205 protein-coding genes, 1 tRNA gene and 1 pseudogene (2 of these 207 running past the window's edge) are annotated in these 225,396 nt (G+C 68.0%); 92 read left to right on the forward strand and 115 right to left on the reverse strand.

The genetic code is table 11. The features are described from left to right. Positions 1-858, reverse strand: partial view of an aromatic ring-hydroxylating dioxygenase subunit alpha gene (locus DFO45_RS16800; RefSeq protein ID WP_133865789.1) — the 5' portion only. 402 nt of this gene lie to the left of the window's left edge; 858 of the gene's 1,260 nt are visible here — the first part of the coding sequence; it begins with the start codon at positions 856-858; its stop codon lies off the left edge, out of view. Between the two features lie 224 nt (positions 859-1,082). Here DFO45_RS16800 and DFO45_RS16805 point away from each other — a divergent pair, with 224 nt between their 5' ends. From DFO45_RS16805 to DFO45_RS16840, 8 genes are all read left to right on the forward strand, one after another. Then, positions 1,083-2,336: a sarcosine oxidase subunit beta family protein gene (locus tag DFO45_RS16805; RefSeq protein WP_012169703.1), complete on the forward strand. Its 1,254-nt coding sequence runs from the start codon at positions 1,083-1,085 to the stop codon at positions 2,334-2,336. Positions 2,337-2,344: 8 nt separating this feature from the next. Continuing rightward, positions 2,345-2,653, forward strand: a complete 309-nt coding sequence (locus DFO45_RS16810) for a sarcosine oxidase subunit delta (protein ID WP_133865790.1) — start codon at positions 2,345-2,347, stop codon at positions 2,651-2,653. Next, positions 2,653-5,661, forward strand: a complete 3,009-nt coding sequence (locus DFO45_RS16815) for a sarcosine oxidase subunit alpha family protein (RefSeq protein ID WP_133865791.1) — start codon at positions 2,653-2,655, stop codon at positions 5,659-5,661. Before DFO45_RS16810 ends, DFO45_RS16815 begins: the two co-directional genes overlap by 1 nt. Then, the gene (locus tag DFO45_RS16820; protein WP_133865792.1) at positions 5,654-6,220 is read left to right on the forward strand and encodes a sarcosine oxidase subunit gamma family protein; all 567 of its coding nucleotides are present in this window, start codon (positions 5,654-5,656) and stop codon (positions 6,218-6,220) included. The genes DFO45_RS16815 and DFO45_RS16820 overlap by 8 nt, the downstream gene beginning before the upstream one ends. 47 nt (positions 6,221-6,267) lie before the next feature. Further along, positions 6,268-6,795 (forward strand): prolyl-tRNA synthetase associated domain-containing protein, encoded by a 528-nt coding sequence (locus tag DFO45_RS16825; protein ID WP_133865793.1) that lies wholly within the window; start codon positions 6,268-6,270, stop codon positions 6,793-6,795. A 278-nt stretch (positions 6,796-7,073) separates the two neighbouring features. Beyond that, the gene (locus tag DFO45_RS16830; protein ID WP_166657161.1) at positions 7,074-7,448 is read left to right on the forward strand and encodes a response regulator; all 375 of its coding nucleotides are present in this window, start codon (positions 7,074-7,076) and stop codon (positions 7,446-7,448) included. Between the two features lie 2 nt (positions 7,449-7,450). Then, a complete protein-coding gene (locus DFO45_RS16835) occupies positions 7,451-9,568 on the forward strand; it encodes an ATP-binding protein (RefSeq protein ID WP_133865794.1) in 2,118 nt (705 codons plus the stop codon). A gap of 113 nt (positions 9,569-9,681) precedes the next feature. Then, positions 9,682-11,280: an AAA family ATPase gene (locus tag DFO45_RS16840; protein WP_133865795.1), complete on the forward strand. Its 1,599-nt coding sequence runs from the start codon at positions 9,682-9,684 to the stop codon at positions 11,278-11,280. On the opposite strand, the gene DFO45_RS16845 is transcribed toward DFO45_RS16840, so the two are convergent. The 4 genes from DFO45_RS16845 to DFO45_RS16860 all read right to left on the reverse strand — a co-directional run bounded on the left by DFO45_RS16845 (position 11,277) and on the right by DFO45_RS16860 (position 14,764). Further along, positions 11,277-11,642 (reverse strand): hypothetical protein, encoded by a 366-nt coding sequence (locus DFO45_RS16845; protein WP_133865796.1) that lies wholly within the window; start codon positions 11,640-11,642, stop codon positions 11,277-11,279. The genes DFO45_RS16840 and DFO45_RS16845 overlap by 4 nt on opposite strands. A gap of 89 nt (positions 11,643-11,731) precedes the next feature. After that, a complete protein-coding gene (gene selD, locus DFO45_RS16850) occupies positions 11,732-12,790 on the reverse strand; it encodes a selenide, water dikinase SelD (protein WP_133865797.1) in 1,059 nt (352 codons plus the stop codon). A gap of 265 nt (positions 12,791-13,055) precedes the next feature. Continuing rightward, a complete protein-coding gene (locus DFO45_RS16855; RefSeq protein ID WP_133865798.1) occupies positions 13,056-14,159 on the reverse strand; it encodes a transglutaminase domain-containing protein in 1,104 nt (367 codons plus the stop codon). Continuing rightward, positions 14,156-14,764 carry a TlpA disulfide reductase family protein gene (locus tag DFO45_RS16860; protein WP_133865799.1) on the reverse strand — a complete coding sequence of 203 codons (609 nt, stop codon included), beginning with the start codon at positions 14,762-14,764 and terminating at the stop codon, positions 14,156-14,158. Before DFO45_RS16860 ends, DFO45_RS16855 begins: the two co-directional genes overlap by 4 nt. A gap of 402 nt (positions 14,765-15,166) precedes the next feature. Between DFO45_RS16860 and fdnG the strand changes: the two genes are divergently transcribed. From fdnG to DFO45_RS16915, 10 genes and pseudogenes are all read left to right on the forward strand, one after another. Beyond that, entirely contained in the window at positions 15,167-18,253 is a 3,087-nt protein-coding gene (gene fdnG / locus DFO45_RS16870) for a formate dehydrogenase-N subunit alpha (RefSeq protein ID WP_166657162.1), read from the forward strand. Between the two features lie 14 nt (positions 18,254-18,267). Next, entirely contained in the window at positions 18,268-19,227 is a 960-nt protein-coding gene (gene fdxH / locus DFO45_RS16875) for a formate dehydrogenase subunit beta (RefSeq protein ID WP_043878970.1), read from the forward strand. Beyond that, entirely contained in the window at positions 19,224-19,931 is a 708-nt protein-coding gene (locus DFO45_RS16880) for a formate dehydrogenase subunit gamma (protein ID WP_012169688.1), read from the forward strand. Before fdxH ends, DFO45_RS16880 begins: the two co-directional genes overlap by 4 nt. Before the next feature lie 194 nt (positions 19,932-20,125). After that, positions 20,126-21,046: a formate dehydrogenase accessory protein FdhE gene (gene fdhE / locus DFO45_RS16885; protein WP_133865802.1), complete on the forward strand. Its 921-nt coding sequence runs from the start codon at positions 20,126-20,128 to the stop codon at positions 21,044-21,046. A gap of 7 nt (positions 21,047-21,053) precedes the next feature. After that, positions 21,054-22,469, forward strand: a complete 1,416-nt coding sequence (selA, locus tag DFO45_RS16890; protein WP_133865803.1) for an L-seryl-tRNA(Sec) selenium transferase — start codon at positions 21,054-21,056, stop codon at positions 22,467-22,469. 68 nt (positions 22,470-22,537) lie between these two features. Continuing rightward, a complete protein-coding gene (locus DFO45_RS16895) occupies positions 22,538-23,266 on the forward strand; it encodes a tetratricopeptide repeat protein (RefSeq protein WP_245518171.1) in 729 nt (242 codons plus the stop codon). Positions 23,267-23,271: 5 nt separating this feature from the next. Then, positions 23,272-25,092: pseudogene (gene selB / locus DFO45_RS16900) on the forward strand (selenocysteine-specific translation elongation factor); the annotation flags it as partial. 153 nt (positions 25,093-25,245) lie between these two features. Further along, positions 25,246-25,341, forward strand: a tRNA-Sec gene (locus DFO45_RS16905). Positions 25,342-25,373: 32 nt separating this feature from the next. Then, positions 25,374-25,838 (forward strand): hypothetical protein, encoded by a 465-nt coding sequence (locus DFO45_RS16910; RefSeq protein ID WP_133865805.1) that lies wholly within the window; start codon positions 25,374-25,376, stop codon positions 25,836-25,838. Continuing rightward, complete coding sequence (locus DFO45_RS16915; protein WP_244421800.1) at positions 25,825-26,229, forward strand: hypothetical protein; 405 nt, start codon at positions 25,825-25,827, stop codon at positions 26,227-26,229. The genes DFO45_RS16910 and DFO45_RS16915 overlap by 14 nt, the downstream gene beginning before the upstream one ends. A gap of 9 nt (positions 26,230-26,238) precedes the next feature. Here DFO45_RS16915 and DFO45_RS16920 read toward each other — a convergent pair whose 3' ends face one another. From DFO45_RS16920 to trxB, 3 genes are all read right to left on the reverse strand, one after another. Next, the gene (locus tag DFO45_RS16920; RefSeq protein ID WP_245518148.1) at positions 26,239-26,871 is read right to left on the reverse strand and encodes a M15 family metallopeptidase; all 633 of its coding nucleotides are present in this window, start codon (positions 26,869-26,871) and stop codon (positions 26,239-26,241) included. A gap of 781 nt (positions 26,872-27,652) precedes the next feature. After that, positions 27,653-28,543: a LysR family transcriptional regulator gene (locus tag DFO45_RS16925; RefSeq protein WP_012169680.1), complete on the reverse strand. Its 891-nt coding sequence runs from the start codon at positions 28,541-28,543 to the stop codon at positions 27,653-27,655. 134 nt (positions 28,544-28,677) lie between these two features. Beyond that, positions 28,678-29,637 carry a thioredoxin-disulfide reductase gene (gene trxB, locus DFO45_RS16930; protein WP_012169679.1) on the reverse strand — a complete coding sequence of 320 codons (960 nt, stop codon included), beginning with the start codon at positions 29,635-29,637 and terminating at the stop codon, positions 28,678-28,680. A 315-nt stretch (positions 29,638-29,952) separates the two neighbouring features. Here trxB and DFO45_RS16935 point away from each other — a divergent pair, with 315 nt between their 5' ends. Then, on the forward strand, positions 29,953-30,438 hold the full coding sequence (locus DFO45_RS16935) for an Lrp/AsnC family transcriptional regulator (RefSeq protein ID WP_012169678.1): 486 nt from the start codon (positions 29,953-29,955) through the stop codon (positions 30,436-30,438). A gap of 149 nt (positions 30,439-30,587) precedes the next feature. On the opposite strand, the gene greA is transcribed toward DFO45_RS16935, so the two are convergent. Both greA and carB read right to left on the reverse strand, forming a co-directional pair. Further along, on the reverse strand, positions 30,588-31,061 hold the full coding sequence (gene greA, locus DFO45_RS16940; protein ID WP_012169677.1) for a transcription elongation factor GreA: 474 nt from the start codon (positions 31,059-31,061) through the stop codon (positions 30,588-30,590). 343 nt (positions 31,062-31,404) lie between these two features. Then, a complete protein-coding gene (gene carB, locus DFO45_RS16945; protein WP_133865807.1) occupies positions 31,405-34,728 on the reverse strand; it encodes a carbamoyl-phosphate synthase large subunit in 3,324 nt (1,107 codons plus the stop codon). 202 nt (positions 34,729-34,930) lie between these two features. On the opposite strand from carB, the gene DFO45_RS16950 reads away from it, so the two are divergent. Continuing rightward, positions 34,931-35,374: a GtrA family protein gene (locus DFO45_RS16950; RefSeq protein WP_166657163.1), complete on the forward strand. Its 444-nt coding sequence runs from the start codon at positions 34,931-34,933 to the stop codon at positions 35,372-35,374. A gap of 10 nt (positions 35,375-35,384) precedes the next feature. On the opposite strand, the gene DFO45_RS16955 is transcribed toward DFO45_RS16950, so the two are convergent. From DFO45_RS16955 to DFO45_RS16965, 3 genes are all read right to left on the reverse strand, one after another. Further along, on the reverse strand, positions 35,385-36,071 hold the full coding sequence (locus tag DFO45_RS16955) for a class I SAM-dependent methyltransferase (RefSeq protein WP_133865809.1): 687 nt from the start codon (positions 36,069-36,071) through the stop codon (positions 35,385-35,387). Between the two features lie 128 nt (positions 36,072-36,199). Further along, positions 36,200-36,466 (reverse strand): hypothetical protein, encoded by a 267-nt coding sequence (locus DFO45_RS16960; RefSeq protein WP_070096999.1) that lies wholly within the window; start codon positions 36,464-36,466, stop codon positions 36,200-36,202. A gap of 94 nt (positions 36,467-36,560) precedes the next feature. After that, complete coding sequence (locus tag DFO45_RS16965; RefSeq protein WP_012169673.1) at positions 36,561-37,268, reverse strand: hypothetical protein; 708 nt, start codon at positions 37,266-37,268, stop codon at positions 36,561-36,563. Between the two features lie 166 nt (positions 37,269-37,434). On the opposite strand from DFO45_RS16965, the gene DFO45_RS16970 reads away from it, so the two are divergent. After that, positions 37,435-38,958, forward strand: coding sequence for an MFS transporter (locus DFO45_RS16970; RefSeq protein ID WP_245518149.1), 1,524 nt, complete (start codon positions 37,435-37,437; stop codon positions 38,956-38,958). 60 nt (positions 38,959-39,018) lie between these two features. Here DFO45_RS16970 and DFO45_RS16975 read toward each other — a convergent pair whose 3' ends face one another. From DFO45_RS16975 to DFO45_RS17030, 12 genes are all read right to left on the reverse strand, one after another. Then, positions 39,019-39,753, reverse strand: a complete 735-nt coding sequence (locus DFO45_RS16975) for a superoxide dismutase (protein WP_133865810.1) — start codon at positions 39,751-39,753, stop codon at positions 39,019-39,021. 110 nt (positions 39,754-39,863) lie between these two features. Next, positions 39,864-42,836, reverse strand: coding sequence for a bifunctional [glutamine synthetase] adenylyltransferase/[glutamine synthetase]-adenylyl-L-tyrosine phosphorylase (locus DFO45_RS16980; protein ID WP_133865811.1), 2,973 nt, complete (start codon positions 42,834-42,836; stop codon positions 39,864-39,866). Positions 42,837-43,075: 239 nt separating this feature from the next. Beyond that, positions 43,076-44,509 (reverse strand): ATP-binding protein, encoded by a 1,434-nt coding sequence (locus DFO45_RS16985; protein ID WP_245518151.1) that lies wholly within the window; start codon positions 44,507-44,509, stop codon positions 43,076-43,078. Between the two features lie 224 nt (positions 44,510-44,733). Continuing rightward, a complete protein-coding gene (locus DFO45_RS16990; protein WP_133865812.1) occupies positions 44,734-45,450 on the reverse strand; it encodes a response regulator transcription factor in 717 nt (238 codons plus the stop codon). 357 nt (positions 45,451-45,807) lie between these two features. Further along, a complete protein-coding gene (locus DFO45_RS16995; protein WP_043878964.1) occupies positions 45,808-47,358 on the reverse strand; it encodes a Do family serine endopeptidase in 1,551 nt (516 codons plus the stop codon). A 134-nt stretch (positions 47,359-47,492) separates the two neighbouring features. Next, on the reverse strand, positions 47,493-47,978 hold the full coding sequence (locus tag DFO45_RS17000) for a cytochrome c-type biogenesis protein (protein WP_133865813.1): 486 nt from the start codon (positions 47,976-47,978) through the stop codon (positions 47,493-47,495). A gap of 4 nt (positions 47,979-47,982) precedes the next feature. After that, positions 47,983-49,968, reverse strand: a complete 1,986-nt coding sequence (locus tag DFO45_RS17005; RefSeq protein ID WP_133865814.1) for a heme lyase CcmF/NrfE family subunit — start codon at positions 49,966-49,968, stop codon at positions 47,983-47,985. Then, the gene (ccmE, locus tag DFO45_RS17010) at positions 49,965-50,489 is read right to left on the reverse strand and encodes a cytochrome c maturation protein CcmE (protein ID WP_133865815.1); all 525 of its coding nucleotides are present in this window, start codon (positions 50,487-50,489) and stop codon (positions 49,965-49,967) included. The genes DFO45_RS17005 and ccmE overlap by 4 nt, the downstream gene beginning before the upstream one ends. 79 nt (positions 50,490-50,568) lie before the next feature. After that, the gene (ccmI, locus tag DFO45_RS17015) at positions 50,569-51,738 is read right to left on the reverse strand and encodes a c-type cytochrome biogenesis protein CcmI (protein WP_245518152.1); all 1,170 of its coding nucleotides are present in this window, start codon (positions 51,736-51,738) and stop codon (positions 50,569-50,571) included. A 131-nt stretch (positions 51,739-51,869) separates the two neighbouring features. Continuing rightward, positions 51,870-52,283 (reverse strand): LipA protein, encoded by a 414-nt coding sequence (locus DFO45_RS17020; RefSeq protein WP_012169662.1) that lies wholly within the window; start codon positions 52,281-52,283, stop codon positions 51,870-51,872. A 109-nt stretch (positions 52,284-52,392) separates the two neighbouring features. Next, positions 52,393-53,787: a HAMP domain-containing sensor histidine kinase gene (locus tag DFO45_RS17025; protein WP_012169661.1), complete on the reverse strand. Its 1,395-nt coding sequence runs from the start codon at positions 53,785-53,787 to the stop codon at positions 52,393-52,395. A 28-nt stretch (positions 53,788-53,815) separates the two neighbouring features. Beyond that, complete coding sequence (locus DFO45_RS17030) at positions 53,816-54,487, reverse strand: response regulator transcription factor (RefSeq protein WP_012169660.1); 672 nt, start codon at positions 54,485-54,487, stop codon at positions 53,816-53,818. Between the two features lie 276 nt (positions 54,488-54,763). Here DFO45_RS17030 and DFO45_RS17035 point away from each other — a divergent pair, with 276 nt between their 5' ends. Then, positions 54,764-54,976, forward strand: a complete 213-nt coding sequence (locus tag DFO45_RS17035) for a hypothetical protein (protein WP_043878963.1) — start codon at positions 54,764-54,766, stop codon at positions 54,974-54,976. Between the two features lie 2 nt (positions 54,977-54,978). Here the strand turns inward: DFO45_RS17035 and DFO45_RS17040 are convergent, their stop codons facing one another. The 6 genes from DFO45_RS17040 to DFO45_RS17065 are packed head-to-tail and all read right to left on the reverse strand — an operon-like array spanning position 54,979 to position 62,662. After that, positions 54,979-55,227 (reverse strand): hypothetical protein, encoded by a 249-nt coding sequence (locus DFO45_RS17040; protein WP_133865816.1) that lies wholly within the window; start codon positions 55,225-55,227, stop codon positions 54,979-54,981. Positions 55,228-55,241: 14 nt separating this feature from the next. After that, positions 55,242-56,720 carry a DUF2793 domain-containing protein gene (locus DFO45_RS25505; protein WP_133865817.1) on the reverse strand — a complete coding sequence of 493 codons (1,479 nt, stop codon included), beginning with the start codon at positions 56,718-56,720 and terminating at the stop codon, positions 55,242-55,244. A gap of 23 nt (positions 56,721-56,743) precedes the next feature. After that, a complete protein-coding gene (locus DFO45_RS17050; RefSeq protein ID WP_133865818.1) occupies positions 56,744-60,655 on the reverse strand; it encodes a glycoside hydrolase/phage tail family protein in 3,912 nt (1,303 codons plus the stop codon). Positions 60,656-60,694: 39 nt separating this feature from the next. Further along, complete coding sequence (locus tag DFO45_RS17055) at positions 60,695-61,132, reverse strand: NlpC/P60 family protein (RefSeq protein WP_133865819.1); 438 nt, start codon at positions 61,130-61,132, stop codon at positions 60,695-60,697. Further along, the gene (locus DFO45_RS17060; RefSeq protein WP_133865820.1) at positions 61,129-62,013 is read right to left on the reverse strand and encodes a DUF2163 domain-containing protein; all 885 of its coding nucleotides are present in this window, start codon (positions 62,011-62,013) and stop codon (positions 61,129-61,131) included. The genes DFO45_RS17055 and DFO45_RS17060 overlap by 4 nt, the downstream gene beginning before the upstream one ends. A gap of 7 nt (positions 62,014-62,020) precedes the next feature. Then, on the reverse strand, positions 62,021-62,662 hold the full coding sequence (locus tag DFO45_RS17065) for a DUF2460 domain-containing protein (protein WP_133865821.1): 642 nt from the start codon (positions 62,660-62,662) through the stop codon (positions 62,021-62,023). 105 nt (positions 62,663-62,767) lie between these two features. On the opposite strand from DFO45_RS17065, the gene DFO45_RS17070 reads away from it, so the two are divergent. Together DFO45_RS17070 and DFO45_RS17075 are read left to right on the forward strand one after the other, a co-directional pair. Continuing rightward, on the forward strand, positions 62,768-63,514 hold the full coding sequence (locus tag DFO45_RS17070) for a hypothetical protein (RefSeq protein WP_208299819.1): 747 nt from the start codon (positions 62,768-62,770) through the stop codon (positions 63,512-63,514). Between the two features lie 303 nt (positions 63,515-63,817). Further along, complete coding sequence (locus DFO45_RS17075; protein WP_043878960.1) at positions 63,818-64,126, forward strand: hypothetical protein; 309 nt, start codon at positions 63,818-63,820, stop codon at positions 64,124-64,126. A gap of 17 nt (positions 64,127-64,143) precedes the next feature. Here the strand turns inward: DFO45_RS17075 and DFO45_RS17080 are convergent, their stop codons facing one another. From DFO45_RS17080 to DFO45_RS17115, 8 genes are read right to left on the reverse strand one after another with little or no spacing between them, the layout of a single operon-like run. Continuing rightward, positions 64,144-64,809, reverse strand: a complete 666-nt coding sequence (locus DFO45_RS17080; protein WP_133865822.1) for a phage tail tape measure protein — start codon at positions 64,807-64,809, stop codon at positions 64,144-64,146. Positions 64,810-64,811: 2 nt separating this feature from the next. Beyond that, positions 64,812-65,018: a rcc01693 family protein gene (locus DFO45_RS17085; protein WP_133865823.1), complete on the reverse strand. Its 207-nt coding sequence runs from the start codon at positions 65,016-65,018 to the stop codon at positions 64,812-64,814. Beyond that, on the reverse strand, positions 65,015-65,359 hold the full coding sequence (locus tag DFO45_RS17090) for a gene transfer agent family protein (protein WP_043878959.1): 345 nt from the start codon (positions 65,357-65,359) through the stop codon (positions 65,015-65,017). The genes DFO45_RS17085 and DFO45_RS17090 overlap by 4 nt, the downstream gene beginning before the upstream one ends. A gap of 11 nt (positions 65,360-65,370) precedes the next feature. Continuing rightward, positions 65,371-65,778, reverse strand: coding sequence for a phage major tail protein, TP901-1 family (locus DFO45_RS17095; RefSeq protein WP_012169649.1), 408 nt, complete (start codon positions 65,776-65,778; stop codon positions 65,371-65,373). Positions 65,779-65,804: 26 nt separating this feature from the next. Next, positions 65,805-66,218 carry a DUF3168 domain-containing protein gene (locus tag DFO45_RS17100; protein ID WP_133865824.1) on the reverse strand — a complete coding sequence of 138 codons (414 nt, stop codon included), beginning with the start codon at positions 66,216-66,218 and terminating at the stop codon, positions 65,805-65,807. Continuing rightward, positions 66,215-66,406, reverse strand: coding sequence for a hypothetical protein (locus DFO45_RS17105; RefSeq protein WP_133865825.1), 192 nt, complete (start codon positions 66,404-66,406; stop codon positions 66,215-66,217). Before DFO45_RS17105 ends, DFO45_RS17100 begins: the two co-directional genes overlap by 4 nt. After that, complete coding sequence (locus tag DFO45_RS17110; protein ID WP_133865826.1) at positions 66,403-66,732, reverse strand: head-tail adaptor protein; 330 nt, start codon at positions 66,730-66,732, stop codon at positions 66,403-66,405. The genes DFO45_RS17105 and DFO45_RS17110 overlap by 4 nt, the downstream gene beginning before the upstream one ends. Continuing rightward, positions 66,729-67,292 (reverse strand): phage head-tail connector protein, encoded by a 564-nt coding sequence (locus tag DFO45_RS17115; RefSeq protein WP_166657164.1) that lies wholly within the window; start codon positions 67,290-67,292, stop codon positions 66,729-66,731. Before DFO45_RS17115 ends, DFO45_RS17110 begins: the two co-directional genes overlap by 4 nt. 116 nt (positions 67,293-67,408) lie before the next feature. Between DFO45_RS17115 and DFO45_RS17120 the strand changes: the two genes are divergently transcribed. After that, entirely contained in the window at positions 67,409-68,176 is a 768-nt protein-coding gene (locus DFO45_RS17120) for a S1 family peptidase (RefSeq protein ID WP_012169645.1), read from the forward strand. Positions 68,177-68,195: 19 nt separating this feature from the next. Here DFO45_RS17120 and DFO45_RS17125 read toward each other — a convergent pair whose 3' ends face one another. From DFO45_RS17125 to DFO45_RS17145, 5 genes are all read right to left on the reverse strand, one after another. Continuing rightward, positions 68,196-69,440: a phage major capsid protein gene (locus DFO45_RS17125; RefSeq protein WP_133865828.1), complete on the reverse strand. Its 1,245-nt coding sequence runs from the start codon at positions 69,438-69,440 to the stop codon at positions 68,196-68,198. Positions 69,441-69,466: 26 nt separating this feature from the next. Further along, positions 69,467-69,997: an HK97 family phage prohead protease gene (locus DFO45_RS17130; protein WP_133865829.1), complete on the reverse strand. Its 531-nt coding sequence runs from the start codon at positions 69,995-69,997 to the stop codon at positions 69,467-69,469. Then, positions 69,997-70,179 (reverse strand): hypothetical protein, encoded by a 183-nt coding sequence (locus DFO45_RS17135; protein ID WP_012169642.1) that lies wholly within the window; start codon positions 70,177-70,179, stop codon positions 69,997-69,999. Before DFO45_RS17135 ends, DFO45_RS17130 begins: the two co-directional genes overlap by 1 nt. Before the next feature lie 246 nt (positions 70,180-70,425). After that, on the reverse strand, positions 70,426-70,611 hold the full coding sequence (locus DFO45_RS17140; protein WP_133865830.1) for a hypothetical protein: 186 nt from the start codon (positions 70,609-70,611) through the stop codon (positions 70,426-70,428). 12 nt (positions 70,612-70,623) lie between these two features. Then, positions 70,624-71,796: a phage portal protein gene (locus DFO45_RS17145; protein ID WP_133865831.1), complete on the reverse strand. Its 1,173-nt coding sequence runs from the start codon at positions 71,794-71,796 to the stop codon at positions 70,624-70,626. Between the two features lie 270 nt (positions 71,797-72,066). Here DFO45_RS17145 and DFO45_RS17150 point away from each other — a divergent pair, with 270 nt between their 5' ends. From DFO45_RS17150 to DFO45_RS17160, 3 genes are all read left to right on the forward strand, one after another. Beyond that, on the forward strand, positions 72,067-72,870 hold the full coding sequence (locus DFO45_RS17150; RefSeq protein ID WP_133865832.1) for a GntR family transcriptional regulator: 804 nt from the start codon (positions 72,067-72,069) through the stop codon (positions 72,868-72,870). A gap of 87 nt (positions 72,871-72,957) precedes the next feature. Continuing rightward, positions 72,958-74,244, forward strand: a complete 1,287-nt coding sequence (locus DFO45_RS17155; protein ID WP_012169638.1) for an MFS transporter — start codon at positions 72,958-72,960, stop codon at positions 74,242-74,244. Positions 74,245-74,269: 25 nt separating this feature from the next. Further along, complete coding sequence (locus tag DFO45_RS17160; protein WP_133865833.1) at positions 74,270-75,121, forward strand: amidohydrolase family protein; 852 nt, start codon at positions 74,270-74,272, stop codon at positions 75,119-75,121. A gap of 218 nt (positions 75,122-75,339) precedes the next feature. Here the strand turns inward: DFO45_RS17160 and DFO45_RS17165 are convergent, their stop codons facing one another. The 3 genes from DFO45_RS17165 to DFO45_RS17175 all read right to left on the reverse strand — a co-directional run bounded on the left by DFO45_RS17165 (position 75,340) and on the right by DFO45_RS17175 (position 78,284). Beyond that, entirely contained in the window at positions 75,340-76,650 is a 1,311-nt protein-coding gene (locus DFO45_RS17165; RefSeq protein WP_133866004.1) for a terminase family protein, read from the reverse strand. Positions 76,651-76,829: 179 nt separating this feature from the next. Further along, positions 76,830-77,405 (reverse strand): hypothetical protein, encoded by a 576-nt coding sequence (locus DFO45_RS17170; RefSeq protein ID WP_133865834.1) that lies wholly within the window; start codon positions 77,403-77,405, stop codon positions 76,830-76,832. 648 nt (positions 77,406-78,053) lie between these two features. Beyond that, positions 78,054-78,284 carry a hypothetical protein gene (locus DFO45_RS17175; protein ID WP_133865835.1) on the reverse strand — a complete coding sequence of 77 codons (231 nt, stop codon included), beginning with the start codon at positions 78,282-78,284 and terminating at the stop codon, positions 78,054-78,056. A gap of 180 nt (positions 78,285-78,464) precedes the next feature. On the opposite strand from DFO45_RS17175, the gene zigA reads away from it, so the two are divergent. Next, entirely contained in the window at positions 78,465-79,691 is a 1,227-nt protein-coding gene (zigA, locus tag DFO45_RS17180) for a zinc metallochaperone GTPase ZigA (RefSeq protein WP_133865836.1), read from the forward strand. 65 nt (positions 79,692-79,756) lie between these two features. On the opposite strand, the gene DFO45_RS17185 is transcribed toward zigA, so the two are convergent. Then, a complete protein-coding gene (locus tag DFO45_RS17185) occupies positions 79,757-81,280 on the reverse strand; it encodes a DHA2 family efflux MFS transporter permease subunit (RefSeq protein ID WP_081433910.1) in 1,524 nt (507 codons plus the stop codon). A gap of 222 nt (positions 81,281-81,502) precedes the next feature. On the opposite strand from DFO45_RS17185, the gene DFO45_RS17190 reads away from it, so the two are divergent. Beyond that, positions 81,503-81,835 (forward strand): hypothetical protein, encoded by a 333-nt coding sequence (locus tag DFO45_RS17190; RefSeq protein ID WP_166657165.1) that lies wholly within the window; start codon positions 81,503-81,505, stop codon positions 81,833-81,835. 9 nt (positions 81,836-81,844) lie between these two features. On the opposite strand, the gene DFO45_RS17195 is transcribed toward DFO45_RS17190, so the two are convergent. Beyond that, positions 81,845-82,384 (reverse strand): YcgN family cysteine cluster protein, encoded by a 540-nt coding sequence (locus tag DFO45_RS17195; protein WP_133865838.1) that lies wholly within the window; start codon positions 82,382-82,384, stop codon positions 81,845-81,847. A gap of 247 nt (positions 82,385-82,631) precedes the next feature. On the opposite strand from DFO45_RS17195, the gene DFO45_RS17200 reads away from it, so the two are divergent. From DFO45_RS17200 to DFO45_RS17210, 3 genes are read left to right on the forward strand one after another with little or no spacing between them, the layout of a single operon-like run. Beyond that, positions 82,632-84,794 carry a PBP1A family penicillin-binding protein gene (locus tag DFO45_RS17200; RefSeq protein WP_245518154.1) on the forward strand — a complete coding sequence of 721 codons (2,163 nt, stop codon included), beginning with the start codon at positions 82,632-82,634 and terminating at the stop codon, positions 84,792-84,794. 10 nt (positions 84,795-84,804) lie between these two features. Further along, positions 84,805-85,380, forward strand: coding sequence for a DUF1214 domain-containing protein (locus tag DFO45_RS17205; RefSeq protein WP_012169629.1), 576 nt, complete (start codon positions 84,805-84,807; stop codon positions 85,378-85,380). Beyond that, positions 85,377-86,000 carry a DUF1254 domain-containing protein gene (locus tag DFO45_RS17210; protein WP_012169628.1) on the forward strand — a complete coding sequence of 208 codons (624 nt, stop codon included), beginning with the start codon at positions 85,377-85,379 and terminating at the stop codon, positions 85,998-86,000. Before DFO45_RS17205 ends, DFO45_RS17210 begins: the two co-directional genes overlap by 4 nt. Positions 86,001-86,006: 6 nt before the next feature. Here DFO45_RS17210 and DFO45_RS17215 read toward each other — a convergent pair whose 3' ends face one another. From DFO45_RS17215 to DFO45_RS17235, 5 genes are all read right to left on the reverse strand, one after another. Next, positions 86,007-86,201: a hypothetical protein gene (locus tag DFO45_RS17215; RefSeq protein ID WP_133865839.1), complete on the reverse strand. Its 195-nt coding sequence runs from the start codon at positions 86,199-86,201 to the stop codon at positions 86,007-86,009. A 119-nt stretch (positions 86,202-86,320) separates the two neighbouring features. Beyond that, positions 86,321-87,460 carry an NAD(P)/FAD-dependent oxidoreductase gene (locus DFO45_RS17220; RefSeq protein WP_133865840.1) on the reverse strand — a complete coding sequence of 380 codons (1,140 nt, stop codon included), beginning with the start codon at positions 87,458-87,460 and terminating at the stop codon, positions 86,321-86,323. An 87-nt stretch (positions 87,461-87,547) separates the two neighbouring features. Further along, entirely contained in the window at positions 87,548-87,892 is a 345-nt protein-coding gene (locus DFO45_RS17225; RefSeq protein WP_043878948.1) for a DUF1491 family protein, read from the reverse strand. Next, entirely contained in the window at positions 87,892-88,812 is a 921-nt protein-coding gene (locus DFO45_RS17230; RefSeq protein WP_133865841.1) for a peptidoglycan-binding protein, read from the reverse strand. Before DFO45_RS17230 ends, DFO45_RS17225 begins: the two co-directional genes overlap by 1 nt. After that, positions 88,809-90,266 carry a HAMP domain-containing sensor histidine kinase gene (locus DFO45_RS17235; protein WP_133865842.1) on the reverse strand — a complete coding sequence of 486 codons (1,458 nt, stop codon included), beginning with the start codon at positions 90,264-90,266 and terminating at the stop codon, positions 88,809-88,811. The genes DFO45_RS17230 and DFO45_RS17235 overlap by 4 nt, the downstream gene beginning before the upstream one ends. Positions 90,267-90,517: 251 nt before the next feature. Here DFO45_RS17235 and DFO45_RS17240 point away from each other — a divergent pair, with 251 nt between their 5' ends. Beyond that, a complete protein-coding gene (locus DFO45_RS17240; RefSeq protein WP_133865843.1) occupies positions 90,518-90,940 on the forward strand; it encodes a DUF5330 domain-containing protein in 423 nt (140 codons plus the stop codon). Positions 90,941-91,034: 94 nt separating this feature from the next. Further along, positions 91,035-91,469: a SufE family protein gene (locus tag DFO45_RS17245; protein ID WP_133865844.1), complete on the forward strand. Its 435-nt coding sequence runs from the start codon at positions 91,035-91,037 to the stop codon at positions 91,467-91,469. Between the two features lie 12 nt (positions 91,470-91,481). Here the strand turns inward: DFO45_RS17245 and DFO45_RS17250 are convergent, their stop codons facing one another. The 3 genes from DFO45_RS17250 to DFO45_RS17260 all read right to left on the reverse strand — a co-directional run bounded on the left by DFO45_RS17250 (position 91,482) and on the right by DFO45_RS17260 (position 92,768). Continuing rightward, positions 91,482-91,892, reverse strand: coding sequence for a DUF805 domain-containing protein (locus tag DFO45_RS17250; protein WP_245518155.1), 411 nt, complete (start codon positions 91,890-91,892; stop codon positions 91,482-91,484). Between the two features lie 67 nt (positions 91,893-91,959). Beyond that, positions 91,960-92,478 (reverse strand): DUF6456 domain-containing protein, encoded by a 519-nt coding sequence (locus DFO45_RS17255; RefSeq protein ID WP_245518156.1) that lies wholly within the window; start codon positions 92,476-92,478, stop codon positions 91,960-91,962. An 8-nt stretch (positions 92,479-92,486) separates the two neighbouring features. Continuing rightward, positions 92,487-92,768 carry a helix-turn-helix domain-containing protein gene (locus DFO45_RS17260; protein ID WP_133865846.1) on the reverse strand — a complete coding sequence of 94 codons (282 nt, stop codon included), beginning with the start codon at positions 92,766-92,768 and terminating at the stop codon, positions 92,487-92,489. Positions 92,769-93,124: 356 nt separating this feature from the next. Here DFO45_RS17260 and DFO45_RS17265 point away from each other — a divergent pair, with 356 nt between their 5' ends. Next, entirely contained in the window at positions 93,125-93,391 is a 267-nt protein-coding gene (locus DFO45_RS17265) for a hypothetical protein (RefSeq protein ID WP_245518157.1), read from the forward strand. Positions 93,392-93,478: 87 nt separating this feature from the next. Here DFO45_RS17265 and DFO45_RS17270 read toward each other — a convergent pair whose 3' ends face one another. Then, positions 93,479-93,895, reverse strand: a complete 417-nt coding sequence (locus DFO45_RS17270; RefSeq protein WP_043878942.1) for a MucR family transcriptional regulator — start codon at positions 93,893-93,895, stop codon at positions 93,479-93,481. A 371-nt stretch (positions 93,896-94,266) separates the two neighbouring features. Here DFO45_RS17270 and msrB point away from each other — a divergent pair, with 371 nt between their 5' ends. Further along, a complete protein-coding gene (gene msrB / locus DFO45_RS17275) occupies positions 94,267-94,698 on the forward strand; it encodes a peptide-methionine (R)-S-oxide reductase MsrB (protein WP_133865847.1) in 432 nt (143 codons plus the stop codon). Then, positions 94,688-96,784, forward strand: coding sequence for a S9 family peptidase (locus DFO45_RS17280; protein ID WP_245518158.1), 2,097 nt, complete (start codon positions 94,688-94,690; stop codon positions 96,782-96,784). The genes msrB and DFO45_RS17280 overlap by 11 nt, the downstream gene beginning before the upstream one ends. 45 nt (positions 96,785-96,829) lie before the next feature. On the opposite strand, the gene DFO45_RS17285 is transcribed toward DFO45_RS17280, so the two are convergent. Then, on the reverse strand, positions 96,830-97,495 hold the full coding sequence (locus DFO45_RS17285) for a histidine phosphotransferase family protein (RefSeq protein WP_133865849.1): 666 nt from the start codon (positions 97,493-97,495) through the stop codon (positions 96,830-96,832). A gap of 254 nt (positions 97,496-97,749) precedes the next feature. Between DFO45_RS17285 and cysQ the strand changes: the two genes are divergently transcribed. The 4 genes from cysQ to DFO45_RS17305 all read left to right on the forward strand — a co-directional run bounded on the left by cysQ (position 97,750) and on the right by DFO45_RS17305 (position 102,413). Next, positions 97,750-98,550, forward strand: a complete 801-nt coding sequence (gene cysQ, locus DFO45_RS17290; RefSeq protein ID WP_133865850.1) for a 3'(2'),5'-bisphosphate nucleotidase CysQ — start codon at positions 97,750-97,752, stop codon at positions 98,548-98,550. A gap of 118 nt (positions 98,551-98,668) precedes the next feature. After that, complete coding sequence (locus DFO45_RS17295) at positions 98,669-99,334, forward strand: DUF1134 domain-containing protein (protein ID WP_012169612.1); 666 nt, start codon at positions 98,669-98,671, stop codon at positions 99,332-99,334. A 151-nt stretch (positions 99,335-99,485) separates the two neighbouring features. After that, entirely contained in the window at positions 99,486-100,721 is a 1,236-nt protein-coding gene (locus DFO45_RS17300) for a hypothetical protein (protein ID WP_133865851.1), read from the forward strand. A gap of 753 nt (positions 100,722-101,474) precedes the next feature. Continuing rightward, positions 101,475-102,413, forward strand: coding sequence for a LysR family transcriptional regulator (locus DFO45_RS17305; RefSeq protein ID WP_133865852.1), 939 nt, complete (start codon positions 101,475-101,477; stop codon positions 102,411-102,413). Positions 102,414-102,478: 65 nt separating this feature from the next. On the opposite strand, the gene DFO45_RS17310 is transcribed toward DFO45_RS17305, so the two are convergent. The 7 genes from DFO45_RS17310 to DFO45_RS17340 all read right to left on the reverse strand — a co-directional run bounded on the left by DFO45_RS17310 (position 102,479) and on the right by DFO45_RS17340 (position 110,962). Further along, positions 102,479-104,584, reverse strand: a complete 2,106-nt coding sequence (locus tag DFO45_RS17310) for a HAMP domain-containing methyl-accepting chemotaxis protein (RefSeq protein ID WP_166657166.1) — start codon at positions 104,582-104,584, stop codon at positions 102,479-102,481. A 333-nt stretch (positions 104,585-104,917) separates the two neighbouring features. Continuing rightward, positions 104,918-105,844 carry an HlyD family secretion protein gene (locus tag DFO45_RS17315; protein WP_133865854.1) on the reverse strand — a complete coding sequence of 309 codons (927 nt, stop codon included), beginning with the start codon at positions 105,842-105,844 and terminating at the stop codon, positions 104,918-104,920. Then, positions 105,841-106,053, reverse strand: a complete 213-nt coding sequence (locus tag DFO45_RS17320; protein ID WP_208299820.1) for a DUF1656 domain-containing protein — start codon at positions 106,051-106,053, stop codon at positions 105,841-105,843. The genes DFO45_RS17315 and DFO45_RS17320 overlap by 4 nt, the downstream gene beginning before the upstream one ends. Then, the gene (locus DFO45_RS17325) at positions 106,050-108,125 is read right to left on the reverse strand and encodes an FUSC family protein (RefSeq protein ID WP_133865856.1); all 2,076 of its coding nucleotides are present in this window, start codon (positions 108,123-108,125) and stop codon (positions 106,050-106,052) included. The genes DFO45_RS17320 and DFO45_RS17325 overlap by 4 nt, the downstream gene beginning before the upstream one ends. Continuing rightward, complete coding sequence (locus DFO45_RS17330) at positions 108,122-108,613, reverse strand: MarR family transcriptional regulator (protein ID WP_133865857.1); 492 nt, start codon at positions 108,611-108,613, stop codon at positions 108,122-108,124. Before DFO45_RS17330 ends, DFO45_RS17325 begins: the two co-directional genes overlap by 4 nt. Before the next feature lie 71 nt (positions 108,614-108,684). Beyond that, a complete protein-coding gene (gene gltS, locus DFO45_RS17335; protein ID WP_133865858.1) occupies positions 108,685-109,887 on the reverse strand; it encodes a sodium/glutamate symporter in 1,203 nt (400 codons plus the stop codon). A gap of 118 nt (positions 109,888-110,005) precedes the next feature. After that, positions 110,006-110,962, reverse strand: a complete 957-nt coding sequence (locus DFO45_RS17340; protein WP_012169604.1) for a ring-cleaving dioxygenase — start codon at positions 110,960-110,962, stop codon at positions 110,006-110,008. Positions 110,963-111,232: 270 nt separating this feature from the next. On the opposite strand from DFO45_RS17340, the gene queE reads away from it, so the two are divergent. The 3 genes from queE to DFO45_RS17355 all read left to right on the forward strand — a co-directional run bounded on the left by queE (position 111,233) and on the right by DFO45_RS17355 (position 112,533). After that, positions 111,233-111,871: a 7-carboxy-7-deazaguanine synthase gene (queE, locus tag DFO45_RS17345; RefSeq protein ID WP_133865859.1), complete on the forward strand. Its 639-nt coding sequence runs from the start codon at positions 111,233-111,235 to the stop codon at positions 111,869-111,871. A gap of 11 nt (positions 111,872-111,882) precedes the next feature. Then, positions 111,883-112,239, forward strand: coding sequence for a 6-carboxytetrahydropterin synthase QueD (gene queD / locus DFO45_RS17350; protein ID WP_012169602.1), 357 nt, complete (start codon positions 111,883-111,885; stop codon positions 112,237-112,239). A 105-nt stretch (positions 112,240-112,344) separates the two neighbouring features. Beyond that, complete coding sequence (locus DFO45_RS17355) at positions 112,345-112,533, forward strand: hypothetical protein (RefSeq protein WP_133865860.1); 189 nt, start codon at positions 112,345-112,347, stop codon at positions 112,531-112,533. Positions 112,534-112,616: 83 nt separating this feature from the next. Here the strand turns inward: DFO45_RS17355 and DFO45_RS17360 are convergent, their stop codons facing one another. Then, a complete protein-coding gene (locus tag DFO45_RS17360) occupies positions 112,617-113,165 on the reverse strand; it encodes an NADPH-dependent FMN reductase (RefSeq protein WP_133865861.1) in 549 nt (182 codons plus the stop codon). A 183-nt stretch (positions 113,166-113,348) separates the two neighbouring features. Between DFO45_RS17360 and DFO45_RS17365 the strand changes: the two genes are divergently transcribed. Continuing rightward, a complete protein-coding gene (locus tag DFO45_RS17365; protein ID WP_133865862.1) occupies positions 113,349-113,978 on the forward strand; it encodes a MarC family protein in 630 nt (209 codons plus the stop codon). 9 nt (positions 113,979-113,987) lie between these two features. Here the strand turns inward: DFO45_RS17365 and DFO45_RS17370 are convergent, their stop codons facing one another. The 7 genes from DFO45_RS17370 to DFO45_RS17400 all read right to left on the reverse strand — a co-directional run bounded on the left by DFO45_RS17370 (position 113,988) and on the right by DFO45_RS17400 (position 119,740). Continuing rightward, the gene (locus tag DFO45_RS17370; RefSeq protein WP_133865863.1) at positions 113,988-114,716 is read right to left on the reverse strand and encodes an NUDIX hydrolase; all 729 of its coding nucleotides are present in this window, start codon (positions 114,714-114,716) and stop codon (positions 113,988-113,990) included. Then, a complete protein-coding gene (locus tag DFO45_RS17375; RefSeq protein ID WP_133865864.1) occupies positions 114,713-115,801 on the reverse strand; it encodes an alkene reductase in 1,089 nt (362 codons plus the stop codon). Before DFO45_RS17375 ends, DFO45_RS17370 begins: the two co-directional genes overlap by 4 nt. Before the next feature lie 213 nt (positions 115,802-116,014). Beyond that, positions 116,015-116,908, reverse strand: a complete 894-nt coding sequence (locus DFO45_RS17380) for a PhzF family phenazine biosynthesis protein (RefSeq protein WP_133865865.1) — start codon at positions 116,906-116,908, stop codon at positions 116,015-116,017. A 47-nt stretch (positions 116,909-116,955) separates the two neighbouring features. Then, entirely contained in the window at positions 116,956-117,804 is an 849-nt protein-coding gene (gene pdxY, locus DFO45_RS17385) for a pyridoxal kinase PdxY (protein ID WP_133865866.1), read from the reverse strand. A 106-nt stretch (positions 117,805-117,910) separates the two neighbouring features. Continuing rightward, a complete protein-coding gene (locus DFO45_RS17390; RefSeq protein WP_133865867.1) occupies positions 117,911-118,738 on the reverse strand; it encodes an SDR family oxidoreductase in 828 nt (275 codons plus the stop codon). Then, a complete protein-coding gene (locus tag DFO45_RS17395; protein WP_133865868.1) occupies positions 118,695-119,072 on the reverse strand; it encodes a DUF2852 domain-containing protein in 378 nt (125 codons plus the stop codon). The genes DFO45_RS17390 and DFO45_RS17395 overlap by 44 nt, the downstream gene beginning before the upstream one ends. A gap of 83 nt (positions 119,073-119,155) precedes the next feature. Then, entirely contained in the window at positions 119,156-119,740 is a 585-nt protein-coding gene (locus DFO45_RS17400) for a TetR/AcrR family transcriptional regulator (protein ID WP_166657167.1), read from the reverse strand. A 262-nt stretch (positions 119,741-120,002) separates the two neighbouring features. Between DFO45_RS17400 and DFO45_RS17405 the strand changes: the two genes are divergently transcribed. The 7 genes from DFO45_RS17405 (at position 120,003) to DFO45_RS17435 (ending at position 126,780) form a co-directional block, all read left to right on the forward strand. Next, positions 120,003-120,902, forward strand: coding sequence for a polysaccharide deacetylase family protein (locus DFO45_RS17405; RefSeq protein WP_133865870.1), 900 nt, complete (start codon positions 120,003-120,005; stop codon positions 120,900-120,902). A gap of 98 nt (positions 120,903-121,000) precedes the next feature. Then, positions 121,001-122,257 (forward strand): amidase, encoded by a 1,257-nt coding sequence (locus tag DFO45_RS17410; RefSeq protein ID WP_133865871.1) that lies wholly within the window; start codon positions 121,001-121,003, stop codon positions 122,255-122,257. Between the two features lie 518 nt (positions 122,258-122,775). Further along, complete coding sequence (gene phnC / locus DFO45_RS17415) at positions 122,776-123,600, forward strand: phosphonate ABC transporter ATP-binding protein (RefSeq protein WP_012169589.1); 825 nt, start codon at positions 122,776-122,778, stop codon at positions 123,598-123,600. 123 nt (positions 123,601-123,723) lie between these two features. Further along, complete coding sequence (gene phnD, locus DFO45_RS17420) at positions 123,724-124,653, forward strand: phosphonate ABC transporter substrate-binding protein (RefSeq protein WP_133865872.1); 930 nt, start codon at positions 123,724-123,726, stop codon at positions 124,651-124,653. 77 nt (positions 124,654-124,730) lie between these two features. Further along, complete coding sequence (phnE, locus tag DFO45_RS17425; protein WP_133865873.1) at positions 124,731-125,612, forward strand: phosphonate ABC transporter, permease protein PhnE; 882 nt, start codon at positions 124,731-124,733, stop codon at positions 125,610-125,612. Positions 125,613-125,665: 53 nt separating this feature from the next. Then, complete coding sequence (phnE, locus tag DFO45_RS17430; protein WP_133866008.1) at positions 125,666-126,484, forward strand: phosphonate ABC transporter, permease protein PhnE; 819 nt, start codon at positions 125,666-125,668, stop codon at positions 126,482-126,484. Positions 126,485-126,573: 89 nt separating this feature from the next. Continuing rightward, positions 126,574-126,780: a TOBE domain-containing protein gene (locus tag DFO45_RS17435; protein WP_133865874.1), complete on the forward strand. Its 207-nt coding sequence runs from the start codon at positions 126,574-126,576 to the stop codon at positions 126,778-126,780. A 13-nt stretch (positions 126,781-126,793) separates the two neighbouring features. Here DFO45_RS17435 and modD read toward each other — a convergent pair whose 3' ends face one another. Next, on the reverse strand, positions 126,794-127,624 hold the full coding sequence (gene modD, locus DFO45_RS17440; RefSeq protein ID WP_133865875.1) for a ModD protein: 831 nt from the start codon (positions 127,622-127,624) through the stop codon (positions 126,794-126,796). A gap of 154 nt (positions 127,625-127,778) precedes the next feature. Beyond that, on the reverse strand, positions 127,779-128,633 hold the full coding sequence (locus DFO45_RS17445; protein ID WP_043880038.1) for a hypothetical protein: 855 nt from the start codon (positions 128,631-128,633) through the stop codon (positions 127,779-127,781). Positions 128,634-129,046: 413 nt separating this feature from the next. Between DFO45_RS17445 and DFO45_RS17450 the strand changes: the two genes are divergently transcribed. The 4 genes from DFO45_RS17450 to DFO45_RS17465 all read left to right on the forward strand — a co-directional run bounded on the left by DFO45_RS17450 (position 129,047) and on the right by DFO45_RS17465 (position 133,084). Beyond that, entirely contained in the window at positions 129,047-129,601 is a 555-nt protein-coding gene (locus tag DFO45_RS17450) for a peroxiredoxin (protein WP_012169582.1), read from the forward strand. A gap of 4 nt (positions 129,602-129,605) precedes the next feature. Further along, a complete protein-coding gene (locus DFO45_RS17455; RefSeq protein WP_133865876.1) occupies positions 129,606-130,151 on the forward strand; it encodes a carboxymuconolactone decarboxylase family protein in 546 nt (181 codons plus the stop codon). 324 nt (positions 130,152-130,475) lie between these two features. Continuing rightward, a complete protein-coding gene (gene nifA / locus DFO45_RS17460) occupies positions 130,476-132,197 on the forward strand; it encodes a nif-specific transcriptional activator NifA (protein ID WP_245518159.1) in 1,722 nt (573 codons plus the stop codon). A gap of 95 nt (positions 132,198-132,292) precedes the next feature. Beyond that, entirely contained in the window at positions 132,293-133,084 is a 792-nt protein-coding gene (locus tag DFO45_RS17465; protein WP_133865878.1) for a 4Fe4S-binding leucine-rich repeat protein, read from the forward strand. A 252-nt stretch (positions 133,085-133,336) separates the two neighbouring features. Here DFO45_RS17465 and DFO45_RS17470 read toward each other — a convergent pair whose 3' ends face one another. The 6 genes from DFO45_RS17470 to DFO45_RS17495 form a co-directional block, all read right to left on the reverse strand. After that, a complete protein-coding gene (locus DFO45_RS17470; RefSeq protein WP_133866009.1) occupies positions 133,337-134,611 on the reverse strand; it encodes a cysteine desulfurase in 1,275 nt (424 codons plus the stop codon). Between the two features lie 2 nt (positions 134,612-134,613). Then, positions 134,614-135,945, reverse strand: coding sequence for a Fe-S cluster assembly protein SufD (gene sufD, locus DFO45_RS17475; RefSeq protein ID WP_133865879.1), 1,332 nt, complete (start codon positions 135,943-135,945; stop codon positions 134,614-134,616). Continuing rightward, positions 135,945-136,706, reverse strand: coding sequence for a Fe-S cluster assembly ATPase SufC (gene sufC, locus DFO45_RS17480; RefSeq protein ID WP_043878929.1), 762 nt, complete (start codon positions 136,704-136,706; stop codon positions 135,945-135,947). Before sufC ends, sufD begins: the two co-directional genes overlap by 1 nt. Positions 136,707-136,743: 37 nt before the next feature. Further along, on the reverse strand, positions 136,744-138,225 hold the full coding sequence (sufB, locus tag DFO45_RS17485) for a Fe-S cluster assembly protein SufB (protein ID WP_012169575.1): 1,482 nt from the start codon (positions 138,223-138,225) through the stop codon (positions 136,744-136,746). Between the two features lie 130 nt (positions 138,226-138,355). Then, positions 138,356-138,553 carry a 4Fe-4S binding protein gene (locus tag DFO45_RS17490; RefSeq protein WP_012169574.1) on the reverse strand — a complete coding sequence of 66 codons (198 nt, stop codon included), beginning with the start codon at positions 138,551-138,553 and terminating at the stop codon, positions 138,356-138,358. 186 nt (positions 138,554-138,739) lie between these two features. Beyond that, complete coding sequence (locus DFO45_RS17495; protein WP_133865880.1) at positions 138,740-139,183, reverse strand: SufE family protein; 444 nt, start codon at positions 139,181-139,183, stop codon at positions 138,740-138,742. Between the two features lie 435 nt (positions 139,184-139,618). On the opposite strand from DFO45_RS17495, the gene nifH reads away from it, so the two are divergent. The 8 genes from nifH to fdxB all read left to right on the forward strand — a co-directional run bounded on the left by nifH (position 139,619) and on the right by fdxB (position 148,444). Continuing rightward, positions 139,619-140,509 carry a nitrogenase iron protein gene (nifH, locus tag DFO45_RS17500; RefSeq protein WP_133865881.1) on the forward strand — a complete coding sequence of 297 codons (891 nt, stop codon included), beginning with the start codon at positions 139,619-139,621 and terminating at the stop codon, positions 140,507-140,509. 67 nt (positions 140,510-140,576) lie between these two features. Further along, positions 140,577-142,079, forward strand: a complete 1,503-nt coding sequence (nifD, locus tag DFO45_RS17505) for a nitrogenase molybdenum-iron protein alpha chain (RefSeq protein ID WP_012169571.1) — start codon at positions 140,577-140,579, stop codon at positions 142,077-142,079. A 79-nt stretch (positions 142,080-142,158) separates the two neighbouring features. After that, positions 142,159-143,718, forward strand: coding sequence for a nitrogenase molybdenum-iron protein subunit beta (gene nifK, locus DFO45_RS17510; protein ID WP_012169570.1), 1,560 nt, complete (start codon positions 142,159-142,161; stop codon positions 143,716-143,718). Between the two features lie 137 nt (positions 143,719-143,855). Then, positions 143,856-145,538 (forward strand): nitrogenase iron-molybdenum cofactor biosynthesis protein NifE, encoded by a 1,683-nt coding sequence (nifE, locus tag DFO45_RS17515; RefSeq protein ID WP_133865882.1) that lies wholly within the window; start codon positions 143,856-143,858, stop codon positions 145,536-145,538. A gap of 5 nt (positions 145,539-145,543) precedes the next feature. Further along, on the forward strand, positions 145,544-146,911 hold the full coding sequence (gene nifN, locus DFO45_RS17520) for a nitrogenase iron-molybdenum cofactor biosynthesis protein NifN (protein ID WP_133865883.1): 1,368 nt from the start codon (positions 145,544-145,546) through the stop codon (positions 146,909-146,911). A gap of 25 nt (positions 146,912-146,936) precedes the next feature. Next, complete coding sequence (gene nifX, locus DFO45_RS17525) at positions 146,937-147,332, forward strand: nitrogen fixation protein NifX (protein ID WP_012169567.1); 396 nt, start codon at positions 146,937-146,939, stop codon at positions 147,330-147,332. Between the two features lie 9 nt (positions 147,333-147,341). Further along, positions 147,342-147,806 carry a NifX-associated nitrogen fixation protein gene (locus DFO45_RS17530; RefSeq protein ID WP_012169566.1) on the forward strand — a complete coding sequence of 155 codons (465 nt, stop codon included), beginning with the start codon at positions 147,342-147,344 and terminating at the stop codon, positions 147,804-147,806. A 341-nt stretch (positions 147,807-148,147) separates the two neighbouring features. Next, a complete protein-coding gene (fdxB, locus tag DFO45_RS17535; RefSeq protein WP_133865884.1) occupies positions 148,148-148,444 on the forward strand; it encodes a ferredoxin III, nif-specific in 297 nt (98 codons plus the stop codon). A 138-nt stretch (positions 148,445-148,582) separates the two neighbouring features. Here fdxB and DFO45_RS17540 read toward each other — a convergent pair whose 3' ends face one another. From DFO45_RS17540 to DFO45_RS17560, 5 genes are all read right to left on the reverse strand, one after another. Then, entirely contained in the window at positions 148,583-148,858 is a 276-nt protein-coding gene (locus DFO45_RS17540) for a DUF1153 domain-containing protein (RefSeq protein ID WP_012169564.1), read from the reverse strand. 317 nt (positions 148,859-149,175) lie between these two features. Next, a complete protein-coding gene (gene glyS, locus DFO45_RS17545) occupies positions 149,176-151,410 on the reverse strand; it encodes a glycine--tRNA ligase subunit beta (protein WP_133865885.1) in 2,235 nt (744 codons plus the stop codon). Positions 151,411-151,532: 122 nt separating this feature from the next. Then, positions 151,533-152,798 carry an MFS transporter gene (locus DFO45_RS17550; protein ID WP_166657168.1) on the reverse strand — a complete coding sequence of 422 codons (1,266 nt, stop codon included), beginning with the start codon at positions 152,796-152,798 and terminating at the stop codon, positions 151,533-151,535. Between the two features lie 53 nt (positions 152,799-152,851). Then, positions 152,852-154,153 (reverse strand): MFS transporter, encoded by a 1,302-nt coding sequence (locus DFO45_RS17555; RefSeq protein WP_133865887.1) that lies wholly within the window; start codon positions 154,151-154,153, stop codon positions 152,852-152,854. A 220-nt stretch (positions 154,154-154,373) separates the two neighbouring features. Next, on the reverse strand, positions 154,374-155,303 hold the full coding sequence (locus DFO45_RS17560) for a glycine--tRNA ligase subunit alpha (protein ID WP_208299829.1): 930 nt from the start codon (positions 155,301-155,303) through the stop codon (positions 154,374-154,376). A 227-nt stretch (positions 155,304-155,530) separates the two neighbouring features. Here DFO45_RS17560 and DFO45_RS17565 point away from each other — a divergent pair, with 227 nt between their 5' ends. Beyond that, positions 155,531-155,941, forward strand: a complete 411-nt coding sequence (locus tag DFO45_RS17565; protein ID WP_133865889.1) for a hypothetical protein — start codon at positions 155,531-155,533, stop codon at positions 155,939-155,941. Between the two features lie 89 nt (positions 155,942-156,030). On the opposite strand, the gene DFO45_RS17570 is transcribed toward DFO45_RS17565, so the two are convergent. From DFO45_RS17570 to accD, 5 genes are all read right to left on the reverse strand, one after another. Next, on the reverse strand, positions 156,031-156,906 hold the full coding sequence (locus tag DFO45_RS17570; protein ID WP_133865890.1) for a DMT family transporter: 876 nt from the start codon (positions 156,904-156,906) through the stop codon (positions 156,031-156,033). An 11-nt stretch (positions 156,907-156,917) separates the two neighbouring features. Further along, on the reverse strand, positions 156,918-157,835 hold the full coding sequence (locus tag DFO45_RS17575) for a DMT family transporter (protein WP_133865891.1): 918 nt from the start codon (positions 157,833-157,835) through the stop codon (positions 156,918-156,920). A gap of 68 nt (positions 157,836-157,903) precedes the next feature. Further along, positions 157,904-159,370 (reverse strand): PAS domain-containing methyl-accepting chemotaxis protein, encoded by a 1,467-nt coding sequence (locus DFO45_RS17580; RefSeq protein ID WP_133865892.1) that lies wholly within the window; start codon positions 159,368-159,370, stop codon positions 157,904-157,906. Between the two features lie 166 nt (positions 159,371-159,536). Further along, a complete protein-coding gene (locus DFO45_RS17585) occupies positions 159,537-160,844 on the reverse strand; it encodes a folylpolyglutamate synthase/dihydrofolate synthase family protein (RefSeq protein WP_245518160.1) in 1,308 nt (435 codons plus the stop codon). Further along, positions 160,841-161,734, reverse strand: a complete 894-nt coding sequence (gene accD, locus DFO45_RS17590; protein WP_133865893.1) for an acetyl-CoA carboxylase, carboxyltransferase subunit beta — start codon at positions 161,732-161,734, stop codon at positions 160,841-160,843. Before accD ends, DFO45_RS17585 begins: the two co-directional genes overlap by 4 nt. Positions 161,735-161,952: 218 nt before the next feature. Here accD and DFO45_RS17595 point away from each other — a divergent pair, with 218 nt between their 5' ends. Both DFO45_RS17595 and DFO45_RS17600 read left to right on the forward strand, forming a co-directional pair. Further along, on the forward strand, positions 161,953-162,120 hold the full coding sequence (locus tag DFO45_RS17595; protein ID WP_012169554.1) for a DUF3311 domain-containing protein: 168 nt from the start codon (positions 161,953-161,955) through the stop codon (positions 162,118-162,120). Then, complete coding sequence (locus DFO45_RS17600) at positions 162,117-163,601, forward strand: sodium:solute symporter family protein (RefSeq protein WP_133865894.1); 1,485 nt, start codon at positions 162,117-162,119, stop codon at positions 163,599-163,601. The genes DFO45_RS17595 and DFO45_RS17600 overlap by 4 nt, the downstream gene beginning before the upstream one ends. Positions 163,602-163,643: 42 nt before the next feature. Here DFO45_RS17600 and DFO45_RS17605 read toward each other — a convergent pair whose 3' ends face one another. The 6 genes from DFO45_RS17605 to DFO45_RS17630 all read right to left on the reverse strand — a co-directional run bounded on the left by DFO45_RS17605 (position 163,644) and on the right by DFO45_RS17630 (position 169,064). Then, entirely contained in the window at positions 163,644-164,735 is a 1,092-nt protein-coding gene (locus tag DFO45_RS17605) for a linear amide C-N hydrolase (RefSeq protein WP_133865895.1), read from the reverse strand. A 107-nt stretch (positions 164,736-164,842) separates the two neighbouring features. Then, complete coding sequence (gene trpA, locus DFO45_RS17610; RefSeq protein ID WP_133865896.1) at positions 164,843-165,682, reverse strand: tryptophan synthase subunit alpha; 840 nt, start codon at positions 165,680-165,682, stop codon at positions 164,843-164,845. Positions 165,683-165,798: 116 nt separating this feature from the next. Next, positions 165,799-166,134, reverse strand: coding sequence for a hypothetical protein (locus tag DFO45_RS17615; RefSeq protein WP_043878925.1), 336 nt, complete (start codon positions 166,132-166,134; stop codon positions 165,799-165,801). Between the two features lie 5 nt (positions 166,135-166,139). Next, the gene (gene trpB, locus DFO45_RS17620; RefSeq protein ID WP_012169549.1) at positions 166,140-167,351 is read right to left on the reverse strand and encodes a tryptophan synthase subunit beta; all 1,212 of its coding nucleotides are present in this window, start codon (positions 167,349-167,351) and stop codon (positions 166,140-166,142) included. Continuing rightward, positions 167,348-168,034 (reverse strand): phosphoribosylanthranilate isomerase, encoded by a 687-nt coding sequence (locus DFO45_RS17625; protein WP_133865897.1) that lies wholly within the window; start codon positions 168,032-168,034, stop codon positions 167,348-167,350. The genes trpB and DFO45_RS17625 overlap by 4 nt, the downstream gene beginning before the upstream one ends. A 43-nt stretch (positions 168,035-168,077) precedes the next feature. Further along, positions 168,078-169,064, reverse strand: coding sequence for a complex I NDUFA9 subunit family protein (locus DFO45_RS17630; protein WP_133865898.1), 987 nt, complete (start codon positions 169,062-169,064; stop codon positions 168,078-168,080). A gap of 298 nt (positions 169,065-169,362) precedes the next feature. Here DFO45_RS17630 and rpsT point away from each other — a divergent pair, with 298 nt between their 5' ends. The 7 genes from rpsT (at position 169,363) to gyrB (ending at position 178,635) form a co-directional block, all read left to right on the forward strand. Beyond that, on the forward strand, positions 169,363-169,629 hold the full coding sequence (rpsT, locus tag DFO45_RS17635) for a 30S ribosomal protein S20 (protein WP_012169546.1): 267 nt from the start codon (positions 169,363-169,365) through the stop codon (positions 169,627-169,629). Between the two features lie 978 nt (positions 169,630-170,607). Further along, the gene (gene dnaA / locus DFO45_RS17640) at positions 170,608-172,110 is read left to right on the forward strand and encodes a chromosomal replication initiator protein DnaA (protein ID WP_133865899.1); all 1,503 of its coding nucleotides are present in this window, start codon (positions 170,608-170,610) and stop codon (positions 172,108-172,110) included. A gap of 283 nt (positions 172,111-172,393) precedes the next feature. Next, on the forward strand, positions 172,394-173,512 hold the full coding sequence (gene dnaN, locus DFO45_RS17645; RefSeq protein ID WP_133865900.1) for a DNA polymerase III subunit beta: 1,119 nt from the start codon (positions 172,394-172,396) through the stop codon (positions 173,510-173,512). A 14-nt stretch (positions 173,513-173,526) separates the two neighbouring features. Next, positions 173,527-174,663, forward strand: coding sequence for a DNA replication/repair protein RecF (gene recF / locus DFO45_RS17650; RefSeq protein WP_133865901.1), 1,137 nt, complete (start codon positions 173,527-173,529; stop codon positions 174,661-174,663). A 116-nt stretch (positions 174,664-174,779) separates the two neighbouring features. After that, on the forward strand, positions 174,780-175,442 hold the full coding sequence (locus DFO45_RS17655; protein ID WP_133865902.1) for a L,D-transpeptidase: 663 nt from the start codon (positions 174,780-174,782) through the stop codon (positions 175,440-175,442). 95 nt (positions 175,443-175,537) lie between these two features. Further along, entirely contained in the window at positions 175,538-176,152 is a 615-nt protein-coding gene (locus tag DFO45_RS17660; RefSeq protein WP_043878924.1) for a LysE family translocator, read from the forward strand. A 56-nt stretch (positions 176,153-176,208) separates the two neighbouring features. Continuing rightward, positions 176,209-178,635, forward strand: a complete 2,427-nt coding sequence (gyrB, locus tag DFO45_RS17665; protein ID WP_133865903.1) for a DNA topoisomerase (ATP-hydrolyzing) subunit B — start codon at positions 176,209-176,211, stop codon at positions 178,633-178,635. 139 nt (positions 178,636-178,774) lie between these two features. Here gyrB and argC read toward each other — a convergent pair whose 3' ends face one another. From argC to DFO45_RS17685, 4 genes are all read right to left on the reverse strand, one after another. Next, positions 178,775-179,749 (reverse strand): N-acetyl-gamma-glutamyl-phosphate reductase, encoded by a 975-nt coding sequence (gene argC, locus DFO45_RS17670; RefSeq protein ID WP_133865904.1) that lies wholly within the window; start codon positions 179,747-179,749, stop codon positions 178,775-178,777. 454 nt (positions 179,750-180,203) lie between these two features. Continuing rightward, positions 180,204-181,016 (reverse strand): Ku protein, encoded by an 813-nt coding sequence (locus DFO45_RS17675; RefSeq protein WP_133865905.1) that lies wholly within the window; start codon positions 181,014-181,016, stop codon positions 180,204-180,206. After that, on the reverse strand, positions 181,016-183,706 hold the full coding sequence (gene ligD / locus DFO45_RS17680; RefSeq protein WP_133865906.1) for a DNA ligase D: 2,691 nt from the start codon (positions 183,704-183,706) through the stop codon (positions 181,016-181,018). The genes DFO45_RS17675 and ligD overlap by 1 nt, the downstream gene beginning before the upstream one ends. An 18-nt stretch (positions 183,707-183,724) precedes the next feature. Continuing rightward, complete coding sequence (locus DFO45_RS17685) at positions 183,725-184,696, reverse strand: Ku protein (RefSeq protein WP_133865907.1); 972 nt, start codon at positions 184,694-184,696, stop codon at positions 183,725-183,727. A gap of 237 nt (positions 184,697-184,933) precedes the next feature. Here DFO45_RS17685 and DFO45_RS17690 point away from each other — a divergent pair, with 237 nt between their 5' ends. Further along, the gene (locus DFO45_RS17690; protein WP_133865908.1) at positions 184,934-186,346 is read left to right on the forward strand and encodes a hypothetical protein; all 1,413 of its coding nucleotides are present in this window, start codon (positions 184,934-184,936) and stop codon (positions 186,344-186,346) included. Positions 186,347-186,394: 48 nt separating this feature from the next. Here the strand turns inward: DFO45_RS17690 and DFO45_RS17695 are convergent, their stop codons facing one another. Then, positions 186,395-187,495, reverse strand: a complete 1,101-nt coding sequence (locus tag DFO45_RS17695) for a hypothetical protein (RefSeq protein WP_208299821.1) — start codon at positions 187,493-187,495, stop codon at positions 186,395-186,397. A gap of 192 nt (positions 187,496-187,687) precedes the next feature. On the opposite strand from DFO45_RS17695, the gene DFO45_RS17700 reads away from it, so the two are divergent. The 3 genes from DFO45_RS17700 to DFO45_RS17710 all read left to right on the forward strand — a co-directional run bounded on the left by DFO45_RS17700 (position 187,688) and on the right by DFO45_RS17710 (position 192,459). Continuing rightward, positions 187,688-189,472, forward strand: coding sequence for a glucan ABC transporter ATP-binding protein/ permease (locus DFO45_RS17700; protein ID WP_133865909.1), 1,785 nt, complete (start codon positions 187,688-187,690; stop codon positions 189,470-189,472). Between the two features lie 344 nt (positions 189,473-189,816). Next, complete coding sequence (locus DFO45_RS17705) at positions 189,817-191,259, forward strand: D-alanyl-D-alanine carboxypeptidase family protein (RefSeq protein WP_245518161.1); 1,443 nt, start codon at positions 189,817-189,819, stop codon at positions 191,257-191,259. 21 nt (positions 191,260-191,280) lie between these two features. Beyond that, entirely contained in the window at positions 191,281-192,459 is a 1,179-nt protein-coding gene (locus DFO45_RS17710) for a GTP-binding protein (protein WP_133865911.1), read from the forward strand. Between the two features lie 4 nt (positions 192,460-192,463). Here the strand turns inward: DFO45_RS17710 and DFO45_RS17715 are convergent, their stop codons facing one another. Continuing rightward, complete coding sequence (locus DFO45_RS17715; RefSeq protein WP_133865912.1) at positions 192,464-193,603, reverse strand: calcium-binding protein; 1,140 nt, start codon at positions 193,601-193,603, stop codon at positions 192,464-192,466. 105 nt (positions 193,604-193,708) lie between these two features. Beyond that, the gene (locus tag DFO45_RS17720) at positions 193,709-194,926 is read right to left on the reverse strand and encodes a TIGR03862 family flavoprotein (RefSeq protein ID WP_133865913.1); all 1,218 of its coding nucleotides are present in this window, start codon (positions 194,924-194,926) and stop codon (positions 193,709-193,711) included. A 131-nt stretch (positions 194,927-195,057) separates the two neighbouring features. On the opposite strand from DFO45_RS17720, the gene DFO45_RS17725 reads away from it, so the two are divergent. Beyond that, positions 195,058-196,137, forward strand: coding sequence for a GGDEF domain-containing protein (locus DFO45_RS17725; RefSeq protein ID WP_133865914.1), 1,080 nt, complete (start codon positions 195,058-195,060; stop codon positions 196,135-196,137). Between the two features lie 5 nt (positions 196,138-196,142). On the opposite strand, the gene ccrA is transcribed toward DFO45_RS17725, so the two are convergent. The 4 genes from ccrA to DFO45_RS17745 all read right to left on the reverse strand — a co-directional run bounded on the left by ccrA (position 196,143) and on the right by DFO45_RS17745 (position 200,426). Then, positions 196,143-197,432 carry a crotonyl-CoA carboxylase/reductase gene (gene ccrA / locus DFO45_RS17730; RefSeq protein WP_133865915.1) on the reverse strand — a complete coding sequence of 430 codons (1,290 nt, stop codon included), beginning with the start codon at positions 197,430-197,432 and terminating at the stop codon, positions 196,143-196,145. 384 nt (positions 197,433-197,816) lie between these two features. Beyond that, positions 197,817-199,022 carry a 3-oxoadipyl-CoA thiolase gene (gene pcaF / locus DFO45_RS17735; RefSeq protein WP_133865916.1) on the reverse strand — a complete coding sequence of 402 codons (1,206 nt, stop codon included), beginning with the start codon at positions 199,020-199,022 and terminating at the stop codon, positions 197,817-197,819. An 11-nt stretch (positions 199,023-199,033) separates the two neighbouring features. Further along, positions 199,034-199,723, reverse strand: a complete 690-nt coding sequence (locus tag DFO45_RS17740) for a 3-oxoacid CoA-transferase subunit B (protein ID WP_012169526.1) — start codon at positions 199,721-199,723, stop codon at positions 199,034-199,036. Beyond that, positions 199,716-200,426 (reverse strand): 3-oxoacid CoA-transferase subunit A, encoded by a 711-nt coding sequence (locus DFO45_RS17745; RefSeq protein ID WP_012169525.1) that lies wholly within the window; start codon positions 200,424-200,426, stop codon positions 199,716-199,718. The genes DFO45_RS17740 and DFO45_RS17745 overlap by 8 nt, the downstream gene beginning before the upstream one ends. A 141-nt stretch (positions 200,427-200,567) precedes the next feature. Here DFO45_RS17745 and DFO45_RS17750 point away from each other — a divergent pair, with 141 nt between their 5' ends. The 7 genes from DFO45_RS17750 to DFO45_RS17775 all read left to right on the forward strand — a co-directional run bounded on the left by DFO45_RS17750 (position 200,568) and on the right by DFO45_RS17775 (position 207,849). Beyond that, positions 200,568-201,323: an IclR family transcriptional regulator gene (locus DFO45_RS17750; RefSeq protein WP_012169524.1), complete on the forward strand. Its 756-nt coding sequence runs from the start codon at positions 200,568-200,570 to the stop codon at positions 201,321-201,323. Positions 201,324-201,482: 159 nt separating this feature from the next. Further along, positions 201,483-203,456, forward strand: coding sequence for a protein meaA (locus tag DFO45_RS17755; RefSeq protein WP_133865917.1), 1,974 nt, complete (start codon positions 201,483-201,485; stop codon positions 203,454-203,456). A gap of 212 nt (positions 203,457-203,668) precedes the next feature. Next, a complete protein-coding gene (locus DFO45_RS17760) occupies positions 203,669-204,826 on the forward strand; it encodes a serine hydrolase domain-containing protein (RefSeq protein WP_166657169.1) in 1,158 nt (385 codons plus the stop codon). Between the two features lie 103 nt (positions 204,827-204,929). Continuing rightward, the gene (locus tag DFO45_RS24970; protein ID WP_012169521.1) at positions 204,930-205,085 is read left to right on the forward strand and encodes a DUF5993 family protein; all 156 of its coding nucleotides are present in this window, start codon (positions 204,930-204,932) and stop codon (positions 205,083-205,085) included. Between the two features lie 9 nt (positions 205,086-205,094). After that, the gene (locus DFO45_RS17765; protein WP_133865919.1) at positions 205,095-205,652 is read left to right on the forward strand and encodes a disulfide bond formation protein B; all 558 of its coding nucleotides are present in this window, start codon (positions 205,095-205,097) and stop codon (positions 205,650-205,652) included. A 177-nt stretch (positions 205,653-205,829) separates the two neighbouring features. Further along, positions 205,830-206,702, forward strand: a complete 873-nt coding sequence (locus DFO45_RS17770; RefSeq protein WP_133865920.1) for a dienelactone hydrolase family protein — start codon at positions 205,830-205,832, stop codon at positions 206,700-206,702. Between the two features lie 220 nt (positions 206,703-206,922). Continuing rightward, positions 206,923-207,849: a DMT family transporter gene (locus tag DFO45_RS17775; RefSeq protein ID WP_133865921.1), complete on the forward strand. Its 927-nt coding sequence runs from the start codon at positions 206,923-206,925 to the stop codon at positions 207,847-207,849. A gap of 3 nt (positions 207,850-207,852) precedes the next feature. Here the strand turns inward: DFO45_RS17775 and DFO45_RS17780 are convergent, their stop codons facing one another. From DFO45_RS17780 to DFO45_RS17790, 3 genes are all read right to left on the reverse strand, one after another. Next, complete coding sequence (locus DFO45_RS17780; protein WP_133865922.1) at positions 207,853-210,543, reverse strand: CHAT domain-containing tetratricopeptide repeat protein; 2,691 nt, start codon at positions 210,541-210,543, stop codon at positions 207,853-207,855. A gap of 115 nt (positions 210,544-210,658) precedes the next feature. After that, positions 210,659-212,248, reverse strand: coding sequence for a phosphoglycerate dehydrogenase (gene serA, locus DFO45_RS17785; protein WP_133865923.1), 1,590 nt, complete (start codon positions 212,246-212,248; stop codon positions 210,659-210,661). A 418-nt stretch (positions 212,249-212,666) separates the two neighbouring features. Next, entirely contained in the window at positions 212,667-213,842 is a 1,176-nt protein-coding gene (locus DFO45_RS17790; protein ID WP_133865924.1) for a phosphoserine transaminase, read from the reverse strand. Positions 213,843-214,312: 470 nt separating this feature from the next. On the opposite strand from DFO45_RS17790, the gene DFO45_RS17795 reads away from it, so the two are divergent. The 3 genes from DFO45_RS17795 to DFO45_RS17805 all read left to right on the forward strand — a co-directional run bounded on the left by DFO45_RS17795 (position 214,313) and on the right by DFO45_RS17805 (position 218,829). Beyond that, positions 214,313-216,613, forward strand: a complete 2,301-nt coding sequence (locus DFO45_RS17795) for an Orn/Lys/Arg decarboxylase N-terminal domain-containing protein (RefSeq protein WP_133865925.1) — start codon at positions 214,313-214,315, stop codon at positions 216,611-216,613. 13 nt (positions 216,614-216,626) lie between these two features. Next, positions 216,627-218,153, forward strand: a complete 1,527-nt coding sequence (gene adiC, locus DFO45_RS17800; protein ID WP_208299822.1) for an arginine/agmatine antiporter — start codon at positions 216,627-216,629, stop codon at positions 218,151-218,153. A 277-nt stretch (positions 218,154-218,430) separates the two neighbouring features. Continuing rightward, positions 218,431-218,829: a PRC-barrel domain-containing protein gene (locus DFO45_RS17805; protein WP_043878917.1), complete on the forward strand. Its 399-nt coding sequence runs from the start codon at positions 218,431-218,433 to the stop codon at positions 218,827-218,829. Positions 218,830-218,887: 58 nt separating this feature from the next. On the opposite strand, the gene DFO45_RS17810 is transcribed toward DFO45_RS17805, so the two are convergent. Continuing rightward, positions 218,888-221,932, reverse strand: coding sequence for a DUF4114 domain-containing protein (locus DFO45_RS17810; protein ID WP_133865927.1), 3,045 nt, complete (start codon positions 221,930-221,932; stop codon positions 218,888-218,890). A gap of 186 nt (positions 221,933-222,118) precedes the next feature. Between DFO45_RS17810 and DFO45_RS17815 the strand changes: the two genes are divergently transcribed. Together DFO45_RS17815 and DFO45_RS17820 are read left to right on the forward strand one after the other, a co-directional pair. Further along, positions 222,119-222,970, forward strand: coding sequence for a sterol desaturase family protein (locus DFO45_RS17815; protein ID WP_133865928.1), 852 nt, complete (start codon positions 222,119-222,121; stop codon positions 222,968-222,970). A 120-nt stretch (positions 222,971-223,090) separates the two neighbouring features. Further along, positions 223,091-223,786, forward strand: coding sequence for a nucleoside deaminase (locus tag DFO45_RS17820; RefSeq protein WP_133865929.1), 696 nt, complete (start codon positions 223,091-223,093; stop codon positions 223,784-223,786). A gap of 24 nt (positions 223,787-223,810) precedes the next feature. Here the strand turns inward: DFO45_RS17820 and DFO45_RS17825 are convergent, their stop codons facing one another. Beyond that, on the reverse strand, positions 223,811-225,106 hold the full coding sequence (locus DFO45_RS17825; protein ID WP_133865930.1) for a DEAD/DEAH box helicase: 1,296 nt from the start codon (positions 225,104-225,106) through the stop codon (positions 223,811-223,813). Then, positions 225,103-225,396, reverse strand: partial view of an adenosine kinase gene (locus DFO45_RS17830; RefSeq protein WP_133865931.1) — the final stretch only. 708 nt of this gene lie beyond the right edge of the window; the window shows 294 of its 1,002 coding nt (coding positions 709-1,002); its start codon lies beyond the right edge, outside the window; its stop codon occupies positions 225,103-225,105. The genes DFO45_RS17825 and DFO45_RS17830 overlap by 4 nt, the downstream gene beginning before the upstream one ends.

Below are 225,396 nucleotides of genomic sequence, written 5' to 3' on the forward strand. Positions count from 1 at the left end.
GTGGCTCTCCCCGGCCCCATCGAGCGGCAGGCGCTCGGTGCGGAAGCCCGTCACCATGTCGTCCAGATGCTCGATCATCTGCGAGGGGAAGCCGCAGCTTTCCCATTCGCCATGGCTCGCCTTGACGAGGTCCGCATAACGCTGTGCCTCAAGGCGGCCCATGTCGTCCAGTTCCTCCGGCGCAAAGCCGAAGCCATAGGCGAAGAGCGGGACGGTGAGTTCGGGATGATTGCCCGCGCAGTGGTAGCACTCGCGATTGTTCTCCATCACGAGCTTCCAGTTGCCGGGCTCGATCAGCTCGCTCTCGAAAGCGACCTTGGCATTCTTCAGATCATGCGGCGCGAGATAGGGCGCCATGCGGGCGGCCATGTCGTCGAAATCCGCCGGCGGATCGTCGGAGAGGCAGATGAAGAGCAGCCCCTCCAGAGAGCGGATATGCACCGGCTTCAGGCCGTGGCATCCGGCGTCGAAGTCCTTGCCCATATGCTCGGCGAACAGCAGCTTGCCGTCGAGATCATAGGTCCAGGCATGATAGCGGCAGACGAGATTGCCGACGCTGGTCTTGTAATCCTGAAGCACCCGCGCGCCGCGATGGCGGCAGACATTGTGGAAGGCCCGCACCTCGTTGTCGTCATTGCGGGTGATGATGACCGAGGTCTTGCCGATGTCGATCACCATGGCATCGCCCGGCTCGGCGACGTCGGGCTCGACGCCCACATAGATCCAGTGGCGGCCGAAGATGAGGTCGAGGTCGGCGGCGAAGATGTCGGGGTCGGTGTAGAAGGGCGCCTCCAGGCTGTAGCCCGGCTTGCGGCGGCGTAGAAGCGCCTCGAGATGCGTGTCCGTCTTGTCCAGCATGTCGCTCTCCCCGGCGGCTCGCCGCGCCGCCTCGCGTCGTCTGGAATTGTTCAACGCGGACAGAATGTCGCGCTTTTCCGAAAGCGACAATTTTTATTCTGATCCCGACAACCGTCAGCACCGCTGACAGATGTCGGATTTGTTCCAGAGCGAAGTCGCAAAGACACGAGATGGCTGCCCTCGGCTGGCGCATCCTGCGCCGAGAACAGGGGAACATCAGGCCCATGCGCCGCTTTTCACTCGGCTCCCTCCTCTCGGAGGCCTTGAACGCCCACCAGGGCTGGCCGCGCCAGTGGCGCAAGGCCACGCCCAAGGCCGCCTATGACGCCATCATCATCGGTGGCGGCGCGCACGGCCTCGGCGCGGCCTATTATCTCGCCAAGGAGCACGGCCTCACCAATATCGCCGTGCTGGAGAAGGGCTGGATCGGCGGCGGCAATTCCGGCCGCAACACCACCATCATCCGCTCCAACTATCTCTATGACGAGAGCGCCGCGCTCTATGAGCATGCGGTGAAGCTGTGGGAAGGGCTCTCCGAGGAGCTCAACTACAACGTCATGTTCTCCCAGCGCGGCGTGCTCATGCTCGCGCACAATGTGCACGACGTGCAGAGCTTCAAGCGGCACGTCTATGCCAACCGTCTCAACGGCATCGACAATGAGTGGCTGACCCCGCGCGAGGCCAAGGCATTCTGCCCGCCGCTCAACATCTCGCCCGACATCCGCTATCCGGTGATGGGCGCCGCCCTCCAGCGGCGCGGCGGTACCGCCCGCCATGACGCGGTGGTGTGGGGCTATGCCCGCGGCGCCGATGCGCGGGGCGTGGACATCATCGAGAATTGCGAGGTCACCGCCATCCATCGCGGCCCGGACGGGGCGGTGACGGGGGTCGATACGACGCGCGGCAGCATCAAGACGAAGAAGATCGGCGTCTCCGCTGCCGGGCATACCTCCATGGTGATGGCCATGGCGGACGTGCGCATGCCGCTGGAAAGCTTCCCGCTTCAGGCCCTCGTCTCCGAGCCGGTGAAGCCCTGCTTCCCCTGCGTGCTCATGTCCAATGCCGTGCACGCCTACATCTCGCAGTCGGACAAGGGCGAACTCGTCATCGGCGCCGGCACGGACCAGTATGTGTCCTACAGCCAGCAGGGCGGCCTGCACATCACCACGCACACGCTGGATGCCATCTGCGAGCTCTTCCCGCAGTTCACGCGCATGAAGATGATGCGCTCCTGGGGCGGCATCGTGGACGTGACGCCGGACCGCTCGCCCATCATCGGCAAGACGCCGGTGCAGGGCCTCTATGTGAACTGCGGCTGGGGCACCGGCGGCTTCAAGGCGAGCCCCGGCTCGGCCCACGTCTTCGCCCACACCATCGCCCGCGACGAACCCCACCCCATCAACGCGCCCTTCACGCTGGACCGCTTCCGCACCGGCCGCCTCATCGACGAGGCGGCGGCGGCGGCGGTGGCGCACTGAGGCCCGCCATGCTGCTCGTCACCTGCCCCTATTGCGGCGCCCGCCCGGAAATCGAATTCCATTGCGGCGGCGAGGCCCATATCGCCCGGCCCGAAACGCCCGCCGCGCTCGATGATGCGGACTGGGCCAGCTATCTCTACACCCGCACCAATCCCAAGGGCGTGCATGCGGAACGCTGGCGCCACGTCCATGGCTGCGGCCGCTGGTTCAATGCTCTGCGCAACACGGTCAGCGACCGTTTCATCGCCACCTACAAGATGGGCGAGCCCCGCCCGGACCTTTCCCCCTCGCAGCCCACACCGGCGGGAGGCCAGTGATGCCCCAGTCGCACCGCCTGCCGCGCGGCGGCCGCATCGATCGCGCCCGTCCGCTCACCTTCTCCTTCAACGGCACCCTGATCGAGGGCTATGTGGGCGACACGGTCGCCTCCGCGCTGCTCGCCAATGGCGTGAAGCTCGCCGGCCGCTCCTTCAAGTATCACCGTCCGCGGGGCATCCTCACCCATGGATCGGACGAGCCGAACGCGTTGCTCAGCGTCTCGCGCGGCCCCGGCCGGGTCGACCCGAACAACCGCGCCACCATGGTCGAGGCGGTGCCGGGGCTGCGCACCGCCTCGCAGAACCACTGGCCCTCGCTGGAGCACGACATCGGCGCGGTAAACGATCTGCTCTCGCCGGTGTTCGTCGCGGGCTTCTACTACAAGACCTTCATGTGGCCGCGCGGCTTCTGGGACAAGTTCTACGAGCCGGTCATCCGCTCCGCCGCCGGCCTCGGTGTCGCGCCCACGGAGGCTGATCCCGACCGCTATGTCCACCGCCATGCCCATTGCGACGTGCTGGTGGCGGGCGCCGGCCCGGCCGGTCTCGCCGCCGCCCGCGCGGCGGCGGAGACCGGCGCCCGCGTCATCCTCGCCGACGAGCAGCCGGAGCTGGGCGGCAGCCTGCTGCACGAGACCAGCGCCACCATCGACGGCCTTCCCGCCGCCCGATGGCTGGAGGAGGCCCGCACCGCGCTGGCGGCGATGCCCAATGTGACGCTGCTGCCGCGCACTACGGTGTTCGGCTATTACAATCACAACCACATCGTGCTCACCGAGCGGGTGACCGACCATCTCGCCACGCCATCACCCGACCTGCCGCGCGAGCGGCTGTGGCAGGTGCGGGCGAAGGAAGTGGTGATCGCCACCGGGGCCCATGAGCGCCCGCTCACCTTCGCCGACAACGACCGCCCCGGCATCATGCTGGCCGAGAGCGTGCGGGTGTATATCAACCGCTATGGCGTCGCGCCGGGGCGGCGGATCGTCTTCGTCACCTCCGGCGCCTCCGCCTATCGGGCGGCCGCGGATGCCAAGGCCGCCGGGCTTGATGTCACGCTCGTGGACGTGCGCCCCGACAGCGCCATCGGCGCGGAGCGGGCGCTGGCGGCGGGCCTGCGCTACCTCGCCGGCCATACGGTGATCGGCGCCACCGGCACCAAGGCGGTAACGGGCCTTATCGTCGCGCCGGTCTCGGCCAGCGGCGGCATCGGCACCCACGTGACCCTGCCCTGCGATTGCGTCGGCATGTCGGGTGGCTGGACGCCGAGCGTCCACCTCTTCTCCCAGTCGCGCGGCAAGCTCGCCTACCAGCCGGAGAGCGACATCTTCGTGCCGGCGACCTCCGTGCAGAACGAGCGCTCGGTGGGCGCCTGCAACGGCACGTTCGACCTTGCCGCCATCCTCGCCGAAGGCTGGGCCGGGGGCGCGACGGCAGCCAAAGCGGACACAACCCGCAGCTTTGCGGCAGAGCCCGCGACGCCGGTCGGCTTCAAGCCGGTGCGGGTGCTGCCCACCAACGCCAATCCGCTGAAGGTGCGCGCCTTCCTCGACTTCCAGAACGACGTGACGGCCAAGGACGTGCGCCTTGCGGTGCGCGAGGGATTCGAGAGCGTCGAGCATGTGAAGCGCTACACCACCACCGGCATGGCGACCGATCAGGGCAAGACCTCCAACATGACGGCCCTCGGCCTCCTGTCGGAGACGCTGGAGCGGCCGGTGCCGCAGGTCGGCACCACCACCTTCCGCCCGCCCTATACGCCCGTCACCTTCGGCGCCATCATCGGCTCCAGCCGCAACGAACTGTTCGACCCGATCCGCAGGGCGCCGCTTCACGAGTGGGCGCAGGAACATGGCGCGGTCTTCGAGAACGTCGCTTTGTGGCGCCGCGCCTGGTTCTTTCCCAAGCCCGGCGAGGACATGCACGCGGCGGTGAAGCGCGAGTGCAAGGCGGTGCGCGAGGGGGTCGGCATTTTCGACGCCTCGACGCTCGGCAAGATCGAGGTGGTGGGGCCGGATGCGGCGGAATTCCTCAACCGCATCTATCCCAATGCCTGGCTGAAGCTGGAGCCCGGCCGCTGCCGCTATGGCCTGATGCTGAAGGAAGACGGCTTCGTCTTCGACGATGGCGTGGTGGCCCGCGTGGCGCCCGACCGCTTCCATGTGACCACCACCACGGGCGGCGCCGCCCGCGTGCTGGCCCATATGGAAGACTATCTCCAGACCGAATGGCCGGATCTCAAGGTCTTCGTCACTTCCACCAGCGAGCAGTGGGCGGTGATCGCGCTGCAAGGTCCAAAGGCACGCGAGGTGCTCGCACCCTTCGTGGAGGGGATCGACCTCTCGCCCGAGGCCTTCCCGCACATGGCCATGCGGACCGGCCGCATCCTCGGCGTGCCGACACGGCTGTTCCGGGTCTCCTTCACCGGCGAGCTCGGCTTCGAGATCAACGTGCCGACGGACTATGCCCGCTCGGTCTGGGAGGCGCTCTATGCGCGGGGCGCCGAATTCGGCATCACGCCCTACGGCACCGAGACCATGCATGTGCTGCGCGCCGAACGCGGCTTCATCATCGTTGGCCAGGACACGGACGGAACGGTGACGCCGGACGACCTCGGCCTCGGCGGAATGGTTTCCAAGCAGAAACCGGATTTCGTGGGCAAGCGCTCCCTCACCCGGCCGGACATGCTGCTGCCGGATCGCAAGCAGTTGGTCGGCCTCCTCTCAGAGGACAGCCGCACGCTGCTGGAGGAAGGCGCGCAGATCGTCGCCGACGTGAACCAGCCGGTGCCCATGACCATGATCGGCCATGTGACCTCCTCCTATGACAGCGCCGCCTGCGGCCGCCCCATCGCGCTCGCCCTTGTCTCGGGCGGACGCGCGCGCATCAACGAAACGCTTCATGTCACCACGCCCACCGGCTTTGCCGCCGCCCGCGTGGTCCCGCCGGTCTTCTTCGATGCGGAAGGCAAGCGGGTGAACGGAACTGTGGAAGCCCCCGCCCATGCTTGAGACCGCCCTTTCCGCCCGACGCACGAGCGTCCTCGGTCCCGGCCCGACCAGCGCGGGCATCCGGGTGGAGGCCCTGCCGTCCGCTTTGCGCTTCGTGCTGCGCATCTATGGCGGGGAATCCGCAGCGCTGGGATCTGCCGGGGGCTTCGACCTCTCCGGCGGCATCAACAGCGTGCGCGCCACGGGCGAGCACTTGGCCTGCCGCCTCGGCCCGGACGAGTGGCTCCTCATCGCCCCGGATGCGGATGCCGAGAGGTTGTTGCTGGCGCTGGAGACCGATCTCGCCGGCCGGACCTACGCTCTGGTCGAGGTGAGCCACCGCAACGTCGCCCTGGAGGTCGCCGGTCCCCATGCGCGGGAGGTGCTGAACGCCGGCATCCCGCTCGATCTCGCGGACGGCGCCTTTCCCGCCGGCAGCGCCACCCGTACGCTGCTGGGCAAGGCGGAAGTGGTGCTGGTGCGTCCCTCCGAGGCTCTGGCCTACCGGGTGGAGTGCTGGCGATCCTTCGGCCCCTATGTGCAAGGCTTCCTTAACGACGCCGCGCGTGAATTCGCCTGATCCCCTCCGGCGGAGCCTCCGGGCCCGCCTCCTTTGCCGGTTACATCATGCCCCTCACTCCGGACGACCTGCTGCGCTTTCTCTCCGAGAACGGTATCGAGGCCCGCACCTATGAACACCCGCCGGTGTTCACGGTGGCGGAATCTCAGGCGCTGCGCGGGGAAATCCCCGGAACGAACACGAAAAACCTGTTCCTGCGTGACGGCAAAAAGACCTACTTCCTCGTCACTTTGGAAGAGAACACGGCGGTGGACCTGAAGGGCCTGCGGGGAAAGATCGGCGCCCGCAGCGGACTGTCCTTCGCCTCCCCCGAGGCGCTCTACGAGCACCTGGGCGTCAGGCCGGGCTCAGTCTCGCTCCTCGCGCTCATCAACGATAAAGCCCGTCAGGTACAGGTCTTCGTGGAAGCCGGCCTCCTCGACGCCGAGCGCATCAACTGCCACCCCCTTACCAACGACAAGACCACCTCGCTCAGCGCGCGGGATCTCCGCCATTTCCTTGCGGCAACCGGTCACACCGTGTCGGAAGTTACTCTGGACACTACAGAAACCGCTGCGGAAGCGGCGGGAAACTGACCTAGAGACATACCTCCCGCCCTGGCTGCATTCCCCAAAATCACGCGCGCTGATACACAAAAACCATCTCCGGCGATGCTTCCGTAATGGAGGTATCTATCCTTGACGATCGGGGTCCAAGCCGGTCCTCTCGGATGCATGCGAACCAACGATTCTGCCCGGAACCGGGTACTGAATCCGTATGTGCAGAAACGATGGATCTCTCTTTGGCGACCTGCGATTTGATGGGCATGATGCCAACCCGGCCTCACGCCTCGCCGTTCATGGGGGGCGCCCGTGTGATCGAAACGAGCCCGCTTCTCATCGTTGACGACGAGCCGGAATATCTCGACGAGATCCTCGAGGCGCTTGCGTTCGAGGGTGTCTCCGCCATTTCCGCATCCAACGGCATCGACGCGGTCCAGACGCTGCGCCGCTGCCCGGACATCCGCCTCGTGGTCACCGACATCCGCATGCCCGACATGGACGGCATCGCGCTGATGGAAGCGGCGCGCCAGGAATTCTCCGATCGCGACCTCCAGTTCATCGTGGTCACGGGCCATGCGGCCAAGGCGGACATCGAGCGCGCGAAAGCCGCCGGCGTGATCGACTGCCTGACGAAACCGCTGTCCATGGATGCCCTACAGCGCGCCCTCAAAGCCTTGCCGGTGTAATCATGCGGCTGGCCGCCACCCGGAGAGCGATCAGCGAGATATTCGACGGTTCCTATCAACTCGCCATCAATCTGTTCGTGATCTTCCTCCTGATCGCGGCACTGGTGGGCGGCACGGCCGCTGTTCTCGTCGAGCTGAACCTGCGCTCCGAGATCGAGGAAGCCGAGCTGAATGCGCAGAAGACGGCCTATATTCTCCTGCACAATTTCGAGCAGACCGTAGAGCCCATCGACGCGCTGCTTCTCAACATCGCCAATGCCATCGACGGCAGCAACACGCCCACCGAAGTCTATGACTTCCTGCGCGGGCTGAGCATTCCCCCGTCCATCGTTCAACTGGCGGTGGCTGATACCACCGGCATGATGATCGCCAGCAATCTGTCCCCGCCGGTGGGTGAGCGGGTGGACCTGTCCGATCGTGAGCACATCCGGGTCCATATGGGCCCCAATCCGCATTCCGGGCTGTTCATCAGCAAGCCTGTGCTCGGCCGCGTTTCCAAGCGCTGGACCATCCAGTTTTCCCGCGCCTGGTACGACCATGCGGGCCAGTTCCGCGGCGTGGTGATCGCGTCCTACAACATCTTCGACTTCATCAGCTTCTACAGCCGGTTGCGGATCGACCCGAACTCGCTCATCTCGCTGATCGGCACCGATGGCGTCGTGCGGGCACGGGCGGCCGCGACGGTCAGCTTCGGCGAGGACGTTCGCAACAGTCCCGCCTTCACCCGCATCCTGCGCGCGCAGGAGGTGCCCTATGACCAGGTCAGCGGCGTCGATGGCATCGACCGCGTGGGTTATTACGTCCGTTCCGACCGCTATCCCATCGTCATGCTGGTAGCCTACGACAAGGCCTATATCCGCGGCCTGAGCTACGAATTCCGCATCACCGTGTGGATCACCGCGGCCTGCCTCGGGGCGGTGCTGTTCGTGCTCGGCGTTGTGGCCATGGCTTACCACCGGCTGCAGCAGCGGGTGCGCGCCAGCGCCCTGCGCGAGGGCGCCCGGCAGCGCGAGGTGCACTTCCTGGAGGCGATGGCCGGCGTCCCCGGCGTCTGCGTGGTCCATGTCACGGACCAGGGCAGCCGGCAGGTGGGCGACACGTCGGGCAGCGTCCTGCCGGCGCTGATCCACGATTATGTGGCGAGCCCCCGCTTCCGCTCCATCGCCCGCTCCCTCACCGGCCCGCAAGTCAGCGTCGAATATTTCGCCAAGGAGGGCGAGGAATTCGAGGTGCAGATGATGATCGCGCCGCTGGAAGAGATCGACCAGATGGGAGACGGCGACGGCAGCAAGCGCGACCTCGTGGTATTCGCCGTGGACCAGACCTCCAAGCGCATCGAGGAGAACAACCTCTACCAGATGTCCAAGCTCGCATCGCTCGGCGAGGTGGCGACCGGGCTCGCGCACGAGATCAACCAGCCGCTCGGCGTCATCCGGCTGGCAGCCACGAATGCGCTCACCGGCCTCCAGAAGGGCATGCCGGTCGAGCATATGGAGGCCAAGCTCAAGCGCATCATCCAGCAGACGGTGCGCATGAGCCGCATCATCGACCACATGCGCATCTTCGGCCGCAAGAGCGGCATGCGGCTCGAGCCGAGCGACCCGATGGAGGCCGTGGACGGCGCCCTTCAGGTGGTGGGCGCCCAGTTGCGGCTGGAGAATGTGTCGGTTGCCGTCTCCGGCGGCAGCGACGGCTTGCGGGTGCTCTGCCGGCAGGACCAGCTCGAACAGGTGGTCATCAACCTCCTTCAGAACGCCCGGGACGCCATCCGCGACCGCCGCCGTTCGGTCGGGGTGGAATATCTCGGCGCCATCACCATCGAGGTTTCGCAGGCCCAGGACGAGAACCGGGCGCCGCAGGTGCTCATCCGGGTGAAGGACAATGCCGGCGGCATTCCCGAGAATGTCATCGACAAGGTGTTCCAGCCCTTCTTCACCACCAAGCCGCCGGGACAGGGCACCGGCCTCGGCCTTTCGGTGAGCTTCGGCATCATCCGCGACCATGGCGGCACCCTGAGCGTCGAGAACGCCTTCGAGGGCGCGGTCTTCACCATCCGCCTCCCATCCATGCAGGACAGCCAGTCTCTCCCGGCGCCGCAGGATGTGAGCCTGCGGGCCTGACCCTCCCTCGGCGGATCGACGCAGCGACCCCACGGGGGCCTGACGGCGCGCCCCATCCGGATCAAGATGGCGCCTGAAGCGCCCATGTGGCGCGAAGCGGAGAGCGAGGCGCCATGACCGACGATCATGTGGTGGCGGACCAGAGCGCCGTCTTCGCCTTTCTGGCCGATCCCGCCAGCCATGGCGGCGCCGCACCCGTGACCCGCATCGACACTCACGGGGCGGCTGTCTTTCTGGTCGGCCCCGATGCCTACAAGGTGAAGCGGGCGGTCGCCTTCCCGTTCATGGACTTCTCCACCCTCGACAAGAGGCGGGAGGCCTGCACCGGCGAAATCGCCATCAACCGCCCCAATGCGCCCGATCTCTACCTCTCCGCCCTACCGGTCACCGAGCAGGACGGCCGACTGACGCTCGGCGGCGCCGGCACGCCCGTTGAGTGGGTGGTGCACATGCGCCGCTTCGACGAGGGCCAGACGCTCGACCGGGTGGCGGCACGGGACGGCCTCGGGCGCGAGGTGCTCTCCGCCCTCGCCCGCGCCATTGTGGAGGCCCACGGCCGTGCGCCCCTTTGTCCGCCCGGCTTCGACGCGGTGGCGGCGCTGGCCGATGTGGCCGCCGACAATGCCGCAAGCTTCCGCGCGGCGCCGGAACTGTTCGAGAGCACTCAGGCACAGGCCCTCGAAGCCGGGACGGCGGCTGCCCTGGCCGCATGCATAGACCTGATGCGGGAGCGCACCGCGGGCGGGGATGTCCGGCGCTGCCATGGCGACCTGCACCTGCGCAACATCGCCCTCATCGAAGGCCGGCCGGTGCTGTTCGACGCCATCGAGTTCAACCCCGAACTCGCCACCTGCGACGTGCTCTATGACCTCGCCTTCCTCATCATGGATCTGTGGCAGCGCGGCCTGAAGGGCGAGGCGAACGCCGTGCTCAACCGCTACCTCTGGGCGCAGGATCACGAGCGGCACTATCGTGCCCTCAAGGCCCTGCCGCTGTTCCTGAGCCTGCGGGCCGCGATCCGGGCCAAGGTCGGCATGGCGGCGCTGGCGCGGCTGGACGGCGAAGCGCGAACCAGGGCGGCGCGCGAGGTGCAGGGCTATTTCGTCGCCGCCCTCGGCTTCCTCGCACCGACGCCGCCCGTGCTGCTCGCGGTGGGCGGGCTGTCCGGCACGGGCAAGAGCCGGCTGGCGGCAAGGGCCGCGCCAGCGCTCGGCCGGGCGCCGGGTGCCGTGGTCCTGCGTAGCGATGTGGAGCGCAAGAGCCTCAACGGCGTCGCGGAGACCGAGCGCCTGCCGGCGGCGGGCTACGCCCCGGAGCAGACGGCCCAGGTCTATGACCGGGTGCGGCAGCGGATCGATGTGGCGCTGAAGGCCGGACAGGCGGCGGTGGCGGATGCCGTTCACGCGCGGCCGGAGGAGCGCAGCGCCATCCGCGCCGTGGCGGAGACGAACGGGGTGCCATTTCTGGGGCTGTGGCTGACCGCCCCGCTGGACCTGCTCCGCACCCGCGTTGCCCGCCGCAAGAATGACGCCTCGGACGCAACGCCCGAAGTGGTGACCAGGCAGGCCGATTACGATCTTGGCCCCATGGACTGGATCGAGGTGGACGTATCCGAAGGCGCGGACGCCGCTCTCCGCGAGGTGGAACGGCACCTGCGCGCCGCTGACAGTGCATTAGAAGCACACCGGCGGCCCCAGGCGAGCTCGGTCTAGCAGGGCTTGTTCGGCTGGTCGGGGGAACCGGGATTGGCGCCCGTGACCGTCTCCGGCTGCGCCTGGGGCGAACCGGGGGTCGACGCGTGGTTGGAGGTGCCGATATGGGTGCCGCCCATGCCGTTGGTCCAGCCGGTGGTGCCCACATTCCCCGCTGCCGTGCCGGACGACGGCCCCTGCGAGGGCGGGGTCGCTGCGTGGCTGGCCGAACCGGCGGAACAGCCGCTGGCATCGGTCTTTCCGGTCTCTGCCGCGAACGCCTGCCCCGAAAGTCCGGGAACGGGACCGCTGAGCCAGAGGCCGATGAGCAGCGCCCCGGTCAGCAAGGCGGGTTTGGAAGTCTGCAAGGTCGCTCGGGTCATGGGATGACGTCCTCCATTGCTGAAGTAACGTCACTGCAGCGCTGGCCGTTCCCGCCTACGCCGGTACGCCCTGGCGCACGTCTGACCCGTCAGGCGACCGTGAGCCCGATCGGCCCCTCAGCCACGGCGCCGATGCGGCGGGCGTTTGGATAGCCCGCCGCCTGGATCTCCTCCACCAGCCGGTCCGCCTCTTCCGGCGCGCAGGAGACGAGGAGGCCGCCGGAAGTCTGCGGATCGGTAAGGAGATGGCGGCGCCATTCGGGGAAATCGGCCGGCAGGCGCGCCTCGGCGCCATAGCTCGCCCAGTTGCGGATCGAGGCACCGGTCACGAAGCCCTGCCGCACGAGAGCTTCCGCATGGGCCATGAGCGGCACGCGGTCGGCCTCGATGGTGACGGCGAGCTTCGAGCCGCGCGCCACTTCCAGCGCATGGCCAATGACGCCGAAGCCGGTGACGTCGGTCATGGCATGAACGGCGCTGTCCTTGGCGAGCGCGCTGCCCACCTTGTTGAGCAGGGTGGTGGAGGCGATCATCTCGTCATACGCGTCGGAGGACAGCGCCTCCTTCTTGAAGGCCGCCGAATAGACGCCGACGCCCACAGCCTTGGTGAGGATCAGCGCGTCGCCGGGCCTGGCATCCGCATTGCGCCGGACCAGCGCCTTGCGCACCGTGCCGATGACCGCGAGCCCATAGATGGGCTCCACGCTGTCGATGGAGTGCCCGCCCGCCACCGGAATGCCGGCCGCGGCGCAGGCAGCGCTGCCGCCCTCCAGAATCTTGCGGACGATGCCCGTGTCCACCTTGCCGAGCGGCATGCCGAGGATGGCGAGCGCCATGATGGGCGTGCCACCCATGGCGTAGACATCGGAGATGGCGTTGGTGGCGGCGATGCGGCCGAAGTGGTCCGGATCATCCACCACCGGCATGAAGAAGTCCGTGGTGGCGACGATGCAGGTTTCGCCATCGAGATCCCAGACCGCCGCGTCGTCGCCCGTCTCCGTCCCCACCAGAAGCTGCGCATAGGGCTGCGCCGCCGGCGCGCCGGCCAGCAGTTCCTGCAGCACGGAAGGCGCGAGCTTGCACCCGCAGCCGCCGCCATGGGCGAGGCTGGTGAGGCGGAAGGGCTGTTCGGTCACAGGCTGGGACATGGGACATTCCGTTGAACGGGAAAGCGGATGAGCTGCCACTTGATATGGGCGCGGCAGGCGAGAAACGAAGGGCGCGTTCTGCCCCCTCCCCACCCCTCCCCCGCAAGCGGGAGAGGGAGCCTGTCGCGCAGGCCGGTTTGGCGGAGAGGGATTTTGACCCATTGGCGATCAGGATCAGCGCCACTCTCAGTCGGGCACCGTCCCCTCTCCCGCTTGCGGGGAGGGCTAGGGAGGGGGCCGTCTCGCGAAACGCCCCCAGTCCCCCTCAGGCCGAGATTTCAGCCGAGCGCAGCGTGTACTTGAACGTATCCGGATCGAGGCAATCCAGACGGCCGGCGACCGTCTCCGCCTGCGGATACATGAGGAAGGCCACCTTGCCGCCGGTGGCGCCGGGCAGCACCACGTCGTGGGCGGTGTTGTAGGCCATCCAGTTGCCTTCCCAGCTACCGAACAGCGCAGCGCGGGCGGCGACCACCTTGGCGTCGTTGATCTCCAGCTTGCCCGGCGGCTCTTCGAGAACCACCTTGCGCACGTCCGCCGGGTCGGCCGGCACCCAGCCATAACCGGAAAGGAACACCTCGGCGCGGCAGTGCTGGGCCTTGGTGATGATGTCGGAATTGGCGCCGAGGCTCTTGTAGCCGAACTTCGACGGGGCGACGCGCACGCCATAGATGTCGCGGGCGGGAATGTCGGAGGCGCGCAGCAGGCCGACGAACAGCGCGTTGAGATCGGCGCACTTGCCGCCCAGCGTGCCGCTCTCCAGCATGGAGGCGACATCCCCCGTGCCGCAGCCGCGTGTGGCCGCATTGCGGAAGGTGTTCTCCACCACCCATTCATAAATGGCGCGGGCCTTGGCGAGATCGCCGTCCTTGCCGGCGGTGATCTTGTCGGCCGTCGTCTTCACGATGCCCGTGGTGGGGATGAGGTCGGTGGCGGCGATGTATTTCGCGCGCTCCTCGGCAGAGAGCGGCGCGGCGGTGCCGGGCTTCGACAGGTCCACGGAGCGATCGCGGGTTGAGAAGCGGCTGGTCACTTCCACCACCGGCGGCTGCTCGCCGGCCTTCCAGCGCACATGGAGCATTTCGGCGCCCTGCGCATCCTTCACCGCCTCGACGGTGGCGCCATTGGTGGTCCAGGTGTTGCCGAGCGGCTTGAACCAGTCCTGCGCAGCGAAGACCGGCAGCGGCACCCAGGCCTGCGAGGCCCCGCCCGCCGCCTGCACCTCGAGGCGGGTCACCACCTGGAAGGTGCGCCAGTCGCCGGCCTTCGGCGCGAAGGCCGGCGCGGCGGCGCCCTGCGCGCGGGCAAGGCTCGGCAGGGCCAGGGCAGCGGCGGCGCCGGATGCGAGGAACGTGCGGCGGGAGATCATTGGGTCAGTCCTCCGGAAGACGGGGAAGGCTCCGGCGCGGCGGCGCCGGGGACAGGGTTTGAGGATGAAGAGAGAAGCTCGGCGATGACGGCGCGCGCGGCGGGGGCGTCCCATGCCACATCGCCCGCCGCCCGCCAACGGGGGCGGAGCGCACGATCGAGAATGACGGTGGACGGCAAAGCCGAGATGCCCCACTGCCGCGTCACCGCCCGGTCGCGGTCGAGGGCAACCGTGAACGGCACCGGCAGCCCCTCGAAGAAGCGGCGCACGCGCAGATCCACCTCGCCCACATCCACGGCAAGGATGGTCACGTCCTGTGGATGGTCCGTGGCGAGCCGCGACAGGGCCGGCAGTTCCTCCCGGCAGGGCTCGCACCAGGTCGCGAAGAAATGCACCAGCACCACGCGTCCGGCCTGCGCGGACAGCGCCACGTCGCGACCGCCGAGCTCCGGCAAGGTGAAGGACGGCAGCGTCTCCGCTGCGGTGCGTTCAAGGGTGGCCTGCCCGGGGGGCTCGGACGCCGCGCGCAGCGGCACTGGCAGCGCCGGAAACAGCACGCCCGCAACACCTGCGCACAGCACCGTGCGACGCGTGAGGTCCCGCATCGGCGGGCGCGCGGATGCCGTTCGGACGATGTCTGAAGTGTGCCTGTTGCCCCGAGCCTCGGGAGCCGCCATACGGTTCACGCGCGCAAGCTACGCCGGGCAATTGAGAGGCGTCAACAACACGACAGCGTGATCAAAGATTGATGCACCGCAAAATGCTCATTTCGCCTTAGCATTATTTCTTCTGATCTTCTTTGCTTCCGATGCGGAATGAAACGTCATTGACTTCGTAGCGCCCAAGAAAGCGCAACGGATGCCCATACCAAAGTATGCTCATCTGTAGTTTGACATCGTTCCAGTTACAAAATAGCTTGCCAGCAAGCCGGAATGCAGGTTGGCGACCGGTTCTCCAACCCATTCCCGGTCCCCCGTGTGGGGCAATCGTGTCGGAGGCACACTTCGATGAATATGGAGCTCTCGCGGCGCCAGTTCCTAGGAACGGCCGGCGCGGGTCTCGCGGGTACGACGCTCGGAGCGCTTGGCTTCGGGCCGGCTGAAGAGGCGCAGGCAGCTGCGATTCGCCCCTTCAAGCTTTTCAACACCACCGAGACCAGAAACACCTGCACCTACTGTTCCGTGGCGTGCGGTATCCTCATCTTCTCCAAGGGCGACCTGAAGAAGGGCGAGAAGGCGGACATCACCCACATCGAGGGTGACGTCGACCATCCGACCAACCGCGGCACCCTCTGCCCGAAGGGCGCCGCCCTTCTGGACATCGTGAAGTCCGAGACCCGTCTCAAGCAGCCGATGATCCGGCGCGCGGGCTCTAACAAGTTCGAAGCCATCTCCTGGGATGCGGCGCTCGACAAGATCGCCCGCGCCATGAAGGACGATCGCGACGCGAACTTCATCGCGAAGAATGCCGACGGCGTGACGGTCAACCGCTGGACCACGACCGGCTTCCTCGCAGCTTCTGCAACGACGAACGAGACCGCCTGGGCGACCTACAAGGTCGTTCGCAGTCTCGGCATGGTGGTTTTCGACAATCAGGCGCGCGTCTGACACGGCCCCACGGTGTCCAGTTTGGGCCCAACTTTTGGCCGTGGCGCGATGACCAATTCGTGGACCGACATTCGGAACACGGATCTTGTCGTGATCATGGGCGGCAATGCCGCCGAAGCACATCCTTGCGGTTTCAAGTGGGTCGTGGAGGCGAAGGCCAACCGCGGCGCGAAGCTTGTCGTCGTTGATCCGCGCTTCACGCGGTCCGCGGCGGTCGCCGACTATTACGCCCCCATCCGTCAGGGCTCCGACATCGCCTTCCTGCTCGGCGTGATCAATTACTGCATCCAGAACAACAAGGTGCAGTGGGATTACGTCAAAGCCTTCACCAACGCGACGTACCTCGTGAAGGACGGCTTCGAGTATCGGGACGGCCTGTTCACGGGCTATGACGAGGAGAAGCGCGACTACAACCGCTCCACCTGGGATTACCAGATCGGCCCCGATGGCTATGCCATGGTGGACGAGACGCTGGAGAATCCGCGCTGCGTCTGGAACCTGCTCAAGGCCCACGTCGCCCAGTACACGCCCGAAATGGTCGAGCGCATCAGCGGCACGCCGAAGGACAAGTTCCTGAAGGTCGCCGCCATGATCGCGGAGTGCTCATCGCCCACCAAGACGATGACCTCCATGTATGCGCTCGGCTGGACCCAGCACTCCAAGGGCTCGCAGAACATCCGCTGCATGGCGATGCTCCAGCTCATCCTGGGCAACATCGGCGTGCGCGGCGGCGGCATGAACGCCCTGCGTGGTCACTCCAACATCCAGGGCCTCACCGACATCGGCCTGATGTCGAACATGATCCCCGGCTACCTGAACCTGCCCACGGAACGGGAACCGGACTTCGCCACCTACATGTCGACCCGCGGCTTCAAGCCGTTGCGGCCGAACCAGATGAGCTACTGGCAGAACTACAAGAAGTTCATGGTGAGCTTCCTGAAGTCCATGTGGGGACCGGCGGCGACCGCGGAGAACAACTTCGCGTTCGACTGGCTGCCCAAGCTGGATGTCCCGACCTACGACATCCTGCGCGCGTTCGAGCTCATGAAGCAGGGGAAGATGAACCTCTACTTCTGCCAGGGCTTCAACCCGCTGCAGGCGTTCCCCAACCGGAACAAGTTGTCGGCGGCGCTGTCCAAACTGAAGATGCTGGTCATCATGGACCCGCTGGAAACGGAGACCGCCCGTTTCTGGGAAAACCACGGCGTCTATAACGACGTCGATCCCTCCAAGATCCAGACCGAGGTCATCCAGCTCCCCACCACCTGCTTTGCGGAGGATGAGGGCTCGCTGGTGAACTCCGGCCGCTGGCTTCAGTGGCACTGGCCGGCCGGCTCGCCTCCGGGCGAGGCGCGCACCGACGCCTGGATCATGTCGCAGATCCATCTGCGGCTGAAGGAGATGTACCGGAAGGAAGGCGGGGCCCTGCCGGACCCCATCGTCAACCTCTCCTGGACCTACAAGAACCCGGACGAGCCGACGCCCGAGGAGCTCACCAAGGAGCTCAACGGCTATGTGGTCTCCGACGTGCTGGATCCGAACGATCCCACCAAGAAGCTGCTGACCGCCGGCAAGCAGGTGCCGAACTTCGGCGTGCTGCGCGACGACGGTTCCACGGCTGCGGGCTGCTGGATCTACTCCGGCTCCTTCACCGAGGACGGCAACATGATGGCCCGTCGGGACAATTCCGATCCCGACAACACCGGAGCGTATCTGAAGTGGTCATTCGCCTGGCCGGCGAACCGCCGCATCATCTACAATCGCGCCTCCGCCGACATCAACGGCAAGCCGTGGGATGACACCCGCAAGCTGCTGTGGTGGGACGGGGCCAAGTGGACCGGCTACGACGTGCCCGACATCGCCCCCACGGCGAAGCCGCAGGACGTCGGCCCGTTCATCATGAACCCGGAAGGCGTGTCCCGCCTGTTCGCCCGGGGCATGATGCGCGACGGTCCCTTCCCGGTGCATTACGAGCCGTTCGAGAGCCCGCTGGTCAATGTGATCGCCCCCAAGGTGCGGGGCAATCCGGTGGCGCGCGTGTTCAAGGACGACTTCGCCCAGTTCGCGGAGCCGGCGTCGAAGGAGTTCCCCTATGCGGCGACCTCCTATCGTCTCACGGAGCACTTCCACTACTGGACCAAGAACAACCATGTGAACTCGGTCCTGCAGCCGGAATTCTTCGTGGAGATCTCGGAAGAGCTCGCGAAGGAGAAGGCCATCAGCAATGGCGGCTGGGTGCGCGTGTGGTCCAAGCGCGGCTCGGTGTTTGCCAAGGCCTATGTGACGAAGCGCATCCGTCCGCTCATCTGCGACGGCAAGCCGGTGCACGTGGTCGGCATCCCGATCCACTGGGGCTTCGTGGGCGCGGCCAAGAAGGGCTTCCCCGCGAACGTGCTCACCCCGTTCGTCGGTGACGCGAACATCGAGACGCCGGAGTTCAAGGCGTTTCTGGTCAATATCGAGCCCACGACCGGGCCGGTGGCGTAAGGGAGGGTCGAACCATGTTGCAACCAGCACCGAACCCTCCGGTCGCCCCCACCCCGGCGAAGTTCTCGGACCAGGATCTGCTGCGGAAGTCGGCGTCCACCATCACCCCGCCGGCCCAGCGCCAGACGGAGGTGGCCAAGCTCATCGACGTGTCGAAGTGCATCGGCTGCAAGGCCTGCCAGGCGGCATGTCTCGAGTGGAACAACCTCCACGAGGATATCGGTACCTTCAACGGGTCCTACACCAACCCGCCGGACCTGACCGCCAACAGCTTCACGCTGATGCGGTTCACCGAGTGGGTGAACCCGGAGACCGACAACCTCGAGTGGCTGATCCGCAAGGACGGCTGCATGCATTGCGAGGACCCGGGCTGCCTCAAGGCCTGCCCGGCCCCCGGCGCCATCGTGCAGTACACCAACGGCATCGTGGATTTCGTCCACGATAACTGCATCGGCTGCGGCTATTGCGTGAAGGGCTGTCCCTTCAACATTCCCCGCATCTCCAAGGTCGACAACAAGGCGTACAAGTGCACGCTGTGTTCCGACCGCGTGGCGGTGGGCCAGTGGCCCGCCTGCGCCAAGGCGTGCCCCACCCAGGCCATCGCCTTCGGCTCCAAGGAGGACATGAAGAAGCATGCCGCCGAGCGCGTCACGGATCTGAAGTCCCGCGGCTACAAGAACGCGGGCCTCTATGATCCGCCGGGCGTCTCCGGCACGCACGTCATGTACGTGCTCCAGCATGCGGACAAGCCGAGCATCTATGCCGGCCTTCCGGACAATCCGCGCATCTCGCCGATCGTGGAAGCCTGGAAGGGCGTCACCAAGTATGTCGGCATGGGCGTCATGGGCTTCGCCGCCATCGCGGGCGTCTTCCATTACCTCGTCGCGGGCGCCAACAAGGTGAGCCCGGAAGATGAGGAACAGGCCCAGAAGCTGGCGGAAGGCGTCAAGGGTACGAAAGGGGACAAGGCATGAGCGATAATCCCCGCCCCGCCCCCAGCGATGTGATGCCCGGCGACAGCGTGCAGCCGGGCCGTCCGGTGACTGTGAACCGATACACCGTCGGGGCGCGGATCAACCACTGGATCACCGCCATCAGCCTGATCCTGCTGGCGTTGTCCGGCCTGTCGCTGTTCACGCCCAGCCTGTTCTTCCTGACCAACCTGTTCGGTGGCGGACAGCTCACCCGCGCCATCCATCCCTGGATCGGCGTGGTGCTGTTCTTCTCCTTCTCCATCCTGTTCATCCGCTTCTGGCGGGCGAACCTGCCCAAGCGGGAAGACGTGACATGGGTCGCGCGCAGCGGCGATGTCCTGATGGGTCACGAGGAACGTCTTCCTGAACTCGGCAAGTACAATGCCGGTCAAAAGGTGGTGTTCTGGGGCATGTCGGCGCTGATCATCGTTCTGATCGTCAGCGGCCTGATCGTGTGGGAGCGATATTTCTTCACCTACACGAGCATTCCCACGCAGCGTGTGGCGCTCATCGTCCACTCGCTGGCGGCGGTCGGCATCATCTGCATCTGGATCATCCACGTCTACGCGGCCATCTGGGTCAAGGGCACCATGAGCGCCATGACCAGCGGCAAGGTGACGGGCGGCTGGGCCTGGCGGCACCACCGCAAGTGGCTGCGGGAGCTGGTGGCCGGCAAGCGCGCTGGCGGCACGCCGGCCGAGTGAGATCCGCGCTTTGACATGACCTGCCCGCGCAGCCTTGGGGCCGCGCGGGCTTTCGTTCCTGCCGCGATCCGTCGCCCTCGCGCAATGCGTTGAGAGGCCTATATGATGACGGATGGGCAGCGGCCGCGCCGGTGACGCGGCTTTCCTTGCCACAACCCGATGTTCCACGTGACCCGTGGGGTTCGTGAGGTCCCATGTCCAGCTTTCCCGGCGCCATCCAGCCCGATCCGAGCGTCATCGGCGGCATCGCCCAGCCGCCGCTCGTGCAGTTGCCCGATCCCGTCGGCCTGTTCGATGCCCGCGCCAAGCGCTTCGCCCAGCTGGCCGACGGCAATCCGCTCAAGCCCTATCTCACCTTCCTCGCCGCCCTTTCGGGCGTGCAGCGGGACATCCAGGCGGGCCTGCCCGCCGTGGAGCCGGTGGAGCCGGACATCCTGGCGCGGGCACGCGAGCACGCCATGCCCCCGCTCGACCGCAACAAATTCACCTCCGATGCCGCCTTCGAGGCGACGTTCGACCGCCTGCTGGCCGAGGTGCGTGCCATCGAGATGCCGGACGCCGCCCGCGCAGCGCTCGATACGGTGAAGGAGGGAGGCCTCGTCGGCCGCGAGCTGATGATCCGCAACGTGCTGGCCGATGCCATCCCGGTGGAGAAGCTGGCCGAACACGTCTTCGTCGCCGCCGCCTTGCAGGTGCATTTCGCCCGCCGGGCCGCCGGCCTTGATGGCGCTTCGCTCGTGCCGGTGGGCGATGGCGCCTGCCCCTGCTGCGGTGGCCCGCCGGTGGCGAGCCTCATCGTGGACTGGCCGCATGCACCGGGCGCCCGCTATTGCGGCTGCGCGCTCTGCGGCACGCTGTGGAACTATGTGCGGGTGCGCTGCACCGCCTGCGGCTCCACCAAGGGCATGGGCCTTGAGGAGATCGAGGGCGGCACCGGCGCCTGCAAGGCGGAGACCTGCGAGGAGTGCCACTCCTATGCGAAGGTCTTCTACCAGAACAAGGATCCGGCCGCCGAAGTGCTCGCGGACGACGTAGCGACGCTCGGGCTCGACATGCTGATGCGCGACCGACCCTACAAGCGCGCCGCGTTCAATCCCTTCCTCATCGGCTATTGAGGCGGCCATGAGCAGCGGTTCGAGCGTGGCGGACGTCTCCGCCTTGCGGCGCCTGCCGTCCGTGGATCAGGTGCTGAAAGCCAGCCCCGCCCTCGCAGCGGTGGAACGTTTCGGACGCGCCGAGGCGACGGACGCCGTGCGCACCGCCCTTGACGCCGCCCGCACCGCCGCGCGGGCCGGCACAATGGCACCAGTGGATGCAGAGGGCATCGCCGCTGCCGCCCTCGCGGCGCTGGCGGCGGATGCGCGCGCCTCCCTCTGCCCGGTGTTCAACCTCACCGGCACGGTGCTGCACACCAATCTCGGCCGGGCTCTGCTGGCGGAAGAGGCGGTGGAGGCGGCGGTGGCCGCCATGCGCTCGGCCGTGGCCCTCGAATATGACCTCGACAGCGGCAAGCGCGGCGAGCGCGACGACCATGTGCGCGACCTGCTCTGTCGCCTCACGGGCGCGGAGGACGCCACCGTCGTCAATAACAACGCCGCCGCCGTGCTGCTGGTGCTCAACACGCTGGCGGCGGGGCGCGACAGCATCGTCTCGCGCGGCGAACTGATCGAGATCGGCGGCGCCTTCCGCATGCCGGACATCATGGCCCGCGCCGGCACCCGGCTCGTGGAAGTGGGCACCACGAACCGCACCCACCCCAAGGACTATCGCGGCGCGCTCTCGCCCGAAACCGGGCTGATCGTGAAGGTGCACACCTCCAACTACCGCATCGAGGGCTTCACCGCCGAGGTGCCGCCGAAGGAGCTGGCCGCCATCGCCCATGAGGCGCATGTGCCGCTGTTCAACGACCTCGGCTCCGGCACGCTGGCGGACCTTGCCGCCTATGGCCTCGTCCACGAGCCCACCGTCCGCGAGGCGGTGATGGAGGGCGCGGACATCGTGACCTTCTCCGGCGACAAGCTGCTGGGCGGGCCGCAGACCGGCTTCATCGTCGGCCGGCGCGATCTCATCGCCGCCATCAACAAGAACCCGATGAAGCGGGCCCTGCGGGTGGACAAGATCCGCCTCGCAGCGCTGGAAGCGACGCTGAAGCTCTATCTCGACCCCGACCGCCTCGCCCGCCGCCTGCCGACGCTGCGCCTGCTCACCCGCCAGCCCGCCGAGATGGCGGCGGTGGCGGCCCGCGTGCGCCCCGTGCTGGCGGCGAAGCTCGGAGACGCCTTCACCATCGAGGAGCGGGCGTGCAAGAGCCAGATCGGCTCCGGCGCGCTGCCGCTCGAAACGCTCGCGAGCACGGCGCTTGCCCTCATCCCCGCCGACGGCAGCGGCCGGCGGCTCTCCGCGCTCGCCGACGCGCTGCGCCGTCTGCCCGTGCCCATCGTCGGGCGCGTGGAAGACGGCGCGCTGCTGCTGGACCTGCGCTGCCTGGAGGATGAGGCGGGCTTTGCCGCCAGCCTCGCGCATCTGGAGCCTGCCTGATGGGCCTGTTCGATTTTCTCCGCCGCCCCGCCCCCTGCCCGCCCCCGAGCGAGAGCGTCGAGGCGCGCATGGGCCGCGCCCTCGATGCGGCCGCGAGCGGCGATTATGAGGGCGCGCTTGCGCTCTGGGAGCCGCTGGCGCGCGAAGGCGTCGCCCGCGCCCAGAACAATATCGGAGCCTGCTTCGCGGAGGGGCTCGGCGTCGCCCGCGATCCCGAGATGGCGCAGAAGTGGCTGAGCCTCTCGGCCCAGTCGGGCGATCCGGTGGGCCAGCGCAATCTCGCCGCCCTCTATTTCAAGGGCGAGGGCGTGCCGCAGGATTACGTCCACGCCGCCGAGCTTTATGGCGCCGCCGCCGCGCAGGGCGATGCCCCGGCGCAGGACATGCTGAGCTGGATGCTGCTGGAAGGCGAGGTGATCCCCGCCGATGTGGCGGAGGCCCGCCGTTGGGCGGAAGCCGCCGCCGAGCAGGGCGTCGCCTCCTCCATGACCCGCATGGGCATGCTCTATCACAACGCCCTGGGCGTCGAGCGCGATGCCGCCGAGGCGGCCCGCTGGTGGCAGAAGGGCGCCGAGGGAGACGATGCGGACGGGCAGGCCATGCTGGGCGCCGCGTATCACATCGGCTCCGGCGTGCCGCGCGATCCGGTCGCCGCTTATGCCTGGCTGCTGCGCGCACAGGCCGGCGGCAGCCAGCTTGCCGCCCCCTTCATGACCAGCGCGCGCGAGGCGCTTTCGCCCGAGCAGCAGGCCGAGGCGGAACGGATCGCGGCGGCGCCGTTGCCGGGCGCGGGCTGAACGCCATGATCATCGGCACAGCAGGACATATCGACCACGGCAAGACCTCGCTGGTGCGGGCGATCACCGGCATCGATACGGACCGGCTGAAGGAGGAGAAGGCCCGCGGCATCTCCATCGACCTCGGCTTCGCCTACATGCCGGCGGGCGATGGCGCGGTGCTGGGCTTCATCGACGTGCCGGGGCACGAGAAGTTCGTCCACACCATGCTGGCGGGCGCCGGCGGCATCGATTTCGTGGTGCTGGTGGTGGCGGCCGATGACGGCGTGATGCCCCAGACCCGCGAGCATCTCGCCATCATCGACCTGCTGGGCGTGCGCCATGGCCTCGTTGCCCTCACCAAGGCCGATCTGGTGGACGCAGATCGCCTTGCCGCCGTGACCGCCGAAATCGCCGCCACACTGGAGGGCACGGTGCTGGCGGGTGCGGAGATCCTGCCCGTCTCCACCGTGACCGGCGCCGGCGTCGCGGACATCCGCGCCCGGCTTGAGGCGGCGAATGCGCGCCTTGCCAGGCGGGCCGCCGAGGGCCGCTTCCGCCTTGCCGTGGACCGCGCCTTCACTCTCTCCGGCACCGGCACCGTCGTCACGGGCACCGTCCTGTCCGGCGAGGTCAGGGTGGGCGACCGGGTGATGCTGAGCCCGAGCGGCCGCCCCGCCCGCGTGCGCTCCATCCGGGCGCAGGACCGCGCCTCCGACATCGGCCGTGCGGGCGACCGCTGCGGCATCAACATTGCCGGCGACGGCATCTCGAAGGACGACGTCTCGCGCGGCGACGTGCTGCTGGCCGACACGCTCCACGCCCCGGCGGACCATATCGACGCCCGGCTGCGCGTGCTGGCCGGTGAGCCGAAACACGTCGGCCAGTGGTTCCCGGTGCGCCTGCACCACGCCGCCCGCGAGGTCGGCGCGCGCATCGTGCTGCTGGAAGACCCGGTGAAGCCCGGAGACACCGGGCTGGTGCAACTGGTGCTGGACGCGCCCATCGCGGCGACGGCGGGCGATCGCTTCGTCATCCGCGACACCTCCGCCCAGCGCACCATCGGCGGCGGCGTGTTTCTCGATCTGCGCGGCCCCGCCCGCAAGCGCCGCACACCGGAACGCCTCGCACAACTCGGCGCAATGGCCGAACCGGATGCCGCCGTTGCCCTAACCCACCTGCTGGACTTGCCGCCGTTCCATCTCGACCTTGCCGCCTTTGCCCGCGACCGGGCGCTGGCCAGCGATGCCGTGCCGGCCCTGATCCGCGATCTCGGCCTCAAGGCGCTCTCCGTGGGCGACACGGCGGTCGTGCTCTCCGGCGCGCGCTGGGCGACCTTCCATGAGCGGCTGCTCGTCACGCTCGACACCTTTCACGCGGACAATCCAGACCTGCCCGGCATCGGCATCGAACGGCTGCGCATGCAGGCGGAACCGCGCCTCGCGGCGCCCGCCTTCAAGGCGGCCCTTCAGGCGCTGGCGCAGGCGCGCGAGATCGCGCTCGATGGCGCCTGGGTGCGCCGGGCGGGCTTCGAAGTGCGCCTGACGCCGCTCGATGAGGCGAACTGGGCACGGGTCGCCCCCCTGCTCGCCGGCGAGGAGCGCTTCCGCCCGCCGCGCGTGCGCGACATCGCCGGCCTGATCGAGGTGCCGGAGGCGGAAATCCGCCGCCTGATGAAACTGCTCGGGCGCCTTGCCCGCGTGGACGAGGTGGCGCACGATCATTTCTTCCTGCGTGCCACCGTGGGCGAGATGGTCGGCATCATCGCCCGCCTCTCTGCCGCGCATGGCAACTTCACCGCCGCCCAGTTCCGCGATCAGGTGGAAAACGGGCGCAAGGTGGCCATCCAGATCCTGGAATTCTTCGATCGGCACGGCGTGACCTTGCGCCGGGGCGATCTTCGTCGCATCAATCCGCACCGGCTGGACCTGTTCCGCACGAGCAGCGATGATGCGCCGGCTGACAATTCGCCCGCCGCCCCAGATGCGGTTGCGGCGCACGGAGGAGAAGCGTCCCTGGTGGGGCGTCCGGACTTCAAATCCGGGAGGGGCCGCGAGCCGGTCCTTGGTGGGTTCGACTCCCACTCTCTTCCGCCACTTACCCCGACGCCCCCCGAAGAGAAGCGGCAATGACCCCAGCCGACGCGATGATCGCGCGCCTCGATGAGGCCGCCCGTGCTGCCGACCTGCGCGAGGAAGCCTTCCGCAAGGAGGTAGCGGAGACGACCGCACGCCTCGCAACCGAGCGCACCATTGCCTATCGCCGCCTGAGCTTCCTCCGCGCCCTCCTGGCGCGCGTCACCGGCGCCGAGACGCCGGAAGCGGCGGTCGCGGCCGCGCAGGCCCATGTGCGCGAGCGCTTCGACTGGCAGAGCGAGAGCGACGCGCGCACGCAGGTTCTGGACCGTCTCACGCCGCTGGCGCTGGCCCTGTTCGGCGCGGCGCATCCGGCCGAGGATGGCGCGAGCCCGGTGGAAGCCGACCCGGCGACGGAGATGGCCGCCTTTGAAGCTTGGTATGAACAGACTCGCGCAAGCTCCTTCTGGCAGCTTTTCGATTACTACATGCCGGAGACGCCGCGTGTCGATTACTGACAAGTCCACCCGGCCGGGAAGCGCGAACGAGTTCGAGGCCTGGCTCCAGGAGTCCTTCTCGGAGGAAGGCCCGTTCACCGCGCTCGTCATTCTGGTGGAGATCGGCGAGACGCAGGTGAAGCCGCTCGCCTCCACTTTTCTGAACATCATCGGCGACGAGATCACCTGGGGCCAGATCGTCGCCCTGTTTGCAGGTTCGGGCCTGAAGTGGGACGGTGCCGCCTTCTTCGCGCAGTTCGATCCGGACGGGCCGCTGGAGAATGAAGACGCCCGCGCCCGCCTGCGCGAGGTGGAAAGCCGCGTGCGCGAGGATCGTCTGGTGCTGAACGAAGGCCAGTTCTTCGATGCCTGGGGCCGGCGGCTCCAGATCGAGGAAATCAACCTCTCCTGACGCCGCCGGTCAGCGGATCGGCGCGTCGAAATAGGTGTCGGGAAACGGCTCGCCCTTCAGGGTAAAGTGCCACCATTCCATGAAGAAGGGCTCGAAGCCCGCGTCCGCCATGGCGGCAGCAAGCAGACGGCGGTTGTTGCGTTGCGCGTCCGTCACCGCCAGCGAGCCGGGCCAGGAGCGCTCGCTGAAGAGATCGAACGGCGTCCCCATGTCCAGTTCCGTGCCGTCCGAGGCATGTGCCAGCGTCAGGTCCAGCGTCGAGCCGCGCGAATGGCTGGAGCGGCCGGCGATATAGCCGAGATCGAACAGCTCCGGCTTGTCATGGTCGGGATAGAAATCGGCCTTGGTGCCGAGATCGTTCGCATCCGCGGCCCAGCGGGCAAAATGCGCAACAGCCCGCGTGGGGCGATAGCAATCCAGCAGCTTCAGCACCAATCCCTGCCGCGCCAGCGCTTCGGCAACGCGGGCGGCCGCTTCCGCCGCCGGCCGGGTCAGCAGCGCCCGCTCGGCTTCATACCCGTCCACCCGCACCCCGACGAAATTGTTCGGCCCGGCATAGCGCAGATCCAGGATCACGTTCGGGACCACTGCGGGGACCTCGACGAAGAGCGCAGGCAGGACAGGTTCGGCGGACACGGACATGGAAGCACCTCCGCGCTCCATAGAGCCCGTTCGAGAGCCCGTGTCCATGCACCGATCCGTCAGCGGCCACCCCGAGCCTCGAAGGGTCATGCGTTCATTGGCATAGGCGGCGGGCCGGGCTCTTCCCGCGGCTCGCGGGAGGGATCGCCCTCGGGAAGGGGCGGCAGATCCGGGCCAGGCTCCGGCAGATCGTCCGGCTCGCGGGTGGGGGGCGGCGGCGTAAGTGGCGGCATGGGGGGAATGGGCTCGGGCGGCTCGGGCGGCGGAAAAGGCCCGGCCAGAAGCGGAAACGCGAGCGCGTCGTCCGCCGGGAGAAGGTGTTGCGCCATCCAGGTCTCCTGTCTCAGGAAACAGGAACCCGCCGTCCGGTGCCGGGTTCCGCAGGAGGCACCCGCACACGCCGCACACAGTGGCTGATGTCGGCCTCTTGTGCAGCGCACACAACGCGCCCCGTCGCATGGATTCGCTGCATGGCGCATGCGCCGGAACGCAGCAGGCCAGGGCAACGCACGCCGGTGGCCGGTATCGGCGTCGGGGACAGCAACACGGGAGTACAAAAGAAAAATGCCGGACCTCGCGAGAGGCCCGGCAAGTATCGCCGCAGAGCGGCGAACCTTCCAGAGGGGAACACCTGACTGCGCCGCTCACGGCGCGATCAGTGCAAGTGCAAAGTGCACGTCCTGTAGGCATAATGCAATGCGGAATGACCGCATGTCAGGCATGTGCGCGGCGCTTGGCTCATTTGTGATCCAACGACGCCCGCGTCATTCCCCTGTCACGCTCAGTAGCTCCAGCGCTGCGCCTTCGAAATCAGGAAGTCCCGGAACACCTGAATGCGCGCCACGGAGCGCATTTCCTGAGCATAGGTGAAGTAAGCCTCAAGTTGCGGCGTCTCGCGATCCGTGAAGAGCTGCACGAGCGACGAAGAGTCATCCGAGAGATAATCGGGCAGCGTGCCGATGCCCACGCCGCGCTCCACGGCGCGCTTCAGCCCGAGCACGCTGTTGACCTCGAAGGCCGGCACGCGGGGCGTCGAGCCGTCGCGGCCCGCATGCTCCAGCCAGTTGAGGCCCTGGAAATAGCTCGGGATCGGCCCGCCGAGCAGGAGAATGCGGTGCTTGTCCAGTTCCTCCAGCGTGCGCGGCTGGCCATGGCGCTTGAGATAATCCACCGAGGCATAGGCGTGGAAATGCACGGTGAAGAGCTTGCGCTGCACCAGATCCGGCTGCACCGGCTGGCGCATGCGGATGGCAACGTCCGCCTCGCGCATGGCGAGATCCAGTTCCTCGTCGGTGAGGATGAGCTGGATGCGGATGTCCGGATAAAGCTCCACGAACTCGCCCACGCGGGCGGTCAGCCAATGGGTGCCGAGGCCGACCGTTGTGGTGACGCGCAGTTCGCCATTCGGCTTCTCGCGGCTGTCGGTGAGCTGGGCGCGGGCCGATTCCAGCTTGAGGAACACCTCATGGGCCGTGCGATAGAGCAGTTCGCCCTGCTCCGTCAGGATCAGGCCGCGGGCATGCCGGTGGAACAGGGGAACCTTCAGTTCCTGCTCCAGCGCCGAAACCTGGCGGCTGACGGCGGACTGGGACAGGCCCAGTGTCTCGCCCGCATGGGTGAAGGACCCGGCCTCGGCGGCCACGTGAAAAACCTTGAGCTTGTCCCAGTCCATCACACCCTGCCCTTAGGGCGCGATCCGGTCCTGTTGAGCCAACACGACCTGAAGGATCGCCCCCTAACTTGTTGGAAGAGGACGCGCGCTCCGACGGCCTGAGGCCCGTGCGAAACGCCGCGTACTCGAGCGGCCTACTCTGCGGCTTCCGCCACCTCGTGCTGCGCGAGGAAGCGTTCCGCCTCCAGCGCCGCCATGCAGCCCCGGCCGGCGGCCGTCACCGCCTGTCGGAACACGTCGTCGGCCACGTCTCCGGCGGCGAAGACGCCGGGCACGGAGGTGGCCGTGGAATCCGGAGCCGTCCAAACATAACCGCCGGACTTGATCCGAAGCTGACCTTCCACCAGCGCCGTCGAGGGGGCATGGCCGATGGCGATGAACACGCCATCGGTGGCCAGCTCCGCATGGGCGCCGGTGTTCACGTCCTTCAGCCGCACGCCCGTCACCTTCGATACGGGCTCGCTGACGCCGAGGATTTCATCGATGGCCGCATTCCACACCACCGAGACCTTCGGGTGGGCGAACAGGCGGTCCTGGAGGATGCGCTCGGCCCTCAGCTTGTCGCGGCGGTGCACCAGCGTGACCTTGCTGGCGAAATTGGTGAGGAAGAGCGCTTCCTCGACGGCCGTGTTGCCGCCGCCCACCACCACCACGTCCTTGCCGCGATAGAAGAAGCCGTCGCAGGTGGCGCAGGCGGAAACGCCGAAGCCGCGATAGGCCTCCTCCGACCCGAGGCCGAGCCAGCGGGCCTGCGCGCCGGTGGCGAGGATCACCACGTCCGCCACATAGGTCTCCCCGCCTTCCGTCACCATCTTGAACGGACGCCGGGAGAGGTCGAGGCTCGCCACATGCTCGGAGAGGATGCGGGTGCCGACGTGCTCGGCCTGAGCGCGCATCTGCTCCATGAGCCATGGCCCCTGGATGACATCGGCAAAGCCCGGATAATTCTCGACGTCGGTGGTGATGGTGAGCTGGCCGCCGGGCTGGATGCCTTCGAACAGGATCGGCTCCAGCATGGCACGGGCGGCGTAGATCGCCGCCGTGTACCCGGCCGGGCCGGACCCGATGATGATGACCTTGCTGTGGGAAGCCATTTCCGTCCTCGAACCTCGACGGTGCCCATGCGGGACCGCCCGCATCCGGCGCCGGCGCGTGGGCGCAGCCGAGATCGGACGCATTGACAAAGAGCTATGCGGGAATGTAGGGGCGGGTTGCGCAGGCGACAAGGCTCAACACGCGTTGCAGTCGCGCCACCGGGGGATGTCCCCAGTTCCCGCAGACAATTCGCCGCGATCCCACCGTGCGAACGCATCGAATCGGTGCACCGCGGCGTCGCGCAATATTATTTCGTTGCGCTGCGTCTAGGCTTCACTAAGGTGCCTGACGAAATCGCCCCGGAGGATTCCCCCTTGACCGTTCGTCTCGATGCCGTGGACTGGAAGATCCTGGCCGAGCTGCAACGGGACGGCCGCATGACCAACGTGGAGCTGTCGCGCCGCGTCGGCATTTCCGCTCCGCCCTGCCTGCGCCGCGTCCGCAGCCTCGAGGAAGACGGAATCATCAAGGGTTACCGGGCGCTGCTGGACGAGAAGCAGCTCGGCTACGACCTCATGGCCTTTGCCATGGTGCATCTCATCAGCCAGGCGGGCTCGGACCTCGCGGCCTTCGAGGCGCGGATCGAGCACTGGCCACTGGTGCGCGCCTCCTGGATGCTCTCTGGCGACGTGGACTTCCTGATGCTCTGCGTCGCGCCGGACCTGCCGACCTTCCAGAAGTTCGTGCTGGAGATCACCTCGGCGCCGAACGTGCGCAATGTGAAGACGGCGCTTACGCTGAAGCAGTCCAAGAACGCGCCCATCGTGCCCCTGGAAGAGGGCTCCCCGCCCCCGGAGTGAGCGGACGGCCGAGACCGGTCGCCGTGGCGACGTAAAGTCCCGGCGCAACAGACGCTGCATCCGCCTCGGCCCACGCAAAAAGGGCGCCGGAGGGCCCGCGATGCGGAACACTCCGACGCCCCTGAACAGAGACGCCGCTCCGGACGCCCTCAGGCCCAGCGGACCTCGACGATCTCGAACGAGCGCGCACCCTTGGGCGTCACGACCTCGACGGACGAGCCCTTCTTCTTGCCGATCAGCGCGCGCGCCACCGGCGAGGAGATGGAAATGCGACCAGCCTTCGCGTCAGCCTCGCTGTCGCCGACGATCTGCCACACGCGCTCTTCCTCGGTGTCCTCGTCCACCAGCGTGACGGTGGCGCCGAACTTCACGATGTCGCCCGAGAGCTTGGACACGTCGATGACCTCGGCGCGCGAGATCTTGTCCTCGAGCTCCGCGATCCGGCCCTCGTTCAGGGACTGAAGCTCCTTGGCCGCGTGATATTCGGCATTCTCGGAGAGGTCGCCATGGGCGCGCGCTTCGGAAATGGCGCTGATGATCCGCGGGCGCTCCACCTGCTGACGGAAACGCAACTCTTCCTCAAGGGCGACGAAACCCGCCCCCGTCATGGGAATCTTTTCCATGGGTCCTACCTAGAACCTCCTCATGCCGGCGATGCGCGCGATGGCCGGTTCGACCCACCACCCGCGCCCACACGTCGATCTCAACACGTCCGGCATCCAGACATTGCGGCCCCGTCCGGGAATCGGACGGAAGGAGCGTCCCGCAATCTCCGCGGACATTCCACCCCCAACGCCGAAGCTGCCCGAAGGGGTCCCGCCGGCAACGCCTGGCGGGCTTCGTTGTGCCCGGACAAAAGCCGAATAGCTCGCACCGGCCCACGGCCGATGCGAGGCTGAATACCACGGTTCCGCTCCGGTCAGGCGCCGGGAGAACCAAGGCTCTCCCGCCGTCGCCGGCCTGCCATCACTTGAAGTAGCTTTGCAGCGCGCGGACCTGGAGATCGTCGCCCACATAGGCCTTGATCCCCTGCGCCGCAGCAATGGCACCTGACAGCGTGGTGTAATACGGCACTTTGTGCAAGAGGGCCGCCCGGCGCAGCGACCGGCTGTCGGAAAGGGCCTGCTGGCCTTCCGTGGTGTTGAACACCAGTTGCACGCCGCCGTTCTTGATGTCGTCCACGATGTGCGGGCGACCTTCCAGCACCTTGTTGATCTTGCCGGCCTCGACGCCGTTCTCGGCGAGGAAGCGCTGCGTGCCGGAGGTGGCGATCACCTTGAAGCCGAGATCCACCAGCATCTTGATGGTGGGCAGGATGCGCGGCTTGTCACTGTCCTTCACCGAGACGAAGACGGTGCCCGACTTCGGAACCTTGGTGCCGCCGCCGAGCTGGCTCTTGGCGAAGGCGACGCCGTAATCGGTGTCGAGACCCATCACCTCGCCGGTGGAGCGCATCTCCGGGCCGAGCACGGTGTCCACACCCGGGAAGCGGGCGAAGGGGAACACCGCCTCCTTCACCGCGATGTGCTTCAGCGTGCTCTTCTTCAGGCCGAAGGAGGCGATTTTCTCGCCGGCCATCACACGGGCCGCGATCTTGGCGATCGGCGAGCCGATCACCTTGGCGACGAAGGGCACCGTGCGCGAGGCGCGCGGGTTCACTTCCAGAACGTAGATCACGCCATCCTTGATGGCGTACTGCACGTTCATGAGGCCGCCGACGCCGAGCGCCAGCGCCATGGCTGCGGTCTGCTTCTCCAGCGCGGCGATGGTGTCCTCGTCCAGCGAGTGGGGCGGCAGCGAGCAGGCGCTGTCACCCGAATGGATGCCGGCCTCCTCGATGTGCTCCATGATGCCGGCGATGAAGACGTCCTTGCCGTCGCACAGCGCATCGACGTCCACCTCGATGGCGTCCGACAGATAGCGGTCGAACAGGAGCGGGTTCTTGCCCAGCACCGTGTTGATCTGGCCGGTCTTGTCGTTGGGGTAGCGCGACTTCACATCCTGCGGCACGAGGCCCGGCAGGGTGTCGAGCAGATAGTCGCCGAGCTGCGAATCATCGCGGATGATCTGCATGGCCCGGCCGCCCAGAACATAGGACGGGCGCACCACCAGCGGATAGCCAAGCTCGGACGCGACCGTGCGGCCCTGCTCCACCGAATAGGCGATGCCGTTCGCCGGCTGGCGCAGCTTCAGCTTGTCCAGCAGGTGCTTGAAGCGGTCGCGGTCCTCGGCGAGGTCGATGGCGTCCGGCGAGGTGCCGAGGATCGGCACGTCCGCCTCTTCCAGCGCGCGGGCGAGCTTCAGGGGCGTCTGGCCGCCGAACTGCACGATCACGCCCTTCAGCGTGCCCTTCGTGCGCTCACGGTCGATCAGCTCCAGCACGTCCTCGGAAGTCAGCGGCTCGAAATAGAGCCGGTCCGACGTGTCGTAGTCGGTGGAGACGGTCTCCGGATTGCAGTTGACCATGATGGCCTCATAGCCCGCATCCTTGAGGGCGAAGGCCGCATGGCAGCAGCAATAGTCAAACTCGATGCCCTGGCCAATGCGGTTGGGGCCGCCGCCGAGGATCACCACCTTCTCGCGCTCGGAGGGCTGGGCCTCGTCGGCCAGCTTGCCGGCGAAGGGCGCCTCGTAGGTCGAGTACATGTAAGCGGTGGGCGAGGCGAACTCGGCCGCGCAGGTGTCGATGCGCTTGTAGGCCGGGCGCACGTCGAGGGCATGGCGCCGCGCGCGCACCTCGGCCTCGCCGATGCCGGCGAGCGTGGCGAGGCGGGCGTCGGAGAAGCCCTGCGCCTTCAGGGCGCGCAGGGCGCCGGGCGTGGTGGGCAGGCCGAACTTGCGCACCTTGGCCTCGGTGTCGACGATGGCGCGGATCTGCTCCAGGAACCACGGATCGATCTTGCAAGACGCATGGATCTGCTCATCGGTGAGGCCGAGGCGCATGGCCTGTGCCACCTTCAGCAGCCGGTCCGGCGTGGGCACGCCGATGGCGGCCCGGATGGCGCTGCTGTCGTCGCCCTGGCCGAGGCCCTCGATGTCGATCTCGTCGAGGCCGGTGAGGCCGGTCTCCAGCGAGCGCAGCGCCTTCTGGAGGCTTTCCTGGAAGGTGCGGCCGATGGCCATCGCCTCGCCCACCGACTTCATGGAGGTGGTGAGGGTGTTGTCGGCGCCGGGGAACTTCTCGAAGGCGAAGCGCGGGATCTTCGTGACCACATAGTCGATGGTCGGCTCGAAGGAGGCCGGGGTCGCGCCGCCGGTGATGTCGTTGGCGATCTCGTCCAGCGTGTAGCCGACCGCAAGGCGCGCCGCGACCTTGGCGATGGGGAAGCCCGTCGCCTTGGAGGCCAGCGCCGAGGAGCGCGACACGCGCGGGTTCATCTCGATCACGATCATACGGCCGGAGGCCGGATCGATGGCGAACTGCACGTTGGAGCCGCCGGTCTCGACGCCGATCTCGCGCAGCACCGCCAGCGAGGCGTCGCGCATGATCTGGTATTCCTTGTCGGTCAGCGTCAGAGCCGGCGCGACGGTGATGGAATCGCCCGTGTGGACGCCCATCGGGTCGAGATTCTCGATGGAGCAGACGATGATGCAGTTGTCCGCCTTGTCGCGGACGACCTCCATCTCATACTCCTTCCAGCCCAGCACGCTCTCTTCCACCAGCACCTCGTTGGTGGGGGAAGCGTCGATGCCGCGCTCGATGATCTCGATGAACTCGGCCTTGTTGTAGGCAATGCCGCCGCCGGTGCCGCCCATGGTGAAGGACGGGCGGATGATGGCCGGGAGGCCCACCTCGTCCAGCGCCTCGAGGGCTTCGCCCAGCGTCTTGATCTGGCGCGACCGGGGCGTGTCGAGGCCGATCTTGGTCATGGCGTCGCGGAACAGCTCGCGGTCCTCGGCCTTGTCGATGGCCTCCGCGGTCGCGCCGATCATTTCCACGTCGAACTTCTCGAGCGTGCCCATCTTCTTGAGCGACAGGGCGCAGTTCAGCGCCGTCTGGCCGCCCATGGTGGGCAGGAGGGCGAAGCCCTTGGAGCGGTCACCGCGCTCCTTCTCGATGATCTTGGCGACGATTTCCGGCGTGATCGGCTCGATATAGGTGACGTCCGCCATGTCCGGGTCGGTCATGATGGTCGCCGGATTGGAGTTCACCAGGACAACCCGGTAGCCCTCCTCGCGCAAGGCCTTGCAGGCCTGCGTGCCGGAATAGTCGAATTCGCAGGCCTGGCCGATGACGATCGGACCGGCGCCGACGATGAGGATGGTTTCGAGGTCGGTGCGTTTCGGCATCTATCTCTGGCGCTCGACGGGCGCAAAAAAAGGGCCGCGGGTCACGCGCCCCTGAATGAGTGGATCCGTCCTTGTGGACGGCGGCGGCAATGCGGGGGACGCAGAAATTTCTCCGCCCCTGCACGCGGATTGGGCTTCCTTAGACCATAATTTCTCGCGACGGAAGACGCCTCGATCGTCCCGGCCCACCGGAGCCTGTTTCGTGTTCGCCCTCCTGACCCGCCTCGCCCAGCGTCACCGCGCCTTCTTCCTTCAGTTCGCGACGTTCGTGGGCGTGGGCTTGACCGCAGCGGCCGGCCATTTCACCACGCTGGCCATCATGGTGGAGCGCAATTGGGCAGGGCCGGTTCTTGCCTCCCTGGCGGGCTTCATCGTCGGCAGCGTCATTTCCTATAGCCTCAACCGTCGTTTCACCTTCGAATCGACGCGCAGCCACGCGGGTGCCCTGCCCCGCTTCGCCACGGTGGCCGGTATTGCCTTCGTCATGACCGGGGTGCTGATGGACCTGCTGGTGCACCGCATCGGGCTCTATTACCTGCTGGCGCAGGCCATCACGACCGGGCTGGTGATGATCTGGACCTTCAGTGCCTACCGGATCTGGGCCTTCGCCCATAAGGCCGGTGCGCGCGAGCAGCGGGCCGAATAGCCCGCCGCCCTTACAGAACGGCCCGGAAGGCCATGCGGCGCTGGTTGTGGCCGATGTTCTTCGGCAGGCGCTGGGGCAGATAGCCGGCGCCCCGCAGCAGCGCAATCATCTCGCCTTCTTCGTAGGTCGTCAGCCCGAGGTCGGCCCTGAGCTTGCGATAGGGCGAGACTGCCGTCCTGGCGAGACCGAGGAGCGCGGAGAAGAAGAAGCCCTCGCGCGCGCCGAAGGTGAGGAGTGCCGCCGCATCCTGCACCGCGCTGACGTTGGGCGGGATCACGTCCGCCAGGATCACCGCGCCGCCGGGAGCCAGCAATCCGCGCCACTGCGCCAGCAAGGCCTTGAGATCGGCCTTGGAAATATACTGGAGCAGCGAATTAGCGATGATGAGATCAAGGCTCGCCGGGGGGAGCTGCGCCGTCTCCTCGGGCGAGAGGACGGAGATGTTCGGCTCGCCGCCGAGCCGGTCCTTCAAGGTCGCCCGCACGGTCGGCGCCGCATCGGCGAGGATCAGTTGCGCGCAATTGTCGGCCAGCGTCGGCGCGCCCAGCGCTTCGCCGCAGCCATAGTCCATCAGGCGGCTGGACGGATCGGGAATAAGGGAAACGATGTCGGCGGTGATGCGCTGGTAATGCACCATCTTGTGCCGGTCGTTCACATAGATGGAATGGGCTCCATCCCAGAACGTCACCCAATCCATGCGCCCTCCGGCTGTCTGCCGTTGCCGCTGTCGCGGCTTCTACCTTCCTGATCCAGCATGCGCAGGCGGCGTTTTTGCGGCCTTGCGCGAACGGGAAGCCGGACACGGCGTCCGGCTTCCGCGTCCCCTCACTGGGCGGCGTAGGCGATGCCTTCCTTGACCTGTTCGATGGCCCGATCCACCAGATCGATGGCCCGGTCACGATGGCCGCCCTTGTTGGGGGTCGCCTGCACCAGATTTTCCCGCGCCGCCCGCAGCGAGGCCAGCGCGGCGTCCATGAAGGGCTGATTGGCCAGCGCGCGGCCGTCGAAGAAGGCCTGGGCGCCGAGGACAACGCTCACGCCAAGCACGGCACCAACGGCCAGGGACGGATTGAAAAGGCGGGACAGAGACATGAAGCACCTTCAATGAGACGCGGCCGGAGAAACCAGCCCGTCCGCATGACACCCCAAGGTCATACCGTCGTCAATCAACCCCCGATCGCGCCCATCAGTTGTACATGACCCAGAAGCGGCCCACCGTCGGCTTGAGCGCCCGCACGTTGCGATCGGTGGAGAGGAAGACCTTCGGCCCCACCACCTTGGCCTGCGCGCTCGCCGGCGCGAGGGCGGAGATGGCGAGCTGGACGGTGAGGTTGCAGCCGCCGGGCAGGTTGGCGAGCGCGCCGCCCTGCCAGTCCGTCACCACGCCGCCGGCATCGCCGCCGAAGCCGACGAGACGGAACGGCTTGCCGTTGGCCCGTTCGAGATCGGCGATGGTCGAGCCGATGCGCACGCCGTTGACCGACCAGGCCGACTGCTCGGTGAAGTTGAAGCGGATGGGACCGGCATAGGCGAAGCCGTCCGCCCAGGCCACGGAGACGCGCAACTGGGGATCGTTCGGCAGCACGATGGTGCCGGGGCCGGTGGTGCCGTCGGGCCGCAGCACGTCGGTGGCCTGCACGGCCCGGCCGCCGCCGAAAATGCCCTTGAGCACGGTGTCACTGGTGGACGGCCCCCACGGCCCCGCGCAGGAGAAGGCCCGCGGCGCGCCGGTGGGCGCCGGCACGTTGATGACCGTCTCGTAATAGTCGCCGAAGCCGTCGGTCTCCTTGACCACGGAGGTGCCCCAGCTCGGAGGACCGCCCGGAGCCTGGCAGCCGGCCGCGAACAAGCCCATCACCATCGTCGCAGCGATCGCGCGTGCGCCCTTAACCATGCCAGCCTCCCAGCTTTCTCCCCTCGGTCATAGACGAGGCGGGTCGAAGTCTCCAGAGCCGGCGCTTCCCACGCATGCTTATGGTTTAGAAGCCGGATTAGGTAAGCTGTGACCGTCACACGCCGTTCATGGGTGACGGAGAGGGTGCGGGCCGCGGAGATCGAGCATGCGTACCGAAACCAGCGACAGCGCCCACAGCCACGCCACACGGCCGCACGGCCAGTCCCTGCACGGCACGCCCGAGGACGTGCAGCGGGTGCAGGACTATATCGACGAGACGCCCATCTGGCGGGACGGCACGGTCGTTCCGGCGGCGCCCATGACGGCCATGCAGTGGCGGATCTGGAGCCTCGCCGCCGCCGGCAAGTTCTTCGAGGGTCTCGTCGTGTTCATGACCGGCGTGGCCCTGCCGCTGATGGGCGCCGAGTTCGGCATGACGCCGCTCCAGCACGGCCTTGTCAGCGCCGCCACCCTGTTCGGCATCCTCGTGGGTGCGCTGGCGCTGGGGGGCCTTGCCGATCAGTTCGGCCGCAAGCCCATGTTCGTGTTCGAGATGGCGCTGTTCATCCTGTTTCTCGGCCTCCTCGCCGCAGCGCCGAATTTCAGCTGGATGCTCATCTTCCTCTTCGGCATCGGTCTGGCGCTCGGCTGCGATTATCCGACAGCCCATCTCGTCATCTCGGAAAGCATCCCGAGTTCCTCGCGCGGCCGGCTGGTGCTCGGCGCCTTCTCCTTCCAGGCGCTGGGCGCGCTCAGCGGAACGGCCGTCGGCTATCTGGTGCTCGTCTTCGATCCGACCCTCAGCGCCTGGCGGCTCATGTACGCCGTGGCCATCGTCCCCGCGCTGATCGTGCTCGCCGGCCGCTTCTTCATCACCGAGAGCAGCCACTGGCTGCTGGCGAAGGGCCGGGTGCCGGAGGCCGAGCACAATCTCAAGCGGCTGCTGACCCGCCAGCCGCGCTACCCCAAGCACATCCGTCTCAAGGGCCTGCACGAGCCCGGCCTCGCCCGGCCGGAAAGCCACCTTCTGGTGCTCTTCCGCCGCAAGAACCTGCGGGCGACGCTGTTCGCCTCCCTGCCGTGGTTCCTTCAGGACCTCGGCACCTACGGCATCGGCATCTTCACCCCCACCATCCTTGCCGCCGCACTGGGGGCCGACACCTCCATCCGCATGCCCGGTGTCGCCGGTCTCATCGCGGGCGATATGCGCGCCGCCCAGGGCGCGGCCTTCATCGACATCCTGCTGATCGTCGGCATGGTGGCGGCAGTGATGCTGGCGGACAAGGTGGGCCGGGTGCTGTTGCAGGTGTTCGGCTTCCTCGGCTGCGCCGCCGGCCTGCTGCTCGCCTCGTTCCACGACGCCTTCACCGGCCCGGCGCAGATCGCACTCATCTATGCCGGCTTCATGCTCTTCAATTTCATGTGCAACATGGGCCCGAACGCCCAGACCTACCTATTGGCGGGCGAGGTGTTTCCCACCCACATCCGCGGGATCGGCGCGGGCTTTGCCGCCGCCTTCGGCAAGGTGGGGGCGGTGCTGACCGCCTTCCTCTTCCCCATCCTGCTCAGCACGCTCGGCACGTCGAACCTGCTCTACATGCTGGTGGCGACCTCGTTCCTCGGCGCGCTCATCACCTGGCTGCTGCGGATCGAGACCAAGGGCCGCCGGCTCGACGACGTGGGCCTGTGACGGCGCGCGGGGACATCCCGCGCGCCCTCGATCTCTCGAAAACGATGGAAGTTTCGCGCCTTAGCCCCAGCGCTCGCCGACCACCTGCCAGTTCACGCGGTCCTTCACCACCGCCTCCACATGGGCGGTGCGGCGGTTCTCATAGTCGAGATAATAAGCGTGCTCCCACACGTCGATGCCGAGCAGCACGGTCTTGCCGTCGGGCAGCGGGTTGATGGCGTCCTTCATGCCGATGATGTCGAGCTTGTCGCCATCGCGCACGAGCCAGACCCAGCCGGTGCCGAACACCTTGTCGCCCTGCTCCACCAGCTTGCGCTGAAGGCCGACGAGGGACTGGAAATCCTTCTCCACCTGCTGGGCAAAGGCGCCCTTCGGCGCCGCGGGGCCGCCCTTGAAGCTCTCCCAGTAGAGATTGTGGTTCCAGGCCTGAGCGGCATTGTTGAAGACGTCCGCGTCATTGGCCTTGCGGGCGGCGACCACCACCTCGGCGAGCGTCATGTCCGCATAGGGTTTGCCCTGCACCAGCAGGTTCAGCTTGTCGTAATAGCCTTTGTGGTGCTTGCCGTAATGCAGGCCGACGGTGCGGGCCGAGATGGTCGGCACCAGCGCATCCTCCGCATAGGGCAGCGGCGGCAGGACGAAGGGCACGGCGGCGCGGGCGACATGGGGCGCGGCGAGCACGCTCGCCATGGCGCCGGCCCCGAAGGCCAGAGCGGCACGGCGGGAGACGGCGGGGCGGGACGAAGCGGCGGGCAAGGAGGCGTTGAGCAAGGAAGCGGTGGGCGTGGCGTCCATGGGGCGATCCTCCGCGGAACGGCACGGGGCGTCCGTGCCTTGCGACGATCATAACCCCAAAGCCGCGCCGCAGGTCCGCCCGCTCGCGCGGACGTGCGCCGCCACCCCGCTCAGGCGGAAGCGGCTTCCAGAATGCGCTCGAAGATGGCCCGCACGCGCGCTTCCGTGTCGGTGAGATGGGCGTCGAGGGAGGAGAAGTCCGGCATCTCGCCCGCCCGCGCCAGCAGCGCTTTCAGCGCCGGGCTCGCCTGCGCCGGCACGAATGGCCGGTCGATGGCGAGGCGGAGCACCTGCGTGAGATCCTGATAGAGCCGGCAGGCGTTGGAGAGGGTCTGGCAATCCTCGGGGCTCAGGAGCTGAAGCCAGCCCGCCACGGTGAGGATGCGCGCCGTCGCGGTATCGACGATCTCCGGATGCCGTTCGGCATGGATGAGCACAAGGAACTGGGCGAGGAACTCCACGTCCACCTGTCCGCCGGCCGCGTGCTTGAGGTTCCAGCGGTCGCTTTCGCCCTTCTCTGCCGCGATGGCCCGGCGCATGTCGAGAATGTCGCCGGCGATGCGGCGGGGATCACGCGGATGGGCGAGCACCTGCAGGATCACCTGCTCCACGCGCCGGGCAAAGGCGGGGCTCGCCGAGATGATCCGCGCCCGGGTCAGCGCCATGTGCTCCCAGGTCCAGGCCTCGGTGCGCTGGTAATTCTCGAACGAGCCGATGCGCGTCGCCACCGGGCCGGAGCGGCCGGACGGGCGCAGGCGCAGGTCCACGTCATAGAGCTTGCCGGCATTGGTGAGGCTGGTCAGAGCGGTGACGAGGCGCTGGGTGAAGCGGGCGAAATACTGCGCTCCGACCAGCGGGCGCGGGCCGTCCGACGTGCCGTCCGAGGCCGGATCGAAATCGTAGAGCACGATGAGATCGAGGTCGGAGCCGGCGGTCATCTCGCGGCTGCCGAGCTTGCCCATGGAGAGCACCGCCGTATCCGCGCCGGGAATGCTGCCGTGCGCCTCCACGAAGCGCGCCCAGACGCGGGCGTGCAGGGCGCGGATGATGACCTCCGCCACGCGGGCATAGGCCTCGCCCGCCCGCGCCGCCGGCAGCGTTCCGGAAACGATGCGCACGCCGATCAGAACGTGCTGTTCCTGCCGGAAGCGGCGGGCGCGGTCGAACTGTTCTTCCTCATTCGGCGCCGCATCGAGCAAGGCTTCGAGATGGGCGGCGAGGGCCGGCTCGTCGGGCAGCACGTCGAAGAAGGCGGGATCGAGCAGCGCATCGGCGAGCGAGGGGCGTCGGGCCAGCGTCTCGCCGAGGCGCGGGGCGGCGCTGACGATGGTGGCGATGAGGCGCACAAGGTCCGGATTGTGCTCCAGCGCCGCCAGCAGGTGCGGACCGGGCAGGTCGCGCAGGAAGCTGTCCATGGCATTGAGCGCGCCGTCCGGGTCGCCGCCATGGGACAGTTGCTCGATGAGAAGGGCCACGATGCGGGCGAGATGCTCGCGCGCCGCATCCGTGCGCAGCGCACGCGGCTGCCCGGCCAGCCACTCGCGGACCAGACGGCTGGCGGCCGGCGGATCGCGGAAGCCGAGGCGGGACAGGGTGCCGAGCGTCGCGCGGTCGTCCCGGTCCAGCGGGAAGTGGAGTTCGCCCTGGAGGCAGGGATGGGTGACACTGTCCTCGAACAGATGGGCGTAATGGCCCTGCACCCGCTGGAGCCGCTCCACGAGGGCGGCCGCGAAGCTGTCGCGGTCCTTGTAGCCCATGAAGCGGGCGAAGGCCTCCAGGGCCTCCCGGCCCTCCGGCAGCGTATGGGTCTGGGCGTCGGCGACCATCTGGAGACGATGCTCGACCCGGCGCAGGAAGACATAGGCCTCGGACAGATCGTCCCGCACCTCGGGAGCGATCCAGCGGTGGTCCACCAGCGCGCCCAGCGCCTCCAGCGTGCGCGGCGAGCGCAGGTCGCGGTCGCGGCCGCCGGCGATGAGCTGCTGGGTCTGGACGAAGAACTCGACCTCGCGGATGCCGCCACGGCCAAGCTTCACATTGTGCCCCTCGACCGCCACCACCTCATGCCCGCGGAAGGCATGAATCTCGCGCTTCATAGCGTGGACGTCGGAGATGGCCTGATAATCCAGCACCCGGCGCCAGACGAAGGGGGCGAGCTCGTCGAGATACTCCCGGCCCACCACAAGGTCGCCGGCGACCGGCCGCGCCTTGATATAGGCCGCGCGCTCCCAGGTCGCGCCCTCGCGCTCGTAATAAGCGAGCGCCGAGGCGGTGGAGAGCGCCACCTGCGTCGAGCCCGGATCAGGCCGGAGGCGCAGGTCCACGCGCAGGACATAACCGTCCTCGGTGCGCTCCTGGAGCAGACGCACGAGGCCCTTGGCGATGCGCACGTAGGTGGGGCTCGCCTCGGCATCGGGGCCGAGCGGGGCCACGGCCCGGTCATAGACCAGGATCAGGTCCACATCGCTGGAATAGTTGAGTTCGCCCGCGCCGTGCTTGCCCATGGCGATGGCGGCGAGACCCGAACCCTTGCCGGGCACGTTGAGGTCCGGCAGCAGCAGCTTGCCGCTGCCCGCTGCCTCGCGCAGCAGGAAATCCAGCGCCAGCGCGACCGCCGTATCGGCCACGCGGGTCAGGGCCCGCGTCACGTCCATGAGCGGCAGCACACCGCCGACATCGGCGAGGGCGATGACGAGGGCCGCCTCGCTGCGCATGCGGCGCAGCGCCCGCATCACCGCTGCCTCGTCCTCGGCCTCGCGCACCTGCACGCCCGCCGCCGCGACGAGCGCGGCCACCCGGGCGACGGGATCGGTCTCAAGCGCGCGCAAGAGGCGGGCGGGCTCCCGGCGGATGACGTCGGTGAGGAAGGGCGCTCCCTCCATGACGCCGAGCACCACCTGCCGTGCCATGGGATGGGCAACGAGAAGGGCATCGAGGCTCGCGCGGTCGTGGTCCGCGAACCGCTCGAGGGTGTGGGAGAGCTTCACCGCCGCCGCCGCTTCATCGAAAAGCACCGGCGCTTCCCGGATCGCAGCGGCGAGACCAGGCCCGAGTTCAGGAGAAGGGGAGGTCAATGCGGTCATTGCCTGTCTTAAAGGCACAAGGTACGCCCCGCGCGCAAGCCCATAGACGCCGCGCCGGCCGCTTTACGGCAAAATTTGCGCGGGTCCCATGTGGCGCATCAAGGATTTAGAGCCGGCTTTCGCGCGCCGCCGGCACCGCCCAGTCAAGCATCACCGCCTGCCGCAGCCGGCGGCGCGGCCGCACCGCCGGAGAGAGTCGCGCGCGTCCTGCGCGCTTAAGCGTGAAAACGCCGCACCCGTCAGCGGCCGTCCAGTGTGCGCGCGATGGTCATCTCGCTGGGCAGGGCGCGGATCGGCAGGCGGAGCGTCGCCCGCAGGCCCGGCGCGGCGTCGCTGAACGAAAGCTGTCCCCCGTGAAGCCGCGCCACGGCAGCCACCAGCGACAGGCCGAGACCCGAACCCGGCCGCGACCGGCTCGCCTCCAGCCGCACGAAGCGCTCCACCACCCGGTCCCGGTCGGCATCGGGAATGCCCGGCCCGCTGTCGGTCACGGAGAGGACGGCAAAGCCATCCTGACGGTGCAGGGAGACGACGATTCGCCCGCGCACGCCGTCACGGGGAACGCCGTATTTGATGGCATTGTCGATGAGGTTGGAGAGCGCCTGCGCCAGAAGTTCTCGCAGGCCGACGATGGACGCCGGGGCGATCTCGGTAACGAGGTCGAGCCCCTGCTCATCGGCCAGCGGCTCATAGAGTTCGGCGACGTTCTCGGTGATGTCGGCGAGGTCCACCTCCACCATGCTGGCGCGCGCCTGTCCCGCCTCTGCGCGGGCGATCATCAGCAGGGCATCGAAGGTGCGGATCAGCCCATCGCTTTCCTCGATCGTCGTCTCCAGCGCCGACCGCCATTCGTCCTCGGTGGTCGCGCCCCTGAGCGCCTCTTCCGCGCGGTTTCGCAGGCGGGTGAGCGGCGTTTTGAGGTCGTGGGCGATGTTGTCGGAGACTTCCTTCAGCCCGGCCATCAGGCTCTCGATGCGCTCCAGCATGGCATTGAGGCTCTGGGCGAGGCGGTCGAACTCGTCACCCGTGCCGTTCACCTGCAGGCGGCCCGTGAGATCGCCGGCCATGATGCGCTCGGTGGTGGCGTTCATGGCATCGATGCGCTTCAGCACCCGGCGGGTGACGAACACTCCACCGGCGAGGCCGAGGATGAGGATCATCACCAGCGCGCCCTGCGCCGGCCGCACCACGAGCTGCCGGAGGGTGTCGCGGTCCTCGATGTCCTTGCCCACCAGCAGCCGGTAGCCGCCGGGCAGCATGAAAACCTCGACATAAGCGAGGTTCTCCTTCGCGCCCGGCTCCTCGGAGCGCTTGTACGTGGTGACGCGCGTGCCCTGCTGGTCGAGCAGGCCGATGGGCAGTTCGGAGACGTTGGAGGCCAGCACCTCGCCGGCGAAATTCGTCAGCAGATAGATGGATGAGCCGGGCCGCCGCGCCCGCCGGTCGATGACCAGCACGAGCCGCTGGATGCCGCCGAGGCGATACTGCTCGGCGAGGAAGCGCACCTCCGCATCCACATTCTCGGTCACCTGGCTCTCGACCAGCCGGCGCGTATGCCAGGCCACATAGCCAATCATCGAGACGGCAAAGAGCGCGAAGATGACGAGATAGACCGCCAGCAGCTTGAAGGCGGTGGTGCGGACGAGGCGCGACAGGTCGCGCGGAAGCATCATGACGGGCGCCGCGACGGCTGGAGGGGACAAGGGGGATTGGAGGGGCGGCGCTCCGCTGACCCCGCCGCCTTACCCCCCTCCCCACCCCTCCCCCACAAGGGGGGAGGGAGCAGGGTGTGCGAGGAATAGGACCGTGGGAAAAGACAATGCGCGACAAAGCCCTCCCCCCTTGCGGGGGAGGGTTGGGAGGGGGGTAATGCCGCCTCAGCCATGCCGGACGCTCCTCAGCGCAGGCCCACGCGGACCATGTAGCCGGCGCCGCGCACGGTATGGATCAGCGGCACGTCGAAGCCCTTGTCGATCTTGGAGCGCAGGCGGGAGACGTGGACGTCGATGACGTTGGTCTGGGGGTCGAAGTGATAGTCCCAGACGTTTTCCAGCAGCATGGTGCGCGTCACCACCTGCCCCGCGTGCCGCATGAGATATTCGAGCAGCCGGAATTCGCGCGGCTGGAGCGGGATCTCCTTGCCGCCGCGGGTCACGCGATGGGCGAGGCGATCGAGTTCGAGGTCGCCCACCCGATAGACCGTCTCGGCTGCCTGCGGCGCCCCCCGGCGCGACAGCGCCTCGACGCGGGCAAGCAGTTCAGTGAAGGCATAGGGCTTGGGCAGATAATCGTCGCCGCCGGCCCGCAGTCCGACCACGCGGTCGTCCACCTGTCCCAGCGCCGAGAGGATGAGCACAGGCGTGGCATCGCCGCGCCCACGCAGTTCGGCGACCAGCGAGAGGCCGTCGCGGCGGGGCAGCATGCGGTCCACCACCAGCACGTCATATTTGCCGTCGAGCGCATGGGCGAGGCCATCCTCGCCGTCGGCCGCATGGTCCACCACATGGCCCGCCTCGCGGAAGGCCTTGCGCAGGTAGTCGGCCGCGTCTTGATCGTCCTCGACGAGGAGCAGTCGCATGGAAAGGCTGAAGTCCGTTTCGAGATTCGCGTCCATGGCAGTCTAGATCACCATTGCGGGCTGGCGCAGCACGGTTGCAGCTCTCGGGTCCGCGAAATCGCGAGGCCCCCAAACGATGACGGCGCGGGAAGCAAGGGCTCCCCGCGCCGATTGGACCTTGGCGGCTGTTGGGGCGACGGAAGGGACCGCCTCGGCACCAATCTGGAATTCCGCCCGGCCGGCCCGCTTCAGGCGGGTCCGACCGGGGGCGCGCCGATCCCCCGCAGGCCGGCGCGCTTGGCAGGCGCGAAGCACGGGGTTCCCCGCACCCGTGCCACCTGCCTTAACCTTCCGAGGCCACCCGGTGCCGGTTGTCGCCGGTCCCGGAGGCCTCAGCCTCCGGGTGGCGGAGGATCAGCCCTTGGACTTGTCTAGGGTGATGGCGACGAAGCGCACGCCCTGCTCGCCCTTCACCCGCATGAGCACCGCCTTGCGGTTCTCGGCCTTGGCGGCGGCGAGCCCCTCGCGGACGTCGGACGGGTTGGAGACCGTCTTGCCGCCCACATCGAGGATCACGTCGCCGGAGCGGATGCCGCGGGCGGCCGCAGGGCCGTTCGGGTCCACTTCGGTCACCACCACGCCCTGGGCGCCGGCGCCCTGGACGCTCTTGGCCGGGGCGAGCTGGAGGCCGAGGCGCGGCACGTCATGCGTGGCCGGCCCGTTGCCGTCGGCGCTCGCCATCTGCTGATCGGTGGGCAGCTGCTCGAGCTTCACGTTGAAGGCCTGCGTCTTGCCGTCCCGCACCACAGTGAGGGCGACGGAGGCGCCGGGCTTCATCATGCCGATCTTGCGGCTGAGGTCGCGGGCGTCCTTCACGGCATCGCCATTGACCTTGGTCACCACGTCACCGCTCTTGAGGCCAGCCTTGGCCGCCGGGGTGTCCGGCTGCACCTGTGCCACGAGGGCGCCTTCGGCGGCATTGAGGCCGAGACCGGAGGCGAGATCATCCGTCACGGGCTGGATCTGCACGCCGATATAGCCGCGCGCCACCTTGCCGTCCTGGCGGAGCTGGTCCACCACCGTCTTCACCGTCTCGGACGGGATGGCGAAGGCGATGCCCACGTTGCCGCCGGAGGGCGACACGATGGCGGTGTTCATGCCGATGACATTGCCGTTGAGATCGAAGGTCGGGCCGCCCGAGTTGCCCCGGTTGATCGGCGCATCGATCTGCACGAAGTCGTCATAGGGGCCGGAGCCAATGTCGCGGCCGCGGGCCGAGACGATGCCAGCCGTGACGGTACCGCCGAGGCCGAAGGGATTGCCCACCGCGATCACCCAATCGCCGACGCGGGGCGCGCCGTCAGCCAGCTTCACGAAGGGCAGGTCGTTCTTGCCGTCGATCTTGATGAGGGCGACGTCCGTGCGCGGATCGGTGCCGATCACCTTGGCGGTGTATTCCTTGCCGTCGGTCATGGTCACGTCCACCTCGGACGCGCCATCCACCACGTGGTTGTTGGTCACCACATAGCCGTCGGGCGAGATGATGAAGCCGGAGCCCTGGCCCACGACGCGGCGCTCGCCGGCGCCGCCGCCGCGGGGCATGCGCTGCATGCCGCCGGGACCGCCCTGGCCGTTCTCGAACCCGAAGCGCTTCAGGAAGCGCTCGATCTGGGGCGGCACGTCGGCGCCGCCGAATTCGTCATCGCCGCCCATGGCCATCTGCTGGGCGGACACGTCCTTCTTGATCTTCACCGACACCACGGCCGGGGTCACCTTCTGCACCACGTCGGCGAAGGAGAAGCTCTGGGCGGTGACGGGGGCGGCGGTGGTGGCCTGCGCGAGCGCCGGCGTGCTCCCGTAGCCGAACTGGCCGACCGCGACGCCGGCAACCGCGAGACCGACGACACCCGCCATCAGGGCGGTGCGGCGCTTCGTCAGGAAGGAGGAGTTGGTGGAGCGGGTCATGCGTCTCTCTCTGGTCATCCCCGCCATGTCCGGCGGGCGTGAGAGAGAACCTAGGCCCGCGCGCCTTACGGTCCGCTGGCTGAAAGATTACGGTTCTGTAAGACGCGTCACGGCTCCGTGAGGGCGCAGCCCGACTATTCCGGCCGCGTGCCGGGCTCCTCGGAGGCCGCGAGCAGCGCCTTCACGCGCGCTTCCTCCTCGGGCGTCAGGGCCTCGCTCGCGGACGTCGGCCGGCGGCGCAGGGCGAAGAAGGCGGCGCAGGCGCCGAGCACCAGGACGAGGCCGGGCGTGCCCCAGAGCAGTGCGTTGCGCCAGGAGAAGACCGGGCGCATCAGCACGAACTCGCCATAGCGGGCGACGAGGAAATCCAGCACCTGGCTGTTGCTGTCACCCGCCTTCAGCCGCTCGCGCACGAGGATGCGCAGGTCGCGGGCGAGCTGCGCATCGGAATCGTCAATGGACTGGTTCTGGCAGACCATGCAGCGCAGCTCCTTGGAGAGCTCGCGCGCCCGCGCTTCCATCGCCGGATCGGGCAGCACCTCATCTGGCTGGACGGCCAGCGCCGGCAGGACGCTGAAGGTGAGGAACAGCGCCGCAAGAAGGCGGATCACGCGCGTCATGGCCCTACTCCGCCGGAACCGCAGCCGGGGTCCGGCGGCGGGCGGGACGCGGCGCGCCGACGCGCAGCCGCCGGTCGGCCAGCGACAGGCCGCCGCCCAGCGCCATCACCACGGCGCCGAGCCAGATGAGCGTGACGAGCGGCTTCCACGTGGCGCGGATGGAGAGATGGCCGTCCGGCGTTTCCTCGCCCATGGAAACGTAGAGCTGGCTGAAGCCATAGGTCCGGATGCCGGATTCGGTGGTGGCCATGGCCCGCGCCTCGAAGCTGCGCCGGGAGGTCTCCACGGTGCCGGCCGGCGTGCCGCCGGAGCGGATGTCGAACACCGCCACACGTGCCGCATAATTGGGGCCGGAGCGGTTCTCCAGGCGGTCCAGCGTCAGGCTGCGGGTGCCGATGGTGACCGTATCGCCCACCTTCATGGAGGCGATGCGCTCCAGGCTCCAGGCGCTCTCGGAGACGATGCCGATGAGGCAGACGCCGACCCCGAGATGGGCCACGGCGGTCCCCAGCGCCGAGAGCGGCACGCCCCGGAAGCGCGCCCAGGCGACCCGCGCCGGCACCCGGCCGACGCCCGCCCGCTCGGCCAGCTCGGTCAACGCGCCGGCGATGATGAAGACGCCGAGGCCGATGAGAATGGCCGGCGTGATCGGTCCCCCGCCAGCGGCCGCCGCCGTAACGACGATGGCCACCACCGCAAGGCCAGCGGCAAGGGTGAGGCGCTGGGCGACGCCCAGCAGGTCGCCGCGCTTCCAGGCCAGCAGCGGGCCGAACGGAATGGCGAAGACCAGCGGCAGCATCAGCCCGCCGAAGGTGAGATTGAAGAAGGGCGGGCCCACGGTGATCTTGGTGTCGGTGAAGGCTTCCAGCGCCAGCGGATAAAGCGTGCCGACGAAGACCGAGGCGGTGGCGGCGGTGAGGAACAGATTGTTCATCACCAGAGCCCCCTCGCGGGAGACCGGCGCGAACAGGCCGCCCTGCCGCAACTCCCCGGCCCGCAGCGCGAACAGCAGCAGGCTGCCGCCGATGAAGACGGTGAGAATGCCGAGAATGAAGACGCCGCGCGCCGGATCGGTGGCGAAGGCGTGGACCGAGGTGAGGACGCCGGACCGCACGAGGAAGGTGCCGATCAGCGACAGCGAGAAGGCCAGGATGGCGAGGAGCACCGTCCAGATCTTCAGCGCGTCACGCTTCTCCATGACTACGGCCGAGTGAAGCAGTGCGGTGGCCGCGAGCCACGGCATGAGGGAGGCGTTCTCCACCGGATCCCAGAACCACCAGCCGCCCCAGCCGAGTTCGTAATAGGCCCAGTAGGAGCCCATGGCGATGCCGAGCGTCAGGAACACCCAGGCGGCCAGCGTCCAGGGCCGCACCCAGCGCGCCCAGGCGGCGTCGATCCGCCCCTCGATCAGCGCCGCCATGGCGAAGGAGAAGGCGATGGAGAGGCCCACATAGCCGAGGTAGAGCAGCGGAGGGTGGATCGCGAGGCCGGGGTCTTGCAGGACCGGATTGAGGCTGCGGCCTTCCGCCGGCGGCTGGAGAATGCGCAGGAAGGGATTGGAGGTGAGCAGGATGAAGGCGAGGAAGGCTGTGGCGATGGCGCCCTGCACGGCCAGCGCATTGGCCTTCAGGCGGTCGGGCAGATTGGCCCCGAACACCGCCACCAGCGCGCCGAACACCGCCAGCACGAGCACCCAGAGCATCATGGAACCCTCGTGGTTCCCCCAGGTGCTGGTGATCTTGTAGACGAGCGGCATCTGCGAGTGGGAATTCTCCACCACGTTCGCCACCGAGAAATCGGACGTCACATAGACCGCGACCAGCGCCGCAAAGGCGGCGGAGACGAACAGCAGCAGCGCCAGCGCCACCGGCCCGGCGACGCCCATGAGAACCGGGTCCTGCTTCGCCGCGCCCCAGGCCGGCACCACCATCTGCACCAGCGACAGGGCGAGCGCGAGGACGAGCGCGTAATGGCCGAGTTCCGCGATCATGGGGTGCTCCGGGCAGGAGAGGCGGCGGGCGGGGCGGCGGACGACTGGGGACCGGGCGTCTTGGCGGCTGGCGGCACGGGGCCACCCTCCTCGCCTTCCTTCCAGTGGCCGGACTTCTTCAGTGCGTCGGCCACCTCGCGGGGCATGTAGCGCTCGTCATGCTTGGCGAGCACGCTGTCGGCCTTCACGGTGCCGTCGCTCTGGAGCACACCTTCCGCCACCACGCCCTGCCCTTCCCGGAACAGGTCCGGCAGGAGGCCCGTGTAAGCCACCGTGACCTTGGAATTGCCGTCCGTCACCGCAAAGCGCACGGACGCACCGCTCTTGGCGACGCTGCCCGGCTCCACAAGGCCGCCGAGGCGCAGGCGGGCGCCGGGCGCGATCTGCTGCTGCGCCACTTCCGTGGGCGTGCGGAAGAAGACGATGGTGTCGTTGAGGGCGGTCAGGATCAGGCCGGCAGCGAGCGCGAGCACGCCGAGGCCCGCGCCGATGAGAATGAGGCGGCGGCTTTTACGGGTCACGGTCTTAACGTCTCCAAGCTCCAGCCCTCATACAGCAGTTCTCCAGCCCGATCCTTGACCTGCATCGGCTGGTTGCAGCCTAACCCCCGAGCCCCAGTTCCTGCCGCGCCGTATCGATGCGGCGGCCCGCCTCTGCATCATCGGCGAAGGCCTTGCGCGCAGATTGGAGCGCGGCCTCCGCCTTGGTCTTGTCGCCGAGCACGCTCCAGGCCCGTGCGAGCCGCAGCCAGCCGTCGAGATCCTTCGGATCGGCGGCGAGCCGCTCCTCCAGCCGCGAGACCATGCCCATGATCATGGCGGAACGCTGCTCCGGCGTCTGCTGGGCAGCCGCGGCCACGTCCTCGGCGGAAGGGCCCGGTGCCGTCGCCGATGTCGCGGGCTGCGGCAGGCGCAGGACGGAGGAGGACGGGGCCCTGCCGCCCACACGCGCCAGCGCCGCGGTGACGATCGGGCGCCACGGCGCATCGGCCGGCGCGCTCTGGAGCAGGCTCGACCAGAGGGCGGCGGCATCCGCCTTGCGGCCGTCCTGCTCGGCGGCGAGGCCGAGGAAATAGCGGGCCTTCACCGACTGCGGGTCCAGCGCCGCGGCGGCGGCGAAGGCCTGCGCGGCCTCCTGAGTGACCATGCCGTTGGCCGCAACCGTCAGCACCTCGCCGAGGGCCACCTGCCGCTCGGCGCTGTTGCCCAGCAGGCGGATGGCCTGCCGATAGGCGCGCGCCGCATCCTCGAGGCGCCCCATGCGGGCATAGACCGGCGCAAGCAGTTCGTAGCCCTGCCCGTCATTGGGATTGGCCGCCAGATGCTCCTCCACCCGCCGCACGAGGATGGCGATGTCGGTGCCGTCCGGCGGTGCCGTGAGACGCGCGGCAAGCGGCGCGCCGGGCACGGAGGGCGCGCCGGTGAATCCGTAGATGCCGGCGGCCACCACGGGAATCAGGATGAGCACGAAGATGGCGGCGAGCCGTCGCCGGCGCACGCCGTTCGCCTCGGCTGGCGAAGCCTCTCCCGCCGTGCCGGCGGCGGCGAGGATGCGGCGGCTGACTTCGATGCGCGCCGCTTCGGCCTGCTCGGCCGGCAGGCGTCCGGCCGCCTGATCGCGGCCGATCTCGGCGAGTTGGTCGCGATAGACCGCAAGGTCCGCCTCGCGCTCGCTGTGCGCCTCGCGCCTGCGGCTCAGGGGCCACAGCACGGCCATGACCGCGGCGGCGGTCATCAGCGCAAAGGCGATGAACAGCGGAAGGGACATCATGACAACTGCCGTATCGGAGCAGGAAGGAAATGCAACGCTGCTTTCCGTCGCGGGCCTTCGCCGCGACGGCGTCTCACGCAAGCGTCATTAGATAGCCGCCGGAAGATCGGGCGCTGCGGGGCGACCCTGCGTCAGCTTGGCGCGCCCCAGGTGCCGTCCGCCGCCCGGCAGGCGACCCCGCGGGTCGTCAGGGGTCGACCCTGCACATAAATGGTATGTGAGTAATCGCGGCACTGGGGATTGCCTGGCCGGGCATACGCGGGGCCGGCAATGACCGTGCCGTAGGCACCGCTGTCCCCCTTCCAGCCAACCGGGCTGCCGGGACCGCCATATTCCAGCGCCTGCACTTCGGCGGCATAGGCGCGTTGCTTGTCCGTCTCGTCCAGCGGCGCATTGGCATAACCCGCCGTCACGCCGAGCACGGGCGAGGTGGACACCACGGGCGCCGGCGCCGAGGCGACCTTGGGCCCATCGTCGGACGTGCTGACGCAGCCGGCGAGCGCAAGGGCAAGGAACGACACACAGATGACCTTCGGCGCGATCATGGCTGAGCCTTCGCTCGGGTCTCCGGCGGACGGACCGGAGCACGCACAGGATACAAAATTTACGAGAAAGCGGAGGGGCCTGCCTGCGGCGGACCGCCCCACCTTCGGGTCAGGCTGCGGGCAATACCAGTTCCGTACGCAATCCGCCAAGAGGCGCGGTGTTCATGTCGAACCGTCCCCCGTAGAGCGAGGCGAGTTCATGGACGATGGACAGGCCGAGGCCGGAACCCGGCTTGGATTCGTCGAGCCGCCGCCCGCGCCGGCGCACCTCCGCCCGCTTGCCGGGGCTGAGGCCAGGGCCGTCATCATCGATCACCACCCGGAAATAGGCCCGGTCGCTGGCGCCGCGCGGCTCCATCGCCACCCGCACGAACACCCGTCCCGCCGCCCATTTGCAGGCATTGTCGATGAGATTGCCGATCATCTCCTCCAGATCGTGCCGCTCGCCCCGGAAGCGGATGTCCTCGCCCACCACTTCCACCTCGATGGAGAGGTCGCGCGTCCGGTGGATTTTCTCCATGGTGCGCGAAAGGCCGGTGACGATGGGGATGACATCGCACACGCTCACGACGACGGAGACGCGGGCCGCCATGCGGGCCCGCTCCAGATGGTGGCCCACCTGGTCGCGCATGAGCGTCGCCTGGTCGCGCACGCGCACCGCCAGCGGATCGTCCCGGTTGCCGGCCTCGTTGAGCAGGACGGAGAGCGGCGTCTTCAGCGCATGGGCGAGATTGCCCACATGGGTGCGGGCGCGGTCCACGATCTCCTTGTTCGCGTCGATGAGGGCGTTCACCTCCGCCACCAGCGGGGCGACCTCCTCCGGATATTCTCCCTCGAGCCGTTCCGCCTTGCCGGACCGCACGGCGGACAGCGCCTCGCGGATGCGCACCAGCGGCCGCAGACCGAAGCGGACCTGGAACAGCACGGTGAGCAGGAAGGCGAGGCCCAGCACACCGAAGGTGCCGACCAGGGCGAGATTGAAATTGGTGATCTCGTCCTCGATCTCGGAGGCATCGCCCGCCACCGTGATGCGGTAGCGCCCGTCCTGCCCCAGGTCGAGGGTGCGCTCCACGAGGCGCAGCATCTGCTTTTCGGGACCCGGCGCATAGCCCTCGCGCACGCCGCCCGGCCGCTCTACGACCCCCAGAGCTTCGAGGCTCGGCAGGCCGCCCTCGGGCAACGAGCGCGAACGGCGGGAGGCCGGCTCGGGACCATCGAGCCGGCTCATCTGCCAGTACCAGCCGGAAAAGGGGAAAAGAAACAGCGGGTCCGTGAGGCCCTGCGGCTCCGGCAGTTCGCCGGTGTCGGGCATGTCGCCGGTCGCAAGGCCGCCCACGATGGTCTTCAGATAGACGTCGAGGCGCCGGTCGAAGGCGCGCTCGGCGCCGTCGCGATAGAGCGAGGACAGCACGACGCCCACCACGAGCAGGATCAGCGCCGTGACCACCACCGCCGACAGGAACAGGCGGAAGGCGAGAGAGCCGGGCGTGCGCGGCAGGATCATGGGACGGTCTGCCGGAAGGCGGGCATGCTCAGCGCGCGGTCTCCGGCGCTGCCAGAAGATAGCCCAGGCCACGGACGGTCTGGATCACGTCGCAGTCGATTTTCTTCCGCAGGCGGCCGACGAACACCTCGATGGTGTTCGAGTCGCGGTCGAAATCCTGCTCGTAGAGATGCTCCACCAGTTCGGCGCGGGAGACGACGCGGCCGGCATGGTGCATGAGATAGGAGAGCAGGCGATATTCATGGCTGGTGAGCTTCACCGGCGAGCCACCCACCGAGACGCGGCCGGAACGTGTATCGAGACGTACGGGACCGCAGGTCAGCTCGCTGGAGGCATGGCCGCTGGCGCGGCGCAGCAGCGCACGCAGGCGGGCGAGCACCTCCTCCATGTGGAAGGGCTTGGCCACATAGTCATCGGCACCGGCATCGAAGCCCTGCACCTTGTCGCTCCAGCGGTCGCGGGCAGTAAGGATCAGCACCGGCATGCGGCGGCCGGCCCGGCGCCAATGCTCCAGGACGGAGATGCCGTCGAGCTTGGGCAGGCCGATGTCCAGCACCACCGCGTCATACGGCTCGCTGTCGCCGAGGAAGTGCCCCTCCTCCCCGTCGAAGGCCGTATCGACAGCGTATCCCGCTTCACCCAGCGCATTCACCAATTGCCGGTTCAGATCCGGATCGTCTTCTATCACCAGCAGACGCACGTCTTCGTCCTCGCCGACCACACCTCAGGCCGGGCGGGAGAATGCCAGAGCGCGCGGCTTCTGTCAGGTCTGCTGTGTACATCTCGGGACGCTCCCCGCGCCAGGCGCGAGCTTGGCTTTTGCTGCAACCGCAGGGCCCGAGCCGCTTCGGTATCATGGAGCGGCACAGCCCACGCGGCACCGACGCGGCAACGGAAGCTGGACGGCACCCGCGCCCGTATCCTATGAGTTGGTTGCAACGTCCTTACGGAAAGCAGTTCCTTCCGGGGTGCATAAATGGAACGGGCCCTCGCCGTGGCGTTTCTTGGGCTGATCGTGATCGCGGTGTCGGTCATCTTCTTCCTGCACGCCAACTCAATGGGCCTGCTCTATTGGCGCTCCTTCCGGGGCGACGAAATGACCTGCAGCTATTTTTCCGGCCTGGCGCTGCACGAGGTCACCTACCACCGCTCGCGCATGGAATGCCCTTGGGTACGTAAATCCTGGTGAGGTCAGACGGCCGGACGGGCGAACGCCTCGCGCCCCAGCACGCGCACCGGCAGATCCGCCAGCGTCTCGCGCCGGGTCGCATGTGCGGGATCGTCCCGCACGGCCGCGGGCAGCACGAAGGTCTCGCCATCCGCGAGACACACCGGCTCCAGCGCCGCGCCCGGCGTCGTTTCGCCGCGCAGCACGTCGGCCTGGGCCGGGGTCAGGATCAGGCAGGCGATGGCGTCATCGGCCACGGCAACATCGGTCATGATATCCTCCACACTCATGCGCCGAGCGCCGTGAGATAAGCGCGCAGCGCCGCGTCAAGGGCCGCCACCTCCGCCGCCGTCAGTCCGCCGCCGATGAAGGCCGCAGAGACGCGGCTGGTGCCATTAACGTAGGGCGTCCCTCCCGCATTGATGGCCAGCAGATAGAATTCCAGCGTCGACGGGGCTGAGGCCGCCGCGGACACGCTCTCCACGAGCGCACCGTTGCGATACCGCACGACCGAAGCGCCGTCGGTCCGGGTCGCCGTATAAAATCCGGGGTCGAGGAAGGCGCTGTAATTGACCACGGGGATGATGCCCGTCTGGTTGATCGTCAGCGCACAATAGTCGCCATCGCCGGCGCCGTAGCGGGCGATATGGCTGCCCTGATAGCCAGGCAACTGGAGGGCACCGATGGTGAGGCCCCGCCGGCCGTTCTCCGCCACCCACACGCCGAGACTGGCGGAGGCCTGACGGAAGCGGGCCGCGCCGCTCGGCACGAAGCCCGTGCGCAGATGGGAAGTGGCGCCGTCCGACCGATAGCCGCGATCGGCACTGAAGGCGGGGCTGTTCACCTCGGTGAGGCCATAGGCGGCGGAGACCCAGTTCACCCGCGCCGAGGCGGAATCGGGTGCGGCGAGGACATAGAGCGCATCGAGCTTGGCCCACACGCCGGCATCCACCAGGGCCCCGACCAGCCGGTCCATGAGATATTGCCGCGACGGCGCCGGAGCGGGCATGCGGGCGACCAGCGCCACCGTCTCGGCCCGCGCCGGCACGTAGCCGCCGCCCGAGGCGCCGGGCACGGCACAGAGAAGATAATGGATCGCCACGCGCACCTGCCCGCCCGTGAAGGCCGCGCCCTGCGCAGTGAGAACCACCGGCGTATCCGTATAAAAGGCGCGGGGTCCGATGACGCCGGCATTGGTATTTCCCGCTGCCGCGCCCAGAGAACCACCGAAGGCGGACGGCTCCCCCGCGATGCCGCAGTGATAGGCGGTGGCGCCGGTGACCGTTTCCAGCGTCCGCGTGGAGACGCCGATCACCACGGCACGGGCTGGAATGACGGTTGTGGTGGCGACACTCGTTCCGAACAGGAACACGTCCTCCTCAAGCACGACCGCTTCCAGCATGCCGCCGCGGGCGCCACTGGCGAGGGGCGACACCCAGGCGGTGCCATCAAAGAGTCGCAGGCGGCGTTGATCGGCGACATACGCCAGCGTTCCCGGCACGCAGGGCAGGACGTCCCACGCACCCGCCTCATAGGCGGCGATGCGCCCGGCATGCCCCGCGAAGACGCCGCTCGCGCCCACAGGCACGAACCATCGCGCGCCCTCCGCGGGCGCGGCCGGGGGTGTCAGCGCGGTCAGGCTTTCGAGCCGCAGGTGCACCTGTGCGTCCAGGGCCCGCAGCGCCTCATTGTGGGTGACATGCTTCTGCGCCTGCGCCGCCGCGAGATAGGGCAGCGCGAGATTGGCGGTGGTCTCGGAGGCCATGACGGTTTCCTTGTCCAGAAAGATCAGACGCTCAGCGTCGCAACCGCCGGGCGACCGGTGCCGATGAGTGCGGAGAGCTGGGTGATGCGCACGGTGATCCGGGCCTGCGGCGTGCCGAAATCCAGCAGTTCGTCGGCGGTCGGATAGAGAAAGTCCGTCTCCGGCGTTTCGACTGTCCGCAGCACCGCTTCGCCGGAGAGGATCTCCACGCGGTAGTGCTCGGCCCCCTCCCCGAGTGGCACTTCGACGCCAGCCCAGCCATCGCCGTCGAAGCGCGTCCGGCGGACCCAGGAGATCGCGATGCCCGCCGAGGTGCGCGTCCCGGCAAGATGCACCGGCGCATAGGGTCGGAGCGCGGTGTCCGGTACGTTGGTGGAGATTTCGAGCACCTGCGCGTCGCCATGGTCCCGGTCGGCCCGGCCGATGCGATAGAGGACGCTACGGCCGAGCGGCGAGAGGTCCGAAGTGAGCGGCACCAGAGCCGCGTCCAGCAGCACGGCCCGCGTGCCGGCGGGCCAGCTCTGCGCCACCTCAGCCTCAGTACCAGCCTGTCCGCGGAGCAGGCCGGAGAGTTCATAAACGCCCGACCCCAGCAGTTCCGCCTGTGCGAATTGCAGGACCTCGCTCGCGCGCCCCTCCGCCACCAGCGCCAGCGCGTTCGCCTTCTCCAGCACGTCCGCCTCGCTGCGGCCGACCAGCGCGCCGGCCAGCAGCTCCACGCGCGCACGGGTGGAGCGGTCGAAACGCCAGAGCGGCCCCGGCGGCAGCGGATCGAGGAGTGAGAGGATGGTCGCCGGGGTGGTGACGCTGGCGAGCGTCGTGAAGCTCGCCCCATCGCTGGAGCGCCAGACGGTGAGCGCACCCGGCCATGGGGTGGCGGTGGCGGCAAGATACTGAAGCACCGGCGGATCGCTGGCGTCGAGCGGCGGCAGGTCGAGCAGCAGCACGCCCGGCGGCCCCGACGCGCGCGCCACCGGCACGGGCGGCGCCGAGGCGCGCCGCAGAGCGGAGCGGAAGACAGAAAGATCGATGGTGCGGGCCGTCACCGCCCGCCCCTCCCCATCGCTGATTTCACGAATTTCGAGGCGCCGGGTGCGCCCGTCGCAGGTGAGGTCCACCACGTCGCCCGGCTGAAGCGCCCGCAAGGACGGCGGGAGGGTGAAACGGGCCTCCTCGCGCCCCGCCCATGTGTCCTGGAGGAGCATGTCGGCGGCGCGCACCATCAGCGCGTCGCTCGCCATCGCCAGCACCTCCAGCAGCGTCACATGGCGCGCGGCACCGGCGAGACGGCGGGATGACACCGTGCGGCGCCGATAGTCCGCGCCGCCGTCACCGAAGGCGATCTCGACCTCCAGCGGCAACTCGGTTTCCTGCGCGCGGGTGAGCAGCAGCGGAGCGGCATCCTCCTGCGCCACAAGGTCGTCCTCGTCGAGCGACGTGACGACGCGCCGTCCGCGCGGTCGGAAGACGAGCGTCGCCCCCTCCTCCACCGCATCGAAGGCGAAGGCGCGGGCCAGCGGTTCGATGGCCGCTCGGGCGGTGGTGGGATCGCTCACCACATAGCCGTCCACCACGCCTTCGAGCGCACTGGCATCCACATCGGAGAGGCCATGGTCGGCGCAGATGCGCGCCACCAGCGCATCGAGCGGGGCGGTGCCGAGGCGGCCGGGGAGCCAGTGGCCCGTCTCCCAGTTCTCGCCGTCCGCCCAGACCGAGGTGGCGAGCGGGAAATAGGGAAAGGGCCGGGCATCCCAGGTCCACAGATAGATGCCGGGGTCCACCATCCGCCCGCCGGGCACGAAAGCAGGGGGATTGTCGACATCGCTCGCGCCGAAGGCGGGATCGAAGGCTGCGGTCATCATCTCCAGTGTGCGGCGCTGGATAAAATCGTCCCGTCCCCGGTTGGAGAAGGGCGGGAAGCCGCCCTCGGAGGATTTGGCATCGGGGAAGGTGCTGGGCCGGTTCGGCCCCTTGTCCACGGCCCCGCAGCCCATCTCCATGAGGCGGATGGGCTTCGCGCCCGGCACCCAGGCGGTGGGGGCGCCATCGCGCACGCCTCCCGGCCGCGCGTGATGGGCGTTCGCCCACCAGGACCAGAGGTCCTTCTGGCGGAAGACCCAGGGCTCGCCATAGGCGCCATCGGTGATGGGCATGCGCACCTGCGCCGCGCGGGCGGCCTCGTCCGCATAGAACCAGTCGTAATTCTCGCCACCGCGCAGGTTCGCCTTCAGATAGGCGCGGTCATAAAGCGTGACGGCGCGGGCGGCGTCGAGATGGTCCGCGCCGTCCCGCCAGTCGGCGAGCGGGGCGTAATAATCGATGCCGACGAAATCCACCGCCGGCGATCCCCACACGACGTCGAGCGGAAAGGCGAGCGTGCCGTCGGCGAAGGCCTGCCCGCCATATTCGTCCCAGTTGGCGCCGTAGGAGACGTTCGTTCCCGCCCCCACGATGCCCTTCGCGTCGGCGGCGAGGCGGGCGAGGCGCTCGGCCGCGGGGAAGCTCCCGCCCGGCCCGCGCACGCGGGTGAGCGCGGCCATCTCGGAGCCGATGAGCAGGGTCTCGACACCGCCCGCCATCACCGCAAGATGGGCATAGTGCAGCACCATGCGCCTGAGGCTCCATTCCAGCGGGCCGATATAGAAGAGGTCGGTGCCGAAGCGCAGGAAGTGCTCCGCCTGCGCGTCGCCGAAAAGCGCATCGATCTGTGCTTCCGCCTGAGCAGATCCATCGGGCGAGCCGGGGCGTTCGGGTGCGGGATCACAGGTGATGCGCCCGCGCCAGGGATAGGGTGCCTGATCGGCGCCGAGCGTCCACGGGTCCGGCAGGCCGTTGCCGGAGGGGATGTCCATCATGATGAAGGGATTGAGCGCCACCTCCAGCCCGCGCGTCTTGAGGGCGGCGATGGCGCCCATCACGCTGGCGTCGGAGGGCGTGCCGCCATAGGCCGCCGATCCGCCATACCAGGAGACGGTCGCGACCTCGGCGCGGGAGAGGCCGGCGACGCGCCACTGGGCTCCCAGCGTCTCCTTGTCCTGTCGCTCCACCTTGGGCTCGATGCGGCATACGCCCGCCCGCAGATCGCTGCCGAACCAGGTGACGACGAGCGACACGCGCTTCACGTTCGGGCACTGCGCCTGCAACTGGTCGAGGGCGGCCGAAAGGTCGGTGGGCGCACTCACGGTGTGCCTGTTCTCGGGCGCGTAGGCAGCATAGCCGGTGACCCGCTGCACGAGGTCCGGCTGATAGCCGAATTCGGTGGCGCCGGGGATCAGCGTCACCGCCCGCACCTGCTGTTCCAGTTGGCCGATGGCGCGCTCCACCTCCACGGTGATCTGCGGCAGGCGGTTGCCATAGCGAGCAAGGGGCAGGCGCTCGAACACCACATAGGCCAGGCCGCGATAGGCGGGCGTGTTGCCTGCGCCCTGCTTGGCCTCGATCCAGGGATCGGGCGACTGGGCCTCGCTGCCCGTGTAGCAGCGCACCGTGACGCCGGTCAGGTCGAGCGGCTTGCCATCGGCCCAGATGCGGCCGATCCGCGTCACCGGTCCCTCGCACAGGCCGACCGCGAAGCTGCCGAAATAGCTGTAGGAGACGGTGGTGTTGGTGCGGCTGCCGGACACCGCGCTCTTGCCGCCGCTGCGGGGCGTGGAGGCGGATGCCACTTCCTCCAGTTGCGTCGCCCAGATGACCTGCCCGCCGAGGCGCACCCGGCCATAGATGCGCGGGAGGCTGGCGCCTGCCGCCGAGGTCATCACATCGAGGCTGGACAGACGCGGCCCGACCACCGTCCGGGAAGAGCCGCCGCCGGAGAGCAGCATCTGGTCGAGCGCCGCACCGCCGAGCGCCCCGAGCGCCCGGCCCGCCAGCGCACCGATGGGACCGAACAGGCTGCCGACGGCGCTGCCCGCCGCGCCGAGAAGGAGCGTCGCCATGATGTGTCTCCGGAGTTCAGGAAGGCAGGCCGCGCCGGCTCAGCGGCCCGGAAAGGCGAAGACCGCCGCCAGATGCCGCTGCCACCACGGGGCGAAGTCGCCCTCGCACACCGCCGCGCCGTCATAGGCATGGATCATCCGCCCCGGTGCGCTCAACAGGGCGCAGTGCTTGGCGGGAAGGTGGGCGCGGAAGCGGAAGAGCAGCACATCGCCGGGCTGCATGGCTGCCGTCTGGACCGACACCAGATGGCGGTCGGCGGCGGCGATGAGCGTCTCCGTGCGTGACGCCTCCGCCCAGTCGGCGGCATAGGGCGGAAGGGGCTCGGGTTCCGCACCCATCACCGCCCGCCAGACGCCGCGCACCAGGCCGAGGCAATCGGTCCCCTCGCCCCTCACGGAGGCCCGGTGATGATAGGGCGTGCCGATCCAGGCACGGGCTTCCGCCACGATGGCGGCGCGGCGCGCGGCGTCCGTCACGCGAGGGTGCCGCCGTCGTAGGCGGCCTCCCCGAGCGCAGCGACGGAGAAGACGAAATCATTGCCCGGCATGTGCGGGCAGCCGCGAAAATTGCGGGCGTTGGCAAACCGGTCACGGCAGGTGGCAAACTGCTTGTCGCAGCCGGCCGTCACCTCGAACGCATCGCCTGCGACGATACCCTCGGGCAGCGCCTGCCACAGATCGAGCACCACACCTGCCGCGTCCACCGCGTGGGCCTTCACCTCGCAGGCGAAGCCCGCTCCGGCCCCGCCGGTGAGGCGGAAGCGCCCGCGGGTGTAGCTGCCCGCCGCGGCGCCCGGACCGGAGACGACGAGGCGATTGTCCGCGCCCATCGCTGCGATCACGCCGGAGGCCGTATGGCCATCCGAAAGCACGATGCCGCAGCGGGCATCACCGAGGTCCGCATCGCACAGGGCGCTGAACACGCGACCGCGCGTCTGGTTGAGCCCATCGGCGAGGCCGCGCAATTCCGCGGTGAAGGACAGGCCCTGGCGGCGCACCTCGCCGAGCGTACCCCGCCGGAGCAGGACGTACGTTTCCGGGGCCTGCCAATCGATGAGCAGGAAGTCGAGGAGGGCGCCGTCATAGAGGCCGGCGGCCAGCGCGGCCTCTTCCAGCGTCTCGCCGGAGAGGGCGCCGGACACTTCCATGCCGGTCACCGCAAGGCCCGCCGCGAGCGTGCTCTCGCTGGCGGAAATGCCGCTGGCCGCATGGAAGGTGACGCCATCGATGACGAGGTCGCGGTCATGGTCGGTGAAGCCCTGCACGTGGCCGTCGCGGCGGGTGATGCGCCAGCCGTTGCAGAACGTCGTGGCGCCCGCCTGGAGAGCGGCGGAGAGGGCATCCGGAAAGCGGCGCATGGCATCCTCACGGACGGATCTCGATGATGGGAATGCGGGGGATCTCCCCGGCAGCGAAATGGGTGAGATTGATCTCGAGGAAATCAGTGTCGAAGCGCACCGGAACGTCGAAGCGGAAGCCGGCGGTGATGGTCGCCCCAGCGGGCGGCACATGCCCCTCCGCAAAGGTCACGCGCCCGCTCGCCGGATCGCAGGAAAACGCCGTCCCCTCGGCCATCACCACGCCGCCCACCGCGACCCGCACGCTGCCCGCGACGGGCTTCGCAATGGTCCGCACATAAGGCGCGAAATGGCTGCCGTAGGTCTTCACCAGCTGGAAGGCGAGGGTCGTTCCATCGCCGGTGCCGATACGCTGATCGAAGGGGGTCGGCGCGGCATCCGGAGCGCCCGAGGACGGGTCGGTCGGATCGCGCCAGCGGAAGCCATGGAGGCGGCCCCTGCGCTCCTCGAAAAAGGCCAGCACCTCGTGCAGCGCGCGGAGGCTTTTCACGCCGTATCCGGCGTCCCACCTGCGCCGCGAATCAGCGCGCCGGGTGTTGCGTTCCTCGCGGCCGGAAGCGGTTGTGACGACCTCCGTCACCCGTTCTGGGCCACCTGCGGCACCGAGTGCCACATCGAGCGGAAACAAAACCTCATGAAAGGAGGGCATCTTATGTCTACTCCGCTCAATTCTGGCGTTCCGTTAATAGTTTCAGTCTTGACATAGTTGAGAGCCGCGCTTTGACTTCCAACCATCGAAGGATGGAGCCGCCTGATGGCCAAGACGACCCGGACGACGACCGCCGCCGCCAAGGCGCCGGCTGCCAAGAAGACCGAAGCTGCGCCCCCGGCCGCTCCCACGCCGGCCGCCGAGACCGCTCCGGTGAAGACCGCTTCCGCCAAGCCCGCTGCCGCGAAGAAGCCCGCCGCTGCCAAGGCGCCGGCCAAGGCACCTGCGAAAGCGGCTGCGAAGGCTCCCGCCAAGGCGGCCGAGAAGCCCGCAGCCAAGGCGCCCGCGAAGGCGGCGAAGGCCCCGGCCAAGGCTGCTGAGCCGGCGCCCGCCAAGGCCGCGGCCGCGAAGCCCGCCGCCAAGGCGAAGGCTCCCGCCAAGGCCGCCGCGCCCAAGGCTGCCGCTGCCAAGACCGCTGCGGCGCCCAAGGCGGCGGCTCCGAAGACCGCTGCCAAGCCCGCCGCCGCGAAGGCTGCGGCGCCGAAGGCCACGGCCGCCAAGTCGGCCGTTCCGAAGGCCGCGCCGGCGCCGAAGGCCGCGAAGGTCGAAGCGGCGAAAACCGAACCCGCCAAGCCGGCCAAGGCGCCCGCCAAGAAGGCGGCTGCCAAGGAGGCCGCGCCCGCCACCGAGGCGAAGGCCCCGGCCGCAAAGGCGCCTGCTGCGAAGGCTGCGCCGAAGGCGAAGGCGGCCCCTGCCAAGGCGGCTGTCACCAAGGCTCCTGCCGCGAAGGCCGCGCCTGCGAAGCCCGCCGCTGCGAAGGCCCCGGCCAAGAAGGCCGCCAAGGCGAAGTGATCGGGGGGGACCGGCCCACCGGTCCCCGTCATGTGGTCCTTATCGACGGCGTGCGGTCTCGCGCGCCGTTTTGCTATCCGCTCGCTCGGCCTCTCTCGCGGAGAGGCCGGTGCGAACCGCCTGTCGCGGCGCGCGCTCCACCGCGCACAACCGGCTGGCGGTCCTTGTTACGCCATCATTGGATGCCAGCGTTCCTGTCGATCGGTTGTGACGGATCGGGTGGGATGGATCACGGCCAGCGGCTTCGACCGCGCCAGGCTCATCGCCCCGGTCTTTTCGCGATCTGCCTGCCGGAGTTGCCCCATGCGTTTTGTCCCGCGCCTTGGCCGCCTCAGTGTCGCACTGCTGGCTCTGGCGCCGTCGCTCGCCCTTCCCGCTCTGGCACAGACCAAGCCGACCGCAGCGGACGTCGCCTGCGCGGCCATGGGGCCGGGATTCAAGCGGATTTCAGGCTCCGACACCTGCATGCAGCTCAGCGGCAGCGTGGAGATGACCGCGGCCCGCGGCACCGCGCCCAGCAATGCGCCCAACCAGGGTTTCACCAACACGCCCACCGCCGCCGCGTCCGGCACGCCGGCACCGGCCGGTGATCCCTGGAAGCAGATGCGCTGAACGAACCGCCCACCGTCTCACAGGCTGCGCTGACCGCGCGCCACGGCGCGGGCAATGAGCCCGGACAGATAGGCATCGGAGCGGCGGAAGGCGCTCGCATCGGGCGTTGACACCGAGACATTCACCGTCGTCGTCCCACCGCCGCTCGCCTGCGTGCGCACGCCGAGCGCGCCGTCCGCGCCGCGCGCCAGAGGCAGGATGGCTTCGGCCCCCGCCTCCCCCATGAGGCCGACGCCGGACGCCATGGGAAAATAGGTCGGCGCCGCCACCACCCCGCCCTCGGCAAAGGCCCGGACACCGGACACCACGCCGCCGTCCGCGAAGGCGCGCACCGCGCCCGCCTCCAGCACCCCGCCGTTTGCGAAGGCGCCGGAGAAGAGCTGGCCGATGCTATTGCTGATCCCCTGCTCCAGCGGCTTCAGCGCCGCGTTCAGCGCCATGCCGGAAAGCCGCTGGCCCAGCCCCGCCAGCACCGTATCGAGATCGCGCCCCTTCACAGCGACGCTGGTGAAGGCATCCCCCAGCGCGCTGGAAAAGCCCCGCGCCGGCACTTCGGCGGCGGAGAAAGCCGAGGTCACGCCGGCGCTGAAGTTGCGGGCGGAGGCCTCCGCTTCCGCCAGGCCGGCGGTGAAGGCGGACGTGTCGGCGGTAAGGGCCAGCGAAACGGGATCGGTCGGCTCCATCTCTATCTCCGTGGCGCATCGGGAAAGCGGGCCATCAGCGCGGCGAGGCCGGCGCGATCGAGGCCGGAAGACGTGGCAGCGGGCGGACGGCAGGCGGCGGCCAGTTCACGGGGCGTGAGGCACCAGAAATCGCGGGAGGACAGCCGCAGAATGCCGAAGCCGAGGGCCATGGCCGCTTCCCAAGGGAACGGTGCCGGCCCCGCGCTCAGGTCTCCTGCGGCACCGGAGGGCGCGGCGCCTCCCCGCCCCCGAAGGTGCCCGAGAGCAAAGCCGAAACGATGCGCGCATAGCCCACCGCCCCTTCGGGACAGGCGAGCCGCGCCACCTCTTCATCATCGATCGTTTCGCCCGCTCCCCGCAGGCCGGCGCCGATGAGGCGCACCATGTCGCTCGCACAGAGCCGCCCGCGCCCGAAGCGCTCGGCCAGAGCCGTGAGATCCTCCACCGCGAAGGCGGCCTCCAGTTCGGCCAGCGCGCCGAGCGTGAGGACCAGTGTGCGGTCCCGCCCGCCGAGGTGTGCGGAGATTTCCCCGCGATGCCGGTTGGCCATGTCCGGTCTCCTCACAGTGCCGCGAAGGCGAGCGCGCCGGCGCTCTCCAGCGTCAGGTCGAAGGTCACTTCCCGGTCATGCTGGCCAGCGATCTCCAGCGCGCTGATGAGGAAGGGACCGGAAACGGTGCCGAAATCGGGGATCACCACCGCGCAGTCGCGCACCTCTCCAGCGAAGAAGGCGGCGCGCACCAGCGCGTCCGAGGCGGCATCCTTGAAGATGCCGGCCCCCGAAATGCTGGCGCGCTTCACACCCGCCCCCGCCAGCAGTTCGCGCCAGCGGCCGGCGCTCTCGGAATGGGTCACGTCCACCGTCTGGGCATTGAAGGCGAGCGTGCGCGAGCGCAGGCCCGCGACCGTCACGTAATCGGCGCCATCCAGCATCTTGAGCAGCAGGTCCTTGCCCATCTGCGCGGCCATGGAAGTCTCCTTCGGGAAATGTCGCTTCAGAGCGCCTCGGTCACCGCGCGGAAGCGGACGAAGCCGTGGAACGTCCGCCCGTCGCCGTCGCGCCGCACCTCGGCGGTGGTGGCCCGGAGATTGGCGAGGCGATGCCCGTCGAGGGCGAGCGGCGCCTCGTGCAACGCCTCCTGCACGGCGGCGCACAGCGCCATGGCCTCCGCCCGGCCGCCCTGGCGGGAGAAGACGTGCAGCGTCAGCGCCTGCTCGCTGCCCGCCTCGGTGGCGGTGGACCAGTCGGAAACCACCGCCTCTCCGAGCGTGACATAGGGAAAGGGGACACCCGCCGGCGGCACGTCATGGATGGCGCCCGCCACCAGCGCGCCGAGCGGCGCGTCGGCGGCGAGGCGCTGGTGGATGGCCTTGCGCAGGGCGAGCGCGGCGGAGGCCGGCGCGCTCACGCGCCGCCTCCCGGCGTGCCGTCCGCAGCGCGCGGCGGCGCCTCGTCCGCGGCCGGATCGGCGGGGACATCGGGTGCGGGCGCAGGGTCCGGCATGCGGCCAAGCAGCAGGTGCATCGCCTTGTCGCGCAGCTTGTCGAGCAGTTGTTCCACGAGGCCATCCAGGCCTGAAATCTTCACCGAGATCATGTCTGTTCCTCTCTGCACATGGCGCGGGTGTACCGGCCGCGTCCGTCCGGATCGCAGGTCGCCTCCACCGCGAGGCGGCGGGTGCCGTGACGCAGGATGTCGCCGGCCTTGAGCATGTTGGGCGCGCGCACGGTCACGCGCACGCCGGCAAGGCCGAAGCGCCGTTCGTCGGCGAAGGCGCCCGCGGCACTCTCCTCCACCGCCGCCCAGAGGCGATCGACGGCGACGAAGGTGACGCTGGCGCCGCCGAAGCCGTCCGGCACCGAAACCGGGGCCAGATGCGTCACGAGATGGCGCAGCGCGCCGATGGGAATGGCGCCGCTCACAGTCGCAGCATCCGGTAGGGCGCGATGAGCGCGAGGACGGTGCCCGGCAGGCCGATGGCCTCGCCCACCACGTCGCGATGCTCATGGAAATGCGCGAGGGTGAGCCGCACCGCCTGCAGCAGATCCCGCGGCACGTCGGCGGGCTCCGGGCCATAGCCGGCGGTCACGTCGAGGGCGATGCCGCCATGGTCCACGGCCGGCTGCGGCAGGTGCGCGCGGTCGAGGCCGATGAGCTGCGGCGTGCGGTCGCCGAGGAGCGAGAGGCGACCGGCGGGCACCTCCTCCCAGGTGCCATCGGCGCGCCGGACCCGCGCCGCATCGAGGCTGGCGACGGGCGCGATGGGCAGCAGGAAGAGCCCGCTCGCCGGCCAGACGTCGCGGACGAGGCGCCAGCTCTGGGTCATGAGGACGCGCCCCGTGGCGCTCTCGATGGTCCGCCGGGCGGCGGAGAGCAGCACACCCACGAGCGCGTCCGTTGACGGATCGGTGAGGCGCAGGAAGTCCTTCGCCTCGGCCAGCGTCAGCGGTTCCGCGGCGGGGCCTGAAATACGTTGCGTCATGTGCGGATTGTCCCCTCGCATCCGGCAGACCGGGGGCCCGACCGCACCAAGGTGCGGGATTGACCCGCCCCCCACGCTCGGGGCAAAAATTTCGCCGCCGTACATGAGGGGGATCCGTGCTGCTTCGTTTCCTGTTGTCCGGCGGGCGTCCGTTGGGTTCCGCCCTGCTCTGCGCCGGCTTTCTTCTGGCGCAGGCTGCTCCCGGCCACGCGGTGGTGGGCGGTCGCCCCGGCGCGGCCCAGGGCACCAGCCACACCGTCATGCTGGTCTCGACGCGGGGCGCCTCGTGCTCGGGCACCGCGCTGGCGCAGGATCTGATCCTGACCGCCGCCCACTGCGTCGCGCCGCCCGGCAGCTATGCGGTGGCGATCACCGGGTCTGGCCCGCCGCGCCTCATTCCCGCGCTGCGGATCGTGGTGCATCCCGGCTTCGATCCGGACCAGTTCCGCAACCGCCATCCGACGCCGGATCTAGCGCTGGTGAAGCTCGCCTCGCCCCTGCCGCCAAGCTTCCGCCCGGCCGCGCTCACGCAGGACAACACCCTGCCGCAGCGGGGCGCGGAATATCTCATCGCCGGTTACGGCATGGCCTCGGACGGGGCCGACGAGACCGCCGGCACCCTGCGCTGCACGAGCCTGCCGACCATCGGCACGACGGGCGGCATCATGGCCCGCCTCGCCTCGCCCATGAGCAATGCGGGGGCCTGCACCGGCGACAGCGGCGGCCCGGCTTTCGTGGGCAACCTGCTGGCCGGCGTCATCGGCTGGGCCACGGGCCCCAACGGCGCCCGCGGCTGCGGCGGCGTCACCGGCATCACGCTGGTGGGCCTCCAGCGGGACTGGATCGAGGCCACCGCGCGCAAGCTCGGCAGCCCCGTGCCCTGACCCGCGTTCGCCGCCGGGCTCAGCCGGCGGCGAACTTCAGCAGCTTGATGGCATCGAAGTCCTGGATGCCGCCGCCCACGCGCTTGGTGGTGTAGAACAGCACGTAGGGCTTGGCGGAGTAGGGATCGCGCAACACCCGCACGCCCGCCCGGTCCACCACCAGATAGCCGCGCCGGAAGTCGCCGAAGGCGATGGCGAAGGCCCCGTCGCCGATGTCCGGCATGGCCTCGGCCTCCTGTACCGGAAAGCCCATGAGGCTCGCCGGCTGGCCGGCACCGGCCGGCGGCGTCCAGAGATAGGCGCCCGCATCGTCCTTCAGCTTGCGCACGGCGGCCTGGGTGCGGCGGTTCATGACGAATGCCGCGTTCTGGCGATAACCGCCCTTCAGCGCATAGACGAGATCGAGCAGCGGATCGGCGGCGTCGGACGCGGGAAAGCCCCCCGCGACGCCGGTCGCCACATAGCCCGTCTTGCCCCAGCTCCAGCCGCTCTCCGCCACCTTGGGATAGGCGAGGAAGCCGGTGGGCTTGGCCGTGCCATCGCCGGAGACGAAGGCCACGCCCTCCTGCTCGGCAAAGGCGCTGTCCACCTCGCCGGCCAGCCACTCCTCCACATTCACCTGCCCGTCGTCGAGCAGCGCCTGGGTGGCGGCGGGCATGGCGTAGAGCTCCATGGCCGGAAAGGCGAGTTCCGCCAGCACCGGGCTGTCGGTCTGCGGCCGCGCCGCCGTTTCCGCCGCCCAGCCCACCATGGGACCGGAGGTCATGAACGGCTTGCGATAGGTGCCGGCGCCGATGGTGCGCACGGTGGCGAGCGCGCGGATGGGCGAGAGGGCGGCAAGGCGACGCCCGATCTCCTGCTCGGTCTCATAGGGCACGAGATAGCCGCCGTCGGCGCCGACGCCGGTGGAGAGGGACTTGGCCTCCAGCGCCTTCAGGCCGTCGCTGGCGCCGTGGCGCACATAGCCGGTGAAGGCCGCGCCGTGCTCGCCGCGCGGCGCCTCGGTCCGCGTGATGCCGAGAGGCGGGCGGCGGCGCTCCGTCTCCAGCCGGTCCATGCGCGCCTTGCAGGCGTCGATCACATGGTCCAGCCGCCGCATGCGCTCATCGAGCAGCGGATCGGCGCCGCCACGCTGCTCGATCTCGGACAGGCGCGTCTCGTTCGCCGCCTTATAGGTCTCGAAGGCGTGCATCAGCGTGTCGAGGGCCGACTGGCGTTCGGGGGCCGCCACCTTGGTCTCGGGGGCGGAAAGAAGATTGCTCATGAAGGGATCCTGCGGTTGGGAAGGGATCAGACGGCGGCCAGATGCGGCCGCAGGCGGGCGGCGGCGCGGGACACCGCCTCCGCCGCGGCCTGCATGGCGAGAAAGGGCGGCGGCGGACGGCGGATGCGCGCGTCCGGCTGCATGGGGAAGGTGACGATGGACACCTCCCAGAGATCGATGCGGGTGATCCGCCGCACGCGCGTGCGCGGGTCGGTGCGGGCCTCCACCGCCTTGAAGCCGATGGACAGGCCATCGAGGGCGCCGACGCCGATGAGCGCCGCCACCTCACGCGCCCGGCCGACGCCGAGCGTGAGCTCGCCCTCGACCTTGAGGCCGATGCCGTCCTCGATGAGGGAGGTCCACACGCCGATGGGTTCGGCGGGATCGTGCTGATAGAGCAGCCGCACGCCAGCGATGCCCCGCCGCGCCAGCGTCTCGGCGAAGGCGCCGGGGGCGATCACGTCGCGGCCGAGATCCTGCCGGTCGAACAGGCAGGCATAGCCCTCGAAGCGCGCAGTCGCTGCCCCAAGGCCCGGTGGAGAAAAGGCGGCCCCCATCAGCGCACCTTGCCCGCACCCTGGCCCGCGCCCTTGCGGCGCCGCGCCTTCTCGAGGCGCTCGAGGGTGGCGACGAAGTCGCGGAACACGCTGGTGCTCTGCGGCGCCGCGCGCCGGACCGGCGCCGGCGACAGCGCCCGGATGCGCGGCGCCGATGCCCTGGCGATGAAGGGGGCTCGCATGGATGGTCTCCTGCTGGGATGGAGGAATGGTGGCAGTCCGAGCACGAACCACCGCGCGCCGGCCGCCCGCGCGATCGGTGGGCCGGACGGTGCGGTTTTGGTGAGTGGGCGATCATGTGTTGGACTGGAGAGGCTCGTTCCGGCCAGCCCCCTCCCCAGCCCTCCCCCGCAGGCGGGAGAGGGAGCCGGTTGCGCGAGCGGAGAGGAGCGCGGTCAGATCCTCAGACCGCGCCGGTCACGGGCCCCTCACGGATCGTCGTGGCGGGCGTTGAAGCGGGCGAGTTCGCGGACGAAGGCGTCGATGCGCTCGTTGGCGCGGGACAGGCCCGTGAGGGCGGCCAGCGCAACGCCGGACGCGCTCAGCGCCCAGGCGGCGAGTGCCAGATGGGCGAGGTCGCCGCGCGTCGCGAAAACCTGAAGGATGCTCTCCAAGATGACCTCCCCTCAGGGCGCGACGGGGCCATAGCCCACGGCCGCGCGCTTCTCCGCATCGGTGAGGAAATCGGCCGCGTTCACGCGGCTCCAGAGCTCGGAGCGCTCGGCGGTGAGCGCCTCCACCTGATCGAGATCCGGCACCAGCGCGAGTCCCGCCCCAAAGGCCGGCGCGAGCCAGGCGCTCAGCGCGCCGGCAACCCGCTTCACCAGCGGAAGCACGCTCTGGCGCCAGAGCACGCGGTTGGCCTCGGCATAATTGGCATAAGTGTTGTCGCCCGGAATGCCGAGCAGCATGGGCGGCACGCCCAGCGCCAGCGCGATCTCCCGCGCGGCGGCCTCGCGGGCGGCGGCGAAATCCATGTCCTTCGGACTAAGGCCGAGGGGCTTCCAGTCGAGCCCGCCCTCCAGAAGCAGCGGGCGGCCGGCATTGGCGGCACCCTGGAAGCTCGCCTCCAGCTCCTCCCTGAGGCGCGCGAACTGCTCTTCGGACAGCGAACCCGTGCCACCATAGACCAGCGCGCCGGAGGGGCGCGCCGCATTGTCGAGCAACGCCTTGTTCCAGGCGCCGGCGGCATTGTGCAGATCGAGCGCCTGCGCCGCCGCCTCCAGCGGGGCGAAGCCGTAGAGATCATCCAGCGGATTGAACAAGGCGAGGTGCAGCACCGGCGGCACGTCGGCGCCCGGCACGATGCTCTCCTGCGGGATGCGCAGGGCGCGGCCCTCCAGCGTGTAGTCGAACGCCTCCGGCCAGCCGTCCGGGCCGGGCACGATGCGCACGCGATCGGGCCGCAGCACATGGAGTTCGCGCACGGCGCCCTCCACCGCCACCGCTTCCACATAGGCATTGCCGGCCACCAGTAGATGGCCGCACAGCGCCTCCAGGAAATCCGCCTTCGCCGCACGCGGATGGGGCCGTGCGAGGAGGTCCAGCAGCGGATGGGCGTCGATCTCGCGGTCGCCGTTCATCAAGAGCAGCGGCACGCTGGCGGCGGCCTCGCTGATCAGCCGAACGGCGCGATAGGCCACCGCATTGCGGGCGAAGCCCTCGCGGGCGAGCCCGGCATAATCGCGGGGGGTCCAGCGGGCGCGGCCGGTGGCGAGCAGCGCCACCAGCGCGGCGGTGCGGCTCGCCTTGGCCTCGGACGGACGCGGACGCAGGGCCTGGAAGACGGACGACAGCATGCGGGACTCCCTCGGCTCCGGGGCCGGAGCAAGCAGGACGGGCGACGGCCACTGGCCGCCGGAGGATCGTTTCCGAAGCATGAAAGCGCACCGCGCCCTCGCCCTCGGCGGCCGAGGGACGCGCTGTGAAGCCGCGCCCGGAGGCCAAGCGGCGGCGGCACATTGCAGCGCAATACGGCGCCTTCGCACCTGCACAGCTACCCGATTGACGGTGGAGATAGCCCCCTCTAGTCCTATAGAGGACCAATCAACCGGTGGAGCGCGAGTGGCATGAGCCAGCACGCTGTGGACGCGGACAGGACACAGACGGACGCATCGGCCGATGCGCCCGGCGCCGTGCTCGCGCTCAGCGAGACCAGCGACAGCCGCCTGCCCCTCTATCAGCGCCTGCGTGACGCCATTGTCGCCCGCATCGTCGCGGGCGACTGGGGACCGGGCACGGCCATTCCGGCGGAAAGCGAGATCGCCCGCGTCAACGGCGTGGCGCTCGGCACCGTGCGCAAGGCGCTCGACACGCTGGTGGCCGAGGGTGTGCTCGACCGGGTGCAGGGGCGCGGCACCTTCGTGCGCCGCCCCTCCCTCGACCGCTCGCTCTTCCGCTTCTTCCGCGCCGAGGGGGCGGACGGGGCGCGCGCCATGCCCGAGGGCCGCGTGCTCGCCCGCAAGGTTGCCCCCTGCCCGTCGGAACCCGCGAGGGCGCTCGGCCTCGCACCGAAGTCGCTGGCCCTGCGCATCGACCGCCTGCGTCTCATCGACGGCACACCGGTCTTCGCCGAGGAAATCTGGCTGCCGCGCGCCCGCTTCGCGCCGCTGGAGGATCTCGTCCTCACCGGCTTCGGCGACCTGCTTTATCCGCTCTATGAGCGCCTGTGCGGCGAGGTGGTCGCTTCCGCCGAGGAAACGCTCACCATCGACCTCGCCACCGAGAAGGACGCCCGCGTGCTGGAGATTCCGGCCGGCGCGCCGGTGGTGGTGGTGGACCGTGTGGCGCTCGGTTTCGATCGCCATCCCATCGAGTGGCGCCGCTCGCGCGGCCCCGCCGACCGCTTCCGCTACCGCATCGAGATCCGCTGAGCGGTCCTCCGCTCATTTTCGTTCGCAACCGTTCACGCAAGGCGCCAGCCGGCCGCAAGAGCCGCGCGGGCCTGCCGGAGGACACCCATGTTCAGTTGGTTCCGCGAGATCGACGCCACCGAGCGCAAGACATTCTGGGCCTGCTTCGGCGGCTGGGCGCTCGATGCGCTCGATGTCCAGCTCTTCTCCCTCGTCATCCCGACGCTGCTTGCCCTCTGGCACATCAGCAAGGCCGATGCGGGCATGATCACCAGCGTGACGCTCATCGCCTCGGCGCTGGGCGGCTGGGTCGGCGGGGCCATTTCGGACCGCATCGGCCGCGTGCGCGCCCTGCAGGTGATGATCCTGTGGTTCGCGCTCGCCACCTTCGCCTCCGCCTTCGCACAGGATTACAACCAGCTCCTCGTGCTGAAAGCCTTGCAGGGCCTCGGCTTCGGCGGCGAATGGGCGGCCGGTGTCGCGCTCATGAGCGAGGCCATCCGCCCGAGCCACCGCGGCAAGGCGCTGGGCACCGTGCAGAGTGCCTGGGCGGTGGGCTGGGGCGCCTCGGTGCTGATCCAGACCAGCATCTATTCCTTCGTGCCGCCGGAAATCGCCTGGCGCCTGCTGTTCGGCCTCGGCCTCATCCCGGCGATCCTCGTCATCTTCGTGCGCCGCCATGTGCCCGAGCCCGAGGCCTCGCCGGCCCGCGCGCCCAAGGCGCAGCAAGCGCGCACGCCGCTGCTGGGCATCTTCTCGCCGGACGTGCTGCGCGTCACGCTGGTGGGCCTGCTGCTCGGCACCGGCGCCCACGGCGGCTATTACGCGGTGACGAGCTGGCTGCCCACGTATCTCAAGACCGAGCGCCATCTCTCCACGCTGGGCACGGGCGCCTATCTGGCGGTCATCATCGTCGCCTTCTTCTTCGGCTGCATCGCCGCCGCGCATCTGCTGGACCGCATCGGCCGCCGGCGCACGGTGGGCCTGTTCGCGCTCTCCTGCGTCATCGTCGTGCTGGCCTATGTGTTCCTGCCCATCGGCGACACCGCCATGCTGATCCTCGGCTTCCCGCTGGGCTTCTGCTCGGCCGGCATTCCGGCCAGCATGGGCGCGCTGTTCTCCGAGCTGTATCCGGGCGGCATCCGCGGCACCGGCGTCGGCTTCTGCTACAATGCCGGGCGCATCGTCTCCGCCATCTTCCCCTTCCTCGTCGGCCATCTGTCGGAGCAGATGTCGCTCGGCGCCGCCATCGGCATCGATGCGGCGGTGGCCTATGGCCTCGTGGTGGTGGCGGTGCTCATGCTGCCCGAGACCAAGGCGGTGAAGCTCGACGCGGTGGACGCGCCCGGCGCGCCGGCCGGTGCCGGCGTGCGCTCGTCCGCCCCCGCGCAATGAGCCGCCGCGCATCCGGTCCCGCAACATGAACGAACCCCTCGACGGCCGGCGGCGTTCCGCCGGCCTGATGGCCATCGACAGCCACGCCCACATCTTCCGGCGCGACCTGCCGACCATTGCCGCCGCCCGCTATGTGCCGGCCTATGACGCGCTGCCCGAGGCCTATGCGGCCCTGCGGGCGGCCAACGGCTTTGCCGGCGGTGTGCTGGTGCAGCCGAGCTTCCTCGGTACGGACAATTCCTATCTGCTGGCCGCGATCGCTGCCGATCCCGACCATCTGCGCGGCATCGCCGTGGTGGCGCCGGACTGTACCGAAGGGGCCATGCGCGGGCTTGCGGCTCAAGGCATCGCCGGCGTGCGGCTCAATCTGATCGGCCGGCCGGACCCGGATTTTGCCGATCCCGTCTGGCGCGCCTTCCTCGCGGCGGCGGCCCGCTGCGGTTTCCAGATCGAGGTGCAGGCGCAGGCCCGGCGGTTTCCGCGCCTGCTGGCGGGGCTGCTGGAAAGCGATGTGCCGGCGGTGGTGGTGGACCATTTCGGCCTGCCGGACCCCGCCCTCGGCGTGAATGACCCCGGCTTTGCCGCCCTCATGCTGCTGGCCGCGCGCACGCCACGCCTCCACATGAAGCTCTCCGCGCCCTACCGGCTCGGCGGCGGCGATCCGCTGCCGCTGGCCGAAGCCGCCCGCGCCGCCTTCGGCGCCGGCCGCCTGATGATCGGCAGCGACTGGCCGCATACCCAGCACGAAAACGAAGCCGACATCGCCGGCCTCAAGGCCCTCCTGGCCCGCGTCTTCCAGGCCCCCGAGCTGCCGCAGGTTCTCGGCGGCACCGCCGCCCGGCTGTTCGGCTTCGGGGCGCTCTCGGCCGCCGCCTGAAAACGGCGTCGAACGGGTGCTCGGGGTGTGCCTGGATATGGAGAGTGTGTTCTTTCCCTGCTCGCCTGCCCCCTCCCAACCCTCCCCCGCAAGCGGGAGAGGGCATCCGCCAAGGATTTCGAGCTTGTCTTTGCGACCCACGCAACAGACTCCCTCTCCCGCTTGCGGGGGAGGGATGGGGAGGGGGAAGGGACTGGCGGTAGATTTCCAAACCGGCCTCAAAACCGCCGAACGCGCGGCGCCGGGGCGCGGGGGCCGAGAGCGAGGTGGGTGACGGCCCAGACGAGGGCGTCGAGCCGGTCCGGCGAACGGCCGGAGGACAGGCCCTCCGGACCGAAGTCACACATCTCGTCCTCCAGCGCCGGGAAGGCGCCGGCGTGGCGCACACGCCCCTGCTCATAGAGAGCGGCGACGGGCTCGGCGCGCAGATACTTGCCGCGCGTTGCGCGCACGCTCACCACCGGCACGCTGGCATCCACCTCGGCGAGCACGCTGCGCACCATCTCGCCGCCCTGGTTCACCTCCGCCACCACCGCATCCGCCTCATGGGCGCGCCACAGGTCGATGGCCCGCGCCGCCCATTGGGCGGGGCGTAGGCCGGCGGCGGTGGCGTCCGCCAAGACATGCACAAGGCCCTCCCCGTCGATGCCGGCGGCGATGATCCCGCAGGCATCCGCCCCGGCCCGCGACGAGGCCGGCGGATCGAGCGCCACCACCACGCGGGCGAGCGGCGGAGCGGCCGTCTCACGAGCAGCCTCAAGGGCCGAACGGGTCCAGAGCGCGTCGGGCCGGTCCTCAATGATTTCGCCCTCCAGTTCCTGCCGCCCGAGCCGCGTGCCGCCATAGCGGGCCAGCACCGTGTCGAGGAAAGCGGGCGCAAGGTGAAAGGCGTTCTGAGCCGTGGTTGCGCGGCTCAAGACGGTGGACGGGTCGGCCATGAGGCGGCGCAGCAGGGCGCTCGGGCGGGGCGTCGTCGTCACCATCTGGCGCGGCTGCGCGCCGAGCCGGAGGCCGAACTGGAGCATGTCGAACACCGCCTCGGCCCGCCGCCACTTGGCGAGTTCATCGAGCCAGGCGGCCTCGAATTGCGGCCCGCGCAGGCTCTCGGGATCCTCGGCGGAAAAGCCCTGCGCCACCGCGCCATTGGGCCAAACGAGGCGGCGGCGGGTGGGCTCCCAGCGGGGCCGTTCGGCGGCGGGATGGACGGCGAGCAGGCCGGACACACCCTCCACCATCACCTCCCGCAGATCGCCCATGGTCTCGGCCACCAGCGCGATGCGGCCCACGGGGGCCGGCGCGAAAGGCGGCCGGCCGAGGGCCAGTCCCCGCACCCATTCGGCACCCGCCCGCGTCTTGCCGGCGCCACGCCCGCCCAGCACCAGCCAGGTGGTCCAGGGCCGGCCACCGGACGCCGCGGGCGGCGGCAACTGGTCGGGGCGCGCCCAGATTTCCCAATCGGTGAGCAGGCGTTCGGCGCCCGCCTCGTCGAGGCCCGAGAGAAACGTCCGCGCCGCGCCCGCATCCGCCATCACCGCCGCCAGGGCCGCGCGCAAAGCGGCGGCGGAGGGAGGGGGAAGGGCGAGCGACATGAGGCGCCTCCGGCGAACGAATGCGGCACAGGCGGGCGCCAGCGATTCGGACGGGGTTTGTCCTGTGGATGTTCGCGTCCGTCCCGTTTCGGGACAGGCGCCTCGGCGCGGCGGCCGGCTTACCCTTGGGAGTGCGGTGCCGTCCCCTCCGGCGGAGTGTCGGGGGCCGGCGGCTGCACGCTGTCGCACAGGCCGGCGAGGCGGCGGGCGAGCTCGGCGCGAAAGGCGCCGGCCCCCTCGGGAGAGAGCGGCGCGGCTCCTGCCGGTGGCGCCGCCTCGGCGCGCGCCTTGCGGGCGGCGGCATCGAGGGCGGAGAGATCGCGCATGACGCGGGCGAGAATGGCGAGTGCGCGGGCGTCCTGTACGCCATCTCGGGCCGACCCCTCCCCTTCGGCGAGCCGCTGGAGGCGGGCCTCGATCTCGGCCATCTGCGCCTCGGCAGCCGTCCAGAGGCGTCCCATCATCCGAAGGCGGGCGGCGGGGCTCGGCGGGCGGGCGGCCTTACACGCCGGGCGCTTGCGGCCCTTGCCGGCGCGGCGCGCTATCGGCCGGGGCGCCCCGGCATCGGGGCGCAGCCAGTAGCCGAGCTGGCGAAGCGAGAGGCCGGTCTTGGCGGCGATGGCGGCGGGCTCGAGACCCTCGCCGCGCAGGGCGCGGGCGCGGGCCACGGCAGCGGGAGAGGCGGGAGCGGTCATTGGGGGCAGATCCCGGGCGTTCGTGTTCACGCGGGGTGCGAAGGGGCACCGCGGACGCCGGAAAAAAGGAAGGCGCCGCGGGGGCGATGCGGCGCCTTTCAAGTCACAATTCCGGAGCATGGAGAAAAGATGCCTGATGAGCGGCACGCTGTCAAGGCATATTTTCCTAAACTCCGGTCGGGAGACCAAACTCACGAACCCTCAGGAACTCGAACCGAACGCAAACGCTGGTCTTGGCACTGGGTACTGACACTTGAGGACACACGACTTTGCGACTTGGTACCGGTGGCCGAGCCCGGTTCGGACCCGGCGTTTGGGGACTTCGGAACTCTGGAACTTGGAGACGAAACTCGGGTCTTCGGAACGTCGGAAGCTTGAACTTCGGGAACTGCACTCGGGTACTCGGCCCCTCCCTGCCGCCGGTTTCCCTCCGGCGTGCCGGGTGCGTCCCGCGCTGCCGTTGGACCCCTGTCCTGTCCCACCATGACAGGGGTCCCGGCGACCGCGCGTTGCGCGCCCACTGATGCCCTCTCCCGTGGGGGAGAGGGCGTCCCAAGGCACCCGGGGGGGGGGAGATAGGTGCCCTGGAACATCCCTCAAACTCGAAAAACCATCCCGCACCGAAGCGGGGTCACCGACCTGCGCGCCTCATGCCCCCTTCGGCGGGCGGGGCATGCGGCGCGCGGTCAGGAGCGCGTCGAGCCGAGCCCGGGCGCGCAGGTGCGAGATCGCCGAAACATTCTCCGCTGTGATGCAGCCGCGGCGCAGCTGGTAGGCGGTGTTCCAGTGGCAACCGCACCGGGTGCAATAGGCCGTCCGGTCGTCGAACTGGTGCTCGGCCTCCATCAACGTCTGGCTCGCTTGAAACATCGCCATCATCCGCCCCTCCCCGGCGTCCGGCTGCATTCACCGTAGGTTCATTTCGTCACCATCCGGCTGCGCGGACAACGCGGACCCTTTCCGGAACGGCATCATCAGGCAGGCGAACGGTCCGGCACTTGCGCCAAAAAGACGGGCATGCCAAGAAATGATATATTGTATCATTCAAAGGACCACCCCATGCCGACCGCCGACAATCGCCTGCCAGTCACCGTGCTTTCAGGCTTTCTGGGCGCCGGGAAGACCACCCTGCTCAACCACGTGCTCGCCAATCGCGAGGGCCTGAGGGTCGCGGTGATCGTCAACGATATGTCCGAAGTGAACATCGATGCGGAACTGATCCGGGCCGGCGGCGGCGATCTTTCCCGCACGCAGGAAACGCTGGTGGAGATGACCAACGGCTGCATCTGCTGCACCCTGCGCGACGACCTGCTGGCGGAAGTCACCCGCCTCGCCCGCGAAGGACGCTTCGACGCGCTGGTCATCGAGAGCACCGGCATCGCCGAGCCGCTGCCGGTGGCCGCCACCTTCGAGTTCCGCGACGAGGAGGGCTTCTCCCTCTCCGACCTCGCCCGCCTCGACACCATGGTGACGGTCGTGGACGCGGCAAACCTCCTGAAGGACTACGCCTCCACCGACTTCCTGCGCGACCGGGGCGAGAGCCTCGGGGAAGAGGACCAGCGGACCATCGTCGATCTGATGGTGGACCAGATCGAGTTCGCCGACGTGATCGTGCTGAACAAGGTCGGCGCCACCGATCCGGAAAAGCTCCGGCTCGCCCGCGCCGTCATCAAGGGGCTCAACCCGGACGCCCGCATCCTCGAGACGAACCACAGTCGGGTGCCGCTCGCCGAGGTGATGAACACCGGCCGCTTCGATTTCGAGGCCGCCCATCGTCATCCGCTGTGGTTCAAGGAGCTGAACGGCTTTGCGGACCATGTGCCGGAGACCGAGGAATACGGCGTCGCGAGCTTCGTCTATCGCGCCCGCCGGCCCTTCCATCCGCAGAAATTCTCCGCCTTCCTGCGCCGCACCTGGCCGGGCCTGATCCGCGCCAAGGGGCTGTTCTGGCTGGCGACCCGCGATGCCTATGTGGGCGAGATGAGCCTTGCCGGTTCGCTCTGCCGCACCGAGAAGCTCGGCCTGTGGTGGGCCGCTGTGCCGAAGGAGCACTGGCCGCAGGACCCCGCCTTCCGCACCGAGCTGAAGCGCTATTGGGCGCCCTTCTACGGCGACCGGCGGCAGGAGCTGGTGTTCATCGGCATGGGCCTGGATGAAGCCGCCATCCGGGCGGCGCTGGATGACTGCCTGACGGGCCCCACCGATCCGGCGCAGCTCGACTTCGCCGCCTTGTCTCACCTGCCGGACCCGTTCCCCTCGTGGAGCCGGCAGCCGGCCGTCGCCTGACCGGCGCGGCCGGAACCGGCGCCCGGCCTTTTCGCGCCCCCGGCCGGGCGCCGGTGTGATGTCCCTCAGTCCGGGGCGTCCGTCGCCTCGTTGACGGCGGCAGCCAAGCTCCGCCGGCGGCGGTGGCCGGAAATGTCGGCACCCGCATCATGGGGCAGGCGCGCGTTCCAGAAGGTCGCCGCCATGGCGATGGTGGTGACGGTGACGAAGGCCACCGAGAAATCCGCCAAGCCGGCCACGGAACGGCCGTTGGCGGCCATGGAGGTGGCGAGCGCGAAGCCGGCGACGCAGATGCCCATGGAGAGCATGAGCTGCTGGAAGGTGCTGTAGAAGCTGGCAGCCGCGCTCATGCGCGCCGCCGGCACCTCGTCATAGGCGACCGTATTATAGGCGGTGAACTGGAGCGACATGAAGAAGCCGGCCGCGGTCAGCAGCACGTAGATGGACCAGTGGGGCCAGTCGGGGCGCATGAGGGCGCAGACCGCATAGGTGCCGGTGCAGATGATGCCGTTGACGAGCAACGTGTTGCGGAAGCCGTAGCGGCGCAGCACCTTCGGCGCCACGCCCTTCATCAGCAGCGAGCCGACGGCTGTGGAGAGCGAGATCATGCCCGCCTCCGCCGCCGTCATGCCGAAGCCGAGCTGGAGCATGAGCGGGATCAGGAAGGGCTGGGCGCCCTGGGTGATGCGGGTGATGTTGCCGGCGATCACCGAGAGGCGGAACGTCTCGATGTTCATCAGCGACAGATCGAGGATGGGATGGCCGCCCGCCGCCGAGAGCTTGCGGGCGTGGCGCAGATACGCAAGGCCGCTCAGGACGCCCATCACCATCAGGCCGAAGGTGATGCGGGCATCGCCCTCGCCCCGGCTCGACAGCTCGAAGGCGAACAGCAGGCCGCCCAGCGACGCACCCGAGAGAACGAGGCCGAGGCCATCGAAGCGGTCCGGCTTCTCGGCCCGGCTGTCGGCAATGAAGATGCTCACCAGCACCAGCCCCAGCACGCCGATGGGCAGGTTGATGTAGAAGATCCAGCGCCAGTCGAGGAAGGTAACGAGGAAGCCGCCGAGCGGCGGACCGACCATCGGGCCGATCATCGCCGGCACCAGCAGCCAGCTCATGGCCGAGACGAGGTCCGCCTTGGTGGTGGAGCGCAGCAGCACGAGGCGGCCGACCGGGATCATCATCGCCCCGCCCATGCCCTGCAGCAGGCGGGCGAAGACGAGGAAGGCGAGGCTCTGGGACTGCGCGCACAGAAGCGAGCCGATGGTGAAGACGGCGATGGCGAGGCGGAACACCGTGCGCGAGCCGAACCGGTCCGCCGCCCAGCCGCTGGCGGGAATGAAGACGGCGAGCGAGAGCAGGTAGGAGGTGAGCGCGATGCTCATGTGCGGCGCCGTCACGCCGAAGTCCCGCGCCATGGCCGGCAAGGCGGTCGCGAGCACCGTCGCGTCCAGTTGCTCCATGAACATGGCGCTCGCCACGATCAGCGCCACGGCCCGGTAGCCCGGCTGGCGGCGGGGGCCACCCTTGCGGGCATGGGATGCGGGCGGGGCCTCGGGGGACGGCTGGGAGACGTGCGGGGACGGCATCGGCAGACTCAACAACGACGCACCGCCGCGCAGGGCGCGACGCGAACAGGGCGGAAGCCGGAGCTATCTATTCCGTCTAATCCTCGCTCCCGCCAGCGAAAAGCGCGGATTGCGCATGGCTGGGGCGAGAGCCCCGTCCTGAGCGGGGCCCGGCGCTACGCCGCCACCGGAACCCGATCACGCCTGCCCGGCGTTCTTGTTGCGTAACGACGGGAGCACATGATGACGCGCGCGAGAAACTTGAGTTCAACGGAACGCTGGGCCTCCGGCGCGGCCGCCAGCCTGCTGATGAGCTTCAGCCTGAGGCGGGGCGGCCTGCTGGGCCTCATCGGCGTCGGCGCCGCCGCCGGCCTGATCCTGCGGGCGGGCACCGGCCGCTGCGCCCTCAAGGCGGTGGCGGAGAAGGACACCACGCACGGCCGCCGCCACCGGCACCGGGGCAGAACCGCCGCCGGCCCGCAGGACGATATCGAGATGCCGCGGGACCGGAAGGATCTGGAGGGCGCCTCCGGCCCGCTGCCGGTACGGCCCGCCGCGCCGTTCCACTCGGTCTGACGGCGCGCCTCAGGCCGGCCGGTCCGAGGCCGGCTTGCGGCGGGACCTGGGCGCTGCGGCTGTCCGGGCCTTGGCCCCCCGCGGCCAGCGGGTCGGCCAGGAGACCACGTGGGCGATGAGTTCCATCAGCCCGAAGGCGTCCTCCGACCCGGCCGTCCGCCCGCTCACCGAGATTCCGGCGGCGGTCACCGTCGCCGGATCGCCGGACACCAGCGGATGCCACCAGGGCAGATCCTTGCCCTCGTCCAGCAGCCGGTAGGCGCAGGTGGGCGGCAGCCAGCCGATGGTCATCACCGCCTCCGGCGTCAGCCGCACGCAGTCGGGCACCTGCGCCTGCCGGTTGGGATAATCGGTGCAGCGGCAGGTCTCGCCATCGAGCAGGCGGCAGCCGATGTCCGTATAGGCGATCTCGCCCGTATCCTCGTCCTCGAGCTTCACGAGGCAGCAGCGACCGCAGCCGTCGCACAGGCTCTCCCACTGCTCCGGCGTCATGCGGGCGAGCGGCACGGTCCGCCAGAACGGCTCTTGGGGCGTGGCATCATGGGGCATGCCGCTTGCTAGCCGATCCCTGCGGCGAAATGAAGAGCGCGGGGCGGGAACCATGCCGGGACGCAGGCGTTGCCGTGGCCGGCGGCGCATCCTACATGAGCGTCGTCGCAGTCCCGGGCGGGGGCCTCCGGCACGGAGCTGGTTGAAGCGTACCGCAGCGGCGGGAGCGCTTTCCTCCTGCGCCGGTTCGCCTTAGGTTCAGAGCGGCCGCGACGGCGCGGCCTCCAAGAAGATCGGTTCCCGGCCAGTGAGCGAAGGCGAGCAGAACCCGTTCCGGAAACGGCTGCGCAACGCGCTGCTGGATCTCGATTCCCGCATCGACAGCGGGATGTACCGGCTGGGCGATCTCACCCGCCGGGCGGTCACGAATTATTCCGCCTTCATGGAGCGCTTCTCCCTGAGCGGCATCCCGCGCTTCTTCGTCGGGATGGCCTCGGAAGGCTTCACGCTGGGCAGCGCCGGTTTCGTCGTGCTGCTGGCCCTTGCGCTGCCGGCCTTCCAGGAAACCTCCGACGACTGGCTGAAGCGCACGGAACTCGCCGTCACCTTCCTCGACCGCTACGGCAATCTCGTGGGCGAGCGCGGGGTGAAGCAGAACGACACGGTGCCGCTGGAGGAAATCCCCGACACCCTCATCAAGGCGACGCTCGCCACCGAAGACCGGCGCTTCTACGAGCATTTCGGCATCGACGTCGCCGGCACCCTGCGTGCCCTCGTCACCAATGCGCGGGCCGGCGGCGTGCGGCAGGGCGGCTCCTCGCTCTCCCAGCAGCTCGCCAAGAACCTGTTCCTCTCCAACGAGCGGACCATCGAACGCAAGATCAAGGAGGCCTTCCTCGCCCTGTGGCTGGAAAGCCGCCTGACCAAGAGCCAGATCCTGAAGCTCTATCTGGACCGCGCCTATCTCGGCGGCGGCGCCTATGGGGTGGACGCGGCGGCCCGCTATTATTTCGGCAAGTCGGTGCGCGAGGTGAATCTGGCCGAAAGCGCCATGCTGGCGGGCCTGTTCAAGGCCCCGACCAAATTCGCGCCGCACATCAACCTGCCCGCCGCCCGCGCCCGCGCCTCCACCGTGCTCGACAATCTGGTGGACGCCGGCTTCATGACCGAGGGCCAGGTGTTCGGCGCCCGTCGCAATCCGGCGACCCCCATCGACCGGCGCGACGAGGGCGTGCCCGACTATTATCTCGACTATGCCTTCGCCGAAGTGCGCAAGTTCGTGGACACGCTCCCCAAGAGCGTGACCGAGCGCAATTTCGTGGTGCGCACCGGCCTCGACCCGAACATCCAGAAGGTGGCGGAAGCAGCCCTCGACCAGTCCCTGCGGGAATATGGCAAGGACTACAAGGTCACGCAGGGCGCCATCGTCATCATGGAGCCGAACGGCACCGTGCGCGCCATGGTCGGCGGGCGCGACTATGGCGAGAGCCAGTTCAACCGCGCCACCGACGCCCTGCGCCAGCCCGGCTCTTCCTTCAAGCCGTTCGTCTATACGACCGCCTTGCTCGGAGGCATGAAGCCCACCTCCACCGTGGTGGATGCGCCCTATTGCAACGGCAACTGGTGCCCGCAGAATTACGGCCGCAGCTACATGGGCACCATCACCCTCCAGACCGCGCTCCAGCATTCGCTGAACACGGTGGCGGTGCGCCTCGGCGACAAGTTCGGCCGCACCAACATCGCCGCGCTCGCCCACAAGATGGGCCTCACCACCAAGCTCGAAATCTCCCCGGCCCTGCCGCTCGGTGCCGCCGAGGTGACGCTCATCGACATGGCCACCGCCTATTCGGTGTTCGCCAATGGCGGGCGCAGCGTCTATCCGCACGCCATGGTGGAGATGCGCATCGGCAATGGCGAGGTGGTCTGGCGGTTCGACCGCGACGCGCCCAAGCCCGTGCAGATCCTGCCGCCGGACATCATCGACGAGATCAACCCGATGCTGAACAACGTCATCGAGAACGGCACCGGGCGGCGGGCCCGCCTGCCGGGCATCAAGGTGGCGGGCAAGACGGGCACCACGAACGCCTATCGCGATGCCTGGTTCATGGCCTTCACCGGCAATTACGTGGGCGGCGTCTGGTTCGGCAATGACGACTACCAGTCCATGAACAAGATGACCGGCGGCTCCCTGCCCGCCATGACCTGGCAGAAGGTCATGGCCTATGCCCATCAGGGCATCGAGCTGAAATACATCCCCGGCATCGGCAACGCCCCGGCGCCCAAGCTCGACCAGCCGCCGACGCCGCTGGTGGTGCCGGGCCTTGAATCCGCCGAGCGGCCCATCACCCTCTCGCCGAAATCCGCCGCCAACCTCGCGCGCCTCGAACGGCTGCTGAAGGAGGCGCCGCCCTTGCCGGCGCGGCCCGCCGGCCCCACCGCTTCCGCCGCGCCGCTCGGCCGGACGAACTGAAGGCCGGCCCGTGCGTCCGCTCTCCCTCGCCGTCTGCCTCACGGCCGCCGCCGCCCTCGGCCTCGGCGGCACCTGGCTCACCGTCACCTCCTCGCGCGGCATGGATCTGGTGCGGGCGGGCGCCTGGGAAGGCTGGCCGCGCTCCGGCACCACGCAGGCCGATCCCTATGCCCGCGCCTTCATCGCGCGCTCCGGCGAACTGCCGCTGGAACTGGCGGACGGCCTATTGTTCCTCGCCCGCCAGGACAGCGCCGGCAAGCCGCTGGACGGCCGATGCGTGATCCGCATCACCGGCCGCCTGCCGCAGGCGCGGCTCTGGACGCTCACGCTCATGGACGGCAAGGGCCAGCCCATTCCCAACGAGGCCCGGCGCACCGGCTTCACCTCCGCCGAACTGCTCTACACCGACAATGGCAACATCAACGTCGTGCTGAGCCCCGAGGCCCGTTCGGGGAACTGGGTGCCCACGGGCGCGCAGCCGCATGTGCAGGTGGCGCTCCGGCTCTATGACGCGCCCTTCAGCTTCGCCTCCGGCGCCGTCGAAGATGCGGTTCTGCCCCGCGTGACGACGGAGCGCTGCCCATGAGCCTGCGCTTTGACGGCTATCGGCGGACCTCCCGCCTCGGATTGGCCAATCCCTGGCGCTGGCGCATCCCGGCGCGGGCGGAGCGCCCCTCGCTCCTGCTCGCGCTCGCCATCATCCTCGTGCTGGCGGGCATGGTTCACCTCGTCTCCATCCTCGCCATGCCGCTGCTCTCCGAGCGTAACGCCTTCCGGCGGCTGGCGGCGGACCGGCCAGTCAATGAGATGGTAGCGCTGAAGGGCACGGGCGACGTTCTGCCGATGATGGATCCGGCCTTCGTCTATTCCGTCTGTCTCTATGACCTGTCGAAGGAGCCACTGAAGCTGCGGGTGCCGGCAACCGCCGACTACACCTCGGTGTCGTTCTACACGGCGCGGGGCGTCGGCTTCTACGCCCTGAGCGACAAGGCGGCGGGCAAGGTGATCGAGCTCGATCTCATGACGCCGGCCCAGAAGGCGGCCATTCCCGAGGACGAGGAAATCACCGCAGCCGACCGGCTGGTGGTGGTGTCGCCCTCCACCACGGGCATCGCGCTGGTGCGCGCCTTCACCCGCGACCGGGACATGCGGGACATGGTGCGCGGCCAGCTCAATGCCGCCACCTGCGGGCCCGCGCCCGGCTGATCGGGGTCAGCGATTGCCCGTCAGGAAGAAGCTGAACGGCAGCGGCGGGCGGCTGACATCGGCGGGGCCCATGCCCATCGGCGCGTCCCCGTGGCGCTCCACGCGGATCACCGGCAGGATGAAAATCTGGGCGGCGCCGTCCTGCACCCGCGGGGGCATGGCGGCGCGGCGATCGAGGGGAAAGGGAACCACGGTCGTCATGTTCGGACCTCCGGATCTCATGACCTGAGAACGTCGATCCGACCGGAAGGTTTCGCGAAGCTTGTTCTTGGGTGTAGGTCCAATCTGGTGCAACCTTCAGCCCATCTTCGCGCGCCCGCTCAGGCGGCGAGCGCGGTGGGCTCCACGAGGCCGCGCACGCGCTCGCCGATGGCGAGAGACGAGGTGAGGCCGGGGCTTTCGAGGCCGAACAGGCCGACCAGCCCCTCGACGCCGTGCTGGGCAGGGCCATGCAGCAGGAAGTCCTCCTGCGTGCCGCGCGGCGCAAGCTTGGGCCGCACGCCGGAATAGTCCGGCACGAGCGAGCCGTCCGGCAGGTGCGGCCAGAAGCGGCGCACATTGGCGTAGAAGCTTTCCGCCCGCGCGGGATCCACGGAGAAGTCCACCGCATCCGGATCGCCCGTGTTCAGCCATTCCACGTCGGGGCCGAAGCGCATGCGCCCGGCGAGATCGAGCGTCACATGGGTGCCGAGGCCGCCGTCGATGGGCGCCGGATAGATGAGGCGCGAGAACACCGGCTTGCCGGAGTAGGAGAAATAGGAGCCCTTCGCCAGCACGAGGGGGTGGATGGCCGAGATGTCATAGCCCTCGATGCGGCCCGCCACCTTGTGCGTCCACGGACCGGCGGCGATCACCAGCGAGCGGCAGGTGAGCGTGAAGGGACCGTCCGGCGTGTCCACGTCCAGCGTGAAGCGGCCCGGCGCAGCGGTGCCCCGCCGCACGCTGTGGCGCAGCAGCACGGCGCCGCCCGCCGCCTCCACCTCGCCCTGGAGCGCCAGCATGTAGCCGTGCGTATCGATGATGCCGGTCTCGGCCACATGGAGCGCCGCCACCGCCTTCAGCGCCGGTTCCAGCGCCATGGCGGCGGCGCCTGTGATGAGATCGGTGTTCTCGACGCCGTTCTCCTTCGCCCGCACCGCAATGCCGGCGATCTTCTCAGCCTCGGCCTCGTTGGTGGCGACGATGAGCTTGCCGCACTTGTTGTGGGCGATGCCGTGGCGCTCGCAATAGGCATAGAGCCGCCGACGGCCCTCGACGCAGAGGAGATGGCGCAGGGTGCCGGTGGTGTAATAGACGCCGGAGTGGATCACCTCGCTGTTGCGCGAGGAGATGCCGCTGCCGATGGTCGGGCCGGCTTCCAGCACGAACACCTCGCGCCCCGCCCGCGCCAGCGCCGCAGCGCTGGCCAGGCCGACGACACCCGCGCCGACAACCACATGATCGAGTTCAATGACGTCCATGGCACACCGGGAATCCAAATCGGCGACAGGCTAAGCCGTGGGATGCCAAAGGGAAAGCTGCACCGCAGCGTCAGGGCGGCGGAAATCTCAAGCTTTTGCGAGATCAAGGAAGCTGCGGCCGTCCCGGTCCTCGATCTCCACCAGCCACAGATCGGGATCGAAGCGCACTTCCTTCTGGATGCGCGCCTCCACGTCCGCCTCGGGGGTCCCCGGCCCGAGGATGGGGCTGAACAGGCGGTCAGCAGGAAAGCTCTCGTCGATCTCGCTCTGCGGCGCCGGGCCGTAGAAGGCGGCGGTGCCGTCCAGCGGCGCCACCTTCACGAACACCGCTCCCGCCTCCTCCGCGCCCTTGCGGCGGACGACAGCATAGGCGCCCTCCACCTGCGCGCGGCGGATGAGGGCCGAGACGAAGATCGCGCTCTTGAGCCGCATCACTCGATGGCCGTGCCGGAGACGGTGGAGAGTTCGCGCACCAGACGGTCCGTGATCTCGCCATCCACCGGCAGGCCGCGATCGCGCTCGAAGCGCTGCACCGCAAGGCGCGTCTCGGGCGACAGGCTGCCGGTCACCTTGAGCGGGCCATAGCCGAGGCGGGCCAGCGTCTTCTGCACGCCGAGCACACGGTTGGGCCTGGCCACCTCGCCCGGCGGCCGAAGCGCGCCGGTGATGTCGCCGCCGCCCACATTGGCGGGCGGCAGCATGGCGTTGGAGGCAACCGGCGTACGGCGGATCTGCGCCAGCAGAGCGTCGCTCGCGGTGCCCGTCACCTTTAGGCGCGCGCTCTGCTCATAGGCACGGATGGCCGCTTCCGTCTTCGGGCCGGTGAGGCCGTCGGCCGGGCCGTCATAGAAGCCGCGCCGCGAAAGCTCGCGCTGCACGTCCGCCACCACCGGCTGGGGCTGGCGGGGCGCCGGCGCGGCAGGCGCGCCGCCGGTGATGAGGGCGGCGATGGACTGGGGCGGTGCCGCGGGCGGCACGGCGGCGGCCGGCGGCGCCGTGGCGGCGAGAAGCTGCGGCTGGAGCTGCGCCTGCGTCGGCACCGGAGCCGCCGGGGCGACATCGGTATCGCTCGCCCTGGTGCCGGCCAGCAGGGTGCGCGGATCGATGGTCAGGCGCTTGCCGATGGCCTCCGGCAGCGCGAGGCCGAACATGAAGTTCGAACGGTTGCCGTTCTGCAGCGAGAAGATGTTGACCAGCACGCCGACGGTGCAGGCCACCAGCAGCGCGCCCGCCATGGCATCGAGCCGGCGCCGCCGCTTCAGGCTGCGCTCGGCCTTGAACGCCTCGAACGCGCCGGCACCGGCAAGGTCATCCGCCTCGGTCTCGGCCGGGCGCCAGAATGCGAGCCTCATGCGATCCGGCGCCCCTCATTGTCCTTGCGGCCGGCCTCATCGGTGATGGCCCGCGCGAAGGGCGAAACAACGCCCGACGACCGCCGCACCGGCAGGCTGATGGTGACGGTGGTGCCGCCTCCGACGCTGCTCGTCACCTCGAAGGCACCGTCATGCAGCTTCACGAGGGCGCGCACCACGGCGAGGCCGAGGCCGCTGCCGCGCGCCCGGCGCTCCGCGTCGCCCGCCTGGAAGAAGGGCTCGCCGAGCCGCTCCACCTCAGCCGGCGACATGCCGGCGCCGCTGTCGCGCACGCTCAGGGACACGACGCCGTTCTGGGCCGAGACATTCACTTCCACGAGGCCGCCGTGCTCGGAGAACTTCACGGCATTGGAAAGCAGGTTCAGCGTCATCTGGCGCACGGCCCGCTGGTCGGCCATGGGGCGCGGCAGGCGGGCGGGCAGAAGCGTCGTCACCTTGATGTTGCGGCGGGCGGCATCGAGACCGACCATCTCCACGCAGCCATCCACCAGATGGGCCATGTCGATGTGCTCGAAGGAAAGCTCATAGGCCCCCGCCTCCACCCGCGACAGGTCGAGGATGTCGTTCACGACACCGAGGAGATGCTGGCCGCTCTCATGGATGATGCGGGCATAGTCTTCCTTGCGGCGGGCATCGATGCGCTGCTCGGTGTCGGTGGCGAGCAGTTCGGAAAAGCCGAGGATGGTGTTGAGCGGCGTGCGCAGCTCATGGCTCATGGCGGCGAGGAAGCGGCTCTTGGCCAGGTTCGCGCGCTCCGCCTCGGTGCGGGCGCGGTGGTCCTCTTCCAGCTGCATCTTCACCGCATGGATGTCGCGCCAGTGGGCGCGGGCGCGGTCCTCGCCGGCGGGGACGCAGCGCAGTTCCATCCACACGAAATCGGGGGCCTCGCCCTCGCCCTCGCAACGCAGGCGCACCTCGCACACGCTCTCGGTGGCCGAAAGGCCATGGGCCGCCGTGGAGAGGGCTGCGAGGAAGGCCGGCCGATCGGGCACCAGCACGCGGTCGAACAGGCCCTGCCCCAGCCAGGCATCCTCCGGCACATGGGCGCGGGCGGCATCCGCATGCTCCAGCCCCAGCACCTCGCCGCCCCGCCCGTGCAGGGTGACGAGCGCCAGATCGACGCCCATCATGGAACGGTCGAGCCGCTCGGCCGCCAGAGACAGGCCAGCGGCGACGGCGGACAGAGCGGCGCTTATGAGGCCGCAGCCGAGCAGCCAGCCGCCTTCCGGCAGGCCGGTCTCCGAGAGCCCGAGCGCCGCCGCCAGCAGCAGCCCGCCCCCCGCCAGCGCGCACATGAAGGCCAGCGCCCCGAGCGCGGCGGCGCTGTGGCGGCCGACCCCGGCCAGATCACGCAGCGACGTGCGGACGCGACCGGATCGCGCCGCGTCCGGCCGCGCGTTGAGGCTGCCTGCACCCTGCCGTTGATCGCTCAAGACCCAATCCATGTGCCCACCGTGCGACCGGCGCCCGCGGCGCCCTTGCATGACGATGGGAGAGAGCCTGACACGGAAGGCTTTAAGGAAGGCTAAGCGCGCAGCGCCATCACGGACGCGATCAGCGTTAACGATGTCTTGAAAAGAAGCGGTGGCAAACGGGTCCCCGCCGCTGCCCCGCGCGCCCGGCTTTGCTACTTTCAAGGGTAAGCGCCCGGCCTCAGGAGGCTGGCCGGGGCCGTGAGGATCGGATGTTCTTCCTGCTGCGAATGGCCTTCTGGCTGGCCCTCATCCTTCTGATCCTGCCCATCGGCGTCACCAGCGACGGCGGGCGGCAGATCGGTGCGTGGCAGGCCTTCACCGCCGTGCAGGCGGCCATCAACGATGCGCGCGGCTTCTGCCAGCGCCAGCCGGATGCCTGCGCGGTGGGCGGCGAAATGCTGGACCACATGGCGGAGAAGGCGCAGGCGAGCGCCAAATGGGTCTATGACGCGATCGGCGCCCACAAGGCCGATGCGGGCACCACTCCCGCCGCGCCCCAGCCGTCTGCCGCAAAGGAAGGCAGCGCTTCCCACGACCTGACCCCTCAGGACCTCGCGCCCGCCTGGAGCCTGGAGCCGCAGCGCGGCGCGCCCGCCCCCGGCATGCCCCTGCCCCCGCGCCGTCCCGCCTGATCTCCCGCACGCTTTCGCAAGCGCCTGCTGCCGCCTATATGAGGCGGAACGCGCACCCGTGCGCCCGGCCAGACGACGAGAACGGACACTTTCCATGACCAAGCCCAAGACCGCCGAAGACCTGATCGAGGACTTCGAGCTTCTGGACAATTGGGAAGACCGTTACCGCTTCGTGATCGAGCTCGGCCGCAGCCTGCCGGACCTGCCGGAGGACCTGCGCACGGAAGCCAACAAGGTGCAGGGCTGCGCCAGCCAGGTGTGGCTCGTGGGCGCGCGCCGCGACACGGCGGATGGACCGGTGCTGGAATATCGGGGCGACTCCGACGCCCATATCGTGCGAGGCCTCGTGGCGGTGCTGCTCACCGTGCTCTCCGGCCATACGGCCAAGGAGATCCTCGAGACCGACGCGCTGGCGGTGTTCCGTCGCATCGGGCTCGAAGGCCATCTCACGCCGCAGCGCTCCAACGGCCTGCGCTCCATAGTGGAGCGCATCCGCGCCGACGCCCGGGCCGCCCTCGCCACCGCCTGAGCGGCAGAGCCCTCAGGCCGCGACACCCTGGGCACCGGCGCCGTAGGGATCGGCACCATAGCGGTTGGGGCCGGGCGTGCCCCGCTGCAGCGCGAAGATGAAGATCACCAGGATGCCGATCACGGTGATCTCCAGCAGCAGCCACCAGCCGGTGCGGCCGATGTCATGCAGCCGCCGCACCGAGACGGCGAAGCTCGGCACCAGATGGACCAGGAGAACCACGAGGCCCACCGGGCCCTGATGGTCGAGACCCGTGCCGAACACCAGAAGGTCCGCCACGGAGGCGGCCAGCGACAGCACCACCAGCACCAGATGGAACACCCAGTATTCCTGCCGCGCGGCGCGGCCGGAGAAGGTGCCGTATTTGCCCATGGCCGCGAGATAGCCGTCCATCCATGCCCCCACCACGTTCGGACCACCCATGATGACCCCGCCCCATGGCTGATGGTCAAGCGGTGGAATGATCCGGCCTGCCGCGATGCACAGCCGATCACTCCCCCGCATGCCAGGCCCGCGTCGGCGCCGTGCCCCGTCCCTGCGCCTGCGAGGCAAGGCCGTAGTGACGGGCCAGCCGGTCGAGACCCAGCCCGAGCACGACCTTCGCGGTGCGCGGCGGCCAGCGCCGCTCGCTTTCCACGGTTTCCAGACCTTTCAGAAAACAGCAAACATCGACGACAGTACCCGAGAGTTCCGGACCCAGCGCGCGCATCGCCAGCGCGAAGCGCGTCTTGGCCGCAAGCACCACGTCGCTGAAGCTGCCGGGGCTGCCCGCGGCACCGGCCGCCCCCGTGCCGAGCGCCGACCAGTTGGCGGTGACGCGGGGCGTGAGGCCGGCCTGCGTGAAATCCCGCCGCAGCCGTTCTCCGGCGCCCTGCTGGGCCGGAGTGATCAGTGGCGTGCCGTCGCTCCCCTTGCGGCGGGCGAGCCAGTCGAGCGGGCTCTCATCGGTGACGACGGGAGCGGCGGTGCGCGCAGGCGGGTGGCGACCGGCGGCCGCACGGCGGGGCATGGCCCGGCTCATCGCGCGGCCACCCAGCGCAGGCCTGCCTCCAGCACGGTCACGTCGCCGTCGAAGGCCGGCACCTCCCGCCGCTCCTCGATGCGCAGGCAGGCATGCGCCACCGTCCGGCGATCGCGCCGGAAGCCTTCTGCCACCTGACTTTGCGTCAGGCCCAACGCCACATGGGCGAGATACATGGCAAGCTGGCGGGCGCGGGCCACCGGGGCACTGCGGTCGCAGGTGGCCAGCATCTCCTGCGCGAGAGCGGCATCGTGGCGGGCCGCCGCCAGTGCCGCCATGCGGCACAGCAGCGAGAGATCCGACCCGGAGCACCGCAGGCGGCGGGATGTCGCCGGAGCCTCCGTCTCCCCTGCCGAGGGACCGAACCACGGTTCAACTCCAGGACTGACCCTCACAGGCAGCAAGCAGGCCCCATCCATCGCGCACCTCCCAATATAGGATAAATTTCCTATAACGTGACACACGGAAACGCAAGGGGGATAAGTCGGCAGCACTGGCCACCAGCCCCTGACGGCGAAACGTGTTTATGGCAAGGGCTGGCAAGCCGCACACAGGCGAGGGATGCGGCTCAAGAATAGGAACTTATCCCCCTGATCGGCAGGCCGGCGCATGCTGGAGGAGAAAGGAACACTCCATGCCTCCCCGTCCCGACCGCCACCGCATGTCCGCTCCGCCCACCAATCCGGCCCAGCGGCCCCGGCGCCCACGCATCCGCGGCTTCGCCGCACGGGAGCGCGAGCAGGACATCGGCCTGCGCATGGAGGCCCTCAAGGTCTTCACCGCCGGCGCCCCCGCCGCAGCGCTTCGGGCCGTGCGCCGGGCCGCGCTGACCGGCATCGGCTACGATCCCGTGCGCCATGCGGCCTTGTGCCGCCTTGCCCGGGGCCGCACCTACCCCTGAGGCCTTCCGGAAGATGAGCGGCCCCAAAAGAAAAGGGCACCGCGGCGGAAGGCCGGGTGCCCTTTTGGCATAACGTTCGGCAAGCGCTCAACGACGGCGGCGACGCTGCTGGCCGAGGCCCATCTGCTTGGCGAGTTCGGAGCGGGCGGCCGCGTAATTGGGGGCGACCATCGGATAATCCGGCGGCAGGGCCCACTTCTCGCGATACTGCTCGGGGCTCATGTTGTACTGCGTGCGCAGGTGGCGCTTCAGCGACTTGAACTTCTTGCCGTCTTCGAGACAGACGATGAAATCCGGGGTGACGGACTTCTTGACGGGCACCGCGGGCTTCAGCGGCTCGGGCGCCGGCTCACTCTCGCCCTTGGAGACACGCTGGAGCGCTGCATGAACCTCATTGATGAGGTTGGGGAGGTCTGCCGCCGCGACCGAGTTGTTGCTGACGTAAGCGGAGACGATATCCGCAGCCAGCTCGATGTAGGTGGTCGATTCCGTAGCTTCGCTCATGGGTCTTTCTTCAAGTTTGGAAACAAATTTCACAACGGCGTGCTGACCGCGACGGGAAAATTCGAGCTTGCGCCAAACGCGCGGATATCGCTGCGAGAGCGCTGCGATTCGACGGGCGCCACTCATGCCTACCTATGTTGATCTGCCATGAATTGCAAGTTCATTTTGGCGTGTTTCAACGTTCTTCTTCCCTGCTCTTTGGAAACGGCGCTCCACCATGCGAGAGCACTACAACCTGCAAAGACCACGCGTTCGTTCCACCATCCGCGACGCGCGGTTGGTTGCCGCCGGTTACCGCACACCTTGCCACGGCGCCCGCTGATGCCTACCTCTGAGCACAAGAATTTGCGCCAATAAGTACAGAGGCGACCATGACCCAAAAGGACTCCCCGGAGAAGATCGAACGTTCGGAGGAGGAGTGGCGCGACGCCCTCACCCCAGAACAATATCGCGTGATGAGACAGCACGGCACCGAACGGGCCTTCACCGGTCCCTATTGGGACGAAAAACGGGCCGGCATCTACGAATGCGCTGGTTGCGGAGCAGCATTGTTCAATTCGGAGACCAAATACGACTCCGGCAGCGGATGGCCCAGTTTCTACGCCCCCGTCAGAGCAGATGCAGTCAAGAGTGTCGAAGATCGATCTCATGGCATGCATCGGGTGGAGATCCGATGCGCACGATGCGATGGTCACCTCGGCCATGTCTTTCCGGATGGACCGCGGCCGACAGGTCTGCGTTTCTGCATGAACGGCACCGCACTGCACTTGTCTCCCGCCGATGAGAACACACGTGACGCCTGATCTTCCCGAGGCTCCCCGCCGTCCGACCGCCCGCACGCTGCACGGCGTCACGGTCCATGATGATTACGCCTGGTTGCGGGCCGACAACTGGCGCGATGTCATGCGTGATCCTGCGCTCCTGCCCGCCGACATCCGCACCTACCTCGAAGCCGAGAACAGCTATTCTGCGCACTACTTTGCCGCCTATGGAGAGCTGAAGGAGCGACTGATCACGGAAATGCGCGGACGCATCAAGGAAGATGATGCGAACGTTCCATCGCCGGACGGCGCCTTCGCTTATTATTCCCGCCACCGAACGGGGGGACAGCATCCGCTCATCTGCCGCAAGGCCCTGCCCGACGGCGCGGAGGAGATCCTGCTGGACGGCGACAGGGAAGCGGACGGCAAGGCCTATTTCCGCCTCGCGCCTGCGCGCCACAGCCGCGACCACGCCCGGCTCGCCTATGCCGCGGATGAGGCGGGCTCGGAACTGTTCACCTTGCGGGTGCGGAACCTTGCGACCGGCGCCGACCTGCCCTTCAGCATTGCGGATACCACCGGCGACCTGCTCTGGGGCGGTGACGGCGAGACCCTCTATTACATCCGCCGCGACGAGGAACACCGTCCCTCCATGGTGTTCCGTCACCGCATCGGCACGCCGCCGGAGAGCGACGAACTCATCTATCAAGAACCTGACAAGGGGTTCTTTGTTTCACTGGGTGAAACCCAGTCGGGGACTTTCGGCCTCATCGCCTGCGGCGACCATGAGACGTCGGAAGTTCATCTGCTCGACCTCGCCGACCCGTCCGCCACACCCCGCCTCGTCGCCGCGCGCACCGTCGGGCTGCGCTATGACGTGGAGCACCATCCCGATCTCGGCGGTGCCGATACCCTCATCCTGCTCACCAATGCGGACGGGGCCGAAGACTTCAAGCTCGTGACAGCTCCGACCGCCGCGCCGCAGAAGGAGAACTGGCGCGATCTCGTGCCGCACCGTGCCGGGCGCATGATCCTGTCCCACACCGCCTACCGGCATTTCCTGGTCCGCCTCGAGCGGGAGGACGGCCTCCCGCGCATCACGCTGCGGGCGCTGGCAAGCGGCGAGGAGCATGCCATCGCCTTCGCCGAGGAGGCTTATGGGCTCGGCCTCAACGGCGGCTATGAGTTCGATCCGAAAAGCCTGCGCTTCACCTATTCCTCCATGACCACCCCGGCTGAGGAATGGGATTACGACATGGCCGCGCGCACCCGCGTGCTGCTGAAGCGGCAGGAGGTGCCGAGCGGGCATGACCCGGCGGCTTATGTGACCCGCCGCCTGTTCGCGACGGCCGCGGATGGTGAGCAGGTGCCCATCTCCCTGCTCTACCGCGCTGATACGCCGCTCGACGGCAGCGCACCCTGCCTGCTCTATGGCTATGGCGCCTACGGCATGTCCATGCCGGCGAGCTTCTCCACCACCCGCCTGTCGCTGGTGGACCGGGGCTTCGTCTATGCCATTGCCCATGTGCGCGGCGGCACGGAGAAGGGCTGGCACTGGTATACGGACGGCAAGCTGGCGAAGAAGACCAACACCTTCACGGACTTCATCGCCGCCACCGAACATCTGGTGCAGGCGCGCCTCACCCGGCCGGAGAAGATCGTCGCGCAGGGCGGCTCGGCGGGCGGCATGCTCATGGGCGCCATCGCCAACATGCGGCCGGACCTGTTCGCGGGCATCGTCGCCGAGGTGCCGTTCGTGGACGTGCTCGCCACCATGCTGGACGACACGCTGCCCCTCACCCCTCCGGAATGGCCCGAATGGGGAAATCCGATCACCGATCCGGATGCCTTCCGCACCATCCTCGGCTATTCGCCCGTGGACAATGTGACGGCCCAGGCCTACCCGGCGCTCTTCGCGCTCGCCGGCCTGACCGACCCGCGCGTCACCTATTGGGAACCGGCCAAATGGATCGCGCGGCTGCGGGCGGCCAATACCGGCACGGCACCGATCCTGCTCAAGACCAATATGGAGGCGGGCCATGGCGGCGCCGCCGGCCGGTTCGACCGGCTGGAGGAAGTGGCGCTCGTCTACATCTTCGCGCTGAAGACGGCCGGCGTCATCGCCTGACCGTCGCAAGAACGGGCGGTGCCGGTCCTTCGAGGACCGGCCCGCTCAGGCCGGCAGGGCCGACAGCGTGACGGTCTCTCCGTCCTGCGAGAAGCCGAGCACGAGGCCGCAGTCCTGCGCCAGCAGGCCCGCATAGAAGGGCTGAACTGCGTGGGCGTCGAGCCCGCCTTCCGGCGGCACTCCATCGAGCAGGGGCAGGATAGCCTGCGGGATGCGGGCGCTGACGCCGGTGGAGGCAATGGAGAAGCCCATCTCGGGCGCCGCGCCCACGGCCGCCACCTGGATCACGCCGCCGCGCGGCACGGTCATGCCGGCCAGCAGCATCAGGTTCAGCAGCAGCTTCACCCGGTTCTTCGGCAGCAGCTCGCGCGGCAGCATCCAGTCAATCTTGGTGCGCGCGTCTTCCATCATACCGCGCACCACATTCTCGGCATCGCCGAGATCGATGGTGGCACGGGCGGAGCCGGCGGCGCCGAAAGCAAGGCGCGTGAACTGGAGACGGGCGGACGCCTGCCGGGCGCTCTTGGAGATGAGGTCGAGGGCCACTTCCCGCATGTCGGGGGCGTCCTCGTCCTCCAGCACTTCCAGGCCGTTGACGATGGCGCCGACGGGGCTGATGACGTCGTGGCACACGCGCGAGCACAGCAGCGCGGCGAGATCGAGCGGCGAGACCTTGAGGGTGACGGTCGAGCCTGTGGACTCGGAAGACATGGCGTATCCGTTGGCGGTTCCGAAACGGCGACCGGGGCGAAGCCTTCGGCGCCTCCATCCATGATGCGGCGCAACCCGGCCCGCAGAACGGCGCTCGGCGCTCTGATATACCGCGAATTCGCCGGCTACAAGCGCGAGCGGGGCGCGGCGGCCCGGACGCAGCGACAGGGTGCCCTCTTCCCAAGCGGTCCCGCCCGGCCTAACAAGCGCCCTTCGACAGCGGGCTCCGACCCGCCCCGGAGCGATTGCCGCCCATGACCGCCCCAGCCGACCTCACCTTCCTCGCCGCTTTGGCCCGCATCGCCCTCGACGCTGGCGCCGTCATCCGCCGGATCGAGGCGAATGGCATCCATGCGCGGGAGAAGGCGGACGCCAGCGTGGTGACGGATGCGGACGAGGCCGCCGAGGCGCTCATCTGCCCGGCCCTGCGCACGCTCGCCCCCGGCACGCCCATCATCGCCGAGGAAGCGGTCGCTGCCGGCGGCGGGGTTGCGCCGGGCCGCCGCTTCTTCCTCGTGGATCCGCTGGACGGAACGCGGGAATTCGTCTCGGGCAATGGCGAGTACACGGTGAACATCGCCTTGGTCGAGGATGGCACGCCGCGCTACGGCATCATCTACGCACCGGCCAAGGGCCTGCTCTATGCGGGCGGCGACGGCGCCGCCTTCAAGGCGCTGCGCGCGCCGGAGGATGCGGTGGTGCCGGAAAACTGGACGCCCATCCATTGTCGGCTGCGCCCCGCCGGGCCCATCCGCGTCTGCGCCAGCCGCTCCCATTCGGACCCCAGCACCAGCGCCTTCATCGGCGGCTTCGAGGTCGAGGATTGCGTCAACGCCGGCTCGGCCTTGAAATTCGGCCTGCTGGCGGAAGGCGCGGTGGACCTCTATCCGCGCCTGTCGCCGGTGATGGAATGGGATTCGGCGGCCGGTCACGCCATCGTGGTGGCCGCCGGCGGCAGCGTACGCCGGCCCGATGGATCGCCCCTCACCTACGGCCATCCGGAAAACGACTTCCGCGTCAACGGCTTCATCGCCGAAGGCCGGCCCGTCGCCTGACGGCGGGCGCGGGCTGGCAGCGCGGGTTTGCGCCTCGCCTTGTCTGCGTCACAGTAGCGGGAAACGATCGCCTGCCGAATCGTAACGTCCCGCCCGTCGCCAACCGCGAGTTCCCCGCATGACCACACCGCGTTCTTCCCTGGCCCGCACCCTTGCCGGGCTTGCGTTCCTCGCGGCCCTGGCCAGCCCGGCTGCGGCTCAGCAGCAGCCCTACGGGTCGCAGCCCTATACGGCGCCGCCCCAGCCGCAGCCCTACCAGCCCCAGCAGCAGTACCAGCCCCGCCAGGGCCAGGGGCAGAACAGCACCTATTCCACCAACGAGCTGGTGGCGAAGGGCCATTCCTTCTTCGGCACGGTGTCCAAGGGCCTCGCCCTCTCCATCGAGAAGGCGGTGTCCCAGTGGGGCCAGCCCAACGGCTACATCCTCGGCCAGGAAGGCACTGGCGCCTTCGTGGGCGGCCTGCGCTACGGCGAGGGCACGCTCTATACCCGCAATGCCGGCGACCTGAAGGTCTACTGGCAGGGCCCGTCCATCGGCTGGGACTTTGGCGGCGACGGCGGCCGCACCATGATCCTCGTCTATAACCTGCGCACCGTGGACGACGTGTTCCGCCGCTTCGGCGGCGTCACCGGCTCGGCCTATTTTGTCGCAGGCTTCGGCATGACGGCCCTCACCGCCGACGACATCGTGGTGGTGCCCATCCGTTCGGGCGTCGGCGTGCGTCTCGGAGCGAACCTCGGCTATCTGAAATTCACGCCCCAGCCGACCTGGAACCCCTTCTGAGGCTTCAGCGTTGAGCGGCGCCATCGAAACGCCGCGTTGTAAACCAAGCGTGAGCCATTCGGCCTGCACGGCGGTGCTCTCAGGTAGCCTGCCGTGCTTTTGCATGGCATGAATGACAACACCGGCGGGCGGTGGAAAGCGCAGGTTTCACGTGATCGAACAGATCATGTTCTTCGGGTTGGGCGTGCTGAGTGCGACATTGATCGCGCTCCTCGTGCTGCCGGCTGTCTGGCACCGGGCCGTCCGCCTGACGACGCGGCGCGTCGAGGCCGCCGTGCCCATCTCCATCTTCGAGGTGCAGGCCGACAAGGACCAGCAGCGCGCGGCCTTCGCCGTCTCGCAGCGCCGGCTCGAACTCCAGCTCGATCAGGCCCGGAACACGCTGGTGGCGCAGGCCACGACCATCGAGCGCCAGCGCCAGCGCATCTTCAACCTGGAACAGCAGTTGACCGCCCAGAAGGCGGCGCACGAGGCGCTCTCGACCGCCCATTCCGACCTTGCGGCGCGCTTTGCCGCCGAGGCCGAGGCGCTGGCGGACCACCGCATCCAGCTCGAACAGGCCAATGCAGCCCTCGCCAACACCCGCACGGCGCTGGCGCAGACCACCCGCGATCTGGCGGACCAGACCGCACGCGCCGACGAGATGACGCTCAGCCTCGCCGAGCGGGACACCCGCCTCATCGCCCTCGACGGCCGCATCCTCGAACTGGAAAACACGCTGGCCGAGGCCCGTGCGCGCCAGGACGAGACGCAGGCGAAGCTTGAGGCTGCCGAAGCGCGTGGGCGGGAACTCGATACCCGGCTCGCGGAGGCCGGCGCGACGCAGGCAACGCTCGAGGCGGAACTTGCCGAAGCCCGCACCGCCCTTGCCGCCACGCGGGACGAGAGCGCGGGCCGCGGCGGCGAACTGGATGCGCGCGCCGGCCGCATTGCGGAACTTGAGGCGGCGCTCGCTCTCTCGCAGGCGGAGATCGCAGCCCTGCGCAGCGGCCAGCACCTGATGGAACACCAGCGCGCCGACGATTTCGCGCGATCGGAAACCGACATCACCCGCCTGACCGGTGAACTCGACATGCTGAAGGCCGACCACGCCATGATGCGCGAAGCGCTGGAGCGCGCGCGGGCCGCCCGCAGCGACGCACCCGCCGGTGACGGGCCCGAGGCGCGGGCGCAGCTCAAGGACGCCATTCTCGATCTCGCTGCCAAGGTGGCGGCCCGTGCGGCGGAAACGCCCGGCTCCCCCCTGCCCGACCTGCTGGCCAAGGCGGAGCGCGAGGAGACGGGCGGGACGCTGACCCTGGCCGGACGCATCCGCTCCGCCCGACAGACGGAAGCGGCGAACGCGGAGCCGGACTATCCCCGCGCCCGGCAGGTCGCCGGGGAGTAGTCTTCAGGACACGGCCGGCGAACGTCGCCGGAGACCGGACAGCAGAACGGCGGCACCCGAGGGTGCCGCCGTCTTCATGTCGTCAGCTATCTCGTCCGGAGAGGACCGCCGTCACCAGCGGCGGCAGACCTGAACCCAGCGCGGCGGCCCATAGGGGCGCGGCTGGCGGGTCCAGTAGCAGCCCGGACGGGGCGGCGGACCCCAGCCACGGGCCCACGGCGGCACGGGACCACGGGGCGGACCGGGCACCCAGTTGCAGCGCGCCGGCCCACAAACCCAGGCCGCCTGCTCCACCGGCGCCGAAGTGACGGGCGCGGGGGCTGCGAGGGGGGAAATGGGGCTGGCCGCTTCAGCGGAAACGGTGCCGAACGCCAACAGGCCGAACACGGCCGCGGCGCAAATCCGGGCACTTTTCATCATGCTCTCCACAACAACTTGGAGCGTGTCGCTCGACGGCGTAACCCAGCGGCTTAGCGTTTGGTTCCCATAGAAACCCGCAAGCATTCGCCACTTCGGTTAACAGCCTCTAGCTCACCATGCGGAACGCTCTGTCCACAGGATCGATTGAATACTTTCGAATTCGGCGGAAGTAAGCCCCGCGGTCGATCGGGCCGTGCGAATGGGATACGTCTTCTGTGTCTTTCATGTCGCACTGCACCGAAGGCTCGTCGCACCGCGCCCACGGAAGGCCGAGCTTGCGGCCGATGGAATTCCCTGCGAGGGATAGACCGAGGCAGTGTTCCGAGTGGCCGGATGATCGACAAACTTGAATATCTCATTGCTCTGGCCCGCGAACGGCACTTCGGCCGGGCGGCGGAAGCCTGCGGCGTGACGCAGCCGACGCTCTCGGCCGGCATCAAGCAACTGGAGGATACGCTCGGCGTACTGCTGGTGCAGCGGGGCTCGCGTTTCATGGGCTTCACGCCCGAGGGCGAGCGCACGCTGGAATGGGCCCGCCGCATCGTGGCCGACAGCCGCGCCATGCGGCAGGACATCGACGCGCTCAAGCGCGGGCTGTCCGGCCCGCTCCGCATCGCCGCCATCCCGACTGCCTTGCCCATGGTGGCGGCGCTGACCACACCCTTCCGCGCCCGTCATCCGGACGTGCGCTTCACCGTCATCTCCTCGACCTCCATCGAGATCCTCAACCATCTCGAGAATCTGGAGATCGACGCCGGCCTCACCTATCTCGACAACGAGCCGCTCGGCCGCGTGAATACCGTGCCGCTCTATCGCGAGCGTTACCGCCTCGTGACCTCGCCGGGCGCCAGATATGGCGACCGCGAGCAGGTGACGTGGGCGGAAATCGCCGAATTGCCGCTCTGCCTGCTGACGCCCGACATGCAGAACCGCCGCATCGTGGACGGGCTGCTCGCCGCCTCCGGCGCGGTTCAGAAGCCGACGCTGGAGAGCAATTCCATGATCGTGCTCTTCACCCATGTGCGCACGGGCCAGTGGTCCAGCGTCATGCCGGCGATGCTCGCGGATTCCCTCGGCCTCACCTCCGAGCTGCGCTCCATCCCCATTGTCGAGCCGGAGATCACCCACTCCATCGGCCTCGTGGTGCCCCACCGCGAACCGACCACGCCCCTCACCGCCGCCCTCGTGGCCGAGGCCCGGCGCATCGCGCCGCGGCTCAACCAGGACCTCGGCATGGGCCGCGATCCTGCCCTGGCGACGCTCACGCCCTGAACGACGAAAGGCCGGGCGGGTTCAGCCAGCCCGCCCGGCCTTTTCGTGTTCCGACGGCCTGACGCTCAGGCCGCGCGGATTGTCGCGAGGAAGCTCTTCATCTGGCTCTGGAGCGAGGCGGCGCGCCCGGCCAGTTCCGAGGACACATCCAGCACCTGCCGCGCGCCATCGCCCGTTTCGCCCGCCGCCTGCGCCACGCTGGTGATGATGGAGTTCACCTCGTTCGCGCCCACGGACGCCTGGCTGATATTCTGCACGATCTCCATGGTGGCCTGCGACTGCTGCTCCACCGTGGTGGAGATCTGCCGGGCCGCCGTGTTGATGTCGCGGATGGTGTTCATCACGTGGTCAATGGCCGCCACCGCCTGATTGGTGGTGCCCTGGATGCTCGCCACCTGCTGCGCGATCTCCGTCGTGGCCTTTGACGTCTGCTCCGCGAGGCCCTTCACCTCGGAGGCGACGACGGCGAAGCCCTTGCCCGCATCGCCCGCGCGTGCCGCCTCGATGGTGGCATTGAGGGCAAGAAGATTCGTCTGGCCGGCGATCTGCGAGATGAGATCGACGATGGTGCTGATGCGCGCCGCCGCCTGATTGAGCTCCATGATGACGCCGCTGGCGTTCTCCGCCTCCGTCACCGCCGACTGCGCCTTGTTGACCGAATGCTCGACCTGGCGGCCGATCTCGCTCACCGAGGAGCCCAGCTCCTCCGTCGCGCCCGCCACCGCCGCCACATTGGCGGAAGCCTGCGTCGCCGCCGAAGAGACCGAGGTGGACTGGGCCAGCGTGGTGGACGCGGAATAGGACATGGCCTGCGCCGTCGCCTCCATCTGTGTCGCGGACGAGGAGACGGCCGCGACGATGGCGCCCACCGAGCGCTCCAGATCATCCGCAAGCTTCAGCATGCCGGCGCGGCGCGCCTCTTCCGCCTCGCGGGCGATGCGCTTGGCATCGTCCTCCAGTTCCTTGTTGCGCTGGAGGTTCTCCTTGAAGAACTGCACGGCGCGGGCCATCTCGCCGATCTCGTCGCCGCGATCGAGGCTCCCCACCTCGGCTTCGGTATCGCCATCGGCAAGGCTGCGCATGGTGTCGTTGAGCTTCTGGATCGGCCGCGTCACGCGCAGGAGGGTGAAGGCAAGGCCGGCGACGACGATGAGCGCAGAGCCGATGAGACAAGCGAGCGACAGGAAGAAGTCGGCGCGGGATTCCGAGACCACGGCCTCCGCCCTCTGTACCAGTTGGTCGAGCGCGACGTTGGCCACCTCCACCACCAGCCCGGCCTTCAGCGTGTTTTGCACCTGAAGGTCCTTCGCGGCGATGGGCAGCGGCTTGCCGGCGGCCAGCGTGTCGTAGGCGGCCTTGGTGTCTTCCCAGACCTGCCCGGTGAAGGCAGCTGTGTTTGCCTTGTTAAAAGCCTCACGCACCGAGGGGGCCATGTCATCAGCATTCACCGCATCCTGAAGCACGCTCCAGAAACTGGCCGTCTTGCCCCGCTCCTCGAAGGCGAGACCCGCCTCAACCGGGGTGAAACCGCGATTGGCCGCCACCACCGTCTCCAGTCGCACAAGTGCCGCGCCATACTGTGCCCGTGCCGCCCAGGCCGCGCGCTTGACCGCCAGATAGCGGTCCACGCCCTTGTCCGCATTCAAGATGGAGGCGTCCACCGCGTCGGTGGTCGCCGTCAGGGCATTGAGGAAATTCTGGTAGGTGGTCTGCGACGCCCCGTGCGACTGCGGATCGCGGGCGGATTTCGGCCGCCCGGCATCCGCATCGAGACGCGACTGGAGCGCCACCATGGCGTCATGCGCCTGCTTCAGCGCCGGAAGCGTCGAGATGGGCTTGGCGATGCCGGCGGCCTCGATGGAGGCAACGAGCGCCCCGTATCCGGCCTCCACCGTCTTTCGATAATTGGCGATATTGCCGGTGATGGCGGCATCCGCCGGGCCTTCGCCGGAGAGCGCGATGTTGAGCGAGCCGCGCTCGAGGCGCGTGCCGAGCAGGGTCTTCAGCGCCGTGCGGCTGGCCTGCGCCAGCGTCAGCACCCGCTCGGAGGCCGCCTGCCGCTTCAACGCGCCGGCAAGATCAATGCCCGCATAGATGAAGACGATGATCCCCAGAACGCCGAGGAAAAGGCCCAGTGACCACTTGATCGACAACCGGCTGGCGAAGCTCATATCCATCCCCACGCAAGAATACGGATCGCCCGATGCGCGCACCGTCCGCACGACGGCCGCGCAAATCCTGAGGACCCGCACATTCTTCCATAGGAACAACGCTGGCTTGCGCGAACCTGATGTAAATGGAGGTATCGAACCGCAATACGATCAGCACGACTGACGAATGCGTTGCACCTCGCCAGCTCAGATGTGACAACCGCCCCGCAACATCTTGGGTCCCGCAAGACGAGGCGACGTCCCCAACCGCCGAAACCTCCGGCATGGCGACGCGACGTTGGGGAAGACTGAAGGCCGGAGCAGGCCAACGCTCCGGCCGGACGGGATCGACGTTCAGCGCGTCAGCGTAGGGGCCTCGCCCCGCGCGTCCGCCTGCGCCGTCCCGGACGCGGTGCCGGGCAGCACCTCCACCGTCGCCGTGCGGCCCGCCACGAGGCGCGTGCCCTCGGGCACCGGATCGAGCGCGATGCGCACCGGCACGCGCTGGGCGAGACGCACCCAGCTGAAGGTGGGCGTCACATTGGCGATGAGGCTCGAGCCGTCGGAGCGCTCACGGTCCTCGATCGCCGCATCGATGCTGCGCACGCGTCCGGAGAGGACCGCATCCGATCCCATGAGCGAGATCTTCACGCGGTCGCCGGGCGCGATGCGGGGCAGCTTCGTTTCCTCGAAATAGCCCGCCACATAATAGGAGCCGGTGTCGACCAGCGCGGCGACTCCCGCTCCGGCCGAGACGTATTTGCCCGGCCGCAGTTCGAAATTGGTGATGATGCCATCCACGGGCGCCCGCAGGGTGGAGCGCTCCAGATTGAGGGCGGCAAGATCGCGGTCGCTCTGGGCCTGCGCCAGCGCGGCCTTGTCCTGCGCCAGCGTCGTCTCCGCCTGCTCGCGGGCCTGGCGGGAGACCGCCATCTCGCTCAGCTGCTGGGCACGATCATAGTCCCGCTGCGCCTGCACGAGGGCCGCCTTCCGGCTGGCGAGCGCGGCGTCCGCCTGTTCCAGCGCGATCTGGAAGCGCTGCGGATCGATGCGCAGGATGGGGTCGCCCTTGCGGACCGCCGCATTGTCGTCCACCAGCACCTCGGAGACGAGGCCGGAGACATCGGGGGCCACCTCCACGACGGCGGCGCGGATCTTCGCGTCGCGGGTCCAAGGCTCCTCCATGTAATAGGACCACAGATAGTGGCCGGTGAGCACCGCCAGCACGAGGGCGGTGAGGGTGACGCCGATGCGCCCGGCGGTGGCGAGCATCCGTTTCATGATTGCGACCATTGCAGCGAGAGGGCGACGAAACCGCCCAGGACGAGGACGTAGAGGCACACGTCGAACAGCGCGCGGTGCCACACGAGGCGATAGAGGTCGGCGCGGTCGAGGAGCGGACGCAGCAGCGCCAGCGCCACGTAAGCGGCGACCGCCAGAACCAGCAGACGGGGAATGAACACCCCATGCAGATCGAGATCGGCCATCACACGGCCTCCTTCCAGACGGGTTCATGGACGGCGGACGGACGGAAGGCGGCGGCGCCCGGCACAAGGGCGCAGCGCAGCGCCACCAGCGCGGTGAGCGCCTCGTCCCGCCGTCCGCCGGACGGCAGGGCCAGAACCGCGCCGAGCGCATCATCGAGCGGCGGCGCGACGGGGGTCATGGCCAGATCGAAGAGCGTGCCCTCGCCCGCCGCGCGGGCGGCACCGGCGATGCGGCCGAGGAGTTCCTCCACCGCCCGGCGCGGCCCCGCCGGCAGCGCGTGGCGGGCCCGCTTCAGGTCCGCGACATTGATGGCGGCGATGACTTCGCGCAGGGCATGCCCCGCCTCGGGCGCGTCGGGGCCGGCCTTGGCGAGGCGGGGCACGATCAGCCCCAGCCGGTCCAGCATCCGCACCGCCAGCGGGTCGGCGCGCACCTGGGCCGGGCTCTGCGCGATGGCCGCGAGGTCCGAGGCATTGGCCCGCAGCAGTCGGCCGATGGCCTGCTGCACCGTCATGGAGCGCACCAGCGTCGCGACCACGGCGGCGAACAGCATGCCGATGACGGCGGCCATGTCGCCATTGAGCGTGGCGGCGAAATCGGCGGAGAAGCGCTCCTGAATGCCGATGAGCGCTGAGAAATTGAGGCACAGAGCAAGGCCCGTGCCGCCCCAGCCCGGCATGCTCATCAGCGTGCCGGCAGGCACCAGATAGAGCGCCAGCATGAAGGTCAGCAGCGGGAAGCCGTCCGTGCCCGGCAGGATCACGAAGGCATAGAGGCAGACCGCGGCGATGGCCACCAGCAGGCCGCGCACGAAGGAGAGGATGCCCACCGCCGGATCGTCGAGCCCGGCCATGAGGCAGGCGGCCACCGCCACCATCTGCGCGCCGGTCGCGCCGTCCGCCCAGCCGCTGGAGATCCAGAAGGCGCAGAAGAGCAGAATGGAGAGCATCGCCGAGGCCCCCGACCAGACCGCGAGGCGCGGATCGCGATGCACCGTGCCCGCGGGCGGCAGGCGCCGGTTGCCGTCGAGACCCGGAGGCAGCGCGGCCCCGCCGCTCTTCACGGCCCGCCAGAGGTCGCGGCACTGCTCTCGCACGTCCATGAAGAGGTTCAGGCGGTCGATGAGATAGGCCTGCTGGAGCGCGGCCCAGGCGGCATCGGGGCCGGTGTCCGGCTTGAGGTCCGCGAGACGCGCACGCAGCCATGCCGCCTCCTGCGCGTCCACCGCCTCGCCCGCCCGCGTCCAGGCCGAAAGGCGCTCCAGCACCTGCGCGAGGTCGTCGGTCAGGGCGCCGTCCTGCTTCAGGGAGGACACGCGCGCGGCAATGCCACCCAGCAGGGGCAGCAGCAGCAGCATACGGCCGCGCAGCGCCTGCATCAGGCCGGTGGTGCCGCGAAACTGGGAATGGTCATAGGCAAGGTGCACCGACAGGCCGTGCAGTTCCGTCGCGTCGGCGGCCAGCCGGGCACGCTTGGCGCGGGCCTCCGCGCCCGTCACGCCCGCGAAGGCGTCGAGGGTGAGCTCGCCCGCGTCCTTGAGCCAGGCATCAATACGGCCGGCGACCATCGGCCCAACGTGGCGCGGCAGCAGCAGGTGGCCGAACAGCCCGGCGCAGGTGATGCCGAGCACGATCTCCTCCACCCGCGCCACCGCAGTGTCGAACACCGCGCCGGGATCGCTCACCGCCGGAAAGCCGATGAGCGCCACCGTGTAGCCCCCGAGCATGGTGACGTAGGACCGCGGGGTACGGTCGAGCAGCGAGACGGCGAGGCACCCGCCGACCCACAGCGCGAGCACGAGGCTGAGCAGTTCCGGGGCGTTCACCAAATTGGGCACCAGCACCACCGTCGCGGTGGCGCCGATGATGGTGCCCAGCACCCGGTAGACCGCCTTGGACGACAGCGCGCCGGACATGGGCGAGGAGACGATATAGACCGTCGCCATGGCCCAGAAGGGCTTCTCCAGCCCGCAGGACAACGCGATGAAGAGCGCCGTCATGGCGGCGGCGAAGGTCTTCAGCGAGAAGATCCAGTCCGTCGCCCGCGGGCGCAGGCTGGCCAGCAGCGCGATCATGCGGCATCTCCCTCCGCTCCGGGCCGACGGGTCTCCGCCTCACGATCGAGGCGCCCCTCGACGGTGCGCAGCACGTGGAGCGTGCGGGCGAGATCCTCCTCGGACACGTCCGCCAGCAGGCGCGCGCGCATGACCACAAGCGCATCCTCCGCCGCCTGCGCGCGGCGCTGCCCCAGCGAGGTGAGGTGCAGCACCTTGGCCCGGCGGTCTGCCGGGTCTTCCCGCCGCTCCACCAGCCCTTCGGCCGCCAGCGCATCGAGCAGGCGCACCAGCGAGGGGCACTCGATGCCGAGCGCCTCCGCCAGCGCGTTCTGCCGCAGTTCCCCCCGCTCGCGCAGCATGAGCAGCGGCAGAGCGGTGGCGAGGCTCAGTCCGTGGCCGACCAGGGCATGGTCCAGTTCCCGCCGCCACAGCCGGTGCACCTGAATGACCAGGCGCCCGAACTGGGTCGCGGGCGGCAGCGTGGGTGCGGAATATTTGTAAGTCATGCTTTCTATTAGCACCCTAATTATTATGATGCAACCGATCCCTCCGGGGCGCCGCCACGACCCCGATGCGCTCAGCGCACCATGAAGCCGATGGCGATCGCGTTGATGATGTCGATGAAGAAGGCCGAGACCAGCGGCAGGATGATGAAGGCCAGCGGCGCCGGGCCGTGGGTGCGCGTGACCGCCGTCATGTTGGCGATGGCCGTGGGCGTGGCCCCGAGGCTGATGCCGGTGAAGCCCGCCGCCAGCACGGCGGCCTGATAGGTCCGCCCCATGGCCGGAAACACCACGAACAGGATGTAGAGCACGGCGACGAGGCTCTGCAGCCCCAGCACCAGAGCCAGGGCCGGACCAAGTCCGCCCAGCGTCCAGAGCTGCATGCTCATGAGCGACATGGCGAGGAAGATCTTCAGCGACAGGTCCGAGATCAGCGCCAGCGCCTGGGTCCGCGCCGGCCACGGCAGGCGCGGCAGCACCAGCGGCAGGATGTTCGTGACCACGATCGCCACCAGCAGGCACACCACGAACAGCGGCAGCTTGATGCCGGTCTTCTCGACTATTCCCTCCAGCGAATAGGCGACCAGGATCACAACATTGAGCACCAGCAGCGTGCTCAGGATGTTGCGATAGCCCACCTCCCCGCCCTCCGGCTGGCCCGCCTCCTCGGGCAGGCCGACCATGGGCGCCTCCGCAGCCCCGCCGCGCAGCCGGAAGCGCGAGATCAGCAGGCCGGCGATGGGGCCGCCGAGCAGGCTCGCGAGAACGAGGCCGAGGGTAGCGCTCGCGATCCCCACCTCCAGCGCATTGGTGAGGCCGAAGCGCTGCGAGATGAGGGGCGCCCAGGCGATGGTGGTGCCGTGCCCGCCCACCAGTGACACCGAGCCGAGCAGCGGCGCCATGCCCTCCGGTAGCTTCAGCGCCGCCGCAGCGCCCAGCGCCACGGCATTCTGGAGACCGAGATAGACGACGGTGAGGATGAGCAGGATGATCAGCGGCCGCCCGCCGGCGCCGAGATCGGCAAGGCGCGCATTGAGGCCGATGCCGGTGAAGAAATAGAGCAGCAGCAGGTCGCGCGCGGCGATGTCGAAGGAGATGGCGAGGCCGAAGCCGTTGTGCGCAACGAGGGTCCCCAGTGCCGCAAGCAGTCCACCGGTCACCGCCTCCGGAATGTTCCAGCGGCGCAGCGGCGGGACGAGGCTGTTGAGCCCGGCACCGACGAAATAGACCACGATAGCGATGGTGAAGGCGATGAAGCCGGGAACTTGATAGCTCATCCGCCCTGCTCTCCGTGGCACCGGAGCCTTCTTATCGCCCGAACCGCCACGGGGATAAAGCGGCGGCACTACCGAAAGCGTTCCTGCCGGCCCCACGGAGAGGCCGGCAGGAAGGTGCTCAGAGCGGCTTCAGGCCCGCCTCGATCTCGCGGCGGCGGCCTTCGAGGAAGGGCGGCAGCGAGAGGCGCTCGCCGAGCGTCGCCTGCGGTTCGTCGGCCGAGAAGCCGGGCGCGTCGGTGGCGAGTTCGAACAGCACGCCGTTGGGCTCGCGGAAATAGAGGCTGCGGAAATAGTAGCGGTCCACGGGGCCGGACGAGGGCACGCCCAGTTCGTTGAGCCGCGCGTTCCACCCCTCGTAATCCTCGAAGGTCGGCACGCGGAAGGCCACGTGATGCACGCCGCCCGCCCCCGGCCGCGCCGGGCCGAGCTTGGGGTCGACCCGCACATGCAGTTCCGCATCCGGGCCACCCTGCGCCATCTCATAGACGTGGGTGGTCGCGCCGGAGGCATCGGTGAAGCTGCGCACCTGCCGCATGTTGAGCAGAATGGTGAGCACGGCATCCGTGGGCTTCAGGTCCGGCACGCTGAGCGTGATCGGGCCGAGGCCGCGGATCTGGTGCGCCTCCGGCACCGGGCTCTTCGCCCACGGCACGCCGGGGCCCTGGCCGTTGTCCGCAACGAGGCTGAGGCGCTGGCCTTCCTTGTCCTCGAAATCGAGGGTCGGACGGTTGTCCCGCAGCACGATCTCGTCCTGCGTCACGCCCAGTTCCTTCAGGCGCTCCTGCCAGTAGCCGAGCGCCGCCTCGTCGCGCACCCTCAGTCCGGTGCGGGCGACCGTATGGTTGCCGCGCCGCTCACGGCCCACCGGCCAATCGAAGAAGGTGATGTCGGTGCCGGGGTTGCCCTCCCCGTCCGCATAGAAGAGGTGGTAGGCGGACGTATCGTCCTGGTTCACCGTCTTCTTCACGAGGCGCATGCCCAGCGCCTTGGTGTAGAAATCGTGATTATAGACCGCGTCGGCGGAGACGGCGGTCAGATGGTGGAAGCCGGTCAGTTCAAGGCCTGTGGTCTGCATGTGATCCTCCGGGAGGCGAGCCTCCGGGCCACCGGCCAGCCGCAACATGCGGCCGGCGGGGCCAGTCTCGTGCCGGTTCCGCTCTGGGGCGGCCCGGCTTCGTCCTCATAAGTAGGGCGGATGCGCCTTGCAGGAAAGACGATGGATATGGCGGGGCGACAATGGATAATTGCGCCCATGCAATGACCTAAGACTAGGGCCGCCGCTGCACAGGCCCCTTGCACGGGGCGCGCTTGTCCGCGCCCGCGCCCGCCGCTAGAGGCATGCGCCATGTCCTATGCGGTGAAAGAGATCTTCAAGACCCTCCAGGGCGAGGGGGCACAGGCCGGCCGTGCGGCCGTCTTCTGCCGTTTTGCCGGCTGCAACCTGTGGTCCGGCCGGGAGGAGGATCGCGCCTCGGCCATCTGCCGCTTCTGCGACACGGATTTCGTCGGCATGGACGGAGAGGGCGGCGGGCGCTTTGCCGATGCGCCAAGCCTTGCCGCGACCATCGCCCGGACCTGGGGCGACAAGGGCGCCGGCGGTCGACCCTATGTGGTGTTCACCGGCGGCGAGCCCCTGCTCCAGCTCGATGCTGCGCTGATTGAGGCCGTTCATGCGGAAGGCTTCGAGATCGCCATCGAGACCAACGGCACCCTCCCCGCCCCCACCGGCATCGACTGGATCTGCGTCAGCCCCAAGGCGGGCGCGGAAATCGTGCAGCGCACGGGCAGCGAGCTGAAGCTCGTCTATCCGCAGCCGGAGGTGACGCCCGAGGCGGTCGCCAGCCTCGCGTTCGAGCATTATTTCCTCCAGCCCATGGACGGGCCGGCGCGGATCGAGAACACGCAGGCGGTGATCGCTTATTGCCTCGCCCATCCGCAATGGCGCCTGAGCCTCCAGACCCATAAGATCACCGGCATTCCGTGAAAGCGCGCCCCATGAAGATCACCCAGGCCTTCACCTTCGAGGCGGCCCACCGCCTGCCCAACGTGCCGCAGACGCACCGCTGCTTCCGCATGCACGGCCATTCCTACCGGGTGGAACTGGTGCTGGATGGCGACGTCGATCCGCATACCGGCTTCGTGGTGGACTTCTTCGACGTGGAGGCCGCCTTCGGCCCTGTGCTGAAGCGGCTCGACCATTATTGCCTGAACGAGATCGAGGGGCTGGAGAACCCCACCGCCGAGCACATCGCCATCTGGATCTGGGAGCGCACCAAGCCGCTGCTGGCGCAGCTGGCCACCGTGCGCGTATTCGAGACCCCGCTCTCGTGGGCAGAGTATGAGGGCCGCTGAGCCCGGCTCTGATCTGCCAGCGTGACGAAAAGACGGGTGGCGCTCAGGGGGAGCCGCGCCTATCCTTCAAGGCTGACGCGCAACGGACGGCAATGAGGGACACCCATGTTCCTGGACGTGCCCAGCCAGTGGCCCCCGCAAGACCCGCCCCCTGAACCGCCCAAGGCGCGGTTCTCGCCCAAGGAGGAGAAGTTCCTCCTGTGGGTGGCAGCTCTCAATGTGCTCGGCCTCTTCATCGCCCCGGTGGGCGGCTTCACCATTCTCAATGCGGTGCGGGCACTCTTCGGCCCCTGACCGGCACCCCGAGGATGCCTGAGGCACCCTCGGAAACCGGATGAGGACAACGCGATTTCTCGCGTAAATCCAAAATCTTAACCCTATTTCTTGAAGCTCTCCACAAAGGCGGAAAAGGCCTTCAGCTGACCGGCGATGAAGTCGCGGGTACCGGCGTCGGTGAGGCTGCCGTCCTCCACCAGCGTCTGCACCTTGCCGACCATCACCTCGGGCACGTTGAAGACCCGGCCGTCGAGGAAGACGAGAATCTGGCGCAGATGATACTGCGCCCGCGCGCCGCCGAGGACGCCCTGTGAGGCCGACTGGATCAGCACCGGCTTCCCGGCAACGGGCTTGCCCGGCAGGCGGGACACCCAGTCGATGGCGTTCTTCAGGCCGCCCGGCACGGAATAATTGTATTCCGGCGTCACGATGATGAGGCCGTCCGCCTTGGCGATGCGCGCGCCGGTGTCCTCCACCACGGCCGGAAAGCCTTCCGCCTGAAGATCGGCATCATAGATGGGGAATTGCGCCACGGAGGGCAGGATGTCGATGCTCGTGCCCGCGGGCGCGAGTTCCGCCAGCGCCCGCGCGATCGCCGCGTTGTAGGATCCCTTGCGCACGCTACCCACCCACACAGCCCAATTTGCCATGATGTTTCTCCGATGTGATGGCTCGGGAGGTGGACGCCGCGCCGGTTGACGGGTTCCCTCTCCATCGCTCCATGCTAAAGCCGGTCCCGTACTGAACCATGACTAGGCCTGAGCTTTGCCGTCGTTCAAGGTTTTGTGATCCGCCCGAGGGGGCATCTGACGGAGGGGCGGGAGCGCCGGACCATGCTGGAGGACTACGACCTCTTCATCACCCAGTTCGTGACGCTCTATGCCCTCCTGGAGCCCATCGGCCACCTGTCGCTCTTCCTCGCCCTCACCGGCGAGCACAGCAAGGCGGACCGCCTCCGGCTCGCCATTCTGAGCCCGCTGTTCGCCTTCGCCGTCTTGTCCTTCTTCGCCTTGGCGGGGCAGACGCTGCTGAATGCGATGAACGTCTCGATCCTGTCTTTCCAGATCGCCGGCGGCATCATCCTCTTCAGCTTCTCCCTGTCGATGATCTTCGGCGAGGCGAAGAAGCCGAGCGGCGTGCCCGAGGAGAAGAACCTGATCTCGCAGGCCATCTATCCCCTGGCGACGCCCACCATCGCGGGGCCCGGCGCCATCCTGTCCGTGGTCCTGCTGGCGGACAACAATCGCGGCAGCCCCATCGCCCAGAGCATGACCGTTCTGGCGGTGGCGAGCATGATGCTGCTGCTGATGGGCGCCTTCCTCGCGGGCGACATCATCACCCGCCTCATCGGCAGCGGCGGCACGAACCTCGTCCGCCGCGTGATGGGCATCCTCATCGCCGCGCTGTCGGTGGATCTGGTGCTGAGCGCGCTGGCCAAATGGCTGCACCTGCCGCCCATCTGAGCGGAAGCGTCAGCCGGTGGTCCAGCGGTTGCGGATATAGGTGACCGCGAACGGCATCACGTCGGCGGTCAGGTCCGCCTCATGGCGCACCACGCGGATACCCGACAGTTCCGGCTCCGCCTCCTGCGCGAGGCGCGCGCGAATGGCCTCCGCCACCGCTTCGCCCTCGTCCGCCAGCACGAGACGGCGCAGCACCGCCGCCCGGCGACCATCAAGCACCAGCGTCCAGCCGCCGTCGCGGGCGATGTCGGCCCGCGTGAGGCCGGTCTCCTCCGCCAGCTCCCGCCAGAGGCTCGCTTCGAAATCCACCCGGCGGTCGGGTGTCACGTCGGAGAGATCGGGCGTGCCGCAGGGGAAATAGACACGGCCCGCCGCCGCCGTCCACGGCGCCATGACGCCGAGCAGGAACGCCCCGTCCGCGCCCTCAAGAGCCGCGGCGGCAAAGGCGTTATAGACATTGAACTCAGGCTTCCAGCCGTGATCGCGCCACCAGAGGAAACTGGCGAAATCCACCTCGATGAAGCGGCCGACGAGCGTCTCGCCCTCCACCTCCAGATGCCGCATCACGAGCACACGCCCGTTCCAGATCTGCGGCGTGGCCGCCTGGCGGACCGCGAAGTGCCCGTCGATGGCGGCGCGATGGCGCTCCGCCTCGGTCCAGATCCCCGGCTCGACCCGAAGGTCGAGCCGGGAGACCGGATGGACGCTGACCGTCCCCGTATCGCCGTCTGCGCTCACGCAGCCGTGCCGAGGGTCGGATAGTCGGTGTAGCCGGTCGCCCCGCCGCCATAGAGCGTGTCGCGGTTCAGCTCGTTCAGCGGCGCGCCGCGCTTGAGGCGCTCCACAAGGTCGGGATTGGAGATGAAGGGACGGCCGAAGGCGATGAGGTCCGCCTTGCCTTCCGCCAGCACCGTCTCGGCCAGAGCCTTGTCATAGCCGTTGTTGGTCATCCAGGTGCCATCGAAGCGCTTGTGCAGGGCCTCGAAATCAAAGTCGGGCGCCACATCGCGCGGGCCACCCGTGGCGCCCTCGACCACGTGGATATAGACCGGCTTCAGCCCGTTCAGCTTCTCGACCACGTAATTGAACAGGGCCTGCGGATTGCTGTCCGTCAGGTCGTTGGCGGGGGTTACGGGCGAGAGACGGATGCCGACGCGGTTGGCGCCGATCTCCTTGATGACCGCCTCCATCACTTCCAGCAGGAGCCGGGCGCGGTTCTCGATGGAACCGCCATAGGCGTCCGTGCGCTTGTTGGCGCCGTCGCGCAGGAACTGGTCGAGGAGATAGCCGTTCGCGGCGTGGATCTCGATGCCGTCAAAGCCGGCCTCGATGGCGTTGGCGGCAGCCTTGCGATAGTCCTCGACGATGCCGGGAAGCTCGGACAACTCGAGCGCGCGCGGCTCGGAGACGTCGGTGAAGGCGTTGTTCACGAAGGTCTTGCCGTTGGCGCGGACGGCGGAGGGCGCCACCGGAGCCTTGCCGCCGGGCTGGAGCGAGGTGTGGGAGATGCGTCCCACATGCCAGGCCTGCAGGAAGATGCGGCCGCCGGCATCATGCACCGCCTTCGTCACCTTCTTCCAGCCGGCGATCTGCTCGGGGGAATGGATGCCGGGGGTGTCCTGATAGCCTTGGCCCTCCGGCGAAATCTGGCTCGCCTCGGAGATGATGAGGCCGGCGCTGGCGCGCTGGGCGTAATACTGGGCGGTGAGATCCGTGGCGATGTTGCCGGGCGCGGCGCGGTTGCGCGTCAGCGGCGCCATGACAATGCGGTTGGAGAGCGTGATGTCGCCAAGGCGATAGGGCTCGAAGAGAGACGCTGTCATCGGAGACCTTTCTGGGGATCGGCGTGTCGGCGGCAGGCAGCAGAGGGGCCGTCGCGCAACAGGCCGGATAGGTGGGTTGCAATGCACAACACATAGAGTGCCGACGGACCGTTCCAAGGGTAGCGCCCCCAGAAAAGCTGTGCCTTCACGGCACAGGCCCGTTGCGCGCCGGGAAACGGCGGCGCGCCCCAAACCCCTGTCCTTGCGGCAGGATCAGACGTGCAGCGTGCCCTCGGCGATGACGATGGCCGAGCCGCCGATGGTCGCCTGGGCCACCGCGCCGCCCTTCACCGTGAAGGCGAGATTGATGCGGCTGGGGCGCCCCATCTCCACGCCCTGGTCGATGCGGACACGATGGTGGCCGTCCACGCGCGCCTCCGCATCCATGAGCACCGAAGGGAAGGCAGCGGCGGCGGCACCGGTGGCGGGATCTTCGAGCGAACCGATGCCGGGCGAGAACATGCGGGAGCGGAAATCCGCGTCGCCCTCATCGTCCAGCGTGTAGAGATACATGGCCTCGCCATAGGCGCCGAGATTGCGGATGAAGGCGCTCTCGTCGGGCCGCGCGCGGGCAAGCGCGGTGAGGTTGGCCACCGGCACGAAGAGGAAGGGGACGCCCGCGCTCGCCACCACCGGCCGATGGGCGTCGAAACCGATGTCCGCCACCTCCAGCGACAGGGCATCGGCGCACTCGCGCTTCGACACTTCCGTCTCTTCCAGCGTGCTGGCGCGCGGCACCACGAAGGTGGAGGTGCCGCGGCGGCTGCCGGTGCCATCGGTCGCCACCTCGCACTTCACGATGCCGATCGCCTCCTCGAGCGCCATGGCCCCGGCTGAGCCGCCTTCCAGCGCCAGCGCGATGGAGGCGCCGACGGTGGGATGGCCAGCGAAGGGGAGTTCGTGGGCGGTGGTGAAGATGCGGATGCGGGCGCGGTTCGCCGGATCCTTGGGCGGCAGGATGAACACCGTCTCCGAGAGGTTGAACTCGCGGGTGATGTGCTGCATGGCCGCCTCGTCCAGCCCGTCCGAATTCAGCACCACCGCCAGCGGGTTGCCGCCAAGGGCGCGGTCGGTGAAGACGTCGAGGATGAGATAGCGGCGCGACATGGGCGGGTGTCCGTCGGTTGCAGGCGGTGGGCGCGACAATCTTGACCTTAAATCGCCTCGGCCGTGAAGACGTGACTTGGGCGTACGAACTCGTCCTGCGCCGCCACCAGCAGCAGTTCGCGGGAGCCCTCCGCATGGGTGCGCGAGAGCAGGCCATAGATGGAGGACGCCGCCGCCCCCAGTGCCAGTGCCGTCGAGCCCGAGCGCTTCCAGTGGAAGAAGAACAGGGCAGCGATGGCATCACCCGCACCGTTGAGGCTCACATCCAGCCGGGGCGTGCGCACGAGGAAGCGCCCATCGGGACCGGAGGCCATGAGATCGATGGAATGGTCCGGCGTCTCGGCAGTCTGGAGACTGGTCACGAGGATGACCTTGGGCCCCTTTGCGTGCAGCACGTCGCAGGCAGCGACGGCCTCCGCGCGGGTGCCGGCAGCACGGCCGGAGAGCAGCTCCAGCTCGAACTGGTTGGGCGTGATCACCTCGGCGGCGGGCACCGCCTGATCGCGCATGAATTCGGGAATGCCCGGCCGCACGAAGACGCCACGGCCCACGTCGCCGATCACCGGATCGCAGCAATAATCGGCCCGCGGATTGGCCGCCCGCACCTTGGCCACCGCATCGAGGATGGCCGCCCCGATGTCCGCCGATCCCATGTAGCCGGAGAGCACGCCGTCGCAGCGGCCAAGCTGGCCGCGCTCGGCGATGCCGTCCACCAGATCGCCGATGACATTGGCCTCGAACACCTGGCCGCGCCAGGCGCCATAGCCCGTGTGATTGGAGAATTGCACCGTGTGGATGGGCCACACCTCGACGCCGAGCCGCTGGAGGGGGAAGACGGCGGAGGCATTTCCCACATGCCCGTAGGCCACGTGGGACTGAATGGAGAGCAGGTTCATGGTGCGGCCACGCGGAGGGGAACTCTGCCGCGCCGGTTAGCGCGTCACAGCAGCCGGCACAAATGGAATCTGCTGATGGCGGGCAGCGCTTTTCCTGATGGACCGGTCAGGCGGGCGGCACGGGAGAGAGCTCCCGGCGGGAAATGAAGGCGACGACGCGGCGCGGGACCAGACGGATGGCGAAGACGAGCAGCTTGTTCACCGGCCCGGCCACAGCGAGCCGTCGCCCAGCCATCATCGCCTCATAGCCAGTGCGGGCGACAGCTGCGGCATCGGCCACCGGCCCCTTGAAGACGCGGGTACTGCTCATGCTGGCGCGGCGGGCAAAGCCGGTCTCCGTGGGGCCGGGACACAGGCAGGTGACGGTGACGCCGCTGCCGCTGACCTCTTCGGCCAGCGCCTCGGACAGGCTCAGCACATAGGCCTTCGTGGCGGCATAGACCGCCGCGAACGGTCCCGGCGCAAAGCTCGCCGTGGAGCCCACATTGAGGATGCGGCCCGCCTTGCGTTTCAGCATGCCGGGCAGCACCGCCTTGGCGAGCATGGTGAGCGCGGTCACATTGGTGGCGATCATCGCCACCTCGTCGGAGGGGCGGCTCTCGACGAAGGGGCCATAACCGCCGAAGCCCGCATTGTTGACGAGAATGTCGGGTCCAAGATGCGCGGCGTATTCGCACAATTCGTCCATGCCATCGGCATCGGCGAGATCCACCGCGCGCAATTCCAGCTCGACATCCGGCCACTCCGCGCGGAGCTTGGCGGCGGCATCATCCAGCCGCGAGGGATCGCGCGAGACGAGCAGCAGCCGGTAGCCGTCCCGCGCCAGCAGCCGCGCCAGCTCGAAGCCGATGCCGGTGCTGGCGCCGGTGACCAGGGCGCAGGGGCGGCTGTCAGCCGTCGCTGCGCCGCGCCGCCCGCCTGGCGATGAAGGCATCGAATTCCTCCCGGTCCTTGGCCCGCTTGAGGTCGTAGAGGAAATCCTCGAACGCCCCCTGCTCTGCCGCAAGCTGGCGCCGCTCTTCCTCAAGGCGGCGCAGTTCATCCGCCTTATAGGCTTCGAACGCGACATTTCCGGTATCGCGGGAAAGTGGGCCGAAACGCAAGGCCGCCGGCCGCTCCGCGCCGTGGCGGCGCAACTTCTTGTAAAGCAGCATCGCAAGGCCGAGCGGCCAGAAGACGATGAAGCCGGCCACCATCGCCGCGATCTCCCAGCCCTTCCAGCGCGACCGGAAGTCCGACGCGTCCGGCGCGAAACTGCATCTGCTCATGACCCTCTCCTTAGGCTTCAAATGTGAATGTTATTCACATTAACATTTCGCGTCACCAATTCAAGGGGCAGGTGGGATGGCGATCAGTCGGGTCTGGCGCCCTTCAGAATGCCGCTGACGCCGGCCACGAGCGCGGCGTGGGCTTCGGCCTCATCGAGATGGCCGGACGCGGCAAGGGTCGCGGCGCCATGGGCCAGCGCCCAGATGGAGAGGATGGCGCCTTGCGGCAGGCGCTCGACACCCGCCGCCTGGCCGGCGGAGGCCGCGAGAAGCGCGAAGGCCCGTCCGCCCTGCGCCGTCTCCCGCCCCGGCGGGCAGACGGTGAACATGGCGCCGTAGAGTCCCGGCTCCCGGCGGGCGAAAGCGAGATAGGCGTCGCCCACCCGCAGGAAGGCGCTCGCGGGGTCCGGCGCGCCATCGCCGAATGCCTGCGCCAGCTCGTCCGCGAACTGCGCAAAGCCCCGCTCGGCCAGAGCGGCCATGAGCGCGTCGCGGTCCTTGAAGTGCCGGTAGGGCGCCGCGGGAGAAACGCCGGCCCGGCGAGAGGCTTCCGCGAGCGTCACACCCGCCGGACCTTCGGTCGCGACCAGATCGCGCGCCGCGTCCAGCAGCGCGTCCTTGAGGTTGCCGTGGTGATAGCCCCGGCGCGGGGGCGTGCGCTCCGTCATGCACCCATGCATAGCGCAAACGGCCATGGGTGCCACAGGGGCGTGACGGGACAAGGGTCGGGTTCGTTCTGTCATGCACCGGCAGCAGGGATCGCGCCGGGCGTCCCCGGCACTCACATCCCGCCCTTCATGTCACCCTTGCCGCCATGGGCGCGGCGTGCAACGTCCGGTCGAGCTTCCGCTGACTGCGTCGTGATCCGTGCCCCGTCTCTCTTCATCCCTTCTCCTCGCCCTTCCCCTCTGCCTCGCTGCCGGTGCCGCCGTGGCCGCGCCCGCCTGCTATGCGCCTTCGGCCCTCAAGGCCGTGCCGGGCGAGGAGAAGGTCCAGCCCCACACCTCCAGCGGCAACACGCTGGCCGAGCGTCTCCTGCCGCCCGTGCGGCCAGTGGCAGGGGCGCTGGCCGGTTCCATCCGGCGGGTGAACCTGCCGGCGGGCGTGAAGATGGTCGCCCTCACTTTCGACCTGTGCGAGGCCTCCAGCGAGGTCTCCGGCTATGACGGCGCGCTTGTGGATTATCTGCGCGACCAGAACGTCCAAGCCACGTTCTTCGCCGGCGGCAAATGGGCGGTGAGCCATCCCGAGCGGGCGTCCCAGATCATCGCCGATCCGCTGTTCGAGGTGGGCAACCACACCTGGTCCCACGCCAACATGACGGTGACCACCGGCACCACCATGCAGCGGCAGGTGGATGATGCCGACATGGCCATCGCCGCCCGCCGCGCGGGGGCGCAGGCCGCCGGCTGCAACGTCGCGGATGTGCCGGAGCGCACCACCCTCTTCCGCTTTCCCTATGGCTCGTGCTCCGCCGATTCCATGGCCTATGTGAACGAGACCGGCCATCTGGCCATCCAGTGGGACGTGGATTCCGGCGACCCCGCCTTCCTCGGCGCGAAATTCATGGCCGAGGCCATGCTCAAAGCCATCAAGCCCGGCTCCATCGTGCTCATGCACGCCAACGGGCGCGGCAAGCACACGGCCGAGGCCCTGCGCATCCTCATTCCCGCGCTCAAGGCCAAGGGCTACCAGTTCGCCACCGTGAGCCAGCTCATCGCCGCCGGCACGCCGGTGATCGCCGCCACCTGCTATTCCGAGCGCCCCGGCGACACCAAGGTCTATGACGATGCCGCCCGCGCCGGCCGCCGCATCCTGCCGACGCAGTAGGGGCGAGCGGTCAGATCGATCGTTCGCTATGACTATCAGCCGAGAGCGCGATTCCGGCCGCCGGGCCGGACGCCCCGACCGCCAGAGGACCGTCCGCCATGCTGCTCGCCCGCAACCTGTTTGAAGACATCCGCGCCGAACGCCTGACGCCCCGCGACGTGCTGGAGCTCTGTGCCGTCGCCATCGCCGAGCAGGAAGCGGACGTGCACGCCTTCGCCGCCCTCGACCTCGACCGCGCGCGCACCGCCGCCGAGGCGCCGGGGCTGGCCCGCACGCCCCTCGCCGGCCTGCCGGTGGGCATCAAGGACGTGATCGACACCGCCGACCTGCCGACCGCCTATGGCACCGAGGCCTTCGCCGGCAACCAGCCGCGCACGGACGCCGCCGTGGTGCGGCAGGTGAAGCGCGCGGGCGGGATCATTCCCGGCAAGACGGTGACCACGGAACTCGCCTTCCTGCGCCCCTCCATCACCAAGAACCCGCGCCGGCTCACCCACACGCCCGGCGGCTCCTCGGCGGGCTCGGCGGCGGCTGTGGCGGCGGGCATGCTGCCGCTGGCGCTCGGCACACAGACCGGCGGCTCCGTGCTGCGGCCCGCCTCCTTCTGCGGCGTCACGGGCTACAAGCCTACATTCCGCCTCATCCCCACCGTGGGCATGAAGGTCTTCTCCTGGCATCTCGACACCATCGGCCTGTTCGGCGCGCGGGTGGCGGACGTCGCCTACGGGGCCGCCGCCATCACCGGGCGCGACCTCGATCTGGCGGATGCCGACATCGGACCGGCGCGATTCGCGGTGGTGCGCACCGCCCGTGCGCATCTGGCGGATGCCGCATCCCACGCCGCCCTCGACAGCGCCATTGCAGCGCTCTCCAAGGCTGGCGCCGACGTGCGCGAGATCGCGCTGCCCGAGGAGATCGAGGCGGCCGACGCCATTCACCCTGTCATCCAGGACTATGAAGGCTGGCACGCGCTGGCCGACGAATATGACAACGGCCTCCTGTCTCCGCTGCTGCGCGGGCATCTGGAGGCGGCAGCCGCCATCACGCCGGATGCTTATGACGAGGCGCGCCGCACCGCCAAGCGCGCGCGCCAGCGCCTCGGCGACCTGTTCGCCGATTGTGACGCCTTGCTCACCTTCGCGGCACCCGGCGAGGCGCCGGAGGGTTTCGCCACCACCGGCTCGGCCATGTTCAACCGCCTGTGGACGCTGATGGGCACGCCCTGCGTCAGCGTGCCCGGCCTCCTCGGCCCCAGCGACCTGCCGGTGGGCGTGCAGGTGGTGGGCCGCTTCGGCCGCGACCGCCGCACGCTGGCCGCAGCCGCCTTCCTGGAGCGGGCGCTCGCGGCACGCTGAACCGCACCGTATTCCGCTGGGGAAATCTCGCCACGTTCCGGAAAATCCAGCGACCGTGGGGACATGCCGCGCCGCACCCGCCGACAGGGCGCGGCGCAGCATCGATAGTTGTTGCCGCGCCTCGGTTCTTTGCTACGCTTGCCTCGGGAGGTCGCCCTTGTTCCGTTGCCGAACGGAGAACCAGAGCGTCTTCGTTCCGGATGAATGCGCCTTCGTGTCCGCACCACGAAGATGACGCGCCCGGGGCGCAGGCACCGAAGGCAGCGGGCCGCGAAAAAGATTCAGAACACGCGGATGGGACCAGACCCCGCGGCGCCGGAGAGCCGTTCCTCTCCGGCGCCGCTTCCTTTTCAGCCGCCCGATGCGCTGCCCGTCTGTGACACACACCCGCCACACGACACGCCTTTCCCTCCGCACATGCTGAGCCGACCCAAGAGGCTGCAAGGGGTCGTGACCGTCACATGATTGTTGCGCGCCGCCGCTAATGGGGAGGTCACTATCCTCATCGGAGCGGCTCCATGCTCGTGATCGACGGCCTGACATGCCAGTTCGGCTCCAAGACGGCGGTGTCAGACGTGAATCTGGAAATCGGCCAGGGCGCCTTCATCGGCGTCATCGGCCGGTCCGGAGCAGGCAAGTCGACGCTGCTGCGCATGATCAACCGCCTGCAGGACCCGACGGGCGGCCGCATCCTCTTCGAGGGGCGCGACGTGACCGGCCTGCGCGGTCAGGACCTGCGCCTCTGGCGGGCCCGCGCCGCCATGATCTTCCAGCAATTCAATCTGGTCGGGCGCCTGGACGTGCTCACCAACGTACTGATGGGCCGCCTCGCGGAAATGCCGGCATGGCGCGCGCTCACCAAGAGCTGGAGCGCCGACGACAAGGCCATGGCGCTCTCCGCCCTTGAACAGTTCGACATCGCCAATCTGGCCGCCCAGCGCGCCGACAGCCTCTCCGGGGGCCAGCAGCAGCGCGTGGCCATCGCCCGCGCCATGGTGCAGGCGCCGCGCCTCATCCTGGCGGACGAGCCCATCGCCTCGCTGGACCCGCGCAACACCAAGGTGGTGATGGACGCGCTGCTGCGCATCAACAAGCATTTCGGCATCACCGTCCTGTGCAACCTGCACTCCCTTGAGCTGGCGCGCACCTATTGCGACCGGCTGGTGGGCATGGCGGGTGGCAAGGTGGTGTTCGACGGCGTGCCCTCGCAGCTTACGCCGGCTGTCGCCCACGACCTCTACGGCCTCGAGGCCGGCGAGGTCATGGATCTTGAGATTCCCGCCGCCTCCGGGGCCCATGCCCCTGCGGCCCTGCCGGCCACGGCCGCGCCCTCGCACCACTGATCCGGTCCGGCCGCATGGCCGGGCGCGTGCGTACCCGCAAGCTTCTCCGCCCGTGCGTCGCGGCCTTCCGGCTCCGGCCGCGCGCGGTTCTGCCTGCTCATGCCTTTGCTCAAGGAGATGACCATGATCACCCGTCGCAGCCTGATCGCGGCCGCCGCCGCGCTCACCCTCACCGCCGGCGCCGCCGGCGCGCAGGAGTGGAAGAAGCAGTATCCCGAGCTCACCTTTGCGGTGATCCCGGCCGAGAACGCCTCCGCCACCACCGACATCTACACCCCCTTCGCCGAATATCTCTCCAAGGAGATCGGCGTGCCGGTGAAGCTGCGCATCGCCAATGACTATGCGGCCGTCATCGAGGCCCAGCGTACCGGCAGCGCCCAGATCGCCTTCTACGGTCCGGCCTCCTACGCCCGCGCCGTGATCACCGGCGTGAAGATTGACCCGCTGGTGGTGCAGCGCCACAACACCGGCCTCACCGGCTATTATTCGGTGATCTGGGTGCGCGCCGACAGCCCGTACAAGGAGCTGAAGGATCTCAAGGGCAAGACCATCGCCCTCGTCGATCCCAACTCCACCTCGGGCAACCAGGCTCCCCGCTACTTCCTGAACAAGGAAGGCGCCTCGGTGGACTCGTTCTTCGGCAAGTCGGTCTATGCCGGCAGCCACGACAATGCGGTGCTGGCGGTGGCCCAGGGCACGGCGGACGCCGCCGCCAACGCCTGGAACTCCGAGACCGACAATTACCTGATCCGCCTGATGAACCGCGGCCTGCTCAAGACCGCCGACGGCAAGCCGCTGACGGAAAAGGACTTCCGCATCGTCTTCAAGTCGGACTTCCTGCCCGAGGGTCCGTTCGCGGTGCTCGATTCCCTGCCCGCCGACCTGAAGGCCAAGATCAAGCAGGCCTTCCTCGACGCCCCGAAGAAGGACAAGGCCGCCTTCGACAAGCTCTCCGGCGGCAAGGACATCGAGTTCGCGCCGATCTCGGCCAAGGACTATGACGGCATCATCGGCATGGTGAAGTACAACGACGATCAGCGGAAGCGCTCCTGATCGTTCGCTGATCACGGCGGGGGCCGCAGGTCCCCGCCGTTTTCGTATCGAGACCGACCGATCCGTCAGGCATGCCCATGTCCGCCACCGTCCCCAGCCTGCCGCCGGCCCAGGCCCATGCCCTCGCGGCGGCCTATGATGCCGCGACGGCCAAGAACCGCCTGCGCAGTCTTCTGGTTGCCGTGGTGGTGGCCGCGCTCGCCCTCCTCGCCGCATGGTTCGCCGAGGTGAAGCCGGGGGCGCTGAAGGACATCGCGCACTTCACCGATTATCTCGCCAAGACCATCCCGCCCATTTCCGCCGAGACGCCCCGCGCCGATATCGTCGCCTGGTATTGGGACCTGAAGAACTGGGCGCGCCTTCTGGGCGAGACCATCCTGATGGCCTATCTCGGCACACTGTTCGGCGCCATCGGCGGCTTCGTGCTGTGCTTCCTCGCCTCCGCGAACCTCGTGCGCAACAAGGCGGTGATCTTCCTCACCCGCCGCTTCCTCGAATTCTGCCGCACCGTCCCGGACGTGGTGTTCGCGCTGATCTTCGTCTTCGCCTTCGGCCTCGGCCCCGTGCCGGGCGTGCTGGCCATTTCCATCCACACCGCCGGCGCGCTGGGCAAGCTGTTCGCCGAGGTGGTGGAGAATATCGACATGAAGCCCGTGGAGGGCCTCACCGCCACGGGCGCCACATGGGTGCAGCGGGTGCGCTTCGGCGTGGTGCCGCAGGTGCTCTCGAACTTCGCCTCCTACGGCCTGCTGCGCTTCGAGATCAACGTGCGCGGCGCAGGCGTGCTGGGCTTCGTGGGTGCCGGCGGCATCGGCCAGGAATTCCTGACCGCCATCCGCAATTTCTATTACACGGACGTGAGCGCCATCCTGCTGATGATCATCGCCACGGTGATCCTCATCGACCTTGGCACCGAGCGCATCCGCCACCGCCTGCTCTTTCAGGATCAGCGCCAGTGACCGCCACCTCCCCCACCGCGCCGCGCCCGGTGCTTGAAACCGATGTCGCGGCCATGCGCGCGCGCTATCCGGACGCCTTCCGGGCCCATCCCGCGCGGAGGCTTAAGACGGCAGCCTTCATCGGCATCATCGTCGGCATGGCGCTCTTCGCGCTCTGGGCGCTGGACTTCTCGCCCCAGCGCATCTGGCAGGGGTTTAGCCGCCTCGGCCTCTTCTTCTCGCTGCTGTTCCCACCCGATGCGCACGGTCGCCTGCCGGCCTTCATGAAGGCGCTGGGCGAGACGCTGGCCATCGCCTTCCTGGGCACCCTCACCGCCGCCCTCGTCGCCTTCCCGGTGGCTTTCCTCGCGGCGAAGAACGTGGTGCCGAACATCTTCGTCCACTTCTCGCTGCGCCGGGTCTTCGACGTGTCGCGCTCTGTGGACACGCTCATCTGGGCGCTCATGTGGATCAATGTCGTCGGTCTCGGCCCGTTCGCCGGTGCGCTCGCCATCGCCTGTGCGGACTTCGGCGCCTTCGGCAAGCTGTTCTCGGAGGCCATCGAGGCGGCGGACCGCAAGCCGGTGGAGGGCGTGCTCGCCTCGGGCGGCAGCGGGCTCCACCGCGTGCGCTTCGCGCTGGTGCCACAGATCCTGCCGGTGATCGCCAGCCAGATCCTCTATTTCTTCGAATCCAACACCCGCTCGGCCACCATCATCGGCATCGTCGGCGCGGGCGGCATCGGCGGCTATCTCACGGAGCTGATCCGCACACTGGAAATGAGCCAGGTGTGCGTGATCATCATCATGATCCTGATCACCGTGGCGGTGATCGACTTCGTCTCCTCGCGCCTGCGCTTCGCCATCATCGGCCGCAAACCCGCCAGCGCTTGATGAGGACGGCACCGGCCGGCTGCGCGACACTTTGGCGGCTGCCTCCTATTCCCCGCTGAATATATCTTTCCCCCAAACAGGGGGCAGCGATGAAGATCAGCGCGCGCAATCAGATCAAGGGCAAGGTGGTCTCGGTGGACCACGGGCCGATCTCCGGCAAGGTGGCCATCGACATCGGCAACGGCAATGTCCTCGTTTCTCACATCACCGATGACGCGGTGCGGGAACTGGACCTGAAGGTGGGCGACGACGTGGTCGCCATCATCAAGTCCTCCAGCATTCTCGTCGGCAAGTAGGCCCTGCCCGTCCTCAGGCGGGCTCGAGCACCACCTTCACGTCAGCGGGCTTGGCCCAGTACGGCGCCGACGTCACCAGAATGTCGGCGCCCGCGGCTGCATAGGCCGCGGCATTGCCGGCATTGACGCCGCCGGCCGCCGCCACCTTCACGGCAATGCCCGCCGCCCGCACCAGCGCCACCACTTCGGCAATGCCCTCGGGTGCCATCTTCTCGCACTGGAGAATGTCGGGTGCCGCCGGCAGGATGGCCTCGACACCCTCCAGCGTATCCACCTCCACCACGACGCGCTTTTCCGGCGCCTCGCGCTTCAACCGGGCGAGGGCGGCGAGCGTGTCGGGCAGGAAGGCGCGATGCTCGGGGAAGACCAGAACGGTCTCCGACAGCCCGAGGCGGTGGGGCAGCGCACCGCCGGCCTTGATGGCCTCGATCATCGCCGCCTTCACGCCCGGAAAGGTTTTCCGCGTGGTGACGACGGCGATGTGAGGACTGACCGCGCGGGCCGCCTCCACCAGCGCCGCCGTGGCAGTGGCGATGCCGGAGAGATATTCCACCAGCGTCTGCGAGACCTTCCAGCCCCGGTGCAGCGCGCCAGCGGGGCCTTCCGCCCGCAGCAGCACCGTGCCGGCCTCCACTCGCGCCCCGGTCGCGCTCTGGAGCTCCGCCGCGCCGCCCGCCGCCCGGATGAGCTGCGCCGCCGCCTCAATGCCCGCGACGACACCCGCCTGCCGCAGGCGGAACACCATGCGTGCCGGCGCGCTGCCGATCCCAAGCAGGTCCGTGGTCAGGTCGCCATAGGGCACGTCTTCGGCCAGAAGAGCCGCGATCTTCTCCGGCGACCACATGTCAGAACTCCCGCACTCGGTACGCGACAAAGCGACTGCTGATCAGGCGCCGACCAATGGACCGACCTCAAAGCCGGCCGGCACCCATGCCAAGGTTTTCATTCCCGCGGACCCGGCACAAGGCTCTTTGCGGCGCTCCTCGCCGCTGCCATTCTCAATGGGCCACGCCCTCGAGACCGAGGCGGAAGGTCTCCATGGAGGCGACCGCATCGAGTGTCGCATCCGCGATACGCTGGCCGCGCGGCCCGAAGCCCAGCCAGCTCGGCTCCCCCTCCCCCCGCGGATCGACCTCAGCCAGACGCAGGTCCGCCGGCACCTCGACGCCGCTGCGCACCAGACCGCGCAGCCGCCCCTCCAGGGAGGCGCAAACCGGAATGTCGCCGCACGCGCCGATCACCTCGCCCTGCGCGACCCGGTCGCCGATGGCTCGGGAGGTGGTCCAGATGCCGGCGAGCGGCGCGCGGGAGAAGCGCTCGCGGCCAACCCCACCCAACTCGGACGCTATACCGTCCGCCCCCCGCGTGCTGCCTTCCCGCAGCACCCCGATCGCATCGGGGGCCGTCTCGACGGCGACATCCACATTGCGCCCGGCTGTGAAGCCCGGCCCGAGCCCGATGGAGAGGCGCGCATAAGGCCGGATATCCACCTTAAGGCCGCGCATGCGCATGCGCGCATCCACCAGCAGATCGATGAGGCCGAGGCAGAGCAAGTCCCCCAGTTCCAGCGCAGTCACCATGACGCCGCTGCGTTCCGTAAACCCTCGCAGCACTTCCACCAGCGCGTGGGCCGGACGGGCGGAGAGGCCCATCACCTCGGAGAAGCCGGTGACGAGCGCATCATCGAAGCTCATGCTCCGGCGCAGCACCGGCTGGGCCGGATCGCGGGAGAGCACGACGCCGTAGCCGGCATGGAACAGGCGGTGCGCGACGGCCGAGGCCACATCCTGCGTGCCCAGCACGACGGCCACCGGTGCGCGCCGCTGCGGAGTGAACTGGTTTTCGCTGCGCATGTCTGTCCAAGCCTCGTGGCCGTGCATCACCATCTGCGAGCCGGGGCGGTCCGCAGCGCGGGTCGGGCGAATTGTGCTCCGGCGGGACGCCGCAGGCGCTGCGGCTCAAGCGACTTTCGTGCCAGTTGGTGGAAAGCCGTTAACCACCCGGCTGCCCGCGCGAAAAACTCCGCGGCTGCACGCTCCGTTTGCATCGCCGCGGGCGGACGGCGGGTTCCCGACAGTCAGGGCGGGCCGGGGCGGTGCGGCCGATGTCGGAAAGCCGACAGAACAGGGCTGTCGCAAAGATGCAGTTTGGAATCAGAAGCATTTTGCAACGCAACAGCCGTGGCATACGCCTTGCTTGACAGACGTCGACAGCGGCGCGGCCCGACGACGATGGCCCGCCTGCGTGAGCGATCACGGAGACAGATATGCTCGGCATCGGCAGCACCCTTCCCGCCTTCTCGGTCACCGGCGTGAAGCCCGGCTTCAACCTCCATGAGGAGAACGGGCAGTCCGCCTTCGAGACGGTCACGGAAGCGAGCTTCCCCGGTAAGTGGAAGATCATTTTCTTCTATCCGAAGGACTTCACCTTCGTCTGCCCGACCGAAATCGCGGAATTCGCGCGCCTTGCGGGCGATTTCGCCGACCGCGACGCCGTGGTGCTCGGCGGCTCGACGGACAATGAGTTCGTGAAGCTCGCCTGGCGGCGCGACCACAAGGACCTCAACCGTCTGCCCATCTGGTCGTTCGCCGACACCAACGGCTCGCTGGTGGATGGACTCGGCGTGCGCTCGCCCGATGGCGTCGCCTATCGCTACACCTTCATCGTCGATCCAGACAATGTGGTGCAGCACGTCTATGCAACCAACCTCAATGTCGGCCGCAATCCGAAGGATACGCTGCGCGTGCTCGACGCCCTGCAGACGGACGAACTGTGCCCCTGCAACCGCGAGGTCGGCGGCGACGTGCTGAAGGTGGCCTGAGCGGATGAGCATCGAGGCGCTCAAGACCCAGCTTCCCGCCTTTGCGAAGGACGTGAAGCTCAACCTCTCCGCCCTGCCACGGGAGGACAGCCTGACCGAACAGCAGCTCTACGGGCTGCTGGTCGCCTGCGGCTACACCACGCGCAATGGCACGGTCGCGCAGGCACTGGAGGAAGAGGCGGCCCCCCATCTTTCGCCGGCCGCGCTTGACGCGGCGAAGGCGGCGGCCTCCATCATGGCCATGAACAACGTCTACTATCGATTTACGCATCTGGCCTCCAACAAGGCCTATGAGACCCTGCCGGCGAAGCTCCGCATGAGCGTCATCGGCAATCCCGGCGTGGACAAGGTGGACTTCGAACTCTGGTCGCTCGCCGTCTCGGCCATGAACGGATGCGGCCGCTGCATCGATGCCCATGAGGCCGTGCTGCGCGAGGCGGGCCTCAGCGAAGCCCAGATCCAGACGGCGGTGCGCGTCGGCGCCATCATCGCCTCCGCTGCGGTGGCCCTCGAGGCCGCCGGCGCGGGTTTTCCGGAAGCTGCGGAATAAGCGCGGCCCTGCCTCCGTCCCCGCGGCCAGGGCTTCGGGGACGGATACCTTCAGAATTTGATCCAGATCAAAGCCGTCCGTTGTCTCCGCGGTTTCCATTATAACAATTCCATTAAATCGACGGCCCGGCACACGAGGCCGCTTCAGGGAACACCGACAGGAGGCTGATCCCTCGCAGCCGCTTTTGCGGCAGGGAGCATGCCAATGACCGACGCCTTCCAGGTCCGCGTACCTCGGGTTTCGTCGAGCACCGCCGGAGACATCGCCGCGTCATCCATCACCACGCGGGGCGCGCTGCCGCGCCCGGGAGGGATGCCTGTGTCCATGTCGCGGGGGACCTCGCCCGAGGTGGCACTCATCGGGGTCTATGAGATTTCGAAGATCCTGACGGCGCCCCGGCGCCTCGAAGTCACGCTCGCCAATGTGGTGAACGTGCTCTCCTCCATGCTGCAGATGCGGCATGGCATGATCTGCATCCTCGACAGCGAGGGCGATCCCGACATGGTGGCCACCACCGGCTGGACGCCGGAGATGGCGGGTCAGATCCGCGCGCATGTGCCCCAGAAGGCCATCGACCAGATCGTCGCCACGCAGATGCCGCTGGTGGTGCAGGACGTGACCGCCGATCCGCTCTTCGCCGGTCACGAGGATCTGTTCGGCCCGCCTGAGGAGGCCACCGTCTCCTTCATCGGCGTGCCGATCAAGGCCGACCACCATGTGATGGGCACCCTCTCCATCGACCGCATCTGGGACGGCACCGCCCGTTTCCGCTTCGACGAGGACGTGCGCTTCCTCACCATGGTGGCCAATCTCGTCGGCCAGACCGTGCGCCTGCACAAGCTGGTGGCGAGCGACCGCGACCGGCTGATCGCCCAGACGCACCGCCTCGAAAAGGCGCTGCGGGAAGAAAAATCCGGGGCCGAGCCGGAGGTGGCCGAGGCCGCCAACGGATCCGCCATGGGCATCGTGGGCGATAGCCCGCTGGTGAAGCGCCTGATCGCAACCGCGCAAGTGGTCGCCCGCTCAAACTCCACCGTGCTGCTGCGCGGCGAGAGCGGCACCGGCAAGGAGCTGTTCGCCCGTGCCATCCACGAACTGTCGCCCCGCAAGGGCAAGCCCTTCGTGAAGGTGAACTGCGCCGCCCTCCCGGAATCGGTGCTGGAATCGGAACTGTTCGGCCATGAGAAGGGCGCCTTCACCGGTGCGCTGAACATGCGCCAGGGCCGCTTCGAGCTGGCGCACGGCGGCACGCTCTTCCTCGACGAGATCGGCGAGATCACCCCCGCTTTCCAGGCCAAGCTGCTGCGCGTGCTGCAGGAAGGCGAGTTCGAGCGGGTCGGCGGCAATCGCACGTTGAAGGTGGATGTGCGGCTCGTGTGCGCCACCAACAAGAATCTGGAAGAGGCGGTCTCCAAGGGCGAGTTCCGGGCCGATCTCTACTACCGCATCCATGTGGTGCCGCTGATCCTGCCGCCGCTGCGCGAACGGCCGGGCGACATTCCCAAGCTCGCGAAGAACTTCCTCGACCGCTTCAACAAGGAAAACAAGCTCCACATGATGCTCTCGGCGCCGGCCATCGACGTGCTGCGGCGCTGCTATTTCCCGGGCAACGTGCGCGAGCTGGAGAACTGTATCCGGCGGACGGCAACGCTCGCCCACGATGCCGTCATTACCCCCCATGACTTCGCCTGCGACAGCGGCCAGTGCCTCTCGGCCATGCTCTGGAAGGGCTCGGCCCCGAAGCCTGTGATGCCGCACGTGCCGCCGGCGCCCACGCCGCTGACTCCGCTCTCCCCTGCTCCGCTCGCGACCGCAGCGCCCGCTGTGGCGAGCCCGGCGCCGGCGGCCGACAGCCTGCCGGTCACTTGCCCCGGCACCGAGGCCTGCCCCGCCGTGCCGCCCCGCCAGAGCGAAAAGGAGCAGTTGCTCCAGGCCATGGAGCGCTCCGGCTGGGTGCAGGCGAAGGCCGCGCGCCTCCTCAACCTCACGCCGCGCCAGGTGGGTTATGCGCTGCGCAAATATGACATCGACATCAAGCGCTTCTGAACCACGGGGCGGAGCTTGCTCCGCCCTGTCCGTCCGGCCGCCGATCGCGGCGCCCGCGGGAAAGCGCCGGGCCGTTTTATGGGAGCCCCCTTCCCATGAGCGGTGAGCACACGGCACCGGAGCCCGCCGCACCGCAGGATCCGCCGGGAAGCTTCGAGGCGCTGGACTGGCAGGGACGCCCCGTGCGCTGCGAGGATTGCCCGCACGAGGACATCCAGGCCATCGGCCGCTGCGATCTCGGCAAGGTCTGCGTAGCCGACCGGCGCACCCGTCGGATCGACCGCTTCTTCGCCCGCAATCCGGAACTGGCGGCGCGCTATCTCACCCATCCCTATTCCGAGGTGCGGCTGCTGGCCGCCAAGCACGCCAGCCTGTTCCTGCTGCCGCCGCTGAAGTCGGATGCGGAGCCCGACGTGCGGGTGATGGTGGCCTACCGCCTGCCGCTCGCCCGCATCACGGACATGCGCGACGATCCCGATCCGCGTGTGCGCATGGCGGTTGCGCACCGGCTGGAGGGCCGGATGCTGGTCGCCATGCTGGGGGATGCGGATTATCGGGTGCGGGTGGTGGCGGCCCGGCGGGCGCCGCCGGAATCGCTCGTCATGGCGCTCTATGATCCCGACATCGAGGTCCGGCGCGAAGTCGCCCGGCGCGTGCCGCTCGCCAATCTCGTCACCATGGCAGCGGATGCGGACCCTCTGGTACGCGTCACGGTGGCCGAACGGCTGCCGCCCGCGCGGCTCACCGTGCTGATGCGCGATGCCGACATGCGCGTGCGCTTCGCCGTCGCCGAGCGGCTGCCGCTGGCCCATCTCGCAGGCATGGCAGAGGACGAGGTGGCGGCCATCCGGGATCTGGCACTGGCGCGGCTGAACGCGCCCACTTGAGGCGACACCCGGACGGGCGGTCTCCGGCGGACACGAACGGTGAAACCGGGCCTGCCGGCGCGTTCGCCGCCAGGTCGAACGACGACGGCATGGCCCGGTCTCACCGAGGAGAGCGGAGCGGCCGGAGGATCGTGGCCGATCCGTCTCTCGTCTCCTACCGCCATCCGGCGGTCTTGCCGGCACACATGGGCGGACACCAGAAGGGAGTCGCGGGACCGCGCCCCCACGGCCCCGCGCCGACGCGTGGCTTCCTCAGGCGAAGAAACTGCGCGCCTTGATCAGGGCCTCGGCCAGCGCATCCACGTCGCCGCGCGTGTTGTAGAGGGCGAAGGACGCGCGGCAGGTGGCGGCGACACCGAAGCGCTCCAGCAGCGGCATGGCGCAATGGGTGCCGGCGCGCACCGCCACGCCGGAGCGGTCGATCACCGTCGCGACGTCATGGGCATGGGTATTCTCCAGCGAGAAGGAGATGAGCGCCCCCTTCTCCGCCGCCGTGCCATAGACCTTAAGGCCGGAAATTTCCGACAGGCGCTCCTGCGCATAGGCCAAGAGATCCGCCTCATGGGCCTGGATGCGCGCCTTGCCGAGGGAAGCCATGTAATCCAGCGCCGCGCCGAGCCCCGCCGCCTGCACGATGGGCGGAGTGCCCGCCTCAAAGCGATGGGGCGGCGCGCCATAGGTGACGGTGTCGCGCGACACCTCGCGGATCATCTCGCCACCGCCGTTGAAGGGCGGCAGCCCGGCGAGCATCTCCGCCTTGCCGTAGAGTGCCCCAATGCCCGTCGGCCCATAGAGCTTGTGGCCGGTGATGACATAGAAATCGCAATCGATGTCCTGCACGTCCACGTCCATATGGACGCTGGCCTGCGACCCATCCACCAGCACCGGAATGCCCCGGGCATGGGCGAGGCGCACCACCTCCTTCACCGGCACCACCGTGCCGAGCACGTTGGACATCTGGGTGATGGCGACAAGCTTGGTGCGCTCGGTGAGCAGGGCCTCGAATTCGTCGAGGAGGAAGTTGCCCTCGTCGTCCACCGGCGCCCATTTCAGCACCGCGCCCTGCCGCTCGCGCAGGAAGTGCCAGGGCACAACATTGGCGTGATGCTCCATGATGGAGAGCACGATCTCATCGCCCGCGCCGATGCGCGTGCGGCCGAAAGTGTGGGCCACGAGGTTGATCGCCTCCGTCGCCCCCTTGGTGAAGATGATCTCTTCCGTGCTCGGCGCATTCAGGAAGGCGCGCACCTTCTCGCGCGCGCCCTCATAGGCCTCGGTCGCCGCATTGGCGAGATAATGCAGGCCCCGGTGCACGTTGGAATATTCCGACGCATAGACCTGCGTGATGCGGTCCAGCACCTGCTGCGGCTTCTGCGCGGACGCTGCATTGTCCAGATAGATCAGCGGCTTGCCATAAACGCTGAGGCCGAGGATCGGAAAGTCGGCGCGCACGCGCGCCACGTCATAGGCCTCCCCGGTCACCGCCGGATGGGCGGGCACGGTCGGGGGCGTGACGGAAGGATGCATGTTCATGCGCCGCGCGCCTCCAGCCAGCTCACCGTCGCGGCGGTGAGCGCCTCGCGGACGCCCTCGTGCGCGATGCCGTCCAGCACCTCGCCGATGAAGGCCTGAATCAGCAGCGCCTCCGCCTCCTTGGCTGGAATGCCGCGGGCCATGAGGTAGAATTTCAGCTGCTCATCCAGCGTGCCCACGGTGGCGCCATGGCCGCACTGGACATCATCGGCGAAGATTTCGAGTTCCGGCTTGGAATAGGCCTCGGCCTCCTCGGAGAGCAGCAGGGCGCGCGACATCATCCGCGCGTCCGTCTGCTGCGCCGCCTGCTCCACCGTGATGCGGCCCTGGAAGGCCGCTTCGGCCTTGTCGTCCACCACCGCCTTGAACACCTCGCGGCTGGTGCTGCCGGGCGCCGCATGGGTCAAGAAGAGCGCCGTGTCCGCATGCTGCTTGCCGCCGAGCAGGCTCGCGCCGGCAAGGTTCAACTCCGTCGTCTCGCCCACGAGGCGCACATAGAGCTGATTGCGCACCGTGGCGCCGCCGAGGGTGAAGCCGCACGAGCCGAAGCGCGCCTGCGCCCCGACACTCGCCACCAGACTGCCCACATGCAGCACGGCGCTGCCCTCGCCCGTCACCTTCACATGATCGAGCTGTGCCTTGTCACCCACCAGCAAGCCGAGCGCGACATTCACCTGATGCTCGACGCCGGCCTTAGCCTCATGGGTCTCCACCAGCGCCAGCTGCGCCTCAACGCCCAGCACAACGCGCGAACGGCTGAAGACGGCTTGCGGCGTATCGCCGGTGGTGATGAAGGCCACATGGATCGGCCGCGCCACCACCGCGCCCGGCGCGACGCCGATGAAGACACCATCCCGGGCGAAGGCGGCATTGAGCGCCAGCGCGGGCTCCACGTCCGGCAATGCGTCGCGCAAAGAGTCCGGCAGCAGCGGCCCGTCTTCGCCGAACACCTCCGCCATGGGGCGGATGGTAAGGCCCGGTTCGAGATCAGCCAGATCCGACAGCTCCGGTGCGAAGCTGCCATCCACCACCACGAGACGCCGCAGGCCGAGGCCCGCCAGCAGCGCGCCGGCGGAGCCCGCCTCAGCCTTGGCGGCGGCATCCGGCAGCGGCGCGAGGGGCTTGGCGTCGCGCATGAGGCGGCGCAGGTCGGTATATTTCCAGGCTTCCACGCGCCGGTGCGGCAGGCCCACCCGGTTGAAGGCCTCGAAGGCGGCGAGGCGCGCGGCGGAAACGCCCGGCCCGCCGGGCAGGGTCGGCTGAGCCGCCGCGAAGGCGCTCGCCAGCCCCTGCTCGGCTTCGGTCTTGATGGCGACGGGCGCGTTCATCACGCCGCCTCGCTCTGCTGATACTGCGCATAGCCGGTGGCTTCGAGCTGGAGGGCCAGATCCTTGCCGCCGGTTTCCACGATGCGGCCCGCCGCCAGCACATGCACCACGTCGGGCACGATATAATCGAGCAGGCGCTGGTAGTGGGTGATGACGATCATCCCCCGCTCAGCGGCGCGCAGCTGGTTGACGCCATTCGCCACCACCTTCAGCGCGTCAATGTCGAGACCGGAGTCGGTCTCGTCCAGCACGCACAGGCGCGGCTCCAGCAGTGCCATCTGAAGGGTCTCGTTGCGCTTCTTCTCGCCACCGGAGAAGCCGACGTTCACCGGCCGGCGCAGCATGTCCGGATCGATGCCAAGCTTCTTGGACAGCTCGCGCACCTTCTTCATGAAGTCCGGCGAAGACAATTCCTCCTCGCCCCGCTTGCGGCGCTGGGCGTTGAGCGCCGTGCGCAGGAAAGTGAGGGTCGCGACGCCGGGGATTTCCAGCGGATACTGGAAGGCGAGGAAGAGGCCCTTGGCGGCCCGCTCGTCCGCCTCCATGGCCAGGAGATCCTCGCCATTGAGGAAGACCTCGCCGCCGGTGATCTCATAGCCCGGCTTGCCGGAAAGCACATAAGAGAGCGTGGACTTGCCCGCGCCGTTCGGCCCCATGATGGCGTGGATCTCGCCCGCATTCACGGTGAGGTTCAGCCCGTTGAGGATCTGGCGCCCGGCCACTTCGGCCTTGAGGTCGCGGATTTCCAGGAGAGCGGTCATCACGAAGTCCTCGCCTTGCGATTGGAGAAGCGACAGGTCAGCCGACGCTGCCTTCGAGCGAGATGGAGATGAGCTTCTGCGCCTCCACCGCGAATTCCATGGGGAGCTGCTGGAGCACCTCCTTGACGAAGCCGTTGACCACGAGGCCGACCGCCTCCTCCTGGGAGAGCCCGCGCTGTACGCAATAGAACAGCACGTCCTCGGAGATCTTGGAGGTGGTGGCCTCGTGCTCGAACACTGTTGTCGGGTTCTTGGCCTCGATGTAGGGCACGGTGTGCGCGCCGCACTGATCGCCGATCAGCAGGCTGTCGCAGGCGGTGAAGTTGCGCGCGCCCTTCGCCTTGCGGTGTGCGGACACGAGCCCGCGATAGGTGTTCTGGGACTGGCCGGCGGAAATGCCCTTCGAGACGATGCGGCTCGACGTGTTCTTGCCGAGATGGATCATCTTGGTGCCGGAATCCACCTGCTGATGCCCATTGGAAATCGCGATGGAATAGAATTCGCCCTGGCTGCCGTCCCCGCGCAGGACGCAGCTCGGATATTTCCAGGTGATGGCGGAGCCCGTCTCCACCTGCGTCCAGCTGATCTTGGAATTGGCGCCCCGGCAATCGCCACGCTTGGTGACGAAATTGTAGATGCCGCCCTTGCCATCCTTGTCGCCGGGATACCAATTCTGGACGGTGGAGTACTTGATTTCCGCATCGTCCAGAACCACCAGCTCGACCACGGCAGCGTGGAGCTGATTCTCGTCGCGCTGGGGCGCCGTGCAGCCTTCCAGATAACTCACATAGGCGCCCTTGTCGGCGATGATGAGCGTACGCTCGAACTGACCGGTGTTCTTCTCATTGATGCGGAAATAGGTGGAGAGCTCCATGGGGCAGCGCACCCCTTCCGGTACATAGACGAAGGAGCCGTCCGAGAAGACCGCGGAATTCAGCGTCGCGTAATAATTGTCGGTCACCGGCACCACCGTGCCGAGATATTTGCGCACCAGCTCGGGATGCTCCTTCAGGGCCTCCGAGATGGGCATGAAGATGACGCCCGCCTCCTTCAGCTCCTTCTGGAAGGTGGTGGCCACCGAGACGCTGTCGAACACCGCATCCACGGCGATCTTGCGCTCGCCTTCGGGGCGCTCCACGCCGGCGAGAAGCTCCTGCTCGCGCAGCGGGATGCCGAGCTTCTCATAGGTCTTCAGAATCTCGGGATCGACCTCGTCGAGGGAGGAGAGCGCCTTCTTCTTTTTCGGCGCCGCATAATAATAGAGATCCTGGAAATCGATCTTCGGGAAGTTCACCTTGGCCCATTCGGGCTCGCGCATGGTAAGCCAGCGGCGATAGGCATCGAGGCGCCATTCCAACATCCACTCCGGCTCGTTCTTCTTGGCCGAGATGAAGCGGATGACGTCCTCCGACAGGCCCTTCGGGGCCTTTTCGGATTCCACGTCCGTCACGAACCCGTATTTGTACTGCTCGACATCGATCTGGCGAACCTGATCGATCGTCTCCTGAACGGCGGCCATGTGGGGCTCCTCACGGCAATGGAACGGACTGTGCAGAGGATCAGGCCCGGCACGCGGGCCGTGCCGGGCGCCGGCCGGCGAAAGCCGGCACGGCGCTGCAACGGAGAGCCGACGCTGTCAGCCCGGCAGGTCAGCCGGCGGGCACGCAGGTGCCGGGCACCGGGCACACGGCGTCGCACTGCGGGCTGTCGAAGCTGCCCTCGCACTCCGTGCACTTCTTCGGGTCGATGATGTACATGTCGTTCTTCAGCCGGATGGCGGCGTTCGGGCATTCGAACTCGCAGGCGCCGCACACCGTGCATTGGGATGCGATGATCTTGTAGGCCATCAAACTAGCTCCTGAGCGCGCGGCCCATCTGCTCGGGCGGCCGCCGGTCCCTCGTCGCAAGCTGCGTGCCAAACGCTCCGGCCTTGTTTTTTCGAGTTTTTCCAGTTCCGGAAAGGCGCCATCGCCTGTCGCGCCCCCGACACGTGTCGCGACTGCGACAGGCACATTGTCGGAGACGGCCACCGCTCAGATGGGATCGCGCAGCGCGCCCTGCGCATCGTGCCGAATGCGCGCGACCATGGAGCGGAAGCCGTTCGAGCGCTGGGGCGTCAGATGCTCCTTCAAGCCGAGGCGCTCGAACACGGCGACCGGGTCCGCATCCAGAATGTCGCGCGCGGTCCGGCCCGAAAACATCGCGAAGAGGATCGCCACAAGGCCCCGGACGATCTGGGCATCGCTGTCGCCCCGGAACGACAGGACGGGGCCGGGCGACACCAGTGTCGCAAGCCACACCTGGCTCACACAGCCCTGCACCTTGTTGGTATCGCAGCGGTCCGCGTCCGGCAGTTGCGGCAGCGCGCGACCAAGTTCGATCACATAACGGTAGCGGTCATCCCAATCGTCCAGCAGGGCGAAATTCTCGAAGATGTCCTCGAGCGTGGGCAGAGGGGTGAGGTCCACAAGCGTCATCGCATCCTCCAGCGCGGCCGGCGGCATCGCGCGGCGTCGCTGCACCCAAGCAAGGGGCGTACCGCGCGCGCACTTACGCGCCAGCGGGCAGACCGCCGGAACGCCGTCGCGGCTGTGTCCTTTCACACCGGCTGCGTCGGGTGCCCACCAGCGATGTCGCGTTTGAAACACGGGGCTTTTGGAACCGTTCGATTCTGTAACGCGCTGATTTTACTTTATTAATTCGACCACACGACCACTGGCACACCCGTTGCAAAACCCCTCGGTGCAGGCGACGGGTTGCCGGTCTGGTTCGCGGATCTCCTCGATCCCCGGCTACCGACCCGCCTCCGAAAAGTCCGGTCCCGATCCAGTTCGGCGGGGCCACACCTGGCTGAAGGCGCAGGCCGCCCCAGCGGAGCTGCCACGGTTCCCAAGGTTCCAAGGAGACCAGACATGTCGTCACTGAGACAGATCGCATTTTACGGCAAGGGGGGCATCGGCAAGTCGACGACGTCCCAGAACACGCTGGCGGCGCTGGCGGAGATGGGCCATCGCATCCTCATCGTCGGCTGCGACCCCAAGGCCGACTCCACCCGCCTCATCCTGCATGCCAAGGCGCAGGACACCATCCTGTCGCTGGCCGCCGCCGCCGGCAGCGTCGAAGACCTCGAGCTCGAAGAGGTCATGAAGATCGGCTACCGCGACATCCGCTGCGTGGAATCCGGCGGTCCGGAGCCGGGCGTCGGCTGCGCCGGCCGCGGCGTCATCACCTCCATCAACTTCCTGGAGGAGAACGGAGCCTATGAGGACATCGACTACGTCTCCTACGACGTGCTCGGCGACGTGGTGTGCGGCGGTTTCGCCATGCCCATCCGCGAGAACAAGGCGCAGGAAATCTACATCGTCATGTCCGGAGAGATGATGGCCATGTATGCGGCCAACAACATCTCCAAGGGCATTCTCAAGTACGCCAATTCCGGCGGCGTGCGCCTGGGCGGGCTCGTCTGCAACGAGCGCCAGACCGACAAGGAGCTGGAACTGGCCGAGAACCTCGCCAAGAAGCTCGGCACCCAGCTCATCTATTTCGTGCCGCGCGACAACATCGTGCAGCACGCCGAGCTGCGCCGCATGACGGTGCTGGAATATGCCCCCGACAGCGTGCAGGCGGGCCATTACCGCAACCTCGCGCAGCGCGTCCACAACAATGGCGGCAAGGGCATCATCCCGACCCCCATCACCATGGACGAGCTCGAGGACATGCTGATGGAGCACGGCATCATGAAGTCCGTGGACGAGAGCCAGGTCGGCAAGACCGCCGCAGAGCTCGCCGCCCTCTCCGCCTGAGCCGACACGCCGGCCGGCCCCCGCGTGGGGCCGGCCTTCGCAACGCAATGAAGCGAGGAACTCCAAAATGAGCGTGTCACAGCCTCAGACCGTTGAGGAAATCAAGGCCCGCAACAAGGAACTGATCGCTGAAGTCCTGCAGGTCTATCCCGAGAAGACCGCCAAGCGCCGCGCCAAGCACCTGAACGTGCACGAGGCCGGCAAGTCGGACTGCGGCGTCAAGTCGAACCTGAAGTCCGTTCCGGGCGTCATGACCATCCGCGGCTGCGCCTACGCCGGCTCCAAGGGCGTGGTGTGGGGCCCGATCAAGGACATGATCCACATCAGCCACGGCCCGGTGGGCTGCGGCCAGTACAGCTGGGCGGCGCGCCGCAATTATTACATCGGCACGACCGGCATCGACACCTTCGTGACGATGCAGTTCACCTCCGACTTCCAGGAGAAGGACATCGTCTTCGGCGGCGACAAGAAGCTCGCCAAGATCATGGACGAGATCCAGGAACTGTTCCCGCTCAACAACGGCATCACTGTCCAGTCGGAATGCCCCATCGGCCTCATCGGCGACGACATCGAAGCGGTGTCGAAGGTGAAGTCGAAGGAGTATGACGGCAAGACCATCGTGCCGGTGCGGTGCGAGGGCTTCCGCGGCGTCTCCCAGTCGCTCGGTCACCACATCGCCAACGACGCGGTGCGCGACTGGGTGTTCGACAAGCTCGACCCGAACGCGCCTCCGCGCTTCGAGCCCAGCGACTATGACGTCGCCATCATCGGCGACTACAACATCGGTGGCGACGCCTGGTCCTCGCGCATCCTGCTGGAGGAGATGGGGCTGCGCGTCATCGCCCAGTGGTCCGGCGACGGCTCGCTGGCGGAGCTGGAGGCCACCCCGAAGGCCAAGCTCAACGTGCTCCACTGCTACCGCTCGATGAACTACATCTCGCGGCACATGGAAGAGAAGTACGGTATTCCGTGGTGCGAATACAACTTCTTCGGCCCCTCCAAGATCGCGGAGTCGCTGCGCAAGATCGCCGGCTTCTTCGACGACAAGATCAAGGAAGGCGCCGAGCGCGTCATCGCCAAGTACCAGCCGCTGATGGACGCGGTCATCGCCAAGTATCGTCCGCGCCTCGAAGGCAAGACCGTGATGCTGTACGTGGGCGGCCTGCGTCCCCGTCACGTCATCGGCGCCTATGAGGACCTCGGCATGGAAGTGGTCGGCACGGGCTACGAGTTCGCCCACAACGACGACTACCAGCGCACGGCCCAGCACTACGTCAAGGATGGCACCATCATCTATGACGACGTGACCGGCTACGAGTTCGAGAAGTTCGTCGAGAAGATCCAGCCGGATCTGGTCGGCTCGGGCATCAAGGAAAAGTACGTCTTCCAGAAGATGGGCGTGCCCTTCCGCCAGATGCACTCGTGGGACTACTCGGGCCCCTACCACGGCTATGACGGCTTCGCGATCTTCGCGCGCGACATGGACATGGCCATCAACTCGCCCGTCTGGAAGATGGCGAAGGCGCCCTGGAAGCAGGCGCCCAAGCCCTCCCTTCTGGCCGCGGAATAGCCCCCACGCCTACCGGCCCCCGCCGCGTGCGGGGGCCGGACGGCGCGACCCCGATCAGACATCCGGAAGGACTGCCACCATGACTCAGAATGCCGAACACGTGCTCGATCATTTCGAGCTATTCCGCGGCCCGGAATACCAGCAGATGCTGGCGAACAAGCAGAAGATGTTCGAGAACCGTCGCGATCCGGCCGAAGTGGAGCGCGTTCGGGAATGGGCCAAGACGCCCGAGTATCGCGAACTGAACTTCGCCCGCGAGGCGCTGACCGTGAACCCCGCCAAGGCCTGCCAGCCGCTCGGCGCCGTGTTCGTGGCGGTCGGCTTCGAGCAGACCATTCCCTTCGTGCACGGTTCGCAGGGCTGCGTCGCTTATTACCGCTCGCACTTCTCCCGCCACTTCAAGGAACCCACCTCCTGCGTCTCCTCGTCCATGACCGAGGACGCGGCGGTGTTCGGCGGCCTCAACAACATGATTGACGGCCTCGCCAATACCTATTCCATGTACAAGCCCAAGATGATCGCCGTCTCCACCACCTGCATGGCGGAAGTCATCGGCGACGATCTCAACGCCTTCATCAAGACCTCCAAGGAAAAAGGCTCGGTTCCCGCAGAGTTCGACGTGCCCTTCGCCCACACCCCGGCCTTCGTCGGCAGCCACGTCACCGGCTACGACAACGCCATGAAGGGCGTGCTGGAGCACTTCTGGGACGGCAAGGCCCGCACCGTGCCGGCGCTGGAGCGCGTGCCGAACGAGAAGATCAACTTCCTCGGCGGCTTCGACGGCTACACGGTCGGCAACCTGCGTGAGATCAAGCGCATCTTCGAGCTGATGGGCGTCGAATACACCATCCTCGGCGACAATTCCGAAGTGTGGGACACCCCCACCGACGGCGAGTTCCGCATGTATGACGGCGGCACCACGCTGGAGGACGCGGCCAACGCGATCCACGCCAAGGCCACCCTCTCCATGCAGGAATTCTGCACCGAGAAGACCCTGCCCTTCATCGCCAACCACGGCCAGGAGACGGTCGCCTTCAACCATCCCATCGGGGTGGCCGGCACCGACAAGTTCCTGATGGAGATCGCCCGCCTCACCGGCAAGGAGATCCCCGAGGAGCTGGCCAAGGAGCGCGGCCGTCTGGTGGACGCCATCGCCGACTCCAACGCCCACATCCACGGCAAGAAGTTCGCCATCTATGGCGATCCGGACCTGTGCCTCGGCCTCGCCGCCTTCCTGCTGGAGCTGGGCGCCGAACCGACCCACGTCCTCGCCACCAATGGCAACAAGGACTGGGCGGAGAAGATGCAGGCGCTGTTCGACAGCTCGCCGTTCGGTGCCAACTGCCATGCCTATCCCGGCAAGGACCTGTGGCACATGCGCTCCCTGCTCTTCACCGAGCCGGTGGACTTCCTGATCGGCAACACCTACGGCAAGTATCTGGAGCGCGACACGGGCACCCCGCTGATCCGCATCGGCTTCCCGATCTTCGACCGCCACCACCACCACCGCCGTCCGGTGTGGGGCTATCAGGGCGGCATGAATGTCCTGATCACGATCCTCGACAAGATCTTTGACGAGATCGACCGCAACACCAACGTGCCGGCCAAGACCGACTACAGCTTCGACATCATCCGGTGATCGAGGCGCCCCGCTGCGACCCTCCCCAGGGGCCGCGGCGGGGCCTTCGCGCGTTTCGCGCCCCTTATCTCCGATCCTCTGGCGTGACGCCGCCCGGCGCCCACCGTTCCGCCCACGATGACTTCCGGAGAAGCCCCATGACGTCGCTCTCGGCCACCATTCAGGACGTGTTCAACGAGCCCGGCTGCGGCAAGAACGCCAACAAGTCCGAGGCCGAGCGCAAGAAGGGCTGCACCAAGCAGCTCCAGCCCGGCGGCGCCGCCGGCGGCTGCGCCTTCGATGGCGCGAAGATCGCCCTCCAGCCGCTCACCGACGTCGCCCACCTCGTGCACGGCCCCATCGCCTGCGAGGGCAACAGCTGGGACAATCGCGGCGCCCGCTCCTCCGGCTCGGACCTCTGGCGCACCAGCTTCACCACCGACATGAACGAGACGGACGTGGTGTTCGGCGGCGAGAAGCGCCTGTTCAAGGCGATCCGCGAGACCATCGAGAAATATGATCCCCCCGCCGTCTTCGTCTACCAGACCTGCGTGCCCGCCATGACCGGCGACGACATCAACGCGGTGTGCAAGGCGGCCAAGGAGAAGTTCGGCAAGCCGGTGATCCCGATCAATTCTCCCGGCTTCGTCGGCCCGAAGAATCTCGGCAACAAGCTCGCGGGCGAAGCCCTGCTGGAGCATGTGATCGGCACCGAGGAACCCGAATATACGACGCCCTACGACCTCAACATCATCGGTGAATACAATCTCGCGGGCGAGCTGTGGCAGATCAAGCCGCTGTTCGACGAACTCGGCATCCGCATCTTCGCCTCCATCTCCGGCGACGGGCGCTACAAGGAAGTGGCCTATTCCCACCGCGCCAAGGCGGCGATGATGGTGTGCTCCAAGGCCATGATCAATGTCGCGCGCAAGATGGAGGAGCGCTACGGCATTCCCTTCTTCGAGGGCTCCTTCTACGGCATCGAGGATTCCAGCGATTCCCTGCGGGAGATTGCGCGCCTGCTCATCGAGCGCGGCGCCCCGGCGGAACTGATGGAGCGCACCGAGGCGGTGATCGCCCGCGAGGAGGCGAAGGCCTTCGCGGCGATCGCTGCCTACAAGCCCCGTTTCCAGGGCAAGAAGGTGCTGCTCATCACTGGCGGCGTGAAGTCCTGGTCGGTGGTCGCGGCTCTTCAGGAGGCGGGCCTCGAACTGGTGGGCACTTCGGTGAAGAAGTCCACCCGCGAGGACAAGGAGCGCATCAAGGAACTGATGGGCCAGGATGCCCACATGATCGAGGACATGACGCCTCGTGAAATGTACAAGATGCTCAAGGATGCGAAGGCCGACATCATGCTCTCGGGCGGCCGCTCGCAATTCATCGCGCTGAAGGCCGCGATGCCCTGGCTCGACATCAACCAGGAACGCCACCACGCCTATATGGGCTATGTGGGCATGGTGAAGCTGGTGGAGGAGATCGACAAGGCGCTCTTCAACCCCATGTGGGAACAGGTGCGCAGGCCCGCCCCCTGGGATCGCCCCGGCGAGAGCTGGCAGGCCAAGGCGCTGGCCCAGATGGATGCGGAAGCCGCCGTGCTCGCCGCCGATCCGGTGGCCGCCGAGGCCGCCCGGCGTGCCAAGAAAGTGTGCCAGTGCAAGAGCGTGGACCTCGGCACCATCGAGGATGCCATCCGCGCCCACGGCCTTTCCACCGTGGAGGGCGTGCGCGCCCACACCAACGCCTCCGGCGGCTGCGGCGCCTGCGCCATCCGCATCGAGGAGATCCTGGCCGAGCCACTGCCCGCCGTGGCGGCGGCGCCGGCGCTGCGGGCGGCGGAGTGAGCGCCATGGCCACCGTCGTCCACTCCAGGAAAGCCTGCGTCGTCAATCCCCTGAAGATGAGCCAGCCGATCGGCGGCGCGCTCGCCTTCATGGGTCTGCGCGGGGCGATGCCGCTGCTGCACGGTTCGCAGGGCTGCACCTCCTTCGGCCTCGTGCTGTTCGTGCGGCACTTCAAGGAGGCCATCCCCATGCAGACCACCGCCATGAGCGAGGTGGCCACGGTTCTCGGCGGCTATGAGAATGTGGAACAGGCGGTGCTCAACATCCACAAGCGCACCAAGCCGGAGATCATCGGCATCTGTTCCACGGGCGTCACCGAGACCAAGGGCGACGATGTGGAGGGCTATCTCAAGCTCATCCGCGAGAAGCATCCCGAGGTCGCCGACCTGCCCATGGTCTATGTCTCCACCCCGGACTTCAAGGACGCCTTCCAGGATGGCTGGGAGAAGACCGTCACCCGCATGGTCGAGGTGCTGGTGGAGGTACCGGATCCGGCCAAGCGCAACGCCAAGCGGGTCAATGTGTTGCCGGGCAGCCACCTCACGCCCGGTGACCTTGATGAACTGCGCACCATCATCGAGGACTTCGGCCTCATCCCCTCCTTCCTGCCGGATCTCGCCGGCTCGCTGGACGGGCATATTCCCGACGAATTCACCCCCACCACCATCGGCGGCATCGGCGTGGACGAGATCGCCGCCATGGGCGAGGCGGGCTGGACGATCGCCATCGGCGCGCAGATGCGCCGGGCGGCGGAGGCCATGGAGAAGAAGACCGGCGTGCCCTTCCGCCTGTTCGAGCGGCTGTGCGGGCTGGAGGCGAACGATGAATTCATCATGTTCCTCAGCCAGATCTCCGGCCGGCCGGTGCCGCGCAAGTACCGCCGCCAGCGCGGCCAGTTGGTGGACGCCATGCTGGACGCCCATTTCCACATCGGCGGCCGCCGGCTCGCCATCGGCGCCGAGCCGGACCTGCTGTTCGACATGTCGTCCGTGCTGCACGAGATGGGCGCGCATGTGACCGCCGCCGTCACCACCACCCATTCGCCGGTGCTGGAACGTGTTCACACCGACGAGGTGCTCATCGGCGATCTGGAGGACCTGGAGCGCCTCGCCAAGGAGCGCGAGTGCGATCTCCTCATCACCCACTCGCACGGGCGGCAGGCGGCCTCACGGCTCAACATTCCCTTCTATCGGGCGGGCATTCCCATGTTCGACCGGCTGGGCGCCGGTCATCAGCTCTCCGTGGGCTATCGCGGCACGCGCACCACGCTCTTCACCATCGCCAACCTTCTCATCAGTGACCACGAGGCCAACCACGACGCCACGCCCGACACCTGGCGGACGGACGGCACTCATGCCGCTCCCATGCATTGATCGGCCAACGCAAGGACGCACGCCCATGAAGATCGCCTTCGCGACCCAGGATTTGAAGCGCGTGGATGCCCATTTCGGCTGGGCCAAGAACATCGCCATCTATGAGATCAGCCCCGAGGGGCACCATTTCGTGGAGGCCATCCAGTTCGATGGAGACCTGAAGGAGGATGGCAATGAGGACAAGCTCGGTCCCAAGATCGAGGCGATCAAGGACTGCGCCATCCTCTATGTGGCGGCCATTGGCGGCTCCGGCGCGGCGCGCGTGGTGGCCAACAACATCCACCCCATGAAAGTGAACCAGCCCGAGGAGATTTCCGATCTGCTCGTGAAGCTGGAGGGCGTGCTGAAGGGCGCCCCGCCACCCTGGCTGCGCAAGGCCCTCGCCAAGGGCCAGGAACGCAGCTTCGACTTCGACGAGTGAGGACGACCCATGGCCGATACGCTGGAACTTGAAGCCAATCCCGCCGAAGCCCCCTTCATCAAGGAATTGATCAAGGTGTGGCGTGCCCAGGACAGCCACGGCGCCTGGGACAGCAAGGGCGATCTCGATCTTCTGGAGCCCTATATTCTCGACAAGGAGAAGCGCCGGGCCCTGCCCATCGTGGGCGATCCGGACCCGGAGACGCTGTGGCGGCTGGAGCTCTATTACAACGCCATCTGCCTCTCCATCGAGAAGGCGACCGGCGTCATGATCACGCCCATGATGAAGATGAGCCACGAGGGCTTCGGCCGCATGGTGCTCATCGGCGGCCGCCTGATCGTGGTCAACAAGCAGCTGCGCGACGTGCATCGCTTCGGTTTCGACAGCCTCGCCAAGCTCGCCGAGGAAGGCGCCAAGCAGGTGCAGGCCGGCATCGACATGATCACCAAGTTCGAGGCTGTGGCACGTTACTGAGCGACACCGCATCTATGTAAGCGGCGGAGAGCCCTCTCCCGCCTGAGGGGGAGGGTTGGGAGGGGGCGACGGCCGAAGGCCGGCAGCGCGGCCTTCGCGGCTGGCGCCATGCCCTCCGCGCTCGCGCGCGACCCCCTCCCCGGTCCTCCGCCGCGAGCGGGAGAGGGAGGAGCGAGCGCGAGCCGAAAGGCATCGCTCAAGCCCCGAGGCCGGAAGCAGGAGGTCTGGGCGGACGGCGGCGCACGCGAGCGAACACGGATGCCAAGCCGCGAGGCCGGCGCCGGACGCCCATCCATCACCAACAGGGGTGGCCGCCCGCCGCTCCGGAAAGGCAGGAAGTCATGTCTCAATCCACCCGCGACGGCCGCGCCTGGGAGCCGGAATATCTCGTCGCCATCGACGACAGAAAATGCATCGGCTGCGGCCGCTGCTACAAGGTCTGCGGCCGCGAGGTGATGACCCTCAAGGGCATCACCGACGAAGGCGAGATCGTCAGCCTCGACGATGACGAGGACGATGAGGTCGAGAAGAAGATCATGGTGATGGCCGATACCGGTGCCTGCATCGGCTGCGGCGCCTGTGCCCGCGTGTGCCCCACCAATTGCCAGACCCACGCGCCGGCCTCGCAGGCGGCCTGAGGGCCGGCCGCAACGTCGGGAACGGCCTCGCGGGTGCATTGTCGCGGGATGGAGCCAGGAAGCGCCCAACGCCGCCCTGCACCAAAGAAAAAGGGCTTCGCGGATCAGCCGCGAAGCCCTTTTGCGTCTGGATCGCCGTTACTGGCGATAATGCTGGATGCGCGTCGTGCGCAGGCCGGGAAGGCCGTGGCGGTCGATGGAGGCCTGCCAGGACAGGAACTCATCCACCGTCAGCGTGTAGCGCTTGCAGGCCTCTTCCAGGCTGATCAGGCCGCCGCGCACCGCCGCAACCACCTCGGCCTTGCGGCGGATGACCCAGCGGCGCGTGTCCGGAGGGGGCAGGTCCGCAATCGTCAGCGGACTGCCGTCAGGCCCGATCACGTATTTGACTCTGGGCCGATAAGCATCGGTCATCGTTACGCTCACCCGTTACTACCCCACTCGTTGACGTAACCGTGGCAGGTGGCGATGAAGATTTCCCTAAAGGACAACTAGAATATGTTATTTACTTCTCTTAATGGAAGCTGAAATAACCACGGATATCGCGTGTTTTTGATAAAGGATTTGCGGGAGCCGGGGAGCGCCACGGTTGTACCGCCGGAGCCTGACGCCACAAGGCTTTCCGGGCAGAACGCAAAACGCCCGCCGGGATCAGCCGGCGGGCGTTTTCTTCATCTATCTTAAGAAAGACTTGCGTTAACGGGACAGAGCGGATTCAGACCCCGTTTACCTCAACCTTCGATGCGGTCGAAATCCGCGATGCCGCGCGTAGCAGAGCGGATTTCATCCAGCAGCTTCAGCCGGTTGACGCGCAGCGCGGCCTCCGGCGCATTCACCGTCACACCTTCGAAGAAGGCGTCCACCGGACCACGCAGATGGGCGAGCGCGCCCATGGCAGCGGCGAAGTCCTCGCGCGCCACCGCATCCGCCACCTGCCGCTTCACGGTCTCGATGGCGGCGGCGAGATGCTCCTCCGCGGGCTCCTTCAGGAGCTTGGCCTCGGACGGGCCCTTGTAGGCCACGCCGTCCTTCTTCTCCTCGATGCGCAGGATGTTCACCGCGCGGCGATAGCCCGCGAGCAACGTGCGCCCGTCCTCGGTCTCCAGGAAGGCCGCAAGGGCCGCCACGCGCCGATCCACCAGCAGCAGGTCGTCCTGCCCCGGCAGCGCGAAGACGGCGTCCACGAGGTCGTGGCGGGCACCACGGTCGCGCAGATGCACCTTCAGGCGGTCGCCGAAGAACGCCAGCAGGTCGTCGGCGAGGTCGCCGGAGAGCGTCATGCCCTCCACGCGCTCGGCGCTCTCCACGTCCGCATCCGCGGGCAGGTTGGCGAGGCGGCGGGCGAGCCCCTGCAGGAGATCGCTCACCACCTTGTCGGCGATGGTCTCCAGACGGAACACATCGTGCGGATGGCGCTCGAAATGCTCCTCGCCGAGGATCGTGCGCGAGGCGCTCACCAGCAGCGGGCGCAGCGGCAGGCGCAGATTGTTGTCGAGAATGATGCGGATCACGCCCAGCGCGGCACGGCGCAGCGCATAGGGGTCCTTGGAGCCCGTGGGCTTTTCGTCGATGGCCCAGAAGCCCACCAGCGTGTCGAGCTTGTCCGCCAGCGCCACGGCGATGGAGACGGGCGCCGTGGGTACGCGGTCCGACGGCCCCTGCGGCTTGTAATGCTCCTCGCAGGCTGCGGCGACTTCCGGCGGCAGCTTCTCGTGCTGGGCATAATAGCGGCCCATGAGGCCCTGCAGCTCGGGGAACTCGCCCACCACTTCCGTGAGCAGGTCCGCCTTGGCGAGACGCGCGGCCTGTTCGGTCAGCTCCACGTCGGCGCCGACGCGGGGCGCGATCTCGCGGGCCAGAGCCACGATGCGGTTGATGCGCGCGCCCTGAGAGCCGAGCTTCTCGTGGAAGGTGATGGCGTCGAACTTGGACATCCGGTCCGCCATGGGGGTTCGGCGATCGGTATCCCAGAAGAATTTGGCATCCGACAGGCGGGCGCGGATCACGCGCTCGTTGCCTGCCACGATGGCCGCACCGCCGTCGGTGGCGGCAATGTTGGAGACGAGGATGAAGCGGTTGGCGAGGCGCCCCGTGCGCGGATCGCGCAGCACGAAGCACTTCTGGTTGGCGCGGATGGTGGCGCGGATCACCTCGTCGGGAATGTCGAGGAAGCGCTCCTCGAAGCTGCCCATGAGCGTGACGGGCCATTCCACGAGGCCGCACACCTCCTCCAGCAGCCCCTCGTCCTCCACCAGCTCCAGCCCGTGGACGAGGGCAAGATCCTTGGCGTCATTGAGGATGATGGCCTTGCGGCGGTCGCGGTCAGCGACAACCTTCGCCGCCTCAAGCTTGGCCATCCAGTCCTCGAGCCGCCGCACCGCGAAGGGCTCGGGGGCGAGGAAGCGGTGGCCGCGGGTCACGTCGCCGGAGACGATACCCTCCACCTCGAAGCGCACCACCTCGGGGTCTTCCACCTCGGTGCCGAAGGTGCAGACGATGGAATGCAGCGGGCGCACCCAGCGCATGGTGCCGGTGCCCCAGCGCATGGACTTCGGCCACGGAAAGGTGCGCACGATCTCGGGCACGATCTCGGCAATCACCTCGGTGGTCGCTTTGCCGGGCCGCTCGATGACGGCGACGTAAAATTCGCCCTTCTTGGGGTCGCTCTCGATCTTCGCCTGCTCGATGGAGGCAAGGCCGGCGCTCTTCAGGAAGCCCTGGATGGCCCCTTCCGGCGCGCCCACGCGCGGCCCCTTGCGCTCTTCCCGGCTGTCCGCCTGCCGCCCGGGCAGGCCGTGGACGGCGAGCGCGAGGCGGCGGGGCGTCACGAAGGCCTTGGCGCCCTCATAGAGCAGGCCCCGCTCCACCAGCGCGTCGGTGACGAGCTTGCGCAGCGTGTCGGCGGCCTGCGCCTGCATGCGGGCGGGGATTTCTTCGGAGAACAGTTCAAGGAGCAGATCGGGCATGGGATCGCGCGGCGCTGGGCCCCGGTTCGTGAGGATCGAATGTCTGCCCGTGTGCTAGAGCTTTTCGGCCGCCGCGTCGAGACGGGGCGGCCCATCTTGTCCCCGGCCGCCCTGCGGAGGGATCAGATCGGGCCGCCGGACTTGTCCGTCATGGCCAGCACGCCGGCCAGCGAGACGCAGGAGAGGACGATCACCATCACCGCGGGCGCCATGGGGCTGTCAAAGCGGTGCATGAGATAGATGGTCAGCATCGGCGTGAGCCCGCCGACCCAGCCGACACCGCAATTCCAGGCGATGGCATAAGCGGTGCAGCGGGTGCGGCGCTGGAAGAGTTCGCACAGCGCCGCCGGCATGGGGCCACCGTAGCAGGAGGCGAGAAGGGCGAGGATGACCTGACCGGCGATCATCTGCGGCAGGCTGTCCGAACTCAGCAGCCGGAACACCGGCCAGGCGCATAGGATGAGGCCGACGAGCGCGGCCAGAAGCACCTTCTTGCGGCCGATCCGGTCCGACAGCAGGGCCGCCGCCGGGCTGGCGATGAGCACCACCACCATGCCGAACACGCTCATCTGCAGGGATTTGGCGAGCGGCAGCCCGTCCACCTTCTGCATGTAGGTCGCGAGGAAGACGAAGGCGAGATAGAAGACATTGCCTTCCGCCACCACGATCAGCATGGCGTGGAGGATCTGCCGCCCCTGCGCGCGCACGGCCTCCCTCAACGGGGCCTTGGGCGTGGCAGTCCGATCTGGCTCGGGCTCGCCCTTGCCGGCGCGCAGGATCAGCGCCGCCCCGCCCAGCACCAATCCCAGCAGGAAGGGCACGCGCCAGCCCCAGTCGGCCATGTCCTGCGGGGTCAGCAGGCTGGCGACCGAGGCGCCCACGGCGGAGCCCAGCAGGGTGCCGAGTGTCGCCCCCACCACGGAAAGGGAGGCGAGCAGCCCGCGCCGCCGGGGCGGCGCCGCCTCGGACAGAAACACCACCGCCGCCGCCTGCTCACCGCCCACGGAAATACCCTGCAACAGGCGCAGCGCCAGCAGCAGCACAGGGGCCATCACCCCCACGCTGGCGGCGGTCGGCAGCAGGCCGATGCTCACGGTGGAGAGGGTCATCATCATGGCGGAGAGGAACAGCGCCTGCCGCCGCCCCAGCCGGTCGCCCACCCGACCAAAGAGGATGCCGCCCAGCGGCCGCATCAGGAAGGAGGCGGCGAACATGCCGAAGGCCGACAGGAGGCCGATGAAGGCGCTGCTGTCGGGAAAGAAGTTGCGCGCGAACACCGAGGCGAGGAAACCGTACACGCCGAAGTCGTACCACTCGAGCATGTTGCCGATGGCGCCGCCGGCAACGAGGCGGGCCGACGGACGCTCACCGCCGATCGCGACGGACACGGCCTCCTCTCCGGATCCATGGTCCGCAAAATCGGCGGAAGCCTTGTCCGGCCTCATGGCAGCGGCAGCCGTGTCCGGTCGGTCATGCACAACGTGGCGATCAGCGAGATCAGCGCGACGCAGATGATGTAGAGGGCCGGCCCCATGGGGTCGTGCAGGCCGCTCACCAGATAGACGCCCACCATGGGCGCGGTGCCGCCCGCGATGCCCCGGCTCACATTGTTGCTCACCGCCGCCGCCGAGCAGCGGGTGGCGCGCTTGAAGAGCTCCGCGAGCACCGCCGGCGAGACGCCCGTATAGGCCGAGATGAGGACGGCAAAGCCGAGCTGGCCCAGCATCGCCCCCTCCTCCGTGCCTCCGCTCACCAGCCGGAAGAGCGGCCAGCCGAACAGGATGAAGCCGAGCAGCGACGCCACCAGCACGCGCTTGCGGCCGATCACATCAGACAGCGCGGCAAACATCGGCATGAGCACGACGGCGACGACCATGCTCGCCGTATTGACCTGCAGCGCACTGCCGGGGGAGAGGCCGTCCACCTGCTCCATATAGGTCACGAGATAGACGAAGAGCGTGTAGGTGTTCACCCCGCCCGCGAGATTGATGACGGCGCAGATGACAATGGCGCGCCAGTCGTCGGCGAAGGCTTGCAGCAGCGGGCTGCGCGGCTGCTCGGTTGAGCGCCCGGGCGCGGATTGCAGGCCGTGCCGCAGCCAGAGCGTGGTGCCGCCCAGCAGCAGGCCGACGAAGAAGGGCATGCGCCAGCCCCAGGCGATCAGTTCCTCCTGCGACAGGAAGGAGGCGGTCGCGGCCCCGACGAGCGACCCGAGCATCGTGCCGCCCATGGCCCCCATGGAGCACAGGCTGAGCAGCAGCCCACGCCAGCGCGGCTTGGCGCTCTCGGCGAGGAAAACGACGGAGGAGGAATATTCCCCGCCGATGGAGACGCCCTGTAACAGACGCAGAGCCAGAAGGAGGATCGGTGCCGCCATGCCGGCGGTGGCATAGGTGGGCAGGAGGCCGATGGCGACGGTGGAGACGCACATGAGCGCCGCCGAGAGATAGAGCGCATGGCGGCGCCCGTAGCGATCCCCGATGTGGCCGAAGATGACGCCGCCCACCGGGCGCATGAGGAAGGAGGCGGCCATCATGCCATAGGCCGCCAGCAAAGCGGCAAAGCCGCTGTCGGCCGGAAAGAAGTTGCGGGCGAAGATGGCCGCGAGGAAGCCATAGGCGCCGAAGTCGTACCACTCCAGCGTGTTGCCGATGCTGCCTGCGAGCACGAGGCGCAGGGAGAGGGGCGCGGGGGCCGCCTGGCCTGGAGCAGCGGCTGCTCCGGCATCCGCAAGGCTCGTCATGACAGCCCCCCGATGCAGGACGCTGCGGACGGCATTGAGCGAGGCCCACACTTGAACAGCACGGCCGGCCGCGCCGGCTGTCCCCGGAACGCAGGAGAACGGATCACGAGCCCCCCAAAGGCACGCTGCACTGCCTAACAGGGTAACGACGGGATCCACCTAAAGCCAAGCTTTCGTCGCGCGCCGTCCAGAGAAAGCTCTGGAGGCGCGCGCCGGCATGTCAGGCAGCAGCGCCGCCCGCTTCCGTCTTCAGCCAGGCCGCGCCGCAGGCCTTGGCCAGTTCGCGCACGCGCAGGATGTAGCTCTGGCGTTCCGTCACCGAAATGACGCCCCGCGCATCCAGCAGGTTGAAGACGTGCGAGGCCTTGATGCACTGGTCATAGGCTGGCTGGGCCATGAGGTGCTTCTCGCCCGCATCACCCGCCGCCAGATACTTGGCGCAGGCGGCCTCGGCCATGCGGAACTGCTCGAAGAGCATGTCCGTGTCGGCATGCTCGAAATTGTGCCGGGAGTATTCCTTCTCCGCCTGAAGGAAGACATCGCCATAGGTGGTCTTCTCGGCGCCCTCGCGGCCGTTGAAGTTCAGGTCATAGACGTTCTCGACGCCCTGCACATACATGGCGAGGCGCTCGAGGCCGTAGGTCAGCTCGCCGGACACGGGCGCGCATTCGAAGCCCGCCACCTGCTGAAAGTAGGTGAATTGGGAGACTTCCATGCCGTCGCACCAGCACTCCCAGCCAAGGCCCCAGGCGCCCAGCGTCGGGCTTTCCCAGTCGTCTTCGACGAAGCGCACGTCATGCAGGCGCGTGTCGATGCCGATGGCATCGAGCGACTGGAGATAGAGCTCCTGAAGGTTGGCCGGCGAGGGCTTCAGGATCACCTGGAACTGGTAATAGTGCTGGAGCCGGTTGGGGTTCTCGCCATATCGCCCGTCCTTGGGCCGGCGGGAGGGCTGCACATAGGCCGCCTTCCAGTGCTTGGGCCCCAGCGCCCGCAGCGTGGTCGCCGGATGGAAGGTGCCCGCGCCCACTTCCATGTCATAGGGCTGGAGCACCACGCACCCCTGGTTCGCCCAGAAGGTCTGTAGGGTCAGCAGCAGGCCCTGGAACGAGCGGTCGGGCCGCATGTGGGGCGGAAGGGCGGGATCGATCATGGCGCTTCATGTCAGAGGGCGTCTTGGACGAGGGGATGGTCCCCCCGCCGCGCCGCCGTGCGGAACGGATGCGCGTCCCCACGCGGAACGCGCGCGGACACTAGAGGCCCGCCCCCCCGAGATCAAGGCGGCGCCCTGCGGCGCGCTCGCGAGAGCGTGAGTGAAACCAAACGCTGCGGAAGGTGTTGAGAAGGCAGGGAAGCCCACACGAAGGAGAAACCCGAATGCGCAAACTGACCCTCGCCGCCGCCGCCCTTCTCGCCCTCTCGACCGTCGGCGCCGCCGCCCAGAGCGGCCTGTCCACGCAGGACCCGCACAAGGGCCCGGCGCAGGAAGGCGGCCGCACGCAGGCCACGCCGGGCGCCAGCTCTTCCGGCGGGGCGACGCCCCGCGATGCAGCCTCGCAGCCGACCCCCAACAGCGGCCTCTCCACGCAGAACACCCAGCGCGGGCCGGCGCAGGAGGGTGGCCGTACCCAGGCGACCCCCGGCGGCTCCGCAACGTCCGGCACCGCGCCCATGGGCGACACCACCGGCTCCGTGACGCCGCGCAGCGGCCTGTCCACGCAGGACCCGCACAAGGGTCCGGCTCAGGAAGGCGGCCGCACGCAGGCGACCCCCGGCACCAGCAAGTGACGCGGATCTACTGACCCTTCGACCCCAGACGAGCCCGGTGCCTCAGGCACCGGGCTTTTTTTTTTCGATTCACACCACTTCTGGAGAGGTCAAACGGCCGGCACGCCGGGCTTGGCGCCAAGGACAAGGGCACAGCCGCACAGGATGACCCCGCCGCCGACGAGTTGCAGCGGCGCCAGCGCCTCTCCCAGAAAGGCCGCGCCGATGACGGCGGCGATGAGCGTCACGGCAAATTCCACGCTCACCGTGCGCGTCGCGCCGATGCGGGTGACCAGCCAGAAATAGAGCGTGTAGCAGACCCCACTCATCACCCCGCCGAGCACCAGCAGCAACCCGAGATCCGCGGCATGCGGAACGGCCGGGAGGGGCACAAACAGCAGCAGCGGCAGGGTGATGAGGCCGCCCGCAAGGAAGGCGCCGATGGTGACCTCGAGCGCGCCCATGCCGCGCAGGAAGCGGCTCGTATAATTGCTGCCGAGCGCCGAGCAGAAGGCGCCGGCGAGCGCCGCCGCGCACCCGAGGAGGAAGGTGGGCGTCACCGGCTCGGCCGGAAACCCCACCAGCAGCACGATGCCGCCAAGACCGAGGGCGAGCCCCAGAAGGCCCGCCAGCGTGACTCGCTCCAGCCCCCACGCCTGCCCGATGGCCATGGAGAAGAGCGGGATGGCCGCGATGCAGATGGCGGTCATGGCCGTCCCGATCATGGGGGTCGCCACGGAGAGGCAGACCAGTTGCCCGGCCACCGTCGTGGCGCCCACCATGACCAGGGGCCTCCACCCAGTGCTGAAGACGAGGCGGCGCCGGGCGAGGCGTGCCACGAGGAACAGCACGCCTGCCGCCACGAGCGCCCGCAAGGATACCGCCGCCGCCCAGCCGAAGGCCTGCACCACCTGCAGCAGCACGAGGAAGGAGAGACCCCAGGCGAGCGCGAGGAACAAATAGGCGGCAAGATCGCGCGGCTTCATGGCGGCGCCCGTCACTTCGCCGGGGCGTTGTGCGCCTTGCTGCGGCGTTGAGGCCTCAGTTCACCGATGAGGGTCCCCACCAGAATGAGCCCACCGCCGAGCAGCGCGAGCGGGGCGAGCCGCTCCCCCGCGAGCCGGCCGACAATGCCGGCCCACACCGGCTCGCCCGCATAGATCAGGGTGGCGCGCGTGGGCGAAACGAAGGCCTGTGCCCAGTTCATGGTGAGCTGGATGATGGCGCTCATGACGCCGAGCCCCAGCGCCGCCGCGAACCAGGAGGCGGTGGCATCCGGCACGACCTCGCCGGCGAAGGGCATGGCGATGAGGGCGAACATGCCTGCCGCCACCAGTTGCACCACTGTAACGCGCCGGCTGTTCACCCGCCCCGCGAATGTGCCGATGAGGAGGATTTCGGCGGCCATGGCGAGGGTGCCGAGCAGCGTCACCACCTCGCCCACGCCGAAGCCGATGCCGTGCGCGCCGGGACCGGCCAGCAGCAGCAGACCGACAAAGGCAAAGCCCACCGCCACCCAGCTCATGAGCGCGGGCGGGCGCTTCAGCACCACCCATTGCAGCAGAGGCACCAGCGGCACATAGGCGGCCGTGATGAAGGCCGACTGGCTGCTGGAAATGGTCTTGAGCCCGAACGTCTGGGCCCCGTAACCGAGGCAGATCGCAAGGCCGATGGCGGCGCCCGCCCCCACCTCCTGCGGCGTGACCTGGATCATCTCGCGGCGGAACAGGATCGCCAGAAGCACACCCGCCGACAGGAAGCGCAGCCCTACGAAGAAGAGCGCGCCCTCCTGCCGCATGGCCAGATGCACCACGAGGAAGGTCGCGCCCCAGAGCATGGTGATGCCGATGAGGGCGAGTTCCGGCCGGCTCAGACGGAACCGGAAACCGGCGTGCGAAGCAGTTGGGAGCGACATGGGGCGAGGTTTAGGAGGCGGCGGCGACGCCTTCAACCCCATGCCGGATCATTGTCGACAGGGGCGGATCAGGCCACCTCCCGCTGCGCCTCCAGGACCTTGCGGTTGGCAGCGTCGATCTGGGCCGTGGCGCTGGAGAGGGAGGTGAGATTGCGGGTGATCTCGCCCACGCCCCCCGCCGCCGCATGCATGCTCCGCGAGATTTCGCTGGTGACCGCCGACTGCTGCTGCACCGCCGCCGCGATGCCGCTTGAGATGTCGTTGATCTCGGAAATGGTCTCGGTGATCCCCGCGATCGCACCGACCGCATCCGAGGTGGACGCCTGGACAGCGACGATCTGGCCGGTGATCTCCTCGGTGGCCCTCGCCGTCTGCGACGCGAGATTTTTCACCTCCGAGGCGACCACAGCAAATCCCTTGCCGCTCTCGCCCGCACGCGCCGCCTCGATGGTGGCGTTGAGGGCCAGCAGGTTGGTCTGACCGGCGATGCTATTGATCAGTTCGACAACCGCGCCGATCTTCTGGGCCACACTGGCAAGCCCCGACACGATCTCCTTGGTCCGTACCGCTTGACCCACAGCATTGCTCGCAACGTCGAGCGCGCGGCTCACTTGGCTGCCGATCTCATGAATGGAGGCCACCAGTTCCTCCGCGCCGGCGGCGACGGACTGCACGCCGGAGGACGCCTGCGTCGAGGCGCTGGCCGCGGCCGCCGCCTGATGGTTGGCCGCGGTGATGGCCTCGGCAATCTCGGAGAGTTCCTTGTCGATGCAGCGGCGGCGCTCCCGGCGCATCCGCTCCTGCACCTGCGCCGTGATATCGGTGGCGTACTTCACCACCTTGTAGACACGGCCGCTGGCGTCGAAGATCGGGTTGTACGAGGCCTGGATCCAGACTTCCCGGCCGCCCTTCGCCAACCGACGGAACTCGGCCTGCTGGAAGGTGCCGGCCCGCAGACTGTCCCAGAAGGTGCGATAGGACGGCGCCTCGCGCTCCTGCGGATCCATGAAGATGGCATGTGGCCGTCCCTGCACCTCGGCGAGGGTGTAGCCCATGGTCTTCAGGAAATTCTCGTTGGCGTCGAGAATGGTTCCGTCGAGGTCGAACTGGATCACCGCCTGCACGCGATTGATAGCGTCGATCTGTCCTTGAAGATCGGCATTGTGCGTCTTCTGGGCCGAGATGTCGGTCGCCACCTTGATGATGCGGCGCACCTGTCCGCCGGAGGAGACGACCGGGTTGTAGGAGGCCTGAATCCAGATCTCCCGCCCGCCCTTCGCCAGCCGGCGGAATTCGGACCGCTGGAACTTGCCGGCGCGCAGATCCTCCCAGAACTGGCGATAATCTGTCGTATCGCGCTCTTCGGGCGGCATGAAAAGGGAGTGGTGCTTGCCGCGGATCTCTGCGAGCGTATAGCCCATCGCGGAGAGGAAATTGGGGTTGGCCGAAATGATCGTGCCATCCGGTTCGAACTCGATGATGGCCTGAGATTTTTGGATCGCGGCCAGCTTGGCATCCGCCTGAGAAGAGAACATCTGCAAGCCTCAATGATTGCTCACAATTGAAAATCTACATCTCAGACATCATACAACTTTAGATTTAGGCCTGGGTTGCGCGAAGCTTGCGCATTGCGAGAATCTGCAACCGCCGTTGGGCGCCGCTCGGACGACCCGGCCCTATCCCTCTGGCCTGTCGAGATAATCAGTTCGGCAGCGTCTCGTTGGCGGCGAGCACCGTCCCGGCGAGATAGAGCGAGCCGCAGACGAGGACGCGGGGTGGCGGCGTCAGCGGATAGCGCGCAAGGCCGTCCAACGCCGCGCCCACATCGCCCGCCGTGGACGCGGAAAAGCCGAGCCCGGCGGCGATGCGGGCGAGGTCATCCGGCGCCATGCCGTTGTGTTCGGGCGGCACCGGCACGCAGATCGCCTCGCGGGCGAGGCCTGCAAAGGCGCCGAGGAAACCGGACACGTCCTTGTTGGCCAGCATGCCGACCACCAGCACCAGCGGCCGGGGCACGCGCTCTTCCAGTTCCGCCAGCGCATGGGCCAGCGCCTGACCGCCGCCGGCATTGTGGCCGCCGTCGAGCCAGACCTCCGCCTCGCGCGGCGCGCGGGCGACCAGCGGCCCGACGGGCAGGCGCTGGAGACGGGCGGGCCAGTCGGCACCCCGGATGCCGGCCTCAAGCGCCGGCGGCGGCACGCGCAACTCGGGCACGGCCCGCAGCGTGGCCACCGCAAGGCCGGCATTGTCGAACTGGTGCGGTCCCATGAGACGCGGGCGCGGCAGGTCCAGCAGGCCATCCTCGTCGGAATAGACGAGGCGGCCCGCCTCCTCCTGCACCGTCCACTGCTGGCCGCGCGCGAACAGCGGTGCCCGGCGGCGGGCGGCGGTGCGCTCGATCACCGCCAGCGCCTCGTCCGGCTGATCGCCCACGATCACCGGCACGCGCGGCTTGATGATGCCCGCCTTCTCGCCGGCAATGGCTTCCAGCGTATCGCCGAGGAATTCCACATGGTCGATGGAGATGGGCGTGATGACGCTCGCGACCGGCGCCTCGATGATGTTGGTCGCGTCGAGGCGGCCGCCGAGGCCCACCTCCAGCAGCAGCACGTCCGCCGGCGTCTCCGCGAACAGGAGGAAGGCGGCCGCCGTCGTCACTTCGAAGAAGGTGATCGGGCCCCCGTTATTGGCCGCCGCCACGCGCTCCAGCGCATCGCACAGCCGCGCATCGTCCACCAGTTCGCCGGCGAGGCGGATGCGCTCGTTGAAGCGCACGAGGTGTGGCGAGGTGTAGGTGTGGACGCGCCGTCCGGCCGCCTCCAGCGCGGCGCGCAGGTAGGCGACGGTGGAGCCCTTGCCGTTGGTGCCCGCCACATGGACGACGGGCGGCAGCCGGCGCTCGGGATTGCCGAGCGCCGCCGCCAGGCGCTCCATGCGCTCCAGCGACAGGTCGATCTTCTTGGGGTGGAGCGCCGCGAGGCGCTCCAGCAGCGCGCCGAGTGGGCTCACGCGGCGGCGGGGGCCGGAAGACGGCCCTTGGGGGGCACGCCGGGCGCCTTCATCATGAGACGACAGACGCGGGCCAGCGTCTCGCGCATCTGGTGGCGGTGCACCACCATGTCGATCATGCCGTGCTCGAACAGATACTCGGATCGCTGGAAGCCGTCGGGCAGTTTCTCGCGGATGGTCTGCTCGATCACGCGCGGGCCGGCGAAGCCGATGAGCGCGCCCGGCTCGGCGATCTGCACGTCGCCCAGCATGGCGTAGGAGGCGGTGACGCCGCCCGTGGTCGGGTTGGTCAGGACCACGATGTAAGGCAGGCGCGCCTCGCGCAGTTCCTGGATGGCCACCGTGGTGCGGGGCATCTGCATGAGGGACAGGATGCCCTCCTGCATGCGGGCGCCGCCGGAGGCCGCGAACATGATGAAGGGGGTCTTCTTCTCGGCTGCGGTGAGCAGGCCGGTGACCACCGCCTCACCCGCCGCCATGCCGAGCGAACCGCCCATGAAGCCGAAGTCCTGCACGGCAACCGTCACCGGCAGCCCTTCCAGCAGGCCATGCGCCACCTTCACGGCGTCCTGCGCGCCAGTCTTGGCGCGGGCGTCCTTCAGGCGGTCGATGTAGCGGCGTTCGTCGCGGAACTTCAGCGGATCGATCGGCACATCGGGAAGGGCGACCTCCTCATAGGCGCCGTCGTCGAACGTCGCCTTCAGGCGGTCCGCCGGCCCCATGCGCATGTGGAAGCCCGAGCCGGGGATCACATACTGATTGGCCTCGAGATCCTTGTGGAAGACCATCTGCCCCGTCTCGGGGCACTTCACCCAGAGGTTCTCCGGCACGTCCCGGCGATTGAGGAAGCTGCGGATCTTCGGGCGGACGACGTTGGAAATCCAGTTCAACACGTATCTCCAGCTTTTCCGGCATCCATGTAATGCCCTTGTGGGGCGAACGGAAGGCCGAACACGCGCGTCTGCCCCGCGCGGCCTGCGGCGCAGCGCGTCAGTCGCGCCACCCTGCCCTTAAGTAAATCTGACGTAACGGCACGCATAAAGGATAGTGGACTGACATTCTGCGACAGAATATCCGTCATTCTCCCCCGGAATGGAGGATCCGCCCCATGCGTTGGTTATTGCTTCTGCCCTTCATCGGGCTGCTCTGGGTGCCGTTCTACAATTTCAAGGAGCCCCAGCTCCTCGGCTTTCCCTTCTTCTACTGGTACCAGCTCCTTTGGGTACCGCTGACCTCGCTCCTCACCTACATCGTCTGGAAGGGAACGAAGGAATGATCGCCGTTCGCGACTGGGCCGAACTGTCGGTCTTTCTCGTCTTCTTCGCCCTCGTCACCATCATGGGCTTCGTCGCCAGCCGGTGGAAGAAGGCGGACAATCACGCCAAGCTCGACGAATGGGGCCTTGGCGGGCGCCAATTCGGCGTCTGGATCACCTGGTTCCTCGTGGGTGGCGACTTCTATACCGCCTACACCGTCATCGCCGTGCCGGCGCTGGTCTATGCGGTGGGGGCCTACGGCTTCTTCGCTTTGCCCTACACCATCGTCGTCTATCCCTTCATCTTCCTCGTCATGCCCCGGCTCTGGAAGGTCGCCCATGCGGCCGGCCACGTGACGGCGGCGGACGTGGTGCACGGCACCTACAACAACCGCTGGCTGGAACTAGCGGTGGCGCTCACCGGCCTCGTCGCCACCATGCCCTACATCGCCCTCCAGCTGGTCGGCATGCAGGCGGTGATCGGCGCCATGGGGCTGAAGGGCGAACTGCCTATCATCGTCGCCTTCCTCATCCTCGCCCTCTACACCTACTCGGCGGGCCTTCGCGCTCCGGCGCTCATCGCCTTCGTGAAGGACGTGATGATCTACATCGTGGTCATCGTGGCCGTGGTGGTGGTGCCCATGCACCTCGGCGGCTATGGCGCGGTGTTCAGCGCGGCGGATGCGGTCTATGCGGCCAAGGGCGGCAACACCGGCCTCGTGCTGAAGGATGCGCAGATGCTCCCCTACGCCACGCTGGCGCTGGGGTCGGCGCTGGCCGCCTTCATGTATCCGCACACCCTCACCGGCATCTTCGCGGCGAAGAGCGCGAACACCATCCGCTCCAACGCCGTGCTGCTGCCGGCCTATACGGTGCTGCTCGGCCTCATCGCGCTGCTCGGCTACATGGCCCATGCGGCGGGCGTGAAGGTGACCAGCCCCACGGACGTGGTGCCCGTGCTGTTCCAGACGCTGTTCTCCGGCTGGTTCTCGGGCTTCGCTTTCGCGGCCATCGGCATTGGCGCGCTGGTGCCGGCGGCGGTGATGTCCATCGGCGCCTCGAATCTGTTCACCCGCAACGTCTGGAAGGCCTATGTGAACCCGCAGGTCACGGAAGCCGGCGAGGCGCAGGTGGCCAAGATCGTCTCGCTGGTGGTGAAGGTGGGCGCGCTCGCCTGCATCGTCTTCATGCCGACGAAGTTCGCCATCGACCTCCAGCTTCTGGGCGGCCTCTGGATTCTCCAGACCTTCCCCTCGCTGGTGTTCGGCCTGTTCACCCGCTGGTTCCGTGCTCCCGCGCTGCTGGCCGGCTGGCTCGTCGGCATCGTCGGCGGCACCACGGTCGCCTTCGCGGACGGCCTCGTGCCGGTGCACACGCTGGTCATCGGCGGGCAGAACTACACCATCTATGTCGGCCTGCTGGCCTTCGCAGCCAACGTGATCGTGGCACTGGTGGTGAATGCCCTCCTCGCCGCCACCTCGCCCAAGCGCGTAACGGCGTGACGCAAAGAGGCTCCCGGACGGTCGCTCCGGGAGCCTGCGTTCTTATGGATCGGCGCGCAGGAATTCGAAGGGCTTGGCCGCCTCGAACTGCGCCGCGGCGTTGCCGCCATAGACCCGCCCGCCGGCAATGGTGAGCTTCTTCACCGGCGCACCGGGCTTCAGGTCCAGATCCGCCAGAGGCACCCAGAAGCTGGTCGGGCTGGTGGCGGAATCGAAATAGACGACCCTGTTCTTCTGGTCCGAGACCGTGCGCCACAAAGTGGCGGACACGTTGGGCGTCTCCGGCGTCTTGATGCCGAGCGGCGTGCTCACCGCCCGCATGACGCTCAGCACGCCGAGCGCCGACTGGTTCTCGAAATTCTGGCCCGGCACGGCGGAGATGAAGGCCGGATCGGCCGTCTTGGCCAGCGAGCCGATGAGGAAGGACGCCCGCACGAAGCGGTCCGAGGCGCGGTTGGTGCCGGGCAGGAAGGTGAGACCCCCGATCTCCTTCCAGTAGGCGTCGAGCGCCAGTTGCTGGTCGAAGGGCGGAGAATTGGTCATCACCACATAGTCCCGGCTGTGGTGGATGACGAGCTTGCCATTGATATGTTCAAGGATGGCGCTGTCACCCGTCGCATCCGACAGGGCGAGGTGAAGCTGCGCCGCCGCGCCGTTCGGGATCGTGCCGCCCACGACCCGGAAACTGTCCTTCGCGAAGGCGTCCACCGCCTCGGCCACGGTGGCATAATTGTCCAGCGCATATTGCGCCCACAGGGACACCGCCAGCGTCGGCCGGTCGTCCGCCGCGCCATACTGGGCCTCGGTGAGATAGAGCATGTTGGCGACGAGGCCGGCCTCGTTCATGCCGTCGGCGCTGCCCACATCATAGGCGGTGGCGATGAGGCTGCCGTATTTCGAGGTCCACCTGATGGACTTCGGTCCTGCGGCACCGTCCCGGGCGATGCCCTTCGGAAAAGCCCAGAGGTTGGAGCGCATGTCCTCAGGCCAGTCCATGTTCCGGCCTGTGATCACCACCTGATCGGTGCCCACGAACATGGCCCGCGTGCAGGCCACCGCGGGATCAACGGCGGCATAGCCGGCCGCCGCCACAATGACGACCCTTGCCGCCCGCTTACATCTTGCCCACGCCATGAGAAGCCCCCCTCCGATGCCGTAAGGGGAGTGAAGGCCTCACGCGGGCGCGGGGCAAGCGGCCCAAAGGTCGCGCGGCCGAGGGACGCGCGAGGAGAAGGGGTGGACTATTCCGCCGCCGCGCGATTTACGCCGCGCACCGCTTCCGCCAGTTCCTGCACCAGCGCCGTCACTGCCGGAACCGTGTTCACGGTCGCCTTGCCGTCCTCATCCAGCGTCTTGCGCACCGCCTCGACGAGGGCCGAGCCCACCACAACGCCATCCGCACCCGCCGCGATCGCCGCCGCCTGGGCCGGCGTCTTCACGCCGAAGCCGACTGCCACGGGCAGCGTGGTGTGCTGCTTGATGCGTGCCACCGCGCCCGCCACCGCATTCGCGTCGGGGGTCGCCGAGCCGGTGATGCCGGTGATGGAGACGTAATAGACAAAGCCCGCCGTATGGGCGAGCACGGCCGGCAGGCGCTTCTCGTCCGTGGTCGGGGTGGCGAGGCGGATGAAGTCCAGCCCCGCGTCGAGCGCCGGCAGGCAGAGCTCGTTATCCTCTTCCGGCGGCAGGTCCACGACGATGAGGCCGTCCACGCCCGCCGCCTTGGCGTCGGCGATGAAGCGCGGCACGCCATAGATGTAGATGGGGTTGTAATAGCCCATGAGCACCACGGGCGTGGTGTCATTCTCTTCCCGGAACGCCCGCACCATGTCGAGCGTCTTGGCGAGCGTCTGCCCGCCCTTCAGCGCCCGCAGACCGGCGGCCTGGATGGCCGGGCCGTCGGCCATGGGATCGGTGAAGGGGATGCCGACCTCGATCACGTCGGCACCCGCCTCCGGCAGTCCGCGCAGGATGGAAAGCGCGGTGTCGTAATCGGGATCGCCCGCCGTGATGAAGGTCACGAGGCCGGGGCGGCCTTCGGCGGCGAGTTCCGTGAAGCGGGCGGTGATGCGGGTGGTCATGGGTCCGTCTGTCTCTCCCCTCCGGTCCGCAGGCGGCCGGGGGTGTGCGGATGCACGAGGAGCGGGCGCGCGGCCCGCCGCAGGATCAGGCCGGGCGGCGTCGGCCGCCCGGAAGGTCAGCTCGCCTTCAGGATGCCGCAGCGGGCATCGGTGGCGTTGGTGGCGCCCATCAGGCGCACCTGCCCGATGCCGGTGACGCCGGGCACCGAGGCGAAGAGCGTGGTGCTGGAGGTGCCGATGACCTTGCCCTTGGCGAGGAACTGGCAGCCCACGTCGATCTGCGAGATCGCCACCGTGCCCACGTTCTTGACGCGGATGTTGATGAAGGCACCGGCCGGGTCGGTCGAGACCTTGTCCACCTGCAGTTGCAGGTTGGCCGGCTGCGGCGGCTGCTGGGCGAAGGCGGGCACGACGGCCCCCGCAACGCCGAGCGCGAGGAAAGCAACGACCATACGCTTCATATCTGGCCCCCCAGATGTTCGGCCACAGTGAAGATGTCCTTATCGCCGCGGCCGGACAGATTGACCACCATCAGATGGTCCTTCGGCTTGGTCGGTGCGATCTCCATCACCTTCCCGATGGCATGGGCGCATTCCAGCGCCGGGATGATGCCTTCGAGACGGGAGAGAAGCTGGAAGCCCTCGAGAGCCTCCTTGTCGGTGCAGGGAATGTAGGTCACCCGCCCCGTATCGTGCAGCCAGGAATGCTCCGGCCCGATGCCCGGATAGTCGAGGCCGGCGGAGATGGAGTGGGCCTCGATGATCTGGCCGTCGTCATCCATCAGGAGATAGGTGCGGTTGCCGTGCAGCACGCCCGGCTTGCCGCCGGTGATGGAGGCGGCATGCATGCCCGAGGAGATGCCGTGGCCGGCCGCCTCGACGCCGTAGATCTCGACACCACTGTCGTCGAGGAATTCGTGGAACAGGCCAATGGCGTTCGAGCCCCCGCCCACCGCAGCGATCAGGCTGTCCGGGCCGCGGCCTTCGGCTTCCATCAGCTGCTCGCGGGTCTCGCGGCCGATGATGGACTGGAAGTCGCGCACCATGGACGGATAGGGATGCGGGCCCGCCACCGTACCGATGCAATAGAAGGTGTCGTGCACGTTGGTCACCCAGTCGCGCAGCGCCTCGTTCATGGCGTCCTTCAGGGTGCGCGAGCCGGACTGCACGGGCACCACCTCGGCGCCCAGCATGTTCATGCGGAAGACGTTCGGCTTCTGCCGCTCCACGTCCACCGCGCCCATGTACACGATGCACTTCAGGCCGAAGCGGGCGCAGAGCGTCGCGGTGGCGACGCCGTGCTGGCCGGCGCCGGTCTCGGCGATGATGCGCTTCTTGCCCATGCGCAGGGCCAGCAGGATCTGGCCGAGCACGTTGTTCACCTTGTGGGAGCCGGTGTGGTTCAGCTCCTCGCGCTTCAGATAGATCTTCGCGCCGCCGAGATGCTCGGACAGGCGCTCGGCATAATAGAGCGGCGAGGGTCGCCCCACATAATGGGCAAGGTAGCCGGCCATCTCGGACTGATAGGCCGGGTCGGCCTTGGCCGCCTCATAGGCCGCCTGCAGTTCGAGAATGTTCGGCATCAGGGTCTCGGCGACGAAACGTCCGCCATGGATGCCGAAATGGCCATTCTCGTCGGGGCCGGTGCGATAGGAATTGAGCGCGTTCACGGAGCTTCGACTTTCTTCAGGCGCGACGGCCGCGATGCCGCCTCGGCAGCCTTCACCGCACGGACGAAGGCCAGGATCTTTTCCGGCGATTTCAGGCCGGGGGCCGTTTCAACCCCTGACGATACGTCCACGCCATCGAGGCGGACCACGGACAGGGCTTGCGACACATTGCCGGCATCCAGACCACCGGAAAGCATGACCGGGCGCCCAGGGTCAAGGCCGGCGAGCAGGGTCCAGTCGAACACCCGCCCGTTGCCGCCCGGCAGCGTGTCGTCGGGAGCGGGCTTGGCATCGAAGAGAAGACGGTCGGCCACCGCTGCATAGGCGGGCACGACGGCAAGATCAGCGGCGCTGCTGACCGGCAGCGCCTTCATCACCGGCCGGCCCGTGCGGGCGCGGATGGCGGCGACGCGCTCGGGGGTCTCCTTGCCATGCAGCTGCATGATGTCGGGCTGGAAGGCGGCCACGGCCGCATCCAGCGTGGCATCGTCCGGGTCCACCAGCAGCAGCACCTTGCCCGCGCGACCGGCCACCGCCCCCGAGAGGGCGGGGGCGGCTTCGAGCGGAACGTGGCGGGGGCTCTTCGGAAAGTGGACGAAACCCACGAGGTCGGCGCCGGCCGCAAGCGCGGCCTCCAGCGTCTCGGCGGTGCTGAGCCCGCAGATCTTCACCTCGATGGCCATCGTCCCGTCTGCCTTTCCGGTCCGCGCCACGCGCGGCGCCCCATCAGGTCGGGATATGGGTAAACTGACCCGCCTTGCGGAAGCGCCAAAGATAGCTCCCGAGGATGGATTCGAGCGCGGTGGGAGTGACACCCAGCCCTTCCAGCGTCCGGCCTTCCGCCTTGGCGGCGTCGGACACCACATTGTCGGACTTCAGCAGTTCCACCTGATCCTTGGTGATCGGGGCGCCCGGCAGCTTCTGCGCGATGGAGCCGATGCAGGCGGCGACGCCGAAGGGCAGCGACACCAGCGGCCGCTTGGCGCCGATCTCGTGCAGGGTGGTGCGCAGCAGCTGTTCGAAGGTGCGCACTTCCGGGCCGCCGAGCTCATAGGTGGCGCCCGGCTTGGCGAGGCCCTCCACCGCACGCTCGACCGCCTCGGCCACGTCACCCACGAACACCGGCTGGAACCGGGTCTGGCCACCGCCGATCAGCGGCAGAACCGGGCTCATGCGCGCCATGCCGGCGAACTTGTTGAAGAAGTCGTCCTCGGGACCGAACACGATGGAAGGACGCAGGATGATGGCATCCGGCACCGCCGCGCGAACCGCCGCCTCGCCTTCGGCCTTGGTCTTGGCATAGTCGGACGCGCTGCTCGCGGAGGCACCGATGGCTGAGACATGAACGAGGCGGGCGCCGACCGCCGCCGCCGCTTCAGCCACTGCGCGGGCGCCGGCGGCCTGCACCGCCTTGAAGGACTGGCGGCCCGAGGGGGCCAGGATGCCGACGAGGTTCACCACCGCGTCCGCCCCTTCCACCGCACGGCGGACCGAGTCGGGATAGCGCAGATTCGCCTGGATGACCTGGATCTGGCCCACATAGCCCATGGGCTGGAGGAAACCGGCAAGCTCAGGACGGCGCACGGCCACGCGCACCCGGTAGCCGCGTCGGGCGAGCGCGCGCACCACGTGGCGGCCAAGGAAGCCGGACCCGCCAAACACCGTCACCAGGCTGTTGGTCACCGGCTGTTCCGCCACCGTCACGTCGCTCATCTGCCCTCTCCCGCGGTACTCGGCGCGTGCCTTTCTTAAAGGATCGCGCTCGCGCGTGCTCTATATACGATGCGCACGACATACGCGATCATCGCTGCGCGCGTAAAGCGTCCCGCAGCCTGAATGTCCGTCGCAAAGGCGACATGATGGGGCGAAACGTGGTTGACGGCGGACCCTGCTAACCTTATAAGCCCGGCACTTCGCTGGCGGCTCCGGTCGCCCGCAACCGAAATCATTCCCAACGCAGCACGGCATCGCCTTAGGGCAAGCGCCGGCTCGCCCAACCGAAGGACGGCCGATGGCCAATACGCCCTCCGCCAAGAAGGCGGCTCGCAAGATCGAGCGGCGCACTGCAGTGAACCGCGCTCGCCGCTCGCGCGTGCGCACCTATCTGCGCAAGCTGGAAGACGCGCTGACCGCCGGCAACAAGGACGCCGCCGTGGCCGCGTTCAAGGCTGCCGAGCCCGAGATCATGCGTGCGGTGACCAAGGGTGTTCTTCACAAGAATACCGCTTCCCGCAAGGTTTCCCGCCTCGCGGCCCGCGTGCGCAAGATCAGCGCCTGACGCTTTATCTTTGCGTCGCCCCGTCGCGACAGGAAAAGCCCGGCTTGGCCGGGCTTTTTTATTGCGAGGCGACCAGGCGCGACTCACTGACCTGACGGCTGTAACGGCCACGCGGTCGGGTCAAGCCCGCCGGACACGCTCTCCCCAGAAGGGCCGTGAGGGCTCGCCAAAAGCCGCTCACGAAAAGTCGATCCGATTGAACGGCTTATCCCTAAAGGCACGGGAGCGGAGGAATTCGAGACTCCTTAGCGGTATTAAAATGCCATGCGACATCTGAGATGACAGAGGCGCCCACTTTGCGCTGGACTCCGAGATTCTCGTTGCCCAGCCATAGGTTTGCCGGCTGATTTCAGGCGCCACATGAGCCCGGCGCCGCGACCTCTTTCCCCCACTATCCCAAGAGAGCGGGAAAGGCGTTGCACCGCCCCTAAGGCCTGTGTATGTTCAATCTCACCTCAGGGGCTGACCCGGGAATTCACCAAAAGACGCAAGGTTTGGCGCTCTTCGCAGGAGGAGGGACAAGATGTTTTGCCTTTTGTCATCTCTTCCCGCATCAAGAGTTGTTAGAACCTGTGAGGTCAGCATCTTGGACGACAGGATCGATAACTAGAACACAACTTCTAGATCCCGTCAGACAAGCGAATTTAGAACCATAATATGCTAACAACGGACGAGCCGCGGAAACCTGTTTCGGCGGCGCATGGGGCGGCTATGACCAATTGCGACAGTGGTGCGCGCGCGACATTCAGCGCCATGCCCGCGGCGTTTTCGGCCTTTATGCTGGCCGACATGAACGCTGCCCTTTTCGTTGCCGGCCCGCCCCTGTCTTCCAGGTCTGCGCGGAGCGGCATGACCTGATCCCGCGCCCAGCGCGACCCCCGAACCATCTCCTTATCACCTTCGCGAAGCGCGCCGTCCGTCGGCGCGAGTGCCCTTCGCGTCTCAACCAGGGAACCGCCACGCGCGGGAGCAGCCCTCATGCTGAAGCCGGAAGCCGTTGACGTCGCCAAATTTCGGCCCGCCCTTGCGGGAGCCGTTTCGACCGATGTCTCCTCCCTCCAATGGGACCGGGTCCGCCAGCGTCTGCGCGAAGAGATCGGCGAGGAGTCCTATACGAGCTGGTTCGCGCGCATCGAGCTCGACCGCATGACCGGCAGCACCGTCCAGCTGTCCGTCCCGACCCGCTTCCTCAAGGCCTGGATCCAGGACCACTATCTCGATCGCCTGTCCGAGCTGTGGCGCGAGGAAAGCGGTACCACCCGCGTCGACCTCGTGGTCCGCACCGCCGTTGCCCGCACCGTTCCCCTGAAGGCGGCGAATGCGCCGCGCGAGATCGTTTCCGAGCGCCCCGTTGTCGCGCCGAGCGCCGCTGCCCCGGCGCGGTCCCAGCCGGTGGCCGCTCCGACCGCGCCGGCCTCCGCCCAGCCTGCCGATGTGGCCGCCGGCTCGCCGCTGGACGCCCGCCTCACCTTCGAGACCTTCGTGGTCGGCAAGTCCAACACCCTCGCCCATGCCGCCGCCCGGCAGGTGGCCGAGGCCGTGCCCGGCGCCGCCCCGCTCTTCAATCCCCTCTACATGCATGCGGCCGTTGGCCTCGGTAAGACCCACCTCCTCCAGGCCGTGGCATGGGCCGGCGCCGCGCGCGGTCGCCGCGTGGTGTATCTGACCGCCGAGCGCTTCATGTACGGCTTCGTGGCCGCGCTGAAGTCCCACGCCGCCATCGCCTTCAAGGATGCCCTGCGCTCCATCGACACGCTGGTGATCGACGACCTGCAGTTCCTGACCGGCAAGAACATGCAGCAGGAGTTCTGCCACACGCTGAACGCGCTCATGGATGCCGGCCGTCAGGTGGTGGTGGCCGCCGACCGTCCGCCATCCGAGCTGGACGCGCTGGACGACCGCGTGCGCTCGCGCCTCGCCGGCGGCCTCGTGGTGGAACTGGCCCCGCTGGAAGAGGACCTGCGCGCGCAGATCCTGAAGACCCGCTCGGTGTCCCTGTCCGAGCAGCACCGCGGCTTCGCCGTTCCCTCGGCGGTTCTGGAATTCCTCGCCCGTCACGTGGGCACGTCCGGCCGCGACCTCGACGGCGCGCTGAACAAGCTGCTGGCGGTGAACAAGCTCACCGGCGAGCCGGTGACGCTGGAGATGGCCGAGACCGCCGTGAAGGATCTGGTCCGCCCCTGCGATCCCAAGCGGGTGCGCGTGGACGACATCCTGCGCGTGGTGGCCAAGCATTATAACGTGACGCGCGCCGACCTGCTGTCGCAGCGCCGCACCGCCAACGTGGTGAAGCCGCGCCAGATCGCCATGTATCTGGCCAAGACGCTCACCCTGCGTTCGCTGCCCGAGATCGGCCGCCGCTTCGGCGGGCGCGACCACACCACCGTCCTCCATGCGGTGCGCAAGATCGACGGTCTGATCGCTACCGACCGCGCGCTCGCCGACGAGATCGAGACCCTGAAGCGCCTCGTGGCTGAGTGAGGCCCGACACGGCGCTTCTCCTCCACGCCTGAACGTCGCGGCACCGGTCCCCACCGGTGCCGTTTTCATTTGCAGCGTTCGGCGCGACAGACGCCCCCGCTCCCCGGTTCCGGACCGCCCTCCCCTTCCTCTGGAGAATTCACGGACCGGGCCTTGCGTTGCCGGCGCGGGGGCGGCAATGTCTGCGGCCCGGCAGTTCGTTTCGACGAACCCGCAGGGCCTCGGTGGCGCCAGCCATCGGGCGCATTCTTTTCCTCCGAGCGAAGAGTCACGGGTCCGGGCCATGAAGGTCACCGTCGAGCGCGCCGAGCTTCTCAAGTCGCTCAGCCATGTCCATCGCGTCGTCGAGCGGCGTAACACCATCCCGATTCTCGCCAACGTGCTCATCCGCACCGGCACGAACGGGCTGTCGCTGAAGGCCACCGACCTTGATCTCGAGGTGGTGGAGACGGTGCCGGCGGAAGTCGGCCAGGACGGCGCGACCACGGTGCCCGCCCACGTGCTCTATGACATCGTGCGCAAGCTGCCCGACGGGTCGCAGGTGCAGCTGGAAGCCGGCGGTGAGCGCGGCAACCTCACGGTGCGCGCCGGTCGCGCCCGCTTCACCCTCCAGACCCTGCCGGAAGCCGATTTCCCGGATCTTGCAGCGGGTGACTTCTCCCATTCCTTCAAGGTGAAGGGCGCGGAATTCCGCCGCCTGGTGGACAAGACCCAGTTCGCCATCTCCACCGAGGAAACCCGCTACTACCTGAACGGCATCTACCTGCACGTGGCGGATGCTGCCGGCACCGCCAAGCTGCGCGCGGTCGCCACCGACGGCCACCGCCTGGCCCAGGCCGAGCTGGATGCGCCTGAGGGTTCCGCCGGCCTGCCGGGCGTGATCGTCCCGCGCAAGACGGTGGCCGAAATCCAGAAGCTGCTGGAAGACAAGGACGCGGAAGTCACCGTCTCCCTGTCCACCACCAAGATCCGCGTCGCGGTGGGCGCCATCGTGCTCACCTCCAAGCTGATCGACGGCACCTTCCCGGATTATGGCCGGGTCATCCCGGCGGGCAACGACAAGATCCTGCTGGTGGACAAGTCCGACTTCGCGGCCGCCGTGGACCGCGTGTCGACGGTCTCCAGCGAGCGCGGCCGGGCGGTGAAGCTATCCATCCAGGACGGCAAGCTCATCCTCTCCGTCACCAATCCGGACAGCGGCAGCGCCACCGAGGAGCTCGAGGTGGACTATGCCGCCGAGCCCCTCGATATCGGCTTCAACAGCCGGTACCTGCTCGACATCACCTCGCAGCTCGAAGGTGACACGGCGGAGCTGAAGCTCGCTGATCCCGGCTCGCCGACGCTGGTGCGCGACAGCACGAAGACGGATTCGCTCTACGTGCTCATGCCCATGCGGGTGTGAGCCGACCGCCTGCCGTGACCGCGCCGCGCGCCCGCGTCCGCCGCCTCACCCTCTCCCGCTTCCGCAGCTATGCCGCCGCCCAGATCGAGGTGGCGGACGGTCCGGTGGTGCTCACGGGGCCGAACGGCGCGGGCAAGACCAACATCCTGGAAGCCGTCTCCCTGCTTTCGCCGGGACGCGGGCTGCGCCGTGCCGCGCTCGATGCCTTCGCGCAGGCGGGCGGCGACGGCTCTTGGGCGGTGGCTGCCCATGTGGAAGGCGCGCTCGGCCCGGTTGATCTCGGCACCGGCAGCGATGCCAGCCGGCCTGACGGCAGTACCCGCCGCTGCCGCATCGACCGCGAGAGCGTCTCGTCCGCCAATGCCTTCCTCGACCATCTGAAGGTGGTGTGGCTGACGCCGGAGATGGACGGCCTGTTCACGGGCCCGCCCGCCGACCGCCGCCGCTTCCTCGACCGCCTCGTGCTGGCGGTGGATGCCTCCCACGGCACGCGGGTCAATGCATTGGAACGCGCGCTGCGCAGCCGCAACCGCGTGCTGGAGGATGGCGGCGACAACCGCATGCTCGCCGCCGTCGAGCATGAACTGGCGGAACTGGGCGTTGCCGTCGCCGCCGCCCGGCTGGAAACGGTGCAGCGCCTCGCCGGCGAGATCGCGGCCCATGCGGACGAGACCTCCCCCTTCCCCCACGCGGACATCGCCCTCGACGGCGCGCTGGAGCGCATGCTGACGGACGCGCCCGCCGTCGAGGTGGAAGACCGCTATCGCGCCCTCCTTCAGGACAACCGCCCCCGCGACCGCGCCGCCGGCCGCACGCTGGAGGGGCCGCACCTGTGCGACCTCGTGGTGGCCCACGGCCCCAAGGGGCTGCCCGCGGCCCGCTGCTCCACGGGCGAGCAGAAGTCGCTCCTGATCGGCCTTGCCCTTTCCCACGCCCGGCTCGTCACCGCCATGCAGGGCCTTGCCCCGGTGGTGCTGCTGGACGACGTGGTGGCCTATCTCGACGCCGAGCGGCGCACCGGCATGTTCGCGGCACTGAAGGCGCTGGGTGCGCAGGTGTGGATGACCGGGGCCGACCCGTCCGCCTTCGCGGCGCTGGACAGCGCCGAGCGCTTCACCGTCAGCCCCGGTGCGGTGCACAGGAGCGTTTGACGGCCGTGTGATCGCCAAAATGGCGGCTTTTCGGACGGGTGTTGCCGCTGTGCAACCAGCCCCGGAAACCCGCGTGCTAGAAGGCGAATCAGACCTCTCCACCGTCTTGGGGAATCATGACCCGCGATCTGTTCCCGCCGCCCGCTGCGTTGAGCCGGCGTGCCCTGGTGCTCGGCACTCCGCTGCTTCTGGCGGCCTGCGTCACGAACTCCCCGCCTCCCGTTGTGCAGACCCTCGGCGACCCGCGCTATGGCGAGGTGGTCGGAGAGCCCTTCGAGGTGCCCGCGGTGGATACGTCCGGCCTCGACCCGCGCCTGCTGCGTCAGGTGGTGGACTATCCGAGCAAGTACCCGGTCGGCACCATCGTGGTGGACGTGCCCAACCGCTACCTCTACCTCGTGGAGAAGGACGGCAAGGCCATCCGCTACGGCGTGGGCGTCGGCAAGCAGGGCTACAGCTATCGCGGCTGGGCGACCATCAAGCGCAAGGAAAAGTGGCCGCATTGGACCCCGACGGCGAACATGATCGCCAAGCAGCCTGAGCGGTACAAGCCGTATGCGGCCGGCCTGCCGGGCGGCGAGACCAACCCCCTCGGCCCGCGCGCGCTCTATCTCTATGACGGCGACCGGGACACCATGTTCCGCCTGCACGGTACCATCGAGCCCGATACCATCGGCACCGAGGTCTCCTCCGGCTGCATCCGCCTGCTCAACCAGGACATCATCGACCTTTACGAGCGCGTGCCGCTGGGCACCCGCGTGATCGTCATCAACAACTGATCCTGACGGCGCCGGCTTCGGCGCCGTTTTTCTTTGCCTTCAAGGCTTTGCCGGGCGGGGTTGACCTCGTGCGCGCGCGGGCGCACACACGGGGCATGGATTTTGCTACCCTCTCGCTCTTTGCGGTTGCCCTCGCGGTCGCGGCCGTGATCCCCGGCCCCGCCGTGGTGGCACTCGTGACGCGGACGCTGGCGCGGGGCACGCGCGGCGCGCTCACCTTCTCCGCCGCCCTCATCCTGGGTGACGTGCTGTGGCTCGCCGCCGCCGTGCTCGGCCTCTCCGCGCTCGCCGCAACGCTGGGCAGCTTCTTCTTCCTCGTGCGACTGGCGGGCGCCGCCTATCTGCTGCTGCTCGCCTGGCGGCTGTGGCGCGATCCCGGCCATCCGGTCGATCCCACGCAGGTGCCGCAGACGGAGACGCGCGGCAGCCTGTTCGGCGCGGGGCTCGCGCTCTCCATGGGCAATCCCAAGACCATGGCCTTCTACCTCGCCATGCTGCCGGCAATGCTGGATCTGGACCATCTGACCGCGGTCGGCTTTGCCGAGATGGCGGTCGCCATCGTGCTGGTCCTGACGGGCGTTTTCGCCTTCTACGTGCACATGGCCAACCGTGCGCGCCACCTCATGACGCGCGCCTCGGCCATGAAGCTCCTAAATCGTGTGTGCGGAACCGTTTTGGCGGGCACCGCGGTGGCGGTTGCCACCAAATAACCGCGGCTTTGCGGTACAAGACTCCTCAAGCGTTTCAACGATTCGAGAAATCCACCATGGCCGAACCCATGCCCGCGGCGTCCCCCGAGGAATATGGCGCCCAGTCCATTCAGGTCCTGAAGGGTCTGGACGCCGTGCGCAAGCGCCCCGGCATGTACATCGGCGACACCGACGACGGCTCCGGTCTCCACCACATGGTCTATGAGGTGGTGGACAATGCCATCGACGAGGCCCTGGCCGGCCACGCCAAGGAAGTCACCGTCACGCTGAATGCCGACGGCTCCGTGACCGTGACCGACGACGGGCGCGGCATTCCCACTGGCATCCACGAGGAAGAGGGCGTCTCGGCGGCCGAGGTCATCATGACCCAGCTCCACGCCGGCGGTAAGTTCAACCAGAATTCCTACAAGGTTTCCGGCGGCCTGCACGGCGTCGGCGTCTCGGTGGTGAACGCGCTGTCCACCTATCTCGACCTGACCATCTGGCGGGACGGGAAGGAGCATTACATGCGCTTCCGCCACGGCGATGCGGAAGCGCCGCTGAAGGTGGTGGGCGACGCCCCGGCGGGCAAGCGCGGCACGAAGGTGACCTTCCTGCCCTCGCCGGAGACCTTCACCAAGGTCGAGTTCGATTATGCGACGCTGGAGCACCGGCTGCGCGAACTCGCCTTCCTGAATTCCGGCGTGCTGATCACCCTCACCGATGCGCGCGGCCCCGAGCCGAAGCGCGAGGAATTGCACTATGAGGGCGGCGTAGAGGCCTTCGTGCGCTATCTCGACCGCTCCAAGCAGGCACTGCTGCAAAAGCCGGTGGTGATCCGCGCCGAGCGCGACGGCATCACCGTGGAAGCCGCCCTCTCGTGGAACGACGGCTATCACGAGAACATCCTCTGCTTCACCAACAACATCCCGCAGCGCGACCGCGGCACCCACTTCACGGGATTTGCCGCTGCCCTCACCCGGCAGGTGATCGGCTATGCGGACCGTTCCGGCATCGCCAAGAAGGAGAAGGTGGACCCCACCGGCGAGGACTGCCGCGAGGGCCTGACCGCCGTGCTCTCCGTGAAGGTGCCGGACCCGAAATTTTCGTCCCAGACCAAGGACAAGCTCGTCTCCTCCGAGGTGCGCCCGGTGGTGGAAAGCCTGGTGGGCGATGCGCTCTCCACCTGGTTCGAGGAGAACCCGAACGAAGGCAAGTCGGTGGTTGGCAAGGTGGTGGAAGCCGCCGCCGCCCGCGAAGCCGCCCGCCGCGCCCGCGACCTCACCCGCCGCAAGAACCCGCTGGACGTGGCCTCCCTGCCCGGCAAGCTCGCCGACTGCCAGGAACGCGACCCGGCCAAGTCCGAAATCTTCATCGTCGAGGGTGACTCGGCCGGCGGCTCCGCCAAGCAGGGCCGCGACCGCGCCTTCCAGGCGGTGCTGCCGCTCCGCGGCAAGATCCTCAACGTGGAGCGCGCGCGCTTCGACAAGATGCTCTCGTCCGACCAGATCGGCACGCTCATCACAGCGCTCGGCACCGGCATCGGCCGCGATGACTTCGACATCGCGAAGCTCCGCTACCACAAGATCATCATCATGACCGACGCGGACGTGGACGGCTCCCACATCCGCACCCTGCTGCTCACCTTCTTCTTCCGGCAGATGCCCGAGGTGCTTGAGCGCGGGCACATCTACATCGCCCAGCCGCCGCTGTTCAAAGTCACGCGCGGCAAGTCCGAGACCTACATCAAGGACGAGAAGGCGCTGGAGGACTATCTCATCACCGCCGGCCTTGAGGATGCCGCCCTGCACGCCGCCTCGGGCGAGGTGCGCGCGGGCGCCGATCTTGCCGCCGTGGTGGACGTGTCCCGCCACATGCGCGGCACGCTGCTGAACCTCCACCCCCGCTATAACCGCTCGGTGGCCGAGCAGGCCGCCTTCGCCGGGGCGCTGGTGCCCGGCATTCTCGATGACGACGCGACGGCCACCGCCGCCGCCCAGCGGATTGCCGCCCGGCTCAACATCCTCGCGGAAGAGACCGAGCGCACCTGGGAAGGCGCGGCGGACGACACCGGCATCCGCCTCACCCGCAGCGTGCGCGGCGTTCTGGAGACGAGCGTGCTCGACAACGGCTTCATCGCCTCGCCCGAGGCCCGCCGGCTGGACTCGCTGGCCAGGCAGCTCGACGGCATCTTCACCGGCCCCTCGCTGCTGCGCCGCAAGAGCGAGGAGCATTCGGTGTTCGGCGCCGTGGATCTGTTCGACGCCATCACCGATGCCGGCCGCAAGGGCCTCTCGCTCCAGCGCTACAAAGGCCTGGGCGAGATGAACCCGGAGCAGTTGTGGGAGACCACGCTCGACATCAACGCCCGCTCACTGCTGCAGGTGAAGGTGAAGGAAGTGGACGCCGCCGACGACCTCTTCAACCGCCTGATGGGCGACGTGGTGGAGCCGCGCCGCGACTTCATCCAGGAAAACGCCCTCAAGGCCAGCGTCGACGTCTGACGGCGGCGGGATTTCGCGTTAAGGGCGCGGCGACCTTGCCGCCGCGCCCCCTCTGCCGCCTCACCATTCCAGTTGTGCCGGGGCCGTGGAGGTGGGGCCAGAATGCCCCGCCCGGTCCATGGGCGGTCCGCTCCTCAAGTCAGGGCCAGACGGGGGCTCCGCCCAGCCCGGCGGTTTCCGGCAAGCCGCACATCAGGTTCGCGTTCTGCACCGCCTGACCTGCCGCGCCCTTGCCGAGATTGTCGACCACGCCCATCGCGATCACCAGATTTCGCTCCGGATCGGCTGCATAGCTGACGAATGCGAGATTCGAGCCGCTCGCCCATTTGGTCTGTGGCGGCTTGTCGGTCACGCGGACGAACGGCCGCTCGGCATAGAAGCGCCGGGCCGCGTCCAGGCACCGGTCCGTGGTGGCCTCGCCGCGGCAGTAGATGGTGGCAAGGATACCACGGGTCATCGGCACCAGGTGCGGCGTGAACACCAGGCCAGCCGCACTGCCGCCGCTCAAACGCTCGATCGTCCTGGCGATCTCGGGCATGTGGACGTGCTTCAGCAGACCATACGGGATCAGGTTCTCATTGTTCTCGGCATAGCCAAACTTGCTGTCGCCACCCCGGCCCGCTCCGGAGATGCCCGTCTTGACGTCCATCACGATATTGCCCGGCTCGATCAGCCCGTCGGCCAGTAGCGGTGCCAGCGGGATCAGCGTCGCGGCGGGGAAGCAGCCAGGATTGGCAATCCGGGTCTGTCCCTCGATCCCGGTCGGCCAGATGTCGGCAAGGCCATACACCCAGCCCTCGACGTAGCGATGGTCCCCGCCGATATCGACGACCTTCACATCCTTGGGTACGCGAGCCAATGCATCGGCCGAGGCGCCGGTCGGCAGCGACGCGAACAGGACGTCGAGCGGCGGCAAGGCTGCAGGGTCCCACTTCTGGATCAGCAACTCGGTCAGCTTGGCCGGCACACCGGGAAAGCGATCCACCAGACGGCTGCCGGCGCTGCTTTCTCCCGCTGCGTAGACCAGCTCGAAAGACGGGTGGCTCGCGATCAGGCGCAGCGCTTCGCCGCCCCCAAAGCCGCTGATCCCAACGATGCCGACGCGAATGCTCATGTGATGTCCCCATGGATCTGGGCAAAAGAAAACCCCCGGAGCCGAGGGCTGCGGAGGTTCAGGAACGCGGGCGGGGCCGCTTCTGCGGGTGGGCCTATAGCGAGGCTGTCACCAGACGGAAGGACACTGAGCGACGCGCAGCCTGAAAGCTGCCGCTTGGGTCAAGCGGCGTCGGCGTCGGTCACAGATGTTCCGGTTCCAGAGCATGGGCGAACACTGTCGCTGCCGACCTTCATCGTCAAGAGCAATGTCAGCGCGACCGCTCCTCAGGTGGACGCCACCGACATCGGACGGGTTGTCGCTGCGTCTGCCCCGTCACGAAGACGTTGGCTCAAGGTCAGACGTCCCGACACATCGGAGGCGGATTCTTTCGCTGAAACGCGGCCGGTCCAGCCGGTTTCCGTTTTGGACCTCATAGCAGGACGACCCGAACCGGGCCTTGCCCGCGCGCAGCCTAGCGCTTGCGCGGGCCCCCGCCGTCGCCGCCTTCGGCCTTCAGGCTGCGGCGCAGGGCATCCATGATGTTCACCACATTGCCGCCGGTGGGCTCGGGCGCGGCGACCTTCGGCTTGCGGGCCGGACGCTTGCGGCGCTTGGCGGCGATGAGGTCCACCAGCCCCTCCTGCACCGGATCGGTGACGAGATCCGGGCTCCAGGGCTTCGTCTCGCTGTCGATGAGCTTGCCGAGCAGGCCGAGCGCCGCCTTGTCGGGCTTGCCCTCGGCCTTGGGCGCGCCCTCGAAATGGCGCACCTCGTCCGCATAGCGCAGCGTCCAGAGCACAAAGCCGAGCCCGCGCGGCTCCAGCATGACGGTGCGCTCGCGGCGATAGAGCACGAGGCGCGAGAGGGCGACCTTGCCGGTCTTCGCCATGGCGTCGCGGATGACCGCGAAGGCCTCCGCGCCCACCTCATCGTCCGGCACCAGATAGTGCGGCTTGTCGAGATAGAGCCAGCTCACGTCGTCGCGGTCGACGAAGCTCGCGATGTCGATGGTGCGCACCGTATCGAGCGCGATGGCCTCCAGATCCTCGTCCTCGATCAGCACGTAGCTGTCCTCGCCGGAGGCATAGCCGCGCGCCTCGTCCTCCTCCCGCACCGGCTTGCCCGTGCCCTCGTCCACATAGCGCGTGACGATGCGGTTGCCGGTGTCCCGGTTCAGCGTGTGGAAGCGCACCTTTTCCCGGTCGCTGGTGGCGGGAGACATGGCGACGCGGCAGGTGACGAGCGAGAGCTTCAGCCAGCCCTTCCAGAAGGCGCGGGGTGCCATCAGCGCCTCCCGCCGCGCCGTTTGCCGCCGGCCGTTCCGCCCGCCGGCAGGGGCGCCGCCGCCTTGCGGAAATCAGCCCATGGATCGGCCGAGAGATTGGCGAGCCGCGCCGGTGCGTTCAGAACAGTGAAATGCTGGGGCCCCATGCCCTCGCCCAGTTCCTCCCAAGCGATGGGCATGGAGACGGGCGCCCCGGCCCGCGCGCGGGCGGAATAGGGCGCGACCGCCGTGGAACCGCGCTGGTTGCGCAGATAATCAACAAGGATGCGGCCACGCCGCTTGGCCTTGGTGATGGTCGCCACATAGGTGTCGGGCGCCTCCTGCGCCATTGTCTCGGCCATGGCCTTGGTGAAAGCCTTGAGTTCGGTCCAATCGGCCCGCGGCTTCAGCGGCGCGCAGACATGCAGCCCCTTGCCGCCGGAGGTCTTCACGAAGGCGGCAAGGCCCGCCGTCTCAAGGCGCGCCTTCACCTCATGGGCAGCGGCGATGACCGCGCTCCATGGGACGCCCTCGCCGGGGTCGAGATCCATGGTGAGAAGGTCCGGGCGCTCCCAGTCCGAGAGCGGAGCACCGAAGGGGTGGATTTCCAGCGCCGCCCCCTGCACCAGCGCCATCAGCCCGTCCAGCGTCTCGACGGCGAGATAGGGCGGCTCGTCCGGGGCCTTGGGATCATGCACCTCCTTCAGCGCCTTGTCCGCGCCCTTCCACGGGTGCTTCTGGAAGAAGTGCTGCCCTTCGATGCCCTCCGGACAACGCACCAGCGCCAGCGGCCGGCCGACGATAAAGGGCGCGATGCGCGGCCAGACCTCTGCGTAATAATCGGCCAATCCCTCCTTGGTGACGCCCGCATCCGGCCAGTAGATGCGGTCAGGATGGGTGAGGCGCACCCGGCGCTTGGGCGGTGCCTTTGGGGTCTCGGCCGGCTGCGACGCGGCCTCGCGCACCACATCGGCGGCCGCCTTGTCATCGCGCAGTCCCCGGAAGGCGGCGTGGCGCAGGTGGCCGTCTCCCGTCCAGGCGCGGAACTCGACTTCGGCCACATGCTCGGGTGCAACAAAGATGACGCCCCGCGCCTCATCGGCCGTAAGCCTCGCGGAAAACGGACTTTTCTCCACCGCCTCGGGCGCCAGCAGGGTGTGGAGGTCCGACGCCATCTTGTTCGAGAAGCCCGTGCCCACACGCCCCACATGGACGAGGCGCTTGCCCTCATAGACGCCGAGCACCAGCGAGCCGATGGCCTTGCGGGCCGTGGTGGAGGGCACGAAGCCGCCGATCACGAACTCCTGCCGCTCCGAGCACTTGGACTTGATCCAGTCCCGCGAGCGGCCGGAATGATAGGGCGCATCCTTGAGCTTGGAGACGACGCCCTCCAGGCTCAGCCGGCAGGCATGCTGGAGCACCATGGCGCCGTCGTCCTCGAAATGGCCGCTGTAGCGCAGGACGCCTTCGCCGCTCCCATCCGCTCTGGTGAGCAACTGCTCCAGCAGTGCCTTGCGCTCCGCGAGCGGCGCGCCCGTCAGGTCGTGCCCGTCGAGATGCAGGAGATCGAAGACATAATAGACGAAGCGGTCCGTGCGCCCTTCGCTCAGATCCGCCTGCAAGGCGGAGAAGTCCGAGGCGCCGTTGCCGCCCTCCACCACCACCTCGCCATCAAGCATGGCATCGGATACGGGAAGGGCCGCGACCGCCTCCCGGATCGCCGTCCCGAAGCGCGCGGACCAGTTGAGGCCGGTGCGCGTAAGCAGGCGGACCTCTCCATCCTCAAGCCGCGCGGCGATGCGATAGCCATCGAACTTGATCTCGTGCACATAGCGTCGGCCCTTCGGCGCCTGCTTGGCCAGCGTGGCGAGGGCCGGGGGCAGGAAGTCCGGCAAAGGCGCGCGTTTCGCGCCCTTTGGCAGGTCCAAGGCGGTCGCGCGGGTGGAGCGTCCGTTGACCCTTGCGGCCTTAGCTTTCTTGGCTTTTGCCGGAGCAGACACTGCGCGCGCACCCCGATCCGCGCCGCTTGCGGTCGTCTCGGCCTCCTCGGATGCCTTCGCATCGCGTGCCGCAGCCTTCGGTCTGGACGTCTTTGCCGTGCTTGCCTTCGGTGACTTTGCGGCCGATGGGGCACCAACTTCCTCAACGTCCCGGCCCGAGACGACGGAGAGTGGCGCCTCGTCGGTAATCTCGGGCGCACCCTCAGGGCGCGCCGCCTCGTCCTCCACCTTGATGAGCAGCCAGTTTTCCTTCTTGTCGCCGGGGCGGGGTGACATCCGCACCAGATGCCAGCGGCCATGGAGCTTTTCGCCGTCGAGTGTGAATTCCAGATGCCCCTTCTTGTAACCCTTGTGCGGATCACCCATCGCGGTCCAGCTCCCGCGATCCCAGACGATGACCTTGCCCGCACCGTACTGGCCCTCGGGGATGGTCCCCTCGAAGCCGCCATAGGCAAGCGGATGGTCCTCCACATGCACGGCGAGGCGCTTCTCGCCGGGCACGAGGCTCGGCCCGCGCGTGACGGCCCAGCTCTTCAGCACGCCGTCCATTTCCAGCCGCAGATCATAGTGCAGGCGGCGGGCGGCGTGCTTCTGGATCACATAGGCGCCCGCCGAGGCCCTGGCTCCGGCGCGGGCCTTGCCTTTCGCGCCGCCGTCGGGCTCGGGAGTCACGGTGAAGTCGCGCTTGGCGCGATAGGTGCTGAGGCCCATCTTCTGCTCCGCCTTGTCTCACCCCGCCTTGCGGGTGGTGCCGGTACGCCGCGTCTGTGCGCCGGCGGATGCCGCGGCACTCTTTGCCTTGCGGGTCTTGGTCCCAGTTGTCTTGGTCCCAGTTGCCTTGGCCCCACCCGCCTTGGCCCCAGCCGTCGTCGTACCGGCGGCCTTGCCCTTGGCACCCGCCCGCTTGGGCGCCGGCTTGTCCGAAGGCCCCGCGCTGGCGCGCAGAGCATCGAGCAGACTCACCACCTTCTCCTCGCGCCGCGGCTCGGGCTTGGGCAGCGGCTTGCCCTCCATCTTGGCGCGCACGAGCGCCGCCAGCGCGTCCTCGTAGCGATCCTCGATGGCGGACGGGTCTAACTTGCCCGGCTTGGAGCGGATGATGTGCGTGGCGAGTTCCAGCATTTCGCCGGAGATGCGCGTCTTCGGCACATCGGCGAACTGCTCCTGCGCGGAGCGGACCTCGTAATCGAAATTGAGCGTACAGGCGGTGAGCGCGCCACCTTCCGCCACCGGGCGGATGAGCAGCCGCCGCACCCGCCGGAACAGCACCGCTTCCCCGAGCGCCGCCACCTTGCGTTCGCTCATGCCCGCGGCGAGCAGTTTCAGCACCTCCGCGCTCGGCTCATCCACCGGCGCGAGGAAATAGGGTCGGTCGAAATATGCGGTGTCCACGTCCGTGCAGGCGAGGAAGGTATTCACTGCGATGGTCTTTGTGCCGGCGGGCACGATATCGGCGATCTCGTCCGGCTCGATGGTCACGAACTCGCCCTTTGAGACCTCGTAGCCCTTCACCTGCGCGTCGGCCTCGACCGGCTCTCCCGTCTCCTCATCCACATATTGCCGCCGTAGCCGGTGTCCCGTCTTGCGGTTGACCATATGCAGCGAGATGCGCTCGGAGGTGGACGCGGCCGCATAGAGACCCACGTGGCAGCTCAGCGCCCCGATGGTCAAAAACCCTTTCCAGCTCGCCCGCAGTGCCATGATCGCGATCTGCCTTCAACGCGCGCAACGGTCCGTGGCCGCTTCTCTCGCGCTTCGTGTAACGACGGTGAGCGCCCACCGTTCCAGCCGCAGCTGCAACCACTGGCGGCCGACAGTCCGCCATGGTATTATAAAACCATAACTAGTAATGTATATCAGGCTCACTTTTCATAAGTGCGCGCGCGTATTTTGCGGCGGCGTTTCCGTTCACATCGATATTTTAGAAGGACCGTTTCCATGCATAACGGCGATTGGATTGGCCTTTTGGTCACCCTCGTTCTTGCAGCCTTTCTTCCGATAACCATTCTATTCTGCCGCGGCAAAATAAGGCAGAATCGCCAGAAATTACTCCGCGACCTGCAATCGACCTACACGCCGACGGATACTGCAACCCAACAACAGCAGGATTCAGCTGGTGCATCTCAGCACGCCGCCCCCTCACAGGTGAGCTTCCAGTTCGTGCCGGCCTACGAGATGGCACGCTACAAATACGATATGCCTCACCCGAAATATGACGACGACGAAAATGTTCCCTCCGAAGTGCGCCGGGGCATCCGCCTAAGGATACGGCGGGAACTGAAAATGTACGCCCTTCCCGCCTTATTATTCATATTGGTATCGGGAATCGGCATGTATGTGAATTTCGTGGAAGCGAAGAATGTCGGCGCATGGACTGATTTTTCGCCGTATCTCTCCGGCGTCGGTGGATGGACGATAACCGAACTTCCAGGCTGCCCAGCGCAGTCGAGCGGCACTACCGGAAAACCAGATGTTCAACAAAAAACTGAAAACCTATGCACCCAAAACAGAAACGATTATCATTCAGATCCAACAGACGCGGAAATAAAATATCAAATAAATACCAGCGTGGCATCCGGATTCGCTTTTATCGGCGCCTACATATGGTCCATCTTATACCTCATAAGACGAATCGCAAATTATGATCTGACGCCAATCTCATTCCTGAGAACGTCAGTTCAGATTATATTTGCATCTTTCAGCGCAATCGTCTTTTGGCACATCTCTTCCACGATAGTGAATGGGGGAGATTATCAGAAGCTCATCGTTGGATTTTCATTTGTGTTTGGTTTTTATCCGACACTTGGTATTGCGCACATCCAAAATATTGTTAAATCCCAATTCGTAAAAAAGGACGACCCTAACGCGTATGAAGTGGGGAAAAATCTCCCCCTAGACATGCTTGAGGGCATAAACTCGTTCATCAAGTTCCGGTTTGAAGAAATGGAGATCGAGGATCTCCAAAATCTCGCCACGAGCAACCCCGTCCTTCTGTTTGTCGAGAGTCCTTACGGATTATTTGAAGTTATCGACTGGGTGGCTCAGGCGCAGTTGGTCGTAGCCGTCGGATCCGATAAGGTGGTCAAACTTCGCCAAATTGGCCTGCGGACGATCTTTTGCCTCGCCGACGCGGCGCAAGATAAGGCCATGCACCCTATCCTCACCAGCATTCTATTGCCGGACCGCGAGAAGGAAACCGACGCCATGCTCGCGATCGTTAGAACCATCTGCAACACCATTCACGTCCAGAGACTGCAGCAAATCTGGAACGCGCTCTTGCTGGTCATGGCACCGCCACGCCAGAATGACGAGAGTGTCGGCTGGCGTAGCTTGCCGACGAGGAGCGCTTAAGCCTTACCTCGTATCCGAGCCCTGTTTCAGGGCAAGGTGCCCTGCCCCTCAGGCCGTGAAGCGCCGACCTAGCAGCCGGCCCAGCCGGGCCTGGATCGCGGCCTCGTGCCTCTGCCACCAAATGCCGAGGCCGACGATGCCGAGGCCGATGAGGCTGAGGGCGAAGGGGAAGAGCAGGCTGTCCTCGAAAAGCTGGAAGGCCAGATAGCCGAGATAGGTGGCAACACCGATGGCGCCGAGCACCGTGAAGATGCGGCGGCCGATGATGGCGCCGAACAGCACGAGGCCGGCGTTCAGCAGCGCATAGACGAACTTGGCGAGTTCGCTGTCGGAATGGCTTGCTGTCACGCCGCCCCAGGCCGCCAGGGCGCCAAAGAGATAGAGCCAGCCAGCAAAGTCGGCCGTGTGGCGGTGGCGGCGATAGAGATCGAGCGCCCCGGCGACCAGACACATGGCGATGCCGAAGACGATGGAGACCCGCCGGGCGTGGTCGAAATCCCATGGGTCGCTCTCCCCCACCGGCCAGCGGGAGAGGTCCATACTCATGTACCAGAGCGTCACGGCGAGCGGCATCACCAGGAAGGGCAGGCGCATGCGCCAGAGGGCGAGCGCCCCCACCAGCAGCGTCGCCAGTTCCAGCGTCAGCCAGCGGCCGTCGATCCATTGATGATACTGGCTGTAGCGCTCGCCGGAAATGCCGCCGGAGAGTTCCGGCCACAAGCCCAGCGCATGCTGCGCGGACCATGTGGCGAGCGGCACGAGACACACCGCCAGCGCGCCGAGAAGCCCGGCGGGAATGACATAGCCGTACGCGCGGAGCACCTCCGCCGCCGTCCAGACGGCGCCAGCATAGACCAGCGCCAGGGCACAGATGCCCCAGGGGCCGAGCGCATCCCACGCCAGCGTCATGAACAGGCTCATGGCGGAGATCGCGATCAGGCCGCCGAAATAATAGAGCGTGTGCCCGAAGCTGAAGCGGGCCGCCGCGGGGACGGCGGCGCCAGAAGGCGCGGCCCCGGCGAGGAAATCCCAGAGCGCGCGGGCCTGCGCTCGCTCCAGAATGCCCATGTCCACCGCCCGCTGGAGATCCCCCATGCCGATGTCGACGCGCGGGGCGGAAGCGGCATCTTGGGGCAGCGGCTCGGTCATGATCTCTCCCGTTTCTTCTTCGCTTTGTGGGACACAAGAGGGATGGCTTCAAGGCAAGGCGGCGTAGATGCCGGCGCGGGCGGTAGCTTGCTATGGAACGAGATGGCCTTGCCTTCGTCCCGCGCCTCGGGCTTTCTCGACGGAAGCATCCGGCAACCGCCGGCCTGACTGATCCGATCCGGAACGCCGGCCATGTCCCTGTTGCGTATCTATGCCCGCGCCCTGTCTCTCCTCGGCCCGCTCGCGCGGGTGGGCGGGTTCCTGGCCATCGGCAATCTCGCCCTTGCGCTGGCGCAGTTCGCCGAGCCCATACTGTTCGGCTGGATCATCGACGCTCTGGCGGGCGGGCAATCCCGCGGGCAATTGCCGAGCTATGACACGCTCACTCCGTTGCTCGGCGGCTGGGTCGCCTTCGGCCTGTTCAACATCATCGCCGGCGTGCTGGTCTCGCTCCATGCGGACCGGCTCGCCCACCGGCGGCGGCTCGGCGTGCTCACCGAATATTTCGAGCACGTGCTCCAGCTCCCCCTCTCCTTCCATGGCGAGACCCATTCCGGGCGCCTCCTGAAGATCATGCTCCAGGGCACGGATACGCTCTGGGGCATGTGGCTCTCCTTCTTCCGCGAGGATTGCGCGGCCATCGTCTCGCTCATCGTGCTGCTGCCGGTGGGCATCTGGATCAACTGGCGGCTCGGCCTCGTGCTGGTGGTGCTCATCATCGTCTTCGGCATCACCACCGCCTTCGTGCTGCGCAAGACGGAAGCCTTGCAGCGGCAGGTGGAAGGCCACCACGCCAATCTCGCCGAGCACGCCTCGGACGCTTTGGGCAATGTGGCACTCGTGCAGAGCTACACCCGCATCGAGGCCGAGGTGCGGGGCCTCCGCGACACCGCCAGCCAGGTGCTGGCGGCGCAGATCCCGGTGCTGTCCTGGTGGGCGCTGGTTTCCATGGCCACCAAGGCGGCCACCACGCTCACCATCCTCGCAATCCTGCTCATCGGCACGTGGCTCTATCTCGATGGCCTCGCCGCCATCGGCGACATCGTCACCTATGTAGGCTTCGCCACCATGCTCATCGGGCGGCTCGACCATACGGTGAGCTTCGTCAACCGGCTGGTCATGTCGGCCCCGGGCCTCGCACAGTTCTTCGATGTGCTGGATACGGTCGGGCAGGTGCGGGACAAGCCCGGCGCCACCGAGCTTGCCGGGGTGAAGGGTGACGTGCGGTTCGAGAACGTCTCCTTCTCCTACGACGGCAAGCGCAGCGCGCTCGCGGACGTGGATTTCGAGGCGAAGCCCGGCGAGACCATTGCGCTGGTCGGCAGCACCGGCGCCGGCAAGTCCACGGCCCTCACCCTGCTGCACCGGGTGTTCGATCCCCAGTCCGGCCGCGTGCTCATCGACGGCACGGACATCAAGGACGTGACCCTGGCCTCGCTGCGGCGACAGATCGGCGTGGTGTTCCAGGAGGCTATGCTCTTCAATCGCACCATCGAGGACAATCTGCGGGTCGGGAAGCCCGACGCAACGGAGGCGGACTTGCGCCTCGCGCTGGAGCGGGCGCAGGCGTGGGAACTGGTGGAACGCAATCCCATGGGACTTCAGGCCCGCGTGGGCGAGCGCGGCCGGGCGCTCTCCGGCGGCGAGCGCCAGCGTCTCTCGATCGCCCGCGCGCTCCTGAAAGACCCGCCCATACTGATTCTCGACGAGGCGACGAGCGCCCTCGATGCCGCGACCGAGGTGAAGGTGCAGGCGGCGCTGGACGAGGTGATGAAGGGCCGCACCACCTTCGTCATCGCCCATCGCCTCGCCACCGTGCGCAATGCGGACCGCATCCTCGTCTTCGAACACGGACGCATTGTGGAGGCGGGCACGTTCGATGAGCTGGTGGCGCTCGGCGGGCGTTTCGCCGGTCTCGCCCGCGCCCAGTTCCTCGCCCCGCCCGAGCCCGGCGGCAAGCCGCTGGTGGAGACCTGAGGACGGGCAATCTTCCATCCCGGAAGCAATCCACGCTTTCTGGAATCGAATGCGGCGCCTTCAGCCCCGCTGATGCCGCATTCCCCCGGCGCTGTGGGGCAAGAGGTCCCTCCCCGGCCGGCGCCTTTCCCCCGCAGGGAAAAAGCGCTAAGGATCAGGCTTGGATCGGACGCGGTCTGCCGTGCAGGCGGTGCGCCTGCGTCGGATCCCAGTGTCGCCGGGGGGCGCCTCACCCATTGGCTTGGGCAGATCGGACCGTCCCGCGTCGCTGCCTGTGCCGCGTTCAGATGCGCGCGGAGCACCGCTGGCCCTCTTGCCGGCGGCGTGCGCAGAGGGAGCCAGCAGTGCCGGACCTGTTCCGCCTTTCCGCACGCCTTCGGGCCGCCGTCTCACCCGCCCGTGGCGCGCTGGTGCGCCTCCTGTCCGCGACCGCGCTGCTCTGCGCCGCCGGGGCGAGCGTGAATGCCGCCCCCGTCCTGCTGGTGGAAGCCGATACCGGCCGCGTGCTGGAGCAGCAGGATGCCGGCAAGCCCTGGTATCCGGCCTCCGTCACCAAGCTGATGACCGTCTATGTGGCGCTGAACGCGGTGAAGGAAGGGCGCATCAGCTTCGACAGCCTTTTGACCGTCTCTCCGCTCGCCGCCTCGCAGCAGCCGAGCAAGATGGGCTTCAAGCCGGGCACCCAGCTCACGCTGGAGAATGCCCTGCGCATGCTCATGGTGAAGTCGGCCAACGACATGGCCGTGGTCATCGCCGAGGGCGTGGGCGGCTCCATGCCCGCCTTCGTCGAGGAGATGAACGACACCGCCGAGCGGCTCGGCATGGCGGGCACGCACTACAACAATCCCAACGGCCTGCCCGATCCGGGCCAGATCACCACGGCCCGCGACCTCGCCGTACTGGCGCGCGCGCTGATCTACCATTTCCCGGAGCAGGAAACGCTGTTCCGCATTCCGGCCATGCGCCTCGGCAAGGTGGTGTATCGCAACTACAACCGCCTCATCGACCGCTACCCGGGCGCGGACGGCATGAAGACCGGCTTCATCTGCTCGGCCGGCTTCAATCTGGTCGCCACCGCCACCCGCGGCAACAAGCGCCTCATCGCCGTCATCCTCGGCGCGCCCTCGGCGGTCGCCCGCACGGAGCAGGCGGCCATGCTGCTGGAGAAGGGCTTCCAGCCCTCCTGGTCCATCTTCGCCTCGGCCGCCCCCACCCTGAACTCCATTCAGGACACCGGCGGCGAGCCCACCGACATGAAGCCCTACATCTGCGGCGGCAAGCGCAAGGAGCTGGCCTCGGAAAACGAGGACGACGCCATATTCGGCGCCAGCGGCACCGCCACCTCCTATGCGACGCAGGCGGCGGCCGCAGCCGGCTTCTCGGGCAAGAATCCGGGCGCGGCCCTGTTGCAGAACCTGCCGCCCTCCATGCCGCCGGTGGATGTCTTCATCGGCCCGAAGAATGCCCCCCTGCCGCCGGAAAGCGCCTTCCCCGCCGAGGAGAAGAAGCCCACGGCCGCCAAGCCTGGCGACAAGAAGGCCCACGGCACGGCGACCGCCAGCACCGGCACCCCGCCGAAGCCGCAGGGCAATGCCGCCGCCGCCCGGCCCAACGCCACCCTTTCCAATTCGGAGAAGATGGGCCTCAAGCCGCAGCCCGCCCCGGCGCCCAAGCCGGCCCAGAAGCCTGCGCAGGCGAGCGCCGACAAGCCGAAGTCCAAGACGCAAGGCAACACGCAGGGCAAGGGGCAGGATGACAGCGCCCCGGCGCAGAAGCCCGGCGGCTGACGCCCATTCGAGAGACAGATCGTGAGCCCTTTCGAGACGCCGGACGCCGGCACGGCCCCGGACCGGCCCGCCCGTCGCGTTCCGCCCGAGCCCATTCCCGTCACCGTGCTCACGGGCTTTCTCGGCGCGGGCAAGACGACGCTCCTCAACCGTGTCCTCGCCGACCCGGCGCTGGCCGACACCGCCGTCCTCATCAATGAGTTCGGCGAGATCGGCCTCGACCATCTGTTCGTGCGCGAGGTGGACGAGGGCGTGGTGCTGCTGGCCAGCGGCTGCGTCTGCTGCACCGTGCGCGGCGACCTTGTGGCGGCGCTGGAAGACCTCTTGCGTGGGCGCGACAACAACCGTCTGCCGCCCTTCTCCCGCGTGCTCATCGAGACCACGGGCCTCGCGGACCCGGCGCCCATCCTCCACACGCTGATGACCCACCCCTATCTGCTGATGCGCTATCGGCTGGACGGGGTGGTGACGGTGGTGGACGCCATCAATGGCGGCGCGACCCTCGACGCGCAGCCCGAAGCGGTGAAGCAGGCAGCCGTCTCCGATCGCATCGTCCTCACCAAGACGGACCTCGCACAGACGGACGCGGAGAAAACCGCCGTGGCCGACCTGCGGCGGCGCCTCGCGACGCTCGCCCCGGCGGCGCCGGTTCTGGATGCGGCGGCGGGGGAAGCGACCGCCGAGCGCATCCTCAAGGCGGGTCTCTACGATCCGGCCCGCAAGATCCCCGACGTGGCCCGCTGGCTGGCTGAGGAGCAGATCGCCGCCAATCGCGAGGCGGCCGAGGGGCCGGCGGTAGTCACCGATCCCAACCGGCACGACGACCGCATCAAGGCCTTTTCGCTCGCCACCGATGCCGCCATTCCCGCCTCGACGCTGGACCTGTTCCTGGAGCTGCTGCGGGCCACCCACGGCGGCAGCGTGCTGCGTATGAAAGGCATCGTGAAGCTGGCGGACGATCCCTCCGCCCCGGTGGTGCTGCACGGCGTCCAGCATGTGATGCATCCGCCGAGCCGCCTTGCCGCATGGCCCGATGACGACCACCGCACGCGCCTTGTCATGATCGTCCGCGATCTCGACCCCATGGTGATCCAGCGCCTGTTCGAGGCCTTCCTTGGTGTACCCTCGGTGGACACGCCGGACCGGGCGGCGATGACGGACAACCCCCTCGCCCCGCCCGGGCTCTCTGGCATGCGCTGACCGCTCAGCCGATGCCGTGATCTTGCAGGGAGAGATTGTCGGCCGTGAGGTCCGCCACATGCACACCCTGCAGGATGATGCCGATTGGCCAGTGCAGGTCGCCGGCGAGGTCGATATAGACGCCCTGCGCCGTATCGGTGGCGTGGGCCAGAAGATCGTCGAACGAGTGGATGTGCGACACGTCCTGCCGCAGCAGGGACAGTTCCAGCTTGTCGCCGCCATCTCCGGCTTGAAAGTCGATGATGCGGTCGCGGCTGGAATTCAGGTCGTCATAGACGAAGGTGTCCGACCCCTTGCCGCCGACGAGGAAGTCGTTGCCCCAGCCGCCTTCCAGCCGGTCGTCGCCATCGCCGCCGCGCAGGGAATCGTGGCCGACACCGCCGATGAGCACGTCGCCTCCGGCGCCGCCGCGCAGATAATCGCGGCCCGCCCCGCCATCGAGCACATCATCGCCCGCGCCGCCGAACACCGTGTCTGTGGCCGCCGTGCCGGTGACGGTCACCGCCTCGAAATTGGTGAAGGTGGCGCCAAGGCTGGTGGTACCGTTGTCGAAGACGAAAGTGGCGCCGGTGGTCGATCCCTCCGTGCCGAGATTCAACACCAGACGGTCGAAGCCGTCGCCGCCATCCGCCGTCGCCGCATTGGCGCCGATCAGGACCGTATCGTCGCCGCCACCGGCCAGGATCACGTCGCCCGCGATGGCGGATGCGCCGGCATCGATGACGTTGGCACCTGAATTTCCGAGGAGCGTATCGGCGGCGCTGGTGCCGATGATGTTCTCGATGCTGAAATAGAGATCGCCCTCGGCCTCGCCGCCGCTGCCTTCGCCGGCTGAGAGGTCGACAGTTACGCCCACCTGCGCGGCGCCGCCACTGGCGGAATAGTCCACCGTGTCGATGCCGGTGCCACCGATGAGCAGGTCGGCGCCGGCGCCGCCGTTCAGGACATCGTTGCCCTCACCGCCGATCAGCGTGTCGTTGCCGCCGGCGCCGTAAAGCCAGTCGTCGCCGCGCGCGCCTTCCAGATGGTCGGCCAGGTTCTGGCCGTGGAGGACGTCGTCCCCACCGAGGCCGAGAAGAAGATTCTTCGATCCGACAACGCCCCAGAGGATATCGCGATCTTCACTTCCGATGATGTCCGGCATGATCCCACTCCCGCCAGCGTGGCAGTGGCATCATGTCGATTTCGGCGTTTGCGTCGAATATTTTAATATTCGTTCTTTTTTCAGCGGAAATGCGCGCGATTTGCTTCAATCCGACTTCAAGCGCGCCTTCACGCCTTCGGCCGCCGCCACCGCAGTGGAGAAGCAGGCCTGAAGGAGATACCCGCCGGTGGGCGCCTCCCAGTCCAGCATCTCGCCGCAGACGAACACGTCCGGACGCGCCTTCAGCGCATAATCCGGCCCCACCTCATCCCACGCGAGCCCGCCGGCGCTGGAAATCGCCCGCTCCAGCCCGCACACGCCCGTCACCGTCAAAGGCAGCGCCTTGATGCGGCGGGCCAGCGCCGCTGCTTCGGCTGGACGCGCGTTCATTCCCTCGCGCAGCAATGCGATCTGCACCGGCGCGAGCCCCGCCGCCTTGCGCAGGCGCTCGGAGAAGGACAGGCGCGCAGGAGCCGCCGCGAGGCGCTGGGCGAGAACGTCGAGGGAGAGATCCGGCCTCAGGTCCATGACGAGGTTCGCCCGCCCCTGCCGCTCCACAGCCTCGCGGATCTGCCGAGACAGCGCATAGATGGCACCGCCCTCAAGGCCCTGCTGCGTGACGACCGCTTCCCCGCGCACATGGTCTTCGCCGCAGGCGAGCGCGACGCGCTTCAAGGGCGTTCCCGCGAAGCGCGGTACCAGATGCGCACTCCAGTTCAGGAGCACGCCCATGTTAGCGGGCGCGAAGAGCGCCACCTGAAGTCCTGCCCCTTCCAGCGCCGCCCGCCAGCCGCCATCGGCGCCGAGCCGGGGCCAGGAAGCCCCGCCGAGCGCGAGCACAGTGGCGTCGACGCGCACCGCCCGCGGCCCTTCCGGCGTCTCGAAGGTGAGCGCGCCGTCCGCATCCCAGCCGGTCCAATGGTGGCGGGCCGACAACGTCACGCCCGCCGCGGCGAGGTGCCGCAACCAGGCCCGCAGCATGGGCGAAGCCTTGAAGCTCTTTGGGAAAACCCGGCCGCTCGACCCGACGAAGGTCTCTTCCCCAAGGCCCTCCGCAAAGGCGCGCAGCGCATCCGGCGGAAAGGCGCGGATGGCCGGCGCCAGGCGCCCGGCCGCGGAGCCATAGCGCGCGAGGAAGCGCTCCAGCGGCTCGCTGTGGGTGAGATTGAGGCCGCCGCGTCCGGCCATCAGGAACTTGCGGGCGGGGCTCGGCATGCGGTCGAACAGCTCGACCGAAACGCCCGCCTGCGCCAAGCACGAGGCGGCCATGAGACCTGCGGGACCGGCGCCGATCACCGCCACCTTTGACACGCGCGACTGCATGCGCCGCTTGTGCCGCCGAACGCCGCCCCTGTCCACCCGGCGCACGTTCCTGCTTACCGCTTTTCGTGGACCTTGCGGCAAAAGTCTGCCATGTGGCGCTTTTGATATCGCCCGGCGGGGGGCGTAGGGACATGATCGTAAGCAGGCTCGACGAGTATCGAAGGCGCATCTGCCGCGTCCTCGTGGCCATGGCCAGTCTGTGCGTGGTCGGCCTGTGGGTGTTCGAGACCGAAACCCAGGTCATCACGGAACTCGACCGGATCGCCTACCCGCTCCTGCTCGCCGCCTTCGTCGTCAGCCTGTTCCTCATGCTGGCGCTGCCGCGCTGGCACCGGATGGCGGAGTGGATCGCCTATCTGAGCTTCACGACCTATTGCCTGGTCGGCGTCGCCGCCTTCGGCCATCTGGCGGAGCAGACCCGCCTCTATACCATCGCCAATACGCTGCAATGGATGCCCATGCTCTATGTGGCGTCCTTCATCCTCCTGCAGCGGCGGGATGCGGTCATTGCGGCGGCCCTCGTGTTCCTGAGCATGAGCATTCCCATCGTTGTGGAATTCTCAGCTTCCGATTCCTACCTGAAGGACCGGGTGCTCGGATCGCTGGTGATCAATGCGTATCTCGTCCACCTCGTGATCCTGGTGTCCCTGTCGCTGTTCGTGATGACGAGCCTCGCCTTCGAGCAGGCCCGCGCCAAGGCCAAGGCGCTGGAGACGATGGCCTCCACCGATTCCCTCACCGGCACCATGAACCGCCGCGGCCTCGAGCAGATCCTGCGGCACGTGGCGGGGGGATCGTCGGGTGAGATCGGGCTCATCCTGATCGACATCGACAACTTCAAGCCGATCAACGACACCTATGGCCATCTCGCCGGGGATGCGGTGCTCCAGGCGGTCGCCAAGCGCCTGGCGGGCGTGGTGCGCGACAGCGATGTGGTGGGGCGCTGGGGCGGCGACGAATTCCTCATCATTACCCGCGATGCGCAGCTCACCGACGTGATCGCCATGGCCGACCGCGCGCGCCAGCACGTCGGCACGCATGTGCTGGCCGGAATGCGCGTGACCTTGAGCGCCGGCGTCGGCGTGTGGGATGGGCAAGGCCCATGGGCCGATGCCCTGCAACGGATCGACCGCGCGCTCTACAGCGCCAAGGCGGAAGGCCGGAACCGCACCACCGAAGCAGCCACGGCACCGAACCCGATCCCTGCCTGAGGCCGTCAGAGCGCCGGCGCGCCGGAGGCTTCCAGAACGTCCTCGAACGAGCGCAGACCGGCCCGCGGGGCGTTCACCAGCACCGACATGTTGCCGGGCGGGTGCTGGTTCTTCCACATCAGCGTGTGCGCCGCCGGGATCTTCGCCCAGGGAAACACCTCGGACATGCAGGGGTCGACCCGCCGGTCGATGATGAACTGGTTCGCGGAGGACGCCTGCTTCAGGTGCGCGAAGTGCGAGCCCTGGATGCGCTTCTGCCGCATCCACACATAGCGGGCATCGAAGGTGATGTTGAAGCCCGTGGTGCCGGCGCAGAACACCACCATGCCGCCACGCTTGGCGACGAGGCACGACACCGGGAAGGTCTGCTCGCCCGGATGCTCGAACACCATGTCGACATCGCGCTTGCCGGTGATGTCCCAGATCGCCTTGCCGAACTTGCGGGCTTCCTTCACCCACTCATTATATTCGGGCGAATTGACCTTGGGCATCTGGCCCCAGCACTTGAAATCCTTGCGGTTGACGACGCCGCGCGCACCGAGCTGGAGCACGTAGTCGCGCTTGGTCTCGTCCGAGATCACGCCGATCACGTGCGCGCCCGAGGCCGCCGCCAGTTGCACGCCGAACACACCGAGGCCGCCCGAGGCGCCCCAGACCAGCACGAACTGGCCGGGCTTGATGTCATGGGGCGCGTGGCCGAACAGCATGCGATAGGCGGTGGCGAGGGTCAGCGTGTAGCAGGCGCATTCTTCCCACGTGAGATGCTTGGGGCGCGGCATGAGCTGGCGCGCCTGCACGCGGCAGAACTGAGCGAAGGAGCCATCCGGCGTCTCATAGCCCCAGATGCGCTGGGAGGGGGAGAACATCGGGTCGCCGCCGTTGCACTCCTCGTCGTCGCCGTCGTCCTGATTGCAGTGCACGACCACCTCGTCGCCCACCTTCCAGCGGGTGACCTTGGAGCCCACCGCCCAGACGATGCCGGAGGCATCGGAGCCGGCGATATGATACGGCTGCTTGTGCACGTCGAAGGGGGAGATCGGCTGGCCGAGGCCCGCCCAGATGCCGTTGTAATTCACGCCGGCCGCCATCACGAGCACCAGCACATCCGCCTCGCCCAGTTCCCAGGTGGGCACCACCTCGATCTGGAAGGAGTCCTCCGGCGGGCCGTGCCGCTCCCGGCGGATGGTCCAGGCGTACATTTGCCTGGGAACGTGCCCAAGCGGCGGAATTTCGCCGATCTCATAGAGATCCTTCAGCGGCGCTTCGGAGCTCGGCAAGGTGGCGGGCTGGCCCATGTCGCGATCCTCTCTCCATGCGGACCATTCGGTCTCGTTTCCGACGCAACCGGGCAGACCGCGGTTGCACATTTCTTATCTTCGCACCGCAGCGTAGCAGAGAAAATCGGGCTGGCGAGCCCTCTTTCGGATAAGAAAGCCGGCGGAAACTGGCAGGCCGGCGCGGATCACGTCACGAATATTGACCTTTCCAGATGTCGCACCCTCAAAGCCTCAGGCCCCATAGATGAAGGGGCCCGTGCGGGTCGTCGCTGTTTTGGATGCGATGCAATGCAGTTTCACCGCCGGGCGTTTGGCCGCAGTCGTGCTGAGGGACGCGCCAAAGAAAAAGGGCGCCGGCAGGCCCGAGCCCACCGACGCCCCGAACCCCCTTTTCGAGAGCGGTCAGACGCGCTCCAGCGCCACCGCGATGCCCTGGCCGACGCCGATGCACATGGTGGCCAGCGCCCGGCGGCCGCCGCCCACGGCGAGTTCCAGTGCCGCCGTGCCGGCGATGCGGGCGCCGGACATGCCGAGCGGATGGCCGAGAGCGATGGCGCCGCCGTTGCGGTTCACACGCGCATCGTCATCCGCAATGCCCAGCAGGCGCAGCGTGGCGAGGCCCTGAGAGGCGAAGGCCTCGTTCAGTTCGATCACGTCGAACTGGTCCTGCGTGAGACCGAGGCGGGCCATGAGTTTCTGGCTGGCCGGCGCCGGGCCGATGCCCATGACGCGCGGCGGCACGCCGGCCACCGCGCCGCCGAGCACGCGGGCGATGGGCGTCAGGCCATGGGCCTTGGCCGCCGCTTCCGAGGCGATGATGAGCGCCGCGGCGCCATCATTCACGCCCGAGGCATTGCCCGCGGTGACGGTCGCTCCCGCCATGCGGTTCACAGGCTTGAGCTTGGCGAGCGCCTCAAGGCTGGTGGCGCGGGGATGCTCGTCGCGCTCCACCACGACCGGATCGCCCTTCTTCTGCGGCAGGGTCACGGGCGTGATTTCGCGCGTCAGCCGGCCATTGGCCTGAGCGGCCGAGGCCTTTTCCTGGCTGCGGACGGCGAAGGCGTCCTGATCCTCGCGGGAGACCTTGTAGTCGATGGCGACATTGTCGCCGGTCTCCGGCATGGAATCGACGCCATACATCTCCTTCATCAGCGGATTGACGAAGCGCCAGCCGATGGTGGTGTCGTAGATTTCCGCGCGGCGGGAGAAGGCCGCATCCGCCTTCGGCATCACGAAGGGCGCGCGGCTCATGCTCTCCACGCCGCCGGCGATGATGAGGTCCGCCTCGCCCGCCTTTATGGCGCGGGCAGCGGTCGCCACCGCATCCATGCCCGAGCCGCACAGGCGGTTCATGGTGGTGCCGCCGATGGAGAGCGGGAGCCCCGCCAGCAGCAGCGACATGCGGGCGACGTTGCGATTGTCCTCGCCGGCCTGGTTGGCGCAGCCGAAGATCACGTCGTCCACCTTCTCCCAGTCGAGGCCGGGATTGCGGGCAACAAGGGCCTTCAGCGGAATGGCCCCGAGATCGTCGGCCCGCACGGCGGACAGCGCGCCGCCGAAGCGGCCGATGGGGGTGCGGATATAGTCGCAGATATAAGCTTCGGTCATGGCATCCCCGCTCACAGCTCGGGCGCGACGAGATCGGCCACCGGGCCGTCGATGTGGAGGCGCGCGCCGGTCATCGCCTGAAGCTCTTCAAGGGAGAGCGTCGGGATCTTCTCGCGCAGGATGAAGCGGCCGCCGCGAATATCCACCACTGCATGGCTCGTATAGACGCGGGTGACGCAGGCAACGCCGGTCAACGGAAAGGCGCAGCTTTCCACGAGCTTGGGCTCGCCGGACTTGGTCTGGTGCTCGGTGATGACGAAGACCTGCTTCGCCCCATGTACCAGATCCATGGCACCGCCCACCGCCGGCACGCCCTTGCTGCCGACGCGCCAGTTGGCGAGGTCGCCATTCTGCGACACCTGATAGGCGCCGAGGATGGCCACATCCAGATGCCCGCCGCGCACCATGGCGAAGCTGTCCGCATGGTGGAAGAAGGCCGCACCCGGCCGCAGCGTCACCGCCTTCTTGCCGGCATTGATAAGGTCCCAGTCTTCCTGACCGGCCGGCGGCGGCGCGCCGAAATTGAGGATGCCGTTCTCGGTGTGGAAGATCACCTCGCGGCCCTCGACCGGATAATTGGCCACCATCTCGGGGAAGCCGATGCCGAGGTTCACATAGGCGCCATCGGCAATGTCCTGCGCCGCGCGCCAGGCGATCTGGGCGTTCGACAGCTTGCCGTCGTTCTGAAGGGTCTCAGTCATTGTAGGCCGCTCCCGCCCGGATGAGGTCCTCTTCCTGTCGCGCATCGGCGACCTCGACCACCCGGTCCACGAAGATGCCGGGTGTGATGACGTGCTCGGGATCGATGTCGCCCGGCGGCACGATGCGCGAGACCTGCACGATGGTCTTGGCCGCGGCCATGCACATCAGCGGGCTGAAGTTGCGGGCCGCCTTGTTGTAGGTGAGGTTGCCGTAGGGGTCGCCGAGATGGGCTTTCACGAGGGCGAAGTCCGCCTTCAGCCAGCGTTCCTGCACATAGGGCCGCCCGTCGAACTCGGCCACCGGCTTGCCCTCGGCGAGTTCGGTGCCATAGCTCGTCGGCGTGTAGAAGGCGGGAATGCCCGCACCGCCGGCGCGGATGCGCTCGGCGAGCGTGCCTTGCGGCACCAGTTCCAGCTCCAGTTCACCTGCCAGATAGCGCTCGTTGAAGGCGCTGGCATCCGCCGCACGCGGGAAGGAGCAGATCAGCTTGCGCACCATGCCGGCCGCGATCATCGCGGCGATGCCGATGCGCCCGTTGCCCGCATTGTTGTTGACCACGGTGAGGCCCTTCGGCCCCTTGTCGATGAGGGCGTGGATGAGCTCCACCGGCGCACCGGCGCCGCCGAAGCCGCCGATCATCACCGTGGCGCCGTCCCCGATCTCGGAAACCGCCGTGGCGAGATCCCCGACCGTCTTGTCCATGCAGGTCCTCCCGGAACTCACGGGCCGCGCCTGACCGGCACTCTGGCCCTGAGGAACGGATAGGCCCGGTCCCTATCGACAGCAAGGCATTTGTGCGATATTCGATTTTTGTTCAAATGTCGCACACCTCACGAGCACGCCATGAAGCAGACGGATTTCATCGGCGGTTTGGCCAAGGGGCTGAAGGTGATGGAGGCCTTCGGCTCCGGGCAGCCGGGCATGACCATCGCCCAGATGTCGGAAGCGACCGGCCTCGACCGGGCCACCGCCCGGCGCTGCCTGCTGACGCTCGTGGAACTGGGCTACGCCCGCACCGACGGCAAGCATTTCGAGCTCACCCCCAAGGTGCTGCGGCTCGGCACCGCCTATCTGTCTGCGACGCCCCTGCCGCAACTGCTCCAGCCGCATCTGGAAGCCCTGTCCAAGGACGTGGGGCAGAGCGCCTCGGCGAGCGTGCTGGAAGGCACGGAGATCGTTTACATCGCCCGCGCCTCCCAGCGACGGGTCATGTCCATCAACCTCATGCCCGGCTCACGCCTGCCGGCTTGGTGTGCCTCCATGGGCCGCGTGCTTCTGGCGGCACTGCCGCCGGACCAAGCCATCGCCCTGCTGGACCGTTCCGACATCCGCCCCCTTACGCCCCACACCAAGGTCGCGCGGAATGACCTGCTCGAGGAGCTCGCCCGCGTGCGGACGCAGGGCTATGCGATCATCGATCAGGAACTGGAACTCGGGCTGTGCTCCATCGCCGTTCCCCTGAAGGATTCTCGCGGCCGGACTGTCGCCGCGCTCAATATCGGCGCGCCCGCGGCGGCCGTCACGGTGAGCGACATGCCCTCCGATTATCTGCCCGCCATGTTGCGCGTGCAGGAGGAGTTGCGGGTGCTCCTGAGCTGAACCCGTCACCCAAAGACCCGGCTCCTGCGGCAATGCGGCACAGTACTCCGCGTCCCGCCTTCGACCCTGCCCTACGCCTAAAATCGGCATCGACGCCGCCTACGTTGCGGCGCAAGATATGTCGATCAGAACGTGCAGCAGCGCGAAGGGGGAGGGATCATGACAAGCCGGGACAAACCTTGGCTGTTCCGCACCTATGCGGGTCACTCGACGGCGGCGGAATCGAACAAGCTCTACCGCGCCAACCTCGCCAAGGGGCAGACGGGCCTTTCGGTGGCCTTCGACCTGCCCACCCAGACCGGCTATGACAGCGACCATCCCCTCGCCCGCGGCGAAGTGGGCAAGGTGGGCGTTCCCATTTCCCATCTCGGCGACATGCGCACCCTCTTCGAGGGCATTCCGCTGGCCGAGATGAACACCTCCATGACCATCAACGCCTGCGCCCCCTGGCTGCTGGCGCTCTATATCGCGGTGGCCGACGAGCAGGGGGCCGACCGGGCCAAGCTCCAGGGCACGACGCAGAACGACATCATCAAGGAATATCTCTCGCGCGGCACCTATGTGTTTCCGCCCGCGCCCTCCATGCGGCTCACCAAGGACGTGATCGTCTTCACGACCGAGCATCTGCCGCGCTGGAACCCCATGAACGTCTGCTCCTACCATCTGCAGGAGGCCGGGGCGACGCCGGTGCAGGAGCTGGCCTTCGCGCTCGCGAACGCCATCGCCATCCTCGACACGGTGAAGAAGTCGGGCGAGGCGGAAGGCGCGGCCTTCGGCGAGGTCGTGGGGCGCATCTCCTTCTTCGTGAATGCCGGGATGCGGTTCATCACCGAGATGTGCAAGATGCGGGCGTTCGTGGATCTCTGGGACGAGATCTGCGTCAATCGCTACGGCATCACGGACCCGAAGCAGAAGCTGTTCCGCTATGGCGTGCAGGTGAATTCGCTGGGCCTCACGGAGCAGCAGCCGGAGAACAACGTCTACCGCATCCTCATCGAGATGCTGGCGGTGACGCTCTCCAAGAAGGCCCGCGCCCGCGCGGTGCAGCTGCCAGCCTGGAACGAGGCCCTCGGCCTGCCCCGCTCCTTCGACCAGCAATGGTCGCTGCGGATGCAACAGGTGCTCGCCTATGAGACGGACCTGCTGGACTATGGCGACATCTTCGACGGCTCGGTGGAGATCGACCGCAAGGTGGAAGCCCTGAAGGCCGAGGCGCGCGAAGAACTCACCCGCATCGAGGCCATGGGCGGCGCGGTCGCCGCCATCGAAAACAGCTACATGAAGCAGCAGCTGGTGGAATCCAACACCCGCCGGCTGGAAGCCATCGAGCGCGGCGAGCAGGTGGTGGTGGGCGTCAACCGCTGGACCGAGACCGAGCCCTCGCCGCTCACCACAGGCGAGGGCGCCATCCTCACCGTGCCGGAGCATGTGGAGCCCGAGCAGGTGTCCCGCCTGAAAGCCTGGCGCGAGGCCCGCGACCCGGCGGCGGTCGGCGCCGCCATGGACGCGCTGAAGCGTGCGGCGCGCGAAGGCGGCAACATCATGGAGCCCTCCATCGCCTGCGCCAAGGCGGGCGTCACCACGGGCGAATGGGGCACCGCCCTGCGGGAGATCTTCGGCGAATATCGCGCGCCCACCGGCGTCGGCCGTGCGGCGCGGGTGGATACGAAGGGCCTCGACGAAGTGCGCAGCAATGTCGAGGCCGTCTCGCAGAAGCTCGGCCGCCGGCTCAAATTCCTCGTCGGCAAGCCCGGCCTCGACGGCCATTCCAACGGTGCCGAGCAGATCGCCGTGCGCGCCCGCGATGCGGGCATGGAGGTGGTCTATGAAGGCATCCGCCTCACCCCGGCGGAGATCGTGAATGCCGCGCTGGAGGAGAGCGTCCATGTGGTCGGCCTCTCCATCCTCTCCGGCTCCCACGTGCCGCTGGTGCGCGACGTGATGGAGCGGATGCGTGCTGAAGGGCTCTCTGACGTTCCCGTCGTGGTGGGCGGCATCATCCCGCCGGAGGACGAGGCGCAGCTGCGCGGCTTCGGGGTCGCGGCGGTCTATACGCCGAAGAATTTCGAGCTGAACCGCATCATGGCCGACATCGTCGCCATCGTGGACCGGGAGGCCCAGGACGCGGCCTGACCCGGCCGCCGGTCTCCGCTCGCGAACGAACCGCGTCCGGCGGCATTCCATCGATTCGGGCGCGGTTTGATCCGCGCCTGTTCTCGCGAGGGTGGCGACCTGTGCCGCTCTGGGACAGGCCCTGCCATTTTTCCCGTCGTGACAGCGCCATGGCCGGGGCGCAAGCTGCGGGCGTGGCGTCGCGTCTCCGGCGCCACGGGGAGGGAATGTCCATGACCAGCATCGTCCAGCCGAGCGAGGACGACCTCGCCGCCCTCGTAAAACCCTATCTCGCGCTTCAGGCGGAGAACACGAGCCTCGCCTTCGTCATCGGCATCGCCAGCCCCGACCCGGACGTCTCGGCGATCTACACCTTCGGAGGCGTGCAGCGGCAGGACAATGGCCCGCTCGCGCTGACCGAGGACACGCCGTTCGTGCTCGCCTCCGTCTCGAAGACCTTCACCGCCACCGCCTATGCCCATTTCCTGGAGACGCAGGGGCCGGCGGACGCGACGCTCGGCGACTTTCCCGAGCTCGAGATCGGCGAACAGTTCGCAGACATCACGCTCACCTCGCTCGTCAATTATTCCTCGGGGCTGCCACAGGACAATGGGCCACCCCATGACGAGCCGCGCCTGATGCCGCAGCCCTACACGATCCCCGGCATGCTGGGCTTCCTCAACTATACGCAGATGAAGCCCGCTTCCCAGCTCGCCTATCGCTACAGCAATCTCGGTTTCGGCCTCATGGGTGCCGTGCTACCGGCCTATGCCGACCAGGACGCGAGCTATGAAGAGATCGTCATCGACCTCATCTTCGAGCCGCTCGAACTGTCGGCCCAGTTCTTCGACGAGGTGCGGCTCGATACCCTGCCGCAGGGCTATTACTTCTCCGGCCAGAGCTACCAGAGCGCCGCCGCTCCCGGCTGGCCGCAGTTTCCGGCCTATCATGGGGCCGGCGGCATCGTCGCCTCGCCGGCGGACATGCTGGTGTGGCTGCAGTTCAACATGGGTCTCCTGCCGGACGGCCCGCTCAACGATCTGCTGGGCGTGCTTCAGAGCCCCTCCACGACCGCAACCACCGGCTGGGGCGACCAGCTCGGCCTTGGCTGGTTCCTCGGCTCCGTGGACAACACGCCCTTCTCCACCGTGTGGAAAGACGGCGATCTGCCGGGCTTTTCCAGCTACATCGCCTTCCTGCCCAGCCCTGCCCCCGGCACGACGCCCGCACCCGCCGGCGTGTTCGTGCTGAGCAACACGGATGGCATGACCGCCATGGACGGCAGCAATACGGAGATCTGCTGCGCCCTCGCCAACGACGTGCTCTACCTCATGCAGGGCCTCACGCCCCCCGCGGACAAGTCGGCCTATCCGCGTTCCAAGGGACGCTGAGGGCGGCAGACGGCCGTACCGCCATCCGGCCGGTTCCACGCAAGCCCGCGCGCCTATAGGCTGACGTCAACAGCCCGTCGCGCGGGCGCCGGGAGACGAGCCCATGATGAGCATTCCCTTCTTCGGCATTGCCCTGGCCTTCCTGTGCATCCTCATCGGCCAGCGGCTCGCCGCCATCGCCTTGTGGGGCCTGTCGCTGATCGCTCTGCTGGCGCTGTTCCGGATGCACGCCACCGACCCGCTGAACCTCGTGCTCTGAGACCCGGCCATGACCGCCAGCCTCTCGCGCACCCTCAATGCCATCGGCCTCCTCGCCGTCTGCCTGGTTCTCCTGGTGGCCTTCGTGGACCAGATCGCCTTCGGCGACCTGCCCTGTCCGCTCTGCCTGCTCCAGCGCGCCGGCTTCGTGGGCGCCGCCTTCGGGCTGGCCCTCAACGTGAAGTTCGGTCCCCGGCCGAGCCACTATGCCATTGTCATCCTCTCCGCCTTCTGCGGCGGCCTGATCTCGGGGCGGCAGACGCTGCTGCACATCGTGCCGGGCACGGGCACCTATGGCGATGCGCTCCTCGGCCTGCATTTCTACAGCTGGGCGCTGGTGCTCTTCTGCGTGATCATCCTCGGCTGCGGGCTCATGCTGCTGTTCGACCAGCAGTTCGCCGGCGACAATCGGCCCCTCGGCGCGCGGGCCGCCACCTTCGGCCTTGCCATGGTGGTGCTCGGCTTCCTGCTGGCGTTCGGCAATGGTGCCTCCACGGTGCTGGAATGCGGCGGCGGCCTTTGCCCCGACAATCCCACCTCCTACCAGCTCTTCCAGAAGGGGCCGTAATCCGGCGGAACGGATCGGGAAAAGAGCCGCACGGCCGATTCGCTCCCGCTTTGGTCCGCTCCCGTTCCCATCCTGCCAGCGCCTGTCCCGATCCGGCACAGGCTGCCCTTGCGCGACGGTGCAAGACACGCGAAGGCGGCTTAAGCTCGGGCGCAAAAGGATGATCGGGAGCGCCTCATGCCACACCTCCTCACCCGTCTGGCGCTGGCCGGCCTCGCTGCGCTCGGGCTTCTCGCCGCCAGCCCGGCCGCTCAGGCGCAGGAGAAAGTGAGCTTTCCGTCCCGCGACGGCACCCTGATTGACGGCTATCTGTTCCGCGCCGGACAGGGACCGGGGCCTGCGGTCGTCTTCGCCCATGGCTGCGGCGGCCTGATCGGCAAGAATGGCATCAACGCCCGCGAGACCGATTGGGCCCAGCGCCTCAACGGCGCCGGCTACAGCGTGCTGATGGTGGACAGCTTCACCCCGCGCGGCGTGCGCAGCATGTGCGCACCGGCCAATTTCCGCTCCGATGTCTATCGCGCCCGTCCGAAGGACATGTACGGCGCGCTCGCTTATCTCCAGGCCAAGCCGTTCGTAAACCCCGGCCGTATTGCGCTCATGGGCTGGTCGCAGGGCGGCGGAACGGTGCTGAACACGCTGCGAACCGACAGTTCCGCCCGGCCGGGGGGCCTTCCCCCGTCCCGCGACTTCCAGGCGGCGGTCGCCTTCTATCCCGGCTCGTGCAGCGCCGCCCGCCAGCCGGGTGGCTGGTCGAGCCGCATTCCCCTGCTCGTCCTGCTCGGAGAGAAGGACGTCTGGTCCCCGCTCCAGCCCTGCGAGGCGCTGCTGACGGAGGCGGCGAGCGCCGGAAATCCGGTGACGCTGCGCATCTATTCGGGCGCCTATCATGATTTCGACTGGCCGGGCCTCGCCTATCGCGAGCGGCCGGAATTCCGCACCACGGCCGGCGTCGTGCCCATCACCGGCACCGACCCTGCCGCCCGCTCGGATGCCCTCTCGCGCGTGCCCGCCTTCCTCAGCCGGTATCTCACGGCCGCCGCCCACTGAGGGCATAAGCGAAGCGGCAGGACCCATCAGCATCCCCGATGGATGCGGATGCGACTTTCATTTCCATTCCTGACGATCCCGCGATAGAGCGTGGATCGAAGCCCTGCCCCTGCGCATTCCTGGTGCACAGGCTTCCGGCTGCGCAACGACGCGGCCTGGGCGGCGCCCGCCGCCACAGCAGAAGAATGGGTCGCCCTTGCCCGGGGCGCCAGGAGGATTCATGTCCGTTCGCGCCGCCCAGTCTCCCTTGGCTGCCATCGCCAACGCGCCTTATCTGCTGCTCAGCTTCACGGCCCTGCTCTGGGCCGTCAACATGGTGATCGGCCGCTACATGGTGGGCGCCGTGCCGCCCATCACCACGGCCTGCGTGCGCTGGCTGCTGGCGACGCTGATCCTGCTGCCCTTCGCCTGGCGGCAGATCGTGCGCGACGCGCCCCTCCTCCGCCGGCATTTCTGGCGCCTCGTGCTGCTCTCGTCGACCGGCATCGCCAGCTACAATGCCATGAGCTATTACGGCCTCCAGTACACGCAGGCGCTCAACGGGCTGCTGCTGCAATCCATCAGCCCCCTGCTGGTCGCCGTCTGGAGCCTCCTGCTGTTCCGCGACGGCCTGTCGCTCGGCCAGACCGTGGGCGTCTTCATCTCGCTCGCCGGCGTGCTCATCATCATCAGCGGCGGCAGCATCGACACGCTGCTGCACCTGACCCTCAACGCCGGCGACATCTGGATCATGGTGGCGCTCGCCATCTATGCCTTCTACACGGCCATCCTGCGGGTGCGCCCGCCGCTCGGGCCGCTCTCCTTCCTGGCCGCCATCATGGCCATTGGCGGCGTCCTGCTCCTGCCGGTGATGGCCTGGGAACTGACCCATGGCGCGGAGCTGCATTTCAACCGCTTCACGCTCGGCGTCTTCGCCTATGTCTCCACCGCGCCCTCGCTGCTCGCCTATCTCGCCTTCAATCGAGGGGTGCAGCTTGTCGGCGCCAACCGGGCGGCGCCGTTCTTCCATTTGATGCCGGTGTTCGGCACGGCGCTGGCCATCCTCTTCCTCGGCGAGACCTTCGCCTGGTTTCATGCGGCCGGGTATGCGCTGGTGCTGACGGGCATCCTCACCGCGACACGGGCGAAGGCTGCCAAACCAGCCTGACCGCTATCCCTCGTACATCACGAAGCTCGCCCACACCTCGGGGTCGTCCGCCTGCGGCACCTTGCCGGCAATGGCGTCCAGCCGCGTCTGGCGCAGGGCGCTGGAGAAGGTCGCGCCGGGCTCGGCGGCATGACGGTAGAAGGCGATCATGAAATTGGCCGCGCCCGCATCTGCCACCGGCCAGAGGGTGAGCAGTGAGCGCCGCGCCCCGGCAATGGCAAGCGCCGTGGGCAGGCCGCGAATGGCGCTCACCGCGCTGCGATCGCCCACCGCCGTCTCGCAGGCGGAGAGAACCACGAGATCGGCGGCCGAGAGGTCCCAGCCCATCAGTTCCTCGGCATAGAGATAGCCGTCACGGTCGTTGGCCTTCGGCGGCTTGTCGTCTCCCGCCCGCGCCAGCACGATGCCACCGCGCCAGAGCGCGCTCAGGCCATCATGCGGCGGCTCGAAGAAGCCGTGGGTGGCGAGATGCACCACGGAGGCGCCCGGAATGGCCTGATGCAGCGCCTGTTCCGTTCCGGCGGCGCCGGTGAGCACGCTGGTGGCATACCCCGCACCCGCCAGCACCTTGCCTACCTCCGCCACCTCGCGCCCCGTGGCGGGGAGAGCCCGCGGCCCCTTCTGCTTGCCGGAGGAGAAGTCCAGTCCGCCCGCCAGAACCGCCTTGCCACCCGGTGCGAGCCGGTCGCGGCGCACAGCGGTGGGCAGCGCGTCCTCGCGCGTCAGCAGCCGCACCTCGTACAATTGATCGAGAAAGCGCCCTTCGCCATCCCGCAGCGCTGCGAAGGGGATGCCATAAAGCTCGGCATCCGGAACGATGAACAGACGCTCACCCCCCCCGAGCGCACCCGACAGCTTGCCGAACAGGGCCGCATACATTTCCTTCGCCGTGTCCGTCCCCTCCTGACCCACCTTCAGGCGGGCGACGATGTCGGGGAAGCTGCCAAGGTCCAGAAGCTGTGGCGGCTGGTCGTGCCGGCGCACCACCGCGAGCAGGCGCTGGTCCTCGATGGCGGCATCGCTGCTGCGCGTGCCCTGCCGGCGGGTGATCAGCACGAAATTCACCAGCGCGTCCTTCGGACCGAGCGCGCCGGCGATCGCCGCGTCCAGCGGCGGCGGCTCGGGAACCTTGAGCGAGGCGAGACGCGCGGACAGTTCCCCGCTCTTCTTCTGCACATCCTGAACCAGCGCCTCGTCGTCCCGGCGCTCGGCGGCCGTACGGCGCTCCGAGAGCACCTCCTGCTGGCGGCCAAGAAGCCGGATGACCTCCTGCGCCAGCGGCTTCACGTCGTCCGGCAGAGTGTCGGCCATCTGCCGCAGCCGGGCGCGCTGGCCGCTCTCCAGCGCCTTCCAGCGACCCGCCGCATCCGCGAAAGCCGGGCGGGCGGACGGCTCTTCCAGCGCGAAGCGGCCGAATTCATAGAGGAAATTGTCCGCCAGCACGCGCGTGGTTTCGGCGATGAAGCGGTTACCCGCCGTGCCCACCTCGCGCAGGGTCCAGTCATAGAGCTGGCGATCGAGATCGCGGAAGGTGGCGAGCGCCTTCTCCGGCTCCTGATTGCGCACATGGGCGCGGGCGAGCCCCAGCAGCGCATCGAACGTGATGGGGCTGCGGGCGGAGAAGCTGGCGGCGGAAATCTCATAGGCCGCTTGCCGCAGGGCGAGCCCCTGCCGCACCTTGCCCTGCCGCTCATACTCCTTGGCGGCCAGTTCGGAGGCCTTGACCCGCATCAGGTCCGGCGCGCTCCGCCAGTCCTTGAGGCCCATGAGGGCTTCGAGCATGTCGGGCTTCAGTTGCGGATCGGGCGAGAAGAAGATGTCCGTGTAGGTGTACCAGGCTTTCGCCTGCGCCTCATGCTCGGAGGTGGGGTCCGCGAGCTTCGCGCCGAAGCGGCCCTGCAGGCGGAAGTAGCGCATGGCCTGCGCCTTGTCGCCCATTTCCAGATAGCTGAGCGCCAGATTGCTGGCGCTCACCAGCGCCTGAATGCTGCCCTCGCCATAATGCTTCACGCGCTTGGCGAGCAGCACCTGATCGATGGGAACGGCGGCCTCCGGCCGGCCGATGGAGCGCAGCGCCTCCGCGAAGTTGTTCGAGACGCGCCACGTGAGCGGCTCGTCCTCGCCCAGCGATTTCAGTGCGATATCGAAATTGCTCTCGGCGAGATTAAGGCCGGGCGCGATGGCGCCGCTGTCCGACAACAGCACGGCGAGATTGTCGCGCGCGGCCACCGTGTCATAGGCGCCGGGGCCGAGGGTCTTTTCCAGAATGTCGAGGCCCGCGCGGGCGTGGGTGATGGCCCTCTCCTTGTCCGGGCCGCGGCTCAGGACATAATAGGAATAGGCGAAGTGCAGGCGGCCGAGATCGGCCAGCGGCTTGCCCGACGCGGCGCGGCTGGCCAGCGCGTCTTCATAGAGCGCGGCCGCAAGGCGCGGTTGGCGGGCCTGGAGGAAGGCCTCGGCCCAGGTGCGATATTCCTGCAGCGTGCGGGCATCATCGGAGCCGGTGGCGATGGTCTTCAGCACGTCGCGCAGGCAGGGATAGCCCTCCTGCACCTTGCCTTCGGCCAGAAGACGCTCGCAGCCCTTCATGGCCTGCGTTGTCCCGCCCGCCGTCTGCGCCAGCGCCGCACCACCGGCGGACAGCGCGACCACGCCAATCGCCACACGCAGCAGGAAGACCAGCCGGCCCGACATTCACCACCTCATCGCATGTTGCGCCAACGCTTGTTGTAAGGCGTCGGCGCCGAAAAGGCGGTGCAAGGTGCTACCGCCCGGCGCCCGCAGACAACGTCCGGGCGCCGGGGAGGTTTCAGAAGCGAAGCTGCTTCACCTGCCGGACATGGGGCAGCGCGCTCACTTTGCCGAGCACGTCCGCCGGCACGGGGCCATCCACCTCCACAAGGGCGATGGCGTCCCCGCCGGGATGGTCGCGGCCGAGCGCGAAGGTGGCGATGTTCACGCCCGCATCACCCAGAAGGCTCGCAAACCGGCCGATGAACCCCGGCTTATCCTCATTGGTGACATAGAGCATGTTGGGCGCGAAGCCGGCGTCCACCTTGATGCCCTTGATGTCCACGATGCGCGGCTGGCCGTCGGCGAAGACCGTGCCGGCCACGTGGCGCTCGAAATCATCCGCCACCACGGACAAGGTGACGAGACTGTCATAGTCGCCCACCGCCGCGCGGGTGGTTTCCTCGATGACGATGCCCCGCTCCTTGGCAACCGAGGGTGCGGACACAACGTTCACATCCGCCAGCACGGGGCGCAGCAGGCCGGCGATGGCGGCGCTGGTGAGCGCCTTCACCTTCTGGTCCGCAACGGCACCCTCATAGGTAATGCGGACGGTCTTGATGTCCGTGTCGGTGAGCTGCCCGGCGAAGGAACCGAGCTTTTCGGCGAGCGCGATGAAGGGCTTGAGGCGCGGCGCCTCCTCCGCCGTGATGGAGGGAAAGTTCACCGCATTGGAGATGGCCCCCGCCAGCAGATAATCGCTCATCTGCTCAGCCACCTGGAGGGCCACATTCTCCTGCGCCTCAGTGGTGGCGGCGCCGAGATGCGGCGTGCACACCACATTGGGATGGCCGAACAGCACATTGGTCTCCGCCGGCTCCACGGAGAAGACGTCGAAGGCCGCACCCGCCACATGGCCGCTGTCGAGCGCGGCGCGCAGGGCCACCTCGTCCACGAGACCGCCGCGCGCGCAATTGATGATGCGAACGCCCGGCTTGGCGCGGGCGATGTTCTCGGCCGAGAGGACGTTCTTCGTCTTCTCGGTGAGCGGCGTGTGCAAAGTGATGACGTCGGCGCGGGCGAGAAGCTCGTCCAGTTCCACCTTCTCCACGCCCAGCGCCAGAGCCCGCTCCGGCGAGAGGAAGGGATCGAAGGCGATGACCTTCATCTTCAGCCCGATGCCGCGCTCGGCGACGATGGAGCCGATGTTGCCGCAGCCGATGATGCCCAGCGTCTTGGCCGTGAGCTCCACGCCCATGAAGCGGTTCTTCTCCCACTTGCCGGCCTGGGTGGACGCATCCGCCTGCGGGATCTGGCGGGCGAGCGCGAACATCATGGCGATGGCGTGCTCGGCGGTGGTGATGGAATTGCCGAAGGGCGTGTTCATCACGATGACGCCACGGGCGGTGGCGGCGGGAATGTCCACATTGTCGACGCCGATGCCGGCGCGGCCGATCACCTTGAGGCGGGTGGCCTTCTCCAGGATCTTCGGCGTGACCTTGGTGGCCGAGCGGATGGCGAGGCCGTCATAATCGCCAATGACTTCGGCGAGCTTATCCTTGTCCTTGCCGAGATCGGGGCGGAAATCCACCTCCACGCCGCGATCCTTGAAGATCTGAACGGCGGCATCGGACAGCTTGTCGGAAATGAGAACGCGAGGGGCCATGATGCGGCTCCGGATGCAAGGGGGACCGGCCCCGCCGCGCTCAAAGCGGCCGGCGGGGCGTTATGGCAGAAGGTCTGGGCCGGCCGATGCCGAAGGGGCTCAAGGTCCTGATCGGCGGATCAGCGGCAAGGCGCAAAAGGGTGCGAGGCGGCATTGCTAGCCAAGGCGGCAGAGTCATAGGCGCGGCATAAGAGTGACCGGCAGGCCCTCCCCGTTCGCAGCCCTCTCCCGCTCGCGGGGGAGGGTTGGGAGGGGGCATGGCAGAAGCCCGCCGACATGCACACGGTAAGAGAGGCCAGGACAAGCCATCAAGGCGCACCTGCCCCTTTCCCCTGCCCTCCCCCGCAAGCGGGAGAGGGAGTCCGCGTCATACGGACGGGAATGTCGTGTCCGGAAACCGCAGCTACGCGCCGCCCGGCCCTCACGCCGCCTGCGGCAGGGAGCCCTTGGCGACGGTGAAGGCCCAGTCCAGCCAGTGGGTGAGGGCCTCGATGTCCGTCGCCTGCACGGTCGCGCCACACCAGATGCGCAGGCCGGCCGGTGCATCGCGATAGGAGCCGATGTCGTAGGCGATGTCGCCCTTCTCAAGGCCGGAGGTGATGGCCTTGGCAAAGGCGGCCTGGGCATCGGCCGGCAGCGTGGTCACGGCCGGGTCCACCACCTTCAGGCACACCGAGGTGTTGGAGCGGGTGACGGGATCGGTGGCAAGGAAGTCCACCCACGGCGTGCGGTGCACCCACTGGGCGATGACCTCGAAATTGCGGTTTGCCCGCTCCTTCAGGCCCGGCAGGCCGCCCACGGACTTCGCCCAGTGCAGGGCATCGATATAGTCTTCCACGCAGAGCATGGAGGGCGTGTTGATGGTCTCGCCCTCGAAGATGCCTTCGATGAGCTTGCCGCCCTTGGTCATGCGGAAGATCTTCGGCAGCGGCCAGGCAGGCTTGTAGGTCTCGAGCCGCTCCACCGCGCGCGGGGAGAGGATGAGCATGCCGTGCGCGGCCTCGCCGCCCAGCACCTTCTGCCAGGAGAAGGTGACCACATCGAGCTTGGCGAAATCGAGCGGCTGCGCGAAGGCGGCCGAGGTGGCGTCGCAGATGGTGAGGCCGGCGCGGTCCGCCGGAATCCAGTCCGCATCCGGCACCATCACGCCGGAGGTGGTGCCATTCCAGGTGAACACCACGTCGTTCTCGAAATTGACGGTCTTCAGGTCCGGCAGTTCGCCATAGGGCGCGGTCAGCGTGCGGACATTCTCAAGCTTGAGCTGCTTGGCGACATCGGTCACCCAGCCCTCGCCGAAGCTTTCCCAGGCGAGCATGTCGACGCCGCGGGCGCCGAGCATGGACCACAGCACCATTTCCACGGCGCCGGTGTCGGAGGCCGGCACGATGCCGATGCGGTAGTCGTCCGGAACCTCGAGAACGTCGCGGGTAAGGTCAATGGCCAGCTTCAGCTTGGCCTTGCCCACCTTGGCGCGATGCGAGCGGCCCAGAGGGGCGTCGCGGAGTGCATCCAGCGACCACCCGGGGCGCTTGGCGCAAGGTCCAGACGAAAAATTGGGGTTCGCCGGCTTCTGATGCGGCGCGTCATTGCTCGTCATGTGTCCATCCTTTCAGATGGGCGCTCCCCGTTGGGGGGGAGTGTCCCGCGGACGGGTCTAGGCCGGGCGACGCCCAAAAGCAAGCGGCCATTCGACACGACGGCGCGACCAACCAGAACTCCCAGGGCGAGACCGCTTTCATCTCGCACCCGCACAATACTTGACTATTAATATAGCCGGGAATGCTTTCCATCATTGGCCGAGATCAATTTCGACCAGGACAAATACCTGTAGTGTGAGAGCGTCAGGGTGTGCCCGTGTGCACCCATCAGGTGAAAGAGTGCGGCTATGCCTGCACGGTCTCGCCAAGCGGCCTCTCCCGACCTTCCGCAGCCGGAGGCGCCCCGGCGCGTCTCCCATCGCCGCGCCAACCCACTTCATTCCATCATTTCACGCAAGCTCGCGCGCTCCGTCGGGCGCAGGCCCCTCCGGTCGCCGAGCCCTTGCGCCCCACCTCCGAGGACATCGTCATGAGCACGCCCACCAAAGCGCATCATCGCCTCGGCATGAAGGCCCTCGTCGTCGACGACGAGATTGCACTTGAAACGGCTGCGGGCCGCGCGCTGCGGGGACTGGTGGCGGAACTGGAGCGGCGGGACATCCGCATCGTCACCGCCGCCACCTCGTCAGACGCCATCGCCATCGTCGGCTCGGACCCGGCGCTGCAATGTGTCCTGCTGGACTGGGATCTCGGGCCGGATGGCCATGCCCCGGCTATCGCGGTCCTTGAAGCGCTGCGCGCGCGCAACCATACGGTCCCCGTGTTCCTGCTGGCCGACCGCAGCGTCGCATCCACCGTGCCGGCGAAGGTCATGGCGCAGGTGGACGATTTCGTCTGGCTGCTGGAAGACACCATCGACTTCGTCGGCGGGCGCGTCGAGGCGGCCGTGGAGCGCTACCGCGCGACCGTGCTCCCGCCCATGTTCGGCGCCTTGGTCAAGTTCGCACGGGTGCATGAATATTCCTGGCACACGCCGGGCCACACGGGCGGAACGGCCTTCCTGAAATCCCCGCCCGGCCGCGCCTTCTTCGAGTTCTTCGGCGAGCCCCTGCTGCGCTCCGACCTCTCCATCTCGGTGGGTGAGCTCGGCTCGCTGCTGGACCATTCCGGTCCCATCGGCGCAAGCGAGAAATACGCCGCGCGCGTCTTCGGCGCCCACCGCACCTATCACGTCACCAACGGCTCCTCCACCTCCAACCGCGTCATCCTGATGGCGAGCGTGAGCCGCGACCAGATCGCCCTTTGCGACCGCAACTGCCACAAGTCCGCCGAGCACGCGATGACCATGTCCGGCGCCGTGCCGACCTATCTGGCGCCGACCCGCAACCATTACGGCATCATCGGCCCCATTCCGCCCGAGCGGCTGACGGCGGTGGCGGTGCGCCAGGCCATCGAGGCCAATCCGCTGACCGCAGGCCTGGCAGATCGCATCCCTAAGCACGCGATCATCACAAACTCCACCTATGACGGCCTGTGCTACAACGTCTCCCGCGTCGAGGAACTGCTGGGTGGCAGTGTGGACCGGCTGCATTTCGACGAGGCGTGGTACGGCTACGCGCGCTTCAATCCCCTCTATCGAGACCGCCATGCCATGCATGGCGATCCGTCGGCCCATGGCGCCGACAAGCCGACGGTCTTCGCCACCCAGTCCACGCACAAGCTACTGGCGGCGCTGTCTCAGGCCTCCTTCATCCACGTGCGCGACGGACGCCGCCCGATCCCGCACAGCATCTTCAACGAGACGTTCATGATGCACGCCTCGACCTCGCCGCTCTATCCCATCATCGCCTCCAACGACGTGTCGGTGGCGATGATGGATGGTCCCGGCGGCGCGGCGCTGACGGGTGAGTCCATCGCCGAGGCCGTCGCCTTCCGGCAGATGATGTCGCGCCTCGCCAATGAGGCGGCCGAGCAGGGCGGCTGGTTCTTCGACTGCTGGCAGCCGGACACGGTGCGCGACCCGAAGACCGGGCGCGTGGCACCCTTCCACGAGGCATCGCCGGACGCGCTCGCCACCGATCCCTCCTGCTGGGTGCTGAAGCCGGACGCCCCGTGGCATGGCTTTGGCGCCATCGAGGACGGCTATTGCATGCTCGACCCCATCAAGGTCTCGGTGGTGACGCCGGGCGTCGCGCCGGGCGGCGGACTGATGCCCGTGGGCATTCCCGCAAGCCTCGTCACCGCCTATCTCGATGCCCGCGGCATCGTGGTGGAGAAGACCACGGACTTCACAATCCTGTTCCTGTTCTCGCTGGGCATCACCAAGGGCAAATGGGGCTCGCTCGTCAGCGCCCTGTGCGACTTCAAGCGGGACTACGACGCCAACCTGCCCATAGAACTCGCCATTCCGCCGCTCGCTGAAACCACCGGCGACCGCTATCTCGGCCTGGGCCTGAAGGATCTGGCGGACACCATGTTCGCGGCCATGGACGAACTGAAGACCACCGCCATGATGGCGCAGGCCTTCTCCCTGCTGCCGCATCCCGATCTCAGCCCCGTGCAGGCCTATGAGCGGCTGGTCCAGGGGCAGGTGGAGCAGGTGACGCTGGACGAGCTCGCCGGCCATACGGTCGCGACCGGTGTGGTGCCCTACCCGCCCGGCATCCCGCTCTTGATGCCCGGCGAGAATGCCGGCCCGGCAGATGGCCCCGTGCTCGGCTATCTCAAGGCGCTGGAAGCCTATGACCTGCGCTTCCCCGGCTTTGCCCACGACACGCACGGCGTGGAGGTGGAGGACGGGCGCTATCTCATCCACCGCATCGTGCGCTGAGGGGCTTGCGAGCATGTCCTCCACCGACACCGCCCCTGCCGCTTCCAGCGACGCCGATGCCGCCAAGATCGGCCTCGTGCCGGCGACCCTGATGGTCGCTGGCAACATGATGGGATCGGGCGTCTTCATGCTGCCCGCCAATCTCGCCGCCATCGGCTCCATCGCCGTCATTGGCTGGCTGATCACCATCGCCGGCGCCGTGGCGCTGGCGCTGACCTTCGCCCGCCTTGCGGCCATCGATCCGGCGGCCGGCGGGCCGTATGCCTATGCCCGCAAGGCCTTCGGCGACTATATGGGCTACCAGACCAACCTCATCTACTGGCTGGCCAATGTGGTGGGGAATGTCGGCCTCGCGGTGGCCGGACTGGGTTATCTCACCGCCTTCTTTCCGGCATTGAAGGATCCGCTCACCTCGGCGCTCGCGCAGGTGGCCCTCATCTGGTTCTTCACCTATGCCAACATCCTCGGCCCGAACGTGGTCGGCCGTCTGCAATCCTTCACGACGGTCTTCGCCCTCATCCCCATCCTCGGCATGGCGGTGTTCGGATGGTTCTGGTTCTCGCCCGCGACTTATGCTGCGGGCTGGAACGTCTCCGGCAAGGAGAGCGGGGCGGCCATCATGGCCACGCTCAACTTCACCCTCTGGGCCTTCATCGGCGTGGAGAGCGCCTCGGTGTCGGCGGGGGTCGTGCGCAATCCGCAGCGTAACGTGCCCATCGCCACCGTGGGCGGCGTGGTGCTGGCGGCCGTCGCCTACATCCTCTCCTCCACCGTCATCATGGGCATGATCCCGAACAAGGCGCTCATCGCCTCCTCGGCACCCTTTGCGGATGCCGCGCGGCTGGCACTGGGCGACATCGCGGGCTCGGCGGTGGCCATCTGCGCGGCGCTGGGCTGCCTCGGCTCGCTCGCCGGCTGGACACTGCTCGTCGGCCAGACTGCGAAGGCGGCAGCGGATGATGGGCTCTTCGGAGCCGTGTTCGCCAAGGTGAACGCGAAGGGCGTGCCCTCGGCGGGCCTCGCCATCGTCGCCGCGATCATGACCGTGCAGGTGTTCGCGACCATGTCGCCGACCGCCAGCCAGCAGTTCGGCAAGATCGCCTCCATCGCGGTCATCATGACGCTGTTGCCCTACATCTATTCCGCCATTTCCATCAAAGTTCTGGGCTACAGGAAGATGCCCACGCACCAGTACAACATCTATGTTCTGGTGGGCCTCGGGGCTGCGGCCTACAGCCTCGTCGCCCTCGTGGGCTCGGACGGCGAGCAGACCCGCTGGTCTCTGATCTTCGTCATCGCCACCATCGTCTTCTATTCGGCGGCCATCACCCGCAAGCGGGAGATCGAGGAGAAGCATCTGGTGCCCGGTGGCGCGGCGCCCACCTGGATCCGCTATGTGACGGTGACAGCCACCATCCTCGCACTCGCCGGCCTGTTCTGGATGTCCATCGGACGTTACGAGACTCAGAACCTGCGGACCCGCTCGCCCGTCCCGCCCGCACAGACGACGATGCCCGCGCCCGTCGGGACGACGAAATAACCCGTCGACCCATGCCGGTCGCCCCAGCACCGGCATGGGTCTCCGTTCCTGACCTTATGATTAGTATGGCCAACTGCACTCTGGCGTTACGACGGGTGCCGCACGGGGATGCGCGTACCCTCCGCCCCGCTCTTCGGGAAGCCTGCGGGCGAGCCCATCATCCCAACGGCCAAGGTTTCGCCTGAAAAACGCAGCCGTAAAGATGCTCGTCGCGTGGAACCGCAGTGCCACGTCAGCGTTATTCGCATGTTCCTTCAGTATAACGGAGTGCCCGAACATGCGCCGCACCTTCCTTGCGCTTGCCGCGACCGCCGCTCTTGCTTTGCCGGCCCTGCCCGCGCTTGCGCAGACCGCCGCTTCCACCGACGTGTTCGTGAAAGCCGCGCCGACGGACGTGCTGAGCTACAACCTGATCGGCCTCAACGTGACCAATGGCAACAACGAGACGGTGGGCGAGATCAAGGATCTCATCCTCTCGCAGGGCCAGCTCTCCGGCTACATTCTCTCGGTCGGCGGCTTCCTCGGCATGGGCGAGCGTTACGTGATCGTCCGCCCGTCGTCGGTGAAGGTCACCTATTCCGAGAACGACAAGAAGTGGATGGCGACGATGGACGCCACCAAGGACCAGCTCAAGGGCGCGCCCGAGTTCAAGTATGAGGGCCGCTGGAAGCGCTGATCTTTCACTCATCAAGGAAAGGCCCCCGCCCGGGGGCCTTTCGCACGTCCGGCCGCCGTCAGGCGATCCAGCCGTGGCCTTGCAGGCTGGTGAAATCCAGCTGCACGATCAGGTCGTTATAGTCCCGGTCGCCGCCACCGAAGGTGTCCTCGAAGCCGAAGGTGTTGAGCCCGTAGCTCCACAGATGGGTGACAGACGCACCGCCGACGCTCTCATTGGCCGGCGCGAAGCCCCAATAGGTCTGCGTACCGTTGGTCAGGGCCATGGCGACAAGATCGCCGTGATGGACCCCATTCACCACGGCCTCCGTATAATTGCCGTAGCCCGGGTCCGGGAGGGGACCGGCCGCTCCCCCGACCACATAGGCATGGGCTGCAGCCGCGGCGGCATAGCCCGGGTCGCCGGGCGCGATGCCGTCGATCGTCCCGGAGAGATCATCCACCTTGTAGAGCATGAGGCTGGTGGCATCGACGCCGTTCTGGCGGAGCCGCACGACGGCCTGATGCGCCGCGCCATCGTCGGCCACGTCGGCCACCGCAACCGGCCGCGCCACCGTGACGCCCGAAGAGACACCGCCGAACGACGCGAAGCCGTACTGCGACGTGAGATCCGCCTGATAAAGCCCCAGCGGCAGCCCGGCCACCGAACTGCTGAGTGACGCGCCCGCATCGGCGTGGACCGTGGTGGGCGTTGCCTGCGCACCGCCATCCAGAAGACGCACGAGATCCGGATCGAAGTCCTTCTGCATCACCTGCTGCGCCAACCGGCTGCTCCAGGCCAGCGCATTGCCCTCGCTCACCCCTTGCACCACATGGCCACCGTCATTCAGTTCATAGGCGCCGAGCGCCCCCGTCGCCTGCACCAGCAGGCTCTGGGCGGCACCGCTCTGTGCCGACGTATCACCGATGCCGATCAGCACGGGGGCCGCCGGATGAGCGTCGAACTGGCTGTGCGCGATGGTGCTGAGGGCCCGCGCGAGCAGGAGGCCGTTCGGGGTGCCGAGGCCGGTTGCCTGATCGTAGCCCGCGGAGGCCGAATAGCCGAGGCCCGTGGGAACGACCTTGTTACCGCTTTGCGTCAGCACATAAGGCTTGTCCGCTTCCGTTCCCGTGTAGAGGTAATAGGTGGACGTGTTGTTGCCGATGGTCACGTCGCTGAAGGAGCCGGGCGCGATGGCCGCCGCCTGATAGAGCAGGTCGTTGAAATATCCGAGTTGCGGCAGGCCCTGATCCTTGAAGATGGTGTCGATCTGCGCGGTCAGCGCGGCCCACAGGGGTGTCGCGGCGCTGGTGCCGGCAGACGCGCCGCCATTGAGGATGCTGTATTTGGAATTGCCGCCCGCCAGTGCGGAGACATCCGGCAGCCCCCGTCCCGTCTCGCCCTGGGCGTTGGTGGGCGTCAGGCCGAAGTCCGTCTGGTAGGAGGGAATGAGCGATCCCGCATTGATGCCGCCGGTGCTGGCGCTGTTGCTCGCATAGCTCGAATTGATCGACTCCCCGTTCACGGAATAGGTATTCCACACCGTCTGCACGAAGATACTGTAGGTCTCTGCCGTCATGTGCTGCGGCAGCACCTTCATGCCGGACGCGGTGAGCGCCATCAGCGTGACCGGATCATTGGTCATGCCGGCCGTGTACAGACTGCTGAGTGTCGGATCGCCGCTGGCGGTCTGAAGGTTCGAGATGGAGGCGCCACCGACAATGACGGCATAAGGCGAGCTATGGGAGGGGCGCCCCATGGCCGTGCCCGCGCCATATTCGCCGCCGGACCCGCCATCGCCGGAGGACAGGAACACCGACATGTTCTTCAGGGCACCGTCCACGAACAGGCCCTGATAGGCGCTGGCGAAGGGCGAGTTCGGAGAGAAGCGCTGCTGATCGGTGAATGAGGAACTCAGGACGGATGGGTTGTTGACGCTATCGAAGATCGCATTCTGATAACCGACAAAGGTCTGGTTGCCGGTATAGGCATAATAGAGCTGCTGGCTGTTGGGCGTGGCTCCGGCGATGATCGACACGTCCAGCGATTCCTCGCCAGGATCTCCCACTCCGATACGCGCATTGGGCCCACTGATGATCTGAAACTGGCTGCCCGTATAAGCCGGCAGTCCCAGCACCGAGGTGCGGTAGGCGTTCAGCGCGGTTTCCAGATTTGCCGGAACACCGCCCTCCACGAGGCCGATGGGCGTTGTGACCACGCCCTTGCTGGTCAGCGGAAAATTGTAGGCCTCCGCCACCTGCGTCGGCGTGGGATTCGACTCGTTGGCGCCCGTCTGGCTGTTGCCGGGGCTCTGCGCGCCCTGTGACAGCGCAACCGGAGCGGCCGGATTGGGGGCAGGCGAGCCATAGGGCGTGGGAGCAAGGGTCGACACCCAGATGCCCGAGACCTGTGACTGGATGTTGGACGGGAGGGAGAGATTGCCCGACCACGCGTAGTTGACGTAGCTGCCGTAAGACTGATTGGCGCCGGCGTAGACGAGCAGGTCCGTGTTGAACAAGGTCTTGAACTGAGCCGGCGTCAGGTTGAGCCAGACGGTGCGGGAGTCTGCCGAGGAATTGTAGCCGTCATCGACGGTGAGGGTGGAGGCGCCGGTCAGGCTCTCCACCGTGGACTGAACGCCGGAATAGAACTTGCTGCCGCCATATGTGGCCCACACGGCGGTCTGATCCGCCAGCGCCGCCTGCCGGTCCGCCCATGGCATGGACAGCAGCGCCGTCGGGTCCGAGTTCCGGTTGACAACGAGGCCCACGGTGATGGTGGACGACGCAATGTCGGCAACCTTCAGCTGGAAGGCGTAGCCGTTCTCGCTGCTGCCCTGATCCTGATCGATGAAACCAAGGTCGTTGAGGCCCGTTTGCGTGGTCAGGTCGGCGACCGCCACGAGCGGAATCGGGGCGGGAAGGCCGGTATCCGCCGGGGGCGCCGCCTTCGCGTTGCCAAACATCGTCTGGGTCAGAAGCGACTGGACCTGGCCGAGGTTCGTGGCGGAAAGGTTGGTGGCCGGCACAGCCGCCAGCGCGGAAACCTGCGCCGAGGTCGCGAGCTGGTAGCTGGAGTAATCGAAATAGGTCGTGTTCTGAACGGCCGTGTAAGTCGTCGCCATGCGGGCCCCACCCCACGCTATGAACCACCGGCGCGACAAGATGCCGTAACCGCGCCGGAAGGCTGAAGACATACTAATAGCATACCGCCCATGGCAAAGCCGTGTCTCGCCTGGAGCTTGCGCGTTTGATGCCCGGCACGCTCTCGGCTAGTGTCCGGCATCCCAGAAGGCAGCCAGAGCCGGTTCATGAGCCTTTTCCAGATCTCCTCGCTTTTGGCGCCCCTTTCCCCGAGCGACCCCGCTCTTGGCTGGAAGGGCCTCGCCTGGGATTTCGCCGCGCTCTATGGCATGGTCATCGTCGGCATACTCGTGGTGCTGCTGGTGGTGGGCACATTCTTCGAGGTGATGAACGCCCGCCACCCCGAGCGGCGGATCCAGAAGAACCGCATCAACAAGCGCAAGTGGCAGGAGCTGGCTCATGCGCCCGGCTCCATCGCCATCATCGCCTTCTGCTTTTCCGGCGGCCTGTTCGCTCAGGCGCAGGGGTGGACCATCTCGCCTCTGCCGCTCAACTGGTGGTCCGGCCCGCTGATGCTGGCCATCTCGGTGGTGCTCTATGATGCGTGGTTCTACTGGATCCATCGCCTGCTGCACTGGAAGCCGCTGTACCGCTTCCATGCCCTGCACCACAAAAGCGTCGCCCCGACGGTCTGGACGAACCATCACGAGAGCCTGATGGAGGGCCTTCTCAACCAGGCCTTCTATCTGATCCTCCCCTTCATCCTGCCGATCCCGTGGCAGATGCTGGTGCTCCAGAAGCTCTATGACCAGGCAAGCGGCATGCTGGGCCATGCGGGCTTCGAACATTTCGCCTCGCCAGCCGGGCGCACGCCCTTCCCCTTTGCCTCCACGGTCTTCCACGACCAGCACCACGGGCACTTCAAATACAATTACGGCCACACCTTCTCCTGGTGGGACCGGCTCATGGGCACGCTGCACCCGCGCTATGACGCGACGCTGGAGAGTTTCGAGCCGGGGAAGGTGGCGGTGGACCCCGACGCCGTGCGGGCGACTTCGGCCGCACGACGCCAAGATTAATGATAAGAACAGAATAATACACACTTCCTTTTTGCACATTTATTTTCATTGCAGACCAATTTCTGCGCGAATACTATGCACTCCTCTGTTTCAGTGAGGCAAAAACACATGCGGAAATTTATGTGTGACGATCCGACCGCCACGGATCGTCGGAGCTTTCTCGCCCAGGCCGGCGCCGCCGTCGCGGGAACGCTCTTTCTGGCCTCCAGCGCGGAAGCGGCCGGCGAGGCCAAGCCCATTGAGGCAACGCCCCAAAGGAAGGCGTTCATGGCCGAGGCCACCCGCCTCGCCACCGAATCCGTCGAGAAGGGATGGGGCGGTCCCTTCGGCGCGGTCATCGTGAAGGACGGCCAGATCATCGGGCGCGGGCAGAACCGCGTGCTGCTCACCGGCTGCCCGGTGTTCCACGCGGAAGTCACCGCCATCATGGACGCCTCCGCGCGCCTCAATCCCAAGGCGCTGCTCGGCAGCGACTATTCCGCCGGAACGATCCTGGAGATGATCCCGCGTGAGCCGGGCTCCCCCGATCCCGTGCCAGAGCGGGCCAAGATGCTGAAGGGCTGCGAGATCTATATCAACGGCGCGCCCTGCCCCATGTGCATGAGCGCCATCTACTGGTCGCGCATCGACCACGTCTATTTCGCCGCCAGCCTCGAGGACACGAGCAAGATCGGCTTCGACGACGCCTTCCAGTATGAGGACTTCCAGAAGCCCTGGGACCAGCGCCGCATCGCGGTGACGCCCAATTTCGAGCGCGAGGAGGGCCTTAAGGCCTACCGCGCCTGGACCGACAAGAAGGACAAGCACCCGTACTGACCGGTCCGGGTGCCGCGAGCGCGCTCAGGCCAGCGCGCTCGCCTCGAAGTCGCGCACGAACGCGGCGACCCGCCGGTCCACCTTGATGTCCGAGGGGCGGATGGCCCGCACCAGAGACAGGCCCGCCAGCGAGCGGGCGCGGGAGAGGGCCACATAGGCCTGCCCTGCCGCGAAGGCGCCGTTGTCGAAGTCGATGCGCACGTCTTCCAGCGTCAGGCCCTGCGCCTTGTGCATGGTCATGGCCCACGCCGGCACCAGCGGAAGCTGCGTGTAGGTGCCCACCACGTCGCTCTCGATCTTCCCCGTCTTCTCGTCGAAGACGTAGCGCATGCGCTCCCAGGTGAAGGCTTCGATCTCAACAGAACCGCCGCCATCGAGCCGTACCAGCGCGCTGTGCGGGCCGATACCGGTCACCGTGCCAACCGAGCCGTTCACCCAGCGGCGCGCCGGATCGTTGCGCAGCGCCATCACGCGGGCGCCGGTCTTCAGCACGAGGCGTTCGGGCACCGGCAGGCGGTCGCCATCAAGCCCGAACTCGCCCTTCAGCACCCCCTCGAACTGCCGCTCGCCACCCGGCAAGGCCGCAAGGCCGCGCTGGTTATAGGCATCCGCCCGCGCATTGGTGGGCGTGAGCAGAACGGGCAGCACGCCGGAACGATGCGGTCGCACGCAGGCCTCGTTCAGCGCGGTCAGCGCCTCGTTCAGCCGCTCGCCGCGTCGGATGGCAGAGAGATGGCCGATGAAGGCATCGTCCTGCTGGCGGTGGACCACGGTAAAGGGCACGCGGGCCACGGGATGATCGGACAGCACCTTGGCATGGAAGGCGAAGGGTCCCTCGTAGCCCATATGCTCGAGGATCTCCTGCTCCGCATAGGGCACCACCGGCGGAAGCTGGAGGAAGTCGCCCACCAGCACCACCTGCACGCCGCCGAAGGGCGTGTTGCTCTCGCGGGCGATGCGCAAGGTGCGGTCCACCGTATCGAGCAGGTCCGCCCGCACCATGGAGATTTCGTCGATGACCAGCCGGTCCAGCTTCTTCAGAAGCCGGCGCACCTGAACGCGCGGCTTCACCTCCTCCGGCTGGAGGATGCGCGGCGGAATGCCGAAGAAGGAATGCAGCGTCTGGCCGCCGAGCTGCAAGGCGGCAACGCCCGTGGGCGCGAGGAAAACCTGGCGCCCGCGCGGCGTCTTGCGCAGTTCGTGCAGGAAGGTGGTCTTGCCCGTGCCGGCACCGCCGAGCACCAGCAGCGCCCGCGCTCCCGCATCGATGTGCCGGAGCGCGCGGACGGCGCCGTCTTCCGGCGCCGGCACAAGGCTCACGGCAGCAGACCGGTCTCGCGGGCGTAGTCGAGCAGGTTGCGCTCGGGCCGGGCGCCCATGTGTGAGATGATCTCGGACGCGGCGAGCGCGCCGATGCGCAGCGAAGTCGCCGGATCGAGGCCGCGGGTGTAGCCGGTCAGGAAGCCGGCGGCGAAGAGATCGCCCGCGCCCGTCGTATCCACCACCTGCGCCACCGCATGGGCGGGGGCGGAGACCACCGCATCCTTGGCCACGAACAGGGCGCCGCGCTCCGAGCGCGTCACCACGGCGGAAGCCACATCCCGGCGCAA

It is taken from the genome of Azorhizobium sp. AG788, from assembly GCF_004364705.1.
Taxonomy (GTDB): domain Bacteria; phylum Pseudomonadota; class Alphaproteobacteria; order Rhizobiales; family Xanthobacteraceae; genus Azorhizobium; species Azorhizobium caulinodans.

Excerpts from the sequence above, each read along its gene's own strand:
- DFO45_RS17040 (WP_133865816.1), bottom strand. The coding sequence starts at position 55,227 with ATGACCGATGTTGCCGTGGCCGATGACGCCATCGCCTGCCTGATCCTG.
- sufC (WP_043878929.1), bottom strand. The coding sequence starts at position 136,706 with ATGACCGCTCTCCTGGAAATCCGCGACCTCAAGGCCGAAGTGGCCGGG.
- DFO45_RS17555 (WP_133865887.1), bottom strand. The coding sequence starts at position 154,153 with ATGACGAGCCTTGCGGATGCCGGAGCAGCCGCTGCTCCAGGCCAGGCG.
- DFO45_RS16825 (WP_133865793.1), top strand. The coding sequence starts at position 6,268 with ATGCCCCTCACTCCGGACGACCTGCTGCGCTTTCTCTCCGAGAACGGT.
- DFO45_RS17720 (WP_133865913.1), bottom strand. The coding sequence starts at position 194,926 with ATGCAGTCGCGCGTGTCAAAGGTGGCGGTGATCGGCGCCGGTCCCGCA.
- DFO45_RS17660 (WP_043878924.1), top strand. The coding sequence starts at position 175,538 with ATGGATTTTGCTACCCTCTCGCTCTTTGCGGTTGCCCTCGCGGTCGCG.
- DFO45_RS17285 (WP_133865849.1), bottom strand. The coding sequence starts at position 97,495 with ATGTCTTCCGAGTCCACAGGCTCGACCGTCACCCTCAAGGTCTCGCCG.
- DFO45_RS17185 (WP_081433910.1), bottom strand. The coding sequence starts at position 81,280 with ATGCCGTCCCCGCACGTCTCCCAGCCGTCCCCCGAGGCCCCGCCCGCA.
- DFO45_RS17105 (WP_133865825.1), bottom strand. The coding sequence starts at position 66,406 with ATGATCTCGGTGAAGATTTCAGGCCTGGATGGCCTCGTGGAACAACTG.
- DFO45_RS17075 (WP_043878960.1), top strand. The coding sequence starts at position 63,818 with ATGCGTTTTGTCCCGCGCCTTGGCCGCCTCAGTGTCGCACTGCTGGCT.
- DFO45_RS17240 (WP_133865843.1), top strand. The coding sequence starts at position 90,518 with ATGTTCTTCCTGCTGCGAATGGCCTTCTGGCTGGCCCTCATCCTTCTG.
- DFO45_RS16990 (WP_133865812.1), bottom strand. The coding sequence starts at position 45,450 with ATGGACGCGAATCTCGAAACGGACTTCAGCCTTTCCATGCGACTGCTC.
- trpA (WP_133865896.1), bottom strand. The coding sequence starts at position 165,682 with ATGACCACCCGCATCACCGCCCGCTTCACGGAACTCGCCGCCGAAGGC.
- DFO45_RS17745 (WP_012169525.1), bottom strand. The coding sequence starts at position 200,426 with ATGGACAAGACGGTCGGGGATCTCGCCACGGCGGTTTCCGAGATCGGG.
- DFO45_RS17375 (WP_133865864.1), bottom strand. The coding sequence starts at position 115,801 with ATGACAGCGTCTCTCTTCGAGCCCTATCGCCTTGGCGACATCACGCTC.
- DFO45_RS17815 (WP_133865928.1), top strand. The coding sequence starts at position 222,119 with ATGAGCCTTTTCCAGATCTCCTCGCTTTTGGCGCCCCTTTCCCCGAGC.
- DFO45_RS17490 (WP_012169574.1), bottom strand. The coding sequence starts at position 138,553 with ATGGCCTACAAGATCATCGCATCCCAATGCACGGTGTGCGGCGCCTGC.
- DFO45_RS17090 (WP_043878959.1), bottom strand. The coding sequence starts at position 65,359 with ATGGCCAACCGGCATCGCGGGGAAATCTCCGCACACCTCGGCGGGCGG.
- DFO45_RS17365 (WP_133865862.1), top strand. The coding sequence starts at position 113,349 with ATGCTGGAGGACTACGACCTCTTCATCACCCAGTTCGTGACGCTCTAT.
- DFO45_RS17725 (WP_133865914.1), top strand. The coding sequence starts at position 195,058 with ATGATCGTAAGCAGGCTCGACGAGTATCGAAGGCGCATCTGCCGCGTC.
- nifK (WP_012169570.1), top strand. The coding sequence starts at position 142,159 with ATGACTCAGAATGCCGAACACGTGCTCGATCATTTCGAGCTATTCCGC.
- DFO45_RS17065 (WP_133865821.1), bottom strand. The coding sequence starts at position 62,662 with ATGCCCTCCTTTCATGAGGTTTTGTTTCCGCTCGATGTGGCACTCGGT.
- DFO45_RS17615 (WP_043878925.1), bottom strand. The coding sequence starts at position 166,134 with ATGGTCGTTGCTTTCCTCGCGCTCGGCGTTGCGGGGGCCGTCGTGCCC.
- nifD (WP_012169571.1), top strand. The coding sequence starts at position 140,577 with ATGAGCGTGTCACAGCCTCAGACCGTTGAGGAAATCAAGGCCCGCAAC.
- nifH (WP_133865881.1), top strand. The coding sequence starts at position 139,619 with ATGTCGTCACTGAGACAGATCGCATTTTACGGCAAGGGGGGCATCGGC.
- DFO45_RS17625 (WP_133865897.1), bottom strand. The coding sequence starts at position 168,034 with ATGGCCATCGAGGTGAAGATCTGCGGGCTCAGCACCGCCGAGACGCTG.
- DFO45_RS16855 (WP_133865798.1), bottom strand. The coding sequence starts at position 14,159 with ATGATCTCCCGCCGCACGTTCCTCGCATCCGGCGCCGCCGCTGCCCTG.
- DFO45_RS16805 (WP_012169703.1), top strand. The coding sequence starts at position 1,083 with ATGCGCCGCTTTTCACTCGGCTCCCTCCTCTCGGAGGCCTTGAACGCC.
- pcaF (WP_133865916.1), bottom strand. The coding sequence starts at position 199,022 with ATGACCGAAGCTTATATCTGCGACTATATCCGCACCCCCATCGGCCGC.
- queD (WP_012169602.1), top strand. The coding sequence starts at position 111,883 with ATGAAGATCACCCAGGCCTTCACCTTCGAGGCGGCCCACCGCCTGCCC.
- DFO45_RS17165 (WP_133866004.1), bottom strand. The coding sequence starts at position 76,650 with ATGGCGGATGCGGGCGCGGCGCGGACGTTTCTCTCGGGCCTCGACGAG.
- DFO45_RS17595 (WP_012169554.1), top strand. The coding sequence starts at position 161,953 with ATGCGTTGGTTATTGCTTCTGCCCTTCATCGGGCTGCTCTGGGTGCCG.
- DFO45_RS17675 (WP_133865905.1), bottom strand. The coding sequence starts at position 181,016 with ATGGCACCCCGCGCCTTCTGGAAGGGCTGGCTGAAGCTCTCGCTCGTC.
- DFO45_RS17450 (WP_012169582.1), top strand. The coding sequence starts at position 129,047 with ATGCTCGGCATCGGCAGCACCCTTCCCGCCTTCTCGGTCACCGGCGTG.
- DFO45_RS17380 (WP_133865865.1), bottom strand. The coding sequence starts at position 116,908 with ATGTCGCGCCGCTATCTCATCCTCGACGTCTTCACCGACCGCGCCCTT.
- DFO45_RS17295 (WP_012169612.1), top strand. The coding sequence starts at position 98,669 with ATGACCACACCGCGTTCTTCCCTGGCCCGCACCCTTGCCGGGCTTGCG.
- DFO45_RS16960 (WP_070096999.1), bottom strand. The coding sequence starts at position 36,466 with ATGTCTCTGTCCCGCCTTTTCAATCCGTCCCTGGCCGTTGGTGCCGTG.
- DFO45_RS17760 (WP_166657169.1), top strand. The coding sequence starts at position 203,669 with ATGACCAGCATCGTCCAGCCGAGCGAGGACGACCTCGCCGCCCTCGTA.
- DFO45_RS17060 (WP_133865820.1), bottom strand. The coding sequence starts at position 62,013 with ATGCGCCGCTTTCCGGATGCCCTCTCCGCCGCTCTCCAGGCGGGCGCC.
- DFO45_RS17685 (WP_133865907.1), bottom strand. The coding sequence starts at position 184,696 with ATGGCACTGCGGGCGAGCTGGAAAGGGTTTTTGACCATCGGGGCGCTG.
- DFO45_RS16975 (WP_133865810.1), bottom strand. The coding sequence starts at position 39,753 with ATGGACGCCACGCCCACCGCTTCCTTGCTCAACGCCTCCTTGCCCGCC.
- DFO45_RS17765 (WP_133865919.1), top strand. The coding sequence starts at position 205,095 with ATGACCGCCAGCCTCTCGCGCACCCTCAATGCCATCGGCCTCCTCGCC.
- DFO45_RS17095 (WP_012169649.1), bottom strand. The coding sequence starts at position 65,778 with ATGGCCGCGCAGATGGGCAAGGACCTGCTGCTCAAGATGCTGGATGGC.
- fdxH (WP_043878970.1), top strand. The coding sequence starts at position 18,268 with ATGTTGCAACCAGCACCGAACCCTCCGGTCGCCCCCACCCCGGCGAAG.
- DFO45_RS17445 (WP_043880038.1), bottom strand. The coding sequence starts at position 128,633 with ATGCGCAGCGAAAACCAGTTCACTCCGCAGCGGCGCGCACCGGTGGCC.
- dnaA (WP_133865899.1), top strand. The coding sequence starts at position 170,608 with ATGCTGAAGCCGGAAGCCGTTGACGTCGCCAAATTTCGGCCCGCCCTT.
- DFO45_RS16980 (WP_133865811.1), bottom strand. The coding sequence starts at position 42,836 with ATGACCGCATTGACCTCCCCTTCTCCTGAACTCGGGCCTGGTCTCGCC.
- DFO45_RS17220 (WP_133865840.1), bottom strand. The coding sequence starts at position 87,460 with ATGGACGTCATTGAACTCGATCATGTGGTTGTCGGCGCGGGTGTCGTC.
- DFO45_RS17310 (WP_166657166.1), bottom strand. The coding sequence starts at position 104,584 with ATGAGCTTCGCCAGCCGGTTGTCGATCAAGTGGTCACTGGGCCTTTTC.
- DFO45_RS17810 (WP_133865927.1), bottom strand. The coding sequence starts at position 221,932 with ATGGCGACGACTTACACGGCCGTTCAGAACACGACCTATTTCGATTAC.
- DFO45_RS17465 (WP_133865878.1), top strand. The coding sequence starts at position 132,293 with ATGAGCGGTGAGCACACGGCACCGGAGCCCGCCGCACCGCAGGATCCG.
- DFO45_RS17190 (WP_166657165.1), top strand. The coding sequence starts at position 81,503 with ATGACGCGCGCGAGAAACTTGAGTTCAACGGAACGCTGGGCCTCCGGC.
- DFO45_RS17130 (WP_133865829.1), bottom strand. The coding sequence starts at position 69,997 with ATGGGGGCCGCCTTTTCTCCACCGGGCCTTGGGGCAGCGACTGCGCGC.
- DFO45_RS16970 (WP_245518149.1), top strand. The coding sequence starts at position 37,435 with ATGCGTACCGAAACCAGCGACAGCGCCCACAGCCACGCCACACGGCCG.
- DFO45_RS17695 (WP_208299821.1), bottom strand. The coding sequence starts at position 187,495 with ATGACCGAGCCGCTGCCCCAAGATGCCGCTTCCGCCCCGCGCGTCGAC.
- DFO45_RS17135 (WP_012169642.1), bottom strand. The coding sequence starts at position 70,179 with ATGCGAGCCCCCTTCATCGCCAGGGCATCGGCGCCGCGCATCCGGGCG.
- gyrB (WP_133865903.1), top strand. The coding sequence starts at position 176,209 with ATGGCCGAACCCATGCCCGCGGCGTCCCCCGAGGAATATGGCGCCCAG.
- sufB (WP_012169575.1), bottom strand. The coding sequence starts at position 138,225 with ATGGCCGCCGTTCAGGAGACGATCGATCAGGTTCGCCAGATCGATGTC.
- selD (WP_133865797.1), bottom strand. The coding sequence starts at position 12,790 with ATGTCCCAGCCTGTGACCGAACAGCCCTTCCGCCTCACCAGCCTCGCC.
- DFO45_RS17755 (WP_133865917.1), top strand. The coding sequence starts at position 201,483 with ATGACAAGCCGGGACAAACCTTGGCTGTTCCGCACCTATGCGGGTCAC.
- DFO45_RS17115 (WP_166657164.1), bottom strand. The coding sequence starts at position 67,292 with ATGACGCAACGTATTTCAGGCCCCGCCGCGGAACCGCTGACGCTGGCC.
- nifA (WP_245518159.1), top strand. The coding sequence starts at position 130,476 with ATGTCGCGGGGGACCTCGCCCGAGGTGGCACTCATCGGGGTCTATGAG.
- DFO45_RS16810 (WP_133865790.1), top strand. The coding sequence starts at position 2,345 with ATGCTGCTCGTCACCTGCCCCTATTGCGGCGCCCGCCCGGAAATCGAA.
- DFO45_RS17360 (WP_133865861.1), bottom strand. The coding sequence starts at position 113,165 with ATGGCAAATTGGGCTGTGTGGGTGGGTAGCGTGCGCAAGGGATCCTAC.
- DFO45_RS17820 (WP_133865929.1), top strand. The coding sequence starts at position 223,091 with ATGTGTGACGATCCGACCGCCACGGATCGTCGGAGCTTTCTCGCCCAG.
- DFO45_RS16840 (WP_133865795.1), top strand. The coding sequence starts at position 9,682 with ATGACCGACGATCATGTGGTGGCGGACCAGAGCGCCGTCTTCGCCTTT.
- DFO45_RS17575 (WP_133865891.1), bottom strand. The coding sequence starts at position 157,835 with ATGTCGCTCCCAACTGCTTCGCACGCCGGTTTCCGGTTCCGTCTGAGC.
- DFO45_RS17170 (WP_133865834.1), bottom strand. The coding sequence starts at position 77,405 with ATGACCGCTCCCGCCTCTCCCGCTGCCGTGGCCCGCGCCCGCGCCCTG.
- DFO45_RS17795 (WP_133865925.1), top strand. The coding sequence starts at position 214,313 with ATGAGCACGCCCACCAAAGCGCATCATCGCCTCGGCATGAAGGCCCTC.
- DFO45_RS17245 (WP_133865844.1), top strand. The coding sequence starts at position 91,035 with ATGACCAAGCCCAAGACCGCCGAAGACCTGATCGAGGACTTCGAGCTT.
- ccmI (WP_245518152.1), bottom strand. The coding sequence starts at position 51,738 with ATGATGTCCCTTCCGCTGTTCATCGCCTTTGCGCTGATGACCGCCGCC.
- DFO45_RS16815 (WP_133865791.1), top strand. The coding sequence starts at position 2,653 with ATGCCCCAGTCGCACCGCCTGCCGCGCGGCGGCCGCATCGATCGCGCC.
- DFO45_RS17250 (WP_245518155.1), bottom strand. The coding sequence starts at position 91,892 with ATGGGTGGTCCGAACGTGGTGGGGGCATGGATGGACGGCTATCTCGCG.
- nifN (WP_133865883.1), top strand. The coding sequence starts at position 145,544 with ATGGCCACCGTCGTCCACTCCAGGAAAGCCTGCGTCGTCAATCCCCTG.
- selA (WP_133865803.1), top strand. The coding sequence starts at position 21,054 with ATGAGCAGCGGTTCGAGCGTGGCGGACGTCTCCGCCTTGCGGCGCCTG.
- DFO45_RS17340 (WP_012169604.1), bottom strand. The coding sequence starts at position 110,962 with ATGCAGACCACAGGCCTTGAACTGACCGGCTTCCACCATCTGACCGCC.
- DFO45_RS17600 (WP_133865894.1), top strand. The coding sequence starts at position 162,117 with ATGATCGCCGTTCGCGACTGGGCCGAACTGTCGGTCTTTCTCGTCTTC.
- DFO45_RS17315 (WP_133865854.1), bottom strand. The coding sequence starts at position 105,844 with ATGAAACGGATGCTCGCCACCGCCGGGCGCATCGGCGTCACCCTCACC.
- greA (WP_012169677.1), bottom strand. The coding sequence starts at position 31,061 with ATGGAAAAGATTCCCATGACGGGGGCGGGTTTCGTCGCCCTTGAGGAA.
- DFO45_RS16845 (WP_133865796.1), bottom strand. The coding sequence starts at position 11,642 with ATGACCCGAGCGACCTTGCAGACTTCCAAACCCGCCTTGCTGACCGGG.
- msrB (WP_133865847.1), top strand. The coding sequence starts at position 94,267 with ATGACCCAAAAGGACTCCCCGGAGAAGATCGAACGTTCGGAGGAGGAG.
- DFO45_RS17780 (WP_133865922.1), bottom strand. The coding sequence starts at position 210,543 with ATGTCGGGCCGGCTGGTCTTCCTGCTGCGTGTGGCGATTGGCGTGGTC.
- phnE (WP_133865873.1), top strand. The coding sequence starts at position 124,731 with ATGTCCGCCACCGTCCCCAGCCTGCCGCCGGCCCAGGCCCATGCCCTC.
- DFO45_RS17195 (WP_133865838.1), bottom strand. The coding sequence starts at position 82,384 with ATGCCCCATGATGCCACGCCCCAAGAGCCGTTCTGGCGGACCGTGCCG.
- DFO45_RS17470 (WP_133866009.1), bottom strand. The coding sequence starts at position 134,611 with ATGCATCCTTCCGTCACGCCCCCGACCGTGCCCGCCCATCCGGCGGTG.
- DFO45_RS17580 (WP_133865892.1), bottom strand. The coding sequence starts at position 159,370 with ATGTTCTCTTCTCAGGCGGATGCCAAGCTGGCCGCGATCCAAAAATCT.
- DFO45_RS17495 (WP_133865880.1), bottom strand. The coding sequence starts at position 139,183 with ATGACGCTTGTGGACCTCACCCCTCTGCCCACGCTCGAGGACATCTTC.
- DFO45_RS17400 (WP_166657167.1), bottom strand. The coding sequence starts at position 119,740 with ATGACGGAGCGCACGCCCCCGCGCCGGGGCTATCACCACGGCAACCTC.
- DFO45_RS17410 (WP_133865871.1), top strand. The coding sequence starts at position 121,001 with ATGCTGCTCGCCCGCAACCTGTTTGAAGACATCCGCGCCGAACGCCTG.
- cysQ (WP_133865850.1), top strand. The coding sequence starts at position 97,750 with ATGACCGCCCCAGCCGACCTCACCTTCCTCGCCGCTTTGGCCCGCATC.
- DFO45_RS17225 (WP_043878948.1), bottom strand. The coding sequence starts at position 87,892 with ATGCGGCTCAAGAGCGCGATCTTCGTCTCGGCCCTCATCCGCCGCGCG.
- zigA (WP_133865836.1), top strand. The coding sequence starts at position 78,465 with ATGCCGACCGCCGACAATCGCCTGCCAGTCACCGTGCTTTCAGGCTTT.
- DFO45_RS17305 (WP_133865852.1), top strand. The coding sequence starts at position 101,475 with ATGATCGACAAACTTGAATATCTCATTGCTCTGGCCCGCGAACGGCAC.
- DFO45_RS17770 (WP_133865920.1), top strand. The coding sequence starts at position 205,830 with ATGCCACACCTCCTCACCCGTCTGGCGCTGGCCGGCCTCGCTGCGCTC.
- DFO45_RS17530 (WP_012169566.1), top strand. The coding sequence starts at position 147,342 with ATGGCCGATACGCTGGAACTTGAAGCCAATCCCGCCGAAGCCCCCTTC.
- DFO45_RS17050 (WP_133865818.1), bottom strand. The coding sequence starts at position 60,655 with ATGGCGACGCTCCTTCTCGGCGCGGCGGGCAGCGCCGTCGGCAGCCTG.
- DFO45_RS17125 (WP_133865828.1), bottom strand. The coding sequence starts at position 69,440 with ATGAGCAATCTTCTTTCCGCCCCCGAGACCAAGGTGGCGGCCCCCGAA.
- DFO45_RS17325 (WP_133865856.1), bottom strand. The coding sequence starts at position 108,125 with ATGATCGCGCTGCTGGCCAGCCTGCGCCCGCGGGCGACGGACTGGATC.
- gltS (WP_133865858.1), bottom strand. The coding sequence starts at position 109,887 with ATGAGCTATCAAGTTCCCGGCTTCATCGCCTTCACCATCGCTATCGTG.
- DFO45_RS17155 (WP_012169638.1), top strand. The coding sequence starts at position 72,958 with ATGTTCAGTTGGTTCCGCGAGATCGACGCCACCGAGCGCAAGACATTC.
- carB (WP_133865807.1), bottom strand. The coding sequence starts at position 34,728 with ATGCCGAAACGCACCGACCTCGAAACCATCCTCATCGTCGGCGCCGGT.
- ligD (WP_133865906.1), bottom strand. The coding sequence starts at position 183,706 with ATGGGCCTCAGCACCTATCGCGCCAAGCGCGACTTCACCGTGACTCCC.
- dnaN (WP_133865900.1), top strand. The coding sequence starts at position 172,394 with ATGAAGGTCACCGTCGAGCGCGCCGAGCTTCTCAAGTCGCTCAGCCAT.
- DFO45_RS17260 (WP_133865846.1), bottom strand. The coding sequence starts at position 92,768 with ATGGCGGCACTGGCGGCGGCCCGCCACGATGCCGCTCTCGCGCAGGAG.
- adiC (WP_208299822.1), top strand. The coding sequence starts at position 216,627 with ATGTCCTCCACCGACACCGCCCCTGCCGCTTCCAGCGACGCCGATGCC.
- DFO45_RS17805 (WP_043878917.1), top strand. The coding sequence starts at position 218,431 with ATGCGCCGCACCTTCCTTGCGCTTGCCGCGACCGCCGCTCTTGCTTTG.
- DFO45_RS17265 (WP_245518157.1), top strand. The coding sequence starts at position 93,125 with ATGCCTCCCCGTCCCGACCGCCACCGCATGTCCGCTCCGCCCACCAAT.
- DFO45_RS17570 (WP_133865890.1), bottom strand. The coding sequence starts at position 156,906 with ATGAAGCCGCGCGATCTTGCCGCCTATTTGTTCCTCGCGCTCGCCTGG.
- DFO45_RS17215 (WP_133865839.1), bottom strand. The coding sequence starts at position 86,201 with ATGACGACCGTGGTTCCCTTTCCCCTCGATCGCCGCGCCGCCATGCCC.
- DFO45_RS17330 (WP_133865857.1), bottom strand. The coding sequence starts at position 108,613 with ATGACTTACAAATATTCCGCACCCACGCTGCCGCCCGCGACCCAGTTC.
- fdhE (WP_133865802.1), top strand. The coding sequence starts at position 20,126 with ATGTCCAGCTTTCCCGGCGCCATCCAGCCCGATCCGAGCGTCATCGGC.
- DFO45_RS17435 (WP_133865874.1), top strand. The coding sequence starts at position 126,574 with ATGAAGATCAGCGCGCGCAATCAGATCAAGGGCAAGGTGGTCTCGGTG.
- DFO45_RS17540 (WP_012169564.1), bottom strand. The coding sequence starts at position 148,858 with ATGACCGATGCTTATCGGCCCAGAGTCAAATACGTGATCGGGCCTGAC.
- DFO45_RS17565 (WP_133865889.1), top strand. The coding sequence starts at position 155,531 with ATGCGCAAACTGACCCTCGCCGCCGCCGCCCTTCTCGCCCTCTCGACC.
- DFO45_RS17160 (WP_133865833.1), top strand. The coding sequence starts at position 74,270 with ATGAACGAACCCCTCGACGGCCGGCGGCGTTCCGCCGGCCTGATGGCC.
- ccrA (WP_133865915.1), bottom strand. The coding sequence starts at position 197,432 with ATGGGCCAGCCCGCCACCTTGCCGAGCTCCGAAGCGCCGCTGAAGGAT.
- DFO45_RS17035 (WP_043878963.1), top strand. The coding sequence starts at position 54,764 with ATGGAACGGGCCCTCGCCGTGGCGTTTCTTGGGCTGATCGTGATCGCG.
- DFO45_RS16965 (WP_012169673.1), bottom strand. The coding sequence starts at position 37,268 with ATGGTTAAGGGCGCACGCGCGATCGCTGCGACGATGGTGATGGGCTTG.
- DFO45_RS17175 (WP_133865835.1), bottom strand. The coding sequence starts at position 78,284 with ATGATGGCGATGTTTCAAGCGAGCCAGACGTTGATGGAGGCCGAGCAC.
- nifE (WP_133865882.1), top strand. The coding sequence starts at position 143,856 with ATGACGTCGCTCTCGGCCACCATTCAGGACGTGTTCAACGAGCCCGGC.
- argC (WP_133865904.1), bottom strand. The coding sequence starts at position 179,749 with ATGAGCATTCGCGTCGGCATCGTTGGGATCAGCGGCTTTGGGGGCGGC.
- DFO45_RS17700 (WP_133865909.1), top strand. The coding sequence starts at position 187,688 with ATGTCCCTGTTGCGTATCTATGCCCGCGCCCTGTCTCTCCTCGGCCCG.
- DFO45_RS17230 (WP_133865841.1), bottom strand. The coding sequence starts at position 88,812 with ATGAGGCTCGCATTCTGGCGCCCGGCCGAGACCGAGGCGGATGACCTT.
- DFO45_RS17630 (WP_133865898.1), bottom strand. The coding sequence starts at position 169,064 with ATGAGCGACGTGACGGTGGCGGAACAGCCGGTGACCAACAGCCTGGTG.
- DFO45_RS16985 (WP_245518151.1), bottom strand. The coding sequence starts at position 44,509 with ATGATGCTTCCGCGCGACCTGTCGCGCCTCGTCCGCACCACCGCCTTC.
- DFO45_RS17020 (WP_012169662.1), bottom strand. The coding sequence starts at position 52,283 with ATGATCGCGCCGAAGGTCATCTGTGTGTCGTTCCTTGCCCTTGCGCTC.
- DFO45_RS16835 (WP_133865794.1), top strand. The coding sequence starts at position 7,451 with ATGCGGCTGGCCGCCACCCGGAGAGCGATCAGCGAGATATTCGACGGT.
- DFO45_RS17775 (WP_133865921.1), top strand. The coding sequence starts at position 206,923 with ATGTCCGTTCGCGCCGCCCAGTCTCCCTTGGCTGCCATCGCCAACGCG.
- DFO45_RS17740 (WP_012169526.1), bottom strand. The coding sequence starts at position 199,723 with ATGACTGAGACCCTTCAGAACGACGGCAAGCTGTCGAACGCCCAGATC.
- phnC (WP_012169589.1), top strand. The coding sequence starts at position 122,776 with ATGCTCGTGATCGACGGCCTGACATGCCAGTTCGGCTCCAAGACGGCG.
- DFO45_RS16925 (WP_012169680.1), bottom strand. The coding sequence starts at position 28,543 with ATGGACTGGGACAAGCTCAAGGTTTTTCACGTGGCCGCCGAGGCCGGG.
- phnD (WP_133865872.1), top strand. The coding sequence starts at position 123,724 with ATGATCACCCGTCGCAGCCTGATCGCGGCCGCCGCCGCGCTCACCCTC.
- DFO45_RS17605 (WP_133865895.1), bottom strand. The coding sequence starts at position 164,735 with ATGGCGTGGGCAAGATGTAAGCGGGCGGCAAGGGTCGTCATTGTGGCG.
- DFO45_RS17005 (WP_133865814.1), bottom strand. The coding sequence starts at position 49,968 with ATGATCGCGGAACTCGGCCATTACGCGCTCGTCCTCGCGCTCGCCCTG.
- queE (WP_133865859.1), top strand. The coding sequence starts at position 111,233 with ATGTCCTATGCGGTGAAAGAGATCTTCAAGACCCTCCAGGGCGAGGGG.
- DFO45_RS16955 (WP_133865809.1), bottom strand. The coding sequence starts at position 36,071 with ATGGATTGGGTGACGTTCTGGGATGGAGCCCATTCCATCTATGTGAAC.
- fdxB (WP_133865884.1), top strand. The coding sequence starts at position 148,148 with ATGTCTCAATCCACCCGCGACGGCCGCGCCTGGGAGCCGGAATATCTC.
- DFO45_RS17025 (WP_012169661.1), bottom strand. The coding sequence starts at position 53,787 with ATGATCCTGCCGCGCACGCCCGGCTCTCTCGCCTTCCGCCTGTTCCTG.
- DFO45_RS17080 (WP_133865822.1), bottom strand. The coding sequence starts at position 64,809 with ATGGAGCCGACCGATCCCGTTTCGCTGGCCCTTACCGCCGACACGTCC.
- DFO45_RS17790 (WP_133865924.1), bottom strand. The coding sequence starts at position 213,842 with ATGACGAGCAATGACGCGCCGCATCAGAAGCCGGCGAACCCCAATTTT.
- DFO45_RS17270 (WP_043878942.1), bottom strand. The coding sequence starts at position 93,895 with ATGAGCGAAGCTACGGAATCGACCACCTACATCGAGCTGGCTGCGGAT.
- glyS (WP_133865885.1), bottom strand. The coding sequence starts at position 151,410 with ATGCCCGATCTGCTCCTTGAACTGTTCTCCGAAGAAATCCCCGCCCGC.
- DFO45_RS17395 (WP_133865868.1), bottom strand. The coding sequence starts at position 119,072 with ATGAGCAGATGCAGTTTCGCGCCGGACGCGTCGGACTTCCGGTCGCGC.
- DFO45_RS17210 (WP_012169628.1), top strand. The coding sequence starts at position 85,377 with ATGAGCCTGCGCTTTGACGGCTATCGGCGGACCTCCCGCCTCGGATTG.
- DFO45_RS16920 (WP_245518148.1), bottom strand. The coding sequence starts at position 26,871 with ATGTCCGTGTCCGCCGAACCTGTCCTGCCTGCGCTCTTCGTCGAGGTC.
- DFO45_RS17070 (WP_208299819.1), top strand. The coding sequence starts at position 62,768 with ATGGCCAAGACGACCCGGACGACGACCGCCGCCGCCAAGGCGCCGGCT.
- modD (WP_133865875.1), bottom strand. The coding sequence starts at position 127,624 with ATGTGGTCGCCGGAGAAGATCGCGGCTCTTCTGGCCGAAGACGTGCCC.
- DFO45_RS17000 (WP_133865813.1), bottom strand. The coding sequence starts at position 47,978 with ATGACGCGCGTGATCCGCCTTCTTGCGGCGCTGTTCCTCACCTTCAGC.
- DFO45_RS17145 (WP_133865831.1), bottom strand. The coding sequence starts at position 71,796 with ATGCTGTCGTCCGTCTTCCAGGCCCTGCGTCCGCGTCCGTCCGAGGCC.
- DFO45_RS16880 (WP_012169688.1), top strand. The coding sequence starts at position 19,224 with ATGAGCGATAATCCCCGCCCCGCCCCCAGCGATGTGATGCCCGGCGAC.
- DFO45_RS16895 (WP_245518171.1), top strand. The coding sequence starts at position 22,538 with ATGGGCCGCGCCCTCGATGCGGCCGCGAGCGGCGATTATGAGGGCGCG.
- DFO45_RS17150 (WP_133865832.1), top strand. The coding sequence starts at position 72,067 with ATGAGCCAGCACGCTGTGGACGCGGACAGGACACAGACGGACGCATCG.
- sufD (WP_133865879.1), bottom strand. The coding sequence starts at position 135,945 with ATGAACGCGCCCGTCGCCATCAAGACCGAAGCCGAGCAGGGGCTGGCG.
- DFO45_RS25505 (WP_133865817.1), bottom strand. The coding sequence starts at position 56,720 with ATGGCCTCCGAGACCACCGCCAATCTCGCGCTGCCCTATCTCGCGGCG.
- DFO45_RS24970 (WP_012169521.1), top strand. The coding sequence starts at position 204,930 with ATGATGAGCATTCCCTTCTTCGGCATTGCCCTGGCCTTCCTGTGCATC.
- DFO45_RS16910 (WP_133865805.1), top strand. The coding sequence starts at position 25,374 with ATGACCCCAGCCGACGCGATGATCGCGCGCCTCGATGAGGCCGCCCGT.
- DFO45_RS17455 (WP_133865876.1), top strand. The coding sequence starts at position 129,606 with ATGAGCATCGAGGCGCTCAAGACCCAGCTTCCCGCCTTTGCGAAGGAC.
- DFO45_RS17715 (WP_133865912.1), bottom strand. The coding sequence starts at position 193,603 with ATGCCGGACATCATCGGAAGTGAAGATCGCGATATCCTCTGGGGCGTT.
- DFO45_RS17255 (WP_245518156.1), bottom strand. The coding sequence starts at position 92,478 with ATGCCCCGCCGTGCGGCCGCCGGTCGCCACCCGCCTGCGCGCACCGCC.
- DFO45_RS16820 (WP_133865792.1), top strand. The coding sequence starts at position 5,654 with ATGCTTGAGACCGCCCTTTCCGCCCGACGCACGAGCGTCCTCGGTCCC.
- pdxY (WP_133865866.1), bottom strand. The coding sequence starts at position 117,804 with ATGAACCTGCTCTCCATTCAGTCCCACGTGGCCTACGGGCATGTGGGA.
- DFO45_RS17750 (WP_012169524.1), top strand. The coding sequence starts at position 200,568 with ATGAAGCAGACGGATTTCATCGGCGGTTTGGCCAAGGGGCTGAAGGTG.
- DFO45_RS17690 (WP_133865908.1), top strand. The coding sequence starts at position 184,934 with ATGCATAACGGCGATTGGATTGGCCTTTTGGTCACCCTCGTTCTTGCA.
- DFO45_RS16860 (WP_133865799.1), bottom strand. The coding sequence starts at position 14,764 with ATGCGGGACCTCACGCGTCGCACGGTGCTGTGCGCAGGTGTTGCGGGC.
- DFO45_RS16995 (WP_043878964.1), bottom strand. The coding sequence starts at position 47,358 with ATGACCCGCTCCACCAACTCCTCCTTCCTGACGAAGCGCCGCACCGCC.
- trxB (WP_012169679.1), bottom strand. The coding sequence starts at position 29,637 with ATGGCTTCCCACAGCAAGGTCATCATCATCGGGTCCGGCCCGGCCGGG.
- rpsT (WP_012169546.1), top strand. The coding sequence starts at position 169,363 with ATGGCCAATACGCCCTCCGCCAAGAAGGCGGCTCGCAAGATCGAGCGG.
- nifX (WP_012169567.1), top strand. The coding sequence starts at position 146,937 with ATGAAGATCGCCTTCGCGACCCAGGATTTGAAGCGCGTGGATGCCCAT.
- DFO45_RS17390 (WP_133865867.1), bottom strand. The coding sequence starts at position 118,738 with ATGCCTTCATCGCCAGGCGGGCGGCGCGGCGCAGCGACGGCTGACAGC.
- DFO45_RS17355 (WP_133865860.1), top strand. The coding sequence starts at position 112,345 with ATGTTCCTGGACGTGCCCAGCCAGTGGCCCCCGCAAGACCCGCCCCCT.
- DFO45_RS17655 (WP_133865902.1), top strand. The coding sequence starts at position 174,780 with ATGACCCGCGATCTGTTCCCGCCGCCCGCTGCGTTGAGCCGGCGTGCC.
- phnE (WP_133866008.1), top strand. The coding sequence starts at position 125,666 with ATGCGCGCGCGCTATCCGGACGCCTTCCGGGCCCATCCCGCGCGGAGG.